This window comes from Actinobacillus porcinus (genome assembly GCF_901764995.1).
GTDB classification, from domain to species: domain Bacteria; phylum Pseudomonadota; class Gammaproteobacteria; order Enterobacterales; family Pasteurellaceae; genus Exercitatus; species Exercitatus porcinus.
The window spans coordinates 1-205082 of sequence record NZ_CABFKI010000003.1 but is presented as its reverse complement, the minus strand read 5'-3'; the positions used below and the strand labels follow the sequence as shown (position 1 = coordinate 205082).

At 40.2% G+C, this 205082-nt stretch carries 177 protein-coding genes, 8 tRNA genes, 2 pseudogenes and 1 riboswitch; of the genes and pseudogenes, 92 read left to right on the top strand and 95 right to left on the bottom strand.

Annotation, left to right across the window (positions count from 1 at the left end):
• Positions 1-69 precede the first annotated feature (69 nt).
• The 5 genes from E7T07_RS03735 to E7T07_RS03715 form a co-directional block, all read right to left on the bottom strand.
• Positions 70-146: transfer RNA gene (locus E7T07_RS03735), tRNA-Pro, on the bottom strand.
• 5 nt (positions 147-151) lie between these two features.
• Positions 152-227 (bottom strand) — tRNA-His (locus E7T07_RS03730).
• Between the two features lie 27 nt (positions 228-254).
• Positions 255-331, bottom strand: a tRNA-Arg gene (locus E7T07_RS03725).
• 152 nt (positions 332-483) lie between these two features.
• Complete coding sequence (locus E7T07_RS03720) at positions 484-2427, bottom strand: ABC transporter ATP-binding protein (protein ID WP_135709572.1); 1944 nt, start codon at positions 2425-2427, stop codon at positions 484-486.
• Between the two features lie 99 nt (positions 2428-2526).
• A complete protein-coding gene (locus E7T07_RS03715; protein WP_135709571.1) occupies positions 2527-5226 on the bottom strand; it encodes a copper-translocating P-type ATPase in 2700 nt (899 codons plus the stop codon).
• 147 nt (positions 5227-5373) lie between these two features.
• On the opposite strand from E7T07_RS03715, the gene E7T07_RS03710 reads away from it, so the two are divergent.
• On the top strand, positions 5374-6738 hold the full coding sequence (locus E7T07_RS03710; protein ID WP_135709570.1) for a sodium-dependent transporter: 1365 nt from the start codon (positions 5374-5376) through the stop codon (positions 6736-6738).
• A 55-nt stretch (positions 6739-6793) separates the two neighbouring features.
• On the opposite strand, the gene hldE is transcribed toward E7T07_RS03710, so the two are convergent.
• Positions 6794-8221, bottom strand: coding sequence for a bifunctional D-glycero-beta-D-manno-heptose-7-phosphate kinase/D-glycero-beta-D-manno-heptose 1-phosphate adenylyltransferase HldE (gene hldE, locus E7T07_RS03705; RefSeq protein WP_135709569.1), 1428 nt, complete (start codon positions 8219-8221; stop codon positions 6794-6796).
• A gap of 115 nt (positions 8222-8336) precedes the next feature.
• Here hldE and E7T07_RS03700 point away from each other — a divergent pair, with 115 nt between their 5' ends.
• On the top strand, positions 8337-9272 hold the full coding sequence (locus tag E7T07_RS03700) for a Kdo(2)-lipid IV(A) acyltransferase (protein ID WP_135709568.1): 936 nt from the start codon (positions 8337-8339) through the stop codon (positions 9270-9272).
• A gap of 64 nt (positions 9273-9336) precedes the next feature.
• Here E7T07_RS03700 and smrB read toward each other — a convergent pair whose 3' ends face one another.
• Complete coding sequence (gene smrB / locus E7T07_RS03695) at positions 9337-9843, bottom strand: endonuclease SmrB (RefSeq protein ID WP_135709567.1); 507 nt, start codon at positions 9841-9843, stop codon at positions 9337-9339.
• 65 nt (positions 9844-9908) lie between these two features.
• On the opposite strand from smrB, the gene prmB reads away from it, so the two are divergent.
• Positions 9909-10853 (top strand): 50S ribosomal protein L3 N(5)-glutamine methyltransferase, encoded by a 945-nt coding sequence (gene prmB, locus E7T07_RS03690; RefSeq protein ID WP_135709566.1) that lies wholly within the window; start codon positions 9909-9911, stop codon positions 10851-10853.
• Between the two features lie 177 nt (positions 10854-11030).
• On the opposite strand, the gene E7T07_RS03685 is transcribed toward prmB, so the two are convergent.
• Genes E7T07_RS03685 through E7T07_RS03670 form a run of 4 tightly spaced genes read right to left on the bottom strand, consistent with a single transcriptional unit; the run spans position 11031 to position 14781 of the window.
• Positions 11031-11681, bottom strand: a complete 651-nt coding sequence (locus E7T07_RS03685; RefSeq protein WP_135709565.1) for an ABC transporter ATP-binding protein — start codon at positions 11679-11681, stop codon at positions 11031-11033.
• Positions 11678-12475, bottom strand: coding sequence for an ABC transporter permease (locus E7T07_RS03680; protein WP_135709564.1), 798 nt, complete (start codon positions 12473-12475; stop codon positions 11678-11680). Before E7T07_RS03680 ends, E7T07_RS03685 begins: the two co-directional genes overlap by 4 nt.
• The gene (locus E7T07_RS03675) at positions 12475-13599 is read right to left on the bottom strand and encodes a BexC/CtrB/KpsE family polysaccharide export inner-membrane protein (RefSeq protein WP_135709563.1); all 1125 of its coding nucleotides are present in this window, start codon (positions 13597-13599) and stop codon (positions 12475-12477) included. Before E7T07_RS03675 ends, E7T07_RS03680 begins: the two co-directional genes overlap by 1 nt.
• 9 nt (positions 13600-13608) lie before the next feature.
• Positions 13609-14781 carry a polysaccharide biosynthesis/export family protein gene (locus E7T07_RS03670; RefSeq protein WP_135709562.1) on the bottom strand — a complete coding sequence of 391 codons (1173 nt, stop codon included), beginning with the start codon at positions 14779-14781 and terminating at the stop codon, positions 13609-13611.
• A gap of 342 nt (positions 14782-15123) precedes the next feature.
• Here E7T07_RS03670 and E7T07_RS03665 point away from each other — a divergent pair, with 342 nt between their 5' ends.
• The 11 genes from E7T07_RS03665 (at position 15124) to E7T07_RS03615 (ending at position 31278) form a co-directional block, all read left to right on the top strand.
• A complete protein-coding gene (locus tag E7T07_RS03665) occupies positions 15124-15420 on the top strand; it encodes a HigA family addiction module antitoxin (protein WP_135709561.1) in 297 nt (98 codons plus the stop codon).
• A gap of 737 nt (positions 15421-16157) precedes the next feature.
• A complete protein-coding gene (locus E7T07_RS03660) occupies positions 16158-17264 on the top strand; it encodes a stealth family protein (RefSeq protein ID WP_135709560.1) in 1107 nt (368 codons plus the stop codon).
• Positions 17265-17274: 10 nt separating this feature from the next.
• Complete coding sequence (locus E7T07_RS03655; RefSeq protein ID WP_135709559.1) at positions 17275-20967, top strand: CDP-glycerol glycerophosphotransferase family protein; 3693 nt, start codon at positions 17275-17277, stop codon at positions 20965-20967.
• Positions 20968-20983: 16 nt separating this feature from the next.
• Positions 20984-23596: a capsular polysaccharide synthesis protein gene (locus E7T07_RS03650; RefSeq protein WP_167874927.1), complete on the top strand. Its 2613-nt coding sequence runs from the start codon at positions 20984-20986 to the stop codon at positions 23594-23596.
• A gap of 90 nt (positions 23597-23686) precedes the next feature.
• Positions 23687-24412 carry a CatB-related O-acetyltransferase gene (locus E7T07_RS03645; RefSeq protein WP_167874926.1) on the top strand — a complete coding sequence of 242 codons (726 nt, stop codon included), beginning with the start codon at positions 23687-23689 and terminating at the stop codon, positions 24410-24412.
• Positions 24413-24682: 270 nt separating this feature from the next.
• Complete coding sequence (locus tag E7T07_RS03640) at positions 24683-25006, top strand: transposase (protein ID WP_135709556.1); 324 nt, start codon at positions 24683-24685, stop codon at positions 25004-25006.
• A gap of 11 nt (positions 25007-25017) precedes the next feature.
• A complete protein-coding gene (locus tag E7T07_RS03635; RefSeq protein WP_246046114.1) occupies positions 25018-25830 on the top strand; it encodes an IS3 family transposase in 813 nt (270 codons plus the stop codon).
• A 223-nt stretch (positions 25831-26053) separates the two neighbouring features.
• Complete coding sequence (locus E7T07_RS03630; protein WP_135709554.1) at positions 26054-27370, top strand: AAA family ATPase; 1317 nt, start codon at positions 26054-26056, stop codon at positions 27368-27370.
• 5 nt (positions 27371-27375) lie between these two features.
• A complete protein-coding gene (locus E7T07_RS03625; protein ID WP_135709553.1) occupies positions 27376-28014 on the top strand; it encodes an RloB family protein in 639 nt (212 codons plus the stop codon).
• Between the two features lie 6 nt (positions 28015-28020).
• On the top strand, positions 28021-30054 hold the full coding sequence (locus E7T07_RS03620; protein WP_135709552.1) for a capsule polysaccharide biogenesis protein: 2034 nt from the start codon (positions 28021-28023) through the stop codon (positions 30052-30054).
• 9 nt (positions 30055-30063) lie between these two features.
• Entirely contained in the window at positions 30064-31278 is a 1215-nt protein-coding gene (locus tag E7T07_RS03615; protein ID WP_135709551.1) for a capsule polysaccharide biogenesis protein, read from the top strand.
• Between the two features lie 208 nt (positions 31279-31486).
• Here the strand turns inward: E7T07_RS03615 and rlmM are convergent, their stop codons facing one another.
• A complete protein-coding gene (rlmM, locus tag E7T07_RS03610) occupies positions 31487-32578 on the bottom strand; it encodes a 23S rRNA (cytidine(2498)-2'-O)-methyltransferase RlmM (RefSeq protein WP_135709550.1) in 1092 nt (363 codons plus the stop codon).
• A complete protein-coding gene (locus tag E7T07_RS03605) occupies positions 32575-33462 on the bottom strand; it encodes a transcriptional regulator GcvA (protein ID WP_135709549.1) in 888 nt (295 codons plus the stop codon). Before E7T07_RS03605 ends, rlmM begins: the two co-directional genes overlap by 4 nt.
• 433 nt (positions 33463-33895) lie before the next feature.
• On the opposite strand from E7T07_RS03605, the gene E7T07_RS03600 reads away from it, so the two are divergent.
• From E7T07_RS03600 to E7T07_RS03590, 3 genes are all read left to right on the top strand, one after another.
• Positions 33896-34927, top strand: coding sequence for a branched-chain amino acid aminotransferase (locus E7T07_RS03600; RefSeq protein WP_135709548.1), 1032 nt, complete (start codon positions 33896-33898; stop codon positions 34925-34927).
• A 123-nt stretch (positions 34928-35050) separates the two neighbouring features.
• Positions 35051-35605: a CDP-diacylglycerol--glycerol-3-phosphate 3-phosphatidyltransferase gene (gene pgsA, locus E7T07_RS03595; RefSeq protein ID WP_135709547.1), complete on the top strand. Its 555-nt coding sequence runs from the start codon at positions 35051-35053 to the stop codon at positions 35603-35605.
• 140 nt (positions 35606-35745) lie between these two features.
• Entirely contained in the window at positions 35746-36684 is a 939-nt protein-coding gene (locus tag E7T07_RS03590) for a bile acid:sodium symporter family protein (RefSeq protein WP_135709546.1), read from the top strand.
• Positions 36685-36738: 54 nt separating this feature from the next.
• On the opposite strand, the gene wecA is transcribed toward E7T07_RS03590, so the two are convergent.
• Positions 36739-37815 carry a UDP-N-acetylglucosamine--undecaprenyl-phosphate N-acetylglucosaminephosphotransferase gene (wecA, locus tag E7T07_RS03585; RefSeq protein WP_425455030.1) on the bottom strand — a complete coding sequence of 359 codons (1077 nt, stop codon included), beginning with the start codon at positions 37813-37815 and terminating at the stop codon, positions 36739-36741.
• A gap of 129 nt (positions 37816-37944) precedes the next feature.
• On the opposite strand from wecA, the gene hemL reads away from it, so the two are divergent.
• The 3 genes from hemL to yfaE all read left to right on the top strand — a co-directional run bounded on the left by hemL (position 37945) and on the right by yfaE (position 40817).
• Complete coding sequence (hemL, locus tag E7T07_RS03580) at positions 37945-39225, top strand: glutamate-1-semialdehyde 2,1-aminomutase (protein WP_135709545.1); 1281 nt, start codon at positions 37945-37947, stop codon at positions 39223-39225.
• A 134-nt stretch (positions 39226-39359) separates the two neighbouring features.
• Positions 39360-40490: a class Ia ribonucleoside-diphosphate reductase subunit beta gene (gene nrdB / locus E7T07_RS03575; RefSeq protein WP_135709544.1), complete on the top strand. Its 1131-nt coding sequence runs from the start codon at positions 39360-39362 to the stop codon at positions 40488-40490.
• 69 nt (positions 40491-40559) lie between these two features.
• Complete coding sequence (gene yfaE / locus E7T07_RS03570; RefSeq protein ID WP_135709543.1) at positions 40560-40817, top strand: class I ribonucleotide reductase maintenance protein YfaE; 258 nt, start codon at positions 40560-40562, stop codon at positions 40815-40817.
• Between the two features lies 1 nt (position 40818).
• Here the strand turns inward: yfaE and E7T07_RS03565 are convergent, their stop codons facing one another.
• From E7T07_RS03565 to rplM, 10 genes are all read right to left on the bottom strand, one after another.
• Positions 40819-42276, bottom strand: coding sequence for a DASS family sodium-coupled anion symporter (locus E7T07_RS03565; RefSeq protein ID WP_135709542.1), 1458 nt, complete (start codon positions 42274-42276; stop codon positions 40819-40821).
• A 187-nt stretch (positions 42277-42463) separates the two neighbouring features.
• Entirely contained in the window at positions 42464-43276 is an 813-nt protein-coding gene (gene dapB / locus E7T07_RS03560) for a 4-hydroxy-tetrahydrodipicolinate reductase (protein ID WP_135709541.1), read from the bottom strand.
• Between the two features lie 20 nt (positions 43277-43296).
• Positions 43297-43923 carry a homoserine/threonine efflux transporter gene (locus E7T07_RS03555; protein ID WP_135709540.1) on the bottom strand — a complete coding sequence of 209 codons (627 nt, stop codon included), beginning with the start codon at positions 43921-43923 and terminating at the stop codon, positions 43297-43299.
• Positions 43920-44405: a phosphatidylglycerophosphatase A family protein gene (locus E7T07_RS03550; protein ID WP_135709539.1), complete on the bottom strand. Its 486-nt coding sequence runs from the start codon at positions 44403-44405 to the stop codon at positions 43920-43922. Before E7T07_RS03550 ends, E7T07_RS03555 begins: the two co-directional genes overlap by 4 nt.
• 63 nt (positions 44406-44468) lie before the next feature.
• The gene (gene nusB / locus E7T07_RS03545) at positions 44469-44891 is read right to left on the bottom strand and encodes a transcription antitermination factor NusB (RefSeq protein WP_135709538.1); all 423 of its coding nucleotides are present in this window, start codon (positions 44889-44891) and stop codon (positions 44469-44471) included.
• Between the two features lie 5 nt (positions 44892-44896).
• Positions 44897-45370, bottom strand: coding sequence for a 6,7-dimethyl-8-ribityllumazine synthase (ribH, locus tag E7T07_RS03540; RefSeq protein WP_135709537.1), 474 nt, complete (start codon positions 45368-45370; stop codon positions 44897-44899).
• A gap of 184 nt (positions 45371-45554) precedes the next feature.
• The gene (locus tag E7T07_RS03535) at positions 45555-46013 is read right to left on the bottom strand and encodes a ClpXP protease specificity-enhancing factor (RefSeq protein ID WP_135709536.1); all 459 of its coding nucleotides are present in this window, start codon (positions 46011-46013) and stop codon (positions 45555-45557) included.
• The gene (gene sspA, locus E7T07_RS03530; protein WP_135709535.1) at positions 46013-46651 is read right to left on the bottom strand and encodes a stringent starvation protein SspA; all 639 of its coding nucleotides are present in this window, start codon (positions 46649-46651) and stop codon (positions 46013-46015) included. Before sspA ends, E7T07_RS03535 begins: the two co-directional genes overlap by 1 nt.
• Before the next feature lie 215 nt (positions 46652-46866).
• Positions 46867-47262, bottom strand: a complete 396-nt coding sequence (gene rpsI, locus E7T07_RS03525) for a 30S ribosomal protein S9 (protein ID WP_135709534.1) — start codon at positions 47260-47262, stop codon at positions 46867-46869.
• A 15-nt stretch (positions 47263-47277) separates the two neighbouring features.
• A complete protein-coding gene (gene rplM / locus E7T07_RS03520; protein ID WP_115637689.1) occupies positions 47278-47706 on the bottom strand; it encodes a 50S ribosomal protein L13 in 429 nt (142 codons plus the stop codon).
• Positions 47707-48206: 500 nt separating this feature from the next.
• Here rplM and E7T07_RS03515 point away from each other — a divergent pair, with 500 nt between their 5' ends.
• The 8 genes from E7T07_RS03515 to parC all read left to right on the top strand — a co-directional run bounded on the left by E7T07_RS03515 (position 48207) and on the right by parC (position 61216).
• Positions 48207-49571 carry a diaminobutyrate--2-oxoglutarate transaminase gene (locus E7T07_RS03515; protein WP_135709533.1) on the top strand — a complete coding sequence of 455 codons (1365 nt, stop codon included), beginning with the start codon at positions 48207-48209 and terminating at the stop codon, positions 49569-49571.
• 142 nt (positions 49572-49713) lie between these two features.
• Positions 49714-51249, top strand: coding sequence for an L-2,4-diaminobutyrate decarboxylase (ddc, locus tag E7T07_RS03510; RefSeq protein ID WP_135709532.1), 1536 nt, complete (start codon positions 49714-49716; stop codon positions 51247-51249).
• Positions 51250-51427: 178 nt separating this feature from the next.
• A complete protein-coding gene (locus tag E7T07_RS03505) occupies positions 51428-51838 on the top strand; it encodes a Z-ring associated ZapG family protein (protein ID WP_135709531.1) in 411 nt (136 codons plus the stop codon).
• A gap of 171 nt (positions 51839-52009) precedes the next feature.
• Positions 52010-53410, top strand: coding sequence for a Do family serine endopeptidase (locus tag E7T07_RS03500; protein WP_135709581.1), 1401 nt, complete (start codon positions 52010-52012; stop codon positions 53408-53410).
• A 417-nt stretch (positions 53411-53827) separates the two neighbouring features.
• The gene (gene ettA, locus E7T07_RS03495; protein WP_135709530.1) at positions 53828-55498 is read left to right on the top strand and encodes an energy-dependent translational throttle protein EttA; all 1671 of its coding nucleotides are present in this window, start codon (positions 53828-53830) and stop codon (positions 55496-55498) included.
• 98 nt (positions 55499-55596) lie between these two features.
• The gene (parE, locus tag E7T07_RS03490; protein ID WP_135709529.1) at positions 55597-57531 is read left to right on the top strand and encodes a DNA topoisomerase IV subunit B; all 1935 of its coding nucleotides are present in this window, start codon (positions 55597-55599) and stop codon (positions 57529-57531) included.
• A gap of 10 nt (positions 57532-57541) precedes the next feature.
• On the top strand, positions 57542-58639 hold the full coding sequence (nirK, locus tag E7T07_RS03485; RefSeq protein ID WP_135709528.1) for a copper-containing nitrite reductase: 1098 nt from the start codon (positions 57542-57544) through the stop codon (positions 58637-58639).
• Positions 58640-58975: 336 nt separating this feature from the next.
• Positions 58976-61216 (top strand): DNA topoisomerase IV subunit A, encoded by a 2241-nt coding sequence (parC, locus tag E7T07_RS03475; protein WP_135709526.1) that lies wholly within the window; start codon positions 58976-58978, stop codon positions 61214-61216.
• 117 nt (positions 61217-61333) lie between these two features.
• Here parC and tilS read toward each other — a convergent pair whose 3' ends face one another.
• The 4 genes from tilS to E7T07_RS03455 all read right to left on the bottom strand — a co-directional run bounded on the left by tilS (position 61334) and on the right by E7T07_RS03455 (position 65263).
• Complete coding sequence (tilS, locus tag E7T07_RS03470) at positions 61334-62623, bottom strand: tRNA lysidine(34) synthetase TilS (RefSeq protein ID WP_135709525.1); 1290 nt, start codon at positions 62621-62623, stop codon at positions 61334-61336.
• A gap of 11 nt (positions 62624-62634) precedes the next feature.
• Positions 62635-63495 carry a pyridoxal kinase PdxY gene (gene pdxY / locus E7T07_RS03465; protein ID WP_135709524.1) on the bottom strand — a complete coding sequence of 287 codons (861 nt, stop codon included), beginning with the start codon at positions 63493-63495 and terminating at the stop codon, positions 62635-62637.
• An 83-nt stretch (positions 63496-63578) separates the two neighbouring features.
• A complete protein-coding gene (gene accA, locus E7T07_RS03460; RefSeq protein WP_135709523.1) occupies positions 63579-64532 on the bottom strand; it encodes an acetyl-CoA carboxylase carboxyl transferase subunit alpha in 954 nt (317 codons plus the stop codon).
• Between the two features lie 113 nt (positions 64533-64645).
• A complete protein-coding gene (locus tag E7T07_RS03455) occupies positions 64646-65263 on the bottom strand; it encodes a DUF1919 domain-containing protein (protein ID WP_135709522.1) in 618 nt (205 codons plus the stop codon).
• A gap of 106 nt (positions 65264-65369) precedes the next feature.
• Positions 65370-65466: riboswitch (TPP riboswitch) on the top strand.
• A gap of 53 nt (positions 65467-65519) precedes the next feature.
• Between E7T07_RS03455 and thiB the strand changes: the two genes are divergently transcribed.
• Genes thiB through thiQ form a run of 3 tightly spaced genes read left to right on the top strand, consistent with a single transcriptional unit; the run spans position 65520 to position 68751 of the window.
• Entirely contained in the window at positions 65520-66515 is a 996-nt protein-coding gene (gene thiB / locus E7T07_RS03450) for a thiamine ABC transporter substrate binding subunit (protein ID WP_135709521.1), read from the top strand.
• Positions 66516-68126: a thiamine/thiamine pyrophosphate ABC transporter permease ThiP gene (gene thiP / locus E7T07_RS03445; RefSeq protein WP_210403507.1), complete on the top strand. Its 1611-nt coding sequence runs from the start codon at positions 66516-66518 to the stop codon at positions 68124-68126.
• Positions 68119-68751 carry a thiamine ABC transporter ATP-binding protein gene (thiQ, locus tag E7T07_RS03440; protein WP_135709520.1) on the top strand — a complete coding sequence of 211 codons (633 nt, stop codon included), beginning with the start codon at positions 68119-68121 and terminating at the stop codon, positions 68749-68751. The genes thiP and thiQ overlap by 8 nt, the downstream gene beginning before the upstream one ends.
• Positions 68752-68831: 80 nt before the next feature.
• Here the strand turns inward: thiQ and E7T07_RS03435 are convergent, their stop codons facing one another.
• Positions 68832-69434: a peroxiredoxin C gene (locus E7T07_RS03435; RefSeq protein ID WP_135709519.1), complete on the bottom strand. Its 603-nt coding sequence runs from the start codon at positions 69432-69434 to the stop codon at positions 68832-68834.
• A gap of 155 nt (positions 69435-69589) precedes the next feature.
• Here E7T07_RS03435 and metC point away from each other — a divergent pair, with 155 nt between their 5' ends.
• On the top strand, positions 69590-70780 hold the full coding sequence (metC, locus tag E7T07_RS03430; RefSeq protein WP_135709518.1) for a cystathionine beta-lyase: 1191 nt from the start codon (positions 69590-69592) through the stop codon (positions 70778-70780).
• A gap of 64 nt (positions 70781-70844) precedes the next feature.
• Here the strand turns inward: metC and E7T07_RS03425 are convergent, their stop codons facing one another.
• The 3 genes from E7T07_RS03425 to E7T07_RS03415 form a co-directional block, all read right to left on the bottom strand.
• A complete protein-coding gene (locus E7T07_RS03425; RefSeq protein WP_135709517.1) occupies positions 70845-71156 on the bottom strand; it encodes a helix-turn-helix domain-containing protein in 312 nt (103 codons plus the stop codon).
• A 16-nt stretch (positions 71157-71172) separates the two neighbouring features.
• On the bottom strand, positions 71173-71547 hold the full coding sequence (locus E7T07_RS03420) for a type II toxin-antitoxin system RelE/ParE family toxin (protein ID WP_135709516.1): 375 nt from the start codon (positions 71545-71547) through the stop codon (positions 71173-71175).
• 165 nt (positions 71548-71712) lie between these two features.
• A complete protein-coding gene (locus tag E7T07_RS03415; RefSeq protein WP_135709515.1) occupies positions 71713-72276 on the bottom strand; it encodes an integron protein cassette protein in 564 nt (187 codons plus the stop codon).
• Between the two features lie 267 nt (positions 72277-72543).
• Here E7T07_RS03415 and metH point away from each other — a divergent pair, with 267 nt between their 5' ends.
• Positions 72544-76233: a methionine synthase gene (gene metH / locus E7T07_RS03410; RefSeq protein ID WP_135709514.1), complete on the top strand. Its 3690-nt coding sequence runs from the start codon at positions 72544-72546 to the stop codon at positions 76231-76233.
• A gap of 74 nt (positions 76234-76307) precedes the next feature.
• Here metH and E7T07_RS03405 read toward each other — a convergent pair whose 3' ends face one another.
• Positions 76308-77432, bottom strand: coding sequence for an HNH endonuclease (locus tag E7T07_RS03405; protein ID WP_135709513.1), 1125 nt, complete (start codon positions 77430-77432; stop codon positions 76308-76310).
• A 529-nt stretch (positions 77433-77961) separates the two neighbouring features.
• Here E7T07_RS03405 and E7T07_RS03400 point away from each other — a divergent pair.
• From E7T07_RS03400 to E7T07_RS03385, 4 genes and pseudogenes are all read left to right on the top strand, one after another.
• Positions 77962-79065: a Fic family protein gene (locus E7T07_RS03400; RefSeq protein ID WP_135709512.1), complete on the top strand. Its 1104-nt coding sequence runs from the start codon at positions 77962-77964 to the stop codon at positions 79063-79065.
• 55 nt (positions 79066-79120) lie between these two features.
• Positions 79121-79390, top strand: a pseudogene (locus E7T07_RS03395) (DUF72 domain-containing protein); the annotation flags it as partial.
• 46 nt (positions 79391-79436) lie between these two features.
• A complete protein-coding gene (locus E7T07_RS03390) occupies positions 79437-79898 on the top strand; it encodes a hypothetical protein (RefSeq protein ID WP_135709579.1) in 462 nt (153 codons plus the stop codon).
• Positions 79899-80077: 179 nt separating this feature from the next.
• Positions 80078-80545, top strand: coding sequence for a hypothetical protein (locus E7T07_RS03385; RefSeq protein WP_135709511.1), 468 nt, complete (start codon positions 80078-80080; stop codon positions 80543-80545).
• A gap of 79 nt (positions 80546-80624) precedes the next feature.
• Here E7T07_RS03385 and yciH read toward each other — a convergent pair whose 3' ends face one another.
• From yciH to E7T07_RS03345, 8 genes are all read right to left on the bottom strand, one after another.
• Positions 80625-80939 (bottom strand): stress response translation initiation inhibitor YciH, encoded by a 315-nt coding sequence (gene yciH, locus E7T07_RS03380; protein ID WP_425455029.1) that lies wholly within the window; start codon positions 80937-80939, stop codon positions 80625-80627.
• 71 nt (positions 80940-81010) lie between these two features.
• The gene (gene pyrF, locus E7T07_RS03375; RefSeq protein ID WP_135709509.1) at positions 81011-81709 is read right to left on the bottom strand and encodes an orotidine-5'-phosphate decarboxylase; all 699 of its coding nucleotides are present in this window, start codon (positions 81707-81709) and stop codon (positions 81011-81013) included.
• A gap of 12 nt (positions 81710-81721) precedes the next feature.
• On the bottom strand, positions 81722-82915 hold the full coding sequence (gene lapB / locus E7T07_RS03370; RefSeq protein WP_135709508.1) for a lipopolysaccharide assembly protein LapB: 1194 nt from the start codon (positions 82913-82915) through the stop codon (positions 81722-81724).
• Between the two features lie 2 nt (positions 82916-82917).
• Positions 82918-83211 carry a LapA family protein gene (locus tag E7T07_RS03365; protein WP_135709507.1) on the bottom strand — a complete coding sequence of 98 codons (294 nt, stop codon included), beginning with the start codon at positions 83209-83211 and terminating at the stop codon, positions 82918-82920.
• 106 nt (positions 83212-83317) lie between these two features.
• Positions 83318-83602 (bottom strand): integration host factor subunit beta, encoded by a 285-nt coding sequence (locus E7T07_RS03360; RefSeq protein ID WP_135709506.1) that lies wholly within the window; start codon positions 83600-83602, stop codon positions 83318-83320.
• Between the two features lie 184 nt (positions 83603-83786).
• On the bottom strand, positions 83787-85439 hold the full coding sequence (gene rpsA / locus E7T07_RS03355; protein ID WP_135709505.1) for a 30S ribosomal protein S1: 1653 nt from the start codon (positions 85437-85439) through the stop codon (positions 83787-83789).
• A gap of 107 nt (positions 85440-85546) precedes the next feature.
• Positions 85547-86209: a (d)CMP kinase gene (gene cmk, locus E7T07_RS03350; protein ID WP_135709504.1), complete on the bottom strand. Its 663-nt coding sequence runs from the start codon at positions 86207-86209 to the stop codon at positions 85547-85549.
• Positions 86210-86217: 8 nt separating this feature from the next.
• Positions 86218-87057 carry a VirK/YbjX family protein gene (locus tag E7T07_RS03345; protein ID WP_135709578.1) on the bottom strand — a complete coding sequence of 280 codons (840 nt, stop codon included), beginning with the start codon at positions 87055-87057 and terminating at the stop codon, positions 86218-86220.
• A gap of 152 nt (positions 87058-87209) precedes the next feature.
• Between E7T07_RS03345 and E7T07_RS03340 the strand changes: the two genes are divergently transcribed.
• The 9 genes from E7T07_RS03340 to zevB all read left to right on the top strand — a co-directional run bounded on the left by E7T07_RS03340 (position 87210) and on the right by zevB (position 96923).
• Entirely contained in the window at positions 87210-89240 is a 2031-nt protein-coding gene (locus E7T07_RS03340; RefSeq protein ID WP_135709503.1) for a transglycosylase SLT domain-containing protein, read from the top strand.
• Positions 89241-89273: 33 nt separating this feature from the next.
• On the top strand, positions 89274-89579 hold the full coding sequence (gene trpR / locus E7T07_RS03335) for a trp operon repressor (protein WP_135709502.1): 306 nt from the start codon (positions 89274-89276) through the stop codon (positions 89577-89579).
• The gene (mtgA, locus tag E7T07_RS03330) at positions 89560-90324 is read left to right on the top strand and encodes a monofunctional biosynthetic peptidoglycan transglycosylase (protein WP_135709501.1); all 765 of its coding nucleotides are present in this window, start codon (positions 89560-89562) and stop codon (positions 90322-90324) included. The genes trpR and mtgA overlap by 20 nt, the downstream gene beginning before the upstream one ends.
• Before the next feature lie 86 nt (positions 90325-90410).
• A complete protein-coding gene (locus E7T07_RS03325; RefSeq protein WP_135709500.1) occupies positions 90411-92351 on the top strand; it encodes an LTA synthase family protein in 1941 nt (646 codons plus the stop codon).
• Positions 92352-92431: 80 nt separating this feature from the next.
• The gene (locus tag E7T07_RS03320) at positions 92432-94393 is read left to right on the top strand and encodes a DNA topoisomerase III (protein ID WP_135709499.1); all 1962 of its coding nucleotides are present in this window, start codon (positions 92432-92434) and stop codon (positions 94391-94393) included.
• 85 nt (positions 94394-94478) lie between these two features.
• Positions 94479-94817 carry a preprotein translocase subunit SecG gene (gene secG / locus E7T07_RS03315; RefSeq protein WP_135709498.1) on the top strand — a complete coding sequence of 113 codons (339 nt, stop codon included), beginning with the start codon at positions 94479-94481 and terminating at the stop codon, positions 94815-94817.
• A 25-nt stretch (positions 94818-94842) separates the two neighbouring features.
• Positions 94843-94928, top strand: a tRNA-Leu gene (locus tag E7T07_RS03310).
• Between the two features lie 346 nt (positions 94929-95274).
• Positions 95275-95898, top strand: a complete 624-nt coding sequence (gene zevA, locus E7T07_RS03305; RefSeq protein ID WP_135709497.1) for a zinc transporter binding subunit ZevA — start codon at positions 95275-95277, stop codon at positions 95896-95898.
• Complete coding sequence (gene zevB, locus E7T07_RS03300) at positions 95889-96923, top strand: zinc transporter permease subunit ZevB (protein ID WP_135709496.1); 1035 nt, start codon at positions 95889-95891, stop codon at positions 96921-96923. The genes zevA and zevB overlap by 10 nt, the downstream gene beginning before the upstream one ends.
• 52 nt (positions 96924-96975) lie before the next feature.
• On the opposite strand, the gene E7T07_RS03295 is transcribed toward zevB, so the two are convergent.
• Positions 96976-97938: a calcium/sodium antiporter gene (locus tag E7T07_RS03295; RefSeq protein WP_135709495.1), complete on the bottom strand. Its 963-nt coding sequence runs from the start codon at positions 97936-97938 to the stop codon at positions 96976-96978.
• A gap of 165 nt (positions 97939-98103) precedes the next feature.
• Positions 98104-98179, bottom strand: a tRNA-Asn gene (locus E7T07_RS03290).
• 416 nt (positions 98180-98595) lie between these two features.
• On the opposite strand from E7T07_RS03290, the gene uvrB reads away from it, so the two are divergent.
• Positions 98596-100629: an excinuclease ABC subunit UvrB gene (gene uvrB, locus E7T07_RS03285; protein WP_135709494.1), complete on the top strand. Its 2034-nt coding sequence runs from the start codon at positions 98596-98598 to the stop codon at positions 100627-100629.
• Between the two features lie 68 nt (positions 100630-100697).
• Here uvrB and E7T07_RS03280 read toward each other — a convergent pair whose 3' ends face one another.
• From E7T07_RS03280 to E7T07_RS03260, 6 genes are all read right to left on the bottom strand, one after another.
• Complete coding sequence (locus tag E7T07_RS03280; RefSeq protein WP_135709493.1) at positions 100698-103562, bottom strand: valine--tRNA ligase; 2865 nt, start codon at positions 103560-103562, stop codon at positions 100698-100700.
• A gap of 53 nt (positions 103563-103615) precedes the next feature.
• Positions 103616-104086, bottom strand: a complete 471-nt coding sequence (locus E7T07_RS03275) for a hypothetical protein (protein WP_135709492.1) — start codon at positions 104084-104086, stop codon at positions 103616-103618.
• A 215-nt stretch (positions 104087-104301) separates the two neighbouring features.
• The gene (locus E7T07_RS03270) at positions 104302-104901 is read right to left on the bottom strand and encodes an ATPase (protein WP_167874924.1); all 600 of its coding nucleotides are present in this window, start codon (positions 104899-104901) and stop codon (positions 104302-104304) included.
• Complete coding sequence (locus E7T07_RS10950) at positions 104888-105061, bottom strand: hypothetical protein (protein ID WP_005825095.1); 174 nt, start codon at positions 105059-105061, stop codon at positions 104888-104890. The genes E7T07_RS03270 and E7T07_RS10950 overlap by 14 nt, the downstream gene beginning before the upstream one ends.
• A complete protein-coding gene (locus E7T07_RS03265; RefSeq protein WP_135709490.1) occupies positions 105048-105806 on the bottom strand; it encodes a Fic family protein in 759 nt (252 codons plus the stop codon). Before E7T07_RS03265 ends, E7T07_RS10950 begins: the two co-directional genes overlap by 14 nt.
• Before the next feature lie 68 nt (positions 105807-105874).
• Positions 105875-106318 carry a DNA polymerase III subunit chi gene (locus tag E7T07_RS03260; RefSeq protein WP_135709489.1) on the bottom strand — a complete coding sequence of 148 codons (444 nt, stop codon included), beginning with the start codon at positions 106316-106318 and terminating at the stop codon, positions 105875-105877.
• A gap of 127 nt (positions 106319-106445) precedes the next feature.
• Between E7T07_RS03260 and queA the strand changes: the two genes are divergently transcribed.
• From queA to secF, 7 genes are all read left to right on the top strand, one after another.
• Entirely contained in the window at positions 106446-107525 is a 1080-nt protein-coding gene (queA, locus tag E7T07_RS03255) for a tRNA preQ1(34) S-adenosylmethionine ribosyltransferase-isomerase QueA (protein WP_135709488.1), read from the top strand.
• A gap of 139 nt (positions 107526-107664) precedes the next feature.
• Positions 107665-108825 (top strand): tRNA guanosine(34) transglycosylase Tgt, encoded by a 1161-nt coding sequence (tgt, locus tag E7T07_RS03250; protein ID WP_135709487.1) that lies wholly within the window; start codon positions 107665-107667, stop codon positions 108823-108825.
• Between the two features lie 54 nt (positions 108826-108879).
• Positions 108880-109404, top strand: coding sequence for a hemerythrin domain-containing protein (locus tag E7T07_RS03245; protein ID WP_135709486.1), 525 nt, complete (start codon positions 108880-108882; stop codon positions 109402-109404).
• The gene (locus E7T07_RS03240; protein ID WP_135709485.1) at positions 109404-109634 is read left to right on the top strand and encodes a sulfurtransferase TusA family protein; all 231 of its coding nucleotides are present in this window, start codon (positions 109404-109406) and stop codon (positions 109632-109634) included. The genes E7T07_RS03245 and E7T07_RS03240 overlap by 1 nt, the downstream gene beginning before the upstream one ends.
• A 64-nt stretch (positions 109635-109698) precedes the next feature.
• Positions 109699-109998: a preprotein translocase subunit YajC gene (gene yajC / locus E7T07_RS03235; protein ID WP_115638336.1), complete on the top strand. Its 300-nt coding sequence runs from the start codon at positions 109699-109701 to the stop codon at positions 109996-109998.
• A gap of 19 nt (positions 109999-110017) precedes the next feature.
• The gene (secD, locus tag E7T07_RS03230) at positions 110018-111868 is read left to right on the top strand and encodes a protein translocase subunit SecD (RefSeq protein WP_135709484.1); all 1851 of its coding nucleotides are present in this window, start codon (positions 110018-110020) and stop codon (positions 111866-111868) included.
• Between the two features lie 81 nt (positions 111869-111949).
• Positions 111950-112843 carry a protein translocase subunit SecF gene (gene secF, locus E7T07_RS03225; RefSeq protein WP_135709577.1) on the top strand — a complete coding sequence of 298 codons (894 nt, stop codon included), beginning with the start codon at positions 111950-111952 and terminating at the stop codon, positions 112841-112843.
• A gap of 89 nt (positions 112844-112932) precedes the next feature.
• On the opposite strand, the gene E7T07_RS03220 is transcribed toward secF, so the two are convergent.
• The 7 genes and pseudogenes from E7T07_RS03220 to E7T07_RS03190 all read right to left on the bottom strand — a co-directional run bounded on the left by E7T07_RS03220 (position 112933) and on the right by E7T07_RS03190 (position 119228).
• A complete protein-coding gene (locus tag E7T07_RS03220; protein ID WP_135709483.1) occupies positions 112933-115185 on the bottom strand; it encodes a DUF2357 domain-containing protein in 2253 nt (750 codons plus the stop codon).
• Positions 115178-115387 carry a DUF3791 domain-containing protein gene (locus E7T07_RS03215; protein ID WP_135709482.1) on the bottom strand — a complete coding sequence of 70 codons (210 nt, stop codon included), beginning with the start codon at positions 115385-115387 and terminating at the stop codon, positions 115178-115180. Before E7T07_RS03215 ends, E7T07_RS03220 begins: the two co-directional genes overlap by 8 nt.
• Positions 115384-115857 (bottom strand): DUF3990 domain-containing protein, encoded by a 474-nt coding sequence (locus E7T07_RS03210; protein ID WP_135709481.1) that lies wholly within the window; start codon positions 115855-115857, stop codon positions 115384-115386. The genes E7T07_RS03215 and E7T07_RS03210 overlap by 4 nt, the downstream gene beginning before the upstream one ends.
• On the bottom strand, positions 115854-116096 hold the full coding sequence (locus tag E7T07_RS03205; RefSeq protein ID WP_180338710.1) for a DUF3791 domain-containing protein: 243 nt from the start codon (positions 116094-116096) through the stop codon (positions 115854-115856). Before E7T07_RS03205 ends, E7T07_RS03210 begins: the two co-directional genes overlap by 4 nt.
• A gap of 6 nt (positions 116097-116102) precedes the next feature.
• Positions 116103-117896, bottom strand: a complete 1794-nt coding sequence (locus tag E7T07_RS03200) for an MrcB family domain-containing protein (protein ID WP_135709480.1) — start codon at positions 117894-117896, stop codon at positions 116103-116105.
• A gap of 221 nt (positions 117897-118117) precedes the next feature.
• A pseudogene (locus tag E7T07_RS03195) lies at positions 118118-118294 on the bottom strand (OsmC family protein); the annotation flags it as partial.
• A gap of 136 nt (positions 118295-118430) precedes the next feature.
• The gene (locus tag E7T07_RS03190; RefSeq protein ID WP_135709479.1) at positions 118431-119228 is read right to left on the bottom strand and encodes an HI_1241 family integral membrane domain; all 798 of its coding nucleotides are present in this window, start codon (positions 119226-119228) and stop codon (positions 118431-118433) included.
• Positions 119229-119356: 128 nt separating this feature from the next.
• Between E7T07_RS03190 and hflK the strand changes: the two genes are divergently transcribed.
• Together hflK and hflC are read left to right on the top strand one after the other, a co-directional pair.
• Positions 119357-120562 carry an FtsH protease activity modulator HflK gene (hflK, locus tag E7T07_RS03185; protein ID WP_135709478.1) on the top strand — a complete coding sequence of 402 codons (1206 nt, stop codon included), beginning with the start codon at positions 119357-119359 and terminating at the stop codon, positions 120560-120562.
• Positions 120562-121449 (top strand): protease modulator HflC, encoded by an 888-nt coding sequence (gene hflC / locus E7T07_RS03180; RefSeq protein ID WP_135709477.1) that lies wholly within the window; start codon positions 120562-120564, stop codon positions 121447-121449. The genes hflK and hflC overlap by 1 nt, the downstream gene beginning before the upstream one ends.
• A 641-nt stretch (positions 121450-122090) precedes the next feature.
• On the opposite strand, the gene E7T07_RS03175 is transcribed toward hflC, so the two are convergent.
• A complete protein-coding gene (locus E7T07_RS03175) occupies positions 122091-122429 on the bottom strand; it encodes a hypothetical protein (RefSeq protein ID WP_135709476.1) in 339 nt (112 codons plus the stop codon).
• A 209-nt stretch (positions 122430-122638) separates the two neighbouring features.
• Here E7T07_RS03175 and E7T07_RS03170 point away from each other — a divergent pair, with 209 nt between their 5' ends.
• The gene (locus E7T07_RS03170; protein WP_135709475.1) at positions 122639-122956 is read left to right on the top strand and encodes a hypothetical protein; all 318 of its coding nucleotides are present in this window, start codon (positions 122639-122641) and stop codon (positions 122954-122956) included.
• Positions 122957-123455: 499 nt separating this feature from the next.
• Here E7T07_RS03170 and E7T07_RS03165 read toward each other — a convergent pair whose 3' ends face one another.
• The 3 genes from E7T07_RS03165 to E7T07_RS03155 all read right to left on the bottom strand — a co-directional run bounded on the left by E7T07_RS03165 (position 123456) and on the right by E7T07_RS03155 (position 129945).
• Positions 123456-124589, bottom strand: a complete 1134-nt coding sequence (locus E7T07_RS03165) for an IS1595 family transposase (RefSeq protein ID WP_135709474.1) — start codon at positions 124587-124589, stop codon at positions 123456-123458.
• Between the two features lie 397 nt (positions 124590-124986).
• Positions 124987-125871 (bottom strand): OmpA family protein, encoded by an 885-nt coding sequence (locus E7T07_RS03160; RefSeq protein WP_135709473.1) that lies wholly within the window; start codon positions 125869-125871, stop codon positions 124987-124989.
• A 63-nt stretch (positions 125872-125934) separates the two neighbouring features.
• Positions 125935-129945 carry a YadA-like family protein gene (locus E7T07_RS03155; protein ID WP_167874923.1) on the bottom strand — a complete coding sequence of 1337 codons (4011 nt, stop codon included), beginning with the start codon at positions 129943-129945 and terminating at the stop codon, positions 125935-125937.
• A 263-nt stretch (positions 129946-130208) separates the two neighbouring features.
• On the opposite strand from E7T07_RS03155, the gene E7T07_RS03150 reads away from it, so the two are divergent.
• The gene (locus tag E7T07_RS03150; protein ID WP_135709471.1) at positions 130209-131126 is read left to right on the top strand and encodes a glycosyltransferase family 2 protein; all 918 of its coding nucleotides are present in this window, start codon (positions 130209-130211) and stop codon (positions 131124-131126) included.
• Between the two features lie 194 nt (positions 131127-131320).
• Here E7T07_RS03150 and E7T07_RS03145 read toward each other — a convergent pair whose 3' ends face one another.
• Positions 131321-131674 (bottom strand): helix-turn-helix domain-containing protein, encoded by a 354-nt coding sequence (locus E7T07_RS03145; protein ID WP_135709470.1) that lies wholly within the window; start codon positions 131672-131674, stop codon positions 131321-131323.
• Between the two features lie 110 nt (positions 131675-131784).
• Between E7T07_RS03145 and E7T07_RS03140 the strand changes: the two genes are divergently transcribed.
• The gene (locus E7T07_RS03140) at positions 131785-132819 is read left to right on the top strand and encodes an IS1595 family transposase (protein ID WP_135709469.1); all 1035 of its coding nucleotides are present in this window, start codon (positions 131785-131787) and stop codon (positions 132817-132819) included.
• A gap of 1 nt (position 132820) precedes the next feature.
• Positions 132821-133267: a hypothetical protein gene (locus E7T07_RS03135; RefSeq protein ID WP_005714765.1), complete on the top strand. Its 447-nt coding sequence runs from the start codon at positions 132821-132823 to the stop codon at positions 133265-133267.
• 13 nt (positions 133268-133280) lie between these two features.
• On the opposite strand, the gene E7T07_RS03130 is transcribed toward E7T07_RS03135, so the two are convergent.
• Entirely contained in the window at positions 133281-133658 is a 378-nt protein-coding gene (locus E7T07_RS03130; protein WP_135709468.1) for a hypothetical protein, read from the bottom strand.
• Between the two features lie 75 nt (positions 133659-133733).
• Positions 133734-133880: a hypothetical protein gene (locus tag E7T07_RS10945; RefSeq protein WP_167874922.1), complete on the bottom strand. Its 147-nt coding sequence runs from the start codon at positions 133878-133880 to the stop codon at positions 133734-133736.
• Here E7T07_RS10945 and E7T07_RS03125 point away from each other — a divergent pair.
• Entirely contained in the window at positions 133817-134707 is an 891-nt protein-coding gene (locus tag E7T07_RS03125) for an IS256 family transposase, variant Zn-binding type (protein WP_425455031.1), read from the top strand. The two genes, E7T07_RS10945 and E7T07_RS03125, sit on opposite strands and share 64 nt — an antisense overlap.
• 252 nt (positions 134708-134959) lie before the next feature.
• Here E7T07_RS03125 and E7T07_RS03120 read toward each other — a convergent pair.
• The 3 genes from E7T07_RS03120 to E7T07_RS03110 form a co-directional block, all read right to left on the bottom strand.
• A tRNA-Cys gene (locus E7T07_RS03120) sits at positions 134960-135033 on the bottom strand.
• A 71-nt stretch (positions 135034-135104) separates the two neighbouring features.
• Positions 135105-135191: transfer RNA gene (locus E7T07_RS03115), tRNA-Leu, on the bottom strand.
• Between the two features lie 22 nt (positions 135192-135213).
• A tRNA-Gly gene (locus E7T07_RS03110) sits at positions 135214-135289 on the bottom strand.
• Between the two features lie 245 nt (positions 135290-135534).
• On the opposite strand from E7T07_RS03110, the gene E7T07_RS03105 reads away from it, so the two are divergent.
• Together E7T07_RS03105 and trxA are read left to right on the top strand one after the other, a co-directional pair.
• Positions 135535-136644, top strand: a complete 1110-nt coding sequence (locus E7T07_RS03105) for a methionine biosynthesis PLP-dependent protein (protein ID WP_135709466.1) — start codon at positions 135535-135537, stop codon at positions 136642-136644.
• Between the two features lie 147 nt (positions 136645-136791).
• Positions 136792-137115 (top strand): thioredoxin, encoded by a 324-nt coding sequence (gene trxA / locus E7T07_RS03100; protein WP_135709465.1) that lies wholly within the window; start codon positions 136792-136794, stop codon positions 137113-137115.
• A 216-nt stretch (positions 137116-137331) separates the two neighbouring features.
• Here the strand turns inward: trxA and rarD are convergent, their stop codons facing one another.
• Together rarD and uvrD are read right to left on the bottom strand one after the other, a co-directional pair.
• Positions 137332-138204, bottom strand: coding sequence for an EamA family transporter RarD (gene rarD / locus E7T07_RS03095; RefSeq protein ID WP_135709464.1), 873 nt, complete (start codon positions 138202-138204; stop codon positions 137332-137334).
• A complete protein-coding gene (gene uvrD / locus E7T07_RS03090; protein WP_135709463.1) occupies positions 138201-140381 on the bottom strand; it encodes a DNA helicase II in 2181 nt (726 codons plus the stop codon). The genes rarD and uvrD overlap by 4 nt, the downstream gene beginning before the upstream one ends.
• A 184-nt stretch (positions 140382-140565) precedes the next feature.
• On the opposite strand from uvrD, the gene E7T07_RS03085 reads away from it, so the two are divergent.
• On the top strand, positions 140566-141612 hold the full coding sequence (locus tag E7T07_RS03085) for an ABC transporter substrate-binding protein (RefSeq protein WP_135709462.1): 1047 nt from the start codon (positions 140566-140568) through the stop codon (positions 141610-141612).
• Between the two features lie 78 nt (positions 141613-141690).
• On the opposite strand, the gene fdhD is transcribed toward E7T07_RS03085, so the two are convergent.
• Positions 141691-142479 (bottom strand): formate dehydrogenase accessory sulfurtransferase FdhD, encoded by a 789-nt coding sequence (gene fdhD, locus E7T07_RS03080; RefSeq protein ID WP_246046110.1) that lies wholly within the window; start codon positions 142477-142479, stop codon positions 141691-141693.
• Positions 142480-142906: 427 nt separating this feature from the next.
• Between fdhD and fdnG the strand changes: the two genes are divergently transcribed.
• The 4 genes from fdnG to E7T07_RS03060 all read left to right on the top strand — a co-directional run bounded on the left by fdnG (position 142907) and on the right by E7T07_RS03060 (position 148719).
• Positions 142907-145972 (top strand): formate dehydrogenase-N subunit alpha, encoded by a 3066-nt coding sequence (gene fdnG / locus E7T07_RS03075; RefSeq protein WP_139712585.1) that lies wholly within the window; start codon positions 142907-142909, stop codon positions 145970-145972.
• Complete coding sequence (gene fdxH, locus E7T07_RS03070) at positions 145972-146913, top strand: formate dehydrogenase subunit beta (protein WP_135709458.1); 942 nt, start codon at positions 145972-145974, stop codon at positions 146911-146913. The genes fdnG and fdxH overlap by 1 nt, the downstream gene beginning before the upstream one ends.
• Positions 146914-146915: 2 nt before the next feature.
• Complete coding sequence (locus E7T07_RS03065; RefSeq protein WP_135709457.1) at positions 146916-147605, top strand: formate dehydrogenase subunit gamma; 690 nt, start codon at positions 146916-146918, stop codon at positions 147603-147605.
• A 298-nt stretch (positions 147606-147903) separates the two neighbouring features.
• Positions 147904-148719, top strand: a complete 816-nt coding sequence (locus E7T07_RS03060) for a DNA ligase (RefSeq protein WP_135709456.1) — start codon at positions 147904-147906, stop codon at positions 148717-148719.
• A gap of 1 nt (position 148720) precedes the next feature.
• Here the strand turns inward: E7T07_RS03060 and gloB are convergent, their stop codons facing one another.
• Positions 148721-149422 (bottom strand): hydroxyacylglutathione hydrolase, encoded by a 702-nt coding sequence (gene gloB / locus E7T07_RS03055; protein WP_135709455.1) that lies wholly within the window; start codon positions 149420-149422, stop codon positions 148721-148723.
• 21 nt (positions 149423-149443) lie between these two features.
• Between gloB and E7T07_RS03050 the strand changes: the two genes are divergently transcribed.
• The 12 genes from E7T07_RS03050 to E7T07_RS02970 all read left to right on the top strand — a co-directional run bounded on the left by E7T07_RS03050 (position 149444) and on the right by E7T07_RS02970 (position 170670).
• Positions 149444-150136 carry a methyltransferase domain-containing protein gene (locus E7T07_RS03050; RefSeq protein WP_135709454.1) on the top strand — a complete coding sequence of 231 codons (693 nt, stop codon included), beginning with the start codon at positions 149444-149446 and terminating at the stop codon, positions 150134-150136.
• Positions 150137-150202: 66 nt separating this feature from the next.
• A complete protein-coding gene (gene ycaO / locus E7T07_RS03045; protein ID WP_135709453.1) occupies positions 150203-151963 on the top strand; it encodes a 30S ribosomal protein S12 methylthiotransferase accessory factor YcaO in 1761 nt (586 codons plus the stop codon).
• Positions 151964-152218: 255 nt separating this feature from the next.
• Positions 152219-152989 (top strand): Nif3-like dinuclear metal center hexameric protein, encoded by a 771-nt coding sequence (locus tag E7T07_RS03040; protein WP_135709452.1) that lies wholly within the window; start codon positions 152219-152221, stop codon positions 152987-152989.
• Positions 152990-152992: 3 nt separating this feature from the next.
• Positions 152993-153607, top strand: a complete 615-nt coding sequence (locus E7T07_RS03035; RefSeq protein WP_135709451.1) for a histidine phosphatase family protein — start codon at positions 152993-152995, stop codon at positions 153605-153607.
• 74 nt (positions 153608-153681) lie between these two features.
• Positions 153682-154470 (top strand): enoyl-ACP reductase FabI, encoded by a 789-nt coding sequence (locus tag E7T07_RS03030; protein ID WP_135709450.1) that lies wholly within the window; start codon positions 153682-153684, stop codon positions 154468-154470.
• Between the two features lie 222 nt (positions 154471-154692).
• Positions 154693-155355 carry a Fic family protein gene (locus E7T07_RS03025; RefSeq protein WP_135709449.1) on the top strand — a complete coding sequence of 221 codons (663 nt, stop codon included), beginning with the start codon at positions 154693-154695 and terminating at the stop codon, positions 155353-155355.
• Between the two features lie 108 nt (positions 155356-155463).
• Positions 155464-157443 (top strand): exoribonuclease II, encoded by a 1980-nt coding sequence (gene rnb / locus E7T07_RS03020; RefSeq protein WP_135709448.1) that lies wholly within the window; start codon positions 155464-155466, stop codon positions 157441-157443.
• A gap of 656 nt (positions 157444-158099) precedes the next feature.
• On the top strand, positions 158100-167336 hold the full coding sequence (locus E7T07_RS10940; RefSeq protein ID WP_180338709.1) for an ESPR-type extended signal peptide-containing protein: 9237 nt from the start codon (positions 158100-158102) through the stop codon (positions 167334-167336).
• A gap of 163 nt (positions 167337-167499) precedes the next feature.
• Positions 167500-167748 (top strand): antitoxin, encoded by a 249-nt coding sequence (locus E7T07_RS02985; RefSeq protein ID WP_210403506.1) that lies wholly within the window; start codon positions 167500-167502, stop codon positions 167746-167748.
• A complete protein-coding gene (locus E7T07_RS02980; RefSeq protein ID WP_135709447.1) occupies positions 167745-168137 on the top strand; it encodes a type II toxin-antitoxin system VapC family toxin in 393 nt (130 codons plus the stop codon). The genes E7T07_RS02985 and E7T07_RS02980 overlap by 4 nt, the downstream gene beginning before the upstream one ends.
• A 96-nt stretch (positions 168138-168233) precedes the next feature.
• Positions 168234-169451: a glycosyltransferase gene (locus E7T07_RS11070; RefSeq protein WP_135709446.1), complete on the top strand. Its 1218-nt coding sequence runs from the start codon at positions 168234-168236 to the stop codon at positions 169449-169451.
• 19 nt (positions 169452-169470) lie between these two features.
• Positions 169471-170670 (top strand): glycosyltransferase, encoded by a 1200-nt coding sequence (locus E7T07_RS02970; protein ID WP_135709445.1) that lies wholly within the window; start codon positions 169471-169473, stop codon positions 170668-170670.
• A 440-nt stretch (positions 170671-171110) separates the two neighbouring features.
• Here the strand turns inward: E7T07_RS02970 and E7T07_RS02965 are convergent, their stop codons facing one another.
• On the bottom strand, positions 171111-171833 hold the full coding sequence (locus tag E7T07_RS02965) for a YwiC-like family protein (protein WP_135709444.1): 723 nt from the start codon (positions 171831-171833) through the stop codon (positions 171111-171113).
• Positions 171834-171907: 74 nt separating this feature from the next.
• On the opposite strand from E7T07_RS02965, the gene E7T07_RS02960 reads away from it, so the two are divergent.
• Positions 171908-172264, top strand: a complete 357-nt coding sequence (locus E7T07_RS02960) for a RidA family protein (RefSeq protein ID WP_135709443.1) — start codon at positions 171908-171910, stop codon at positions 172262-172264.
• A gap of 174 nt (positions 172265-172438) precedes the next feature.
• Here the strand turns inward: E7T07_RS02960 and dnaX are convergent, their stop codons facing one another.
• From dnaX to seqA, 9 genes are all read right to left on the bottom strand, one after another.
• Positions 172439-174490, bottom strand: a complete 2052-nt coding sequence (gene dnaX, locus E7T07_RS02955) for a DNA polymerase III subunit gamma/tau (RefSeq protein ID WP_135709442.1) — start codon at positions 174488-174490, stop codon at positions 172439-172441.
• Positions 174491-174515: 25 nt separating this feature from the next.
• The gene (apt, locus tag E7T07_RS02950) at positions 174516-175058 is read right to left on the bottom strand and encodes an adenine phosphoribosyltransferase (RefSeq protein WP_135709441.1); all 543 of its coding nucleotides are present in this window, start codon (positions 175056-175058) and stop codon (positions 174516-174518) included.
• A 73-nt stretch (positions 175059-175131) separates the two neighbouring features.
• Positions 175132-176085 carry a lauroyl-Kdo(2)-lipid IV(A) myristoyltransferase gene (gene lpxM / locus E7T07_RS02945; protein WP_135709440.1) on the bottom strand — a complete coding sequence of 318 codons (954 nt, stop codon included), beginning with the start codon at positions 176083-176085 and terminating at the stop codon, positions 175132-175134.
• Positions 176085-176843 carry a TSUP family transporter gene (locus tag E7T07_RS02940; RefSeq protein WP_407706965.1) on the bottom strand — a complete coding sequence of 253 codons (759 nt, stop codon included), beginning with the start codon at positions 176841-176843 and terminating at the stop codon, positions 176085-176087. The genes lpxM and E7T07_RS02940 overlap by 1 nt, the downstream gene beginning before the upstream one ends.
• Before the next feature lie 20 nt (positions 176844-176863).
• On the bottom strand, positions 176864-177703 hold the full coding sequence (gene mepA, locus E7T07_RS02935; protein WP_135709573.1) for a penicillin-insensitive murein endopeptidase: 840 nt from the start codon (positions 177701-177703) through the stop codon (positions 176864-176866).
• Positions 177704-177730: 27 nt separating this feature from the next.
• Entirely contained in the window at positions 177731-178813 is a 1083-nt protein-coding gene (gene aroC, locus E7T07_RS02930; RefSeq protein WP_135709438.1) for a chorismate synthase, read from the bottom strand.
• 9 nt (positions 178814-178822) lie between these two features.
• Entirely contained in the window at positions 178823-182143 is a 3321-nt protein-coding gene (mscK, locus tag E7T07_RS02925; protein ID WP_135709437.1) for a mechanosensitive channel MscK, read from the bottom strand.
• 1 nt (position 182144) lies between these two features.
• A complete protein-coding gene (menE, locus tag E7T07_RS02920) occupies positions 182145-183566 on the bottom strand; it encodes an o-succinylbenzoate--CoA ligase (protein WP_135709436.1) in 1422 nt (473 codons plus the stop codon).
• A gap of 1 nt (position 183567) precedes the next feature.
• Positions 183568-184209: a replication initiation negative regulator SeqA gene (gene seqA, locus E7T07_RS02915; protein WP_135709435.1), complete on the bottom strand. Its 642-nt coding sequence runs from the start codon at positions 184207-184209 to the stop codon at positions 183568-183570.
• Between the two features lie 90 nt (positions 184210-184299).
• Here seqA and E7T07_RS02910 point away from each other — a divergent pair, with 90 nt between their 5' ends.
• The 10 genes from E7T07_RS02910 (at position 184300) to srlR (ending at position 191001) form a co-directional block, all read left to right on the top strand.
• A complete protein-coding gene (locus E7T07_RS02910) occupies positions 184300-185085 on the top strand; it encodes an alpha/beta fold hydrolase (RefSeq protein ID WP_135709434.1) in 786 nt (261 codons plus the stop codon).
• Between the two features lie 117 nt (positions 185086-185202).
• A complete protein-coding gene (ybfE, locus tag E7T07_RS02905; protein WP_135709433.1) occupies positions 185203-185484 on the top strand; it encodes a LexA regulated protein in 282 nt (93 codons plus the stop codon).
• A 9-nt stretch (positions 185485-185493) separates the two neighbouring features.
• Positions 185494-186018 (top strand): flavodoxin FldA, encoded by a 525-nt coding sequence (gene fldA, locus E7T07_RS02900; RefSeq protein WP_135709432.1) that lies wholly within the window; start codon positions 185494-185496, stop codon positions 186016-186018.
• 10 nt (positions 186019-186028) lie between these two features.
• Positions 186029-186457, top strand: a complete 429-nt coding sequence (fur, locus tag E7T07_RS02895) for a ferric iron uptake transcriptional regulator (RefSeq protein ID WP_135709431.1) — start codon at positions 186029-186031, stop codon at positions 186455-186457.
• A gap of 352 nt (positions 186458-186809) precedes the next feature.
• A complete protein-coding gene (gene srlA / locus E7T07_RS02890) occupies positions 186810-187364 on the top strand; it encodes a PTS glucitol/sorbitol transporter subunit IIC (protein WP_135709430.1) in 555 nt (184 codons plus the stop codon).
• Positions 187365-187433: 69 nt separating this feature from the next.
• Complete coding sequence (gene srlE / locus E7T07_RS02885) at positions 187434-188423, top strand: PTS glucitol/sorbitol transporter subunit IIB (protein WP_135709429.1); 990 nt, start codon at positions 187434-187436, stop codon at positions 188421-188423.
• A gap of 55 nt (positions 188424-188478) precedes the next feature.
• Positions 188479-188847 (top strand): PTS glucitol/sorbitol transporter subunit IIA, encoded by a 369-nt coding sequence (srlB, locus tag E7T07_RS02880; RefSeq protein ID WP_135709428.1) that lies wholly within the window; start codon positions 188479-188481, stop codon positions 188845-188847.
• Positions 188848-188877: 30 nt separating this feature from the next.
• A complete protein-coding gene (srlD, locus tag E7T07_RS02875; protein ID WP_135709427.1) occupies positions 188878-189666 on the top strand; it encodes a sorbitol-6-phosphate dehydrogenase in 789 nt (262 codons plus the stop codon).
• A 197-nt stretch (positions 189667-189863) separates the two neighbouring features.
• Positions 189864-190226: a transcriptional regulator GutM gene (gene gutM, locus E7T07_RS02870; RefSeq protein WP_135709426.1), complete on the top strand. Its 363-nt coding sequence runs from the start codon at positions 189864-189866 to the stop codon at positions 190224-190226.
• A gap of 7 nt (positions 190227-190233) precedes the next feature.
• On the top strand, positions 190234-191001 hold the full coding sequence (gene srlR, locus E7T07_RS02865) for a glucitol operon DNA-binding transcriptional repressor SrlR (RefSeq protein WP_135709425.1): 768 nt from the start codon (positions 190234-190236) through the stop codon (positions 190999-191001).
• A 63-nt stretch (positions 191002-191064) separates the two neighbouring features.
• Here the strand turns inward: srlR and E7T07_RS02860 are convergent, their stop codons facing one another.
• The 14 genes from E7T07_RS02860 to trmJ all read right to left on the bottom strand — a co-directional run bounded on the left by E7T07_RS02860 (position 191065) and on the right by trmJ (position 202032).
• A complete protein-coding gene (locus E7T07_RS02860) occupies positions 191065-192252 on the bottom strand; it encodes a sugar transporter (RefSeq protein WP_135709424.1) in 1188 nt (395 codons plus the stop codon).
• Complete coding sequence (locus E7T07_RS02855; protein WP_135709423.1) at positions 192252-193565, bottom strand: hypothetical protein; 1314 nt, start codon at positions 193563-193565, stop codon at positions 192252-192254. The genes E7T07_RS02860 and E7T07_RS02855 overlap by 1 nt, the downstream gene beginning before the upstream one ends.
• 1 nt (position 193566) lies before the next feature.
• Positions 193567-194151, bottom strand: a complete 585-nt coding sequence (gene dcd / locus E7T07_RS02850; protein WP_135709422.1) for a dCTP deaminase — start codon at positions 194149-194151, stop codon at positions 193567-193569.
• Between the two features lie 9 nt (positions 194152-194160).
• Positions 194161-194799 carry a uridine kinase gene (gene udk / locus E7T07_RS02845; RefSeq protein WP_135709421.1) on the bottom strand — a complete coding sequence of 213 codons (639 nt, stop codon included), beginning with the start codon at positions 194797-194799 and terminating at the stop codon, positions 194161-194163.
• 116 nt (positions 194800-194915) lie between these two features.
• Entirely contained in the window at positions 194916-195110 is a 195-nt protein-coding gene (gene iscX / locus E7T07_RS02840; protein ID WP_135709420.1) for a Fe-S cluster assembly protein IscX, read from the bottom strand.
• Positions 195110-195451 (bottom strand): ISC system 2Fe-2S type ferredoxin, encoded by a 342-nt coding sequence (gene fdx, locus E7T07_RS02835; RefSeq protein WP_135709419.1) that lies wholly within the window; start codon positions 195449-195451, stop codon positions 195110-195112. Before fdx ends, iscX begins: the two co-directional genes overlap by 1 nt.
• A 20-nt stretch (positions 195452-195471) precedes the next feature.
• Positions 195472-197316 (bottom strand): Fe-S protein assembly chaperone HscA, encoded by a 1845-nt coding sequence (gene hscA, locus E7T07_RS02830; RefSeq protein ID WP_135709418.1) that lies wholly within the window; start codon positions 197314-197316, stop codon positions 195472-195474.
• 11 nt (positions 197317-197327) lie between these two features.
• Entirely contained in the window at positions 197328-198113 is a 786-nt protein-coding gene (locus tag E7T07_RS02825; protein WP_281279604.1) for a glycosyltransferase family 8 protein, read from the bottom strand.
• Positions 198114-198193: 80 nt separating this feature from the next.
• The gene (gene hscB, locus E7T07_RS02820) at positions 198194-198715 is read right to left on the bottom strand and encodes a Fe-S protein assembly co-chaperone HscB (RefSeq protein ID WP_135709416.1); all 522 of its coding nucleotides are present in this window, start codon (positions 198713-198715) and stop codon (positions 198194-198196) included.
• 6 nt (positions 198716-198721) lie between these two features.
• A complete protein-coding gene (iscA, locus tag E7T07_RS02815) occupies positions 198722-199033 on the bottom strand; it encodes an iron-sulfur cluster assembly protein IscA (RefSeq protein ID WP_407061364.1) in 312 nt (103 codons plus the stop codon).
• 62 nt (positions 199034-199095) lie between these two features.
• Positions 199096-199479 carry a Fe-S cluster assembly scaffold IscU gene (iscU, locus tag E7T07_RS02810; RefSeq protein ID WP_135709414.1) on the bottom strand — a complete coding sequence of 128 codons (384 nt, stop codon included), beginning with the start codon at positions 199477-199479 and terminating at the stop codon, positions 199096-199098.
• A 65-nt stretch (positions 199480-199544) separates the two neighbouring features.
• Positions 199545-200759: an IscS subfamily cysteine desulfurase gene (locus tag E7T07_RS02805; RefSeq protein ID WP_135709413.1), complete on the bottom strand. Its 1215-nt coding sequence runs from the start codon at positions 200757-200759 to the stop codon at positions 199545-199547.
• 9 nt (positions 200760-200768) lie between these two features.
• The gene (gene iscR / locus E7T07_RS02800) at positions 200769-201230 is read right to left on the bottom strand and encodes a Fe-S cluster assembly transcriptional regulator IscR (RefSeq protein WP_135709412.1); all 462 of its coding nucleotides are present in this window, start codon (positions 201228-201230) and stop codon (positions 200769-200771) included.
• Between the two features lie 73 nt (positions 201231-201303).
• Entirely contained in the window at positions 201304-202032 is a 729-nt protein-coding gene (gene trmJ, locus E7T07_RS02795) for a tRNA (cytosine(32)/uridine(32)-2'-O)-methyltransferase TrmJ (RefSeq protein WP_135709411.1), read from the bottom strand.
• A gap of 174 nt (positions 202033-202206) precedes the next feature.
• Between trmJ and suhB the strand changes: the two genes are divergently transcribed.
• Positions 202207-202998: an inositol-1-monophosphatase gene (gene suhB, locus E7T07_RS02790; protein WP_135709410.1), complete on the top strand. Its 792-nt coding sequence runs from the start codon at positions 202207-202209 to the stop codon at positions 202996-202998.
• A gap of 46 nt (positions 202999-203044) precedes the next feature.
• Here the strand turns inward: suhB and E7T07_RS02785 are convergent, their stop codons facing one another.
• Complete coding sequence (locus E7T07_RS02785; RefSeq protein ID WP_135709409.1) at positions 203045-204907, bottom strand: ATP-binding protein; 1863 nt, start codon at positions 204905-204907, stop codon at positions 203045-203047.
• Between the last annotated feature and the right edge of the window lie 175 nt (positions 204908-205082).

Genomic DNA, 205082 nt, shown 5'->3' with positions numbered 1-205082 from the left:
TTCAAAACGAATTCTTACAAGTGCCCACACAGATTGTCTGATAAATTGTTAAAGAGCAAAAAAATAAAGTGGTCGGCGAGATAGGATTTGAACCTACGACCCACTGGTCCCAAACCAGTTGCGCTACCAAGCTGCGCTACTCGCCGATAGATGGGGTGGCTAATGGGACTCGAACCCACGACAACTGGAATCACAATCCAGGGCTCTACCAACTGAGCTATAGCCACCGTTGTAAGTTGTTATTGCATTGACTCTGGCGCGCTCGACAAGATTCGAACTTGCGACCTTTGGCTCCGGAGGCCAACGCTCTATCCAACTGAGCTACGAACGCGTTACATTTCATTAGTGCGTCGCAACGGGGGCGTATATTAATGATTTCCAACATCCTTGTCTAGCACTTTTTTACATTTTTTTTTACAAAATAGATCGCTCGCCTTAAATTTGTTCAATTTGGTGAAAAATTCATATTTTTCTGACTATTTTTTAGTTTCCAGATTGATTTTTCTTGGCTTCTAATTCTTCCCAGCGCAAAAATGCCGATTCCAATTCTTGTTCTTTTTCTGCCAATTCTTGTAATTTAGCCGAAGTATATTCATGAGATTGTTCAAAAAATGCCGGATTACTTACTTCATCTTGAAGTGCGGTCAAATTTTCTTCCAATTTTTCTAATAACTGCGGCAACTGCTCTAATTCTCGCTCTTCTTTATAAGAAAGCTTTACCACACGTTGACGATTAGATTGACGCGTAGGTTGAGAAACGACTTTCTCTTTACTCTCATTTTCAACTATTCTTTTCTGTTTGACATCATCAACCGCTTTTGTTGCCAACACATTGGCTTGCTGTTGTTTCGCATCAAAGAAACCGCCCACATATTTATTCAGTACGCCATTTCCTTCAAACATATAACATTCAGTTGCAACATTATCAATAAATTGACGATCGTGACTCACGATCAATAACGTCCCCTGGTAATCGGCTAAAATTTCCTCTAACAACTCCAAGGTTTCCACATCCAAATCATTAGTCGGTTCATCTAAAATTAACAAATTATTCGGCTTTAACAACAATTTCGCCAACAACAACCGATTACGCTCACCACCCGAAAGTGCTTTAACAGGGGTCATCGCGCGTTTAGGCGGAAATAAAAAGTCTTGCAAATAGCCCAATACATGGCGTTTTACCCCATTGACTTCAATATCTTGTTTTCCGTCCGCCACATTATCCATCACTGTTTTTTCAGGATCGAGATCGACACGATATTGATCAAAATAAGCAATATCTAATTTGGTTCCGCAACGAATAGAGCCTCCCGTTGGTTTTAACTGCTCAAGCAACAACTTAATAAATGTGGTTTTCCCACAGCCATTCGGTCCAACCAAAGCAATTTTGTCCCCGCGCAAAATTGTTGTACTAAAGTTCGACAACAATTTTTTGCCTTCAATTTCATAGCTGGCATTTTCTACTTCAAACACAATCTTACCCGAACGGCTTGAAGTATCTAATTGCAATTTAGCCGTTCCCAACACTTCTCTACGCTGACGGCGTTCTTCGCGCAAGGCTTTTAATGCACGAACCCGCCCTTCATTACGTGTTCGTCTTGCTTTAATCCCTTGACGGATCCACACTTCCTCTTGGGCTAATTTTTTATCAAACAATTCATTTTGTAAGGCTTCAACCCGTAAGTTTTCCTCTTTTGTGGTCAAATAGGTGTCATAATCTCCCGAGTAAGACACCAACTGCCCACGATCTAAATCCACAATTCGCGTTGCCATCTTGCGGATGAAAGAACGGTCGTGCGAAATAAAGACAATACTTCCGTCAAAGCCCAACAAAAATTCTTCCAACCACTCAATAGCTTCTACATCCAAATGGTTTGTCGGTTCATCCAATAACAACACATCCGGATCGCAAACCAACGCTCGTGCTAATGCGGCTTTACGCAACCAGCCGCCTGAAAGATCTGAAAGCAAGGTGTTCGGGTTTAAGGCTAATTTACCTAACACTTCCTTAATTTTATTTTCAAACTGCCAGCCATTTTCATGCTCCAGCTTGGCTTGCACTTGCGATAATTGGTTCAACAAATTTTCGCTGTAATCCGTTTCAAGTGCGGTGGAAATATGATGATATTCTTTGAGCAAATCGGATAAATGCCCAATGCCTTCCGCCACATAATCAAATACATTGCCTTCCGCATGACGTGGCGGATCCTGTTCCAAACGAGAAACCACCAAATCGCGCTCAAACTGTAATTTCCCGTCATCCATAATCACATCCCCGGCCAAAATTTTCAGCAAGGTAGATTTTCCCGCGCCATTGCGCCCGACCAAACAAACGCGTTCGTTCGCTTCAATATGTAAATCAGCGTGATCTAATAAAGGGGCATCACTAAAAGAAAGATATCCGTTGGTTAAACTAATTAGTGCCATAATTCTCAAATTCTGTTAGAAAAATTGTGTGCGATCTTATAACAAAAGTGCGGTCGAAAAAACGAGAATTTTTCTGACCGCACTTTATTTTTTCAGCACTTATTGCTTTGGTATAAATTTCAACAATCGATTTGCATTACTTGCTACGGTAATGGAAGAAAACGCCATCGCCGCACCACCGATCATTGGATTAAGCAACCAACCGAACAAGGGATAAAATAAGCCCGCTGCCAGTGGAATACCTAAGCTATTATAAACAAAGGCAAAAAAGAGATTTTGTTTCATATTGCGCAATGTGCCTTTTGATAAACTCAGTGCGTCCGCCACCGCCTGCATACTATGACGCATTAAGGTTAACTCCGCCGTTTCAATGGCAATATCGCTCCCTGATCCCATCGCAATACTCACATCAGCTTGCGCTAAAGCAGGGGCATCATTAATACCATCCCCCACCATCACAACTTTGCGCCCTTGAGCTTGAAGCTGTTGAATCGCCTGCGCTTTACCCGCCGGCAATACGCCTGCAATGACTTGGTGAATACCCAATTCCGCGGCGATGGCTTGTGCGGTTTTTTCTTGATCTCCCGTTAACATCACCAACTGATAGCCTTGAGATGCCAAACGTTGCAACGCTTGTGCGCTGTCTTCTCGCAAAGGATCCCGAATGGCAAAAATAGCTGCCAGCTGATTTTCCACACTTAAAAACACCACTGTCGCCCCTTTCTCGCTTTCTTGTTGAAACAATGGCTCCGCGGCATCGAGAGAAACGGCAAATTGCGTCATTAAAGTGCGGTTACCTAAAGCAATATTTTTTCCTTGAATAACGCCGGTTATGCCTAATCCTTTCAAAGTACGAAACTCGCTAACCTTTTCAGCAACGCCGTCATTTAACGCCAAAATCGCCTTTGCCAAAGGGTGATTAGCCCCCTGTTCTAAACCAGCCGCCAAATGTACCGCACTTTCTTGCGTCATGTCGCCAAAGGTATAAAGTGCGGTGACTTTAGGCTCACCTTTCGTCAACGTGCCCGTTTTATCAAAAACAAGGGTATCTGCACCGGCTGCTTTTTGTAAGGCGTCCGCATCACGCACCAAAATACCCAACTCCGCGGCACGCCCAACGCCCGCAATAATCGACATGGGTGTCGCCAGCCCTAAGGCACAAGGACAAGCAATGATCAACACTGTTGTTAACACCATAAATGCGTAAGAAATATTTTGCGTTACGCCATACCAAATCAATGCCGCAAGCAACGCGATTACCACCACAATCGGCACAAAAATAGCGGCGATTTTATCCGCCAATTGTCCTAATTGCGGCTTGCTGCTTTGCGCTTGACGAACCAACTTAATAATATTCGCCAACAGCGTTTGATTACCGATTTGCTCCGCTTGAAATAACGCCGCACCATCTGTCACCACTGTCCCTGCACTGACTTTATCCCCCGGATTTTTTTGCACAGGCAAAGATTCGCCTGTCAACATGCTTTCATCAATCCAAAGCGCCCCTTCCGTCACAATGCCATCAACCGAAACGCGATCGCCTGTTTGCAGACGTAACGTCATCCCTTGTTGCACTTGACTTAAAGGAATCTCATGCGTCCCCTGCTCATCCACCACTTTCGCGGTTTTCGGCGTTAAATCCAACAAACGCTCTAAGGCTTTAGACGAACGCTGTTTTGCCTTCGCTTCTAACATTTTCCCTACGTTGATCAAGCCAATAATCATCGCGCTACTCTCAAAATAAAGATGTCGCCCGCTTTCGGGGAAAATCTCAGGGGCTAATGTCACCGCCATGGAAAACAACCAAGCGGCTCCCGTTCCTAGTGCCACTAAGGTATCCATAGTCGCTGTTTTGTTTAACAAATTTTTAAAGGCGCGTTGATAAAAATGTCCCCCGGTAAAGATCATCACCGCAAGAGTTACCAAACCGACTGCCAGCCAATTTAAGCGATTATCTGCGGTGACCTGCGTCTGACCGCCTGCCAAGCCCCAAAACAACAAACCAAACCCAACCACTAACGCCACAATAGATTGCCATTGACGGCGTTGAATTTCCTGCTTGGCTTGTGCTTGTTGTTTTTCTCGGCTTGTTTTTTCATCTTCAATGATTTCAGCCCCGTAACCGGCTTGAATAACTTGTTGTACCAAGCGTTGAGCGTCAACATCCCCTGTCACAAAAGCCGTTTGCTCCGCTAAATTCACGCTAACACTTTCCACGCCTTCAACACCCTGTAACGCACGCTCAACTTTCAATACACAAGCGGCACAGGTCAACCCATCCAACAGTAACGAAATACTCTTATCACTCTTGGCTGAAGCGGGTTTTATCTCTTGTTCTAACACTACCGACCCAGACGAAGGCAACGCCGCTAATGGTGTCGGTAGTTCAGACTTTGGGCTTTCATTCACCAAATGCGCCTCAAAGCCTGCGGCAATAATGGCAGCGATCGCCGCTTGTGGATCCGCTGAACCATAAATTTTGGCGGAAGTTTTGCTGACTTCAAAAACATCTATATTTTCCACCGCACTTAAGGCTTTTTCTGTGGATTTAATACAATGCCCGCAATTTAATCCCGATAACGCCAGCTCAAAATCAGGCTGAGCCAATTCTGCGCCGTAGCCTGCGGCAACAATAGCATCAATTAAATGTTGCGCACTCACGTCCCCCATCACTTTCGCAAAATGCAAGGTCACTTGCACCTGTTCAACACCATCAAGTTGCTCTAACACAGCTGTCACGGATTTCACGCAATGCCCACAAGATAAGTCTTTTAAAGCTAAAATAGTCACTGTCATCATCTTTCTCCTGTTGATTTATAACGGTTGCTATCATAAACCTTCCCCCAAGGACAAGGTCAAGCAATGCGTGAATTTGGCTTTTTACTAAAGTAAGAGTAAAATACGGCTCTTTTTTACATTTACAATAAAACATAACGGACTATAACCATGACACAAAAACAAGAACGCCAAACTTGGTCCAGCAAATTGACTTATATTATGACGGTAGCCGGGGCAACTGTCGGCTTTGGCGCAACTTGGCGCTTTCCTTATCTCGTAGGCGAAAACGGCGGTGGCGCGTACGTATTGCTATTCTGTCTCGCCATGTTTGTCATCGGAATTCCCATGATCTTAGTGGAAAATGTGATCGGTCGCCGTTTACGCGTCAACTCTATCGATGCGTTTGGCGATAAATTACAAGATAAAGGCATTTCAAAATGGTGGAAAATTCTCGGTTATATGGGATTAGCCGGCTCTTTTATTATCATGGGTTATTACATGGTATTAGGTGGTTGGGTAATGAACTACATTGTAAGCCTAATTAGTGGCAGCCTAGATATTTCAACGCCAATTACAAAAGACACCGCAAAAACATTCTACGATCTCAGCATTGGCAATAGCCCAGTACAAATCGCCATTTACACCTTTATTTTTGTAGCCGCAAACTACATTATCCTTGCTAAAGGTATTATTGGCGGTATTGAACGCTCGGTAAAATATTTGATGCCACTCTTATTTATCTTCTTAATTGGCATGGTAATTCGCAATATCACCTTACCGGGGGCAATAGAAGGCATTACTTATTATCTCAAACCTGATTTCAGCAAAATTTCAGCGGAACTTTTCATCAAAGTATTAGGACAAGTTTTCTTCGCCTTAAGCCTTGGTTTTGGCGTATTAATCACCTTATCAAGCTATCTCAGCAAAGAAGAAAATCTGATCCAAACCGCTGTGATTACAGGGTTCACCAACACCATTATTGCTGTACTGGCCGGCTTTATGATTTTTCCGTCATTATTCAGCTTCGGTATCGCACCAAACTCAGGCCCGACTTTAGTATTCCAAAGTTTGCCTATCGTATTTTCCCATTTACCTTTCGGTACATTCTTTGCCGTTGTGTTCTTTGGATTACTCCTTATCGCCGCACTCACAACATCTATCACTATTTATGAAGTGATTATCACCGCGCTACAAGAAAAATTACGTATGCGCCGCGGTAAAGCGATTCTGCTCACCCTTGGTAGCATTTTTGTGTTAGGTAATATTCCGGCGGTATTGAGTGATAATGTATTGAAAGATATTCGCCCATTTGGCATGAGTATTTTCGATTTCTTCGACTATCTCAGCGGCAATATTCTCTTTTTATTAACCGCACTTGGCTGTGCTATTTTTGTGGGATTTGTGTTAAAAGACAAAGCCAAACAAGAACTGTCAGATACGCCAAATTCTACGTTCACCACAATTTGGTTTAACTACGTCAAATACGTTGTGCCACTCATCATTATTGTGATTTTTGTGAGCAATCTCATGTAAGCAAAAGCCCGAGTTTTTATGCTCGGGCTTTTAATTCGATAAAATGCTTCAAAAATTAACCTAATTCTTGAATTTTCTTAATCACATTACTGGTTGAACAGCCATTTTCAAAGTTAAGCACCTGAACATCACCGCCATTTGCCCACACTTCTTTTGAGCCCGCAATCTCTTCCGGTTTATAATCGCCGCCTTTAACGAGTAAGTCAGGTAAAACTTCGCCAATCAAACGTTGTGGCGTATCTTCGTCAAATGCCACTAACCAGTCCACGGAAGCTAACCCTGCCAATACTGCCATACGGTTATTCAGATCATTAATCGGTCTGGTTTCCCCTTTTAAACGTTTTACCGAAGCATCGGTATTGACCGCAACAATCAAACGATCCCCTAACTTACGCGCATTCTCGAGATAAGAAACATGACCTGGGTGTAAAATATCAAAACAACCGTTGGTCATGACAATTTTTTCACCACGATCTTTCGCTAATTGCACCGCACTTTTGAGTTCCGCTTCCGTCATAATGCCAAAACCTGTGGTCGTTCTACCATGAATCGCATGTTCCAACTCAACGGTAGAAACAGTCGATGTACCCAATTTGCCCACCACAATGCCTGCCGCCACATTCGCCAAATAACAAGATTCTTCCAATGAGCGACCATCCGCCAATGCAGTTGCCAATACAGAAATCACCGTATCTCCCGCCCCGGTGACATCATAAACCTCTTTCGCTTCTGTTGGTAAATGAAAGGCCGGTTGATTTGGACGCAATAATGTCATCCCTTTTTCTGAACGCGTCACTAAAAGCGCGGTCAATTCAAAGTCAGCAATCATTTTCAGGCCTTTTGTGACAATATCTTCTTCACATTCACACTTACCGGCTACCGCTTCAAATTCGGACATATTCGGGGTCAACAAGGTTGCACCTCGATAACGTTCAAAATCTGTGCCTTTCGGGTCAATTAAAACAGGCACATTGGCTTGACGCGCAATTTGGATCATTTGCTGAACATCATTCAGCGTTCCTTTACCATAATCCGATAAGATCAAAGCGCCCACATTTTTCACCGCGCTTTTTAATTTTTCTAACAAACTTTCACTATGAACATTATTAAAATTTTCTTCAAAATCAAGGCGCAATAATTGTTGATGACGAGACAAAATGCGTAATTTGGTAATCGTTGGATGGGTATCTAATTTTACAAAATCACAATGAATTTTCTCATTCTCAAGCAATTTGGTTAACGCGGAACCTGCTTCATCATTTCCCGTTAAACCTAACAATTGTACGGGCACATTCAACGAAGCGATATTCATTGCCACATTCGCCGCACCACCTGCACGTTCTTCATTTTCTTGTACACGAACCACCGGCACAGGCGCTTCAGGGGAAATTCGATTAGTCGCCCCAAACCAATAGCGATCAAGCATAACATCACCAAGCACAAGCACTTTGGCGGTAGGAAATTGAGCAGAATACTGAGCCATAAAAAATATCCTCATAAAAAAATTTGACGTGATTTTACCATAGGACAACAGGCTTTTCTTAAGTTTTCTCAAAATTTGCGTTAAACTAACCGCACTTTCAAATGGATGTATCGCAATGTCTAAAAATCATTTACCACAATTTAAAAAATCCTATCTTCACCCTAAACATTGGGGATTTTGGCTCGCCGTTGGCATATTTTGGCTGATTTTATGTTTACCTTACCCTATTTTATGCCATATCGGCACCGGACTTGGAGCGTTGTTTAGTCGATTAAAGGTCGGCAAAAGACGCGCTAAAATCGCACGCCGTAATTTAGAATTGGCTTTTCCTGAAATGCCCGAAAGCCAACGAGAGCAGATTTTGCAGGAAAACCTCAAATCCGTTGGCATGGCGATTATTGAAACAGGTATGGCATGGTTTTGGTCCGATCGCCGTATCAAAAAATGGTCAAAAATCGAAGGATTAGAACACCTGAAAAATCATGGGGATCAGGGCATTTTATTTGTAGGCGTGCATTTTCTTACCCTTGAACTTGGTGCACGAATTGTCGGTATTCATCACCAAGGTATTGGCGTTTACCGCCCCAATGACAACCCTGTTTTTAACTGGCTACAAGTTTGGGGGCGTTTGCGTTCAAACAAAGAGATGTTAGATCGCAAAGATTTACGCGGGATGATCAAAGCATTGAAAAACAAAGAAACCATTTGGTATGCGCCGGATCATGATTACGGTCGAAAAAATGCGGTGTTTGTGCCATTTTTTGCAGTCAAAGACGCAGCGACAACGACAGGCTCTTATTTTTTACTGCGTTCTGCACCGGGAACTAAAGTTGTGCCTTTTGCCCCTTTACGCAATCAAGATGGTACAGGCTACACCGTTAGTATCTCGCCGGCAGTGGATTTTAGTGATTTAAGCAATGAAACTGACATCGCTAAACGAATGAACAAAGTAGTAGAAAAAGAAATTATGAAAGGGGTCGAACAATATATGTGGCTACACCGTCGCTTTAAAACACGCCCTGATGAAAATGCGCCAAGTTTATATGATTAAAATCTAAGTAAGGGTGGATGATGATGTAATAAAGCCAAGCTAATCACGGCTTTATTATATCCCCCTAAACATCTACTAAAATCAAAATTGCCGCATCACCACCCCATTCTTTTGGTGCTTGATGTAAAGCACGCACTCTCGGATGTTGAACTAACCAGCGTGGAATTTGCTTTTTGAGCGTAAAGGTTCCGTAGCCTGTCATAATGCTGGCACAGTACACATGTTCATCCACACAAGCCTGCAACAAACTTGCTAATTCTTGTTTGGCTTGTTCGCGCGTTAAACCGTGCAAATCTAAAAACAAGTCCGGAGAAAAATCTCCACGGCGAAGCTGTTTTAATAAATAGCTATCTTCATTTTCGCGCAAATATTTCACCGCACTTTCTTCATCTAATAAAGGTTCATATTCATCGGAAAAATAAAATAAAGTATCTTGCTTTTCACGAATTTCACGTTGTTCGGATTTTTTCTTCGTATTAACTGAACGCGGCGCGACAAAAGTATTTTGCTCAATTTTCTTTGTGCCTTGGATATTTTCTCGAAATAAAGCGATATCTTCTTCGTTTAACATTCTGCATTCCTTTTCATTTTTGCGTATAATACCACAGATTCTTTCGTCTTTTTAAGGACATACCTATGACAACACATAATCAAGAACTCGTTGAACTGATTGCATCCGATGATGTACCTAACAACCTACAAACCATTAAAGATTTTCTGCGCTGGACCTTTAGTAATTTTAACCGTTCCGATATTTATTATGGACATGGTCAAGATAACGCTTGGGATGAAAGCCTACATTTAGTATTAACCGGCTTAGAATTGCCGATGGATTTACCGGATAATTTATTCGATACCCGTTTAACCTTATCGGAAAAACAATTATTGGTAGGGCTTGTTACAGAACGCTTGGCAAAACGCGTGCCGGTGGCGTATTTAGTGAACAGCGCATGGTTCTGCGGATTGGAATTTTATGTGGATGAACGCGTGATTGTGCCACGTTCGCCGATTAGCGCACTGATTGAAGATCGCTTTCACGGCATTTTACACCACAACCCAAAACGCATTTTAGATCTCTGTACGGGTAGCGGTTGTATTGCCATTGCCTGCGCGGAAAAATTCCCAACGGCGGAAGTGGATGCGGTGGATTTATCCTTTGATGCGTTAAATGTAGCGGAAATCAATATTGAGCGATACGACATGCAAGATCGCGTATTTCCATTACAATCCGATCTGTTCACGAACCTGATCGGCGATAAATATGATCTGATTGTGACCAATCCGCCTTATGTGGATTTAGAAGATCTCGGTGATATGCCTGAAGAATTTCATTTTGAACCGGAACTTGCACTGGGTTCAGGTTATGACGGTTTGGATATTACCAAACAGATTCTTGCCAATGCAGCAGATTATCTCAATGATGACGGAGTGCTGGTTTGCGAAGTGGGCAACAGTATGGTGCATTTAATGGAACAATACCCTGAAGTACCGTTTAATTGGGTAGAACTGAAAAATGGTGGCTTGGGCGTATTTACCTTAACCAAAGCCCAATTGGAAGAATATCGCGATTTATTCCGTTAATCACTCTCCACAAAACAGTCGTTGAGCCTGTCGAAACGTAAATCTTGTGCGGTCGCCGAAATGTCTTATAGTTCGGCAAGTTCACCAATCGTGCATCAACAGGCTCACCAACTGCCATTTCAGCTTTTTGCAAGTGTTACACAGTAGCATTTCTCAGAGATGAGCTTTGTCAACAATCTAACAGCTCTTATTATAAAACTGATACGCCTGATCCATATTCTCAAATTTGTGCATAATACCATTGTCTAACACCATGGCATTATCGCAGTACTCTTTAATCGCCGCCGGGCTATGGGAAACTAGAATAATCGAGCGATCTTTGCGCTTTTCAAACAACTCGTATTTACATTTTGCCGTAAAGCGATTATCACCTACCGCGATCACTTCATCAATCAAATAGCAATCAAATTCTACGGAGAGAGAAATAGCAAAGGCAAGCCGGGCTTTCATCCCTGATGAATATTTCTTTACCGGTTCATATAAATAATCACCAAGCTCGGAAAATTCTTCGGTAAAATGTTGCATATACTCAAGATCCGTCCCATAAATCCGACTGATAAAACGTAAATTATCCATTCCGGTTAAACTGCCTTGAAATGCGCCGCTAAATGCCAACGGCCAAGAAATGCTCATTTGGCGATCAATCTCACCGCTTGTTGGCGGTTCAACGCCGCTCATTAAACGGATCAGGGTCGATTTTCCCGAACCGTTGCGCCCTAAAATCCCTATTTTCTCGCCTTTTTTAAGCTCAAAATTAATATCTTGTAACACCGTTTTCCAACCGTTACGGGTATGATAACGTTTGCTGACATTTTTTACGCTAATCATTGAGGTTCAATCCCTTTACTAAAATTCTTCACCATTATTAAACCCACTAATAACATGGCTAAATCACAAACAATCAAAAAACCAACATTTTCGTAAGTAGTAATAGAATCACCAAAATAGCCATGTCTAAACATTTCTGTACCACTAATCATCGGTACCCATTGCAATACCTCTCGAACTTGTTGAGGAAAAGTATGCAACAAAAAGAAAGCACCGGATAAAGGCATAAACACAAAACTCAATGTTCCCCAAATTTTACCAAACGCTTCATATTTTTGGGCAATGGCACAAATAATTAACCCTAAGCCAACTGCAAAGATTGCCATTAATAACCACGCCATCACCATATACAATGCATCTTGTGGTACGCTAATCCAATCTATTGCAATAAACACTATCATAATGAAAATTTGTGCTGTCGTCGCCCCAGCAATTTCTAATAGCATACGGGCAAAAATGGTATCTAAGGGCCTAACATTACGATGATAAAGCAAACTTAAATTGGCTGAAACAGCACCAATGGCACGCCCTGAAGCATTGCGCCACATCATCATTAACGGGTAACCGGTAATGGCAAAAGCAACAATATTTAGCGTAGAAACCTGATTGGCTCGAACAAATTTCCAAAGCAACGTGATCAATAGCGTCATCATTAACGGCTCAACAAAAAGCCATAAAAAACCAATATTATTACGTCCATATCGCGTAATAATTTCACGCATCAATAGAGCATAAATTACCCTACCTTGAATAACACGCGAACGTTTAAATGTTGTTTTATTGCCATATCGCATTAGTTTTTATGCTCTCTTATACTTGCAATTAACAAACTTAATACACCGTATAACATTAAGCCGATAATCAATGTAGATAAAATATTGTATAACCGATGCGGTTCTGCCGCCCAATCGGGTTGGCTAGGCTGATTCACCACTTCCAAATAAAGTTGTTGGCGATCGGATTCACTACGGGTATTTTGCAAGGATGTCATTGCAGCGGCTAATTGTTGGGTTGCCAATTCATTAGCTAAAACTAATCGCTGATAATCCGCACTTTGTGTGGCAACAGAATTACCACGTCCCGATAAAAGTTTGGATTGTTCATTGATTTCTTTTTTCAGGCTTTTTTGACGCGTCAATAAAGCTTCGACTTGCGGATTATCGGGCGTCATCGATTGTAATTGTGCCAACTGCGTTTCTACGCGAACCAACTCTGCTTTCAATGTTGAGATCAAGGTTAATTGCACACCAGATTGCGCGGGCAAATCAAAAATATTGTTTTTAATTCGATATTCCGTTAACGCGGCTCCCGCTTCCTTCACATTATGTTCTGCATCCGCTACCGCCTGCTCCGCATATTCCATCGTGTCTTTCCGAGCACGCTCATTTAAGCGGTTAATTAATTGCTCACCTAAGTTTAACAACTTCTGATTAATAACCTGCCCTTCCGAAGAATCAAAGGCACGTACACGTAACGTTGTAATCCCCGAAACAGAATCTAAATCTACGCTAATCCGATCTTTAAAATAACGATAAAATTCTTCTTCCGAACCACTTAAACCAAAGGTATTAAAACGGCTTAAAAAATCCCCTTTAGTGGAATAGAAATCCTTCACAGGAATTTCTTCTTCAAGTTGAGAAAGTGCGGTGCGAGATTGAATATATTCACGAACCGTATAAGCATCGTCTTGCGAACGCGAAAAACCTGTTCCCTGTAGTAGTGCGCCAAACCCCGTTAAAGACGCCTGATTTTTCGGCGAACGCACCACAAAACTTGACTCCGAAATATACACATCTGACGCGAACAGTCCAAAATAAATGGTTGAGAACAGCGTTGGCAAAAACACGGTCAACCACAACAAAGGACTTCGCATTTTAGATGTTTTTTTCTTTTTATTGTTGATAGCTACATTATTCATTAAACATCCTTAATAGGCACGAATCGTATTCGTTGTACTGGTCACTGGCGAAGTAATCGAGAAAATCATTCTCAAGAATTTTTGAAACTCTGCCAATGGAGCATTCGATACATACACAACGTCTTTATCTTGCATTGGGAAACGTTGCAATAAAAACAGAGACTTAGGATCAAGCAAATCTACGCGATAAACTGTCGGCACATCCATACCAACACCATAGCCTTTAGCCTGCCATTGGCGTTGTTGATTTTGATCAAGCTGTTCATAAGGCACATAACGGAACACAAAAATACCGCGCGGGTCTGAGCGTGTATCAATCAAACCGCCCATCTTACCAATGGCTTCAGCCAGCGTAATCCCCTTGCTAGAAAACCGCACTTGTTGATTATTCCCTACTGCACCTAACCCGGTAAAACTATAGGGTGTATTCAATAACGACACCACATCACCCGCGCGCAAGAAAATATTTTGTCGCGGATCCGCAATTAATGTCGCATATGCCAAGGTTTTCACTTGATTACCACGAGTCAATTGCACCGTGATATCATCAATGTTTTCCTGCGTTCCCCCCACTGCAGCAACCGCATCTAATACACGCTCATTGCTTGCTGTTAACGGCATCCGCATTGCACTTCCCTGACGCACAACGGTAACATCGGCAGAATTATTATTCGCAAGCTTAACCAGCACCTGCGGCTGATTGGCTTTACGTTTCAACGCGCCCACAATCTGTCCTTGAATTTGTTCAGGCGATTTACCTACCACCGAAATATTCCCCACAAAAGGCACACTCACCGTACCGTTTTGGTTAACCATCTGTGGTGGCAATTGGGTTAAATGTCCACTCCCCTGTCCATCTGCACTAAAAGTCCCGCCAAACAACACCGCAGGCGGAGCTTCCCAAATAGAAATTTCTAACACATCACCCGCATTCACTGTTCCGCTATAACCCGAACCGTTATTTAATACATCAAATCCTGAAAATAATTGCTGACCTTGAGTTTGATAAAGACGCTGAACCAAACTATTGTCTAACTCAATCACATTAACGTCAGGAAGGGCTTTATTATCATTCACCGACACGACTTTACTGTAACTCGGACCAGAGGTAGGCAGACTATCACACCCTGCCACCATAAGACTCAACGCCAATAAAGATAACGTTGAATAGGGATTTTTCATATTTTTTTCCTTTTTACGATATTATATAGTAGTTGCACAAAGCTGGAATGGCGATTGGTGAGCTTGTCAAACCACGGTTGGTGAGCTTGTCGAACCACGGTTGGTGAGCTTGTCGAACCATAAGACATTTCAGCGTTTACTGCACAAGATAACAATTAATCCAATGACAAGTCAAATCATCACCCTTAAATCAAATCCAAATTAAGGCTTGTTGATGTTTTTCGCTGGATAATAAAAGCTGTCTTTAACATACATTGTCATTGGTAACTTCCTTCCCGGTTGTGCTTAATAACGTTATGCGTTACGATTATTGAAATTATTGATTATCACTAAGGAGTTTTTATGTCTCGCACTGTCCCTTTAGTTCACCCGGGGGAAATCTTGCTTGAAGATTGGCTTATTCCCCTAAATATTAGTCAATATGCATTGGCAAAAGCTATTCAGGTTCCGCCTCGCCGTATTAACGAGATTGTGAAAGGTAAACGTGCCATTACGCCCGATACAGCACTGCGTTTAGCGAAGTTTTTCAATACTTCACCACAATCTTGGTTAAATCTACAAAACCACTACGACACAGAATTAGTTAAAGCCAATATTGAAAATGAATTGGCGTTTATTCCTGCATTTCAATTTGCTTAATTCTTAATTACTATGGTAGTACTCCACTAGAACGGAGTACTCTTTGCTATTTTTTATCATCCCCGTGATGTTGCGGCAATATCTATATCTCTATTCATCACTGTCGAGAGCGCACAACAACTGACTTTGATATGGATAAAGACGGCAATATAACCAAGAGAGACATTAAAAGCCTTGATGCGCTTTGCCAGTGAAAAGATGGGCGGTATGGGGTGAAAATCAATACAATACTCACTATACATCGCCTACCCGTTGCACGGAACTTCTCTAATACCACCAGCGATAGCCGAATAGTCGTTGCTCCCCACCAAAACCAAAGCACTCACGATTCAGCAACACATTGACAAAACCATATCGCCAAAAAACGATAAAACCACGCCCTAATGGTTTACATTTTATAACAAAATATGCTATTTTTCCAAGCAAGCAAGCAAGCAAGCAAGCAAGCAAGCAAGCAAGCAAGCAAGCAATGAGATTCTAACCATAATTAATTGATATTAAAAGATATTTTTAACCAAGCCACAAGAAATAAAGAAGATAACTATTGTTGAACATAACCAAGAAAACAACGAAAAGTCGAAAACACTTTTCCAACATTTTAGAAGTAGCTCAATATACACTTAATCCTCATTTGGGTTAAATTTACTACTTAATTGAAAAGTACGGGATTAGCACTAATACAGTTAGAGAAATTCTTTTGGTATAACATATGCCTAAACGAATTCATGGACTTATCTATGGCGAATAATTATAAAAAAATAAAGAAATTACTTACACAACCAGGCATATTTTTCCGAGATTTCTTGAATAAGAAATATCCTATTCGAAATATAGAACAACCATTTTCTGAATCATTAGAATCCATTCTTATTAAAAGTAATCGTTTACTTTATGATTTGGTTGCCATAAACGTAGCAACAACATTTCCTATTGATGTGGTCTTTACATGGGTAAATGATAGTGATGCGCTTTGGCAAAAAAAATACCAAACATTTGTACCTTTATATATGAAAGACGCTGCACTATATGCTACAGATCCTGCCCGCTTTTCTAATCACAATGAATTATATTATTCTGTAAACGCAGTTATTAAATTTATGCCTTGGGTCAATCATATCTATATAGTAACCGATAACCAAAAACCTGCTTGGTTAAACGAATGTAACAAAGTAACTATTGTGGATCATAAAGATATTATTGATTCAGAATATCTACCAACCTTTAATTCTCACGTAATTGAGGCTTTTTTACATAAAATTCCTAATTTGAGTGAAAACTTTATCTATTTTAACGATGATGTTTTTGTTGCCAGACCATTACAGCCTGAACATTTCTTTCAGAATAATGGTGTAGCATCGCTTTTTGTCGCAGCAAAAAGTCTAAGAAAAATGAGAGAAAATGGTATAATCACACCAACGCTATCTGCATCAGAAAGAAGTATTACTCTCTTAAACCGATATTATCAAACAAACTTAGATACTCCATTAGTTCATACGTATATTCCTCTTAAAAAGAGCATGTATCAGTTAGCTTGGCAAAGATATGAAAATGAAATAAGAGCATTCTTAGGAAATAAATTTCGGATGAGTAATGATTTAAATTTTGCTAATTTTCTTATTCCATGGTTAATGTATTTTGAAGGGAAATCCGTTCCAAGAGTAGAGATTTGTTATTATTTTAATATTAGATCTAATGATGCTTTAGTTAAATATCGTAAACTAATTCATAAAAAGAAAATAGGACAAGAACCACATTCTTTTTGTGCAAATGATTTTAATAGTAATAACAGTACTGAGAACTATAAGCAAAAACTAATAGCTATGTTAGAAAACTATTATCAATAAGAGAAAAAATATGAATAATATTAAACGTAAAATTAAAAAGCTAGTGAGAGACCCTAAATTATTCTTTAAAGATATGTATCAAAAAAGAGTAATTCACTTAAAACAAAAAAGAATTATTAAGCATAAAACAAACAATCAATATACTATCGTTTCTGCTGTTTATAATGTTGCGAGTTATTTAGATGAGTACTTTATTAGTATAACTAAACAAACTTTAAGTTTTAAAAATCATATCCATATTATCTTAGTGGATGATGGTTCAACGGATAATTCAGCTGAAATTATTAAAAAATGGCAAAAAAAATACCCTAAAAATATTCACTATATTTATAAGGAAAATGGAGGGCAAGCATCTGCACGAAATTTAGGGCTAGAATATGTGAATACAGAATGGGTTGTTTTTACTGATCCAGATGATTTTTTGCACCCTGATTATTTTAAATCTGTAGATGAGTGTTTAAATAAAACTCCTTCAGCTAGTATTTTAGCTACAAATATAAAGTTATTTATTGAAAATCAAAATCTTGTTAAAGATTCTCATCCGTTGCGTTTCCGTTTTAATGAAACACATATAGAAAAAGTTAAAAACTTAGATAAGTTTATTAATTTATCCTCGGCTTCAACTTTTTTTAAAGTAGCACATATACAAAAAAAACATTTAAAATTTAATGATAAAGTGAAGCCTAACTTTGAAGATGGAAAATTTATTGCTGATTACTTGATTGATTTACAAAATACAGAGGCTATATTTGATAAAGGAGCAATTTATTTCTATCGTAAACGCGATGATTCAAGTTCAACATTAGATACATCATGGAAAAAAGAAGAAAAATATTCAAATATCTTTGAATTTGGATTCATACCTATGCTTAAAAAATATAAGGCTCAACTTGGTGTAATTCCTAATTACATTCAGAAAACAGCATTGTATGATATGAGTTGGTATGTTCAATATTTATTAAATCGACCTGAACGTATTAATTTTTTAAATAAAGAACAAAAAGAAAAATTTTATAGTTTTATGAAAGAGGTCTTCTTATACATTGATGAGAAAAATATTACGGAAAGTAATTTTGCTAATACATGGATGTTTCATAAAGTAGGTATGTTAGGTGCATTTAAAAATGCAGAACCACCATTTCAAATAGTATATATCGAAAATATAGATAGAGAAAGAAAACAATTTTTAGCTAGTTATTTTAGTTATTTTGACTACCCTTACTCCATTCAAATAAATAATCAAGAAATTATTCCTGAATATGAGAAAACAGTAGTAAATACATTAAATAATGCATTATTTAATTATGAGAAACGCTTATGGATTCCATATGGTGAACTAGATTGTTATGAAAAATTGCATTTTTTTCTCAATAAAAAAGCTATGCGTATTTCTATCAAAGGTAAAACATTTACTCATGGCATTACTATAGAAGAATTAACAAGTTTATTTTCCCCTTCTGAGAAATATCACTCTGATGGAAGTTGGCTATTGATGGATAGAGAAACTAAAGCAGATGATAATGCAGAGCATCTCTATCGTTATATGATGAAAAATCATCCTGAGCAGAAGTGCTATTTTGCTCTAAATAAAACAGCACCTGATTGGAAACGACTTGAAAGAGATGGATTTAATTTAGTTGAATTTGGTAGTAAAGAGTTTGAAACGTGTTTACGTCGAGTTAGTAAAATTATATCTAGCCATTTAGAAAAACATATCAATAATTATTTTAATGATTTTTATGAAGATAGTAAAAAATTTGTATTTTTACAACATGGTGTAACAGTCCATGATTTGTCAACATGGATAAACTCTAAAAGGAATTTGCATTGTTTTATTACAGTAACAAATCAAGAGCATGAGTCTATTGTGGCTAATTTTAATAATTATAAGCTTACAGAAAAAGAAGTTATTCTTGCAGGATTTCCACGTTACGATAATTTATCATTAGAAAATAAGAAGGATCGAAAATCCATTCTAATTATGCCAACCTGGAGGAAAAATATTGTCGGTGAAAATATAGGGATTGGTAGTAATACACGTACGCTGAATAAAGCATTTATGCAAACTGATTATGCGCAGCATTGGTATAAATTATTGCATTCTGATAAATTAAAAGAATTAGCAGATAAATATCAATATGAAATTTTCTTTGCTCCGCACCCAAATATTGAGCCTTATTTAGAAATGTTTAATGTACCAGGCTATATTAATGTTTGGAGTATGGTGAAAGAAACAACAAGTGTTCAAAAACTTTTTGGTTTTTCTTCTATCTTGATTACTGATTATTCTTCTGTTGCTTTTGATATGGCATATTTAAACAAAGCAATTATTTACTATCAATTTGATAAAAATAGTTTTTTTTCTGGAGAACATACTACTCAACATGGGTATTTTAAATATGAAAATGATGGTTTTGGTCCAGTTACAGAAACACAGGAGCAAGTTCTATCAGAGTTAGAAAAAATAATGATACATGGAAGAGCTGAGTCTGAATACTTGAAGCGTATTCAAAAAACTTTCCAATTTCAAGACAATAGAAACTGTCAGCGCGTTTACCAAGCAATAGTCAACTTAGACTCTCCAGAAAAAAATGACAATATTTCTGTTGTTAAAAATATGCTTGCTCAAGCAGAAAATTATAAAGAATGGAATCTTGTTGGAAAGCGAATATTTAATTTATTACAGAGTAAAAAACTAAATGATAAAGAATATGATGAGTATGAGCAAAGATATTTAAGTGCTTTATTCAATGATAAGGATTTTGTAAACTTACTAAATTATCTAACTCTAAATAAAGTCAAAAATATGTCTTATTGGCAGGCTAAAGTAGATTTAAAAATTGGTAATATAAAACAGGCTGCTAAATATTTTGCAGACAATAAGATAGGGTCACAAGAAGATAGATTAATAGCTACTTTAGCTGCTGCATTAAGTGGAGATATTGAGTCTGTCGAAATATTGAGTCGAAACTTGTCACCTGAATTACCAATAGAGTATAGTCCATTATTATTACTTGCTGAAAAAATTAGCCAACAAGAATATTTTGTTGCTATAAGCCTTATTGAAAATTTGTTGGAACAATTGTCAAGTGAAGACAAATATATCTTTAAGCTAGAATTATTGGCAAGTTACATATGTATGCAATTAAATAATTTAAAACGAGCTCATGACTATTTAGTTCGTTATGAAAATCATAGTAAAAATGATCCCTCTTGTCGTATTGCGATAGCACGTTTAGCGAAATTACGTCATAATGATGAAAAATTATTTACTCAAATGAATCGTGCTTTTGAAGATAATTTACTGCTGATACCAGAAGATTTAGTCCCAAACTACTTGAGGGTACTTGAACAACAAAAAAATATTATAGCGGAAGAAACTCTATTGACCCAATTTAGAGAAAAATATCCACAGAGCCAAGAAATTGCGTTATATAAAGCAGAAAAATTGTATCGCTCAAATGAATGGCAAGCATTAACAAACTTGCTAATTGACTATATTTATAATTCTGAACGAGCAATGTATTTATATGCACTGGCTTTATGTCGCCTTGGGCAATCAGAAGATGCTCAAAATATGTTAAATATAATACCTAAGCAAGATACGTTTAAATATTGGAAGCTTGTCGCAGAAACTGCAGAGTTAAAAAAAGATAAAGCACTCTTGAAATATAGCATAGAGAAACAGTTAGAAACCCTATAATAACTAGGAGATGAATATGTCACAGCCTGTAACACAATTAGTAGATATCACAGAAAATAATATTTTTGCTTTTTGGGAGTCTCCAAACCCTATTCCAGCATACCTAGATTTATGCAGAGAAACTTGGATTAAAAATATTCCAAATTGCAAAATACATATACTAAATCATGCTAATTTACATGAATATATTGGTGATACTTATGATTTAGAAAAATTAAAAACTATCTCTTTTGCTATGCAGTCTGATATTATCTCAGCGGCTGTACTAGAAAAATTTGGTGGTTTGTTTTTAGACTTAGATTGTATTGTGATTGATGATATTTTTGATATTTTCAGTACTATTTCAGAGACTAAACTGATTTCATTTGGACGAGCTGACGCTAAAGCTATCCACCTTGCAGTACTTTTTTCTCGTAAGCCTAATAATCCTCTTATAAGTGAATGGCGAAAAGGAGCTCAGGAGCGTCTTCAAAACAAACCAGAAAATTATCCTTGGCATTATTTTGGAAATGGGATCATCGATCCATTACTTAAGAAACCAGAGCATAAAGATGATTTTTATATTATTGACCGTACACAAAGTGGCAATATTTTAGAGTCAGCTGTATTTGGTAGTAATCTTAATAGAGCTATCGAGGATTATAAAAATTTATATTTTAATGAGGCGTTTAGCTTCTCACCCGCCTTATTAGATAAAGTAAATTGTGGAGTGATTTCGTTACACAATTCTTGGTCACCGCCAGAGTATAAAAATATGCCAAATAAGATGGATTTTTTAAGTAAAAATGTACTTATTTCAGGGATGCTTAATTATATTTTGAATAACTCTACACATAAAACGATAAGAAATATATTTCCTATTATTGAATCCTTTATTGTTAAGAATTTAAAAGAGAGAGACATTGTTCATTCCCTAAAATATTTTAGAAATATGTTAGTTTTAGATTTTTTTTCTAAAGGAAATCATTTTGCCTTTGATATATCAATAAAAGATGATTCAATTCATTTGGATTTTATTTTGAGAAATATATCACCTGAAAAAGTAAAAGAATTAGAATATTTTTCAGCTAAGAATTTTAATGTAAACAAAACAAGAATTATTTCAGATATAGATCAGAAAAAAATTCTGGATGAAATCATTAAAATCCATACCATAATGGAAAATCTTAATGTAGAAAGTTCAAGTGTTTTATCTAATTTACCAAAATCGATTCTTAAAAATTCGGTGGTTGATTTACAAATTTTCAGATTAATTGAAAATATCCTTTATATTGAAGGTGTAGGCATTATCACAGGTCAAAGTGCTAGGGAATATAGCGATATTGATTATAAACTTATTATTAAAGGGGCTTCTGGTGAGTATGTCAAAAACTTAGGAAAAGGTTCTCGACCAGAACTTACAAAGCATTATGCTGCAGGAACAAATTTCAATTATGATAAGTGTTGGTTTGCTACACTTGGATATAAAGGAATTGATATTTCTGAACTGCCTGTAGGAACTTATGAGCTATTCTTAAAAATTAGTGTAAATGGTTTTGAGCAAGTATTTGCTCTATCTTCACAAAAACTGATGCGATTTAATAATACTTTCTTTAGCTTTGAAGCAAATTCAGAAGGTAATAACTTTTTCATAAAACAAGAATTAAACGGAGCTATTAAAAAAATAATAAGTACCTATACATCTAAATTGGGGGTAATAACTCAACGTGAAGAATGCTTAGACATACATTATAAAAATGGAAATCATCCTATTATATTACTTACAGCCAATGTAATGACTAATCAAATCATTCTATCCTGTGACGATAAGGCTGTTTTAGCCAATTTATATCATCATATAGGGGCAACAAATGGGGAACTTCCAACCAAAGAAGATACTGATTTAGCAAAAACTTTAAATTTGCTATCTATAGAAATTGAGAAATTTATTGGAAGAAACACTAAGTTCAGTAATAGCAGATTAAATGTAAATGGATATTATCAAGATGAGTATAACAATATCATCGAAGCACCACTCGAACTGAAAAATGTACAAGTACAATTTTTTGGTAAAAATAACTATGTGAAATTACATGAACGATCTAACTTAAAAAATACTGTCATTGAATTTAAAGGTGATAATGCTTCATTTTCTATTGGTCAACAGACAGATATGTCTGGTACCTTCCGTTTAGGATTCGGTTGTCATATTACTATTGGTAATAATACAACGAGTACTAATGCCGTATGGGTAACTTGCGCAGAACAAACCAGTATCATAATAGGCGATGATTGTATGTTTGCAACAAATAATCAAGTTAGAACCGACGATTCTCATGCTATTTATGATGTGAATACAGGTACACGAGTAAATCCATCTAAAGATATTGTGATTGGAAATCATGTTTGGGTTGCTTATGGTGCAACGATTTTAGGTGGGAGCCATATTGGTAATGGCTCAGTTATCGGAGCTTATTCTTTAGTGAAAAAAGAGGTTCCAAATAATTGTGTAGCTGCGGGTATTCCAGCAAAAATCATTAAAAAAGATATTTTCTGGGAACGTCCTTTACTATTAAATATGGTGGATGAAACTATCTTTCCAAGTGAATACTTAGAGCTGAAAGAGTATATTCAGAATACAGAAGAATAGTTTTTATCTTCTTTGCAAGAATGTATTTTACGATTTTTTCTTGCCAAAATGTATTGAATGATTAATTGTATTACAAACTTAAGGAAAACAATGAAATCAAATGATGTTATTAAAATCCCTTTTAATGCTATCAAAGATAAACTTTTAGAAAACAAGATTACAATTCACCATGCGGTGAATAACCCAAATATTGTTTTATCTGTCAATAAAGATATTAGTTTAGAAAGCAATGTTACCTTCTGGGGATTTTGTAATACATTATGGTCTATGGGATGTCATAGTTATAGTGGCAGTAATTTAGGCTATGGTGTTAAAGTAGGGCGATTTTGTAGTATTGCTGTCAATGTTTCCATTATGGGGGCTCACCACTTCCCCGATTGGATTTCTACATCACCTGTTTTTTATAACTCCGGTTATCATAATTTAATAGGAGAAGATCTTAGTAATATAGCTCGCCAAGATAGAAACATTGAAATAGGTAATGATGTTTGGATTGGTTCTGGTGTGGTTTTAAAAAGCCACCTTAAAATTGGTAATGGTGCAATTATTGCAGCTAACTCGGTAGTTACGAAAGATGTTCCGCCGTTTGCCATTGTTGGAGGAAACCCAGCTAGAATTATTAGATTCCGTTTTAGTGACGATTTAATTCAAAAAATTCAGCAAATAGAATGGTGGAATTATCATCTAGAAGATTTTAACGGATTAAATGCAAATAATCCTGAGCAATTTATAGATGAACTTAATGAAAAAGTTTTGAAAAATGATCTAAAACATATAGCTATAAAGTCTCTAACTCTATCCGAGTTACAAGTATAATAAACGAATATTTGTGAATAGCAAAAAGGTGTAATAGACAAAAGGCTTAGTTAATAATGATCTGCACTTCAGAAGTTAGGCTACACACCCAACTAATTAAGGTGCAGATTTTTTATTACTAGATACAACCAATCTTTCAAACAATATGTCATCAAATTTTATCCTCATAATTAAAAGGGCATAGTAGACAAAATAGTTGCTGTGTAGTGGTACACTAATCCCGCAGTCCTCAATAGGTGGTAAAATTAAACCCAAAATGAGGATATAAAAATGCGAAGACCTAGAAGAACCTTTAGTGCAGAATTTAAAGCTGAAGCAGTAAAATTGATTACCGATCGTAAATATTCTATTGCACAAGCTTGCAAAGAACTCGACATTGGTGAAACCGCGTTGCGTCGCTGGGTAAGTCAAGTTCAAGCGGAATGTCAGGGCTATGTGTTGCCGGGTTCAAAGCCAATCAACCCTGAACAACAACGCATTCGAGAGTTAGAAAACCGTATCAAAGAGCTGGAAGAGGATAAAGAAATTCTAAAAAAGGCTACAGCGATTTTAATGTCTCTCGAGAACAGCGATACCAAGCGGTCACGACGTTAAAATCGCACGGCATTAAGCGTTTATGCGCGTTATTTGGTGTGTCAGAAAGTGCCTATTACGCACGTTTGATGCAGCCAAAAACCGTGAAAAAACACACTGCACTTGCGATTGAAATCAAGCTCATTTTTGAGGCAAGTCGTCAATCTGCAGGCAAGCGAACGGTTCAATCAGGTTTGAGACAAAAAGGGATTCGAGCCGGTTTGCCGCTGATTCGTAATTTAATGATTCAACAGGGATTATTTAGCAAACAACCACAAAAATGGTATAACCGAAATAAAGAAACCGGGCAAATTTTTGCTAATCACTTGAAGCGAGAATTTACCCCAACGCCACAAACGACGGTGCTTTGTGGCGACACGACGTACATTAAAGTCAATGGGGTTTGGTGCTATTTAGCGGTGGTGATTAACCTGTTAACTCGTCAAGTTGTCGGTTGGAAACTGCGTCGATACCACGATGCGCAATTGGTTGTGGATGCGTTAAATCATGTCATGTTACATATCAAACGCACGAAAACGATGCTGTTCCACTCAGACCAAGGCAGTATTTATGGGAGTAAGCAATTTACCCGGTGTGTGCAAAAACACAAGCTAACGCAAAGTATGAGCCGACGGGGCAACTGCTGGGACAATGCACCGATGGAGCGTTGGTTCAGAAGTTTTAAGTATGAGTGGATGGCCTACGGTGGCTATGCTGATTTTGAAAGTGCGGTCAAAGATGTGAGAGATTATGTGGTGTATTACAACCACACTCGCCCACATAGCTATAATCAAGGCTTGCCCCCGATGTTAGCTGAAAAAACTTATCGGGGACTGTTGAATTAGTTGATCACTACACAGTGTTTAAAACAGAAAGAACCACCTAAATTAGCACTTTTGCAAAACCCTTTTTGCGTCCCCAATGAGATTGCCGTTAAACAAGATGACATTGTTTTCTGTTTATCCGAATACAGCCTAAATTATGTGTGAATTAACCCCTTAATAAGGTATAATAAAAACAACTTTACGGTAAGTTTTACCAACTTTCGATATGAAAATAGGTTTTATTATGTTAATTCAGTTCTCAGTGGAAAATTATCGCTCAATAAAAGATGAGCAAACATTATCATTAGTTCGAAGTTCAACGGATGAAAAACCTGATAATTATTTTGATAGCAAAGCAAAGTCAACACCTTTACTTTTAAAATCAGCGGTTATTTATGGTGCTAATGCTTCAGGAAAATCTAATATTATTAAGTCATTAGATTCAATGATTAATATTGTGGCTAATTCATTTAATAAAAGTCCTAATGAATCTATCCAAACTGAATATTTTATTTTTGACCATAATACTCAAATACTTCCGACAGTTTACGATATTTCTTTTGTTGTAGATCTAATGAATGAACAAGGCAATTTACAACCCACTCGGGTAGATTATGGGTTTGTTGTAGATCATTCTATCGTTTATGAAGAATGGTTAAGTGTCTATCCTAAAGGTAGAGAACAAAATTGGTTCTATCGTCAATATAATACAGATTCATCTAATTATGATTGGAAAATGTCAGAATATTTTAAAGGTGCAAAAACAAGTTGGCAAAACCAAACTCGCCCTGATCAATTATTTCTTTCAACTTCTGTTCATCTAAATAGTGAACAATTAAAACCAATTTATTATACATTAACCAGCCGAATGCCAATCGTAAGAACAGATCGAATTAGCAATCAAATTTCAAAAGATTTTTGTAAAGAATCTGAAAGAAATAAATCTATTTTAATTCAACTGTTACGCGCTTCAGGAATTGATTTAAATGATATTGTTTTTGAAAAACCACAAATTAATATTAATGATTTATCAGATAAACTCCCTGAACATATTAGAACAGAAATTTTAAATGATTTAAAAGAACAACTTATCTCTCAAAATGAGACTTTTTTTGTCTATAATGATGATTTAGGTTATTCACAAAAAATAAATTTAAGAGAGGAGTCTGATGGAACCCAAAAACTATTTGAATTTGCAGGTCTTGTTCTAGCTGTATTACATAATGGTGATACATTAATTATTGATGAATTAAATAAAAGTCTTCATCCTGATTTAGTTCGATTTATTGTTCAACTATTTAATTCATCAGTTAATGAAAAAAATGCTCAACTTATTTTTACAACACATGAAACATCTGTTTTAAGAAAAAATCTATTACGACGTGATCAAGTTTGGTTCTGCGAAAAAAGAAAGGATCGCTCAACAAATTTATATCCTTTAACCGACTTCAAACCTCATGTAAATCGTGAAGATATAGAAGAATATTATTTACATGGGAAATATGGTGCAAAACCGGTATTTCAGGATTTTCAACTACCAAAAGAATTTTGGAGTGTGTAATTTCTATGGCGAAACGAAAAAATCGTGAGTTAACTCGAAAATCACCTAAAAGAGAAGCTTATAAGACAGTATTAATTGTTTGTGAAGGACAAAAAACAGAGAAATTATATTTTGAGAATTTAATTCTTAAAGAAAAACTTTCGTCAGTAAATATTAAAGTCTATTCCGGAAATAATTCTGATCCGAAATCCGTTGTTGAAACTGCTATACAAAAAAGAGAAGAACAACGTCAATATTTAGACTTTGATGAAGTTTTTTGCGTCATTGATCGTGATAATCATTCTACATTTAATGAAGCTCAAAAGCTGGCAAAAGTAAATAATATTCAGTTAATTGTTTCTTATCCAAGCTTTGAATATTGGTATTTATGTCATTTTATAGCTTCTCGAGCACCAATTATCGGGACTGGTTCCAAAAGTGCGGGAGATATGTGTGTAGATTTATTAAATATACATTGGAAAAAAACATTTAATGAAATTTATAAAAAAGCTAGACCAGGGATTTATACAATCTTATTACCCTATCTTAATACAGCTAAAAAGAATGCTATGAATGCCTTAATAGATAGTGAAATCAATAATGAACCAAATCCTTCAACACGAGTTCATTTATTAGTTGAAAATCTAATTAATATCAGAAATTAATCATTTATGATAACTCGCATATTTTCCAAAGGTATTCTAAAAATCCCATTCTTGACATCTTTTTTGTCGGATATGAAATTAATATTAACCCACTCAAAAAATATTCAACAAGTTGTGGGTTGGGGTTATCGTCCCTCAACAAAAAAAGCGAGGGATTTTGCAGCGCGTCATCAGTTGCCTTTTATTGCCTTAGAAGACGGTTTTTTGCGTTCAGTAGGGTTAGGAGTCAAAGGATATCCGCCCTTTTCTATGGTGGTTGACGATTTAGGGATTTACTACGATACCACTAAGCCATCACGGTTGGAAAAGTTGATTTTGCAATCATCGCCTGATTTGATAACGGAAAAAGTGCGGTTGGCACATCGTTTAATTGTGGATTTTCAATTGAGCAAATATAACCATGCGCCTGATTGTCGGATGTCAATGGATGAAAATGCTGTCTTGGTGGTGGATCAAACTGTGGGGGATATGGCGATTCAATATGGGCAGGCGGATGCACATTGTTTTCAGCAAATGCTAGAAGCGGCTATTCAAGAAAATCCGCAATCCACTATTTTCGTGAAAACGCATCCTGACGTATTGTCAGGCAAAAAGCAAGGTTATTTAACCGCACTTTCACAGCAATTAGCGGCTAATATCGTGCTGTTAGCCGAAGATATTAATCCGCTTTCCTTGCTTCGCAACGTGAAGAAAGTGTATTGTGTGACTTCACAAATGGGATTTGAAGCACTTATGCTCAATAAGCCTGTGGTGACGTTTGGCGTCCCTTGGTTTTGTGGTTGGGGGCTGACAGATGATCGTCACCCTATTGCAAAGTCACTTGCTACATTCTCAAGACGTAAAACTTGCGATTTATTGACTTTATTTCAAGCTGCCTATTTTCAATATAGTCGGTATATTAATCCTAATTCTGGAGAAATAGGCAATATTTTTGATGTTATTCATTATTTGCACAAACAAAAAAAGTTAAATCTACAATTCGCAGGTAATTTATATTGTGTCGGTATGTCTTTTTGGAAGCGTTCCGTTTTAAAACCTTTTTTTAAATTACCAAGCTGCCGGTTGCATTTTGTTTCTCATATTAATAGACTTAAACATGTTAATTGGAAAGAAAATAATCGCTTATTAATTTGGGGCAATGGCAAGCCTTTATTATTAGATTTTGCTAAAAAGAATCATATTTCGACATTACAGGTTGAAGATGGATTTATTCGTTCTGTAGGATTAGGCTCTAATCTTGTAGCGCCCCTTTCTATTGTTGTTGATGATTTAGGTATTTATTTTAATTCGCAAAAAATCTCACGATTAGAATATATCCTGCAAACAAAAGCCTTTACTGAAGAAGAATTACAACAAGCAAAAATATTACAAAATTTATTAGTTTCACAAAATATAGGGAAATATAATGTTGGTGCAAATGAATTAAACTTAACGGTTTCTCATCGAAAAAAAATCTTAGTAGTGGGACAAGTTGAAGATGATGCTTCAATTAAAACAGGTTCACCGGAAATTCAGTCTAATTTGGCATTATTAAAAAAAGTGCGGTTAGAAAATCCAACAGATTATATTATTTATAAACCTCATCCGGATGTGGTCAGTGGCAATAGAATTGGGCATATAGAACCATCACAAACAGCTCAATTCGCTGATTTAGTTGTAACAGAAAGCAATATTTTGTCCTGTATTATGGCAGTTGATGAAGTTCATACTATGACATCTTTAGCCGGTTTTGAAGCACTTTTGCGCAATAAAATTGTACATTGTTATGGGTTACCATTTTATGCTAACTGGGGGTTAACAATTGATCATATTGCTTTGCCAAGACGTACAAGAAAACTCTCGTTATTAGAATTAATTGCAGCAACATTAAATGACTACCCTATTTATTTTAATCCGGTAACTAAGCAATTAAGTGACGCTAAAACAATTATTCACTATTTAACAACAAAACAATTAGAAAGTAAAAAGAGCATTCGCCAATCTTGGGCTAAAAAACAATTCAATAAATTAAAACACTTATTCAAAGTTTATTTTCTATAGAAGGGGATTATGTTAAAACATTATTTAGATGAACTCGTAGCTTCATCAAAAAACATTGTATTATTACAGGGTCCAATTGGGCATTTTTTCAAGGACTTAAGCCGTTGGTTAGAACAACAAAATAAATCGGTCTATAAAATTAACTTTAATGGCGGTGATGAATATTTTTATTTTAAAAACCATAAAAACACCATTAATTATCAGCAGTCTATTCAAGATTGGGAATGTTTTTTAGTACATTTTATTAAACAAAATCATATTGATAGTATTCTTTGTTTTGGAGATCATCGCCCTTATCATAAAATCGCTAAACGTATTTGTGAAAAATATGGTGTTCAATTTTGGGTTTTTGAAGAGGGTTATTTTAGACCGCACTATGTTACATTAGAAAAACAGGGGGTTAATGCATTCTCTCCTATTCCCAAAAATGCTAAATTTTTTTTAGAAAATCATTACCAAGCTCTACCGGAACCCATTGCGCCCAAACCTTTAGCTAAAGGTTTTCTGCCTATGGCAGAAAACGCGATAAAATATTATTCTGCCGCTTTTTGTAAACAGAAAAAATATCCTCACTATCAACATCATAAAGAATTGTCTTTGATTTATTATATTCGTTTATGGATAACATCCGGGATTAAACGCCTCTATTATTATTCTCGAGATTATCAATTTAGTCAAAAAGTGACTAATAATGAATTAGGCGATTTTTTTATTGTACCATTACAGGTTTATGATGATAGTCAAGTTAGAGTACATTGTGATTTTAAAAATGTAGAACATTTTTTATCTGAAGTTCTCATTTCTTTTGCTAAACATGCACCTGAAAAATTAAATTTAATCATAAAACATCACCCTATGGATAGAGGTTTTATTGATTACACTAATACAATTAATGAAATTTGTGATCAATATCCACAGATAAAAAATCGTGTATTTTATGTTCACGATGTGCCTATGCCCGTATTTTTAAGAAAAGCAAAAGGAATGGTTACGTTAAATAGCACTAGTGGCCTTTCCGCATTGCTACATCATGTTCCAACGATAACATTAGGTAGAGCGAATTATGATATCGCCGGTTTAACGTATCAGGGAACGTTAGCTAATTTTTGGCAAAACCCAACACCACCCAATACAGAATTATTTGAAGCTTATCGAAAGTTTCATCTATATAAAACACAAATTAATGGTAGTTTTTACACGAATGTTTGTTTGAATAGCTATTAAAACTTGTTGATGTTTTGTGATTATAAAATATACTATTTTATACCTAACACGCGAAATGCGTATTAGATTACGTATAGTTAAGTGGTTCATCATTATTCTGCTATGCCTGTTGCTTAAAGGAAGTACATCGAAAGGAAGAGATAAAATGGCAAAAAATAAACCCACCTCGGTAGTAATCTAACCCCGAAAAGTATCTCGGGGTTTATTGTTAATCTTTAATTTGTACATGCACCGTAATTTCTTCACGGTCATGATATAAATGTTTCGCTTGGAGATGAAATTTCAAACCGTGACGTTCTAATTGCTCTGCAAGATTTTGTAAACAGCTCTGTACTTCCACATAGCGTTTTTTCATCGGTAGTTTTAGGTTAAAGATGGTTTCACGACACCAACCGTTAATCAGCCATTTCGCCATTAATGCCGCAATACGGCTTGGTTGTTCAACCATATCGCAGACCAACCAATCCACGCGCTTACGTTTTGGTGGCTGAAATTTAAAGCCATCTTCGGGACAATGTTCAATACGTCCTGTGTCATGTAGGCTGGCTGCCATTTTTCCATGGTCAACGGCATACACAAATAAACCACGGCGTACTAATTGATACGTCCAACCACCAGGGCAAGCCCCTAGATCTACTCCTGTCATATTTTCTGTAAAACGCTTGCTTTCTTCTTCCTTTGGAATAAAGGTCAAAATCGCATCATCTAATTTTAAAGTTGAACGGCTTGGCGCGTCTGCAGGGAATTTTAACCGTGGAATCCCCATATAATGTGCTGAGTGGTTGTTATTGTAAGAATAACCGACATAACAGGCGTTAGATTGCACAAAGAAACAATGCAACGTGATACCACTTTTTTTCGTCTCTTTAAACCCTAGCCAACCTTGTTTCTTCATTGCTTGGCGCAAAGGGACAGTAAATTTTCGACAAAAGGTTGAGCGTTCTTTGGCTTCATTTGTATCTGCCGTTTCAACCCAAATTTCCGTGCTTTGCTTCAGATTTAAGTGCGGTTGAATTGCTTGAAGTTTTGCAATAATAGGGCTAATACGATCTTCAGGTGATAATTCATTAAGTAGCTCGGAAACCACTATCATTTGACGCGCAAAGATAAGTTGATTAAACGGAATTTCGCGCGCAAGACGATCCGCTTCCCCTGCTTGATAACATTCAAAAATCACATAACCTGAATTTTCTTGAACGCGCGCAAACCCGAATACACCACGTTCTGCGGCTTTATCCGTGATTTCGGCGGCGACTTCTTTTTCAAAACCAATTCGACAATATAAGGCTAATTTGTTCATTTATTCGTATCCTGCTCCATCGTCTTTAAAATCCATTCGCGAAACGCGCGAATCGTGGGCTTATTATCATTTTTGATGTCACTCACCACAAAAAATGATTTGGGATCATTAAGTTCAGTTGGTAAAACCACTTGTAAATGTCCATAGTCAATTTCTTGTTGGGCTAAAATACGGTTGGCAATCACAATACCCTGCCCATGAATTGCGGCTTGCAAGCCCATAAACGTATGGCTAAATACAACCCCTTGTTGTGTATCTAACGAGGTAATATTGAGATAATCAGCGATCATTTTCCAATTATCACGAGTGTGAATATGGATTAAGTGGTGCTTTTGTAAATCTTCTTTGCTATTAACGGGAATACTCTCTAGCAATTTAGGTGAAGCAAGCATGACGAGTTGCTGAGATGACAAGACATCAATATGCACATCTTTCCAATCGCCGCGGCCATAATATACCGCTATATCTGTATCTGCATTTAACAGATTATCATCATGATCCGCGGCTTTAATGCGAACATCAATTTCAGGATATTGCGCATTAAAGGATCCCAAATGAGGCACTAACCAATGATTTGCAAAGGTTTGTGGCACACAGACCGTTAAGTGCGGTCGATTTTGACGCATTTTTTGGGTGGCTTCCGCAATTTGATAAAGTAACGGAGAAATTTCCGCATAATAACGCTCACCTTGCGGGGTTAATTCAAGAGCACGATTTTTGCGCACAAACAATTCGACATCTAAAAAATCTTCTAATAATTTAACTTGGTGACTCACTGCTGCTTGTGTCACATAAAGCTCTTCCGCCGCTTTAGTAAAACTTAAATTTCTTGCCGCGCGTTCGAAAGCTTTCAATGAATTCAAGGGTGGCAAACGTTTAAACATTTTTCTTTCCATTCAAATTTTTTTATTATATAATGAATTGATTTCTTTCAGATTAGTTTTTCTAATCTATCACATAAGTATTTCTAGCTTGTCTATTGCAAACAGCACTTCTATAATATTCGCATACTTAATGATTGGTAATTCCTTAATTGATTAAGAATTTATTCTTAGTTAAGTATTATGTTGTGTTTGCATATTGTTTGGGAAACCAAACAGCGTTATTTATTTTCCTGAATAAATAACGATTTAACTTCCTGTATATTTTTGACCTGATTTTGGGTTCTAAACACCGTACTTTCTGTACGGTGTTTTTTTATGTCCGCATTCTATCATAATACCAAGCAAAAAACGTAAATAATTGTTTTCAAGCCCATCAGAATGGCGTATATTTGATAAAGTTTTTTAAACTCAAATTACGTTGTAAGGAATAAAAATGAAAGATCTTGATTGGAACAACCTTGGCTTTAGTTATATTAAAACCGATTTCCGCTTTATTGCTCATTGGAAAGACGGTAAATGGGATGAAGGCAAACTCACTACAGATAGCACATTACATATTCACGAAGGTTCGACCGCACTTCACTATGGTCAACAATGCTTTGAAGGCTTAAAAGCTTACCGCTGTAAAGATGGTTCAATTAACTTATTCCGTCCACACGAAAATGCAAAACGTATGCAAAAAACCGCAGAACGTTTATTAATGGCACCTGTTCCTACAGAATTATTTATCCGCGCTTGTACTGAAGTCGTTAAAGCAAACCAAGAATGGTTAGGACCATATGGTTCTGGCGCGACCTTATACTTACGCCCATTCTTAATTGGTGTGGGTGAAAATATTGGTGTGAAAGCTGCGCCTGAATATATTTTCTCTGTATTCTGTTGCCCGGTTGGAGCATATTTTAAAGGTGGTTTAGCACCATCTAACTTTATTACCACGGATTACGACCGCGCGGCGCCGATGGGTACAGGTGGCGTAAAAGTGGGCGGTAACTATGCGGCAAGCTTATTGCCACATGAATTGGCAGCAGAGCAAGACACAGCTACACGTAAATTTGCTGATGCAATTTATTTAGATCCAAAAACACACACTAAAATAGAAGAAGTAGGTGCAGCAAACTTTTTTGCCATTACCAAAGACAATAAATTTGTGACGCCAATTTCTGAATCTATTTTACCAAGCATTACAAAATATTCGCTTTTACATATCGCGAAAGAACGCTTTGGTATGGAAACCATTGAAGGCGATGTGTATATTGATCAACTAGATCAATTTGTTGAAGCCGGTGCTTGTGGTACGGCTGCGGTGATTACACCGGTAGGCGGTATTCAACACAAAGATCAGTTCCATGTGTTCTATTCAGAAACAGAAGTAGGCCCTATTACACGTAAACTTTACGAAGAACTTACGGGTATCCAATTTGGTGACAAACCTGCGCCTGAAGGTTGGATCGTTAAAGTAGAATAATTATTTTGATAAGCACGTTTCGGCGTGCTTTTTTTATTGTTTTGTAAAGTTAGTTAAAGAACATTCTCAACGAACAAAATATCGTTTAAAATGTCGCAACCTGACTTAATATGGCATTTCATTATGAAGCTGAATTTTCCAACATTTCTTACCCTATTCCGTGTGATACTGATTCCTTTTTTTATCATTGCATTTTATTTGCCTGTCACTTGGTCGCCTTTTGCGGCAACGGCAATATTTTTTGTCGCCTCAGTGACGGACTGGTTTGATGGTTATCTTGCCAGAAAATGGAAACAAACAACCAGATTTGGGGCATTCTTAGACCCTGTTGCAGATAAAGTCATTGTGGCAGCGGCGTTGGTCTTGATTGTGGAATATTATCATGCTTTCTGGGTGACGATACCTGCTATCGTCATGATTGCGCGAGAAATTATTATTTCCGCACTACGCGAATGGATGGCAGAAATTGGCAGCCGCACAACCGTTGCCGTCTCTTGGATTGGCAAGGTCAAAACGACTGCGCAAATGCTCGCACTAGGTGGATTACTTTGGCGACAAGCCCCTTGGATGGAAATTACAGGTTTTATTTTGCTTTACATCGCGGCAATATTGACGGTTTGGTCAATGGTGCAATACTTAAAAGCCGCAAAAGGATCGCTCTTAGACGATCTCAATTAACTTAGCTGGTTTTATAGGACGGAGCGATATATCCGTCCTTTATTTTTGGAAAAATCGTCTTATTTTCACCGCACTTTTTATTAGCTAAGAAGTATGCTATTTTAACTCTCCTTTTCTCACTTTAAATATAGGACTACTCTATGCAAACCTTATTAAAAATCACCCAGTTTGCCAGCAAAACCTTTGCGCTTTGGGTGCTGTTATTTGCTTATCTTGCGTTTCAGTTTCCAGACACCTACAAACAATTTGCCCCTTATATCCCTTATTTACTGGGCATTGTGATGTTTGGTATGGGAATTACGCTGACCTTTAACGATTTTGGTGAAGTCTTCAAGCACCCTAAATCCGTGATTATTGGTGTTGTCGGACAATTTGTGATTATGCCGGCCATCGCCTTTGCTTTAGCGAAATGTTTTAACTTACCGGCAGATCTCGCGATTGGGGTAATTTTAGTGGGCTCATGCCCCGGTGGCACATCATCAAATGTGATGACCTATTTGGCTAAAGGAAACACCGCACTTTCTGTGGCTTGTACAACGATTTCTACACTACTTGCGCCGCTATTAACGCCGGTTATTTTTTACCTTTTAGCAAGCCAATGGTTAGAAATTGACGCTGCCGGAATGTTTATTTCCGTATTAAAAATGGTACTCTTCCCAATTTTCTTAGGATTAGTCGTTCGTGCCTTATTCAAAAAACAAATATCTGAAATCAGTCAAACAATGCCATTGTTATCGGTTATTTCCATTGTGTTAATCTTGGCAGCAGTGGTTGCCGTAAGTAAAGATAAAATTGTGGAATCAGGCTTATTAATCTTTGGTGTTGTGGTATTGCATAACTGCTTAGGTTATTTGGTAGGATTCTTTGCGGCAAAATTATTAGGGCTAAATATTGCTGACAGCAAAGCAGTTTCTATTGAAGTCGGAATGCAAAACTCAGGCTTAGGTGCAGCACTGGCTGCGGCACACTTCAACCCGATTGCCGCGGTGCCAAGTGCAGTATTTAGTTTCTGGCACAATGTATCAGGCCCAATTTTAGCGAATATTTTCTCCAATATTAAAAATGACGATAACGCCTAATTGAACATGGGATACAAAAAACGCTTAGCCAACAGGTTAAGCGTTTTTTATTGATTATTGAATGGCTTTCTTACGTGATGCTCGGCGTTTCATTCGGCGGATAAACCGCGTTACGCGCCATGCTCTTGTGATGGAATAAAGATATAAGAAAAATAACAGAATAAATGCACCAAACATGATCCATTCGTTCACATAAAACACTTCGCCCAAAATACCAAAAGTGGCGCATAGTGCGGCAAATGCGGTAATAGCAAGAAAAGCCTGACGTGAGGTTAACCCTGCGCGAACCATTAAATGATGAACGTGTAAACGGTCGGGTTTAAATGGGCTTTTGCCTTTGCGTACGCGGCGGTAAATTACGGCGATCATATCAATTAGAGGGATAGCAATAATCCATAACGCTGTGACGGGATTCATTGGATGACCATGCCCTTGAGTGCTTAATAGCAAAATCCAAATCATAGTGAAACCGATTAGTGTGCTACCGCTATCACCCATAAAAATTTTGAATTGTTTACCGAAAGGGATACACAAGTTAAACATCGAATAAGGAATTAACGCCACGATTAACGCAAAACACCAAACGGCTAAATCCCATTGATTGTCCATAATTAACAAAATACCCATTGCAGCAAAACCTACACTCGATAACCCGCCAAGTAATCCGTCTATACCGTCAATCATATTGAAAGCGTTAATGACAGCAATGGTCGCCAATACGGTAATCACAAACCCTACACCACCAAGCGTCACTTGGAATGGTCCGATAATTTGTCCTAAATTATCAAGGGATAATTTACCAAAATAAATCATCGCAACAGACAAACCAGCTTGAATCACTGCGCGCAAAGCCGCACTCAGGTCAAAACGGTCATCCAATAAACCAATAATCAGCAATACGGTTAACGAAAATAAATATAGCCAAGGCAAACGCATCTGATCCCATTGGAAAATATAGAAGCACAGGTTGCCCATAAATAATGAAACACCGCCCAGCAAGGGGATAGCACCTTGGTGACGTTTACGATAATTCGGTTTATCCACTAAGCCTATTTTTTCCGCCACGGGGCGCATCGCCACAATGGTCAAGAAAGAAACAATGAAGGTAAAAATAAAACTAAGCCACAACATTTTAATGCCTTATTTTAGAAGTGATTTGTTTGATAAAACGTGCAAAAGCATACCATAAAGTAGCATTTTAAGATATGGATTTTTAGAGTACAATAGACGGACTTTTAGCAAAAAATTTGGAAAAAAATCATGTCAAATTCGACCGCACTTTTTAATCGTGCTCAACAAGTTATTCCTGGTGGTGTAAATTCACCTGTTCGTGCTTTCAAAGGCGTAGGCGGCACCCCTGTATTTATTCAAAAAGCGGCCGGTGCTTATATTTCGGATACCGATGGAAAACAATATATTGATTATGTCGGCTCTTGGGGGCCTATGGTATTGGGGCATAATCACCCTGCCATTATTGAGGCCGTATTACAAGCTGTACCCAATGGTTTAAGTTTTGGTGCCCCAACAGAAGGCGAAATTACCTTAGCGGAATTAGTTTGCCAATTAGTGCCATCCATTGAAATGGTACGTATGGTGAGTTCCGGCACAGAAGCAACCATGTCTGCCATTCGTTTAGCGCGTGGTTATACCAAACGTGATAAAATCATTAAATTTGAAGGCTGCTATCACGGCCATTCAGATAGCTTACTCGTCAAAGCCGGCTCCGGCGCATTAACACTGGGGCAACCAAGCGGACCGGGGGTGCCGGCAGATTTTGCTAAACATACCTTAACCTGTACTTATAACGATTTAAACTCCGTTAAACAAGCCTTTGAACAATATCCAACGGAAATCGCTTGTTTAATTGTTGAGCCTGTTGCCGGCAATATGAACTGTATTCCACCACAAGAAGGCTTTTTACAAGGGTTGCGTGAGCTTTGTACCCAATATGGTGCGGTCTTTATTATTGACGAAGTCATGACCGGTTTCCGCGTTGCCCTTGGTGGTGCGCAATCTTATTATGGTGTTACACCGGATTTAACCTGCTTAGGTAAAATTATTGGCGGCGGTATGCCTGTGGGGGCATTTGGCGGTAAACGTGAAATTATGGAATACATTGCACCAACAGGGCCTGTTTATCAAGCCGGCACACTATCAGGTAATCCAATCGCCATGGCAGCAGGATTGGCTTGTTTAACAGAATTATCAAAACAAGGTAATGAAGAAATCTTAGCGACTAAAACTCAAAAACTCGCAGAAGGCTTAAAAACTTTAGCAGATAAACATAATGTACCGCTTTGTGTGCAATATGTGGGCGGTATGTTTGGTTTATTCTTTACAGAACAAAGTGCGGTCAAAAATTTCCAAGAAGTGATGAAATGTGATGCGGCAAAATTCAACCGATTCTTCCATTTAATGTTAGAACAAGGCGTTTATCTTGCACCATCCGCCTTTGAAGCAGGATTTATGTCTCTTGCACATTCTGACGAAGATATCGACCGCACTTTAGCGGCGGCGGATATTGCTTTTGGACAGTTATAAACAAAAAATCCCACGCATTGGGACAGGGATAAACCCTGTCCCTACAAAAATCTGAATTTAAATTAAACCTTTGTCAAAAATAGAAATAATTAGGTAAAATACTTTTACTCTATTTCATTAATCACGAGATTTTTATGGCATATACAACTTTCTCCCAAACCAAAAACGATCAACTCAAAGAACCGATGTTCTTTGGTCAAAATGTTAACGTTGCCCGTTACGATCAACAAAAATATGAAACCTTTGAAAAGCTAATCGAAAAGCAACTTTCTTTTTTCTGGCGACCGGAAGAAGTGGATGTTTCACAAGACCGCATTGACTACGCTGCCTTGCCTGAACACGAAAAACATATTTTTATCAGTAACTTAAAATACCAAACTCTGTTAGATTCTATTCAAGGCCGTAGCCCGAACGTAGCGTTATTACCTTTGGTTTCTATTCCTGAATTAGAAACTTGGATCGAAACTTGGACGTTTAGTGAAACGATCCACAGCCGTTCATACACCCATATTATCCGTAATATCGTTAACGATCCCTCTATTGTTTTTGATGATATTGTTACCAATGAAGAAATCATCAAACGCGCAAAAGATATTTCGCGTTACTACGATGAATTAATTCGCGACAGCCAACTTTATGGCTTATATGGCGAAGGCACTTATACCGTGGATGGCAAAGAATGTGTGGTTTCATTACGTAATTTGAAAAAGCAACTTTATCTTTGCTTAATGAGCGTTAATGCACTGGAAGCTATTCGTTTCTATGTTTCCTTTGCTTGTTCTTTTGCTTTTGCTGAACGTCAATTAATGGAAGGTAATGCGAAAATCATTAAATTTATCGCCCGTGATGAAGCCTTACATTTAACAGGTACACAGCATATTTTGAATATTATGGCAGCAGGTCAAGACGATCCTGAAATGGCAGAAATTGCAGAAGAATGTAAACAAGAAGCCTACGATTTATTTGTTGCTGCTGCGGAACAAGAAAAAGCTTGGGCAGATTATTTATTTAAAGATGGTTCCATGATCGGTTTGAATAAAGATATTTTGGTGCAATATGTAGAATATATCACCAATATCCGTATGCAAGCGGTAGGCTTACCATTGCCATTCCAAGCACGCTCCAACCCAATTCCTTGGATTAATGCGTGGTTGGTATCGGACAATGTACAGGTTGCACCACAAGAAGTTGAAGTAAGTTCTTATCTTGTGGGTCAAATTGACTCAAAAGTCGATACGAGTGATTTCGGCGACTTTGACTTGTAATAACCATTAAGCGAAGTGCGGTTAAAAATCTTGATATTTTTTGACCGCACTTTTTATTTTCGGGAAAAAATGAAAATCTATCAAATCACCTTAACACAGTCAGCACAAAATATTGCCCATTCCAACCGCACTTCATTGCTGGAAAGTTTGGAAAACCACGGCATACATCACGAATACCAATGCCGTAGCGGCTATTGCGGTTCTTGTCGTGTCAAAATAAAAAAAGGCAAGGTTTCTTATAAAGAATTACCCCTTGCCTTTATTAACCCTAACGAAATTTTGCTTTGTTGTTGTCAGGTTGAGAGTGATTTAGAGTTGGAGCTTTAAATTACCACCAACCTAATAATTTCATCCAAACACCACCCACACCAAACCAAATGACAAGTGAAGCAATGGATGCAATGAAGCTCACTCCCCACCATTGTCCTGTACTGTTATAACCTGAACCATACAATGCCGGACCGGGACCACCTGCATATTGCGTTAAACTCATTGATAAGGTTGATGTATAACCTAAACCAATTGCCGCGATCATCGGTGGTGTTCCCACGGCAATCGCCGCTGCTAAGAAAGCTAAATACATGGCGGAAATATGCGCCATTGCAGAAGCGAAGAAATAGCGTGTATAGAAATAGACGAGAACTAAAATTGAAAAGGCTACCGGCCAACTAAATGCGCCAACGGATCCAGCAATATGGTTTGATACCCACGTAATTGCACCGTATTTATTGAGTGCGTTTGCCATCATGACTAACACCGCAAACCAGAACATCGTATCCCAAGCGGTTGTTTCTTCAATAATATTCTTCCACGTCATAATGTTAGTGAATAACAAAATCACTAATCCAATAAAGGCAGAAACCGTAGCAGGAATATGGAAAAATAAATCCCCCACTGTCCAAAGGAATAATAATAAAACAAAATCTAACGCAAGAATAATTTCTGCTTTACTCATTGGCCCCATATTTTTTAACTCATCACGTGCCATTTCAGCCATTTTAGGCGTATCTTTTAGCTCTGGTGGATAAATTAAATACACAAAATAAGGCAATACAATCAAGCTGATCACCCCAGGAACAATGGCACCTAAGAACCATGTCATCCAGGTGATCTCTACGCCTTGCCCTTTGGCTAACTCAGCAATTAACGGGTTCCCCGCCATCGCTGTTAAGAACATAGTACATACAATGGTATCAATTTGTGATACGGCAATAGCTAAAAACGCGCCTGCACGGCGTGCTGTTGGACCTGGTTTTGAATCATAGGCATCTGCAATTGATTGCATAATCGGGTACATAATACCGCCCCCACGTGCTGATGCAGATGGAATACCCGGGCCAATCACCACATCGGCTAATGCCATACCATAAGCCACGCCCATCATTTTCTTACCAAAGCGTGCCACAAAATAAAGGGCGATACGTTTACCTAATCCCGTTTTAATTACGGCACGAGACAAAAACATCGCAATACCGATAAGCCAAATCGTACCGTTTGCGAAGCCTGAAAGCATTCCGACCTCGCCTTGTTTGGCTGAGATAGGCGTCAATCCGGTTAAACCGCTCACCACTAAAGCCACCAAGGTTGCCGCCCCCATTGGCATTGCTTTCGCAATAATCGCCACAATGGTTGCCACGAATAACGCTAACATTCCCCAAGCTTTTGTGGTAAGCCCTTCAGGCGTTGGACATAGCCAAATCGCCAATCCTACTAAAATAGCAAGAAACAAACCTTGCCATTTAAAGCCGAGTTTTACTTCGACTGTTGGTTTTGTTTGAGTTGTCATCTTTTTTCTCCGACAAAATAAAAAAAGGGAATATCAAAATGATACTCCCTGCCAAAATAAGATAAGTTTGCTAGGACAGCTATCATTATTTCCACTTGAACTCTATCATACCCTATAAGGGGTAATAAATATAAATTCAAAGTAAAACGTTTGCTATCAAATCTTATCTAAAAAAAACTGCACTTTGTTAAAGATTATTCAAATCCAATACGTCCGTCATATCAAATAACCCTTGTTCTTTTGTGGCAAGCCATTTTGCTGCGCGCACGGCACCATTGGCGAAAGTCATTCGGCTGGAGGCTTTATGCGCAATTTCTACACGTTCACCTATATCCGCAAACCACACCGTATGTTCACCAACAACATCGCTGGCACGAATGGTTGAAAAACCGATTTCATCGCGTTTACGCTCACCGGTAATTCCTTCGCGGCAGAAAACACCGTGAGTTTTTAAATCTCGACCTAAGGTTTTAGCGATATGCTCGCCCATTGACAGTGCTGTACCTGATGGCGCGTCTACTTTGTGACGATGGTGCGCTTCAATGATTTCAATATCGCAATAATCCCCCATAACTTTTGCGGCTTTTTCTAACAATTTAAAGACTAAATTAACGCCGACACTGTAGTTTGATGCAAAAACAATACCTATTTTTTCAGACGCGGCTTTAATCGCTGCTTTACCGGCATCATCAAAGCCTGTCGTTCCTAAAATGAGTTTTTTATGATTTTCCACACAAAATTTAATATGCTCAAGAGAACCTTCAGGGCGTGTGAAGTCAATAATCACATCAAATTTCTCTTTTTCTGCATTTAAATCTTCTGCAACTTTCACGCCAATCGCACCAATGCCGGCTAATTCACCGGCATCAGCACCGACTAAAGAAGATCCTTTACGTTCAAATGCCGCACCTAATTCTACACCTTCAGTATGATATACCGCTTGAATTAATTGGCGTCCCATACGACCACCGGCACCGACAACAGCAATTTTTAATGTCATATTTTTTTCCTTTTCAATGATCAGTTAAATTCTGTAAAACCACTATAAACTAAAAAAGCACCAAAACCTAAGAAAATAATCCCTGCCACATTATCAATATAACGGCTATATTGGCTATAAAAACGTTTGGCGAATGGGCGAGAGAAACAAAGTGAAAGCAAATAAAAATAAACAAACGTTTCTACAATAATAATAAATAAGGCTAATCCCATTTGCCATAATTCAGTAATATTTATTAATATCAAAGACATAACACTAGAAAAATAGACTATCGCTTTTGCATTAGACAGATTAACGAATAATCCTTTTAAGATTTCTTTTTTAATACTTGTCTTTTGATTTAATTCCTTTTCACCGGCAGCTTCAAAAACAGCATTTGTTCGACTTTTTGCCATTTGTAAGCCGATATACATCAAATAGCTTCCACCGAGCATCATGATAATGCCGTGTAATGCAGGTGTCGTAGCAAATAAAATCGCCAACCCTAACATTGCCGCCAACGCCCAAATCGCCACGCCCAAAGTAATACCGATAATACCGCAAACAGTATTTCGCTGGGAATTACTGGCCGCCATTCGTGTCACATAAAAGAAATCAGGCCCTGGTGTCATTAAACCAAATAGATGAACAATGATGAGATTAATCATAATAATACGTCTAATCCAACAATAACAATCGCTCCATAGATAGCGGCTAAAACATCATCAATCATAATGCCAAATCCATTTTCTAATTTTTCATCAAAAATTTTAATGGGATAAGGTTTGAGGATATCGAAAAAACGGAAAACCACAAAGGCAATGAAGCTCCAATACCAATTAATTTCGGGGACAAATAATAAACAAATCCATACTCCAACAAATTCGTCCCAAACAATTGAACCATGATCATGAACGCCCATATCATCGGCCGTTTTTTGGCATAAATAACAGCCTAAAGCAAAAGAAAGTGCGGTCAAAATAGCGAAAGAAATATTGCCCATTATCGGCAATAACAGCATACCAATGATTAAACCCGCCAAGCTTCCCCAAGTGCCGGGTGCAGGACGAATCAGCCCTGAGCCTAATCCAACGGCTAAAAAATGGACCGGATTTTTTAAACGGATACGTGATAACGGATTTTCTGTCATGGAATGTTAAAACATCAATATTGAAATAGAAAAAGTGGACATTCCTGCCCACTTTATAAGATATTACTTGCGACCCAACGCAGGCGCGACTTTATCTAATACGCCATTAATATATTTATGGCTATCTTCCGCCCCAAAGGTCTTCGCCAATTCAATCGCTTCGTTGATAACCACTTTATAAGGTACATCTAACTCAAATTTGAGTTCATAAACGGCTAAACGCAAAATCGCTTTTTCAATTGGCGTTAGTTCTTCTGACGCGCGGTCTAAAAATTCCGCCATGGTAGCATCAACACTATCTAAATTTGCCACAGCACCACGGAATAATTTACGAAAATAAGGAACATCAACACCTTTTAAATCTTGTTCTGTCACAAAGGATAACTCAACTTCAGCCGCATCATTTTGTGATACATACCAAGAATATAATGCTTGAATTGCACATTCACGCGCGCGGCGGCGTGGGCTTACTTTTTTCTCTGCCATATTCATTACGCCGCGTTGATTTGATCTAAAAGGTTTACCATCTCAAGAGCAACTAATGCGGCTTCTGCGCCTTTATTACCTGCTTTCGTTCCGGCTCGCTCAATAGCTTGCTCAATATTTTCAGTAGTTAATACACCAAACGCTACGGGAATATCCGAATTAAGTGCTACATGACCTAAACCACTACTCGCTTCACCTGCGACATATTCAAAATGCGCTGTACCACCACGAATAACCGTACCTAATGCCACAATCGCATCAAATTTTTTCGTATCCGCCAAACGGCGAACCGCTAAAGGTAATTCATACGCACCCGGTACTTTCACTAAAGTAATATTTTCTTCTTTAACTTGTCCTACGCGTTTTAATGCGTCAACAGCCCCATCAACTAGGCTATCATTAATAAAATGGTTAAAACGAGCGACTACCACGGCGATTTTTGCATTTGGTGCGCTTAATTGACCTTCTAAAACGTTCATATTATTTCCTTTTAAACATGGGGATAAATTGAGCCGAATTCTAGCACAAAAAAAACATTCTATCAGCTGTTATCTTTGGCTTTCCTTGTGACTTAGTTGCTCAATTCTCTACAAAGTAAACAAAAACACCACGAAATTTTCGTGGCGTTTCCATAGGTTCTGTTTATTTTTTTAATAAACATATCTACTTAATAATACGCAAGTGGGATGTTGTTTTTGACGATGCCGTTGTTTTTTTCGGTTCCGCCTTTGGTTTTTCCTGTGTTTTTTCCACCGCACTTTTAACCGGACCTGTTTGTGATTTATCTAGCTCATCATAAATCGCCTCAGGTTCAAACATCACACCATCGCCATTTTCACGTGCATAAATGGCAAGAATCGCGCCCATAGGAATGTACAATGCGCGAGGAATACCTTGAAAGCGCGCGCTAAACTCAACGGTCTCATTACCAAGCGCTAAATTCCCTACCGCACCAGGCGATAAATTCAAGACAATTTGCCCATCTTTAACATATTCTTGCGGGACATCCACACCATAATAAGTCGCATCTACAACTAAATAAGGGGTAAAGTTATTATCCAATAGCCAATCATAATAGGCTCGCAATAAATACGGACGTTTAGGGGTAGATTTATATTCCATTATTTATCATCCATTAAATTTTTTGGTGCTGCACTACCAATAGATTGCATAAATGAATCACGTCCAAAAACACGATCCATATAGCCATTAATGGCTTTGCTGCCTGCACCAGTAAAAGTTACGCCAAGTTCTTTTAAACGCCACAATAATGGTGCGATATAACAATCCACCAGACCAAATTCTTCACTCATAAAGTAAGGATATTGATTAAAAATTGGAGCAACCGCAAGTAATTCTTCTTTCAATTGCTTCAAGGCTTCTGCACGTTCGACTTCCGAGCCATTTTCTGCTTTCGCTAAAGTTGGATACCAGTCTTGCTCGATGCGTAACATTAACAAACGGCTTTTACCGCGCGCCACAGGATAAACCGGCATTAAAGGGGGGTGTGGAAAGCGTTCATCAAGATATTCCATAATGATACGTGAAGTAAATAGCACTAAGTCGCGATCCACCAAAGTCGGAAGCGTACCATAAGGGTTTAATTCCATTAATTCTTCAGGCACAGCATTGGGATCGACATTTTCCGTTTCGTAAGCAACGCCTTTTTCCGCTAAAACAATTTTCACTTGATGGCAATAAATATCTGATTTATTAGAAAAAAGGGTCATTATTGAACGTTTATTTGCCGCACTGGTCATCTATTCCTCCGCTGATGTAAAATGCAATTAACAGCTTTACAACCCTGCTGTTTAATATCTAAAATTTCGAGTTAAAAAACGTGCTTATTTTACCACAAATCACATAGGTACTTTCAACCCCTTAGGATGGATTATTCAATTTCTTAAACAAAAAATATAAAAAAAATTGCAGCCCAATGGACTGCAATTTCTTGAATATAAACGAAAATATAAAATTAACGTTTTGAGTATTGTGGGCGACGACGTGCTTTGTGTAAACCCACTTTTTTACGTTCAACGCGGCGAGCATCGCGAGTTACGAAGCCTGCTGCACGTAATGCTGGACGTAATGACTCATCATATTCGATTAACGCACGTGTAATACCGTGACGGATAGCACCGGCTTGACCAGAAATACCACCACCTTTCACTGTGATATAAAGGTCTAATTTATCTGTTAACTCAACTAATTCTAATGGTTGACGCACGATCATACGTGAAGTTTCACGGCCGAAGTAAACGTCTAAAGAACGTTGGTTGATTGTGATGTTACCACTGCCCGGTTTGATAAATACACGAGCTGAAGAGCTTTTGCGGCGACCTGTGCCGTAGTTTTGATTTGCTGCTGTCATTTTTCTGCTCCGTGATTAGATATCTAAAACTTGTGGTTGTTGCGCAGCATGTTCGTGTTGTGAACCTGCATACACTTTTAATTTACGGAACATTGCACGGCCTAATGGACCTTTTGGCAACATACCTTTAACCGCAATTTCAATCACTGCTTCCGGACGACGAGCAATCATTTCTTTGAAAGTCGCTTGTTTGATACCACCTACATAGCCAGTGTGCCAGTAGTAAACTTTATCAGTTTCTTTACGACCTGTTACAGCTACTTTATCCGCGTTGATAACGATGATGTAATCACCTGTATCTACGTGCGGAGTGTATTCTGCTTTATGTTTACCACGTAAACGGCGAGCTAATTCAGTCGCCAAACGACCTAAGGTTTTACCTGTCGCATCTACTACATACCAGTCACGTTTAACTGTTTCTGGTTTTGCTACAAAAGTTTTCATTAATAAAATTACCAATATTTGATATTAATACCCAGTACTCATTTGAGTACAACCATTGATCTAAATCAGCACCCCTTCGAGTGTGATCTCGATAAAACAATAGGCGGTGGGAAAACCGCACTATTCACAGGGTCGCGTGATTATACATAAGTGTCTTACAAAATGCGAGCTTTTTATGAAAAATTTATGAGCGTCTGTTTTTCTTTAAATGAAAATACCATTAAACTTATAAAAGGATCAATCTTGTGTAGAAAAATCTTCCCTTTTTATAAAAAACGGCTATGATATGCCGACTTCAAAAGCGCGGTCATTTTAACCGCACTTTGATGTGTCTATCTCAACCAGCGCCTGCTGGGGAAAGATAAAAAAGCTGAAACGCTTTTTTTAATAAGTAGCGAGTCAAATGCCCCATGGCATCTTATCTCTCAGGATAAGAAAGCTTAGGCTTCCCGCAAGGCACCCGACTTATTTTTTTCACCTCATTTAGAAGGTTTTTTAAAATGACAATTAACACTCCTGTAAAAGCAATTCTCGCCTCAAATAAACATTTCTTAGATCGTCAAGATGCAATGGAATCTAACGTGCGTAGTTATCCGCGCAAACTTCCTTTTGCTTATGCAAAAGCGCAAGGTTGTTGGGTAACAGACGTAGAAGGAAATGAATATCTCGACTTTTTGGCGGGTGCAGGAACATTAGCATTAGGTCATAACCACCCAGTGTTAATGCAATCAATCCAAGACGTTTTAGATAGTGGCTTACCGTTACATACTCTAGATTTAACCACGCCATTAAAAGACGCTTTTACCGAAGAACTTTTATCATTCTTCCCTAAAGATCAATACATTCTTCAATTTACCGGCCCTTCAGGTGCAGATGCTAACGAAGCGGCAATCAAATTAGCTAAAACCTATACCGGACGTGGCAATGTGATCGCTTTCTCCGGCGGTTTCCACGGAATGACCCACGGTGCGTTATCTTTAACAGGTAACTTAGGTGCGAAAAATCCGGTACAAGGCTTAATGCCGGGAGTACAATTTATGCCATATCCGCACGAATACCGTTGCCCGTTTGGCATTGGTGGCGAAGTGGGTGCGAAAGCTGTTGAACGCTATTTTGAAAACTTCATTGAAGATGTCGAAAGCGGCGTAGTAAAACCGGCTGCGGTTATCTTAGAAGCAATCCAAGGTGAAGGTGGTGTTGTTCCGGCACCGATTTCATTCTTACAAAAAGTGCGTGAAGTGACCCAAAAACACGGTATTTTAATGATTGTTGATGAAGTTCAAGCAGGCTTCTGCCGTAGCGGTAAGATGTTTGCCTTTGAACATGCGGGTATTCAACCGGATATCGTGGTTATGTCAAAAGCAGTAGGCGGTTCATTACCGTTAGCGGTATTAGCTATTCGCAAAGAATTCGATGCGTGGCAACCGGCAGGACACACAGGGACATTCCGTGGTAACCAATTAGCGATGGCAACAGGTTACGCTTCACTCAAAATTATGCGTGAAGAAAATCTTGCGAAAAATGCGGAAGAACGTGGCGCATACTTAACCACTGCATTACGTGAATTAAGCAAAGAATTCCCTTGTATCGGTAACGTACGTGGTAAAGGCTTAATGATGGGTATCGACATTGTGGACGAACGCAAACCGGCAGATGCAACAGGTGCTTATCCACAAGATGGCGAATTAGCAGTTGCAATCCAAAAAGCCTGCTTTAACAACAAGTTATTGTTAGAACGTGGCGGACGTGGCGGCAACGTGGTTCGTGTACTTTGTGCAGTAAATATCAACCAAGCAGAATGCGAAGAGTTCATTAAACGCTTCAAGCAATCTGTCGCAGACGCATTAAAAGCGGTGCGTGGTTAATCATCAAAGTGCGGTTGATTTTATAGAAATTTATTATATTTCAATATATTAATCACGTAGGGGCGAAATATTTTTCGCCCTGATATTCCGTGATTGTTTTGGGCGAAAAATATTTCGCCCCTACAAATAAATTGGAAAAACAATGTCAGATATTTCAAAACACAAACAATCCCTGTTCTGTAACGATCCACAATCTATTGCAGACTACGAAAACGCAATGCAAAACGCCGTGCAAGCGGTCAGTTCTTGGCTGAAAAATGAAAAAATGTACACCGGTGGTTCAATCAAACAAATGCGTGCCTTGGTTGATGGTTTTAAACCGACTAAAGAGGGCATAGGTGTACAAAAATCCTTAGATCATTTAGTTGAGATCTTCTTAAATCCAAGTCTTAAAGTTCATCACCCCCACTCTTTAGCACACTTACATTGTCCGACAATGGTCGCGAGCCAAATTGCGGAAGTGTTAATCAATGCCACTAACCAATCAATGGACTCGTGGGATCAAAGCCCAGCCGGTTCGATTATGGAAGAGCATTTGATTGACTGGTTGCGTCAAAAAGCCGGCTACGGCGAAGGCACATCCGGGGTCTTTACTTCGGGCGGTACACAATCAAACCTAATGGGCGTGCTACTTGCACGTGATGCTTGCATTGCGAAACATTGGAAAAATGCAGACGGTTCAGAATGGTCGGTACAACGTGATGGTATCCCACCTGATGCAATGCAAAAAGTAAAAGTAATTTGCTCTGAAAATGCGCACTTCTCTGTGCAAAAAAATATGGCAATGATGGGAATGGGCTTCCAATCGGTAATTACCGTGCCTTGCAATGAAAATGCCCAAATGGATCCACACGCATTAGAAGCAACTTTAGCCAAACTTTATTTAGAAGGCAAAGTGGTGGCTTGTGTAGTTGCGACTGCAGGGACAACCGATGCCGGCGCAATCGATCCGTTAAAAACCATTCGTGCTATTACCAATAAATTCGGCGTTTGGTTACACGTCGATGCGGCTTGGGGCGGTGCATTACTACTTTCAAAAGATTTCCGTCATCTTTTAGACGGCATTGAATTAACCGACTCCATTACGTTGGATTTCCATAAACATTTCTTCCAAACGATTTCTTGCGGCGCATTCTTATTAAAAGATCCGCAAAATTACCGTTTCATTGATTACAAAGCGGATTACTTAAATTCAGAATACGATGAAGCGCACGGTGTACCAAATTTAGTGGCGAAATCGCTTCAAACGACACGCCGTTTTGATGCGTTGAAATTATGGTTTACGGTAGAAGCCTTAGGCGAAGAGCTATACGCTTCAATGATCGACCACGGTGTTTACCTTACCAAACAAGTGGAACAATACATTCACGAAACTGAAGGCTTGGAAATGCTGGTTCCGGCACAATTTGCTTCGGTATTGTTCCGTGTTGCACCAGCCGGCTACCCTGCTGAATTTATCGATGCCTTAAACCAAAATGTGGCAGATGAACTCTTTGCCCGTGGCGAAGCAAACATTGGTGTGACCAAAGTCGGGGATAAACAATCGCTGAAAATGACTACGCTAAGCCCAATCGCAACGCTCGAAAACGTCAAAGCGTTATTGGCGCAAGTGTTAAGCGAAGCAGAACGCATTAAAAATGCTATTGCAAACGGGACTTATGTGCCACCAATTGATTAAGAAAATCTCCTAAAATTTGACCGCGCTTTGAAATAAAGTGCGGTCATTTTTTTATGATATTTTACCCAAAAAATGTGATCCCCAACACATTTTACAGAAATCCCACAAGACATTGGTTGTATTTAACGGTATGATATTTCTGTATTTTCATTAAAACTCAAGATGTAAGGAGTAATTTATGCAAAACTTAACCCCTGAAATGTGGAAAATGATCGCGTTTGGCTTTGTCGCCGGAGTGATTTTAACCTATTTGGTATTGCGCTTAACTAAAGGCTCAATTAGAAAGCAAGCCAAAACAGAAAACGAATTACAACAAACCAAAGCAGAATTGACGCAACAAACTGAGCGTTTAGAGAAACATTTTGCCGAAACCGCAGACTTATTTAAATTGCTCGCGCAAGATTACCAAAAACTTTATCGTCATTTAGCTAAATCTTCGGATGAGTTATTGCCTGAATCACAAAAAGCGCTCTTTTTGCAAAATTTTATCAATTCCGATAAATCAACAGCGACCACAGACGAAAACCAAAACCAACAACCTCGTGATTATAAAGAAGGATCATCGGGTTTATTTAAAGCAGAACGCTAATTTTTGGGGAACATCAGTTCCCCACTCTTTTTCAAAAAATTAACTCACTTCAATGATAACCGCACTTTTATAAATTTATCAGATCTTGATTTTTATGAACAATCCCCCATTTTCTTTGTCAAATGAGCTATCTTTCGTTTGTTTTATTTAGGAAAAGGAAAATCAATGAAAATGAAAAAATCTAGATTCACACTAAGTGCAATTGCTTTAGGTTTAAGCGTGCTTGCTGCACCAATGACAACAATGGCAGAACTTCCGGCAATGATTACTCAAGCGAATACCTTTGGGACACCTAGCCTTGCCCCAATGCTTGAACGCGTCTTGCCTGCAGTTGTTTCCATTTCAGTTGAAGGTAAAGAAGCAACATCTCGCCGCAACACTTTTGATGATCAAATTCCAGAAGAATTTCGCCGTTTCTTTGGTGATGATTTCTTTGGTGGTCGCCAATCTGCACCACGTCAATTTAAGGGAATGGGATCCGGAGTAATCATTAATGCCGAAAAAGGCTATGTGATCACCAACAATCACGTTATTGATGGTGCCGATAAAATTACGGTTCAATTAAATGATGGACGCGAATTCAAAGGAAAAATTATCGGTCAAGATGAACAGTCTGATGTCGCGTTAGTTCAAATCGAAAATCCTAAAAACCTAACTGCAATCAAAATTGCCGATAGCGATAAATTACGCGTAGGCGATTTTACCGTAGCAATCGGTAATCCGTTTGGTTTAGGTCAAACAGTAACTTCAGGGATTGTCTCTGCGCTTGGTCGATCAACAGGTTCCGACAGTGGTAAATATGAAAACTATATCCAAACAGACGCCGCGGTAAACCGTGGTAACTCCGGCGGTCCATTGATTAACTTAAATGGCGAACTGATTGGTATTAATACCGCCATTATTTCACCAAGTGGCGGTAATGCGGGTATTGCCTTTGCTATCCCATCTAATATGGCAAATAATTTAATTCAACAGATTATTGAGTTTGGTGAAGTTCGCCGTGGTTTATTAGGGATTAAAGGGGGCGAATTAAATGCTGATTTAGCGAAAGCATTCAACGTTGATGCGCAACAAGGGGCTTTCGTCAGCGAAGTAATGCCGAATTCCGCAGCTGATAAAGCTAAACTTAAAGCCGGCGATGTCATCATTGCATTAAATGGTCAAAAAATCTCAGGTTTCGCTGAATTACGCGCCAAAATTGCCACCTCAGGTGCCGGAAAAACCTTAGAGTTAACTGTGTTACGTGATGGTAAAACTCAAAATATGAAAGTGACTTTACAATCAGACGATGGTAAAACCACACTTTCTTCTAGTACCACAGTCGATCAATTGCTACCGGCACTAGAAGGGGCTGAATTAACCAATGATGACAACGGTGTCAAAGTCAACAAAGTTGAGAAAAATTCTCCAGCCGCGCAACGTGGCTTGAAAGCTGGAGATATTATTATTGGCATCAATCGCCATAAAGTGGAAAATCTGAAAGATTTACGTAAAATCTTGGAAGATAAACCATCTGCAATTGCGATTAACATTTTACGTGGCGATACAAATTTTTATCTGTTAGTACAATAATCACTGTCTCAAAACGAAACAAAGCGTTGCTATTCAACTCTGACTAGCAACGCTTTTTATTGCTCAACCAAAGGAAAAATAAACCTATAATCACTTTTTTCTAAATTTTTTTGATGTAAATCAACTAAAGATGAATTCACTCTTTGCTTGCTGAAACTTTTCCGCTATTATTCACCACGTCAGGTAATTACTTGATATTCATAAAGTTCCTAAATAAAATAATCATAAAATAAATAGCTAAACTACTTTCCTACCACTCTTCGGAGTGGTTTTTTTTGCTTGTTTTTCAATGGGTTACAAATTTCTGATGAAATATAAATTCATTTAGTGGCAAATAAGTGGCAATTTATGAAAGTAGATTATCCGCCAAGAATTAGGTAAAATGCGACCGCACTTTTCTTGTAAAAAGGATTCAATATGTCATCACAATTTGTTTTTACGATGCATCGCGTGGGCAAAGTTGTTCCGCCGAAACGTCATATTTTAAAAGATATTTCTTTAAGCTTCTTTCCTGGGGCGAAAATCGGGGTACTAGGCTTAAATGGTGCGGGTAAATCCACCCTTTTACGCATTATGGCTGGTGTTGATAAAGAGTTTGAAGGGGAGGCTCGTCCGCAACCGGGGATCAAAATCGGTTATCTTCCGCAAGAACCAAAATTAGAGCCACAGCAAACCGTGCGTGAAGCCATTGAAGAAGCGGTTTCAGAAGTGAAAAACGCACTCACTCGTTTAGATGAAGTTTATGCGGCTTATGCCGATGAAAATGCGGACTTCGACAAACTGGCGGCTGAACAAGCTCAATTAGAAGCGATTATTCAAGCACACGATGGTCACAATTTGGATAACCAGTTAGAACGTGCGGCAGATGCGTTACGTTTACCGGATTGGGACGCTAAAATCGAACATCTTTCAGGGGGCGAACGCCGCCGTGTGGCACTTTGCCGTTTATTGCTCGAAAAACCGGATATGTTGTTATTAGACGAACCAACCAACCACTTAGATGCGGAGTCGGTGGCGTGGTTAGAGCGTTTCTTACACGACTATGAAGGTACTGTGGTGGCAATTACCCACGACCGTTACTTCTTAGATAACGTGGCAGGTTGGATCTTAGAGCTTGACCGTGGTGAAGGTATTCCTTGGGAAGGTAACTACTCTTCTTGGTTAGAGCAAAAAGAGAAACGTTTAGAGCAAGAGCAAGCGGCGGAAAATGCTCGCCAAAAATCCATTGCCAAAGAGTTAGAATGGGTACGCCAAAATCCGAAAGGTCGTCAAGCGAAAAGCAAGGCGCGTATGGCACGCTTTGAAGAGCTTAACTCAGGCGAATATCAAAAACGTAACGAAACCAATGAACTCTTTATTCCACCAGGCCCACGCTTAGGGGATAAAGTGATTGAAGTGAGTAACCTAACTAAATCTTACGGCGACCGCACGTTAATTGACGATTTATCTTTCAGCATTCCGAAAGGGGCGATTGTTGGAATTATCGGGGCGAACGGTGCAGGTAAATCAACCTTATTCCGTATGCTTTCAGGTCAAGAACAACCGGATAGCGGTTCAATCGTGATGGGTGAAACGGTGGTACTTGCCTCTGTGGATCAGTTCCGTGATGCAATGGACGACAAGAAAACCGTGTGGGAAGAAGTCTCAAACGGACAAGATATTCTAACTATCGGCAACTTTGAAATCCCAAGCCGCGCCTATGTTGGACGCTTTAACTTCAAAGGCGTAGATCAACAAAAACGTGTTGGCGAATTGTCAGGCGGTGAGCGTGGTCGTTTACACCTTGCGAAACTGTTACAAGCGGGCGGAAACGTCTTATTATTAGACGAACCAACCAACGATCTTGATGTGGAAACCTTGCGTGCATTAGAAAATGCGATTTTAGAATTCCCGGGCTGTGCAATGGTTATCTCGCACGACCGCTGGTTCTTAGACCGTATCGCCACCCACATTTTAGACTACGGTGATGAAGGTAAAGTCACTTTCTACGAAGGTAACTTCTCAGACTACGAAGAGTGGAAAAAGAAAACCTTAGGCGAAGCGGCAACACAGCCACATCGTATTAAATATAAGCGTATTGCGAAGTAATGATGTTCCAACAAAAGTGCGGTCGATTTCAACCGCACTTTTTGTTATAATCCCCCCAATTTTTTATCTCTCAAAATTGACTTAATTCTCATCAACTTATGACTACTCAAAAAGAATACGATTCGATAAATATTACCGTGTTAAAAGGGCTTGAGCCTGTTCAGGTTCGCCCCGGGATGTACACCGATACGCAGCGTCCGAACCATTTAGGACAAGAAGTGATTGATAACAGTGTGGATGAAGCGTTAGCGGGGTTTGCCACCAAAATTGAAGTGATTTTACATAAAGATCAATCGCTAGAAGTGATCGATAATGGGCGTGGCATGCCTGTGGATATGCACCCGACTGAAAAAATGTCCGGCGTGGAAGTGATTATGACGAAACTTCATGCCGGCGGTAAATTTTCGAATAAAAACTATGAGTTTGCCGGTGGTTTGCATGGCGTGGGGATTTCTGTGGTCAATGCCCTTTCCGAACGTGTGGATGTCACCGTAAAGCGTAACGGTCAGGTTTATCATATTGCCTTTGAAAACGGTCTTAAAGTGGAAGAATTAGAAGTGGTGGGGACTTGCGGTCGCCGTACCACAGGAACTGCGGTCAAATTTAAACCAAATCCAAAATATTTTGATAGCGATAAATTCTCTGTATCTCGCCTACGCCATTTGCTACGTGCAAAAGCAGTGCTTTGTTCAGGGCTGGAAATCAAATTTATCGATCACGTCAATGGCACAGAAGAAAGCTGGTTGTATCAAGACGGACTTTCGGATTATTTAATCGAAGCGGTCAGTGAATTCACTACGCTGCCCGAAACCCCATTTATCGGCAGCTTTAAAGGCTCAACGGAAGCGGTGGATTGGGCATTATTATGGTTGCCTGAAGGCGGTGATTTAATTGGGGAAAGCTATGTAAACTTAATCCCAACCATTCAAGGCGGAACCCATGTCAACGGCTTACGCAAAGGCTTAATTGACGCCATGATTGAATTCTGCGAATTCCAAAATTTATTACCTAAAGGGGTAAAATTAACGGCAGATGACTTGTGGGACCGTTGCGCCTACGTGTTATCACTCAAAATGCACGATGCTCAATTTGCAGGACAAACCAAAGAACGTTTGTCATCCCGTGAAAGTGCGGTTTTCGTCAGCGGCGTAGTGAAAGACGCTTTCAGTTTGTGGCTCAATAATAATATTGAACCTGCCAAGTTATTAGCCGAAATGGCGATCAGTTCTGCACAACGCCGTTTGCGTGCGTCTAAAAAAGTGGTGCGTAAAAAACTGACTTCAGGCCCTGCATTACCCGGAAAATTAGCCGACTGTTCACAGCAAGATCTTGAGCGGACAGAATTATTTCTGGTAGAAGGTGACTCGGCGGGCGGTTCAGCCAAACAAGCGCGCGACCGCGAATATCAAGCAATCTTGCCATTGCGCGGTAAAATTCTAAACACTTGGGAAGTTTCATCAGAGCAAGTACTGGCTTCTGAAGAAGTACACAACATTGCCGTAGCCCTAGGTATCGATCCGGACAGCAACGATCTAAGCCAGTTACGTTACGGAAAAGTCTGTATCCTTGCGGATGCGGATAGCGATGGATTGCATATCGCTACCCTACTTTGCGCCTTATTTTTACGCCATTTCCCGCAATTGGTCAAAGACGGACATGTTTATGTGGCAATGCCACCGCTCTATCGTATCGATTTAGGCAAAGAAGTCTATTACGCTTTAGATGAACACGAAAAAGAAGCCATTTTAGAACGCTTAAGCAGTAAACGTGGAAAACCGAATGTACAACGCTTTAAAGGTTTGGGTGAAATGAACCCAAGCCAATTACGAGAAACCACCATGGATCCAAGCACGCGCCGTTTGGTTCAATTAACCTATGAAGAGCCTATGGCTGATGAAAGTGCGGTAGAAAATTCAGATATTTTGATCAATGAAACCATTGAATTAATGGATATGTTGCTCAACAAAAAACGCGCAGAAGATCGTAAAAATTGGTTGCAAACAAAAGGTGATCAGGCAGATTTGGATTTGTAATATGAATAAAATGAAAAAAACAACACTTGCACTCTTATTAAGCATAACAACGCTATTCTCATACAGTGCTTTTGCCAATAGCGAAACAAACAAAACAATCGATAATTCAACCGCACTTTCAACGAAATTGCCGGTTATTGAAGCAGAATTGACTTTTGCGCCGAATGTTCCCAAACCCATTACACGCCAAGAACCTGCACGTGTTGTGGTGAAACTGGAAGCGATTGAAAAAGTCATGGATATCATTGATGGCACACAATTTAAATATTGGACATTCAATGGTGCAACGCCTGCGCCTTTTATTCGTGTACGTGAAGGCGATACCGTAGAAGTGCATTTGTCTAACCCTGCCAATTCTAAAATGGAACATAGCATTGATTTCCATTCTGCTGCGGCACCGGAAGGGGGTGCCATTGCAAGTAATACCAAACCAGGGCGTACTAGTGTATTTGCCTTTCAAGCCTTACAACCGGGATTATACCTTTACCACTGCGCCGCTTTCCCTGGTGCGGCAACTCATATCGGAAAAGGAATGTTTGGTTTGATGTTAGTAGAACCGAAAACAGGGTTGCCAAAAGCCGATAAAGAATTTTATATCGTACAAAATGAATTCTACACACAAGGGAGTTTTGGCGAAAAAGGCTTGCAAGTTTTTAGTATGGAAAAAGCAGGTTACGAACTTCCTGATTACGTGGTTTTCAATGGGCATTACGGTGCGCTAATGGGCGAAGATGCCTTAAAAGCTAAAGTTGGGGATAAAATTCGCTTTTTTATTGGTAATGCCGGTCCGAACAAAATTTCATCTTTTCACTTAATTGGCAAACCATTTGATACGGTTTATGTGGAAGGTGGAAGTTTGCAAAATCATAATGTACAAACAACCTTAATCCCTGCGGGTGGTGCCGTTATTACAGAAGCTACGATACAAGTTCCCGGGCAATACACTTTCCTTGACCACAGTATTTTCCGCGCTGAAAAAGGGGCAAAAGGAATGTTGATGGTAGAAGGGAAAGAAAACCCTGAAATTTACAGCGGCAAAATTAAAGACGAACCTTATGATAAACAAAACCCAGATGCGAATGTCGATGTGCATTTTCATTTGAAATAGTGGGTTTTCGCCCACAGGGCGACCTACTTTTACTTCGCTATGCTTGCACTATGTGCCGTTGCCTTTGGCAACGTTCAAAACACTCAGGCGCTCAGACAGGGCCCCTATTTGCCGCCTGAAAATTACTAAATTTGTAGAAAAATAAGTTTGTTTGAGCGAAGCGAGTTTACTTATTTTTCGTGAAGCAAATTTAGTGATTTTCAGGAAACAAGGCAAATCGGGGTTGCCTTTCTTTTTGCTTACTTTTTCTTTGGCAACGCAAAGAAAAAGTAAGTCGCACATCGTGCGAAAACCGATTTAAAGAAAAATACAATTTAAATAAAAAAATTAAAACATATGAACAACATCAACTACGAAGGCATCGAACAAATGCCATTACGCACTTTTACCGAAAGTGCTTATCTCAACTACTCCATGTACGTCATCATGGATCGGGCACTACCCTTTATTGGTGACGGTTTAAAGCCGGTTCAACGCCGTATTGTGTATGCCATGTCAGAATTAGGGCTCAATGCACAGGCGAAATATAAAAAATCCGCGCGTACAGTGGGGGATGTGTTAGGTAAATTCCACCCGCACGGCGACAGTGCTTGTTATGAAGCCATGGTATTAATGGCGCAGCCTTTCTCTTATCGCTATCCCTTAGTGGATGGGCAAGGAAACTGGGGCGCAGCAGATGATCCTAAATCTTTCGCAGCCATGCGTTATACGGAATCTCGTTTATCAAAAATTGCCGAAGTGCTGTTAAGTGAATTGGGACAAGGCACGGTGGATTATCAACCTAACTTTGACGGCACGTTAGAAGAACCGCAATATTTGCCTGCGCGTTTGCCGCATATTCTGCTAAACGGCACAACAGGGATTGCGGTCGGTATGGCAACAGATATTCCGCCCCATAATATCAATGAAGTAGCGGATGCGGCTGTGGCATTATTGGAAAATCCCCAAGCCGGCTTAGATGAGCTGTTGACCTATGTGCAAGGCCCTGACTACCCAACTGAAGCAGAAATCATTACGCCAAAATCGGAAATTCGTAAAATCTACGAGCAAGGTCGTGGCTCGATCAAAATGCGCGCTACTTGGAAAAAAGAAGATGGCGAAATCATCATCAGCGCGGTGCCGCATCAGGCTTCGCCAACCAAAATCCAACAGCAAATTGTTGAGCAAATGAATGCCAAAAAATTGCCGATGGTGGAAGATGTGCGTGATGAAGCGGATCAAGATAACCCGGTACGTATTGTGCTAGTTCCACGCTCAAATCGCGTAGATATTGATGCGCTGATGAATCATTTATTTGCTACGACCGATTTGGAAAAAAGCTACCGTATTAATATGAATATGATCGGTTTAGATCATAAACCTGCGGTAAAAGGCTTGGTACAAATTCTGACAGAATGGTTACAATTCCGCCGAATTACGGTCACTCGCCGTTTGCGTTATCGTTTAGAAAAAGTCTTGTCGCGTTTACATATTTTAGAAGGCTTGATGATCGCATTCTTAAATATTGACGAAGTCATTGAGATTATTCGTAACGAAGATGAACCGAAAAGCGTCTTAATGTCTCGCTTTAATTTAACCGATGAACAAGCGGAAGCCATTTTAAATTTACGCTTGCGCCATTTGGCAAAATTAGAAGAGCATGAATTACAAGCGGAAAAAGCCAAATTAGAAGAAGAACGTCAACATTTGGAAGAGATTTTAGGCTCTGAACGCCGCTTAAATACGCTGATCAAAAAAGAAATTCAGCAAGATGCTAAAACCTACGCCAGCCCACGCCGTTCGCCGATGGTGGAACGCGCAGAAGCTAAAGCAATTTCGGAAACGGAAATGATGCCGGCGGAACCGGTTACCGTAATTTTATCGGAAATGGGGTGGGTACGCTGTGCGAAAGGGCATGATATTGATGCACCAAATTTAAGCTATAAGGCGGGGGATAAATATCTCGCTCATGCTCACGGTAAGAGCAATCAACCCGCAGTCTTTATGGACAGCACAGGTCGTAGCTACGCCTTAGATCCATTAAGTTTACCGTCCGCACGCTCGCAAGGGGAACCCTTAACAGGAAAATTAACCTTACCGGCCGGCGCGTCCATTGAACAAGTTTTAATCGAAAATGAAAACCAAGCCTTATTAATGGCCTCCGATGCCGGCTATGGTTTTATCTGTAAATTTGAAGATTTAGTGGCGCGTAACAAGGCAGGTAAAGCCGTATTAAGCTTGCCTGAAAATGCGAAAGTTTTACCACCATTGATCATTTCCGATGAAAACGCCCTGCTAGTGGCATTAACTAAAGCAGGCAGAATGTTAATTTTCCCTGTGAAAGATTTACCGTCTTTATCTAAAGGGAAAGGCAATAAAATTATCAGTATTTCAGCCAATGACGCCAAAGCGCGGTTAGATTTTGTGGTGAAATTGTTATTAATTAACGAAAACGCAAGCTTAGTCTTCCATTCAGGCAAACGCAAAATTACGCTCAAGCCTGAAGATCTACAAAAATTCCGCGCCGAACGCGGACGCAAAGGCTCAAGCCTACCACGCGGCTTACATAGTGGTGTGGATATTGAAGTGGTTGAATAATCACGATCGGTAGGGTGAGCATCCTTGCCCACCGATAATGTAAATATGGAAAAAACCGCTGAAATACCTTATGGTTCGACAAGCTCACCAACCGGTATTTCCGCTTTTTGCAATTTGCTACGCCCCAAAATTCTCAAAAAATCCCACCGCACTTTTTAACTTATCGCCATAAAAAATCAATGGAATTCGGGTGCGTTGCCAAACGGGGACGCCTAATTTTTGCCACACTTTTTTAATATCACGATTAAGATCTTGTGCGTGCAACTTTACTGTGCCGGAATAACCAAAACGCACGGTGATTTTTTCAGCGGTCAATGGCAAGGTGGACTTAAATTCATGAGTTCCCACGCGCCAAAGTGCGGTTAAATTTTCTGCCGTTTTGAAAAGCTGCAAATCGCCTAAATAATCGGGCAATAACAAAATCTGCCCGATGCGTAATTCGGCACAAAAGTCAGAGACATCAGAGAGCGTTGGCACAAGGTAAAGTTTATTTTGATAACGTCTGATGGTTTTGTCTAACAACACATACTGTGGATTGGCATCCACTTTAGCCAAAATAACATCCTTTAATAAAACAGCCAAAGGTTGCTCGCCTAACAAGGGTTCACCCAGTTTTTCCAGCCACATTCTTAATAATGCATTTTGTTTATTCGCGCTATATTGGGCAAAATGTGAAATCTCAAAAGTGCGGTCATTTTCGTTGTAGCGTTGAGCAAACTCATCCGCAAGCAATTCATTTAACAGCTGCTGTTGGTTATAACAAAGCTGTGCAGTAGTTTGCACCGCGTGGTCGAAAAACGCCCAACGTTCGCGCAATGGCGGCAACACTTGATTGCGCAAAAAATTACGCTCATAACGATTATCCGCATTACTTTCATCTTCAATCCAAGCTAATTTTTCCCCTCGCACAAAACTTTCCAAACGCGTTTTTGAGCAATGTAACAATGGGCGAAAAATAGGCATCGAAAAAAGTTCAGTTTCCATTTGCATGGCACTTAAGCCTTTCACTCCACTCCCCCGCTTCAAAGCAAGAAAAAAGGTTTCCGTTTGATCTTGCAAATGATGCGCTGTAACGACAACTTCATTTGGCAAACGCGCTTCAGAAATCGCCTGATAACGGGCTTCGCGCGCCCCTTGTTCGATCCCTCTTTTTTTGTTTATGCTCACTTTTTTCGTGATCAACGGAATATTAAGCTGACGGCAAATTTGTTGGCAATGTGCCAGCCATTGATCTGCGTTGGGGCTTAAGCCGTGATGAATATGAATGGCGCGCAACTGTAAGTGCGGTTGGGTTTCGCGCGATTTTGCAAAAAGAGAAAGCAAGGCGGTGGAATCTAATCCACCGCTAAAAGCAATAAGATAATGCTGATGATTTAATTTGGATTGAAATTCGTTGAATAAGCTCATTGGGACTCAATCTACGCCACTTTCTCCGCGCTAAATTGCGCTTTCGGGTTCATAATGGCGTGGCGTGCTTCGATGAGTTGTAACTCGTATGACCCCAAGTTGTAGGTAATTTCCATCACTTCGTTGACCGCATTGCCCATTTGTTCAAAGGCTTCCAACTCTGATTTGCCGTTCAATAAATTGGCTAAGAAAAGCCCTGCGGTTAAATCGCCAACGCCCACAGGATCTTTGGCAAATTGGTACAACGGACGGCTTAATAACCACACGCCGTTTTCTGTCCCCAGCAACATATCAAAAGCCCCTTGATATTTGCTCGCTGAACCAAGGTGTTTTACCACCACCATTTTCGGGCCTTTGGTCAATAAATGTTGAACCGCTTGAACCGCTTGTTCAAAGTGGGTTACGTCCAAGCCGGAAAGTTGTTGTAATTCAAAGAGATTCGGCGTAATGATGTCCGCGTGCGGTAAAGCCACTTCAATTAATTTTTCGCGTACGCCTGCCGCCACAACACAGCCTTTTTCTTCATTCCCCATCACAGGATCGCAAAGATAAACGGCGTTAGGATTTCGCGCTTTAACTTGATGAAATGCTTTAATAATTTCATCCACTTGATCAGGTGAACCAATGTAGCCCGACACCACCGCATCACAATGTTTTAATGCGCCAATGGCGTCAATCCCGTTCACAATTTCAGGAATTTGTTGGTGCGGAATCACCATTCCTGTCCACTTGCCGTATTGGGTATGGTTTGAGAATTGCACGGTATTTAATGCCCATACATCAATCCCATTCAATTGCATAGGAAAGGTCGCAGACTTATTTCCTGCATAGCCAAATACTACATGTGATTGAATTGAAAGAACGTTTTTCATTGGTTACCTCCTGTTATTAATATAAAAATGAGAATAACAAAAGTGCGGTTAAAAATAACCGCACTTTTATCCGTTGTGAGAGATTAACAATAACCGTAAGACATTAAACGCTGATAACGGCGTTCAAGCAAAGCGGACTGATCTAAGCCATCTAATTCCGCTAAATCTGCACTCAAACGGGCTTTTAAGTTTTTCGCCATTTCCGCATAATTACGGTGTGCGCCGCCTAATGGTTCTGGCACAATATTATCAATTAAATTCAATTCTTTTAAACGCTCTGCGGTTAAGCCCATGACTTCCGCTGCCGTTGACGCCTTTTCAGCACTTTTCCAAAGAATAGACGCACAGCCTTCAGGAGAAATCACCGAATAAGTGGAATATTGCAACATATTCACTTTATCGCCCACACCGATTGCCAACGCACCGCCTGAGCCACCTTCGCCAATGACAGTACAAATCACAGGCACACTTAATTTCGCCATTTCACGCAAGTTACGTGCGATGGCTTCCGCTTGTCCACGTTCTTCTGCGCCGACCCCCGGATACGCCCCCGGGGTATCAATAAAGGTGATAATCGGCAATTTAAAACGCTCAGCCATTTCCATTAAACGCAATGCTTTACGATAGCCTTCAGGTGCCGGCATCCCGAAATTACGCATCACTTTTTCTTTGGTCGTACGACCTTTTTGGTGACCAATCACCATCACAGGGCGACCATCTAAACGCGCCAAGCCACCCACAATGGCTTTATCATCCGCAAAAGCGCGGTCGCCCGCAAGCTCGTCAAACTCTGTAAAAATATGTTCAATATAATCCAAGGTGTAAGGACGATTTGGATGACGCGCCATACGTGAAATCTGCCACGCATCTAAATTGGCAAAGGTTTTTTTCGTCAACTCTGCACTTTTCTTTTGTAAGCGTTTGATTTCATCATCTAAATCAATTTTACCGTCTGTTTCAGACACAGAACGCAATGATTCGATTTTTGCTTCAAGTTCAGCAATCGGTAATTCAAAATCTAAATATTCTTGACTCATCTTTAATCCTAAAAATTGAGAGTAAAACGAACCGCACTTTCACAATCTACGTTGCTAGGCGCGTAAATTTTCGCTGTATTCTATGCTTTTTCACAGAAAATTGCAGTAATTTTTCAGCATTTTTGATTAAACCAACTCACATAATCAAACTGGTCGTAGTACTTTTTGCCCAAACAACCGGAATATTCATATAAATCCCCAACTTGGTAATCTTGTTCAAAGCCCTTAATGTAACATGCTGATTTAATATCGGGATAGGGTTTATGTACAAACACTACTTTATGCGCATAAGGCAAGGCATCAAAAGCGCGCAAATCTGCTTCCGTAAACCCATCACGCGCCGTCATCATCACAAAAACATTATCCCAATTAATCCGCGCCGAACGCTGCTGCCATTTTTCTCGCGCATCTTGTTCTGAATGATAATGGACAAAATACAGCCAAATATCATCCAACTTAGCCACAGGATAGCCTTTATCCGATTCCACAAAAAATAATTCTTGCGCTTGATAATGCCGGGGTTGTTGCAAATATTTAATGAAATCCGCAGGATCCAAATAAAGATTGACGAACGGCGAACGGAACGCCTCGCCTAAGTCATGCAAAATTAACGCGCCATTGCAATTACTTGAAATCACTGACATTTGGTGATTTTTCAATTTTGCACGCAAACGCTTATTGATCCATTGTCGACAATATTTATTTGATAATTTTTTGATTAAGCTAAACATCATTTATCCCTTAAAATTTGGCGTATTTTACGTGATTTACATCATATTGCCAAAATCAATCTTACTTCTAACTATTGATTATTTTTTTGAAAGTTTTAAACTAAAAAAGTTCTCAACGGGGTGCTTTAACTTTAAGGCTGAGAAAATACCCGTAGAACCTGAACCGAGTAATATCAGCGTAGGGATTTGAGAAACGGAAAATTTATACAAATTTGACCGCACTTGAATTCCTTTAACTTGTTTAAAGGATTTTTTTATGTCTAAAACACGCTTAATTTTAACCGCACTTTCTGCGTTATCTACCAGTGCATTTGCCGCACAATCTGTCAATGTTTACACCGAAGAATTCTTTGGTGCAGACTGGGGACCGGGCTTAGAAATCAAAAACGTATTTGAAAAAGCCAACCCGCAATGTCAAATTCACTATACGGTTTTTGAACAAACCAGCACCTTGCTCAACCGCTTACGTCTTGAAAAAAATAAAACGCAAGCCGATTTGGTATTAGGTTTGCACGAGCAACAACTGGAAGCTGCCGAAAAAACAGGCTTATTTGAGAAAATTAATTTTGATTTCAATCAATTAGACTTGCCCGAAAGTTGGAAAAATCCCTATTTTATTCCCTATGAATTTGGGCAATTTGCCTTTATTTATGACAAAACCAAACTGACTAATCCCCCAAAATCTTTGCAGGAATTAGTAGAGCGTCAAGATTTGCGTGTGATTTATCAGGATCCACGCACAAGCAGTATGGGGCGCGGTTTGGTGGCTTGGATGAACCTGGTTTTTGGTGAAAACCAAATTCAGCAAGCCTGGGAAAAACTGGCAAAACATACGGTGACCGTGGGCAAAGGTTGGACAGAAACCTATGGTGCCTTTTTAAAAGGCGAAGCGGATTTAGTCTTGAGCCATAACACATCGCCGCTTTATCACTTATTGAAAGAACAAAAAGATCACTATGCCGCGACCCAATTTACGGAAGGGGCAATCTATCAATACACCACCGCGGCCAAAATAGCGCATCGAAACAACGCTTGCGCGGATCGTTTTCTGCAATTCATTTTCACCCCGGAAGCACAAAAAATTATCACACCGAAAAACGTGATGCTATCCGCCATTTCCGCGGAAATTGAACCGCACTTTGACGCCTTAAAGCAAAGCCAAAAAGCCAGCAAAACTCTCGATAGCAGCCGCGTGACCGAAAGCGCATTGAAAAGTTGGATCGCCACTTGGCAACAGGTTTTGTCGAAATAAATGATGGCTTTTTCTACCGCACTATCTCGCTTAACCGCTCTCCGCCCACGTCATTATTTGGGCGGAATTGCAGTATTAAGCCTCATTTTTGCCCTTTATGGCGCGTCACTAAATGCGGTTTTGACTTCAGGCGAAAGCATTTTATGGCAAGAATGGTGGCAAGATCCCTATTTTCATCAGGTGCTTTTATTCAGCCTTGGACAGGCGTTTCTCAGCGCAAGCCTTTCCATTGTCATTGGTTTGCTCTTTGCCCGCGCCTTTTTCTACCAATCCTTCAGAGGTAAAGCCTTTTTACTACGCCTGTTTTCAGTCACCTTTGTATTACCTTCTTTGGTCGCCGTTTTTGGCATTTTAGGCATCTACGGTGCATCCGGTTGGCTAGCCAAACTGTGCGCTTACTGGCAATGGGATTGGCGACCGAATATCTACGGTTTAACCGGCATTCTCATCGCCCATTTATTTTTTAACATTCCCCTTGCCGCACGAATGTTCCTGCAAAGTTTTTATGCCATTCCCAACCAACAACGCCAACTCGCCGCACAATTGAATATCCGCGGTTGGCAATTTATTCGTTGGTTAGAACTCCCCTACTTGCGTCAGCAATTGCTGCCGAGCTTTGTGCTCATTTTTATGCTGTGCTTCACCAGCTTTGCCATTGTTCTTGTTTTAGGCGGTGGCCCGAAATTTACCACCATCGAAGTCGCCATTTACCAAGCGATCATTTTTGATTTTGACCTTTCCAAAGCGGCATTTTTCGCCTTGCTACAATGCGTTTTTTGCTTAACCTTATTTGCTTTAAGTGCAATTTTCAGCAAATTGCCCGAAACCCATTTAGATTTCCACGCATTATGGCTGCCGAAACAATCAAGTGCGGTCAAATATTGGCAGTTTTTTTGTTTAATGGTGGTCAGTATTTTTATTTTATTGCCTTTATGCAACGTTATCGTCAATGCAATCAGTGCAGACAGCTTCTTGACCGCGTGGCAAAATCCACAACTGTGGCAGGCAATGGGCTATTCCTTTACCATCGCGCCCCTTTCTGCCTTGGTTTCAGTCATTTTTGCCACCGCACTTTTGCAATTTTCCCGTCAACTCCATTGGCTCTATTTCCCGTACCTTGCTCATGGTTTGGTGAATAGCAGTATGATCGTCTTAAGTATTCCCATGCTGGTGCTTGCTATTGGGCTTTATGTCTTATTGCAAGATATCCATTTTAATCGTTGGCATTTATTTGGCGTTTTAGTGTTCTGCAATGCCTTATCTGCCTTGCCTTTTGTGGTGCGCATCCTTGCGGTTCCGATGAACCAAAATATGCAATATTACGAAAAACTCTGTCAATCTCTTGGTATGCAAGGTTGGTCACGCTTTCGATTGATTGAATGGCACAATTTAGCCAAACCGATGCAATATGCCTTTGCCTTAGCCTGCGCCTTATCTCTCGGGGACTTTACCGCTATTGCTTTATTTGGCAACCAAGACTTTAGCTCTTTGCCTTATTTGCTTTACCAGCAACTGGGTAGCTATCGCGGTGATGAAGCCGCGGTCACCGCATTCATCCTAATGCTGGTGTGTTTGGGTTTATTTTTTATGGTAGAAAAACAACGTGATTAAACTGAACCAACTTCAATTTCAATATAAAGACATGCAAATGCACTTTGATTTGCAGGTTAAAGCACAAGAAAAAATTGCCATTATCGGCGCAAGCGGCGCGGGGAAAAGCACCTTGCTCAATTTAATCGCGGGCTTTGAACAAGGTCACGCAGGGGAAATTTGGCTTAATGGTGAAAATCACACCCAAACCGAACCGCACTTGCGCCCTGTTTCGATGTTATTTCAAGACAACAATCTATTTCCCCATTTGACAGTGGAACAAAATTTGGGGTTAGGTATCCACCCAAGTTTAAAGCTCAATCATGACGAAAAACAACGGGTACAACAAGTAGCAAGTGCGGTGGGTTTACAGGCATTTTTAAACCGAAAACCCACCGCACTTTCAGGCGGACAAAAACAACGCGTGGCAATTGCCCGTTGTTTACTGCGCGATAAACCGATTTTATTGCTTGACGAACCCTTCTCGGCGCTCGATCCCCACTTACGCCAAGAAATGTTAAATTTAATTGATGGATTATGCACAGAAAAAAAATTAACATTATTACTCGTAACCCATCAACCTAGTGAATTAGCGGAAAGATTTGATCGGATTATTTGTGTTGAAAATGGGAAAATTAAAAGCTAATTTCGTCATATCAGCGTACAACAGGCAACAAAAAAGCCACACTACAAAATAGTGTGGCTCTTTTCACAATAAATTAAGAATTATAATTTATCCGCATTTTGTTTTAAGTATTTCGCAACGCCTTCCGGGTTGTCTTTCATACCTTCTTTACCTTTTTCCCATTGTGCCGGGCAAACTTCACCGTGTTCTTCATGGAATTGTAACGCATCAACCATACGTAACATTTCATCGATGTTACGACCTAATGGTAAATCGTTAACCACTTGGTGACGCACGATACCGTTTTTGTCGATTAAGAATGACGCACGTAATGCCACGCCTGCTTCCGGGTGTTCAATACCGTATGCTTGTGCGATTTCGTGTTTAACGTCTGCCGCTAATGCATATTGAACTTTACCGATACCGCCGTTTTCAGTTGCAGTATTACGCCACGCGTTGTGTGTGAATTGAGAGTCGATTGACACACCAACCACTTCTACACCACGTTTTTTGAATTCCTCATAACGGTGGTCGAATGCGATTAATTCAGATGGGCAAACGAAAGTAAAATCTAATGGGTAGAAGAAAATTACTGCTGCTTTCCCTGCGATGTGTTGTTTAAAGTTGAAGTTATCAACGATTTCGCCATTACCTAAAACTGCTGCCGATGTAAAATCCGGTGCCGGACGAGTGACTAATACCATAATTGTTCTCCTAATAAAAAGGTGGTTGAAAAAAACTTTTGCACAGAAGTGAATTCAAGTGCAAAATTAACGCTGAAAATTCTATGTAAATCCACCGCACTTTGGTAGTTGATTTTATCTATTATTTTAATCTATTTTTCCTAACAGGACGTAATATGCAAAAAAAACACTCTCTTGCCACCACTTTAGTTCACGCAGGACGCCATAAACGCGTTACCCAAGGTTCCGTAAATCCTGTGCTTCAACGCGCGTCTTCCTTGGTGTTCGAAAACCTTGCTCATAAAAAAGAAGCCACCATTAACCGCGCCAAACAAGCCTTATTTTACGGTCGCCGCGGCACACTGACCCATTTTGCCTTACAAGATTTAATGACCGAAATGGAAAACGGTGCCGGTTGTTATCTATACCCTTGTGGCGCAGCCGCCGTCACCAACGCTATTTTAGCCTTTGTCCAATCAGGCGATCATGTATTGATGACCGGGGCGGCTTATGAACCCACACAAGATTTTTGTAATACAATCTTAAGTAAAATGGGGATTACCACAACTTATTACGATCCATTAATTGGCGCACAAATAAAAGATCTCATTCAACCCAATACCAAAGTATTATTCTTAGAAAGCCCAAGCTCATTAACCATGGAAGTACAAGATGTCCCGGCTATGGTCAAAGCTGCGCGTGAAGTAAACCCTGAAATCGTCATTATGATCGACAACACTTGGGCGGGCGGTATTTTATTTAAAGCCTTAGATTACGGCGTGGATATTTCTATTCAAGCCGGCACAAAATACTTGGTAGGGCATTCCGATGCGATGATTGGCACTGCGGTTTCTAACGCCCGTTGTTGGGATCAACTACGCGAAAATTCTTATTTAATGGGACAAATGGTAGATGCCGACACCGCTTACACCACCGCGCGCGGTATTCGTTCTCTTGCTGTACGTTTCAAACAACACACCGAAAGCAGCATCAAAGTCGCCAAATGGCTTGCACAGCGTCCCGAAGTTAAAGCTGTTTACCATCCTGCGCTACCAAGTTGTCCGGGTCATGAATTTTTTACCCGTGATTTCAGCGGTTCCGCAGGGTTATTCTCATTTGAGTTAAAAGAGAAACTTAGCCACGACAAACTTTCTGCCTTTATGGATCATTTTGAACTTTTCACCATGGCATATTCTTGGGGCGGTTATGAAAGTTTGATTTTGTACACTCAACCCGAAGAACTTAAACGAATTCGCCCGAATATTGACCGCACTTTAACAGGAACCTTAATCCGTGTGCATATTGGTTTTGAAGATACCGATGAATTAATCGCGGATCTTGAAGCCGGGTTTGAGCGGTTGAAGTAAAGAAATAAAAAAAACACCGCATGATCGCTGTGCGGTGTTAAATTTCTCTTTCAAACAATAAAAATTAAGCTATCGCCTGTATTCCCTTGGTTTGCGCAAGCGTTAATAATTTTAATGCCGCTCCACTTGGTTTTTTCACCCCACGCTCCCAATCAGAAACAAGATTTTTACTCACATTCAAATAGTTAGCGAATACTGTTTGTGAGAAATGGGCTTTTTGACGAATTTGGCGAATTTCATCACCACTTAGCGGTTGAATAGGTGTTAAACAGCTGCGATCAAATTTTGACATTGTTTGTTTATCTAAAAAACCTGCTTCGTATAAATCTGCCGCATGAGCATGTAACATTTCGGTAAGTTCACTATGATATTTCATTCTTTAACTCCTTAAATTATTTGGGTAGCGTAATTTCAATGAGAATCCCTTGTTTAACTAGTGCATTGATTTGCTCTTCTCTGTAGGTTTCATAAACCTTAGCAAGTAGTTTTAGTGCATTTTCTTCTTGTTCAGAAATATTTTCCCTGTCACTTTTTTCAATAGCCGCTACAAAATAGCTATTGTTGTTAATTCGATAAAGAATAAGAGAACGATAGCCTGAAGATTTTCCCTGCCCCTGTTTAGCAATACGCTGTTTAATGACATTCCCCCCTAAATTCGCGTCAATTAAACCTTGATTCGCCCGTTCTACCGCATCAATAAGATCCTCGTCCATAATTTGTTTTTTCTTCGCAAATTTGGCAAAAGTTTTCGTTTTAAATATTCGCATTCACCACCTATCATCTTTAGTGTGATATTAGCACAAATTTTAACGGTTAAAAATAAAAAAGTGCGGTCAAATTACCGCACTCAGATTGCTGACAAAGTTCATCTTTGAGAAATAACCTAGCACGAGCCGTGCTATTTACAAAGAACTAACCGCCAATAAGAAAGCTTATTTATTTGTTTCTAAAAGTTGTTTCACACCAGTATCATTAATAAACTTATCATATCCTGCACCAATCATTCTGTATATTTGATTTGTAATCATCATTTGCGGATTTGATTCAAATTTTGATACTGTCACCCTTTTAGGAGAATAATCTCTGTCCCATAGAACTGAATTATTTTTCATTAATTTATAATTAATCGTATAAATAAAATCTACACTATAACCTAAATCATCCATCTTAAATTGTTTCACATTACCTAAAAGCTTTAAATTTCCTGTGCCGATATTAATGCCAGTAAGTTGCAATTCTTTTGCTGTAATTTGCTTCACAATTTCAGCTACGCTTCTATCAAGATAGATTGTTCCTACAGCAGTATTTTCCAGCTGACTTTCTTTTAGACGGCCTTGTTGTGCTGGTTCATATGTAAAATCACCAAGAAGAATAGAAGAATCGACCTTTGTATAATTCTGAGATTGGTAACTCTGAAGTTGATTGCTGATGTTTAAAGTACCTGAACAACCAACTAAACCAACAGCGGTAATAGCAATTAATAATAATTTTTTCATTTGTAGATCCTTATAAAAGAGTGAGTTAAAAAAGCTATTTAATTGTACAAAAAAAAAACAAAATGCAATCAAGATTTAATCGATTGCGTTTTATCTATTTGACTAAAAAACAACCTAGATTGAGAGAAAAAAAACAACATTTGACACGCTTCCCCCTTGTTTCTATCATACTTCGTATTTTTATCTCTATTATTGGGACTATTTTGTCCCCATCCCGAATAAATCAGGACAGGCATAAAGCCTGTCCCTACGAGAATAGGAAACCCTATGCAACACAACCGAATTGAACAATTAAAAACCGCCCTTGCACAACGTATCTTGATTTTAGACGGTGCGATGGGGACGATGATCCAGCAATTTAAACTGACCGAAGCGGATTTCCGTGGAGAGCGTTTTAAAAATTCTAGCGTGGATCTGCGTGGTAACAACGATCTGCTTACCCTAACCCAACCTTTAGTGATTTCCTCTATTCACGAAAAATACCTTGAAGCTGGGGCGGATATTATTGAAACCAATACGTTCAGTTCCACCACCATTGCACAGGCGGATTACGACTTACAAGCGGTGGCTTATGAGCTAAATTTTGCAGGGGCAAAACTGGCTCGCTTTGCGGCGGATAAGTACAGCACACCTGAAAAACCACGTTTTGTGGCAGGTATTCTCGGTCCAACTAACCGCACCGCCTCGATTTCGCCAAATGTGAACGATCCGGGGTTTCGTAACATTACCTTTATGGAATTAGTCGATGCCTATGCGGAGGCTACTCGTGGCCTAATTGAAGGCGGTTCGGACATCATTATGATCGAAACCATCTTCGATACCTTGAACGCCAAAGCCGCTGCCTTTGCCATTGACCAAGTATTTGAAGAACTGGGCGTGGAACTGCCGATTATGATTTCGGGGACGATTACCGATGCCTCTGGGCGTACCCTTTCGGGGCAAACCACCGAAGCTTTTTACAACTCGCTCCGCCACGCGAAACCGCTCAGTTTTGGTTTGAACTGTGCCTTAGGGCCGAAAGAGTTGCGCCCTTATGTGGAAGTAATGTCGAAAATCTGTGAAACCTATGTGTCTGTTCACCCGAATGCAGGCTTGCCGAATGCCTTTGGCGGCTACGATTTGGGGGCGGAAGAGATGGCGGCTCACATCAAAGAGTGGGCGGAAAGCGGTTTCTTAAATATCGTGGGCGGTTGTTGCGGTACTACGCCTGAACATATCAAAGCCTTTGCGGACGTTGTGGCTGGAATTAAACCGCGTGCCTTGCCTGAAATCAAAACCGCAATGCGTTTGTCTGGGCTTGAGCCGTTAAACATTGATGATGAAAGCCTGTTTGTGAACGTGGGCGAACGCAATAACGTAACAGGTTCGGCGAAGTTTAAGCGTTTGATTAAAGAAGAGAAATTTAGCGAAGCCATTGAAATTGCTATCGATCAGGTGGAAAACGGTGCGCAAGTGATTGACGTGAATATGGACGAAGCCTTGCTCGACTCGCAAAAATGTATGACCCGTTTCCTTAACATTATGGCGACCGAACCTGATGCGGCAAAAGTGCCAGTGATGATTGACTCGTCCAAGTGGGAAGTGATTGAGGCTGGCTTGCAATCGGTGCAAGGCAAAGGGATCGTGAACTCCATTTCCCTCAAAGAAGGCGAAGAAAAATTTATCCACCAAGCAAAACTGGTTCGCCGTTATGGTGCAGCGGTGGTCGTGATGGCATTTGACGAAGTGGGGCAAGCGGACACCGAAGAACGCAAGGTAGAAATCTGTACTCGTGCTTACGATATTTTGGTTAATCAAGTGGGCTTTCCGCCTGAAGATATTATTTTCGACCCGAACATTTTTGCCATCGGTACGGGGATTGAAGAACACAATAACTACGGCGTGGACTTTATCAATGCCACAGGTCGCATTAAGCGTAGCCTGCCGCACGCCAAAATTTCGGGCGGTGTGTCGAATGTGTCCTTCTCCTTCCGTGGTAATAATGTGATGCGTGAGGCTATTCACGCCGTGTTCCTTTACCACGCTATCAAGCAGGGAATGGATATGGGGATCGTGAACGCTGGGCAACTGGCGATTTATGACGATCTCGATCCGGAATTGCGTGATGTGATTGAAGATGCGGTGCTAAATCGCCGTCCTGATGCGACTGATCGCCTGTTAGATATTGCAGAAAAATACCGAAATGTGACCGCTAGTAACAATGAAGATAGCGGCGTTGCCGAATGGCGTACTTGGGCGGTGGAAGAGCGTCTGAAACACGCCCTCGTGAAAGGGATCACCAACTATATTATTGAAGATACCGAAGAAGCACGCCAAAAATTCCCGACACCGCTCGAAGTGATCGAAGGACCGCTAATGGACGGTATGGACGTGGTGGGCGATTTGTTCGGTGACGGCAAAATGTTCCTACCGCAAGTGGTGAAATCCGCTCGCGTGATGAAGCAGTCGGTTGCCTACTTAGAACCGTTTATCAACGCCACCAAGCAAAAAGGATCGTCCAGCGGTAAAGTGGTCATCGCTACCGTAAAAGGCGACGTGCACGACATCGGTAAAAATATTGTGAGCGTGGTGTTGCAATGTAATAATTTTGAAGTGATCGACTTAGGCGTAATGGTGCCTGCGGATAAAATCATTCAAACGGCGATTGACGAAAAGGCGGACATCATCGGCTTAAGCGGTTTGATCACGCCGTCTCTTGACGAAATGGAATACTTCTTAGGCGAAATGAACCGCTTGAATTTGAATATTCCTGTCATTATCGGCGGTGCAACCACCTCCAAAGAGCATACAGCGATTAAACTTTATCCGAAATATAAGCACGAAGTGATTTACACCACCAATGCCTCTCGTGCGGTAACAGTTTGTGCGGCATTGATGAATCCTGACACTAAAGCGGAACTGTGGGAACGAATGAAGAAAGAGTACGAGCAAATTCAAGAGGCTTTTGCCAACAAAAAAGCGCCACGCAAGCAGTTGCCGATTGAAGAGGCACGCAAAAACGCTTTCGATGCGTTCAGTGGCGAATGGGCGAATTACCAAGTGCCAACGCCAAAACAAACTGGCATTGTGGAGTATAAAAACGTACCGATTGCGACCTTACGGAAATTTATCGACTGGTCGCCGTTCTTCCGTTTATGGGGCTTAATGGGCGGTTATCCTGATGCCTTTGACTACCCTGAAGGCGGCGAAGAAGCCCGCCGAGTGTGGAACGATGCGCAAAAAGTGTTGGACGAATTAGAACAAAATCACAAGCTCAACCCAAGCGGCATTATGGGTATTTTCCCAGCCAACAGTGTGGGCGATGATATTGAAATCTATCAAAATGCTGACCGCACTTTAGTGGCAGGCAAAGTCTATAACCTCCGCCAACAAAGCGAACGTGGCAGAAACAGCAAAAGCCCGTACAACCTCTGCTTGAGCGACTTTATCGCAAGCAAAGCCAGCGGCAAACAGGACTGGTTCGGAATGTTCGCCGTTTGTGCAGGGATTGAAGAACACGATTTAGTGGAAGGCTACAAAGCCGCAGGGGACGACTACAACGCCATCTTGCTGCAAGCGGTCGGCGACCGTTTAGCCGAAGCAATGGCGGAATACTTGCACTTTGAACTGCGCACCAAAGTCTGGGGCTACACGGACGAAACCTTAGACAACGACCGCCTAATCCGTGAAGAATACATCGGCATCCGCCCTGCTCCAGGCTACCCAAGTTGCCCTGAACACACGGAAAAACAGATCATCTGGGATTTACTGGAAGTGGAACAACGCATCGGAATGAAACTTACCGAAAGCTACGCAATGTGGCCTGCGGCAAGTGTCTGCGGCTGGTATTTCACCCACCCTGCGAGTAATTATTTTACGTTAGGGCGTATTGATGAAGATCAGGCAGTCGATTATGCGAAACGCAAGGGGTGGAATGAGAGAGAGATGGTGAAGTGGTTGGGTGTGGCGATGAAGTAGATTTTCTCACAACTAATAATTAAATAGGTTGCTATACAAATTTAAACCTATAGCAACCGTGTAATTGATATTTACTAAAATACATCTTCTATATCAATAGAATCATTTACTTCTTCGGGGTCATTACTGTAATAATATTTATCTTTATGTAATTGAAAGAAACTTCCAGCAACTAAGCAAGAAAGAGATATATTAACTATATCATCTTCATCTAGATTTATATCAATTACTCTTCCAAAAATGGTAAGTAATTTATTACCCATCATTGAATCATATTTTGAAGAAGAACTTGCACAATAATATGGGTCATAAACAAATTTTATTTTGATACCTTTCTTTTTATAGTATGCTTCTTTTTTTTCACTATCAATATTCTTAAAATAGAATCGTCCTTGAAACGCTATATTCTGCCCTGATTTAATTATACCTTTTAATATATTAATTTCTCTATCCAGAAATGGGGTTATATCAAGGAATTTCATACCATTTATTATATTGTAAACTATAGAGTTCAGATATTGGACAGCTAAAGAACCATCTCCAAAATCAGTAAAGTGAGATGGTTTTGCTAGCTCCTGCATTTTTCTCATATCCAAAAAGTTATCGTAATCAATCATTTCCTTTTTAGATAATTGTTTAAAAACATTTGATTCCGTATTAATATATTCAGGATTGCTAGTTACAAAGTCACGAATTCTTGTAATATTAAACCAATCCCATCTTGCACAACTTGCTTGAGAAAGAGTCAAAAGATAGGTTGTATCTTCTATTAAGCACTGTTCTTCCCACGATTTTTTTAATTCAAGCAATTCAGAAGGAGTTATATTTTTTGCAATTTCACTTTTTGAGTGAACTTTTGAATGACAATTCAAACATAAGACAACTAAATTCTCCTCAGAATGGTCCTTAGAAACAGACCATGGTTTAATATGATGAATTATAATTGGGTTATTCATATTTCTACATATAACACAGCAATATTTGGATTTTATAAGAACCTGAATTGATGTTTTTGACGGAATGGGCGATCTAGCTGTTTTAGCTATACTCTCTATTTGTGTATCAGACAACCCCAACCCCTTTAACTCAGATATATTTTTACTTTGAAGTTCAGATAAGGTGAAATTTGATGATAATGAATCTGCCAAATCGCTTGGAATCCCCCTTGATAATAGAGCGACATTAGTTTTTTTACTCATATATAATTCCTTATTATAAAATATAAAAAATTATCTCTTCTTTTCACATCCATTTCAATATCCTATGACTCTCGTCTTTAATGAATGTCAAAGCACTTGTCATAGATGAGATCTACTATATAGTTCTATTTATACAATCAAAACTCCCTATTCTCTCCGCAAGAACTCGCACTAGCCAGTGTGTTAATTCCCTAGAGCTTACGTCCTAGGTTAAGCATAATATCGTACCGCTGGCACGAAAACCTAACTTGCTCCAGCGGAGCAACATTATGCGTACCCCACGACATGAGCCGTGGGCAATTCAGCTATTCGGAATTTCCGAATAACTTTAATCATCAAGTTACCGTGAAAACCTCGATAACTGATACAAATTAACTTAATTGTAATTTTTAAAGCGATTTTAACCGCTTGTAGACTATTCCTGTATTTTCTATTTTGCAATCTCCATCGAAAAATCCCTTATTTCCATTCGACAAAACCACGATAAGCGGTTACATTTACCCAAAATATTGCACAACGGAAAAACAGAATGACTAAAGATCCTTTTGAAGAATATATCCGCCATATTGAAGCGGATAAAAAGGAAAAGAGCTATGCTTGGCAAACGGCAATCGGGCTGCAAGAAGTTGATGGATTAAAACCATCTCAATATTTGATCAGCACTGCGATTAAAAATATTGAGGGTGAGATTTCCATTGATACGGCAGAACAATGGATTAGCCAATATTATGAAGAAAATCCGCCATTAACCAGCGAAAATCGTATAGAAGAAGCGGACAAAGTTTCGGTGCGTATTGCGAAATTGCTGTCGGAGCCTGCTTTTTCGTTTAATGCCAATCAATATTTAGCCATTCATAAATATCTGTTTAAAGATATTTATTCTCACGCAGGGCAAATTCGTACTTATAACATTACTAAAAAAGAGTGGGTGTTAGAGGGCGAAACGGTAGTCTATGGTATGGCATCTGAATTGAAAAATACCTTGGAATACGATTTATCGCAGGAGAAAAATTTTAGTTATCGAGGGCTTTCTCTTGAAGAAATTATGACACATCTAGCCACATTTATTGCACGTTTATGGCAAATTCATGTCTTTGAGGAGGGTAATACTCGCACTACCGCCGTGTTTTTTATTAAGTATTTAAAAACATTAGGCTTTAATGTTACAAATGATATTTTTGCCGAAAATGCGTGGTATTTCCGCAATGCGTTAGTACGAGCAAATTATAATAATCTCGCCAAAGGGGTTTATGAAACCAATGAATACTTGCTTTTATTTCTGCGTAATTTGTTATTAGGCGAAAACAATCTACTAAGTAATCGTCAGTTGCATATTAATAGCGGTCAATCCCTTGAAAAACAGGATATTGAAAAACAAAAACAGGACATTGAACACAAAAAACAAGACATTGAGCAAAATCCTGACGAAAAAACAAAACATTCAGAAAAAACACAGAAACATATCACCGCACTTTCTCAGATTTTAGCTAATCGTATTTTTTCACGAATAGATGTAGTTAATACACTTCATCTCTCCGCATCTGCGTCATCGGAATTAATTAAGAAAATGTTAGAAATTAAAGTCATTGAAAAAGTCGCAGGGCAAGGTAAAGGGAAATATCGATTTCGATAAATAACTAAAACAAGATATTAAATATGCACACACCCCACATCTACATCGGCACGGGCGATTGCACGGTCGCAATCCCTATTGGTGGAAAGCCCAATCGGCACAAGAACGCCACGATTATCGTTATAACGAAACCGAATTACAACAACTGGCGACATTGTTAAATCAGCGAAAAGCGGAATTTGATCAGCTTTATCTTTATTTTCAAAACACCACCAATAGCCATTCGTTCTACAATATCGAAAGTTTGAAAGGCTATTTGGCGAACTATGGATTTAAAGTAAAAGAGACGCCTAAGTTTTTGAGTGGACAGCAAAGTTTGTTTTAAGCTACTATAATCGCTAAGTTTTTCTACTTTTCTCGGAATTTTTATGATGAACAAATTAAAACTGGTTCTATTAACTTCAACCCTTGCTGCTCTATTTGCTTGTACACCAAAGCAAACTACTCCTGTTAAAACAGGCTATTTGAAAAATGAGATAAGCCAAGCCGAATTACAAAATGCGGCAAACTATAAGCGTTACTATTACTCTTGTACAAATTTTGAAACAGGTTCTGAGTCTTATTTATCGACTTACTTCCCGCTTTCAAAAGAAAGCCGTAAAAAAGATAACTTTGGTATCTATTTCCAATTAGATGGCGGAAAGGTCTTCCCATTTGATCATATTGAAAACAAAGCCCTCAATGCCCAAGCAACACGTTTTGAGGTCTTTTATCGTTCGTATAATCCTATTCAGGGGAGCTATATTGATTTAATCGCCCGTGAAAATAGCTCAACCTATTACAAATATCAGAATGGAACTCGAACACCTTGGTTAGAATGCCGAGAAGGTTAATCGTAAAAAGTAATCCCATAGAAAAACCTATGGGATTGTTATTGTAAACAAGCGGTTATTTTTGCTAAACATTTTGCAAAACCTAAAATAATCCTTTATCAAATGAGCCTTGCACACTCAAAAATTTCAGCTATCATAGCGCAGCAAAATTTTAGCTATACTTTTTTTGGAATATGATAATGAATAAATTTAAACTGATTTTAATGACATTGACCCTTACTCTACTTTTTGCTTGTACGCATAAAGCCAAAACTACGAAAACGACAAAAAAAGGGTATTTAAAAGAAAATATTAGCCTAGCGGAATTATCCAATCCTGCTCTGTATAAACGTTACTATTATCGCTGTCGAAATTTTGAAACCGGTGCTTATTCCTTGTTGTCAGCTTACTTTCCATTATCTCGAGAAAGTCGAATGAAAGAGAATTTTGGTATTTATTTTCAGCTGGATGGTGGCAAAGCGGAACCCTTTGATCATATTGAAAACCGCACTCTTAATGCTCGAGGTAGTCGATTTGAAGTGATTTATCGTTCATATAACCCAATTCAGGGCAGTTATATTGATTTGATTGCACGTCAAAACAGTTCGATTTATTACAAAAATCACCTAGGAAAACGCACACGTTGGCTGGAATGTCGTGAAGGATAATAGCACGAACCTAGGATTTGTTTATAACTATCAACAGATCCTAGGTTGTTGAAAGAGGGTTTTATTAGGACAAAATGCCTTAACCACCGGCTAATTTAACTTTAAAGTCTTTCTGCTCTAACAACTGCTTTAACAAGTCGCGCTTATCACCTTGAATTTCGATATTGCCTTCTTTCACCGAACCGCCACAACCACAGCGTTTTTTTAATTCTGCTGCGAGTTTTTTGAGTTCATCATCAGACAAATCCAATCCCGAGATTAAACTCACGCCGGCGCCTTTGCGACCGCTTGTTTGTTTTTGAATACGTACAATGCCATCGCCTTTGGGACGCTGTACTTTTTCTTCTGTCGGCTTAATTCTGCCTAATTCTGTAGAGTAAACAAGGTTATTCATAATCAAAAGTGCGGTAAAAATTTATGCTATTTTAAAAGATAGGGGTAAATTTATCATTTACCCCGGTGAGATTAAACATTCATTAAAGAGGCATTAATAGAACGTAAAACTTCGGCAGGATCTTGGGCTTGTGTGATTGGGCGACCAATAACCAAATAATCTGAACCTGAACGCACCGCAGCAGCAGGAGTCATTACTCGGCGCTGATCGCCAAAATCTGAACCAATCGGACGGATGCCCGGTGTCACCAATTTGAAATCAGCACCTAAGTTTTTACGCAAAATTTCCACTTCTTGAGGCGAACACACTACGCCATCTAAACCCGCACGTTGTGCTAAATGTGATAAACGAATTACTTGCTCAAGCGGTGATGCGTTGATACCAATTTGAAGCAAATCTAAATCTTCCATGCTGGTTAATACCGTCACCGCAATTAAAAGCGGCGCATCTTTCCCATAAGGTTCAAGAATTTTTTTCGCCTCTTCCATCATGGCTAAACCGCCTGAAGCGTGCAAATCCACCATCCACACACCTAAATCTGCCGCAGAACGCACTGCACGTGCCACCGTATTTGGAATATCGTGATATTTTAAATCTAAGAATACATCAAACTGACGTTCATGAAGTTGTTTTACGAAGTTAATACCTAAGCTCGTAAACATTTCTTTACCCACTTTTAAACGGCAAAGGCTCGGATCAATTTGATCCACCAAACTTAATGCTTCGGCTTCTGTTTCATAATCTAAAGCAACAATAATTTTGCTGTCCATACTTTTTCCTTTTTATACTTGATTTTCAATTCCGCGAATCGGCTTCACTTTTTCCCATTGACGACAGGAAGGGCAACACCACATTAATTTATGGCTTTGATAACCGCAGTTTGTACAACGATAATCAAAACCTTGACGGATGCGTTCGCCCACCATTTTATGAAGTAGCACTAAACTCTCTTTGGCGCGCCCTTCTTCTGCATCATCCACTTGGTACTGAATAAATCGATGGAACAAGAACATGTTCGGATTTTGCCCAATTTTTTGATAAATTTTACTTTGGGCGTTAGCACGGCTATCTTGTTGTTCAATCAAATCGGCCAACGCTAAATCAACGCTCGCATTAGCGGTTGCTTGGCTTGCTCGAATTAAAAATAACTCGAATTGTTCAAGTTGATTGAGTGCTGTATAACATTCCTTTAATAAAGGCAACGCTTCCCCCACAAAATCGGGGTTCTGTTCCAAAATATGTTCTAAAACGTTAACCGCACTTTGGTAGTCTTGCTGTTCGATCAGCTTCTCACCAAGCATCATTGAAGCACGCACACAACTTGGGGACACTGAAAGAGCCTGACGCAGAATCTCTAAGGCATTTTCTTTACTCTCTGACGGCAAAGTGCGGACAAATTCACAATAAAATTGCGCTAATTCCATATTATCTGAATTAGGCTTAATTTTTGCCAATTTTTCTGCAACATTAATCGCTTTTTTCCATTCTTTGGTTTTTTGATAAATAACTGCAAGTTGTTGCAATGCGCCTTCCGCAAATTCCGGCTCATCCACCAATAAAATATAAATACTCTCTGCTCGGTCAAAAAAACCCACGGACATAAAATCTTTAGCTAGCTGTTGTTTTGCCAACAATTTTTGCTCAAAAGAATAATTTGGGCTACGGTCAAGAGCTTGATGAATACGTAAAGCACGATCGACTTCACCGCGAGAGCGGAATAAATTACCTAATGTTAACTCAGCTTCAAACTGAGAATGTTGCTCGATTTCATTTTCTGTTTCTTGCTTTTGAAGCATATCTAAAAAGAGATCAACCGCTTTTTCAGTTTGATTAGATAATAGAAAATTTACCCCCGTAACATAATCACGAGAGAGTTTATTGCTGATATCTTCCTGATCTTTTTTTGCACTACGATGCCCCATATACCAGCCATAAGCGGCAGCAATGGGCAACAACAGGAAGAGTAATTCAATCATTATTATGCAGCCTTATTAAGACTTGTGGTCATCTCATTAATTTGCTGATTTAGACGTTTTACTTGGCGCGTTAATGCCATATTTTTAAGTTTTAATTTGAGATAAAAAATCCCCGTCACTAACCAGCCTAAAATAAAACCAAATCCAAATAAAATGGCCACTAAAGTAGAAAGTTTAAAATCACTTTGTGCAAACATATAGTTGAAGGTAATAACTTGATCATTATTTGCACCCACCGTAATTGCAACTAAAATAATAGCAAGCACAATAATAAAACCGAAAATATATTTGAACATAGTATGCGACTCCCAAATTGACATTGCCCCATTATGCCAAAATTTAAAACAAAAAACGACACTTTAACGTGCCGTTCTTTGAGTAATTTTAAACTATTTGTAAAAATTAAGCATGATTATCAACGCGCTCTTTGAGCTCTTTGCCCGCTTTAAAATGCGGTACACATTTCGCCTCTAATTTAACGCTCTCACCTGTTTTCGGATTGCGTCCAATACGTGGTTGACGAAAATGCAACGAGAAACTGCCAAAACCACGAATCTCAATTCGCTCCGCATTTTCCATGCTCAAAGACATATGTTCTAAGATTTCTTTTACCGAATTTTCGATATTTTTGATACCAATCGTTGGATTACGTTGACTGATTGCGTCAATTAATTCTGATTTTGTCATAACATTATCCTTTCAGTTGAGAGGGCTGCTTATCTTCAATAGAAGTCCCTAATAAAACAACGTCATTTTTGACCGCGCTTTACCAGTTATTCACACACAAAAATCACGTTGTTTCACTTAATAAATTTATGTAATAAACAACTGGCGAGCAAAAACTCGCCAGTTTGATTAGTTAGGGAATAAATTATTCACCTTTAGCTTGAGCGAATGCTGCTGCCATTGCGTTAGGAACAGCCACTTCTTCTTGTTTGCTGTTTACTGACGCTAATGCTGCTGCTTCATCAGCTTGATCTTTTGCTTTCACTGATAAGTGAACGATACGTGCTTTACGATCTGAACCGGTGTATTTCGCTTCAACAACATCACCTGCTGCAACTTCAGAAACTAAATCTGCTGCACGGATGTAACCTTCAACGCCACCGGCTAATTCAACTTTAGCACCTTTCGCATCAGCTTCAACAACAGTTGCAGACACTACTGCACCTTTTTTGTTGATTGCCACGAAGTTGTTGAACGGATCGTCTTCTAATTGTTTGATACCTAAAGAGATACGTTCTTTCGCTGAATCTACTTGTAAAACAACTGCTTCTACTTCGTCACCTTTTTTGTAGTTACGAACAGCTTCTTCACCTTGAACATTCCAAGAAATGTCAGATAAGTGAACTAAACCATCGATACCACCTTCAAGACCGATGAAGATACCGAAATCAGTGATTGATTTGATTTTACCTGAAACTTTGTCACCTTTGTTGTGAGTTTCTGCAAATTGTAACCATGGGTTTGGTTTGCATTGTTTCAAGCCTAAAGAAATACGACGACGTTCTTCATCGATTTCTAATACCATCACTTCAACAGTGTCACCTAAGTTAACCACTTTTGAAGGGTGGATGTTTTTGTTTGTCCAATCCATTTCAGAGACGTGAACTAAACCTTCAACGCCATCTAAAATTTCAACGAAACAGCCGTAGTCTGTTAAGTTTGTTACTTTACCTGTTAATTTGCTGTTTACAGGGTGGTTTTGAGCGATTGCAGCCCAAGGATCTTGACCTAATTGTTTTAAGCCTAATGAAACGCGAGTTTTATCTTTGTCGAATTTCAATACTTTAACTGTGATTTCATCACCAACGTTAACCACTTCGCTTGGGTGTTTAACACGTTTCCAAGCCATATCAGTGATGTGTAATAAACCGTCAACACCGCCTAAATCAACGAATGCACCGTAATCTGTTAAGTTTTTAACAATACCTTTCACTTCTGAACCTTCAGCCAAGTTCGCTAATACTTCATCGCGATCTGCTGAGCTTTCTGATTCAATAACTGCACGGCGTGAAACAACTACGTTGTTACGTTTTTGGTCTAATTTGATAACTTTGAATTCTAATTCTTTACCTAAAAGGTGATCTGCATCACGTACCGGACGCGTATCAACTAATGAACCCGGTAAGAATGCGCGAACACCGTTTAACTCAACTGTGAAGCCGCCTTTCACTTTACCGTTTACTAAACCAACAACGCTTGCTTGTGCTTCGAATGCTTTTTCTAATTCGATCCAAGATTCGTGACGTACTGCTTTTTCACGTGAAAGTTTAGTTTCACCGAAACCGTCTTCAACAGCGTCTAAAGCAACGTTTACAACATCGCCAACTTTAACGTCAACTTCACCTTGTGCATTTGCGAATTCTTCCGCCGGGATACGCGCTTCAGATTTTAAACCTGCATCTACGTACACAAAGCCTTTTTCGATAGCAACAACAGTACCGTTGATGATTGAACCTAAACGTTGAGTTTCAAGGTTTTTTAATGATTCTTCAAATAATTGAGCAAAAGATTCTGACATATTTAATCTTCTTTTAAAGGTTAATAACATCCACTCAAAATCCATTATTAAGTGGGGTTGATAATAACGTTCATTCATCCCTGAATAAACAGGTTAAATTTTACCGATTAACGTTTACTTTCAATGAATTGCAACGCTTGCGCAATTACTTCTTCAATGCTAAGTTCCGTACTGTCAAGCAACAATGCATCGTCCGCAGGTTTAAGCGGCGCGACCGCACGATTTCTATCACGAAAGTCCCGTTCTTGAATCTCGGCTAAAATCTGCGCAAAGTTACCATTAATTCCTTTATTTTGCAACTGTTTAAAACGTCTTTTTGCACGTTCTTCTGCACTTGCGTCTAAAAATAACTTCACATCCGCATTCGGAAACACCACTGTCCCCATATCACGCCCGTCTGCAATCAAGCCTTTTTCAGTTTTAGCAAAATCCTGTTGAACCTGTAACAACGCAGCGCGAACCTGTGGAAAGACGGCCGTTTTAGATGCCGCATCAGCCACTTCTTGTGTACGAATCTGCCCACTGACATTTTCGCCATTCAGAAAAATTTCAACTTCACCATTTTGGGGCACAAATTGAATATCTAATTGACGTGCCACTTCCGCCAAGGCCAATTCATCGTCTAATTTCACCGCACTTTTTAACGCGGCTAAGGCATTAACACGATAAATCGCGCCACTATCTAATAAGGCAAAACCTAATTTTTCCGCTAAGGCATAGCAAAGCGTCCCTTTGCCGGCACCGCTCGGACCATCTACTGTGATAATCATTTCAAATCCTACTTTTCAAAAAATACTTTTATTGCCTGCGCCATGCTATCAAGCATGTCATAACGCTTACGATACATAGAGCGTTTTTTACTTTGAATCTCATCCAAAGACTTGCGTTCAATGATTAAAGGCAATGTCCAATACCCTTGCGTATTTAATACGCCCTCATTTTCCTGCCAAAATTCGTCATAATTAAACAACAATTTTGAATGATCATTCCAACGATATTTCGCCTGATTTTTATGGGCAATCCCCAGCAATTCACAACCTAATGTTTCGGCTACATTTTTAAAGGCATTGACCAACATATACATCGGACGCATACCGTGCAGTTGTTTTGTTGCTACCTTAACTAATTCTTGCGCATCCGCAGAATTCGGGCCTTGAATTGAAGCGATTAACAATTGATTATTCGGCAACAACGTAAAAGAAGCATCATAAACGGAACGGCCTTCCGTGTTTTTAATATTTAACGAAAAAAAGCCTTCAAAAGGATCGATGCCATTAATATTCAAATAAACCGCCCAATCTTCTGTTAATTGCGCTAATTTCAAGGATGTATTTTCCACTAAATTTTGACAAATTGTTGTGCCAAATTTAGCTTCCGCTTGCTCAAAATTAGATTTAATTGCATTAATACGCGCTTGCGCAGAAAAACGGCGATCGCAGAATTTTTGTAACAACGCATTAACGCGATAAAAATAGCGCGTAAATACAGGCTGCCATAATGGTTTTTCATTCAAAAATTGTTCAAATTCACGAATTTGTTGGCGATGCAAAAAAGTATAAAAATAATAACGCCCAAAAGAACGCACTTTTTTCGCAAAACGGCGTTCATAGGCGTACATTTGGTTAAATGTTGGAAATGAAAATGAACTCACAAAAATCCTATTGTCTAATCAGATTGAACTCTTTAAAATTTGCGGAATTATACTCGTTTATCTTTTGCAAATGCAAACTGTCTGTCACAAGGACCATTCTTTAACCGATTAGGAAAAATATGAAACGCACAACGCTCTCTTTAATGATACTTGCTACCTTGACCTCATTCTCTGCCGTAGCCAATTTAGAACAACAACGCCAAAATTATCAGAAAATCAATGAATTACTGGCAATGTCACAAAGCTCAGCAACCCAAAATCTTGCGCAAAATTTGCTTGACCAAATTCAAGATTATCCGCTAGCTGCTTACGCTGAAGCCAAGTTGCTTCAAGCCAATAAAACCAATTTAACCTTAGCGGACATTGAAGCTTATCAGCAAAAAAATCCGCATTTGCCTTTTGCGACCGCATTAAAAAAAGAATGGTTAAAACAACAACAAGAAAAACAAGATTGGAAAACCATCTTGGATAACGCCGCTAAACTGCCATTGGATCAAGGATCACAATGTATTTTGGTGCAAGCAAAATCATATAATGCAGCAATAAAAGCCGCTGAAACCAATCATGACACACAAAAAACCGCCCAAAATCCCACCGCACTTTTACCTAAATTATCCCAAGATGATTTAACGACAATTTGGTTAACGGGACAAAGTTTGCCAAGCCAATGCGATCCATTGTTAACGCAATGGCATGAACAAGGTGGCTTAACCCCGGAATTAGCCAAACAACGTGCGGTAATGGCTTATGAGCAAGGTAATAGCGGTTTACTTTCTCATTTGGAAAAAATGTTAAAAGATGAAAAAAATCAGCGTTGGGCAAGAGATTTAAATGCATTGTTAAAATCCCCTGCGGAATTAATGAATGAAGATAATTTGTTCTATGTTGACATTATTCCAAACAAGCCTTTGGAAAAACGGGTGGTTTTGGCAACTTTTCCTGCCTATGTCAAAACATTGAATGAAGATAAGATCAAAGAGCCTGCGAAATATTTTGACAAATTTGAAACTTGGGCAACCAGTTTTGAATTAACGGCAAATCAATGCATTGAATGGAAAAAGCTTTATCTTGCTCAATTTTTTGATAGCGAAAACCCTGATTTCCAACGTTGGCGCGATGAACAACTTGTTGCATTAAAAGACGACAAATTAACGGAACGCCGTATTCGTATGGCAATTCGTGAAAAAGCGGATTACGCGAAATGGCTTGGATTGTTGTCTGATGCCACAAAAGCCAAAGACGAATGGCAATATTGGCTGGCTCAAAAAGCAGAAAACAAAACAAAATCTAAGGAAATTTTAACCGCACTTGCCAAACAGCGCGGCTTTTTCTCGATGTTGGCGGCAAAAGAATTAGGTATTCCATATCAACCTGAAATGCAAAAAAACCTTGAGCCAGCGTCAAAACCTAGCGCAACGCCTACGATTGAAACCACATTCCAAGCGGAACTCGCAAGAATTGCAGAATTACGTTATTTTGATGACACGAGCAATATGAATAGCGAATGGCGCAAATTATTGGATAACGCCACTTTTGAACAAAAATTACAATTATCAGGCTACGCTGCACAGCAAGGTTGGTACGATTTAGGCGTGGAAGCCACTATCCAAGCCAAAGCCTGGGATTATCTCAGCTTGCGCTTACCGAATGCTTATTCTGATTGGTTTGAGCTCAATTTAAAAGGCAAAAAAATTAGCCGCACTTTTGCTATGGCCATTGCGCGTCAAGAAAGCGCTTGGAAAACCCATGTTACTTCAGCCGCTAACGCTCGCGGTTTAATGCAATTATTGCCAAGCACCGCCAAATTAACCGCGGAAAAAACAGGGTTGCCTTACAGTAATGAAAGCCAACTTTTTGACCCTTTTAATAATATTATGTTAGGCACTGCGCATTTACAGGAATTATTTGATAAATATGGCGACAACCGTATTTTAATTGCCACGGCTTACAATGCAGGCGCACAACGTGTGGATAAATGGTTGGAAAAATCTGCAGGAAAATTAACCTTAGCGGAATTTGTGACTGCGATTCCTTTCTATGAAACCCGCGGTTATGTGCAAAATGTGCTGGCTTATGACAGCTTCTATCAAATTTTACAGCAACAACCACAACAATTGTTTTCAAAAGAAGAAGCAGATCGTTTATACTAGGCGTACTAGTTTAATAGTATAAAAGGAGAAGTCATGTATATTAGCCGCAATATGAACTATTGGAATGCCTTTATGGAAACCCTGCGCGCCGCATTTGCAGAAGGCAAAGAACAAGAACTTCTCACCTTGTTACTCACCGCAGACGAACGCGATGCGGTGGGTTTACGCCTTCAAATTGTGTCGCAGCTGTTGGATAAAAATCTGCCGCAACGGGAAATTCAGCAAAATCTGAATACCAGCGCGGCAACCATTACGCGCGGTTCCAATATGCTTAAACTGATGGAACCCGATTTTCTCGCTTGGGTAAAAGAACAAGTTGATGCTAAAACACAAAAATAACCTATTTAGTCTCAAGATTCTCCGCACTTTTTTCCGTTTAGGCAGAAGCCTGATACAACGCAAAACCAAAGGAAAGTGCGGACGTTTTTTTGCCCGTTTTTTCATCGCATTTCTAGCGTTCACCTTATTTTTCCGCTTCGTTCCACTGCCCTTTTCCGCTTATATGGTTCAACAAAAAGTGAGCCGGTTGTTGCAATTGAATTTGAGTGATGAAATGCATTATGACTGGGTTAGTTTGGATCAAATCTCACCCAATATGCAGCTGGCGGTCATTGCCGCAGAAGATCAACGATTTCCGACCCACTGGGGTTTTGACTGGAATGCCATAGAAAAAGCCTTGGAACATAATGAAAAATCCAAACGAATTCGTGGTGGCTCAACCATTTCCCAACAAACCGCGAAAAATCTTTATTTGTGGCACGGACAAAGTTGGCTTAGAAAGGGCTTAGAAGTCCCTGTAACCATAACATTAGAATTGCTTTGGTCAAAAAAACGCATTTTGGAAGTGTATTTAAATATCGCTGAATTTGGCAAGGGGATTTTTGGCGTAGAAGCCGCAAGCCGTTTTTACTTCAAAAAAGCCGCTAAAAATCTAACACAATCTGAAGCGGCATTATTGGCTGCAGTATTGCCCAACCCGATTATCTATAAAGTGAATGCACCAAGTGCATTAGTTAAACGAAAACAGGCGTGGATTATGCGTCAAATGAATGGATTAGGGAAAGGCTATTTGAATTTATTATAACGATTAATACCGAACAAAACGCTAATTTATCCCTAATTTTACCCTGATAATATAAAAATAGAATTCACTCAAAAAGGAAGAAAAACATGCTAAAACAACGACTTGGGAATATTTACCCTATTTTTATCTTTTTCATCACCAACCTTATTCTGCTTTCTTTCAGCCGCTTGCTACTAGGATTATGGCAACAAGAACGCGTTGAAGCGGTGAATGGCTGGTTACCCATGTTATTACAAGGCGTTCGCATTGATATTTCTTCGCTTTGTTGGTTATTTGCGCCCTTGGTCATTATCGCCGTTTTCTTTGGCGGAAATAATGGGGTTGGAAAAATAGCAAACTTTATTGTGCGCCTTGGCTTAACGGCATTTAGCACCTTTATTCTCTTTATGGAATTCGCGACACCTGCGTTTATTGAAACCTATGATACGCGTCCAAATCGCCTTTTTGTTGAATATCTGATTTATCCGAAAGAAGTATTTAATATGCTTGCCAACGGACATTTAGTTGCGCTAGTTTCTACCCTCATTTTAACCGCACTTTGTGCTTTGGCATTTTGGAAATTAGCCAAAAAAGTCAGCCAAAACCTGCATTATTTCGGCTGGAAATGGCGTCCTGTAGCTTTCTTACTCATTGGCAGTCTCATGTTTTTAGGGGCGCGCTCAAGCCTGCAACATCGTGGGATCAACCCATCAATGGTGGCATTTTCATCGGATCCCTTGGTTAATGCCCTAACGCTCAACTCAGGCTATTCGGTTTTATTTGCCATTCAACAGATGAAAGATGAAGATAAATCGTCAGAAATGTACGGCAAAATGGCGTTAGAAGATGTGGTTAACACGTTGAAAGAAGTGCGTGGACGTCCTGAAACGGATTATATTTCCACCACCTTACCCACGCTGACCCAAAACCAAGCCACTTATCAAGGTAAACCGAGAAATATCGTAATTATTTTGGAAGAAAGTTTAGGTGCGCAATTTATTGGTACTCTTGGTGGCAAACCACTTTCACCAAACTTTGATCAACTCGCGCAACAAGGTTGGTTATTTGACAATCTCTATGCCACAGGCACACGCTCTGTTCGCGGAATTGAAGCCGTCACCGCCGGATTTACGCCAACACCTGCACGCGCTGTAGTCAAACTGACGGGCGCACAAACAGGCTTTTTTACCATTGCTGAATTATTAGGCAAACAAGGTTATCACACTTCTTTTATTTACGGCGGCGAAAAACATTTTGACAATATGGCAAGCTTTTTCTACGGCAACGGCTTTCAACAAATTATTGATCAAACGGATTATGTTAACCCAAAATTTACCAGCACTTGGGGCGTAAGTGATGAAGATCTTTTTGACAAAGCTCACGAAAAATTCACCGCACTTGCCAAAGAAGACAAGCCATTTTTCAGTTTGGTATTTACCTCAAGCAATCACGATCCTTTTGATTTTCCTAAAGGAAAAATCGAACTTTACGAACAACCGCAAGAAACACGCAATAACGCAGCCAAATATGCGGACTACGCCCTAGGGCATTTCTTTAAGCTTGCGCAACAATCTGCTTATTGGCAAAACACGATTTTCTTAGTGATTGCGGATCACGATTCCCGCGCAGGCGGTGCCGCTTATGTTCCTGTCAACAATTTCCATATTCCAGCCTTAATTTTAGGTGAGAATATTCAACCACAACGCGACAACCGTTTGGTTAGCCAAATTGATATGCCAACCACCTTACTTTCCTTGGCGGGAATTAGTGGCGATTATCCAATGCTTGGCTATGATTTAACGAAAGAAAGTCCAAACCGTGCCTTAATGCAATACGATAAAGTTTTTGGTTATATGCGTGAAATCAATGGGCAAAAAACCTTAGCCATTTTGCAACCGGAAAAACCGGCGGAAGGTTTTCAATATGACAGCGAAAGCAAAACCTTAATCCCGGCGAATATTCCTGAAGAAATGAAAAAACAGGCGTTAGCTTACGTGCTTTGGGGAAGCATTGCCTATAAAGAAAAACTCTATCGTTCAGAAAAATAGCGTGGTTTATCTTTTCGATCGGGTTGAGTGTTGTGACTAAAGTGCGGTAAAATTTGCGCCCATTTTTTACGGAGTCATTCATGCGCTTATTTATCGCCGAAAAACCAAGCCTTGCACGCGCTATTGCTGATGTATTACCCAAGCCGCATACTCGTGGTGATGGTTTTATTCGTTGTGGCGAAAATGACTATGTCACTTGGTGCGTGGGGCATTTATTGGAACAGGCTGAACCCGATGCTTATAACCCTATTTTTAAGCAATGGCGCTTAGAACATTTGCCGATTATTCCTGACAAATGGCAATTAATTCCGCGTAAAGATGTTGCTAAGCAATTGAAAACCGTAGAAAAACTCATTCATCAAGCAGACGAACTCATTAACGCAGGCGACCCTGATCGCGAAGGGCAACTACTGGTGGACGAAGTATTTAGTTACGCCAATTTGAGCGCAGAAAAACGCGATAAAATTCAACGCTGTCTTATCAGCGACTTAAACCCAAGTGCGGTGGAAAAAGCGGTAAAAAAATTACAACCTAACCGCGATTTCATTCCGCTCGCCACATCCGCTCTCGCTCGCGCCCGCGCAGACTGGTTGTATGGTATCAATATGACCCGCGCTTATACTATTCGTGGACGCCAAGCAGGTTACAATGGTGTACTTTCCGTGGGACGCGTACAAACCCCTGTACTGGGTTTAATCGTCCGCCGCGATCTTGAAATTGAACATTTTCAACCGAAGGATTTTTTTGAAGTTTTGGCGCACGTTAAAACAACAGAAAAATCCACCGCGCTTTCATCGGATGTGCCTTCTTTTACCGCCTTATGGCAACCTAGCAAAGCTTGTGAAGATTATCAAGATGAAGATGGGCGCGTCCTATCTCGTGCGTTGGCTGAAAATGTGGTTAAGCGAATTGCCGATCAGCCTGCGGAAGTTACCGCTTATGAAGACAAACGTGAAAAAGAAACGGCACCACTTCCCTATTCTCTTTCAGCCTTGCAAATTGACGCGGCAAAACGTTTTGGTATGTCCGCACAAGATGTGTTAGACACCTGTCAAAGTTTGTATGAAAAACACAAATTAATCACCTATCCACGTTCTGATTGCCGCTATTTGCCCAATGAGCATTTTGCTGATCGAGCCAAAGTATTAGCCGCCATTCAAGTTCATTCTCATGACTATCAAACCTTACCAAGCGCGGTTAATTTGGAACAAAAAAATCGCTGTTGGAATGATAAAAAAGTGGAAGCGCACCATGCTATTATTCCGACAGCCCAAAATCGCCCAACCAGCCTAACGGTGTGGGAACAGAATATTTATAACCTTATTGCGCGCCAGTACTTAATGCAATTTTGCCCCGATGCTGAATATCGAAAAAGTAAAATTACCTTAACCATTGCCGGCGGGTTTTTTATTGCCCAAGCACGAAATTTACAAATTGCCGGTTGGAAATCCCTGTTAGGCAAAGAAGATAACGATGAACAACTGGATCCGCCATTACCGGTAGTAAAAAAAGGGGATGTTTTATATTGTGAAAAAGGCGAAATTGTCAGCAAAAAAACGCAACCGCCCAAACCCTTTACCGATGCAACTTTGCTTTCAGCAATGACAGGGATTGCGCGTTTTGTGCAAGATAAAGAACTCAAAAAAATCCTACGTGAGACCGATGGATTAGGCACAGAAGCCACCCGTGCGGGTATTATTGAATTGCTTTTTAAGCGGGGTTTTTTAACCAAAAAAGGACGTAATATTCACAGCACTGAAGCGGGCAGAATTCTTATTCAAGCATTGCCCGATTTGGCTACGCAACCTGATATGACTGCACATTGGGAATCGCAATTGAATGGCATAAGCAAAAAAGCCGTGAGTTATCAACAATTTATGTATCAATTAACGCAAATGTTACCTGATTTGGTGCAATTCGTTAATTTTTCTGCCTTGCGACAACTAAGCCAAATCGCCAATAATCCAAAACCTAAATTTAAAAATAACAAAAAATCCGCAAATAGCGAAAAAAACACCAAAAGCGCGGTTGATTCTGAATAAGTTTTCAGCAATTAAATAAAAATAACTTGCGAACACACTAAATATTCGGTAACATTTGCGCGTTTTTATTTACAGAGAAAAAAGAATGTATAGTGTTTTAATGTTTGTTTATCTTATCGTTGCGATCGTTATGATCGGCTTTATCTTAATTCAACAAGGTAAAGGCGCAGATGCAGGCGCATCATTTGGCGGTGGCGCATCAGGGACTGTATTCGGCTCAGCCGGTTCAGCAAACTTTTTATCACGTACAACAGCCGTTTTAGCAACGGTATTCTTCGCAATTAGTATTGTATTAGGAAATCTAAATGCCAACCGTGGTCATGTTGAGCAAGGACAATTTGATGATTTATCTCAAGCCGCTCAACAATTAGAACAACAAAAACCAGTGGTAGAAAATCCAAATAAAGATATTCCGCAAAACTAATTACAATCTAAAAAATCAAATTAACGCTCTGGTGGTGGAATTGGTAGACACGCTATCTTGAGGGGGTAGTGACCGTAGGTCGTGCGAGTTCAAGTCTCGCCCAGAGCACCAATCAACAAAAAGCCTAGTTTAATGACTAGGTTTTTATTTTTTAAAATGTGTTATATTTCAATAGATTACATTTCTTATACAGCCGTGCCCAGTATGTTTTTATATTTAGTTATTGGGCTTTAATTTGTACTATTTTATTCTAGTTTATACTCTTACTACACCCAAATTACACCACAAATCACACCTGAATATAGTTATTACACCATTCTCAATAACTATTGCCATAGTTACACTTTAAGATATAAATCAAACTCATTAATTTCCTAACCACACTTTATTTTTCATATCGATAAATATGACTGCACATTATGCTAAAATACTGTAAAATTTTCTTTAAGAATTTACGATGAAAAAATTACTTTTTATACTTTTAAGCTTTTGGATTGTACAAGCTATAGCGCATCCCCATGCATTCATTGATCTCAAAACAAAATTACTTGTAGAAAATGAGCAATTAGTCGGCTTTTCTACTCAATGGACGTTAGATGAAGCCAGTTCGGCAGAATTATTATATGAACTCAAGTTTTTAACTGAAGAAAATAAACATAAGTTAACGGAAGAGATGTTTAAAAATATCATTGCAGAGCATTATTTCAGCTATCTTTATGACAAACCGGATAATAAAATCAAATTTAAAAATGTACCTGTAAATTACGGATTAAAAGCAAGTGGAACGCATCTACAATATTATTTTGACGTTTTGCTTGCAAAACCTGTGGAGTTAAAAAAGAACGAACTGACTTTAGCGACTTACGATAAAACCTATTTTGTCGCTATGCTCTATCCTCTTAAAGATAAAAGTGCGGTGGATTTTAGCCAATTACCTGAACATTGCCGGGGAGAATTAGTTGAACCTCGAGTAGATGCCCAACTTCAACAATATGCATTTTCACTAGAACAAAATCAACGAGATGAAGATGATACTTTGGGGCAGCAATTTGCCCAACAGCTCCAAATTGTATGCAGATAATCATAATGAAAAAATATATTCCTACTAGCCTAATCGCGCTACTTATCATAGGGTTTTATCTATACTTTCCTGCGCTATTTAAACAGGTTGTATTGTGGCAACGCGATTTTAATCAAATCATTTCAGCTCAATTACATCAAATTAAGCAAACACCAACAGAATCAGGTATCACATTGATTACCGTTAGCTTTCTATATGGTGTATTTCATGCGATAGGACCAGGACACGGTAAATTTGTCATTGCAAGCTATCTCTCAACTCACGAATCTAAACTGAAAAGCAGCATGAAATTAACCTTCTTTTCCTCACTTATGCAAGGTATTGTTGCAGTTATAGCCGTATCGATTCTTGTTGTTGCTTTACAGTTATCATCAAATTATTTCAAGACCAGTCAACTATGGTTAGAACGGGTAGCTTTGTTTTTGATGCTATTACTCGGTGTGCAATGGATGTATCAAGCAATAAAAATGATGAGACAATCCAACTCCATTAGCATAATGAATAAATCCAAACCATATATTCATGCTATTTCAATAAAATCTAAGGCTGTTTTCGACATCCCCTTCAATCCCAATAGGAATAATGCAAAGGATAAATCACAAGAGAATTCTTATCGTTGCCATTGTGGACATCAGCATTTACCCAACGCGCATCAACTGCAAGCTCAATCATGGAAATCCCAATTACTCATCATTTTGACTATTGGCATGCGTCCTTGTTCTGGCGCAATTTTCGTTCTTTTCCTTGCTTATATGCTTGATTTGTACTTTTGGGGTGTCATTGCCACCATGGGGATGGCGTTGGGTACAGGCTTAATGTTGTCTGGATTTGCGGTTATTGTGCAATATGCACGACAAACCGCAATACAGATGAGTACTTGGTATGGTTCAGTACAAGGGCTCACTAAGCATGGTGCTATGCTTTTCAAATTTATGGTGGGGATTTTAATATTTGCTTTTGCAGCCCTTTTATTTTACACCACCTTTCAACCAACGACTGGGGGAGCAATACTCTTTAATGCTTGATATGAGATAACAAAAAAGTGAGCATTACGCTCACTTTCTCTTTCTACCCTATTCAAATCGCCGTTTGAAATAAATAAAGGTTATAGCCAATATACATCAATAAGAAAACCAAACCTTTAATACGATTAATTTGCCCTTGCTTGCCTAAACCAAATATTAACAATAATAACGTTAATACCGACATAACAAGCATATCTCGGGTAAAAATTTCCTGCCCTGCGTGCATTGGTGAAATAGCTCCGGCAATGCCCACCACCGCAAGTGTATTAAATAAATTTGAGCCAATAATATTGCCTACGGCTAAATCCACTTCATTTTTACGGGCTGCCATAATAGAGGAAGCTAATTCAGGCAAAGATGTTCCCACCGCGACAATGGTTAAACCAATAATTAAATCGCTGACACCAAAATAATGAGCAACTTCTACCGCGCCCCAAACAAGCAATTGCGAGCTCCCCATTAATAACGCCAAACCAATCGCTACCCACATTAACGCTTTTGCTAAAGGCATATAAGCTTGCGTTTGTAATTCATCTTTCACATCCGCTGCTAAGCTGTCATCTTTATGCTGTAAGCCATGCCAAATTGTCCATGCCATATAGATAAAAAAGACGCTCAATAAAACCCAGGCATCAATACGCGATATATCGCCGTCTATAAGCAAATACGCAGAAAGTGCGGTGACTAAAATTAAAATAGGCAATTCTTGTTTTAACACTTGCGAATTAACCGCTAAAGGAACGATTAATGCCGTTAAACCTAGAATGAGCGCGATATTGGTAATGTTAGATCCATACGCATTGCCCAGTGCAATACCTGGATTGCCATTAATAGCTGAAAGCGCAGAGACAATCATTTCAGGCGCAGAAGTGCCAAAGCCAATGATCACAATGCCGATCAAAAGCTGTGGCATACCAAAATGGCGAGCTGTTGCCGCCGCACCATCCACAAAACGATCTGCCGACCAAATTAAAAGGAATAAACCACCAATAATGGCTAGACTCGGTAATAACATAAAAAGACCTTATGAAAATAGAAGTGGATCGCAGTATAACGAATTATCAAGAAAAGCAAAATAAAAGATAAAAATAAAGCCCGATCAAAATCTATCGGGCTAAAACTTTTGGCATAAACAAACTTTTATCAAAGGAGACAAATAAAAGTTTACCAAAAGATAAAATGGCTCCTCCTGCGGGACTCGAACCTGCGACATATGGATTAACAGTCCACCGTTCTACCGACTGAACTAAGGAGGAATTGTTCGGAAATTGCTATCACGCAATAGCTAAATAGGACGCGAATATTAAAGTCATCAGCTATATTTGTCAAGGCTTTATTAATAAAAAATAGAAAATTCTTACCGCACTTTTCTATCCACAAAATCTGTGGATAACTCTGTGAATTAATGCCGTGAAGATAGGCTAATCCCTTATAAAATCTATATCTACACACTCTCTAGGGTTAATTGGTTGCAAAATAACATTTCTTTACATTTCAATTAGTTATATTTTTTCAAATAAATTTAAAGAAATTTTTTTAATTTTTGTGATCTATTTAACTTGACAACGCTAACCCTGTGTAAAACCTATATTTTTCTATCGCGTTTTTTTCAAGTTTGCGCCCTTATTCTATGATAAAATAACGCCACTTAATGCATGATCAGTATCGAAAAATGTCTCATAAAATTAATACTAAACCCTTTATTCTTCATTCCGATTTTAAACCTTCCGGCGATCAGCCCGAAGCGATTCGCAAATTAACGGAAAATCTCAATGATGGCTTAGCACACCAAACCTTACTCGGTGTAACAGGTTCTGGGAAAACGTTCACCATTGCCAACGTGATTGCGCAATTAAATCGCCCCGCCATGTTACTGGCACCCAACAAAACCCTTGCTGCGCAGCTCTACGCGGAAATGAAAGCCTTTTTCCCTGAAAATGCCGTGGAATATTTTGTGTCTTATTATGATTATTATCAACCTGAAGCCTATGTGCCAAGCAGTGATACTTTCATTGAAAAAGACGCATCCATCAATGATCAGATTGAGCAAATGCGCTTATCTGCAACCAAATCTTTCCTAGAAAGACGCGATACCATTGTGGTCGCTTCGGTTTCGGCAATTTACGGTTTGGGCGATCCTGACAGCTATTTACAAATGATGTTACACCTGCAAACCGGTGCTATTGTCAATCAGCGTGAGATTTTATCCAAACTGGCTGAGTTGCAATATACCCGTAATGACCAAGCTTTTCAGCGCGGGACATTCCGTGTGCGTGGCGAAGTAATTGATATTTTCCCGGCAGAAAGTGATGATCAAGCCGTACGAATTGAACTTTTTGATGATGAAATTGAGCGATTGAGCCTTTTTGATCCACTAACAGGCACCAATTTTGGCGCAGTGCCGCGCTTCACAGTGTATCCTAAAACCCATTATGTCACCCCTCGTGAACGAATTTTAGATAGTATTGAAAAAATCAAAGCGGAATTGGCACAACGCCGTGAATACTTCCTAAAAGAAAACAAATTGCTGGAAGAACAGCGCATTACCCAACGCACGCAATTTGATATTGAAATGATGAATGAGCTGGGTTATTGCTCAGGCATTGAAAACTACTCGCGCTATTTATCCGGTCGTAACGAAGGCGAACCGCCCCCCACTCTATTTGACTATATTCCATCAGACGGTTTGCTCATTATTGATGAAAGCCATGTAACCGTTCCACAAATTGGCGGCATGTATCGCGGCGACCGTTCACGCAAAGAGACCTTAGTGGAATATGGTTTCCGTTTGCCATCAGCCTTAGATAACCGCCCGCTTCGATTTGAAGAATTTGAGCGTTTAGCACCGCAAACCATTTATGTATCCGCTACACCCGGTCCTTACGAATTGGAAAAATCAGGGGCAGAAATTATTGATCAAGTTGTCCGCCCAACAGGCTTACTTGATCCTGAAATTGAAATCCGCCCTGTGAGTATTCAAGTGGATGACTTACTTTCCGAAGCACGCCAAAGAGCGGACAAAAATGAGCGTGTTTTGGTGACAACATTAACAAAACGGATGGCGGAAGATCTCACGGATTATTTGGAAGAACACGGCGTACGCGTTCGTTATTTACATTCCGATATTGATACCGTTGAACGGGTTGAAATTATTCGTGATTTACGTTTAGGTGAATTTGATGTATTAGTGGGGATCAACTTATTGCGAGAAGGTTTAGATATTCCTGAAGTGTCCTTGGTCGCCATTTTAGATGCAGACAAAGAAGGTTTCTTGCGTTCAGAACGATCCTTAATTCAAACCATTGGACGCGCAGCACGAAATCTTCACGGTAAAGCCATTTTATACGCAGATCGCATCACTAACTCGATGGAAAAAGCCATTGATGAGACCAATCGCCGCCGTGAAAAACAAATGAAATACAACCAAGACAACGGCATTATTCCACAAGCACTCAATAAAAAAGTGGGCGAATTGTTGGATATTGGTCAAGGCGCGACAAATAACCGTAGCAAAGCCAAAGCCCGAAAAGTTGCCGAACCACAGGCTAAATATCAGATTCCACGCAATCCAAAAGATCTGCAAAAAGAAATTAAAAAATTGGAACAGCAAATGTACAAATTTGCACAAGATTTGGAATTTGAAAAAGCCGCCGCGGTACGCGACCAGCTACATCAGTTACGACAGGAATTTATGTTAGAAAGTTGATAAAAGATTTAAAGACAATCTCTAGACATAAAAAGTGCGGTCAATTTGACCGCCCTTTGCGCTATCTATTACAGATTTTCAATCGCCTTATACTGCGCTTGCAATTTCTCAAGTCCGTCTTGGTACTCTTGCATTTTTTCACGCTCTTTAGCGATAACTTGTTCAGGTGCTTTTGCGACAAAGGCTTCGTTGCTGAGTTTGCCTTCGATACGTTTCACTTCGCCTTGAAGTTTCTCGATCTCTTTAGTCAAACGGGCAAGCTCGGCATCTTTGTTGATAAAGCCAGCCATTGGCACTAATACTTCCGCATTACCAACTAATTTCGCCACCGAAAGCGGGGCTTCTTCGCCTTGGGCAAGCACTTGTACGCTGTCTAACTTCGCCATTGCTTTTAATAAGCGGTCGTTTTCCGCTAACATTTTGCAATGTTCGTCAGACAGGTTACGCACTAAGAAATCCAAGCCTTTGCTTGGGGCGATGTTACATTCTGCTCGAATATTACGCACTGCCACAATCAACTCTTTTAACCAGTTGATTTGCATTTCCGCCGCTTCGTCAATTTGGCTTTCTTCCACTTTCGGGAAAGGTTGTAACATAATGGTGTCGCCTTCTATCCCTGCAAAGCCTTTCACTTTCTGCCAAATTTCTTCCGTGATAAACGGAATAATCGGGTGAGCTAAACGCAATAGTTTTTCCAATACACGCACGAGCGTTTGACTTGCACCACGTTTTTGAGCGTCTGTGCCGTTGGCAAACACTGGTTTGGTTAATTCCAAGTACCAGTCACAGAATTGGTTCCAAGTGAACTCGTAAATGGTATTTGCCGCTAAGTCGAAACGGTATTGGCTTAAGGCATCACGGAACTCACCCACGGTACGGTTGAAGTTGGATTCGATCCAACGATCCGCCAAGCTGTATTCCACTTCACCTATTGATAAATCTAATTTATCGTTAGTAAGTACGAAACGACTCGCATTCCATAATTTGTTACAGAAATTACGGTAGCCTTCCAAACGTTTCATATCCCAGTTGATATCACGTCCGTTGCTCGCTAGTGCCGCCAAGGTGAAACGCAATGCGTCCGTGCCGTGTGGGGCGATACCGTTCTCGAACTCTTTACGGGTCGCTTTGGCAATTTTTTCTGCCAACTGCGGTTGCATCATATTGCCCGTGCGTTTTTCAAGTAAGTCTTCAAGGCTGATACCGTCAATCATATCAATCGGGTCTAACACGTTCCCTTTTGATTTCGACATTTTTTGCCCTTGTTCATCACGGATCAAGCCTGTTACATACACGGTTTTGAACGGCACTTGCGGTTTGCCGTTTTCATCTTTGATGAAGTGCATCGTAAACATAATCATACGAGCCACCCAGAAGAAGATGATGTCAAAGCCTGTGATTAACACATCGGTCGGGTGGTACATTTTGAGTTCTTTGGTTTGCTCCGGCCAGCCCAAGGTTGAGAATGTCCATAAGCCTGACGAGAACCAAGTATCCAACACGTCTTCATCTTGTTTTAAAGCTAAATCTGCCGGTAAGTTGTATTTTGTACGTACTTCCGCTTCATCACGTGCCACATAAACGTTGCCTTCCGCATCGTACCACGCAGGGATACGGTGTCCCCACCATAATTGGCGAGAAATACACCAGTCTTGAATATCACGCATCCAAGAGAAGTACAGGTTTTCATACTGTTTCGGCACGAATTGAATTTCGCCGTCTTCCACTGCTTTGGTTGCGACTTCCGCAAGCGGTTTCACGCTCACATACCATTGGTCGGTCAGCATCGGCTCAATCGGCACGCCACCACGGTCGCCGTAAGGCACTTTTAAGTCGTGTGGTTTGATTTCGTCTAACAAGCCAAGAGCTTCAAAGTCCGCCACGATTTTCTTACGAGCGGCAAAACGCTCTAAACCTTGATAATCCGCTGGAATAAGTGCGGTGTAATTTGTTAAAGGTTTACCGTCTGAGCCGATAATTTCCGCTTCGGCACGAATATCCGCATTCAAAGTCATCACGTTTACCATTGGCAACTGATGGCGTTTACCCACTTCGTAGTCGTTGAAGTCGTGAGCAGGGGTAATTTTTACCACGCCCGTACCGAACTCACGATCCACATAATCGTCCGCAATAATCGGGATTTCACGGTTCGCAAGCGGTAGGATCACGGTTTTACCGATCAAAGACTGGTAACGCTCATCTTCAGGGTGAACCGCCACTGCCGTATCGCCTAACATCGTTTCAGGACGAGTGGTCGCCACCACCAAATAATCTTTACCGTCCGCCGTTTTCGCACCGTTGGCTAACGGATAACGGAAATGCCACAGCGAGCCTTTGCTCTCTTTGTTTTCCACTTCAAGATCGGAAATCGCTGTGTGTAATTTCGGATCCCAGTTTACCAAGCGTTTACCACGATAAATCAAGCCTTCTTCGTGTAAACGCACGAACACTTCTTTTACCGCATTGGACAAGCCTTCGTCCATCGTAAAACGCTCACGATCCCAGTCGATTGAGTTACCTAAACGACGCATTTGCTGGCTGATTGTACCGCCTGAATAAGCTTTCCACTCCCAGATTTTATTGATAAAGGCTTCACGCCCGTAATCATGACGGGTTTTGCCTTCTTCTGCCGCAATTTTGCGTTCCACCACCATTTGGGTCGCAATCCCCGCGTGGTCAGTCCCCGCTTGCCATAGGGTGTTATTGCCTTCCATACGGTTAAAACGGATTAAAGTATCCATTAAGGTTTGCTGGAAAGCGTGTCCCATATGCAAACTCCCCGTCACATTTGGCGGTGGAATTGCGATACAGTAACTTGGAACATTCGGGTTTTCATTCGGCTTAAAATAGCCTTGTTCTTCCCAGTGTTTATAAAGTGCTTGTTCGACTGCCGACGAGTCGAAACGATCTGCCATTTCGAATTTTTGGGTCATTTATTTTTTCTCTAATAAGTGCTGTTTTAAAATTCTTATAAGTCTAAATATGTTTACTTTTTAGGCTTAGATAATTCAAATATTACAAAAGTTGGCATTGCCACATATATAAAATTAAAGAGTAATTTAATTTCTATATTTAATTGTTCAAGTGATACTGCTGTAATATATATCGCAATTTGATAAGCACCTAATATAAGTAGAAGCACTCTATCATCTATTTTCATTTTTCTAAATTTAGAAAATAGATATGCCCACATGCTTAAACTAAGCATTACAAATATATATTGAATGAAAACATTATGTATTTCAGTATAAAATAATAAATATTGCTGTACACTCTCTACCACAAAATATGTAAAAAGTATCAATCTATATTTATTGAATTTATTAATAATATCTTTTAATTTATTAAATTTATTAATAATTTCTTTTGATTTTTTACATAAGTGTTCTTCTATATCACCACTAAACGGAATATAGATTATTCCCATTGCAAATATAATGGCCAAAAAATTTAACATTGTAGTTTTTCTCCGATAATACTTGCCTTAAATGTAAGGCTTCTTTTCAGCTCCATAAAAGATAGAAATTATCTTTTTCATTGTACAAGCAGCCAGTTATTAAGCAATCCACGCACAGCAAGCCGTACGTGGTTACGATCAGCCTTCGGCTGAATGAGCCACTCTGTGGCTCTTTTTCTAATCCCCAGCCCCAGTGGGGCTGAATTATGCGTAACCTAGTACGGCTTTGCCGTGCTAGGAATTTCCAGTGTTGTTTTGACTTCTTCACACCACTTCGGCAATTCATCAACCCATTGTGTTAATTCATTTTCACTAAGATGAAAAATTAAATTTGGGGCTTCACCTGAATTATCGTAGATAAATACTTCATCACAAAGCGGTAATATTTTCGTTAAATTTTGCAAACTGATGTCATAACGGTTACGGATAGTTGTTTCATCAATAAAATGCCCACCCGCTCTCACTCGGGCTTTTACACGTCTCACATTGATATCGGGATCATTCACACCGATATAATTTAATCGAACGGTAAAGCCTTTTTCTTTGACTTGCTTTATTCGATTTAAAATTGATTTACCCGAAAGCGTTGATTCCATTGAAAAAGAAATTTGATTTTTAATTGCAAATTTAAATAATTCAATCGCTTTTCTACCAGCTTCAACATCAGCTAAACGTGGATTTTCAGGATTAAGTTCCATCGCAATATGGTCAGAATCAATCACGATTTGTACTGTATCTTTATTAAAACCACGCAAAGTCGTTTTACCAGCACCGTTTGTACCGCAGTAGAAAATCGCTAAATTATTTTGTTGCATATTTAATAACTTTTTCTGTGTTATCAGGATAATGCTCAACAATATTGCCATTTGGTCGCATAAATGTCAGCACTTCACGCTTTTTCTTATCGTCCATCCACGCCTTAAATTGAATTTGCAGTTGGCGTTGTTGTTCTCTAATTTGTTCAATTTTGGTCATTGTATTTCTCCAAAATTTTCAAATACCGCTCTAACTCTTGAATTTCATAATCCGCAATTAATTCCGTTAAAGCCACCGCACTTTGCTGATTTTTATGAAAATCATCAAAACATTGATAATATTTTGCTCGGTTTGTAAATTTAATATCAATCGGCAAATAACCTTGTTTGAGCAATTCAAAGTTAATCAGCAATCGCCCGGTTCGTCCGTTACCATCAATAAAAGGATGAATACTCTCAAACGCCAAATGTAACCAGCTAATAGCTTCAATCGGGTGAAGTGCGGTTAGTTTCTGTTGATATTTTTCAATTAACCTTTGCATTTCTTCCGCAATTAAATAAGGTGCGGTCGGCTCATTTTCAGCCCCTAAGATACGCACAGGAATTTTGCGATAAACACCACGATTTTCCGCATTGCTCATTAATACCAAAGAATGAATATCTTTAATCGTGCGTTCGGTTAATGGCTCATTATTTACCACTAATTCATAAATATAATTAAACGCGTCTTTAAAACCGATAATATCCAAATGTTCACGAATCGGCTTTTCTGCAATGGTAATGCCTTCTTTTAAAATCAGCACTGTTTCTCGCAATGTGATTGTATTTCCTTCAATCGCATTAGAGTTATAACTACTCTCAATAATAAACTCTTCCCGCAAGCGTTGCACTTCAGCCGCGGAAAGTGGACGATATTGAGTCAGCCGATTTTTTAAGTGTTCAATTTGGTCTAGTTTATTATTCATTGTTTAATATCATACTGTTAAGAACAAGGTTAAAGGTTCTGAGAATTGCCATATCTAACATATCCACCCTAAACCTGCTCCGTACTCAATTGCCAGCCCAACTGACGATACTGTTTATAACGTTCCCGCGCTTGGGCTTTTTCTGTTTCGTTCTTGGGTACAAAATCAATGATATGATTAAAGCTTTGAGCAAAGTCGGGGACGTTATGTTGCAATGAAATCAACACATCACGGCGTTGCGCATTGCGTTTACCGACCCAGCTGATTTCAATGGGCGTGGCAAAATTAGTCACTTCGCCAGATAAATTATGGGGAACAAATTCATCCACATCGCGTTGCCATAATGCTTCGTCTAACCGCAAGGCTTGCTCTTCCGTTTCACAAGCCACCAAAATACGTTTTCCTGATCGCCACAATTGTGCAGATAAATCACAGGCTAATTGTTCAGCGGCGGAAAGTTCGCCTTGCGATGACAGATTTTCAATAACATAGAATTGGGCTTGTTTTGACATTTTGCGTTTCATTAAGCTTCAAATTAATCGCGAAATTCTAACGAAAAATTGGCGAAAAATAAAGGTTTTACTTGTACTCAAGGCAAAATCAAAATAGACTACGGCAAAAATTTTTGACATTAAAATTATGAAAGTATCCGATTTCCATTTTGATTTACCTGACGAATTAATTGCGCGTTATCCTAAACCCGAGCGCACTGCCAGCCGCTTATTACAACTCAACGGCGAAAACGGTGAAATTTTTCACCGCACTTTTAGCGATGTACTTGATTTAATTCAAGAAGGCGATTTATTAGTGTTTAACAATACGCGTGTGATTCCGGCGCGAATGTTTGGGCATAAAGCTTCGGGCGGAAAAATCGAAGTATTGGTTGAGCGCGTTTTGAGTGAAACCACTTTTTTAGCCCATGTTCGTTCAAGTAAAGCCCCTAAAGCCGGTGCTGAGTTGATTTTAGGTGAAGATAAATTAGGTGAAGGCAATGGCGTGCGCGTCAATATGCTGGGTCGCCAAGATGCCTTATTTGAACTTGAAATCGCGGATAAATCCACCGCACTTTTGGATGTATTACAACAAATCGGTCATATGCCGTTGCCACCTTATATTGATCGCCCTGATGAAGACGCGGATCAAGAGCGTTATCAAACGGTATATAACAAAGTCCCAGGGGCGGTTGCCGCGCCTACAGCAGGATTGCACTTTGATGATGAATTATTGGCAAAACTCAACGCAAAAGGCGTCAATTTCGCCTTTGTTACCTTGCACGTTGGCGCAGGAACTTTCCAGCCGGTGCGCGTAGAAAATATCGAAGATCACCATATGCATGCAGAATATGTGGAAGTGTCGCAAGAGGTTTGTGATGCCATTTTAGCCACAAAAGCGGCGGGCAAACGCGTGATTGCGGTAGGAACCACATCGGTGCGTTCCATTGAAAGTGCGGCGTTGGCGGCGGAAGAAAAAGGCTCAGCGCAACTTATCGAACCTTTTTTCTCAGACACCGCAATTTTTATTTACCCGGGTAAAAAATTCCGTGTTATTGATTGCTTAATTACCAATTTCCACTTGCCTGAAAGCACCTTGATTATGCTGGTTTCAGCCTTTGCAGGCTATGCACATACCATGAATGCCTATAAAAGTGCGGTGGAAAATCGCTATCGTTTTTTCAGTTATGGCGATTCCATGTTTATCACCAAAAATACACAGCTTTAGATCAATCTCTAGGTATAGGCAGTAGCCAACTTTCCCCAAAAGGCTCACTAACATAGTGAGCTTTTTATTTAACCGATATTCTATGCTAGAATGCGGTCTCAAAATATCTCATCGAACTGTTTATTCGAAAAGGAAACTTATGAAATTTAATCTCAAAACAACCAGCGGAACAGCACGCCGCGGTGAAATGGTATTCCAACGCCCAAATAAAGAGGGCGAAATCACGGAATTTAAAGTTCAAACCCCCGCCTTTATGCCTGTGGGTACTTATGGTACGGTCAAAGGCATGACCCCCGAAGAAGTGCGGGCTACCGGTGCTGAAATCTTACTGGGGAATACTTTCCATTTATGGTTACGCCCCGGGCAAGAAGTGATGAAAATGCATGGCGATTTGCATGATTTTATGCAATGGCATCGCCCTATTTTAACGGATAGTGGCGGCTTCCAAGTGTTTAGCCTAGGTAAATTGCGCAAAATTAAAGAAGAAGGCGTTACCTTCCAAAACCCCATTAATGGTGAAAAAATCTTTTTGTCGCCAGAAAAATCCATGGAAATTCAATATGATTTAGGCTCAGACATCGTGATGATTTTTGACGAATGTACGCCTTATCCGGCGACTTTCGATTATGCGAAAAAATCTATGGAAATGTCTTTACGTTGGGCAAAACGTAGCCGTGATCGTTTTGATGAATTAGAAAATCCACGTGCATTATTTGGTATTGTGCAAGGGGGAACTTACGAAGAATTACGTAAAATTTCCGCCGAAGGTTTGGTGAATATCGGTTTTGACGGTTATGCGGTAGGCGGTTTAGCCGTTGGGGAGCCAAAAGAAGAAATGCACCGTATTTTGGAATTTACCACCCCATTATTGCCTACGGACAAACCGCGCTATTTAATGGGCGTGGGTAAACCTGAAGACTTAGTAGAAGGCGTGCGCCGTGGTATTGATATGTTCGATTGCGTGATGCCAACCCGTAATGCCCGTAACGGTCATTTATTTGTCAGCGATGGCGTGGTGAAAATCCGTAATGCAAAATATCGTTCAGATACCACCGCACTTGATCCGGAATGTGATTGCTACACCTGTAAAAATTACACCAAAGCCTATTTATATCATTTAGATAAGTGCGGTGAAATTTTAGGTGCACGCTTAAATACCATTCATAATTTACGCTATTATCAACGCCTAATGGAACAAATTCGTACCGCCATTGAAGAAGATCGTTTCGATGATTTTGTGGTGGAATTTTATGCCAAAATTGGTAAAGAAGTGCCGCCATTACAAAAAGCGGTGAAATAATCCATGAACATTAGGGTGAAAACGCTTTCGCCCTAACAACCCAACATAAATCCTATGATAAACATTCATCCCACAAACCAATCTCACGTGCCCTCTTGGGAAAATCCCATTGAAATGCTCTATGCTTGCCACGGACGCGTTAAAAACTTTTGTCGTCAATTAAATATTTTGCCTTCTTATCTTGAGAAAAATGGGCTAAATCAAGCGGTCAAAAATGACGTTCAACAAATTCTGAATTATTTTAATCTTGCTGCGCCTTTACATCATGATGACGAAGAAAAAGACTTTTTCCCTGCGTTAGTAAAAGTTGCACCACAAGCTAAAAGCGATATTGATGAACTAGAACGTCAACATCTCCATTTACACGCAAATTGGACCGCACTTTCTGCTCAGTTAGTTGAACTTATTCAAGGTCAGCGCGATAGTGTAGAAAATGCTCTTATTGAGCAATTTATTGCCGCTTATGATCAACATATCGCTCTTGAAGAGCCATTGTTTGAAATGGGAAAGCAATATTTATTGCCGGAACAACTCGCAGCAATGGGCAAAATTATGGCGGAACGCCGCAAGATAAGCTAATGCAACAGTTAGATCTTCGTCATTATCACTGCCCTATTCCCTTGCTTATGACAAAAGAGGCCCTTGAAAAATTACAACCGGGGCATCATTTAGAAATACGTTTTGGCGGCACAAGTGCGGTGAAAGATTTTGAAATTTTGTGCCATGAAATGCATTGTCGCATTATTTCTTGTGAAAAATACACCGCACTTAATGGCTGGATAGAATACAAAATGAACATTAGCAATTAAGCTGATTTTATGCTATTTTAGCACCCTAATTTTTATTCACTTTAACTCACAAAAAGGAAAAAACATGGAAGCTCAACAAGGCAGCCCAATGTCAATGTTAATTATTTTTGCGATCTTCGGTTTAATCTTCTATTTTATGATTTACCGTCCACAAGCAAAACGTAACAAAGAACACAAAGCGTTAATGGAATCATTAGCAAAAGGTACGGAAGTGTTAACTGCTGGCGGCTTAATCGGCAAAATCAGCAAAATCACTGAAGGTAGCAGCGAAGTGGTTATCCAATTAAACGCTAACAGCGAAGTAACTATTAACCGTAACTATATCGCTGCTGTATTGCCAAAAGGCTCTGTAAAAACTCTTTAATCCAAAAGGCATTTAACTTATGTTAAACCGTTTCCCTTTATGGAAGAATCTAATGGTGATCCTTGTGGTCGCCATTGGTGCTTTATATGCACTTCCAAATATTTACGGCGAAGATCCTGCCGTACAAATCTCAGGCACACGTGGTCAAGAAGCGAACACGCAAACCTTAAGCGATGTTCAAGGCTTATTGACAGCAAATCAAATTGAACCAAAATCTATCGTATTAGAAAACGGCTCTATTTTAGCGCGTTTCAATAATACATCGGATCAGCTTCTCGCCAAGGATAAAATTGCAGAACGCCTTGGTAATCAATATTCAACGGCACTAAATCTCGCCCCGGCAACGCCTGCATGGTTAAGTTCCATTGGCGGTACCCCAATGAAATGGGGGCTTGACTTACGCGGTGGTGTTCGTTTCTTGATGGAAGTGGACATGAACACGGCATTAAGCAAAGGTCAAGAGCAATTACAAGATAACGTCAAAGCAAGCTTGCGTAAGGAAAAAATCCGCTATGCATCGATTAAAGGCGGCAATGATTTCTCTACTCTCGTTACATTAGAAAACCCAGAGCAGCGTTATCAAGCGCAACAATTATTACGCCGTCAGAATCCAAATATGGAAATTACTGAAACCGCAGATAATGCTTTCTCTATGCGCTTATCTGACGCGGGTTTACTTGAAGCGCGTAATAATGCTATTGAGCAAAACTTAATTATTTTACGTAAACGTGTGGAAGAATTAGGTGTCGCTGAAGCCGTTATCCAACGCCAAGGGGCTGAACGTATCGTTGTTGAGCTACCGGGTATCCAAGATACCGCACGCGCGAAAGAAATTCTTGGCGCGACTGCAACCCTTGAATTCCGCTTGGTAAACGTGAATACCACTTATGAAGCAATGCGCCGCAATATGGTGCCGACGGATACGGAAGTTAAATACGATAAAGCAGGGAATCCTGTTGCTTTATTCCGCAAAGCTATTTTAGGTGGAGAACACATTGTTAATGCATCCGCAGGTATTGAGCAGAATACCGGTTCGCCTCAAGTTAGCGTAGTATTGGATTCACAAGGTGGTGATCTCATGTCTCAAGCGACAAAAATCAACATCCAAAAACCAATGGCAGTGCTTTACGTTGAATACAAAGACAATGGTAAAAAAGACGAAAATGGCAAAGTCGTGTTAGAAAAACATGAAGAAGTCATTAGTGTCGCCACAATCCGCGGTCGTTTTGGCAGTAATTTCCAAATCACCGGCGTAGGCAGCACGGCAGAAGCGCAAAATCTTTCAATGTTACTTCGTTCAGGTGCTTTAATTGCTCCGATTCAAATTGTTGAAGAGCGTACCGTAGGTCCATCACTTGGTGCACAAAACGTTGAACAAGGCTTAAAAGCCGGGCTTTGGGGCTTAGCGATTGTGATTTTATTCTGCGTGGTATATTACAAACTATTCGGTATCGTAGCAAGTTTAGCTCTCGCTGCGAATATGATCTTAGTTGTTGGGTTAATGTCGTTATTACCGGGCGTCACACTCACCATGCCGGGGATCGCAGGGATTATCTTATCTGTGGGGATGTCTGTAGATGCCAACGTACTAATCTTTGAACGTATCAAAGAAGAAATTCGTAACGGTCGTCCAATTCAGCAAGCCATTAATGAAGGTTATGCCGGTGCATGGACATCAATTTTTGATGCCAACTTAACCACCATTTTAACCTCTATCGTGCTTTATGCGGTAGGTACCGGCCCGGTTAAAGGCTTTGCTGTTACCCTTGCATTAGGGGTTGCCATTTCAATGTTTACGGCAATCACAGGTACACGTATGCTCGTGAACTGGATTTACGGCGGCAGACGTGTTGAAAAATTATCTATTTAGGGCGGAGAAAATACAGTGAATTCACTTAAACAAAAACATGAATATCAAGGCGTTGGCTTACCTTTTAGCCTTGTTCACTTTATGAAATTCCGCAAATTCGGTTATTTATTTTCGATTTTGCTCACAGCGACATGCTTTTTCTTTATCTTCACCAAAGGCTTTAACTGGGGGTTAGATTTTACAGGTGGTGTGGTCATTGATACCCACTTCTCTCAATCAGCTAACCTCGACAAAGTGCGTTCAACCTTAGGCGAAAATGGTATTGAAAATGCATTAGTGCAAACCACAGGCTCAACGAGTGATGTGATGATTCGTTTACCGGTTGCCGCAGCCGATGCGCAAGTGGGAAATAAAATCAAAGACATGATGACCGCACTTGATCCCAATATTCAAATTCGTTCCGTAGAATTTGTAGGGCCTAATGTCGGGGACGAATTAGCCGAAAGTGCAATTTACGGCACATTAGCAACGCTTGCTCTATTACTTGCCTACGTTGGTTTACGCTTTGAATGGCGTTTAGGAACAGGCGGTATTATGGCACTCGCCCATGACGTTATTGTCACACTCGGTATCTTCTCATTTTTACAAATTGAGATGGATTTAACTTTCGTGGCAGCAATTTTGTCTGTGGTCGGTTACTCATTAAATGATAGTATCGTGGTATTTGACCGTGTACGTGAAAACTTCCGCAAAGTACGCCGTTTAAGTAGCGAAGAAATTATTGATATCTCGTTAACACAAACCTTATCGAGAACAATGATGACATCAGTAACGACCTTATTCGTGGTTATCGCATTGCTTGTCTTCGGTGGTTCAACGATCTATAGTTTCTCTCTTGCACTATTAATTGGTATTGCATTTGGTACTTATTCATCTATCTTCGTGGCAATTGCTATCGCTTACGATTTAGGCTTAAAACGCGAACATATGCAAATCAAAATTGCAGAAGATAAAGATTTTGAGGAAGGATTTTAATTATTCCTTATCATAACAAAAGCGACTGGTCAAACAGTCGCTTTTTTGTGGTTTAAGAAATAAAACAACTAACCATATTTTCTCTTAATTCAACACACCACCTCAACCTCATCAAAATTCAGCCTATCATCCAGCTTATCCAATGTGGTTAATTTAATGGAATGACGGAAACCTTTACCTTGAGCATCTAATTGAGGAACACCTGAAATAGGTTGTTCCAGCCGTAAAGGCTTATTTAACTCGAAAAGATAGTATTCTTCATCACTTGGATTTTGGCTCCCCGCTTGCTCGAATGTAATTTGTGAGCGTTTGAGTTTTTCTATGCGTTTAACGGGATAAATTCGCTCAATGTTACCTTCAAATGCCAAAGCTAAAAATTGAATTTCGCTAGCAAGATAATCAGCAATTTTCAGCCTAAATGTGGAAACAGGGGTATGATACCATTTAAGTTTACCTTGTTTGAAATCGCTAATATATTGCTCAGAACGATTTTCGCCCAATGCCATCATCAACACTAAATTAGAATATACACGTTGTTGCGTACCGTGATCCGCAATACGTGCCTCATGTTGCAATAATAGTTGAGATTGCAGCGATTCCGTACCGAGTAATTTTTCTTGTAAAAATGTTTTCAGCCAATGATCGCCATCTGGTGTAGGCAATAAGGCAAAGGCCCCAATTCCTACTTGTTCAATGGCTTGTTGATAAGGATTTTTCTCTTTTTGCTGGTTAAAAAATCCTGGATACAACGCAAAAGCACCAAAGACAGGACGAGACTTCGGGTTAAGTTCGTTTTCATTTAATAAAATCAAGGCATCACGATAACGGTGCATTTGGTTTATCGCATCATCTGGCACATAATCCACATGCTCAATATCATCGTTTTCCCCTTGTTCTTGCTCCGTTTTGATTCGATATTTCGCATCAAATAACCAAATATAATGTTGCTGATTAGGGAATGTCATTTCCAAAAAAATATCAGGCTTTTGTGGGGTAACAAAAGAGCGAAGGGTTCGATTTTGTTTAGTAAATTTAGGCTCGTGTGCTAAGCGGATTCGAATATCATCTTTCTCAAAGTGAAATGCACCACGAATACCATCTCGCATAGATAAACTAAAATCCCCGCTTTCAACTAAATTCGCCTTATTTTTAAATTTTTCCTTAAAGCCTAAGGCAAGTAAACAGCGCCTTAAAGCTAAAAAACACCAAACCTCATAAATTTCAGCAACGGATTTTTGTGAAATCTCAGTCTGATTTTCAAACAAGTTTAAATAATGTTTCAACTCTTGCCAAATTTGGAATACTCGACTGTACCCTGAGCGTTGTTGTAAAACCAAACTTTCTTTCATCAATCCTTGAAACTCGCCCACTTGTTGCATGAAAGGCTGATGTTGCATCTGTTTTAATGGTTTCTGCCAGCTATGTAAACGCTCAAAAAAAGCGGCAGACAAGCGGTCATTTTTCGCATTTTCTTGACGTAAAGTGCGGTCAAATTTACTTAAAATTTGTGATGAACGTGTCACCGCCATTTTGACAAAACGGTTCTCTGGCGTATCTGCCGATAAACGTTTTTCCGTTATTGCATAGCGTTTATGGTACAAGCCATTTTTGAGGTCGTTACGAATTTTCATCGCAGAGCGTTCAGGCACCTTGCCTTTCATTCTTTCCGCTTTTTGATATTTTTCAACCGCTTGCAAACGATGATGTGGGCTATTAGCAATCACATTTAGAACATGAGCAAATTCTTCTTGTAAACGTTGAAATTGTGCTAACCAAAAAAGGGGAAAGTGCTCACGGCTTTGATTATCGCTCACATTTTGATTGGTTTTTTCCGCAAGATTAAACCGCCAAAGTGGATATTCCGTATCAATATCTTGATACATTGCAGGCAAATCCTGATGTAAATCCATTTTGCTCGGTAAGACTTCAAAAGCAAAGTTAAAGCGATGTGTAACTCCATTAAATTCGTAACTTAAAGGTAATGTAAACCAACCAATATCATTGGCCGTTTCAATACTTCCTGTAAAAAGTTGTTTGTTGGCATTAAAGCGAAAGGTATTATTGACAGCGTTTAGCTTATGATTAAGCTGAACATTTTTAACATCTTGATGAAATTCCCATTCAATATCATAACGGCTATTTTCAAAGAAAATAGGATGCTCAAGCGGTTGTTTTTCTCCATTAATTTGCACATAGCAGGCAGGAATTTCTTCGCCACGCTTTTGTAAAGTTTGCGCGTAGCGGAGTTGGCGAGAAGAAATATGATGGGAATAAATAGAGAGTTTAAAGACGATATTATCCGCGCGATCAATGGCTGAATAAGTATAAATTGCGTTATCCATTTTGTTGTTCTCGGATAATTTCTTCCACTAAATAACCATCACTCAAGCAATGCATATCCGCTACGCCTTCACTCATTAGCTCATAGGTTTTTGAAAACATAAAACGGTCTAACGATTCAGCCAATGAAATATGCAACTGCTCTGCCAATAGTGCAATAATGCGTGCATATTTACGTTGTAACAAGACAGGACTTGCCATCATAGCTTTTCGCTCCCTTTGAAAATGAGGTGTTGATCTAAAATTTCTTGTTTGAGAAAACAAATTTGTTGATTATTCTCTTCATAGATCAACCGACCAAGCGCCTCTTGTTTCGAGATTAAATTTTCCAGTAACAATTCAATAGTATTAAAAACACGATCATTGGCTACTCCACCAAGCACAATATCAAAATGCTCAACGGCTTGCCCTGTTCGATTTGCCAAAATAAAGTCTAGCCATTGCTCGCTATAAACATCGAATTCTTTAATATGAAACTGTGAAAGTAAGGTTTCATCAAATTCATAACAGTTTAATACCGCACTTTTTCCCAATCGTTTAAAGCGCATTGCCCAGTTAACAGCTTGTTGCTTTATTGGCGTTGTGTAAAATCCTCGTCCAAAATCTAATTTCTCTCGAGAAAAAGCAATATCTGGGTGGGGAATTTCTAATGTTGAGCCATGATATAAAATCATATTAAATTCCTTTCACGCATTAAGCCAATAATATCCGACACTAAATAATCTTTGCCAAGTGTGTGTAACATTTCATAATTTGCAATAATGTAATCTTGCAACAGGCCACTTTCGGCCAATTTTTGATATACCAATTTTGCAGGGATGTTGAGTTCTTTGGCGACAAAATCAATACAAAATAGGGCGAATTCGAGCTCACATTGATGATGAATTTCAAATTCAGCATTTACATTTTTCATATTTACCTACCAAAAACTGACCATTCCACGGTTTGTTAATTGCGCTTTCATATTAGCTAATTTAGGTTTTGTGCGACATTTTATTTTCAATGGTTTGCCTTGAACATCCGTCTGCCAAAAATCAACACGTACAGCATCGTTATCGTGCCAAATCGCACTTAAGTGTTTTGCAAGTACCATTTCTATATCATCAAGGACAGAGCGACCATCTTGCGTTACCGAATAAAGTTTATTTTCATCGCCTTCAATACGTGGCAACACTTTTAACATCACAAAATCATCCCAAACTGCTTGAAGTTCTTCATCCGTTTGAGGCTGAAAAGATTTGACGCTTAATAACAACTCATTCAGCGCGCGATATCCCAATTTGAATGGGGTATTTTCAAACTGCTTATTAAGTGCGGTTAGAAATTCGATAGATTTGCTCGCAAACGCTAATTCATCAAAATCATTTTGTGTGATTTGAGAGTAAATCGGGTAACTTAATTGTTTTTGTTGTGTTTTCGGTTCAAAAAACGCATCAAAATCATTTGGATAAAACTCACTAAAATCAAAACTTAAAGCGCGATCTAAGACCTTGCGAGAAAAGGCGTGAGTAGTTTCATCCATATTTACCGTTCCCGCCACAATTAAGTTAAAAGGAATACCAATACCGTTGGTTTGGAAGAAATCCCAAAGTTCATCATCAACATCTAATTGCTCTTGAAAATTCGCAATATCTTCCCAAGCGGTCGGGCTTAATAAAGCCTCTGTTTGATAGCTAAATTCATCTTCGTTATGCCATACCCATTTACGGCTCTCAATCACGGCAAGGTAATCCGCAAAATATTGCTCTACCGGTGCGAGATTCATTTCATCTAAACAAAGCCAATAAGGTGGTACTTGTTCTAAAAGTGCTTTTGAGCCTGCTACTTCATTATTGCGGAGTAAACCTGCGTTTTCGACCGCTTTCCAGGCTTTCACAATAAACTTCAGTACATCGGTCATCACATATTGCGCCTGACCACTTAAACGAGAAACATACCCCAATAGATCCGATGGCTCATGCCAATCTGGACGAACCGCTACTAATTGATAACGTTCCTTACGTTCGTCTTCCGGTACTTGCTCTCGAACAAAACGTGATTTCCCTGTTCCTGATATACCGGCGAGAAGAAGGAATGGTTTGGGGAGAGAAAGGGTATTTGGCTGAATAGAATGTCTCATTGGTTTTTCATCTGTTTGTACTACTTTTGATTGTTTAGCAACTTTTTCATACAGCGCGAGCATTGCTAATAAATCTCGAGTGAGTTCATCATCTGAAGGAATATGGTTGCTATCGTAAAATCTTGCAGCTAAGTTAGTTTTTTCGTAATTCTTACTACGAGCGGTTGAGGCTAATAAATTAATGGTATGGGTGTCCCAATTTTTTAACTCAGGAATTTTAAGTGAGAGCGCGGACTTAAAAGCGTCAAGCGCAGTAATTTGTTCGCTAGATAGTTTGTCGGCGCCTTGTTGTAAAGAGAGATAAACACCCGAACCATCGGATTTAAAGAGATACGTTGGATAAATATCAGATTGAACAGATTTTGTAATACTTGGTTGAGTCACTTCAATCCAAAGTACATCCGCCCAACCACCATTACCGGGATGCCCTTTTACTGAATACGACGTTATCTGATGATTTTTCAGAATACTTGCAATTTCTTTTGGGAGTTCATTACGAAGGAAACTAGCCAATTCATGATCTTTGAATGGTTGTAGTTTAGCTAAGCTAAGTTCAGCTAATACTTTATTTAGATAATTGGCTAAATGACGCATTATAGTACTCTCTTTCGACAAAGGTGATAATCGTTGGCTGTCTTTATAGAAAATCGCAAAAGATTGTGTAAAAACAACCGCTTGTTGTTAGGAATTCAGCGCGATTTTAAACGATTAAAAATCCAAAACTTGAAAGATTCTAACAAAAAGCATCACTATTTTGAATGAAAATCTAGTCCACTATACTCCGGATAAAAAACTGCATGAACACAATGCCTAACTTAATCAAATGCTTGCATCACATTTACATGTAAACGCACATCAACATTACCACGTGTTGCGTTGGAGCATGGGCAAGCTTCGTGGGCTTTTTCAATCAGTTTTTTGGCGTCTTCTACGCTTAAACCTGCCACGGTAATGGTAATGTCTAAATCAAGGCGGAATGTTCCATCTGCTTTAAGATGTCCGTTGAAGCGGTCAAAACGTGACTCTTGTGCGGCGCTGAAATATCTTGTGGTTCGACAGGCTCACCAACCGCCATTTCAGCTTTGTGCAAGGGCTACATTATATAGGTTCTACAACTCTGCTATAGCCTTAAAGCGGTTGTACCAAAAAACCTAACCAAATCGGCAAACTTGTAGCCATAAAGAAAAGTAAAATCAAGTTGAAATAATCTAATTTTATTTTACGCAGAATATGAAAGCCGATAATTGCCATCATCATAATATGTAAAAGGAAATAGACTAAAATCGGTAATTCTGCCGGCATATCGGGAACAACAGGTATTGTTTCAGGGAAAAATGCCAATATGCTCAACACATAAAACGCATTAAGGGCAAGCAAGATCGCCATTGCAAAGGGTAATAAAGCAATAAACCCTTGTAAGCGATTGCGAGAAATCAACAACAACATATTCGCTAACATGACGCCGAGTAATAATTGGGAAATAGGATTGTAGCAAAGCCAGCGTAGAGCCATTTCTTGCTGTTGGCTTACCATGTAAAGATAAAGGACAGAACCCAATAAAGATAATCCGGTTGCTAAGGATAAATAATGACGCCAAGCCATTAAAGCGACTACAACAAGCCCCAGCAAAGAAAGCAACACTGATGATAGAGAACCTTGCAACAGCGCAATAATCAACCAAACGATCCAAAATAAACCGAGATAATGATTGGCTTTAATCAAACGGCTTCGTTGACCATTACAAATTTCGCCTTTGGTAAACACGATTAATAATAAAATTTCCGCAGCAAAAATCGCCAAACTATATTGTGATAAAAGTGCACTGCCGTTAAGTGTGGCACCAAAATAATCCAACCCCAATAATATGATTAAGGGCAAAAATGCCTGAAGTGCGGTTAATTTTGGATTCGTTTCGTCATGGGACATAATCTTTCCTATCTTTCTATTTGAAAACGCAAATTATATCACTATATTACATAGACTTGTGGTCTATTTTTGTTTAGACTGTTCACAAAAATTTTACATCCTTTTTATATGTGATAACGGAGAAAAAAATGGCTCAGGATCAAGATCCTTGGGCGGCACCTGGTAAAAACAGCCAGCCGTCTAATAATAAACCTGCCGATGAACCCAAAAACCAAGGTTCTCATCAACAAGGCGAGCAAGCCCCACCTGATTTAGAAGAAGCTTTTTCTAATTTATTGAAAAAGTTAGGTGGCAATAAATCTGGCTCAAATAACAATAACAACGGAAAGAATCAGGCGCCTGTCCAATTTGGTAAATTCTTACCACTTGCCGCCTTGCTTGGTGCGGTGATTTGGGCTGTCAGTGGTTTTTATACGGTCAAAGAAGCGGAACGTGGCGTGGTGACTCGCTTTGGACAACTACACGCTATTGTTCAACCTGGTTTAAACTGGAAACCGACATTTATTGATAAAGTCATTCCTGTCAACGTAGAACAAGTGCGTGATCTGAAAACGCAAGGGGCGATGTTGACGCAAGATGAAAATATGGTGCGTGTAGAATTAACGGTTCAATACCGCGTTTCTGATCCGGCTAAATATCTTTTTAGCGTCATTAATGCCGATGACAGCCTTGCGCAGGCAACAGATAGCGCATTGCGTTATGTAATTGGTCATATGACAATGGATAATATTTTAACCAAAGAACGGGCTGTCGTCCGTGATAATACATGGAAAGCCTTAAATGAAATTATTAAGTCCTACGATATGGGCTTAAATATTATTGATGTCAACTTCCAATCTGCGCGTCCGCCTGAAGAAGTTAAAGATGCCTTTGATGATGCGATTAAAGCGCAAGAAGATGAACAACGTTATATTCGTGAAGCGGAAGCCTATGCCCGCGAGCGCGAGCCTATTGCGCGAGGTAATGCACAACGTATTATCGAAGAAGCCACGGCTTATAAGGATCAAATTGTGTTAGAAGCACAAGGGGAAGTAGAACGTTTCCAACGCTTATTGCCTGAATTTAAAGCCAACCCAACGGTACTAAAAGAACGTTTATATATTGAAACCATGGAAAGTGTCATGGCAAAAACACCTAAAGTGATGATGGACAATGGAAGCAGTATGACGGTATTGCCGCTTGATCAGCTTTTGCGCAATAAAGCGCAACAACCCGCTACTCAAACAGCACCGGCAACACAACCACAAAGTGCGGTAAATTCTCAGCCTGTTTTAACGCAGCCAATGAAACCTGCACAGCCTTCAGCCGTAGAACGTCAAGGGAGATTTAACTAATGCGTAAATTCTTAACGCCCATTATCATTATTCTTGCGTTAATCATTTATTCCAGTATTGTTGTCGTGCAAGAAGGAACACGAGGAATTATGATGCGCTTCGGAAAAGTACAGCGCGATAGCGATAACACCGTAAAAGTCTATCATCCTGGCTTACATTTCAAGCTACCAATCGTAGATAGCTTGACATTGCTGGATGCAAGAATTCAAACCCTTGACGGCAAAGCAGATCGTTTTGTTACCGTTGAGAAAAAAGACTTGCTCGTAGATTCTTACGTAAAATGGAAAATCAGTGATTTCGGTCGCTTTTATACCTCAACAGGTGGCGGTGATAAAAATCTTGCGGAAAATTTATTACAACGCAAAGTCGGCGACCGTTTGCGTTCAGAAATTGGTACGCGTACTATCAAAGACATTGTCTCCGGCACCCGTGGCGAATTAATGGAAGGGGCGAAAAAATCCCTAAATTCCGGTGAAGACAGCACGGCTGAATTAGGTATTGAAGTGGTTGATGTTCGTATCAAACAGATCAATTTACCGGATGAAGTGTCCTCCTCGATTTATCAACGCATGCGCGCAGAACGTGATGCGGTTGCACGTGAACATCGTTCACAAGGTAAAGAAAAAGCGGCATTTATTCAAGCGGATGTAGATCGTAAAGTTACCTTGATTACCGCGAATGCCAACAAAACTGCGCAACAATTACGCGGTGAAGGCGATGCAGCAGCGGCTAAACTCTACAGTGAGGCATTTGGGCAAGAACCTGAATTTTATAGTTTTGTGCGTAGCTTAAAAGCCTACCAAACAAGCTTCGCAGGTTCAGACAACATGATGTTGCTCAAACCGGATAGCGACTTCTTCCGCTTTATGCAAGCACCGAAGAAATAAGTTTAAGTCGGGTTAAAATAGGAAATCTGCACCCCAAAGTTGGGCTAAATAACCAACGAATTAAGGTGTAGATTTTTTATGGTTAAATACAACTAATCTTTTAAATTTATCTTCGGCACGATAAAGCCTACGTTATAACTCTCCTTTTCATTTCGCAGTGCTATAATTCCATCGGCCGAATTTAAGAACACCGATACTACGCAAATATTACCGGAAAGAATCCCATTTTCACCGAAAATAGAGAACTGTTTAGTGGGGATGTGGTTCAGAGCATATCACGCTCTTATTGAAGACACCGAGGAGGGGGAGATTTATATTATTGCTGTACTATATCGTGGTATATATACCTAACGCCATAAAAGGCATAAAGACGACGAAATTAAAAAAAGAGTATGTAAAACGATATATAGATGAGTGAGAAGGCTGCAAAGAAATCTGCGTTACTTCTGACATTAAGATTGAGAAAATAGGTTATGTAAAAATATATATTGATATAGATAAAGTTAAAATTGTTAAACATACAGATGGGAAACGTAGAGCATGGTCTAATGCGTATAAGAAACATACTTTTGTTACTAAAAAGGAATTTGACGAGTATATGCGGCGCATCAATTGATAATATGTATTGTTGGGGGGGGGGGTTAACCCCCATCAATATTAAATATTTTAATAATTTTTCTTTTTAATATATTGCTAAGTACATCATTTAAACATGGACATCTTTGATCCCCCATTTTTAATAATGTTTGCGTACCTATAAGTTCCTCTATTTGAGTTTGAGTTAATGGTTCTTTTATAGTTATAAAATTACCGCAATTCATGTTTTGATAATCGTATTTAATGTTAACCTCATTGAATATATCTAACAATATTTTGTATACATTAGTATACGGATACTCAATAATTAATTGGTGCTCTTTTTCGTTATTATCAAACATTATTAACATTAATGTCCGGTTTTTTTCTTTTAATGTATGCATGTATACCTACCTTTAATTTTTATTTTAGTTAATTAATTACGTTAATTAATAAGTAGAGAACCATTCTTTACTCATTTAGATAATATAAATTTAAGAATTTGATGCGTTTATTAAATAACCAATAAAGCATTTTATGTTTAGGTCTTAATTAACCTAAATAATAGTAACATTGTACAATATTATTAATAAAATTATAAAGAGAGAAACATATGTCACATTATTTAAATGTAACTAAAACTGATAATCAACGCAATAATAAAACGGTTATTGCAAGTATGGAAAGTATGTTAAATAAATTAGATGAACTAGACGCATTACTTGCATTAGAATCACAAATTATTGATAATCCATCATTAGAAGCAGATAACCCACTATTACTTGCTAATGCACGTGCTATTTCACGTCAATTCGGTTATTCTTTAGAAGCTGAGGATGAATCTGTATTTACTCGTGTAAAAAATCGTATTAAGGAACTTAAAAAAACATTTCAGATTGGATGTATCGTACCTTTAATAAACGACCATTAAAAGATTCGGTATTACGTAAATTATTAGAACGTTTACAAAACTAGAAGGTGAGAAACTTTCTACTTATAATGCAAAACTTGCAGAGAAGAAATTAGATGTACTCGATAAAGGGTTGTAGCTCCCTTTTTCATTTCGCAGTGCTATAATGGGGATGCCCAAAAGCCTTGACTTATAAGGGTTCAAGGCTTTTAGGTGTAATAGACAAATTTGTTGCTAAAAAGTGGCTTAAAGCCTTATAGTACACGGTATTATGTGGCAGTTGCACAAAGACCAAAATGCAATCGTAACCGCAGTAAAATTTTCGATGCTCTTAACTTCAAAACAGGGTTAAGGGCATTTCTTTTGGCAAATTTTAGCTGATTTTCCCACTTGTTTGCCAATATTATTGGCTTGCGATGTAAATTTTCCCACCAATGAGCGTAGCCAATCCGCTCAACCTTGTCAAAGGTAAGCTGATTTCTCTGTACTTACATTTCAATTCGTTTTTTAGTTAAGCAAATTAGGCAGCCAGTAACTCTTGCTCGTACTTCATTCTTTCATTGAGATTTTTGAAGTAGGACTGGGAAATTTCTTCTGGGCTAAATGCGGTCATACCGATAAGCTCTTGCGTGCGATGATTCCCTTGCCAGTAACCTACCCATTCCCTTAATGGCAATACCCATAAACAACGTTTTAGAATATCACTAAATAGGTCGCCATTAGATTTTTGGCGGTTATCTGACATAAATGCGGCTTGGTTGGCATAATGTAGGGCGTATTTATTGTCGCATTTGTGATGTACACCACGATGTAAATCACGAAAACGAGCATTAAAGGATTCGGCGAGATTGTTATTGATGCCTTTTGCACTGTAACATAAATCGTGATTAACACTCCAACGAGTGTAGTGAAAATCCAAACCTTTATAGGCTGGATTTTCATCACACATAATATTACTGCCTTGTTTTACGAATTGATGGTTTAAAGCCAAGATTGTTTTGGCATTTTCAGTATAGTCCATTGCCACAATAGTTCTATTTGAACCCCATAATGTTTCATCATTAGAAGCACGTTGATTTAAGCTGATGATACAACGTTTAGTCGGTCTGAATTTTGGAAGTTTTCGTCCTTTTTTATCGGCTTTTTGTTTCTGTTTATGGGTGTGTTTAGCGAAGTTAGTTGGACGTAATTTGAAATTAATCCACGCACCATCTTCGTGAATTTCCCCTTGTAATGGCGTTAAATCACGAGTTTTGAATAGGGCTTCACGCAGTTTATGGCAAAGGACGAATGCCGTCTTATAACTGATATTAAGATGACGGCTCATTGTTATTGCCGAAATCCCTTTGACTTCATTCGCAAAGAGAAGAATGGCTGCCAAAATATCAACAAACGGTAGTTTATGAAAAGCAAATGCGGTATTAGTCGTAATATAGAAATTCCGTTGGCAATGTTTGCAGCACCAACGTTTGCGAGATTGAAGAAAATAAGCGTGATGGCGTATGCCGCAATGCGGACAACAAACATCGTGAAGATTATCAGAATTGCCCCAACGGTTTGCTTTTAAAAGTTGGAAGGCTTCATCTTCACTTAGACGGAAGATATGTTTAAGGGATAATGTTTTAGATTTGCTTGAAAGTAAGTAATGAGCCATAAGTATTCCTTGTGTGTACAAGGTACTCAAAGCTAAACGCCAGACATAAAAAATCGCCCACCTGAATTTTCAGGTCGGCTCAAAGCGTTTTGCCTTGAATACCGTACTGCCACAAGAAATACGTGGACTTTAATAAACGAGTTGCAAACCGAAAATAGAGCCTTAATAAAAGGGTTCTACGCCTATATGGTTCGCTATGCTTCTTTGAAAGAAACTAGGCTATATAAATAAATGGTTCATTGGCAAATTGTTATTGTTCATCAATGATGAACGGTAGTTAATATAGAACTACGTTGTTTTTCTGTCAAATAAAAAAGCAACCCATTGCTGGATTGCTTATAAATATGAATAAAATCTTCAAAATATCAACTCATATTAAGAAGTCGGTATGCAGTGATTACTGCAAATTCTGTGCTGGAATTTCGGGGTAAGGATTACCCGTAATATGTGGACTGTACGGATATTTATCGTCATACAATGGTGCAGGTCCAATTTGTCCAGCGATTTTCTCACTTGAGCCAGCGTTCATTTCTACCCCCTGAGCTTTCACCACAACACGGCGGTTAGGACGTAAGCAATCTTTGGCGGTTTGGTCATTGCCATCGCAATGTTTTACTTGGTTTGCCTTACCGTAGCCTACGGCATTGAGTTCAGTGGTTACGCCTAAACGTTGTAATTCCGCTTTCACGGTATTGGCACGGCGTTGAGATAAATCTAAATTATATTCAACAGTTCCCATACGGTCGGTATAGCCTTCAACAACAATCGACTTAACAGGCAGAGATTTGAGCTTATCAGCTAAAGCGTTTACGGTACGGACACCTTCTGCGGTTAAGCTATCCTTATCAAAATCGAATAAGAAATCCGAATTGATATTGAAAGCGTGGTCGCTATTGCAGCCATTTGGATACCATAAGAACGTTTGGGCATTCATGTTTTTATCAAATAAGATTTTGTACTGACAAATTTTGTGAACGCCGTTTTCACGATAGTTAAAAGCATAGTCCCACTCACGCACGCCATACAAACCTTCCGAGAAGTGCGGACGACCGATTAGGTTATATAACTGGCCTTTGTTCATACCACGCTCAATTTGGCGAACGTTAGCCCAGTTTACCCAAGAGCCGACTTGTGTGCCATCGTGATTAAACTTCGTTTGCTCCAATGTTGGAAAGATTGGATTATCGGTTGTTCCCTTATCCGATACGTTTGAAAGATTGCCACAAGCGGTTAATAATGTCGCTAATGTTGCAAGTGCGGTTAATTTTAGTGCTGTTTTCATTTTGTTAAACCTTTTCATTTCTAGGAAATAGGAATGCCCTTAGGCATTCCACTTTTCAATCTATTACCATTGATACATATAGCCAGCACCAAAGGTGGCTTTGCTTTGCGTATCTAAACCTGCTGATAATTTAATAATGTGTTTTGCATTATCAGATGCTCGAGAGTAGCCAACTGCAATCGCATTTTGACCACTACGATGTCCAACACCTACGCCGACACCTGATTTACCTGCTAACATTACTTGCGGAATGTTTGCCATTGCTGCTGTTGAAGCAATACCTGCATCATTACGCTTTTTGTTTTTCTTCACATTATCTGCAAGGTTATCAATACGTTGATTGAGAATATTTCCTTGTTGGTTTAACTGACGAACATTAACAGCATCCGTTGGTGTAACACCATCTTGAACGTTGGTAATGCGTGTATTGTTTGCATTAACGCCTTGTTGATTAATGGTTGGTCCATTATGAATAGCAACGCTATTTACCTTCACATCATCAGCCAATTTCACTTGTACATCACCATTAGCGACGGTTGAAGTGCTGATATTTTTACCATCGCCTTTTACGCCAACGGATTTCGTTAAATCAGAGCGAGTGTAAGTTTTACCATCATCAGTCGTGGTTGTTACACCTGTGACATTCACTACGGCTTCATCTTGAGCATTTGTGGTAATTGTCACGCCAGCACCACCATTAATCGGTTGAGCTGTCGCCGCAATCGCTCCGTTTTCGTCCACTTTTAAGCCTTTACCTAACTTAGCGGATACGGCATAGTTTTTTGTGCCGTTAGCATTGTTGGTTTCAGTAATGGTAATGCCTTTATCCGCTGAAACGGTGGCTTGCGTATTTGTATCAGTTGCTGAAATGGTATAGCCACCTTTAGCATCACCTGAAACTTGAACGTTCTCACCTGCGGTTAATTTCATATCATTGACAAGATTTCCCTTATCATCGTAAGTTAAACCTTCGCCCACTTTGACATTTACGGTGTAATTTTTTGAACCATCCGCATTGTCTGATAAAGTGACTTCCGCACCTTGACCGCCTGTTACCGTAGTACGCATATTATCTACGTTTACTGTAAAACCATTATCTACATCACCTGTCACACGAACGTTATCGCCAGCGTGAACAACGGTAGCTTTACCACCATTGATGATTTGCGTTTTGGCATTAATTGTGTAGCCACCATTAGCATCGCCAGTAATTTCAACGTTCTCGCCAGCGTGAAGTGTTGTGCCATTAGCACGAATAGCACCATTTTCATCAAATGATAAACCGTCACCAATTTTTGCTGAAGCAGTATAATTTTTCGTGCCGTTTGCATTATCATTTTCAGCAATCGTAATACCTTGTCCTGCCGTTACCGTTGCTTGCGTATTGATATTTGCAGCAGCAATATCATCAAGGTTGATACTTTGAATTGCATTTAATGCTTCGGTGACAGCATAAAGTTGTGAACCGTTGATCGCATCAGTTGAAGTTTTTGAAATACGACCAGCCGCCACATTGGTAATTTGGCGTTCTTCGCCTGCTTTACCCACGCTGACAGTTGATGCTGGGTTAGTACCTGCAAAGTTGTATGTATTACCTTGAATTTCAATTGATGAAGTCGGGTTAGCCGCTGCAACGGTTGAATTTGCACCTAAAACCACCGCACCATCAAAACCTGTTCCTACGGTAATGTTGTTACCCATTACCATCACATTATTTGATGCCACGCTGTTATTGTTACCAGCAACAAAAACATCATCGCCTGTAATCGTATTTGGATCGCCAATAGTCGTTGAGCGATTACCTGACACAGTATGACCAACACCGATAGCAATAGATTTATCGCCTGTTACGGTATTTTCAGCACCGATTGCAATAGACTGTTTACCTGTTACGTTAGTATTACGACCGATAGCAATGCCATCGTTAGATGTAACCGTTGAATTTGTACCCATTGCAATAGAATCATCGCCTGATGCAAAAGCATTCACACCGATAGCAATTGAACGCTCCCCTAAATTTTCGAGGTTAGTTTCAGCGAGTTTACGATTGATTTCATCAAGCTCTAATTGTTTGGCAACTTGATCTTGTTCAAGCTGTGTTTTTTCTGCTTGTTTATCTGCTAATTCTTTTTCCTTTTCTGTTTTTAAATCAGCAGCAGCTTCTTCATCAGGTGTTAAAGCTAAATCTTTTATCTTTTGAGTAAGATCATCGATTTCTTCTTGTTTTGCATCAATAGCTTTTTGTGCTTCATTAATATCATTTTGCAAATCTTGAGCTGCTGTAATAATACCTTTAATAACTTCATTGCGAGCATCATAAAGTTTTAGCTTTTGAGCATCTTCTGTAAGCTCTTTTGCTGTTTCTTCTGCATATTGATTAAATAAATCAATTGTAGATTGTTTTAATTCCACCTTGATATTTTCATAATAATTTTCACCATTACCTTTATTTTGACGAATATCATTATAAAGTGTTACTAATTTAATCTGAGCATTAGTATCAGAAGGATTTGTAACAGCAGAATCATAGGCGGCGACATACTCTTTTATTTTGGATGCAAAACTTTCTACAGTTGATAATTGCTTGAGATAGCTATTTTTGTCAAACAGCCAAGCTGATTCATCAGCAGTGAAATCAATATTGTTATAAAAATTATCATAGAATAATGAAACCCATTCACGAAGATAATTTACATCAGTATTAGAAATAAATGCTTTGGTATTTTGGTCGGATACAATTCCGTTATTAACTGAACCAAGCTCATTTTGGAATGTATTTTCAATAAAATAGCTAAGATCTCGCTGAGCAATAAATTCCATACTAGATTTTTTAGCAACTGGTGGCAAATGTAGGAGAGAAACAGCATCAGTTAAATCGCTCGCTCTTTTGGCATAACCTTTACCATAACCTAGATAATCATAGTTAATGGCATTGTAAGATTTAGCAATATTTTGAATGGCATTATTTGTTTCAGAGCTAATGATATTTTTTAAATTGTAGAAAGAATAAAAAGCATCTTTATCCTTGCCATCTATCATATCTACATATGTTTGTTTTCTTAAATTATTGAATACATCAATACTGATTTCAGAAGAAGATACATCACTGACATTTTCTAAATAGTTTGCTAAAGATGAGCCACCTAAACCTCTCTTATTGCTAGTTGTATCATATAAGAAAATGTTTCCTGTATATGTAGGGCCAGAAATATCAAAGTTAAAAGTGTAATAATCTTTACTTTGCTCGTGTCTAGTACCAATAGCATCTTCGTTAGCATCAAATAATCCTTGACGATTAACATAACCGCTAATTATTTCTTCATATTTTTTGATTTCCCATTTATCAGTATAATCGGGGTAATCTGCTTCAATCATTCCTTTTAAGTCAGTAGCTAACTTATTTACACCACTTGTACCATTTGATGAATCAGATAATTTATTCCAATCTAATTTACCTAATTGCGAAGTAAAATCAGTCCAAACTGTTTTATCTCTAGTACTTGCTGAAGAAGTAGATTGAGCATTTTCTTTAGCTTGTTCAAGAGCTTCAATAAGTGATGTTAATTCACTCTGCTTATTAGTAAGTTGGTTGTTAAAGTTATCCAATTGATTGTTTTTATTGTTACTACGGTCAATAATTTCATTTAAATCTCTAATTTTATCATTAAGATTCTTTTGAGTTTGACTATTCACTTCAATATTTGTACCAATCGTACCAATCTCACTTTCTTTTAAGGTTTTATCAGAAAGTAACTCGCTGTACTGATTAAGTTTAGCCGAAAACTCATCACGAGAAAGATTATTACCAGTTGCAATAGAATCATTCCCTTGAGCCATACCTTTAGTTGCAGTAACTATATTGTTATAGCCATCAGTTACGCCTTTTTCTCCAGTAACAAGATTACCTTCCCCAATAGTTGAAGATGTTGCCAATGCTGGATTTACAACCCCAATAGATAAAAGAGAAAGAATAGCCATAGCTAAAGTTTTACCTTTACCACAAGATTTTGCTAATTCCGAAGTAACAATCGATTGACCTAGGGAGTTTTGTTTAATTTTAAAGATTTTGTTCATCTTTCTTTTCCTATAAAAAAACATATAAACATCAAACGAGAAAACTCGCTGACACGGAAAATTCTTAATGAACAATAAGAAGAGAAAAATATATTTATGTTGAAACGGAAGTCGAAATGAACTATAATGCTCAACATAAATTCTTATGTGAATGCATAAGAAGAGAAAAGTTTATAAAGCCACCGCTTTAGTTTAAGCGGTGGTTTTTTATTTGTTGCCGTGCTATTATAAGGCTAATTATTAGCAATGTAAATGTAAAATATATGACAATCAACATTAGCTTTATCCTACCAATCTATAATGTTGCCCCTTACCTTTCTGATGCAATAGAAAGCATACTTCGTCAAAATATATCTAAAGAAATTATTTTAGTTGATGATGGCTCAACTGATGAGAGCCTTAATATTGCATTAACTTATGCGAGACAATACTCTTTTATTTATGTTATTCATTCACAAAATAAGGGCGTAAGTTCCGCTCGAAACATTGGTTTAAGAATAGCGAAAGGGGAATATGTATTATTTTTAGATCCTGATGATTTCTTATATCCAAATCTGAATCTAGAGAAATTGTATTCGCTTGCAAAAGAGCATAATGTTGATGTAATAAAGGGCACCCATTTATTAAACGTCAATGAACAATTTATTGCTTGTTCTCCTGTTTCATCTTCAGTAAACAGTCAAAATGCATACCTAAGTACGCTAAATGCTTTGTTTTATGCTGCTATTCCAAACAATTGGTTTATCCCTATTGGTACTTTTCTGATTAAAAGAAAACTTCTGTTATTAAATCATATAGTATTCAATCAATCCTTACCTTTTGGAGAAGATACACTATTTAATGTTGAGCTATTATTATGTAATGGAATAATTCTTGAAGTAGCTGACTACTTTATGGTTTACCGCCGTCGATCTAATAGTGCAATGACGAAACCTATAGAAAGGAGTAGGCTAGAATCTCAATATAAACTTATTCAACTACTGACAAAAAAACTAGAAACTACAAATAAATTAAATCTTCAAAAACTAATTCAAGTTGTAATCAATATGAATTGTAAACATTTATCTCAAACGATAGAGAATTTAAAAAAAATAGATGGAGAGTATAATGATCTCCTAACTGATAGTATAAGACATAACGCAATGCAATCCCCCATCAGTTTCACGCAAAATATTGGCTAGGCTTTGTATAGCACATTGAGATGTCTCTTGTTTTTCCGATGATATTTGTCAAATTTACTTCTGAATAAAGAATCTTTCGTTCGCTTATCATTTAGATAAAATGAATGCAGATGAGCGGAGAGGGTTATTGGTTTTCTTGGATAGTCTGTCTTAGATTAAAGCGAGAAATTAAATCTCTCGCTTTTCATCAAAATTTAATTATCGGCTGAATTTGCTAATTCATCAAATATAGCTTGGCTGGTATTTGTTAAAATACGTTTTCCTGATTCACTAACTAAACGATATTGATTTAATAGCGTAGTCTCTTCACTACTTAAACTCACATCTTTACCATCATTCATATAAATCTCGCCTTTATTTAACAGTAACCAATTCAAGTTGATATTAAATTTCTCAGCTATTTTTGAAAGAAATTCTGAACTTGGTTCACGTTCACCACTTAGGTAGTTATGTAGTGTTCTTAATGGAGTATCAACGGATTCAGCAAACGCTTTTATAGACAGACCTTGAGCTTCAATAACCATTCTCAATCGTTCTTTAATGCTCATTTTGGCACTCCTTATTGACAAAAAATGCATCTTGTGGCATTATTAAATTATAAATAGTGCCAAATGTTGCACTATGATACAAAATCTTAATTAATAATTAAAGAAAAACTATGGCATCTCACTTCCTACTAACCAGCAAAGCTCGCACGCTTTCATCTATTAAGATAGCTCGCCTATCCGATGATGAAGCATTTAGCTTATTGTGCGAGTTACGCTGGGGAAGTAAAGAAGTGGTGGTTTGCCCTAAATGTGGTGTACAACATCAAGCCTATTTCATCTCTACTCGCAAGCAGTGGCGGTGCAAACATTGTAAACACACGTTTAGCATCACGTCAGGAACTATTTTTGCTAATCACAAGTTGCCGATTCAAACCTATTTATTTGCCATTGCTTTGTTTGTGAATGCGGTAAAAGGGATTTCAGCCTGTCAGCTCTCTCGTGATTTGAATGTACAGTACAAAACCGCTTTTGCCTTATCACATAAAATCCGAGAAAGTCTGATTGTACAGCGTGAGCTTTTTCCCTTGTCAGGCGAAATCCATATAGATGGAACTTATGTACATTCCGCACCACGCCCAAAGAATAAGAAAAGTGAACGTGTGGATAGACGGTTAAAAGCCAATGCCAATCCAAACAAGCGTGCGGTATTGGTTATGCGTGAGCGTTATTCAGAACAAGAAAGGGCTTCTAATCCCCAATTAGTCGGTGCAAAGAGAACCATCACGTTTCCTATTTTGTCAGAAAATACAGAAACCGTGAAGAAATTGGCTGCTGCATATATTGAACCCAATAGCCGTATTCATACCGATGAAAACAGTGCTTATGATGAATTAATCGTGGATTACGACTTACAACGTGTGAACCATCAAAAAGAATATCGCAGTGATGAAGGGATTACCAATAACCTTGCAGAAAGTTACTTTGCACGTTTCAAACGAATGTATTACGGACAAGTCCACAAGATGAGTAACATCTATCTTGATAACTATGCCAATGAAGTCGCTTATCGTGAAGATACTCGTAAACTGGATAATTTAACGATTTTCAACGATATTACCAGCAAATGCCTTTCTACACCATCAGAAAATGCTTGGAAAGGGTACTGGCAAGGTAATCATAGACAAGTAGAAAGGTTAATAATGTAATATGGCAGATCCAATTTACTATACGCAAATTAAACAAAAAATCGCTCAGTTTGAGCGAGAAAAAGAGCAGGTATTAGCTCATCTCGACCTTGTTGAACGCCGCATTAAGTGGTTAGAACGAGCTTTAGAAGCAATGGAAGTTGATAGCAAAGAAATTCAACAATTCGATACCGAGCATTTTCAATATCGAGTTTATCGCAAACAATTTAACGGCAAAATAACGCAATTGATTCAAAAAGTAATGAAAGCCGAACCTGAACGATATTGGCGTGCGTTAGAATTAGCAGAAGCGGTTTTAATTGCAGATAAACAACCGAATACCCCTATATCAAAATACCATACCAATAATATTGGTAATGCAATGACTCGATTAGTAAATAAAGGGGTCGTAGAAAGAATCGTAGTGAAAGAACATAAGATTATTCAATGGAAATGGATACAAAAATAGCGGCAAAATGTCGCTATTTTAGCAATTTCAACCGCCAATGAAACCCTGCACGCTCAACCAATCCCTTTTTCGCTAAACGCAGCAACATTCTTTTTACCACCTTATAATAGCTATCACCTACATCAACAAACTGTGGTTGCCCCACTAACTGTAATGCCCGTTCTGCAATATCCCCACACATCAACCACGTCCCCTGATTTTCCCTTAATACTTGTGCGATTAAACGAGTGGTAATGACAGACTGGCTTTTAGGTGTTTTCGGCACAAATGGAGCTGCCAACTCGCTAATCTCTTGCGTAAAAAGTTGCATTTGCACTGTTAATAAATCTTGTTTTTCTTTCAGTTGAAGTAACCGCTCAACTAATTCATGCTTAAGTAACTTTTGTGCCATAATAAAAATCCCTATTGAGTGAAAATTTCAATAGGGATTTTAATGTTTTCAATCGGTTAAATCTTTGTGCAAGTGCTACATAATACCGATAGTACAAGGCTTTAAGCCCACTTTTTGAAATATGAACAAAAAACTGCCCATTTTGCCAAAGTGCAAGAATAAAGAAACATGGTACATCAAATAATATTCAACGATATTTTTGCCATAAATGCCATAAAACATTTTCCTTCAAAAATAAATTAGATCCAATTAAAATTTGGACTGATTACACATCCGGAAAACAAGCCTATCAACAACTAGCTGTTAAATATCATTGTTCGGTTAGAACTATTCAAAGATATATTGATAAAGCCCCTAAAACAGCCTTAAAACCGCCTTCAAATCGATACCTGAACATCATTATGGATACAACGTTTTTCGGTCGTTATTTTGGCGTATTAGTGTTGATGGATTCAAATTCAAATAATGTGATTTCCCATTATTTTGTGCGAACCGAAAAAGATATTTACTATAAACTTGCTCTGAACAGATTAAGAGAAAAAGGCTATATAATTCAATCAATTACCTGTGATGGTAGACGAGGTTTGATGAAAGATTTATTTAATACGCCGGTACAAATGTGTCAATTTCATATGGTGGCAATTGTGATGAGGAAATTAAGAAAAAAACATCAATCGCAAGCAGGAAAAGAATTAAAAATAATAGTAAAAACATTAACAAAGAGTTCAAAAAATGAATTTTATCTACGATTACATTATTGGTTTATTAAACACCAAGATTTTTTAAAAGAACGAAGTGATAAAGCCAATGAAAACGGTTATTTTCCTTATAAACATCGCAATGTAAGAAGTGCTTATGCCGGTTTAAAGCGTTATATGGATTATATTTTTACCTATGAGAAATATCCTGAATTAAATATAGAAAGGACAACAAATCGTTTAGAAGGACTATTTAGTGAACTTAAACGAAAAATAAATAATCACAACGGGTTAAATAAAAGACGTAAGGTATTGTTTATACAGGATTTTCTAAATAGAAAAAGTTGCTAACATTTAAAGAAAATAAATATTAGCAACTGTTTTGTCTATTTGAGCTGTTTTTGGTGTAATAGCAACAAATTTGTCTATTACACCTTTAATAATCTTTGCCATCTCCAAACACCTCCAAAATACCTGCTAAAAATTTTAGATGTAGATAGATTTTATAAGAGTTAATTAGAGTTCAATTTTACACAAACGGCTTGAAAATACTAGGTTTTTTAGACTTATTTAGATTTACTTGGAGTTAATTATATGACTTAATGGAGGCGTGTCCCGGAGTCGAACCGAGCTACATGGATTTGCAATCCAGTGCATAACCGCTTTGCTAACACGCCATTGAATTGTTGCGCTTAGATACAAAAAAACACCTTTCGGTGCTAATTGTTATTTAATACTTGGTATTAAATGGTGCCCGAGGCCAGACTTGAACTGGCACGCCCCGAAAGGCGAGGGATTTTAAATCCCTTGCGTCTACCGATTCCGCCACTCGGGCACAACGCATTTTTATTTAAGATTGGAGCGGGAAACGAGGCTCGAACTCGCGACCCCGACCTTGGCAAGGTCGTGCTCTACCAACTGAGCTATTCCCGCTTCGTTTTCAGCTTGTTGCTGTCAACGGATGTGCATTCTACGGATTTTCGATTTTGTGTCAACAATAAATTTCAAAAAAATTTAAATTTCTGTTTGTTTGCTTATAAATAATGCAATTTAGATAAAAATAAATCAAAAATCAGCGAAATTATAAGCGATTAAAAATATCCTTTAATCCGACCGCACTTTATGCCAAAATGCGCAGTATTATTTTTCCATTCTCTATGCAAACTTAGGTAAAAACAATGACAAAAGAATATTTACTCGATACCTTGTTAGCGCAAGCAGGTAATCGCACCGATTCGCGCACAGGCGCAGTTTCAACCCCGATTTTTCTTTCTACCGCTTATGGGCATTACGGCATTGGCGAAAGTACAGGATTTGACTATACACGTACAAAAAATCCAACGCGTGTTGTGTTAGAAGAAACCATGGCAAAATTAGATGGTGGTGATGCTGCATTTGCTTTTGCTTCTGGAATGGCAGCGATTCAAGTGTTAATGACATTGTTTACGGCGCCTGATGAATGGCTTGTATCAAGCGATGTGTACGGTGGAACTTATCGTTTATTGGATTTTTTATACAAAAATAACAATAGTGTTAAACCGGTTTATGTGGATACCGGTTCAATCGAAGCGATTGAAGCAGCAATTACACCCAATACAAAAGCGATTTTTGTAGAAACGCCGTCCAATCCATTAATGCAAGAGTGCGATGTGGCCGCGATTTCAGAAGTGGCTAAAAAACACAATTTATTACTCATTGTGGATAATACATTCTTGACCCCTGTTTTGTTCAAACCAATGGAACAAGGCGCGGATATGACGATTTATAGCGCGACAAAATATATTGCAGGTCACAATGATGTATTGGCAGGTATTGTAGTTGCCAAAGGCAAGGAATTGTGTGAACGTTTGTTTTATATTCAAAATGGGGCGGGTGCTGTTTTATCTCCGTTCGATTCTTGGTTAACCATTCGTGGTTTAAAAACCCTTTCGTTACGAATGAAACGCCATCAAGACAATGCGCGTGAAATTGCAAAATTCTTAGCGGAACAACCACAAGTAAAAGATGTACTTTATGCGGATAAAGGCGGGATGTTGTCTTTCCGTTTGCAAGATGAAAAATGGGTGAACACGTTCTTGAAAGCGATGAAATTGATTACGTTTGCAGAAAGTTTAGGCGGTACAGAAAGTTTTATCACTTATCCATCAACGCAAACCCATATGGACATTCCGGAAGCAGAGCGTATTGCGCGCGGTGTGACAAATGATTTATTGCGTTTCTCCGTAGGCTTGGAAGATCCGGAAGATATTAAAGCAGACTTATTGCAAGCTTTTGCGCAATTAAAATAAGCGAAATAAGGTTTTGCAAATTGCATTAATAAATTGACCTAAAGTGCGGTTAAATTTAATATCGTTTTCAGCCAAGTGGCAATAGCCCTTGAAATTAACCCCATTTACTCTTATCTATAGAGAACATTTAACAAAAAGGAAATAAAAATGGCAGAAGTATTACATGCAACAGACGCGTCATTTGAAGCTGACGTATTACATTCAGATGTCCCGGTCTTATTAGATTTTTGGGCACCATGGTGTGGTCCTTGCCGTATGGTTGGTCCAATCTTAGAAGATTTAGCGGCTGAGTATGGCGACAAAGTAAAAATCGTTAAAATGAATATTGATGAAAACCAAGGCACACCGGCACAATTTGGTGTTCGCAGTATTCCAACATTATTACTTTTCAAAGAAGGCAAAGTGGTGGCAACACAAGTTGGTGCATTGCCAAAAGGTCAATTAGCGAGCTTTGTTAATCAAGCACTTTAATTTCTATACCTTGCCTTGTAAAAAAATCCCGATAAGTTCGGGATTTTTTGTTGTTCTGGAAAATGGTGTAATAGACAAATTTGTCTATTACATCAATCGCTATTTGAACTCAAAAAGGAAATAAAAATGTCTTTTTTCAAAGAATTATCAATGAAATCCATATTGACTGGAATGTTATTTTTAAGCTTTGTCAACGGTCTAAAGCGAGACGAATTTTCACCGCGCTTTTTTGTTGTTCAAAATCCCTTCCAATGTTAACAACCCAATAGAAATAAACAGACAGGCCATTAAAATATAAGAGGTTTCGTCCAAACGTTCGCCGATAATAAAGGATACGATGAGCATCATAAAAGGCTCTAAATAACCTAATAAACCCAATAAATAAATGGGTAGCAATTGGCTTGACATAATATAGAAAATAAACGCCGTTCCGCCCACTAAGCCCAATAAAAATAGCCCCCAATAGATATTAGGATTTTGTAGCTCCGCAAAATTAAAATCAATTTGGCCGGCAAAATACAGGGACGCAGGCACCATAGACAGCATCTCTAAGGCAAAGGCAGAAATGTGCAACATATTGAAATGTTTACGCAAAGAAAAGTAGATAGGATAACCTAAGCAAACAAATGCGGTTTCCCAAGAAAATGCGCCTGTTAATATAATTTTGCTCATTACCCCAATAAACGCAAACAATACCGCCAACGCTTTGATGGTAGTTAATCGTTCATTAAAGAAAATACGCCCAAAGAGAACCATTAATAAAGGCAGTAACAAATAACCAATAGACACTTCAATGGCTTTGCCGCTCACGGGGGCATACAAAAACAACCACATTTGCGAGCCCATATTCAGACCGCCCAAAACAATAATGGCGATTAAGTGCGGTTGTTTTTTGATGCGTTTTAAAAACTCGATAAATTCTTGCTGCTTGTGTAACAACACAATGGCAAATAACACAAAAGGCAAGGTCACCAAGGTGCGCACGCCAAAAAGCTGGCTGCCTTCAATCGGACGTAACACGGTAGAAAGATAATACACCACACCAAAACCCAAAGAAGCGGTGACCGAAAAAAAGATACCTTTTATCATAGTTTTTCCAATTTTGCTAAATGCGCAATTAACCACTTAATACCATTGCCTTGGAACGCGATTTGTAAGCGCGTATTATTTTCCGCGCCTTCTACATTAATCACTGTGCCTTGACCAAATTTTTCATGGCGCACTTTTTGCCCGGTTTTCCACCCCGCTTCATTGCTTTCCAAAACACGGTTCACATTCACCGCACTTTGATTGTAGGCACGCGTGACCGTTCCACGCAAACGTACCGCTTGAATACAATCTTCCGGCAATTCGTTAATAAAGCGTGACGGAATATGGCGTTCTTCTTTGCCATATAAACGGCGGCTTTCCGCATAACAAATCGTCAGTTTTTTCTTCGCGCGCGTAATACCCACATAAGCCAAACGGCGTTCTTCTTCTAATCGCCCCGGCTCTTCCAAGGACATAAAACTCGGGAAAATGCCTTCTTCCACCCCAACCATAAACACTCGTGGAAATTCCAATCCTTTTGCGGAATGTAACGTCATCATTTGTACACAAGATTGATGTGGACTCGCCTGTTCTTCGCCGGCTTCAAGCGAGGCGTGAGTTAAAAAGGCGGTTAAATCCGACATATCTTCTGCATCATCAGGCTTAATAAATTCGCGGGTTGCCGTTACCAATTCTTCCAAGTTTTCGATCCGCACTTCGCCCTTTTCGCCTTTTTCTTGCTCATACATTTGATACAAACCGGAATGTTTAATCACAAAATCCGTTTGGGCAAACAACGGCATTTCTTCCGTTTCTTGCGCAAGCGAATTGATCAGTTCAATAAAACGAAGTAACGCCGTTGCCGCACGCCCGGTCAGTTTATTATCTTGAATCGCGACTTGTGTGGCTTGCCATAACGTAATTTGGCGTTCGCGCGTCAATTGGCGCAATGTATCAAGCGTGCGCTCCCCAATGCCACGCGTTGGCGTATTAATCACACGTTCAAATGCGGCATCATCGTGGCGATTATTAATTAAACGTAAATAGGCCAAGGCATCTTTAATTTCCTGACGCTCGAAGAAGCGCATACCGCCATAAATACGATAAGGAATATTGGCGCGAATTAAGGCTTCTTCTAATACGCGGGACTGGCTGTTGCTACGATATAACACCGCGCAATCATCCAGCTTACCGCCGTCTTCCAACCAGATTTTGATTTGGGATGACACAAACAACGCCTCATCCAATTCGTTGAAGGCGGCATAAATGCCTACGGGTTCACCATCGCCGTCTGCCGTCCAAAGCTCTTTGCCTAAGCGGTTTTCATTATTAGAGATCAACTCATTGGCTGATTTTAAAATATTGCCCGTAGAACGATAGTTTTGTTCTAATCGAATGGTTTGTGCTTGCTCAAAATCATCCAAAAAGCGTTGAATATTCTCAATTTGTGCCCCACGCCAGCCATAAATAGATTGATCATCATCCCCTACGATCATCACTTTACCTGTTTCGCCAGCCAATAATTTAATCCATGCATATTGAATATTATTGGTATCTTGGAACTCATCCACCAAAATTTGCTGAAAACGGCGTTGATAGCTTTGCAAAATTAAGGGCTTTTTCAAAAATAATTCGTAAGCGCGCAACAAAATTTCTGCAAAATCCACTAACCCCGAACGGTCGCAAGTGTCTTGATAAATTTTATAAATACGGATCCACTCTTGTTCTTGGCGATCATTCATATCGTCAATCATATCAGGGCGTAAACCATCGTCTTTTTTATGATTGATATACCAACAGGCTTGCTTCGGCGGATACATTTTCTCATCATAATTATGCAGTTTGAGCAAGCGTTTCATTAATCGCAACTGATCTTCACTGTCCATAATTTGGAAATCTTGCGGCAAACCCGCATCCGCATAATGAGAGCGCAATAAACGGTGCGCAATGCTATGGAATGTGCCGACCCACATACCAAAAAGGGAATGATTAGAATGTTGAGCAAGCGTGGCTTGAATACGATGACGCATTTCAGCGGCGGCTTTATTGGTAAAGGTAACCGCCATAATAGCACCTTCGGAAATGCCTTCTACCGCAATTAACCACGCAATACGATGGGTTAGCACACGCGTTTTGCCCGAACCGGCGCCTGCCAATACCAAATAATTGCCCAACGGTGCTGCCACCGCTTCACGCTGTTTATCATTTAACCCATCTAATAATTCTGAAATATCCATAGCCTTCTTGAATCTGTTTTTATTTACAGCAAATTATAGCCCTTAAGCGCAAATTGTCAATGAAAAGGCGGTCTAATAAGTGGCTGTTTATCTTTACAAAGATTCAGTCAACCTTTATAGTTAGCGGGCTCAACTTGATGGTTATGGTTATTCTTTTTCTTTATATTTTCGGAAGGATGTTTTTATGTCTATTTATCGCCAAACACACAAAAATCTGATGAAACTGACCGCTCTTTGTGGCTTGCTTTCCCTTTATTCCCCAACATCAGCGTTAGCGGAAGGCAAACTCAATATTTATTGCAGTCTACAAAGCACCACGTGCGAAAAAGTTGCGCAAGTCTTTGGCGAAAAATATGATGTTAAAACACAGGTTGTACGTAACAGCACTGGGACAGTGTTAGGTAAAATCAAATCCGAAAAGGACAATCCACAGGCGGATGTTTGGTTTGGTGGTACCATTGAACCCCATTTACAAGCAGCGGATTTAGGACTGTTAGAAAAATATCGTTCGCCAAATCAAAAAGACATTATGCCGCAATTCAAAGACATTATGGACAAGCGCGGTGATTATGTGTCTGTCATTTACTTTGTGGAACTCGTGCTGGGCGTTAACACGAAAAAATTAGCGGAACTGAATATTGCCCCACCAAAATGTTTTGCGGATTTAACCGATGAACGTTTTAAGGATCAAATCCAATATACGGATCCGCGCGTTTCCGGCACAGGTTATGCCTTCTTAGCCACCATGGTGACCTTATATGGCGAAGACAAAGCGTTTGAGTATTTTGCGAAACTCAATAAAAATGTCTCGCAGCTAGCGAAAACCGGCATGTCCACCCATAAACTGGCAACAGGTGAAGTGGGGGTTAATGTGAGTTTTATGAATACGTATTTGCTGGAACAAGAAAAAGGCGCGCCTGTGGAAGGCGTTCGTCCTTGTGAAGGCATTAGCTCGACACTGGGGGCGACCAGTATTATTAAAGGCGCGCGTAATTTGGATAATGCCAAAATCTTTACGGATTGGGTGCTCACAAAAGAAGCGCAGGAATTACAATGGCGTGAAACAGGGGCTTATCAGTTGCCAACCAATATTCACGCAGAAGCTTATCCCAAAGCCAAATTGCCGAAAGACAGCCACTTCATTAAGTTGGATGTATTGAAATTTGGTTCCGACAAAGAAAGTAAGCATTTGATTGATCGTTGGGTTGAAACCACGTTAAATCCACAATAAACCGAAAGATTAAAAAGAAGAAATGGCGTTCAAGCAAAATTTGAACGCCATTTTTAGTAGATCAAAACAAAGCCAAAATCAACCGCACTTTATGCGTTCCGCACCACAATAAATAGTGGCGCGCCCTTCCCTTGCAAAGCCGATTAAGGTTAGATCGGTGTCCTGTGCCATTTTGAGCGCAAGTTCAGTGCCGGCGGAAATCGCTGCTAACATTTCTACGCCACAAGTCGCTACTTTTTGCACCATTTCATAGCTCGCTCGACTGGTAACCAACACAAAACCTTGTGGTGTCTGATGTTGCGCATACCAACCTAATAGTTTATCTAACGCCACGTGACGCCCTACATCTTCACGAATGGCCAATAACTTACCTTGAACATCAAAAAAGGCGGCAGCATGTGTTGCCCCGGTTTCCTTGCCTAAGGTTTGTGCCGAATAAACCGCACTTAAACAGTTATCCAATAAACGAATGTCGAATTGCAAAGTGCGGTTTAATTTAGGCAGTTTTTTTGTCACCTGTTCTAATTGCTCGGAACCACAAATACCGCAACCCGTACGACCGGTTAAGGTGCGGCGTAATTCTTTTAGGCGAACAAAACAACGTGTGGCAAGTTCAATTTGCACTTCAATCCCATGACAACTTTCTACAACATCAACGCCATAAATATCGTTAGGTTTATCAATAATGCCTTCCGTTAAAGAAAAACCGATGGCGAAGTCTTCCAAATCCGTTGGAGTGCACATCATCACGGTATGTGAAATACCGTTGTACACCAAGGCTACGGGAATTTCTACAGCAAGAGTTTCGGTTTTGGTTTGGAATGGAAGGTCTGCGGATTTTTTAAAAAAAACAGCAGAATGTGTTATAAATTGCGTCAAAGTGCGGTCCTTTTGGGGTAAGATTTTTAATGTCTATATTAGTGTCTGTAGGGGCAAAATATTTTTTGCCCCCAAACCACCGAAATATCAGGGCGAAAAATTTTTCGCCCCTACAATAAGATCATAATAATACGCGATTTTCTCAGTTCAGATAAAATATAAAAATCCCTTCCGCTTGTTAAGAATTTGTTACAAGTAAATGCTATTTCTGTGATCAAGATCAACTTTTTGCCGCGAAATAAACGGGATTGGTTATAGATTTCCCTAGTAAAAGTGAGTATGCTACGCTTAATTAATCTAGCCTTAGAAGATGTTGTTTATCTCTTTTCTTTTAAGCAACAAACGCTAGGTTAAGTTATTTTTATAAATATAAAAATCTTTTACTTCACTTTTCCAAATGGAATAAGGATTATCTATGCAGATCACAAGACGTAAGTTCTTTAAGGTCTGTGCAGGTGGGATGGCAGGTACTTCTGTTGCAGCGTTAGGTTTGATGCCTAGCGAAGCATTAGCAGCACCTCGCGAATATAAATTATTACGTGCTAAAGAAACACGTCAAACCTGCACATATTGTGCTGTTGGCTGCGGTATGCTGATGTATAGCTTAGGCGATGGTGCAATGAATTCTCGTGGTAAACTGACCCACGTTGAAGGCGACCCGGATCATCCAGTAAGTCGTGGCGCGTTATGTCCAAAAGGCGCTGGCGTATTAGACTTCGTCAATAGCCCGAACCGAATTCAATATCCTGAATATCGCGCACCGGGTTCCAATAAATGGGAACGCATTTCTTGGCATGATGCCATTCATAAAGTGGCAAAATGGCTCAAAGACGACCGCGATGCTAACTTTGAAACCACCAATGCTGAAGGTACGCCGGTTAATCGTTGGTTAACCACAGGTTTCTTAACCGCATCCGCAGCAAGCAATGAAACAGCTCTCATCACACACAAATTCGCACGTGCATTCGGTTTATTAGTTTTAGACAACCAAGCGAGTACCTGACACGGACCAACGGTAGCAAGTCTTGCTCCATCATTTGGTCGCGGTGCCATGACTAACCACTGGGTTGATATTAAAAATGCCGATGTTGTCGTTGTAATGGGCGGTAACGCTGCTGAAGCGCATCCTGTGGGCTTCCGCTGGGCAATCGAAGCGAAAAAACAGAAAGGTGCGAAACTCGCGGTCATCGATCCGCGCTTTAACCGTACAGCTTCTGTGGCGGATTTCTATTCTCCAATTCGTTCAGGCACAGACATTACCCTTTTATTAGGTGTGATTAAATATTTACTTGATCACGATAAAATTCAACACGAATACGTTAAACACTACACCAATGCGTCTTTCTTAATTAATGAAGGCTTTGGCTTTGAAGAGGGTTTATTTACGGGCTATAACGAAGAAACACGTAGCTACGATAAATCCACTTGGTCTTATCAATTAGATGAAAACGGTCAGCCAAAACGTGATTTAACGCTTCAAGATCCGCGTTGTGTCATCAACTTGTTGAAAAAACACGTGGAACGTTATACGCCTGAAATGGTGGAACGTATTTGTGGTACAAAACAAAAAGCATTCTTAGAGTTTGCTGAATTAGTGGCATCAACGGCTGCGCCAAATAAAACCTTAACCATTTTATATGCCTTAGGTTGGACCCAACACACCGTGGGGGCGCAAAATATTCGTTGTATGGCAATGATTCAGTTACTGTTAGGAAATATCGGTATGGCGGGTGGCGGTATCAACGCATTGCGTGGTCACTCGAACGTACAGGGTACAACAGATATGGGCTTGTTCCCATCCATGCTACCGGGCTATATTCCGTTGCCTACAGAAAACGATACATCATTAGAAGCGTTCTTAAATCGTATTACACCAAAAACCGCGGTGGACGGTCAGACAAACTACTGGCAAAACACACCGAAATTTATGGTGAGTATGTTGAAAGCGTTCTATGGTGAAAATGCGACTAAAGACAATGAATTTGGTTTCCATAATCTTCCGAAACAATACAAGAAGAAAATGGATCATATGCAATACATTGACTTAATGGATCAAGGCAAAATTAACGGTTATATCTGCCAAGGCTATAACCCAATTGCCTCATACCCAAATACCAATAAGATTATTTCGGCATTAAGCAAATTGAAATTCTTAGTGGTAATGGATCCGTTAAAAACCGATACCTCTGAATTCTGGCAAAATCACGGCGAATATAACAATGTGAACCCGGCTGATATTCAAACAGAAGTGTTGCGTTTACCGACTATCTGTTTCGCGGAAGAGGACGGTTCTATTGCGAACTCCGGACGTTGGTTACAATGGCACTGGAAAGCCGCTGAACCACCAAAAGAAGCGAAACCGGACGTGGATATTTTGTCTGAAATCCGTGAAGTGATGCTTGAAATGTATGAAAAAGAAGGGGGGCCTTCAATTGATACCATTAAAGCCATGACTTGGAACTACAAAAATCCGCTTGAACCAAAAGCAGATGAAATTGCAAAAGAAAATAACGGTTATGCCTTAGAAGATCTTTACGATACCAACGGCAACCTAATCGCGAAAAAAGGTGACTTGTTGTCTAGCTTTGCCCAATTGCGTGATGACGGTACCACTTCATCGGCAATTTGGATCTATACAGGTCAATGGACGCCAAAAGGCAACCAAATGGAAAACCGCGATAATTCTGACCCTTCAGGTTTAGGTAATACGCTAGGTTGGGCATTTGCATGGCCAATGAACCGCCGCGTGCTTTATAACCGTGCATCCGCGGATTTATCGGGCAAACCTTGGGATCCGAAACGTCAATTGATCAAATGGAATGGTAAAAACTGGAACTATATTGACATCGCAGACTTTGGTACTGCGCCGCCAAATAGTCATGTGACACCATTTATTATGAACAATGAAGGGGTTGGCCGTTTATTTGCCTTAGATAAAATGGCAGAAGGTCCATTCCCTGAACATTATGAGCCAATTGAAACCCCAATCGGTACGAACCCGCTTCATCCAAATGTGGTTTCAAACCCAGTGACGCGTATTTTGGCAAACGATAAAGACAGCTTTGCCAAAGATGCTGGTGAATTCCCTTATGTGGCAACCACTTACCGCTTAACGGAACATTTCCACTGGTGGACGAAAAATGCGGATCTCAATATGATTGCGCAACCTGAGCCATTTGTTGAAATCAGCGAAGAATTGGCGGCATTGAAAGGTATTAGCCATGGCGATGTGGTAAAAATCACGTCAAAACGTGGTTACATTAAAACCAAAGCCGTGGTAACTAAACGGATCAAAACCCTCGAAGTGAATGGTCAAAAAGTTCACACGGTGGGAATTCCGTTACATGGTGGCTTCATCGCAGATGGACGTAAAGCCTATTTAACGAACCGTTTAACCGGACGCGTGGGGGATGCGAATACTCAAACCCCTGAATATAAATCGTTCCTTGTGAACATTGAGAAAACCACGGAGGCACTATAATGTCAGAAGTTCAAGAACAAAACATTATCAAGATCTCCGCAACATCAAGTGTTACGCCACCACCACAAGCGCGTAAGCACGTAGTGGAAGTGGCAAAACTCATTGATGTTTCCGCTTGTATTGGTTGTAAAGCTTGCCAAGTAGGTTGTTCGGAATGGAATGATCTCCGTGCGCCGCAAGAAGAATGTGTGGGGGTTTATGATAACCCGCGCGATATGAATGCGAAGCAATGGACGGTGATGAAATTCAGCGAAGTGGAACAAAACGACCGCCTTGAATGGTTAATCCGTAAAGACGGTTGTATGCATTGTTCAGAACCCGGCTGTCTAAAAGCTTGCCCGGTTCCGGGGGCGATCATCCAGTACGCTAACGGTATTGTGGATTTCCAATCGGATAAATGTATCGGTTGCGGTTACTGTATCGCCGGTTGTCCGTTCAATGTGCCAAAAATGAACGATGAAGATAACCGTGTGTATAAATGCACGCTTTGTGTTGACCGCGTTAACGTGGGTCAAGAACCGGCTTGCGTCAAAACCTGTCCAACAGGGGCAATTCGTTTCGGTTCGAAAGAAGAAATGTTGCATTACGCAGAAACCCGTGTGGCCGATCTGAAATCTCGCGGTTACGAAAATGCAGGCATCTACGATCCGCAAGGGGTCGGCGGTACGCACGTCATGTACGTGTTGCATCATGCGGATAAACCTGAGCTATATTCCGGTTTACCAAAAGATCCAAGCATTGATGTGACGGTGACCTTATGGAAAGATGTGTTAAAACCAGTGGCAGCAGTCGCAATGGGCGGTTTAGCCTTGGCTGAAATTGCACACTATGTTGCGGTAGGCGCAAATGTTGAAGAAGATGTGGAAGACCATCATACTGCCTTTGAAGCCTTAGAAACTGCAGAGAAAAAAGCGGCTGAACGCCGTCAAAAAGGAGCGTAAGAATGAGTAAAAAAGAAAAACTCACGGAAATCACGCAAGATACCAAAATCATACGCCACAAATATCCGGCGCGCGTAAGCCATTGGTTCCTTGTGATAGCTTTCTTTATGACGATGTTCACAGGCGTGGCATTCTTCTTCCCTGACTTCTCATGGTTGCATGAGATTTTAGGGACGCCGCAACTGGCGCGTGCCATTCACCCTATCACGGGTATCATTATGTTTATCGCCTTTATTATCATGGCATTTATTTATGCGCATCATAATATTCCCGAAAAAAATGATATTCGTTGGGCAAAAGGCATTGTGGAAGTGCTAAAAGGCAACGAACACAGCGTAGCTTATAACGGCAAATACAACCTTGGTCAAAAAATGCTGTTCTGGACATTAATTTTGGCAATGGTTACCTTGCTAGTTACAGGCATCATTATGTGGCGTAAATACTTCAGCGGCTACTTTAGTGTCACGACTTTACGTATCGCCATCCTACTCCACTCTGCCAGTGCCTTTGCCTTATTTACAGGTATTTTGGTGCATATTTACATGGCGTTTTGGGTCAAAGGCTCAATCCGCGGAATGGTTGAAGGTTGGGTTACAGTACGTTGGGCGAAAAAACACCACCCGAAATGGTATCGTGAAGAAGTGTTGCCTGAATTAGAAAAAGAAATCGAAGCGAATAAGAACGCGAAGTGATTGAGAACAAAAAGTGCGGTGAGATCAAAATCTACCGCACTTTTTTTATCTAGTATTATGTAACAGTTGCACTAAGCGTTCGTTGAACCTGTCGAAACGTAAGTCTTGCACGGTGCTGAAATGCCTTAGCTCACCAACCGCTATTTCAGCGTTGTATTGTGACATGAAGCATCTCACTAGTAAAAATCCACCACTCTTTACATTAAATTTGTGATCTCCATTCCAGAAATCCAATCCTTTGCTTAATAAATCAAACCTTTGAACGTATGATCATATTGAATTAACAAAGGATAACACCATGAAAATAATTACATTTCTTTTTATTGCCTTTTTCAGCATCAAAAGCGCAGTGGGAACTGCCCCCGATTTGATGTTGTTGCAGACGTATGACAAGCAAAATATCAGCGGTTGGGTGATGTCGGAAAAATTAGACGGTGTGCGCGGTTATTGGGATGGTCAACAGCTTTATACCAGACAAAATCAATTGCTTACTCCGCCCCATTATTTCCTCAAAGATTTTCCGCCCTTTGCCATTGATGGAGAGCTGTTTTCGGAACGTGGGCAGTTTGAAAAGATTTCAGCCATTGTGCGTTCACAAAAAGACAAAGGCTGGGAAAATTTAGCATTGTACGTTTTTGATGTTCCCCATGCTCAGGGAAATTTGCACGAGCGTTTGGCTGTTTTGGCGCAATATTTAAAAGATCATCCAACGGTTCATATTAAAATTATTCCGCAAATCCCTGTGCAATCGCCCCAACATGTGCAGCATTTTTTAGCGGAAATCGAGCAATTAGGCGGTGAAGGCGTGGTGGTGCGTAATCCTAACGCGCCTTATGAATTTGGCAAACGTAGTTCGCAAATACTCAAATTAAAAACCGCACTGGATGAAGAATGTACGGTGATTGAACATCATCAAGGCAAGGGGCAATTTGAAAATGTGATGGGATCCTTGACCTGTGAAAATCATCGTGGGCGTTTTAAAATCGGTTCGGGTTTTACCTTGGCAGAACGCACTAATCCCCCGCCCATTGGTTCGGTGATTAGCTATAAATATCGCGGCTTAACTAATTCAGGCAAACCGCGTTTTGCTACTTATTGGCGCGAGAAGAAATAAATTAGAAATGATCTTTGGCGATACGTAAGGCTTTAAATTCTTCAACATTTTTTGCCTGTAAGAATGGATTGATTTGGCGCTCTAACCCTAAGGTAGTCGGTAAACTCGGGCGATGTTCAGCCCGTAATTGTTCCACTAAAACACGCTGTTTTTCCACCGCGCTTTTCTCTTTCATCACCGTTGCGGCAAAGGCAAGATTGCTCAAGGTATATTCATGAGCGGGACAAATCAGGGTTTCTTCGGGTAACGCATTAATACGCTGTAGCGACTGAAACATTTGCGCATAGTCGCCTGTAAAAACCCGTCCACAACCCGCGGAAAATAAGGCATCGCCACAAAACAAATGCCCATCAATCACATAGCTTAGATGCTGTTCCGTATGACCGCCCGTTGGGATAATGTGTATTTGATAATTCTCTACAATAATAACGCCGTTTTCCACAATCTGTGTCGCGCCTTTTTCCGCACATTCGCCCGAGCCATAAATCGGTACATCAGGAAAAAAACGTTTAAAATCCGCCACGCCGGCAGTATGATCATCGTGCTTATGAGTCAATAACAGCGCAGCAACGGACAGCTGATGTTGTTGCAAAAACGGCAATAAATTTTTTATTTCCGGAATATCGATCACAATTACAGAACAATTTTCTCGTCCATAAACCCAAATATAGTTATCATTAAGGGCAGGAATTGGTGTTAGCATAAAAAATCCTTGGAGTTCATTATGAAATGGCGCGCAAAATATCCCCACGCATTAAACTTGCCACTCAGTTGGCAACAGTTACCCAATGGCACTGCTTATTCTACGCTAATTGAGCAATATTTTAAAAACCGGTTTAGACGAATTCTCGGCAAACGCTTGCTCAAATTTGGGGGATTAAGCGCAGAAATTCATTGTGAAACCGCATGCCAACAAGTGTTGCTGACGCCCGAAACGCAAGAAAAACTCACCGCACTTTGTCAGCAAAATCAGATGATCCTCATTGAAGACAGCCTTCAAAAACTGCCTTTTGGTGACGGCACGGTAGATGCTTGTTTACTGGCGCAAACCCTGAATTTCACCCAAGATCCCCATCAGTTATTACGCGAAACCGCACGCATTTTGAGCGATGATGGTTATGTGTTTATTTCGCTTTTTAACCCTTTGAGTAAATTGCTGTTTAAGCGTCATTTGGGACATTTTGCCTATCGTCATTTTTGTCGCTGGCGTGTGATAGATTGGTTGGAATTATTGGGATTTGAAATTTTGGATTATCAATCTCTTCCCCTTAAGCACGAATTAAAGGGCTTCGCATCGCTTTCCGTCATTGTGGCGCAGAAACGTACTCTGCCGTTGTCTTTACAACCACAAAAAGTGCGGTTTAATCATCCCGAGATTTTAAATCCGGCTCAAGCCTTTAAAGAAACTACACAATAAAAAATAACCCTTGAGCCCTAGGCTTTTTTCACCTATTATGCCTGCGATTTTTAGGAGAGAAACCCCATGACAGAACAAACTTTTATCCTTGGCAAAGACGCTGCCTTAGAAGACAGTATTGCTAAATTTCAACAAAAATTAACCGCACTTGGTTTTAATATTGAAGAAGCTTCTTGGCTTAACCCTGTACCGAATGTTTGGTCGGTTCATATTCGTGATAAAGACTGCCCACAATGTTTTTCTAACGGCAAAGGCGCAAGCCAAAAAGCGGCATTAGCTTCTGCCTTAGGGGAATATTTTGAACGTCTTTCTACCAATTATTTCTTTGCGGATTATTATTTAGGTCAAGATATTGCCAACGGTGATTTTGTGCATTATCCAAGCGAAAAATGGTTTGAAATCGAAGATGAAGAAACCTTGCCTGAAGGGATTTTAGACGATTATTTGTTAGGTTATTTTGATCCTGAAGGCGAATTAACCCCTGAATTATTAGTAGATCTGCAATCGGGCAATTATGATCGCGGTATCGTGGCAATGCCTTATGTACGCCAGTCTGATCAACAAACCGTTTACATCCCACAAAGCATTATTGCGAATTTATATGTTTCAAACGGAATGTCGGCAGGCAACACCAAAAATGAAGCGCGCGTACAAGGTTTGTCTGAAGTGTTCGAGCGTTATGTGAAAAACAAAATTATTGCGGAAGCCATTAGTTTGCCGCGTATTCCTGATGACGTGATTGCGCAATATCCAACCATTCAAGCGTCTATCCAAAAATTGGAACAAGAAGGCTTTCCAATTTTGGCGTACGATGCGTCATTAGGCGGTCAATACCCTGTTATTTGTGTGATTTTATTAAATCCAAATAACGGCACCTGTTTTGCATCCTTTGGTGCACACCCAAATTTCCAAGTGGCATTTGAGCGTACAGTCACGGAATTATTGCAAGGTCGTAGCTTAAAAGATCTTGATGTGTTTGCACCGCCGTCTTTCAACAATGATGACGTAGCAGAACATGCGAATTTGGAAACCCACTTTATTGATTCAAGCGGTTTAATTTCTTGGGATCTCTTTAAAAATGACGCAGATTATCCTTTTGTTCACTGGGATTTCTCAGGCACCACCCAAGAAGAATACGCTAATTTAATGAAGATCTTCAATGAAAACGGCAAAGAAGTGTACATTATGGATTACAACCATTTAGATGTGTACGCCTGCCGTATTATTGTGCCATCGATGTCGGATATTTATCCAGCCGATGATTTAGTCTATGCCAATAACAATATGGGCATGGATTGGCGCGAAATCTTACTGGATTTACCGCACTTCCACCACGATGAAGAAACCTATCAAGAATTGCTTGATGAATTGGATGAGCAAGGGATTGATGACGCAACGCGCGTGCGTGAATTTATTGGTATCGTGCCACCACCAAAATCAGGCTGGACGACTTTACGTGTGGGTGAATTAAAATCAATGCTTTATCTTGCCTTAGGCGATTTAGAGCTTGCGTTGGATTGGGCGAACTGGACATACAATATGAACAGCTCTGTCTTTACCCCTGAACGTGCCAACTACTATCGTTGTTTGATCAGCTCAATGGAATTGTTCTTAGATGAAGATCGTGATGCGAAACAATATCGTATGGTCTTTGAGAAAATGTACGGTCAAAGTGCGGTGGATTTTGCCTGGAATGCATTACAAGGCGGTAATCCATTCTATGACCTATTGGCAGACGATGAACATTTGCAAAAATTTGAAGCGCACCAAAAATTATTGGCGGCGTATGCCAAATTGCAAAAAGCCAAACGTGAAAACTGGAAATAATCATTTATCTCGTAGGGTAAACACCTTCCCTTCAGATTGCTGACAAAATTCATCTTTGGGAAATCACCTAGCACGAGCCGTGCTAGGTTCGTTAAACCCAGCCCCGCCGGGGCTGAAGAAAAGAGCCGCAGAGCGGCTCAGATTATGTAACCCTATACGGCTCGTATAGGGTATGTCATCGCTCTGTAGGGTAGGTTAACACCTACCCTTTTGTCTTATTTATAAACGATAATCTGTTTTTTGGAATATATCAGCATGAACAATTTAAGACTTGAACATATTATTAACCAAAAACTCAACAGCAATGCCATTAACGATTACGCGCCGAATGGTTTACAAGTGGAAGGCAAAGCCAACATCCAAAAAATCATTACCGGCGTAACTGCCACACAAGCCTTAATTGACGCCGCAGTGGCAAAAAATGCCGATGCGATTTTGGTGCATCACGGTTATTTTTGGAAAAGCGAAAATCCTTGTCTTCGCGGCATGAAAGGCAAACGCATTAAAACCTTGTTGGTCAATGATATTAACTTATACGGTTACCATTTACCGTTGGATGTTCACCCTGAATTAGGCAATAACGCTGAACTCGCACGTTTGCTTGGCATTGAGCATTTACAGCCATTAGAAAGCACAGCAAACAGTATTCCTGTTTGGGGCGAATTAGCGGAACCCATGACCATTGAAGCATTGGCAACAAAAATCGCACAGGTGCTTCAACGCCAACCGACCGTTTGCAACGCCGAAGAACTCACACAAAATCCACCGCACTTAATCCGCAAAGTCGGGATTTGCACCGGCGGCGGACAAGGTTATATCGATCTCGCGGCGCAAATGGGATGTGATGCCTTTATCAGTGGTGAAATTTCCGAACAAACCACCCATTCCGCTCGAGAACAAGGCATCCACTACTTCGCCTGCGGTCACCACGCCACCGAACGTTATGGCATTAAAGCATTGGGGGAATGGCTGGCAAAAACTTATGAGTTAGATGTGGAATTTGTGGATATTGATAATCCTGCTTAAATTATGAAAACCATCTACCTTATTCGCCACGCAGAAAGTTTAGCCAATTCAGGCGGGCGTAGCTTGCCGGATCGTGAAATTCCATTAAGTGCAACAGGGCAAAAACAAGCGGAAAAGTTGATTACTCGATTGCCTGCAATCCCCTGTATTTTCACCTCGGAATTTCTTCGAACACAACAAACTGCGGCACCTTATTTATCCCATTGGGGATTTCAAGCAAATGCGTTGGCGGAACTCAATGAGTTTTCGTATTTGCCATTGGAATGGATTGACAACATGACGGCAGAACAACGCCGCCCGATGAGTACAGCTTATTGGGCGCGCGCGAATCCTTTGGAAAAGTGCGGTCAAAATACGGATAGTTTTGCGGAGTTTTCACAACGTATTGATGATTTCTTAATCAAAGCAGCAGATTTTCCGGCACAAAGCCTTTGTTTTACGCACGGTATTTGGATTGCTATGCTAACTTGGAAATTACTCGGTTTTCCAACTGATACTTCAGAAGCGATGCAAAAATTTCGTCAATTTCAACCGCACTTACCCATGGCGAATACAGCAATTTGGGAATTACAACAAAATCACCAAGGAAACCGGCAAATTCGCTCATCAGCTTTGTAATTAACGGACATTTCCGCTATACTACGCGAGATTTTTTAAGCACAATTTTTAAACAACCAAAATAGGATTTCAAAATGGGTATTTTAACGGGTAAAAAAATCTTAGTTACAGGTTTAGCCAGCAACCGTTCAATCGCATACGGCATTGCAAAAGCCATGAAAGAACAAGGCGCGGAATTAGCCTTTACGTATTTAAACGAAAAATTACAACCGCGCGTTGAAGAATTCGCCAAAGAATTTGGCTCAGACATCGTGTTACCATTAGATGTAGCTACAGACGAAAGCATCACAAACTGCTTCGCGGAATTAAGCAAAAAATGGGAAAAATTTGACGGTTTTGTTCACGCTATCGCCTTTGCACCGGGTGATCAATTAGACGGCGATTATGTCAACGCAGCAACACGCGAAGGCTATCGTATTGCTCACGACATCAGTGCTTACAGCTTCGTAGCAATGGCACAAGCTGCACGTCCTTTCTTAAACAAAGACGCTGCATTATTAACCCTTTCTTACTTGGGTGCTGAACGCGCAATTCCTAACTACAACGTGATGTGTTTAGCCAAAGCATCCCTTGAAGCAGCAACACGCGTTATGGCAGCGGATTTAGGTAAAGAAGGTATCCGTGTTAACGCGATCTCTGCAGGTCCAATCCGTACTTTAGCGGCATCAGGTATCAAAAACTTCAAGAAAATGCTTTCTGCATTCGAGAAAACTGCACCACTAGGTCGCACAGTCACCATTGAAGATGTGGGTAATTCCGCTGCATTCTTATGCTCTAACTTGGCTTCAGGCGTAACAGGTGAAATATTACATGTTGACGCAGGTTTCAGCATTACGGCAATGGGTGAATTAGGGGAAGAGTAATTTTCTCTCATTAACGGGACAGGTTTATACCTATCAGATTGCTGACAAACTTTTTTAGTTAATATTTTAATATGAAATGACCGTAGGGGCGAAACATCTTTCGCCCTGATTTATCATGATTATTTTGGGGCGAAAAATATTTCGCCCCTACAACATTATTTAGGTTTGTCATCAGTCTAACAGGTTCACACCTGTCCTTTTGCTATAAAAGGAATCATAACGATGACAAAAGAACAAAAACAAGCTCTATTTGCTTCAACTCGTATGCACTCTGAATTGGTTTATAACATGACCAAATTAGAAGGCAATCCTTATACTTATAGCGAAGTCAAAACCCTATTAGACGGAATTACTGTCGGTGGACGCAAACTGTCAGATCAAGAACAAGTTTTGCGCGTTTCTCGTGCTTGGGAAGCATTACGCTCTCAAATTTCACACAATACGTTCACCTTAACCAAAGCCAACTTTATTCATTTCAATAAAATCGTGGCTGAAAATGAAGCCTTAATGGTAGGAAGTTTCCGCCAAGGGCAAGTTTATATTGCCGGGGTTGAAAAATATGTCCCACCAAAAGCAGAAGAATTAGACCGCACTTTTGAGCAAATGATAGCGGAATTTCAACGCCTAGATTTAGATCTGCACGGCAAAGCCTTTTGGCTCTTTTTACAATGTGCCAGATACCAATTTTTTTATGATGGCAATAAACGCACGGCTCAACTTATGATGAACGGTTTCTTACTGTCACACGGACTGCCGGTCGTCAGTATTCCTGCGCGATTAAAACGGAGTTATGACAGCAAAATGACCCGATTTTACGACACCAATAAAATGGAACCCATGATGAAATTTCTACGCAAACTCGCCGAAAATAACCGATATGAATAAAGCTGAAATGTCGCTTGGTGAGCTTGTCGAACCACGGTTGGTGAGCTTGTCGAACCACAAGACATTTCAGTATAATTGCCCGACTATTTACCTTAAAGAACCACAACTATGTTCCAAAACAATCCCCTATTATCTCAACTCAAACAACAAATTCGTGACAGCAAGCAAACCGTGGAAGGTGTCGTAAAAGGCACTGACAAGGCTTACGGCTTTTTAGAGACCGAAAAAGAAAGCTTTTTTATTGCGCCGCCTGATATGAAAAAAGTGATGCACGGTGACAAAGTAAAAGCGGTTATCGAAGAAGTGGACGGCAAAAAACAAGCAGTACCTGAAGAGCTTATCGAACCCATGCTGACACGTTTTATCGCGAAAGTGCGGTTCAATAAAGACAAGAAATTACAGGTTTTAGTGGATCATCCCAATATCAATCAGCCTATTGGCGCCAACCAACTAAAATCCGTCAAAGAAGAATTGCAAGAAGGCGATTGGGTGGTAGCGAATTTAAAAACCCATCCATTGCGCGATGACCGTTTTTTATTTGCCAATATTCAAGCCTTTATCTGCCGCAAAGACGATGAATTTGCCCCTTGGTGGGTCACGCTCGCGCGCCACGAACAATCGCGTTATCCGGTGGCAGGTCAAGAGAGCTACCCAATGCTTGACACCCAAACTCGCGAAGATTTGACCGCACTTCATTTCGTCACCATCGATAGCGAAAGCACGCAAGATATGGACGATGCCCTTTATATAGAAAAAATCGAACAAAACGGCGCGCAAAGCGGCTGGCGTTTAGTGGTCGCCATTGCCGACCCTACGGCTTATATTGCCCTTGATTCCCAAATTGAACAAGACGCGCGCCAACGTTGTTTTACCAACTATTTACCGGGCTTTAATATCCCCATGTTACCGCGCGAACTGTCAGATGACTTATGTTCCTTAATGCCAAATGAAACGCGCCCAGCCTTAGTTTGTTATATTGAAACGGACTTAGCGGGGAACATAAGCAATACGCCTTATTTTGTGTCCGCAAACGTACAATCCAAAGCCAAATTGGCCTATAACAAAGTGTCTGATTATTTGGAACAAGTGGAAAATGCGTGGCAACCTGAAACCGCCGACATCCAACAACAAGTGGAATTTTTACACCAATTCGCATTGACGCGTATTCAATGGCGCAAAACCCACGGTTTATTATTCAAAGAAAAACCCGATTACAGCTTTGTGTTAGCAGAAAATGGTCATGTTCAAGAAATCAAAGCGGAACATCGCCGCATCGCCAACCAAATTGTGGAAGAATCCATGATTTTGGCGAACATCTGCTGCGCCCATTATTTAGATGAAAACGCCAAAACAGGGATTTTCAACACCCATAAAGGCTTTGATAGCAAATTCTTAACGAGCGCACACAATTTCTTAATGGCAAATTTTGCCAATGACGACAACCGCGCAGAATTGGAAACACGCTACTCAACGGAAAACTTGGCGACCCTTGAAGGCTATTGCCAAATGCGTCATGACATTGAGCCTTATGACGGAGATTATTATGAATTCCGTTTACGCCGTTTCTTAACCTTTGCAGAATTTAAATCTGAATTAGCACCGCACTTTGGCTTAGGATTGACGGGTTATGCCACATGGACATCGCCTATCCGCAAATACTCGGATATGGTCAACCACCGTTTAATTAAAGCCACCCTAACCGGCGGCGAATGTATCAAACCGAGCGATGACATTCTTGCACGTTTACAAGAAGCCCGCCGTCAAAACCGTTTGGTTGAACGCGATATTGCCGATTGGCTCTACTGCCGTTATTTAAATGAACAAGTAGAAAACAAACCTGAGTTTGAAGCGGAAGTGCAAGATGTCATGCGCGGTGGATTGCGCGTGCAATTACTTGCCAACGGTGCAAGCGTGTTTATCCCCGCATCCACCATTCACCCCAATAAAGAAGAAATGGATGTTAACACTGACGAAATCGCCCTTTATATCAACGGCGAACGCCGCTACAAAATTGGCGACATCGTCAAATTACAATTAACGGAAGTCAAAGAAGAAACCCGCAGTTTGATTGGGAATTTGGTTCTTTAACCGTAGGGACACGCTGCGCGCGTCCGGAAAAATTTCAATTAAATCAACAATATGTAAAATATTGGTAACGGACACACGCAGTGTGTCCCTACAGCCATTCCACTATACGCGTGGGATTAACACAATTTGTACGGGCGAAAAATTTTTCGCCCTTTATTTTTTCGTGATAATTTGGGGAGCGAAAGATGTTTCCCCCCTACAGCCATTCCCAAATGACGCCTAACCCCCCTGATAAACACCATTTTCACACCCCAAAAAAAACAACTTTAAAATCAATAGGTTAATTGATAGCCTGTGGGGGGGGGTAAAATAGTCAAAACCTATCAATATATCTAATCCCCCACTTTTGTCAAGACAATGTAAAGATGACAAAAAACGGATTTTTCTCAAAATCGCTAACGCCTTGAATTTACTGACTTTCTGCAATTTTACCTAATTATAGGTAGTTTATTTTTCAATCAAAAATCTTTACATTGTCTTTACACTTCTCAGGCTACCGCTTTCTCCCGTCCTTTGGGGTGGTTTGTCCACTTGGTTATTTTATGATAACTTTCGCCAATCCTTGTGATTAATGGATACCGTGAATAAGAGCTGTATACGCATCTATTATTCAATTATTTCTTAAACAAACATAACGTAGCGAAGAAGACTTTTCTATGAATAAAATATTTAAGGTTATATTCAACCAAACCACAAATCGTCTTGAGGTCGTTTCAGAACTGACCCGTTCGAAAGGGAAATCTTCCTCAAGCACAGACAAACGCGCAAGTTTAACGAAAGTTGCGCTTGCGGTGGGTGTGTCTTTGGCGGGGGGAGCTATAGGGCAGGATGTTCAGGCGGCAACGGTAACAGCATCGCAGCTAACGAGTCGCTATTGTATAGCATCAGCAAATAATCCTTCTGTTCCAACATCTTGTGCCGAACAGCATATTTATAACCATGGTACGAGTGGTGGCACTAAATTTGTCGGCTATGCACAGGGTTCTTCTGCGGCTTTGGGGGAAGGTGCGCAAGTGGGTGATTATTCGGTCGCGATTGGTAACAATGCGATTGCCGACAATAAATCGACTGCAGTGGGCGAAAAGGCAAAAGCAAGAGGCGAGCGTGCAACAGCGTTAGGTAATAACGCCAAAGCAGAAGGTGGGCATAGCACTGCAGTTGGTGACTATTCGCAAGCTAGTGGTGATTATGCTGTTGCAGTAGGTAAAGCTACCGCAAATGGCACAAACAGCGTTGCAATGGGGCTAAACTCTATCGCCAACGGCACATCGTCCGTTGCATTAGGTCGTAACACAACCGCAACAAAATCAGGCGCAACCTCTGTAGGTAATGAAGCCGATGCCACAGGCGATTATTCAACGGCTTTGGGGCACGAAAGTGCGGCGAGTGGTAATAGCGCATTGGCGTTAGGCTCAAAATCAAGCGCAACGGTTGATGGCTCGGTGGCATTAGGTTCTGGTGCAACAACCAGTACAGCAGTGAGCACACCAAAACACAACTTTATCGGAAAAGATGTTAATTTCGCAGGTAGTACCGCTTATTCAACGGTTAGTGTGGGGAATGCTACCCAAAAACGTACCATCACTAACCTTGCCGCCGGACGTTTAACCGCAGATTCCACCGACGCGATAAATGGTTCGCAACTTTACACCATCGCTTCCGCGTTAGAGTACGAAGTTTCTAACACCTATTTCCATACTTATACAGATGCCAATCAAGGAAGAGGCGGTAATGCGCAAACCAACTTAGGGCTTATCACCGATGCCGCAGGCGCAACGGGCTTGAAAAGTGTCACCGCAGGGGTCAATACCACCGCTTCCGGTACGAATTCAATTGCCATTGGTAATACCTCCAACGCAAGTGGAAACGGTGGTATTGCAATTGGTAATGTTTCCAATGCTACCAATTTAAATGCAACTGCTATCGGTAACCAAGCTAATGCAAAAAATGAAAATACTGTTGCTATTGGTTCAAATGCAACATCGTCAGAAAACCTTGCCTTAGCGATAGGTTCAGAAGCGAATGCAACCAGTGTCGCAGCAAGTGCTTACGGTTATCAAGCTAATGCCAAAGGGCATAGAGCCGTTGCTTTAGGGGCTAAAACTAACTCAAGCGGTAACGCCACAGCAGTTTTAGGTTATAACTCTACTGTAACGGGCAACTATTCTAGCTCTATTGGTATGAACAATAACGTAACCGCCAATAACACCTTTGTGATGGGCAATAATATAACCGCAACAGCCGACAATAATGTGATTTTAGGTAATAGCAGTAGTGAATCATCTAATACTACTATTAACGGAAAACCAACCGCAGTTGGCGATGCCACTGTGGGTAGAATTACCTACACCAGCGCAAATTTTGCCGGCTTAGCGGCGGCAGGTGTGGTTTCTGTGGGCGCACAAGGCGCAGAACGTAGAATTATTAACGTTGCAGCTGGTAATATTTCTGCCACTTCAACCGATGCGATTAACGGCTCACAACTTTACCACGTTGCTGAAAAATTAGATGCCTCTATTGGTAGCCTAACGTTCCAAGCCGAAAAAACCGGCAATGGACAAGAAACAGACACCAGTGGTCAAAAATGGGACACCAACACCAATAAAACCATTACCATTAAAAGTACTCAATCCTATGGTCAAGGCGTAAATCGCTATGTCGGCGATAACATTGAGGTTTACCGCCAAAGCACCACCGACGGCAATACAGAATTCCATATCCTAATGAAAGAGATCCCGAGCTTTAAGGGGGCGGATATGGGCGGTGGCAAAATCACCAACCTACAAAATGGCACAGCACCAAATGATGCGGTGAATTTTTCTCAACTGACTCCAGTAAAAACTGAAACGGAAAGTATTTATTTCCATACAAATACAGGAGGAGCAGATCAAGGAACAGGTAATTCTGATACCAATAAAGGCAAAATTACTGACAAAGCTGGCGCAACAGCTACTGGGGCTATTACAGCTGGTGTTAATACAAAAGCAACTAGCATTAACGCCATTGCAGTTGGTAAAAATACAAATGCAGCAGGATACGGTGCTGTCGCAATTGGTTCTAATGAAGTAGGAAATGATCAGGAAACTGGATTAACGAAGCAGGCTAGTCTTTACGCTAGAGTTGGTTATCACGATGCTAATAAAGTAGTGCAACTCCTTGATACTGCATCTACACAAGCAACTGAAGCTGATAAATTCGGGGCTACAGCAATAGGTTTAAAAACAAGAGCTAAAGGTAATGTTTCAACTGCAATTGGTGCTTACTCAAATGCTATTGGCGGAGGATCGTTTGCTGCAGGATTTGGGGCAGCTTCTGTAGGAAGTGATAGTATTTCAATTGGTACATTTTCTGCTGCAAAAGCAGATACTTCTATTGCTTTAGGTTATTATGCTAAAGCTGAAAATGCTAATTCCTTGGCACTTGGGCGTAATTCTACGGCTACTCAAGACGGCGGTATCGCACTTGGCTTTAAATCAGAAGCAACAGTTGCAGGTGGTCAAACTGGAGCAAAACAAACTTTCTCAACTTATACATCAACAGCTAAAGGTGCCTTTACTTCAACGACTACAGATAATGGTGCCGCTAATGGCAATGCAATAGGGTCTGTGTCTGTGGGTAAAGCAGACGGTTCACTTACTCGTCAAATCGTTGGTGTAGCTGCAGGTACAGCGGATACTGACGCAACCAACGTGGCTCAGCTGAAATCGCTCACAATGAAACTCGGTGGCGATGAAAATCCTGCTGGACAAGCAAAAGCAGGGGTTTGGGATGAGCAAATCAATGTAAAAGGTGAGACTGGTAAACAGATTGTAACGAGTGCTTCAGGCAATACTATCACGGTTAAACTTAGAACGGGTAATACCACGGTTGATGCTGATGGCAAAGTTACGCTTGCTACCAATGAGAAAAAAGATGACGTTGCAACAATCGGCAATATTAAAGATTCCATTAACCAAGCGGGTTGGAAAACAAGCACAAAACAAGGTGATGTGATTGTTAATGCTGGGGATCAAGTGAATTATGCCAGCGGTAATGGCACAACTGCCAATGTCACCAAAACCACTGGTGCAGATGGCAAAGACACAGTGAATGTGAGCTTTGATGTGAACACAACGACCTTTGGTGATAATAATACCGTAACAAACGGTGTAAACCCTAATGGTACAGTTGCAGCACCAGTCAATACTGATGGCTTTGTGAAAGCCGGTGATTTACACAACACGCTAAATAATATGGGCTGGAACGTCTTCCAATATAACTCAGACGCTAACAACCAAAAAGATTTAGTCAAAGCCGGCGACAACGTGGTCTTTGCCAACGGCACAGCGACTATTGCCAACGTAACCACCAGCCCGGACGGCGTCAATACAACGGTAAAATATGAGGTAAATACGACCGCTTTACAAACTGCGGTGCAAAATCCTGTGGTTTATATTGATAAAGACGGCAAACGTGTGATCAAAGGTCAAGATGGCAATTGGTATAAAGCAGAAGATCTTGAGGGTGCCACTTTTGACGACAAGAAAAAGAAATATGTGAAAAATGGTAAAGATGTTACCGCACTTTCTGCTGAAGAAACGGCGAAAATTACGGCATCAATGAATGACGTAACCAATAACAACACGCCAAACGCAACCACCTTAGGCAATGTTGCTAATGGTACTGTAAGCAATGATTCTAAAGACGCCATCAACGGCAGCCAGCTTTTCAACTACGTCAATGTAAACGGCACAGCAGCTACCAAAGATGGCAAAGTAAATTTTGTGAACGGCAATGGCACGGAAGTGAAACTTGATGCCGCAACAGGCAGCATTTCGTACAACGTACTCAATACCACATTAGGCACGAATTCAAACGGCTCAATCATTAAACCGGTAGACAATGTAAAAAATAACTTTGTTACAGCAGGCGATCTCTACACTACCTTGAGTAATATGGGCTGGCGTGTAATGGCTGGCAGCAATGGCGGCACATCTGAGGGCAAAAAAGATTATCTTGTTAAAGCAGGCGATCAAGTTAAATTGATTGCGGGTGAGAATATTAAGATTGTACAAAATGACGGCGAATTTACTTTCTCCACTACAGCACCAAAAAACGGCGAAAATGGTAAAGATGGTGTAACCATTACTAAGATTACCAAAGCGGATGGCGTAACCACTGTGACCTTCTCTGACGGTAACACAATGAAAATTAACGATGGTGTGAATGGTGCTACTGGTGCAACAGGTGCTACAGGTGCTACAGGTGCAACGGGCGCAACGGGTGCTACTGGCGCAACGGGTGCGACAGGTGCAACGGGTGCGACAGGTGCTACTGGCGCAACAGGTGCAACAGGTGCAACGGGTGCAACGGGTGCGACGGGTGCAACGGGTGCTACGGGCGCAACAGGTGCGACTGGTGCAACGGGCGCAACGGGTGCTACTGGTGATACAGGTGCAACGGGTGCCACAGGTGCTACTGGTGCAACGGGCGCAACAGGTGCGACGGGTGCTACAGGTGCTACTGGCGCAACAGGTGCTACCGGTGCAACGGGTGCTACAGGTGCAACGGGTGCCACAGGTGCGACTGGTGCCACAGGTGACACAGGTGCGACTGGTGCAACAGGTGCAACGGGTGCTACAGGTGACACAGGTGCAACAGGTGCTACTGGTGCTACTGGTGCAACAGGTGCTACTGGTGCAACAGGTGATACAGGTGCTACGGGAGCTACAGGCGCAACAGGCGCTACAGGTGCTACAGGTGACACAGGTGCGACAGGTGCAACTGGTGCTACTGGCGCCACAGGTGCTACAGGTGCAACTGGCGCGACTGGTGACACAGGTGCAACAGGTGCTACTGGCGCTACTGGTGCAACGGGTGCAACTGGTGACACAGGTGCTACTGGCGCGACTGGTGCAACAGGTGATACAGGTGCAACAGGTGCTACTGGCGCAACAGGTGCGACTGGTGACACAGGTGCTACTGGTGCTACTGGCGCAACGGGTGCGACTGGTGCAACAGGTGCAACGGGCGCAACAGGTGCAACTGGTGCAACTGGTGCAACAGGTGCGACTGGTGCTACGGGTGCAACGGGTGCTACTGGCGCAACAGGGGCTACTGGCGCAACAGGGGCTACTGGTGCAACGGGTGCTACCGGTGCTACGGGTGCGACTGGCGCAACGGGTGCTACAGGTTCAACGGGCGCAACAGGTGCGACTGGCGCAACAGGTGCTACTGGTGCAACGGGTGCTACTGGCGCAACAGGGGCTACTGGCGCAACAGGGGCTACTGGTGCAACGGGTGCTACCGGTGCTACGGGTGCGACTGGCGCAACGGGTGCTACAGGTTCAACGGGCGCAACAGGTGCTACTGGCGCTACAGGCGCGACTGGCGCAACAGGTGCTACGGGTGCTACAGGTGCGACTGGTGCTACTGGCGCAACAGGTGCTACGGGTGACACAGGCGCAACTGGTGCTACAGGCGCTACTGGTGCGACTGGTGCTACTGGCGCAACGGGTGCTACTGGTGCAACGGGTGCGACTGGTGCTACTGGTGCTACAGGTGACACAGGCGCAACTGGTGCTACAGGTGACACAGGTGCTACAGGTGCTACTGGCGCGACTGGTGACACAGGTGCAACTGGTGCAACAGGTGACACAGGTGCTACGGGTGCAACGGGTGCAACGGGTGCAACGGGTGCTACAGGTGCGACTGGCGCTACTGGTGATACAGGTGCGACTGGCGCTACTGGTGCAACGGGTGCAACTGGTGCGACTGGTGACACAGGTGATACAGGCGCTACTGGCGCGACTGGTGCAACAGGTGATACAGGTGCTACAGGTGCTACAGGTGCGACTGGCGCAACAGGTGCGACTGGCGCTACCGGTGCAACAGGTGCTACGGGTGACACAGGTGCTACTGGCGCAACGGGTGCAACGGGTGCAACTGGTGCTACTGGCGCCACAGGTGCAACTGGCGCTACAGGTGCAACTGGCGCCACAGGTGCAACAGGTGACACAGGTGCTACTGGCGCGACTGGTGCTACGGGCGCAACAGGTGCTACAGGCGCAACGGGTGCAACAGGTTCTACTGGTGCTACAGGGGCAACAGGTGCAACGGGTGCTACGGGCGCAACAGGTGCGACTGGTGCTACTGGTGCAACAGGGGCGACAGGTGCTACAGGTGCGACTGGTGCTACGGGTGCTACTGGTGCAACGGGCGCAACAGGGGCGACTGGCGCAACGGGTGCTACTGGTGCAACGGGGGCAACAGGTGCAACGGGGGCAACAGGTGCGACTGGTGCAACAGGGGCGACGGGTGCAACAGGTGCAACGGGCGCAACAGGTGCTACGGGCGCAACAGGGGCTACTGGCGCAACAGGGGCTACTGGTGCAACGGGTGCTACCGGTGCTACGGGTGCGACTGGCGCAACAGGGGCTACTGGCGCAACAGGGGCTACTGGTGCAACAGGTGCAACGGGGGCGACTGGGGCAACGGGTGCAACGGGGGCGACAGGTGCTACTGGTGCTACAGGTGCGACTGGCGCAACAGGGGCAACTGGTACAACGGGCGCAACTGGGGCTACAGGTGCAACGGGGGCGACAGGTGCGACTGGCGCAACAGGTGCTACGGGTGCTACAGGCGCAACAGGCGCAACAGGCGCAACGGGTGCGACTGGCGCAACAGGGGCGACTGGTGCTACTGGTGCTACTGGTGCAACGGGCGCAACGGGCGCAACGGGTGCAACAGGTGCTACGGGTGCGACTGGGGCTACTGGTGCTACGGGCGCAACGGGTGCTACTGGCGCAACAGGTTCGACTGGTGCAACAGGGGCTACAGGTGCTACGGGTGCGACTGGTGCTACAGGTGCGACTGGCGCAACAGGGGCAACAGGTACGACGGGTGCAACAGGTGCGACTGGTGCAACGGGCGCAACGGGTGCTACCGGTGCAACGGGAGCAACAGGTGCTACTGGCGCAACTGGCGCGACAGGGGCTACAGGTGCGACTGGTGCAACTGGCGCGACAGGGGCTACAGGTGCGACTGGTGCTACAGGGGCAACAGGTGCTACAGGGGCAACAGGTGCTACTGGCGCAACAGGGGCTACGGGTGCAACAGGGGCGACTGGTGCTACGGGTGCTACTGGCGCAACGGGTGCAACAGGTGCAACGGGCGCAACAGGTGCAACTGGGGCTACAGGTGCGACTGGTGCAACGGGTGCGACTGGCGCAACGGGTGCAACAGGTGCAACGGGCGCAACAGGTGCTACTGGGGCTACAGGTGCGACTGGTGCAACGGGTGCTACGGGCGCAACAGGTGCTACAGGTGCTACGGGAGCAACAGGTGCTACTGGCGCAACTGGCGCGACAGGGGCTACAGGTGCGACTGGTGCAACGGGTGCTACAGGTGCTACGGGCGCAACAGGGGCTACTGGTGCGACGGGTGCAACAGGTGCGACTGGTGCTACAGGGGCGACTGGTGCTACAGGGGCTACAGGTGCTACTGGCGCAACAGGTGCAACTGGCGCAACGGGCGCAACGGGTGCTACTGGTGCAACAGGTGCTACGGGTGCAACGGGTGCTACTGGCGCAACAGGTGCAACGGGTGCAACAGGTGCAACGGGCGCAACAGGTGCTACTGGTGCAACAGGTGCAACAGGTGCAACAGGTGCAACGGGCGCAACAGGTGCTACTGGTGCAACAGGTGCAACAGGTGCTACGGGCGCAACAGGTGCTACCGGCGCAACGGGTGCTACAGGTGCAACGGGGGCGACTGGTGCAACGGGTGCGACTGGTGCAACGGGTGCGACTGGGGCTACGGGCGCAACAGGGCCGACTAGGGCTACTGGTGCAACGGGCGCGACAGGCGCAACGGGTGCTACAGGACCTGATAGCGTAGAAAGTGTTATTGCGGGCAAAAACACGACAGTTAAGCTTGTTGATGACCTATCTACCAGTGGAAAAGATTACGAAGTATCTGTAGCTGATAACGTTACACTTGGTGGTGATAACATTAATGGTTCAATTACGGTGAAAAACGCCGATGGAACTTCAGTGTCTATCAATAACGGTGTGATTACGATTACAAACAAAGACGGCACAACAACAGCGATTACGGTCGAGAAAGGTCAAACAACTGTTTCAGATCGTGATGCCGGTAAGGATAGTATTGAGCGTATTACATACAAAAGCAAAGATCCTAATACGGGCGAAACCATCAAACGTGAAGTGGCGACAATGGACGATGGCTTGAAGTTCAAAGGAGATACTAAAGATAGTGAAACCGCCAATGTAACTTTAGGCAAAACCGTTAATGTTGTCGGTGGTAAAACTGATAGCAAACTTGAAAACAATATCGGTGTGAAATCATCAAAAGATAGCAATGGCAATGCTATTCTTGAAGTGAAATTATCGAAAGATATTGATCTCACGAAAGAGGGCAGCGTTACTATCGGCAATACTACTGTGAATAATAACGGTGTAGTCGTTAATCGTAATACGGGCAATAATGCCGATAACCCAAGTATCACGAATGAAGGCGTAAATGCGGGCAATATGAAGATCACTAATGTGGCTCCAGGTCGTATTGCTGCAGATAGTAAAGATGCGGTTAATGGTTCACAATTACACGCAGTGAAAAACGACATCAACAATGTGAATAACAAAGTTGATAAGTTAGATAAACGTGTGCGTGGAATTGGTGCAAGCTCTGCTGCGGCATCTTCATTACCACAAGCCTTTATGTCCGGTAAGTCAATGGTATCTGCCGCCGGTGGTACTTATGGTGGTGCTTCGGCTGTTGCTGTAGGTTACTCAAGAGCAAGTGATAACGGTAAGGTGATCTTGAAATTACAAGGTACAGCCAACAGCGAAGGACACTTCTCTGGCGGCGCAGGTATCGGATACCAATGGTAATTTAGATACTGAGTAATAAAAAGTGCGGTGAAATTCGCCGCACTTTTTGTATTTCTTACCGAATATGAGATAAAGGTAATCTAGGTCAATCTTATATTTACATAAAAATACGATTACGTTATTATTTGTATATCCTTATTGTATATATAAATAGGAGATTAAGATGTCTATTGCAACAGCAAAACTCTTTTGGAGCGGACATTCTCAAGCAATTCGCTTACCACGCTTATTCCGATTAGAAGGCTCAGAAGTACGCATTGAAAAACAAGGCAATCGTTTAATTATTGAACCTATCGAAAATGACTGGGATTTTTTAGATAAATTACAATCTGTTGATGATGATTTTGTTCAAGCAACAAAATCGGTGCGACAAACTGTAGCACAAGAACGTGATTGGAGTGAGATTGAATGAAATTTTTATTAGATACTAATGCAGTTATCGCTATTCTTAATAAAAAGAGTAATTTTATCGCCAAACTTAAACAGTATCGTCCGGCAGACTTTGGTATTCCGGCTATCGTGCTTTTTGAACTCTACTATGGTGCAGAAAAAAGCCAACGGACAGAGGAAAATTTGGCGAATATTGAGCGTTTACCCTTTGAGATTGTGCCATTTTCTGCTATCGATGCACGATTATGCGGAAAAATTCGTGCTGATCTTGAAAAAATAGGAAAGCCTATTGGAGCATATGATGTTCAAATTGCAGCTCAAGCAAAAAGCCGGAATTTAACGTTAATTACTCATAATGTAAAAGAATTTCAACGTGTTGATGATTTGGCTATTCAGGATTGGGAAGTATAAATCGCCGAATAAATGACTAATTGATGTGTTTTGCACGCACCAATTTCCCCGTAGGGGCTAATCACATTAGCCCCAATATAATAGAGAGAAAAGAAAATGACAAAGAAAATATTGTTTTTAAACCACGAAATGGTAATAGGTGGTGCTGAAGGTATTTTGATTAACTATCTGAATATTGCAGCAAGCAACCCTAACTATGAAGTGCATCTAGCCTTATTTCAGTCTATTGAAAAACAAAATATAGATAGAATAGATCCTCGAGTTGATATTGAATATTTAGTTACACCAGCAGAAGATCAATTCGCTCGTTATACCTATTGGAAAACACAAGATCAGAATATTTTAGAAAAAGATAAACATTATTATCGTTCTTGGCATGATTATATTGTTAATGAGAGACAAGAACGCTTATTGAATAAAATTAACAAAGAAAATTATGATGTAATTATTGATTTTCTAAATACCTTTGGTTATTTCCTAAAAAAAGAGTTTTTAGATAAAATTAAGAAGCCATCTATTTATTGGATCCACGCTTCAAGAGATTTTGATATATGGTTATCAAAAAAAGAGTATTATAAAAGTGTTTTATCGCATCATTCTTTATTTGTATCTATCTGTGAAGATATGAAAAGAAAAAGTGATATAATTTTAAAAAATGAATTAGATTTGCAAGAGAAAGAAACTATCAATATTTTTAATCCAGTAAATATTCCTGAAGTGATTGAAATGTCTAATCAAGAACCTTTAGAGGGAGATCAAAAGTTATTAGATGATGATTTTATTTTACAAGTAGCTAGATTGTATAATGCCAATAAAAACCATACAAAAATGATTGATATTTTTTACAAGTTAAAACAAAAAGGTATTAAAGAAAAATTATATATTATTGGAGATGGTCCAAGTAGAAAAGAATTAGAAGATAAAATTAAAGAATTAGGTTTGGAAAATGAATGTTTATTGCTAGGTAGTCGAATTAACCCTTTCCCATTTATGAAACGTGCTAAATTATTTCTTCATACTTCAAACTTTGAAGGACTACCTACCGTATTTATTGAAAGCATGATTTGTGGAACACCTGTGGTTGCCTTTAATTGCCCAACCGGTCCGAGAGAGATTTTAGCCGATGGCAAATATGGCGAATTAATTCCAATGGGTGATGAAGATTTATTTGTTGAAAAAACCTATGAATTATTAACCAATGAAGAAAAACGCCAACATTTTATTTCGTTATTACCGCAATCTTATCAGCGTTTTAGTATGGAAAAAATCAGTGAACAATTTTTCCAATTAATTGAAGATGTAACTAGAAAATAATTTATTTTAGGGTATAAAAATGACAAAGAATAAAACATTTTGTCTTGTTATGATCGTTCGTAATGAAGCAAAAGTTATTGAACGTTGTTTAAATCGAGTAAAAGATCATATTGATTATTGGGTTATTGTTGATACGGGTTCTGATGATAATACCCCTGAATTAATTCAACAAACCTTAGCAGGAATTCCCGGTGAATTACATCATAAACCTTGGGTAAACTTTGGTGTTAATAGAACGGAAAGTTTGCAATTAGCAAAAGGAAAAGCTGATTATTTATTATTATGTGATGCTGATGAGCAAATTATTTTTGCTGATGATTTTGACAAAAATAGTTGTAATGAAGATATTTATTTAGTGGAATATACTGGTAGCACGACATATTCAGTTCCTTATTTAATCAAAGGCGATATAAATTGGCGTTATGTAGGTGTAACTCACGAATATTTAGATACGGATAAACCGGTAAATCGAGTGAAAATTCAGGGTATTTCTATTTTAGATTTAAAAGATGGTGGATTTAAACAAGATAAATATGAACGAGATATTCGTTTATTAGAACAGGGTTTAATTGATGAGCCGAATAATGCACGCTATAAATTTTATTTAGCTAATTCTTATCGAGATATTGAAAATTATAAAAAAGCCGCCGAATGGTATTTAAAACGCATTGAAGCAGGCGGTTGGATTGAAGAAGTTACTTGCGCTTATGAAAATTTAGGCAAATGTTACGAAGAATTAGGCGACAAACAGACCGCACTTCATTATTGGCTGTTAGGTTATGATTACAATCCAAACCGTGCAGAGTGTTTATATAACGCTGTGCGTTTATTGCGCTGCGATGGCAAAACCCGTTTAGGTTATCAATTGGGCTTAATTGCGAAAAATATGCCCTACCCTAAAAATGATATTTTATTTGTAAAATCAGATATTTATCATTATTGGATTTATTACGAACTCTCTATTTGCACCTGCTATGTCGGCGATTTTAAATTAGGCTATGAATGTTGCGAAAAAGTGCTATTAACCGATCCACACAATGATATTATCGTGGGCACAACCATCAATAATCTTCAATTTTACAAACAAGAAGCGGTTAATTTCCGTGAAAATCTTGCAAAAGTGATTGGGATCATTGAGGATTATTTGGTGCGTTTTCCACAATCGCCGGAAGGTTATCGGGAAACGTTGGGGTATTTGAAACATATTTTAGATTGCTGATAACGTTCATTTTTAAGAAACCGAGCACAAGCCGTACTAGGTTGGTCGGTCTGGGGCGAAAGATATTTCGCCCGTACAGGTGATAAAAATTAAAAATCCCATTCCATCATCGCAACGGACATACGCAGTATGTCCCTACCGTCCTAAAAAACATATAATTTCTGACTATATCTTGATCTTGTAGCAACTGTGTTCACACACAAAAGTCGTAGGGCTTTAGCCCATCATTCACCTCATTCACAGCCCCAACGGGGCTGATTTATGCGTAACCCGGTATGGCTTTGCCATGCTGGGATTTGAATAATCTGTGGTAGGGTGGGCATTCTTGCCCACCGAAAAAAATATTGGTGTAAATGGTGGGCAGGAATGCCCACCCTACTTATCTGCCCAAAAACGCAAATACGGCGCGGGATTTGTGGGCTTTAATATGAATATTTTACCTACAACGTCCCCCACACCAACATAAACAGAAAGAGTGCAGAGACCACAAATTCAATGAATCCCACTTGTTTTACAGATAATTTAAAGTGCGGTAAAAATACAGCGCGTAGTAAAGGGGGCAGAAACACCCATGCTAATGCGTTATTTTGCCATGGCAGAAAAATCGCCACACAAGCGCAATGAAAAAGAATGGATGCTCGGTAATAACGGGGATTTTTGCGTTCGCGTAGCATTGATTTAACATAGAGTGTGACGCCAATGAAGAATAAGGTTGGGAGATATGCCACTTGCCACATGAGCCAATCCAAGCGGTTTGTGGAGAAATAATAGGCACCCATGCCAGCCAGCGCAAAAATCAAGATGCCCGCTAAGTCATTGAGCATGGCGCGTTCATTTTTGGTTCGGGTAAAGTGAATTGATATTGCCATAAAAGGTAACATGGCGAGGCCGAAAAAGATAACGTGCCGGTTGAACCATAAAACAGGGAGAGAAAAGACCGCACTTGCGCCGGCGTAAATGGCTGTCCAGCGACGATAGATTTGTTTGTCTTTCAGTTGGGGTTTGAATAGGTTGAGTAATGGATAGCTCATTAAATAGAGCGAAAACCAAGCAAAGAATAAAAAAAGATGCGCCCAGACCGGGTTGCCTAATAATACGCCATAGCAAAACGGGAGCAATGCCATTACAATAGCGCCATATTGATTGGAAATCAGTAATTTCATGGGAAAATGCTTTTGATATAAGGTGTTTTCATTGTATTTAATCGACAAAATTAGTCAATTATTAGGAGATAAAAATGGCAAATATTCAGCGTTTTCATGTGAGTGGGCGTTATTGTGAAGTGGCAATTCATCATCATATTGCGTATTTTGCCGGGCAAGTCCCTGAAAACACCCCGAATGGTACAGCCTTTGAGCAAACGCAAGATGTGTTAAATTTAATTGATAAACTCTTGGCAGAAATTGGGTCTCATAAAGCGAATATTTTGAGTGCGCAAATTTTTCTTGCGGATATGGCGGATTATGCGGAGATGAACCGTGCTTGGGATGCGTGGGTGGACAAGGAAAATGCCCCTTGTCGCGCTTGTGTCGAAGCGAAGTTGGCATTGCCTGAATGGAAGGTGGAAATTGTCATTACAGCGGCGATGGAATAGATGCGGTATTATCTAGGATCTGTTTATCCCCGCCCGTAAGCCCTGATATTCGAACAAGATTTGGGCGGGGATAAACCCCGCCCCTACATAAATCTTCCTAAAATTGACTTTTGTGCAACTGCCGCATAACACCGAACTACTCTGCCCTTTTCTCGTTTTGATGATGCCGTTACCTTACACAGGGCGGATGCTTTCCATATCTAACTTGGCATCAAACGCCTGCTGTAACAGTCGTAATGACTTATCTTCTTGTAAATCTAAACGCGCCTGATCGCTTAATTCTTGATAAATCTGACGGCGATGATCTAAAGGGGTAAATAGGTTTTCGTCATCATTAAGCTCAATATCAATGGTGATGTCTGTTTGATAAAACTCACTGAGTTTTTGCTGTAGAACTTCCAGTGATTTTTCGCGAATTAAATGCTGTTGATTTGAACGCAGCCCTAATTTGATATGCTGTGTATCTTTATTTAATAACACGGAATTTAGTACCACTTGTTTGACTAACTTCAAATTGTCTAAATCTAAGGCTTCAATGGTTTTTGCCCATTCATCGCGTTCCGTAGAAAGTTGAATGACTTTTTCAATTAACTCCGGCGTTTTTTCCTGCAAAATCGCTTGTTTAATATCCGATGGGCGAATACCGATTTCCGTATTAGCTAATTCCGGATTGCGCCATTCCCATTGATAACTTTCGTCATTCGCACTGCTCTCTTCATCATCCGCATTGTCTGAGTTTTCGGTTTCTGTCGCTGGGGTTTCCGTTGGTGATGTGGTTGTTAGGGTTGCCAAACGTTCAATTAAATCCGTTTTGCCTTTATTTTTGGGACGCGCTGCAATAATGGGTAATTCTTTTAAGCCGTTGTTTTCACTGAGATTAGTGTTTTTTTTTTCGCTGGATGTCGATTGCCCGAGACTTGCACGTAAACGCTCAATTTGATCCATGGCATTTAAGGCAGCTGTCGAAGTTGGCGATGTGGTTGTGGGTGTGGTTGTGGCTGGCATCTCAAAGCCCTGAGCAGGCTGAGCAGTCGGTTGTTGCTGCGCTTTATATTGCGAGCTAATCACCTGCGAATACACAGGCATTTGAACCACTTTTTCTGTTTTTTGCACCGCACTTTCTGACGCTTGGGTAGAAAGTGTTGATGAGATTAATTTGGGATGAAAGGCTAAGGCACGCAATAAGGTCATCTCTGCCCCAACGCGCGGATTCGGCGCAAATGCCAGTTCTTTACGCCCTGTCACCATAGTTTGATAGAAGAATTGCACATCTTCCGGCGCAATATGGCGGGCTAAAAATCCCAGTTGGCTGTCTTCATCAATACGATTAGGCAACAATTGGAGCATGGCGATTTGATGTAATTGTTCCCCCAATTCCACCAATAATTCATCCCAATTTGCCCCTTTTTCTGCTACGGCTTGCACAAGCTGCATCAATTTATCGCCATTCCCTTGTTGTAACGCATACAAGATCTCAATGGACTGATTTTCGTCCAACAAGCCTAACATGGTGTTCACAATATCAAGGGTGATATTCGCATTTGACATGGCAATTGCCTGATCCGTTAAGCTTAAACTATCGCGGATACTGCCTTGTGCGGCTTTGGCTAATTTATCAAGTGCGGTCAATTCAAAGGGAATTTTTTCTTGTTCAAGAATATGCGCCAAATGATGGCTAATAGATTTGGTATCTAACGCCTTCAAATGGAACTGCATGCAGCGAGATAAGATGGTAATCGGTAATTTTTGCGGATCCGTGGTTGCCAATAAAAACTTGACGTATTCAGGCGGCTCTTCCAAGGTTTTTAATAGCGCATTGAAAGAGTGACGAGACAGCATATGGACTTCGTCAATCAAATAAACCTTATAACGCCCTTGTACCGGCTTGTATTGCACGTTATCTAATAATTCGCGTGTGTCTTCGACTTTTGTACGCGAAGCGGCATCAATTTCGATCAGATCGATAAAATGCCCTTCTTCAATGGCTTTACAATGCTCACATTCGCCACAAGGCTCTGCGGTTACGCCATGTACACAATTTAGCCCTTTCGCAAATAAACGCGCAATGGAGGTTTTTCCCACGCCACGGGTGCCTGAAAATAAATAAGCGTGATGCAAACGTTTTTCCTTTAGACTATTCGCCAACGCGGTCAGGATATGCGCCTGTCCGACAACATCGCTAAAGGTTTTTGGTCGCCATTTTCTAGCTAAAACTTGATAACTCACGCTTAATTTTTCCTATTCAAAAGGATTAGTGGCCGTCAAAATCCACTAAGGTAAAAGGCTCTACACCTAATTGACGTAAACGCGCTTCACCGCCTAAATCAGGCAAACTGATAACAAATGCCGCATGTTTCACTTCGCCGCCCAAACGATTGACCAGTTTGATACAGGCTTCCACTGTACCGCCTGTTGCTAATAAATCATCAATGATTAATACATTGTCGCCGGCTGAAATCGCATCAGCGTGGATTTCCAATTTATCTTCACCGTATTCTAATTGATATTCTTGCGAAATTACTTCACGCGGTAATTTACCCGGTTTACGCACGAGAATAAAAGGCAAACCAAGCGCTACTGCTACTGGCGCACCAAAGATAAAACCACGGGATTCTGTGCCGATAATTTTCGTGATACCTTGATCTTTAAATTGCTCTGCGATCAAATTTACTGTGGCGCAAAAAGCTTCAGGCACTTCAGTAAGACTCGTAATATCACGGAATAAAATCCCTTCTTTTGGATAATTCGGGATAGATTTAATGGAATTTTTAATGAGTTCTAATTGTTTATTCATAATTACACATCAAAAGTGCGGTCAAATTTAGGAAATATTGACCAAAATTAATTAGAGCCGAATTCTAGCATAACTAACGATAAATATCTTCACCGTTTTTTCGGGTTTTTAAAATCTGTAAAATCCAAACATATTGCTTCGGATCGGGCGTCACAAAACTTTCTATTTCCGCGTTCATCGCGCGCGCGGATAATGCGGGTTCATTCGGTAAATTCATCGGTGGATGAATTTCCATTTCGTATTTTCCACGCTCAGCGTTATAGCGTGGAAACATCGGAATCACCACCGCTTTTGACAATTTTGCCAATTTATTTAACCCGGGTAAGGTGGCTTTGTAGGTGGCAAAAAAATCTACAAACTCACTGGCTTCTGCACCAAAATCTTCATCAGGCAAGTAATAGCCCATATCGCCACTGCGTACCATGGAAATAAAAGGTTTAATGCCATTTTGACGGGCATGCATTTTGCCGCCAAAGCGTTCACGCGCGGCTGTCCACAACCAGTCAATCAGCGGATTCCGTTGGGGATTAAACATGGATGTCATCGGCATACCATGGGTATGTAAAATAATGCCTGAAGCATCAATCGCCCAGCCGTGGGGCACCATTAAGATAATATTATGCCCGGCAGCTTTGGCTTGCTGAATATGTTCAATGCCCATAAATTCGCTGCGACTTTGTAAGCGTTTTTTAGAACGTACCGCAATTTCACCGAATCCCAACAATACTTGCGCGGCACATTGGTACATTTCCACAATTGTTTGTTCGCGTTTTTCTTCTGACCAATGGGGAAAACACGCACGTAAGTTAATTTCTGCGCGGCGGCGAGAGCGCGATTGGCGTTTCGCAATCAACCGTCCGATTGCGGCAGCCATTTTGTCCCTTAAACGAAATGGCACAAAAGCCAACACAATTAAAAGCCCAACCGCAAGCCAAATTCCCCAAAATTTAGGGTGCAAAAATGACCATAAAAAGCGCGGTTCATATCCTACTTGCCAGGTATAACGTTTACTTCTTTCTTCAGACATTACTGAAACCAACCTTGTTCATATGCCATTTTGGCTGTCATTAAAAATGACATAATAACCACCATTGGACGAATTAATGTTTTGCCTTTGCTTAGCACCATTTTAGCCCCAAAATGCGCGCCCAACACTTGTCCGCACAACATTGCCAATCCTAAACTCCACATAATTTGCCCCCCAATCAAAAAGCAAATCAAGGAAGCAATATTGGAAGTAAAATTCAACACTTTGGCATGCGCCGTGGCTTTTGTGAGATTAAAGCCCAACAAGGTAATAAACACCAAGCTTAAAATGGATCCTGTTCCCGGCCCGAAAAAACCATCGTAAAAACCAATAGCAAATGCGGCGGTGACTGCAAATACTACTAAGGTTAAGCGTTGACGGCGATCTTCTTCACCCAATTGTGGCGTAAATAAAAAATATAAACCAATAGCCAACACCAAAAACGGAATGGCTTTTTTGATCAATGAGCTATCCACCATTTGAATAAGCACCGTGCCAATCACCGCGCCCACAAAGGTACACAGCAAGACAAACCACATTTGGCGCAAATCCACGGCTTTTTGGCGAATAAAATACAAGCTCGCCGAAAACGAGCCACCACAAGCTTGCAACTTGTTGGTTCCCAGTGCCATGGCCGGCGGCATACCGGTCATTAACAAGGCAGGAATAGTAATTAAACCACCACCGCCTGCCAAGGCATCAATAAAGCCTGCCACAGCGGCTACGGCAAATAACATTAAAATTAATTCAATACTCATTTCCACCGCACTTTCCTTATTTAGTTACGCTTTTGTGATGAAATAATTTGCTGACACATAACAGGTTCCGGCGGTGGCGTTTTTTTCACCGTTGTACCCGGTGCTTTTGGTTCAAACCAAGAATATAACTCGTCACCACAACCGTCCCCCATGGGCACCGGCTCTTGTGATTCGCAATAAGGCGCGCCTTGAGGACAGGCTAAACGTACGTGAAAATGGCTATCATGCCCCCACCAAGGACGAATTTTGCGTAGCCAACTACGATCCGTCTGTTCTGTCTGGCAAAGTTTCACCTTAATTGCAGGATTAACAAAAATACGTGTCACCTGTGGGTCTTGCGCGGCTAACTTAATCAAATTAAAGTGGTTATTGTTCCAAATCTTGTCATCCACTCGTTGTGCGGCGCGATTTACCACCAGTAGCCCTTTGCCATCCGAATTTTCTGCGTCTTCTGCCGACATTTCGCCCATTCTGAGCCAAATATCCGCATCTAAGCCCATTTGATGACTGGCGTGACCTGAAGCAAAACGTCCACCGGCAGGCATAGAAATATCGCCGATTAACATGCTCGGCATACCGGCTTCTTTCACTTTTTTGCCTAAACGTTTTAAATAGTTGATGACATCAGGATGCCCGTAATAGCGATTTTTGTTCATACGAATAACCTGATACCCATCGCCTTTCGCAGGCATAGCTTCCGCACTCAAAATACAACCGTTACTATAAGAACCAATAGGCTCCGCTTCCCCATTCTGACTAGCTATCGGAGAACGAATTGCCTGCCAATCCGCAGGCGCAGCCATTGTAGTCAAAGACATAAAAACAGTTGAAAAAACAACCGCACTTAGACTTTTTTTCATATTCATCTTATTCGTTTCTCTTTATACTTATTTGCATTGTGCTTTAAAGCGTAATAAATGATCCAATAACACAATAGCAACCATGGCTTCCGCGATTGGCACGGCACGAATACCCACACAAGGATCATGACGACCTTTGGTAATTAATTCCACTGGTTCATTATTGACATTTACGGTTCTACCCGGAATCGTAATGCTTGAAGTCGGTTTTAAAGCAATCGTTGCAATAATAGGTTGTCCATTGCTGATCCCCCCTAGAATGCCACCTGCATGATTTGATAGAAAACCCTCTGGCGTCATTTCATCACGATGTTCCGTGCCTTTTTGTGTCACGACATCAAATCCATCGCCAATTTCTACCGCTTTTACCGCATTAATGCCCATTAAGGCATGAGCCAGATCCGCATCTAAGCGATCGAAAACAGGTTCACCTAAACCGACAGGCACATTCTCCGCCACTACGGTTAATTTTGCGCCAATAGAATTACCTTCCTTCTTCAACGCGCGAATTAAATCATCAAATTTTTCCACCGCACTTGGATCCGGGCAAAAGAAAGGATTGCTCGCCACTTGTGCCCAGTCAATTTTAGTGACATCCGCCACCGTTTGTGGGTCGATTTTCGCCTCCCCAATTTGGCTCAAATATCCACGGACTTCGATACCAAATTGCTCACGCAAATATTTTTTCGCAATCGCTCCAGCCGCCACACGCATTGCAGTTTCGCGTGCTGATGAACGACCGCCGCCGCGATAATCACGAATACCGTATTTTTGTTGGTAAGTATAATCCGCATGACCGGGGCGGAATTTGTCCATAATATCGCCGTAATCTTTTGAACGCTGATCCGCATTTTTGATGATTAAGCCAATACTCGTTCCCGTTGTTTTACCTTCAAACACCCCGGACAAAATCTGCACTTCGTCATCTTCTCGGCGCGGTGTCGTAAACTGTGACGTGCCGGGTTTACGGCGATCCAAATCGGGTTGAATATCCGCTTCCGTTAACGCCATATTAGGTGGTACACCATCAACAATACAACCTAATGCAATCCCATGTGACTCACCAAAAGTCGTTACACGAAAAAGTTGTCCAATACTATTTCCAGCCATGTTACTTCCTTACGCTAATTTTTCTGAACCCACTTTAAATTCTTCCTGGGTTGCAGTGTTTTTAATAAATACATCTAATTGATTGAACGCAATTTCAATATTATGTTCCGCAAATAACTCATTAATACGGCGGTTAAGCGCATCAATGGTACGTGTTCGATCTGAGATTTGTCCTACGTAAACACGCAATTCATGATCCAGTGTACTTGCCCCAAAGGTCAAGAAATAAGCGGCAGGTGCAGGATCTTTTAACACTTTCTCATTTTCCGCAGCGGCTTGTAACAGCAAGCGTCTGGTTAATTCTAAATCTGAACCATAAGCCACGCCAACGCTAATCACCAAACGCGTCATTGAGCTGGTTAATGCCCAGTTTACAATTCGCTCCGTCACAAACGCTTTATTCGGGACAATCACTTCTTTTTTATCAAAATCTAACAAGGTTGTCGCGCGAATTTGGATTTTTGAAATCGTCCCTGTAAATTCACCAATGGTCACTTGGTCACCAATACGTACCGGACGCTCAAAGAGAATAATAATCCCCGAGACAAAGTTTGCAAAGATTTCTTGCATACCAAAACCCAGCCCCACGGAAAGTGCGGCGAATAACCATTGCAATTTAGACCATGACATACCTAAAGAACCAAAGGCAAGCATACCGCCTAAGGCAATAATGCCGTAAGTCAATAAGGTGGTAATGGTATAAGGCGTGCCTTGCGAAAGTTTTACATTTGAAAACACCAGCACTTCCAGCACACCGCCAATGTTACGCACCAAAACCACCGTGACGGTTAAAATCACAATCGCAATCAGCAAGTTCAGCAAGGTAACCGCTTCCATGGTTGTGCCGGCTTCTGTTGTCACACTCTGTTGCCACAAGGTAATGCCATCTAAATAAAAGGCAACGGTTAACAAATCCTGCCAAACCCAATATAGCATAGCAAACAGGCCGATCCACAACACAAAATCCACCATACGAAGGACTTGGGCTTTGACATCATTGATCGTCAGACTTTCATTTTGTTGTTGTAATTCTTTAACAATTTCCACCGCCGTTTCTTCTGCGCCCGCTTCTTTTTCGGCGTCCGCTTTGGCTTGTAACTGTTCGCGTTTTTCACGTAAACGCTTAGCGGCTAAACGGCGTGCGGATACTTCAAATCCGCGGTAAACCAACGCGCGTAAAATAATCCATGTGGTAATGGCAAAATAAGTGGCAACGAAATGTTCGATTAAAACTAATGCAGTGTAGTAGTAACCACTCAGAATTAATACAATTAATGCAATGGGCACAAATAATAAAATAATGCGCAATACGCTCAGCATAAAACTGCTTTTCTTCGCGACACCTTGGTACTTTTCAATTGCCTTACGCATTTCCGGCGTGACCATAAAAATCATCAACAACAGCATCCCTACTGCCATTAGCTGACCAATCATATCGTAAGCCACACCCGTTTCAAGATTGGTAAAAATAGATGCATTGAGCATCAGTGCCAAAATCCAACCTGATTTTTTCAAAATACGGCGGAAATTCTCATTACTTTCTTTAGGCATTTTGAAATGGCGATAAGCAATGCCATTAGGACGCAATAACGCCATCATAAAGGCAAAATACCACCAGTAACCGGCCATTTTTAATCCCCAACGCCATACGGTTGTGGGTTCTTGAAAGCAGATATAGGTAATAACAATAAAGACCGTTAAGAAAATAAAGGTTGTCGGCAAACTTAGAATTAACGTCCAGAAAATCGCTGCCGGCGTGTGCCAATGGCTTTCTGTGTCTAAGGTTTTCATTTTATTGTTAATATCGGTAAGCCGTTTTTTGATATTTTCTTTTTGGCGTGAAATCAACCAAGTTAGAATGAGCAAACCGCTAACAAGAAACGCCGCTAAAGGCAGATTGTCGCGCCAATTAGAAACATCAAATTGTTTGCTAATCAAACGCAATTGCCAACCAAAACGCGCGGGAAAATCTTCCACCCATTTCAAGCTAATTTCATCATTACTTTTAACCCAGAAACTCTGTTGCTGTAATTTACTTTGTAAAGTATCACTAATTGTCTGCACTTGTTGTTGGTTAAGTTCGATATTAATCGCTAAATTAAGCTGATCATTCATCGTCTTAACATAATCAGTGAGCATTTTATTGCGCTCTTGCAGAATGGATGTCAGTTGTGATTTTTCTTTGCTCGTAAAGGTCACCTTGTCCGTTTTTTCCATTTCGGCGATATAACCATCCACGTCCGTGGTTTTATCTTTAAACTCGGTGACATCAAAAATTTTCACCCGCAAATCTGAAATTTGTTTGGATAAACCTTTTACCATTTCATCTTGCGGTAGCAATTGTTTTTGTTTATTGATAATACGCGAAAGCACCAACGTCCCTTGTAAAGCACTGATCTGCTCTTCAATGGTTCGCTGAGTTTGCTGTAAATTATCCAGCGCAGTTTTTATGCGTAAATTATCCTGAGAAAGGGCATTTAATTGGGTGGTTTGTTCCACTAAATTTTCAGAAATACGGGTATTGAATTCCAATTCACGTTGAATACTTGGGTTCGTGGTTTCGGCATTTTGTTGCACTTCCGTGGCTTGTCTTGCTTGGTTTTGGCTTTCTTCTAATTTTTTGTTGTTAATCGCCGTTTGCAACGCGGTAAGTTCTTGTTGCGCTTGGGCTTGCGCCAAATTTTTTTCATCCACTTGCGCTGAATACAATGTGGTCAATTGTTCATTCGATGACAACGCCAATTGATTATAAGCATTATTCGCCGCCAAATATTCCAATTCAACTTGTAGCTTCGTTTTTCGTGAAGGAATGGTCTCATTGGAAACTAACGCCGTATTGATTTCCTGCGTTCTGGTCGCATTGGCTGTCAACGCCGCTTGAACCCGTTCAGGCACACTTTTTTGATTGGATAATTGCCCATTAAGTGCGGTTAAATTCTCTTGTATTTTAGTCAGCCCATCCTGCGCATCCAACAGTTTGGTTTGCAAATCCGTTAAGGATAATTTAGCCAACTCAGCCTGCAACTGCTCTGGCGATTTTTCACGGTTTCTCAAACGATCCAAATTGTCTTGGCTCGCTTTCAGTTGTGCAGGAGCACTATCAATGGTTTTGCTTAGCGCGTCCGTTTCATTTTTTTGCTTAGCCAAGGCCTCCAACAACGCTAACGTGTCTTCATAATTTTTGGCTATCGCTTTATTGGCATCATTTTGTTCTGCTTTTTTCGCTTTATCCAACTCCGTTTGGATGGCTTTCGCTGACGGCAAATCCGCCGCCATAGCCATGGTTGATACAGTGAAAATCAAACTTAAAAATAAAAATATCGTTCGCATGCTATTGTCCTATATTCTGTTTTACTTGTTGCATTAACTCAGCGCGTGAAATTTTAATTTGCCCGCGCTCTTGTGGATGTAATGGAAAATAAGCCACAGGTTGCTTAAATTTCTCAATTTTATCAGACAACCAAATACGTAAATTTTCCACCGCACTTTCACTAAAATCTGCTAAAAATTCAACAAATGCCACGGGGCGTTGACCAAATTCCGGATCATCTTTAGGCACCACATAAACTTGGTTAACACTATAATGTTGAAGCAAAATGTTTTCTATTTCTTCAGGTTGAATATTTTCCCCGCCGGAAATAAACATATTATCCTTGCGCCCACAAATTACTAAATTCTCGCCGTCCCAGTTAGCCAGATCTTTTGTTTGGAACCAACCTTGCTCATTGACAAAAAGCGCTCGTTCGCCATCGATAAAATAACCTCGCCCCATGCCGGCACCGCGCAACCAAATTTCACCGTCAACAATCATAAATTCTCGTCCGCTCAACGGCTTGCCTACGCCTAATTTGCCATCACATTGTTTGGCAAATACCGTGGATGCCATTTCGGTCATGCCATAACCCACATAAACCTTAATTCCTAACGCTGTCAATTTTTGGGTTAATTCTGTAGAAATAGCCGCACCGCCCAATAAAATAGACTGAATACCTACCGCACTTAAGTTCGAATGATGAATAAACTCAAGCAATCGCCACGCCTGAGTGGGCACTAACGAAAGATGTGATGAGAGCAAGCAATCTTCATAAAACTGCTGACCGCCCAAATGCAATTCCGCCCCTTGTAATAACCAACGCCACACAATGCCTTGACCGGAAACATGGTATAAGGGCAACGATAACAACCATGAATGTTGTGCCGTAAAATCCATCAACTCACAAACACCTTGCGCATTGTCAAGGTGAGCGGAAATTTCGTGAATAACCGATTTCGGCAACCCTGTTGAACCTGAGGTTAAGGTAAAGGTTCTCGCATACTCAAGGGCAATATTGACAGGATTTAATTCGATATCATCTGATTTTGCGCCGCTTTCAAAGGTCATCATAGGAATACTGATGCGTTCCCCTGAGAAAAAAGGAACGAATTCAGGTTGTTCATGAGATAAATCAATCAATAATTCCACCTGATTTGCTTGGCAAAGTGCGGTGGATTTTTCCCGAGAAAATGCAGGATTTAAACCCAACACCCGCATACCTAAAGATAGAGCCGCCAAATAGAAGGCTAAATAATCAAGGCTATTTCGACCTTGCAGTGCAATAATTGATGTCAATCCCACTTGATTTTCACGCAATTGTTGCGCGTAAGTGATGATGAGCCTATTTAGTTCTGTCCAGGTAAAAACAGCGCCCTGCGAAAAATCTCGCAAGGCGATGTCATTAGGTTTGGTTTTTGCGTGTTGTTGCCAAATAAACATATTAATTTGTCACAAAATAGTTGCGAACATCGTCAATCAGGCTTTCAGGCAAATGCATTTCGCGCATCACGCCTTCAAGCATAATCATCTTACGTCCGCTGTTGTTGTTAGTAATCACCCAATACGGTGTATCCGGAATTTGTTTTGGTTTGGTGTGGTTTCCTGACGCGAGCAAGGTGGCTTCATCTCGCGCAAAATAAACTCGAGTTCGACCTTGCACTTGTTCGCTTTCAATGGCAACTGCAAAGCTCTCGGGATTGGTTCGATAAAGTGCGGTTAAAATACTTAAAAATCGCACTACCGCTTTGGTTTCTTCTTGAAACGAAGCGGATGCTAATAAATTTTGTACTTTTTCCGTTAATTTTTGAATAGCTTGTTCCGGCTGTTTTTTCACACTCGATTTTGTTATTTCAGCAGATACCGGCGCGGAAACAATCGTATTTTTTTCGGCGCGATCAGTTAGAGACGGTTCAATATTTTCTGACGCAGAGAGCGATAACTGTAAATCCAGTGAGTTAGAATTCAAGCTAGATGCAGACAAATTTAAAAGTCGGCGTAAAATATCAGAAGCACTTTCTCCGATTGATTGAGTTTTGCTTGCAATAAATTGATACAGTTCTTCATCCACTTCAATAATTTTCATTTTATTCCCCTTTTCTACTTGATCTGCCACAAGATTTTTCGCATTATACCCACATATTTTGAAAAACGCTATTAAAAAATACAGTATATTATGACTTTAAATTATCAGTTCCAACCGTCAGAACAAGGCTCATCAAAACCCACTTTAGTTTTTTTACACGGGCTTTTTGGCGATTTAAATAATCTCGGTGTCATTGCTCGTGCATTTAGTGAACAATACGCTATTTTACGCGTTGATCTTCGTAACCATGGGCAAAGCTTTCATTGTGATGAAATGAATTATTCCCTTATGGCGCAAGATCTTATTGAATTACTGACACATTTATCCATTCATCAGGCAATTCTTATCGGTCATTCCATGGGCGGAAAAACAGCAATGACCGCCGCCGCACTGCGCCCTGATTTAGTGGATAAGTTAGTGGTTATTGATATTGCACCGGTGGATTACAACATTGTGCGTTCTCACAATGAACACGCACAAGAATTTGCCGCGCTTTATGCAGTAAAACAGGCCAATTGCCAAACACGCCAAGAAGCTAAACCCATTTTAGAAAAATACATCAAAGAACCTGCCACTATCCAATTTTTACTCAAGGCATTTGATGCACAACAACAAGATAAAACACGTTTTAATTTAACCGCACTTGAGCAAAATTATTCTCATCTTATGGGCTGGAATTCGCTGTATTACGATAAACCGACCTTATTTATTAAAGGCGGGCAATCCGATTACATTTTAACGGATTACACAGCACAAATTCTTCGCCAATTCCCCAAAGCCACTTCTTTCACAATAGAAAGCGCGCAACACTGGGTTCATGCAGAAAAACCTGAGCTTGTTATTCGCGCGATAACAAGATTTCTTCAATCAAATTAATCATGGTTTAGTGTTTTAATCAAAAGGGAATTATGCTATAGTTCAGGCGAATTTTTTAAATCGGAAAATCATTCTCATCATAAGAATGATTAGCAAATGTATCAATGAATTTGAAATATGGCAAAACAAGACTTAGATTGCATTACATTAGATCTGTTTGCTGATGAACGCCGCGTAGGGCGACCAAAATCAAATCCGTTGAGTCGAGAACAACAAATTCGCATTAATAAGCGTAATCAACTTCGCCGTGATCGCGCCTGTGGATTAAAGCGGATTGAATTGAAGTTACATACGCATTTAGTTCGGCAATTAGAAGAACGCGCGATACGACAAGGGCTCAGCCGAGCTGAACTCATTGAAAATATCTTACAAACTCATTTAAATATTCAATCAAAATAGGACAAAAAAATGGCTATCGTTGGTTTATTTTATGGTAGCGATACAGGTAATACTGAAAACATCGCGAAAATGATCCAAAAACAATTAGGTAATGAATTAGTTGATATTCGTGACATCGCTAAAAGTACAAAAGAAGATATCGAAGGCTACGATTTCTTATTATTCGGCATCCCGACTTGGTATTATGGTGAAGCTCAAGCGGACTGGGACGATTTCTTCCCTACTTTAGAAAGCATTGATTTCACAGACAAATTAGTAGCTATTTTTGGTTGCGGTGACCAAGAAGACTATGCCGATTATTTCTGCGATGCCATGGGAACCGTTCGCGATATCGTTGAAGCACGCGGTGCTATTATTGTGGGTCAAACTTCAACGGAAGGCTATACCTTTGAAGCATCAAAAGCACTCAATGATGAGAATACATTCGTAGGTTTATGTATCGATGAAGATCGTCAACCTGAATTAACTTCAGCGCGTGTTGAAAACTGGGTTAAACAAATTTACGATGAAATGTGTTTAGCTGAACTTGCATAAGGAGCTGGCAATGTCAGAAGAAAACATCAAGTTACTGAAAAAAGCGGGGTTAAAGATTACTGAACCACGCCTAACCATTTTGGCATTGATGCAAGAAAATCACATGCAACATTTTTCAGCGGAAGATGTGTACAAATTGCTGCTCAGCAAAGGGGAAGAAATTGGTTTAGCCACTGTCTATCGTGTTCTAAATCAATTTGACGAAGCCAAAATCTTGATGCGTCATAATTTTGAAGGCAATAAATCTGTTTTTGAATTAGCCCCTACCGAACACCATGATCACATCATTTGTATCGATTGCGGTAAGGTTTTTGAGTTCAACGATAAAGTTATCGAAGATCGCCAAAAAGAAATCAGTAAAGAGCATGGTATTCAATTAGAGACCCATAGCTTGTACTTATATGGTAAATGTACTGATATCGAAAAATGCGATAAATAATCAGTATAGTGGTTGAAATAAAAGGACTAAATTTTGTGTTTTGCAAGGTTTAGTCCTTTTAGTTTGAAACCCAAAAAAGATTTCAATTCACCCCACTCAACAACTTAACTTGCTCATTTACCCGCAATGTCACTTCATCAATCCCATTCTCGCATTTTATTCCCACATCAAAACCACAAGAATAAATTAAAAGAAAAATATTTTATTTTGAAACATTTTTCTTATTTTGTGATCTATATCACAGTTATTGTTCTCATTTTAAATTACCATTACCGCCAATGATTAAGTATTACTCATTCATCAATGAATTAATCAGAGACAAATTCTTTCAAACTGAAATTTATGAGGTTGTATTATGGAATACATCACACATGGCGCGGAATGGTTTATTGGACTGTTCCAAAAAGGTGGGGAAACCTTTGTCGGTATGATAATGGGGATCTTGCCATTACTTATCTCACTTCTTGTTGTTATGAATGCCTTGATTAAATTTGTTGGTCAAGAGCGTATTGAACGCCTAGCACAACGTAGTGCGGGCAACCCAATCTCTCGTTATTTGATTTTACCTGTTATTGGTACATTCGTTTTTTGCAATCCGATGACATTAAGTCTTGGTCGTTTTTTACCTGAATATTACAAACCAAGTTATTACGCGGCTGCATCTTATAGTTGCCACAGTATGAATGGTTTATTCCCACACATTAACCCAGGTGAATTATTTGTTTACCTTGGCATTGCAAACGGGTTAACCACGTTAGGTTTACCACTAGGTCCACTTGCAGTGAGCTATCTATTAGTGGGTATGGTGACCAATTTCTTCCGTGGTTGGATTACTGACTTTACCACAGCATTTTTTGAAAAACGCATGGGTATTACCTTAGATCGAACTGTTAATTTAAGTAAATAATTCAGTGTGGCGTTGAGCCAAGATAAAGATATTTGAGCATTGGCTCAACTCAAGCAGGAGTAACAAATTATGACTAAATCCATTTATATTGAAAAAGGTAATGGTGGTTGGGGTGGTCCTTTAACATTACCAATTATTGAAGGCAAAAAAATTCTTTATATGACTGCAGGCACTCGTCCAAGTATTGTTGACAAACTGGTGGAATTGACTGGGTGGGAAGCGGTAGATGGTTTCAAAAATGGCGAACCTGAAGCAGAAGAAATCGGTATTGCGATCATTGATTGCGGAGGTGTATTACGTTGTGGTTTATATCCAAAACGCCGTATTCCAACGATTAATATTCATGCCACCGGGAAATCAGGTCCGCTTGCGGAATTTATTGTGGAAGATATTTATGTTTCTGCAGTAAAAGACAACAACATCAAATTGATTGATGCAGATATTCCCCTTTCAGAACCTGCGTCAGCACCTAAAGTGGAAAAAAGTGCGGTCAAAGATTACGACAGTTCGAAAAAAATTACTGAACAAAGTGATGGTTTACTTGCGCGTATTGGTATGGGAATGGGATCTATCGTTGCTGTATTTTTCCAAGCGGGACGAGACACCATTGATACCGTATTAAAAACCATTCTGCCATTTATGGCATTCGTTTCCGCATTAATCGGGATCATCATCGCATCAGGCTTAGGTGACTGGATTGCACATGGTTTAACGCCACTTGCTAGCAGCCCTATTGGGTTAGTGACACTGGCTCTTATCTGCTCATTCCCATTACTTTCTCCATTCTTAGGGCCAGGGGCGGTCATTGCTCAAGTCATTGGTGTGCTTGTCGGGGTTCAAATCGGTTTAGGTAATATTCCACCCTCTCTTGCGCTGCCTGCATTATTTGCCATTAATGCGCAAGCTGCCTGTGACTTCATTCCGGTAGGACTTTCTATGGCGGAAGCTAAACAGGATACCGTTCGTGTCGGTGTACCTTCAGTATTAGTGAGCCGTTTCTTAACGGGCGCGCCAACAGTGTTAGTAGCTTGGGCGGTATCTGCCTTTATTTATCAATAAATAGCAAGGTGTGCTTACTCGCCCACCAATTCTAGAGCTCATAAGGAAAACAAAAATGACAATTCTTTATCAAACTCAATTTACTAAAGTAGGCAATTTCGCACGCGATGCGTTAGCAGAAAATATGTTGATCACCTTTAAACAAGGTGCACCTGCTGATTTAGAAGATTACTGCTTTATTCATAGCCACGGTGAACTTATCTCGGATTTACAAGTAGGCGATATTGCCGAATTTGATGGTGTCACTTATCCCATTACAGCGATTGGCGATGTAGCAAGCTTTAATTTGAAAGAACTGGGCCATGTCACTTGGCGATTTGATGGCGCAACCACGGCTGAATACCCAGGAACGATTCACGTACTTGGCGAAATACCAGGTGCGGTTAAAGAAAATAGCGTTTTGAAAATTAAACGTGCTGAATGATAGATTTTTATAAATTGAAAGGAAAATATTATGAATGATGTAAAAAAAGTTGCCGTTGTTGTTGGCGGCGGTCAAACCCTTGGTGCATTTTTATCGGAAGGACTTGCAGAGGCAGGTTACCGCGTCGTGGTGGCAGATTTAAATGGTGAAAATGCGAATAATGTTGCCGATACCATTAATCGTAAATATGGGAACGACAATGCTTTGGGCGTTCAAGTGGATGCAACAAATGAAACTAGCGTAGAAGCTTTAGCCAAAGCCACAGATGATAAATTCGGGCGAGTTGATTTGCTGGTTTATAGTGCAGGGACAGCAAAAGCCTCCCCGATTTGGGATTTTGAATTAAAAGATTTTAATGTGTCAGTCAATGTCAATTTAGTGGGGTATTTCTTGTCAGCCAAACACTTCTCCCGCTTGATGATCCGTGATGGAATAAAAGGTCGGATTATTCAAATTAACTCAAAATCAGGTAAAGTGGGTAGCAAATATAACTCAGGTTATAGTGCGGCAAAATTTGGTGGTGTCGGTTTAACACAATCTTTAGCATTGGACTTAGCGGATAAAGGCATTACCGTTCATTCCTTAATGTTAGGGAATTTATTAAAATCACCGATGTTCCAATCATTAATTCCGCAATACGCAGCCAAATTGGGTATTCCTGAAAGCGAAGTGGAACAAGTTTATATCGACAAAGTGCCGCTCAAACGCGGTTGTGATTACCAAGACGTGTTAAATGTTTTAAAATTCTATGCCAGTGAAGACGCCTCCTATTGTACGGGGCAATCGATTAATATTACTGGCGGTCAAGTGATGTTTTAATTAATATCGTTGGGCGGATAATCTCTTCCGCCCGATTTATTCTGGAGAATAGTAATGGAACTCTACTTAGATACGGCTGATGTCAAAATCATTGAAAAATTTCACCGCACTTTAGAGTCTGTTTATCTTTCAATAATAAGTTGTTTCATTTTGTGCGAATTAGCACTAATTTTTTCTTTTAACTTGTGAGATAATCTATGTCAAATGCAACAAATGTTTTTATTCTTTTAGCTATCATCGCTTGGGTACTACAAATTATACTGGGGTGGTGGCAAGTTAATCGTTTTAATCAAGCGTTTATGTTGCTGAGTAAGCAAGGAAATGTGGGGATAGGTCGAACTAAAGGACGGTTTAAAGCCAAAGTTGTCATTGCACTTGCTTTTAATGAGAATCGCTATGTTGTCGATAATATTGTAATGAAAGGATGGACGGTATTTTCAAAGCCGCAATCTATACCCGAATTAAATGGTTTGCATTATGATGAAATCGATCCGCAAGTGATTTTTCCGATGAATAAAAATGCGCAAGAAGCCCTTGCCGAAGCCATTCAAGTAAAATAATTTTGCAATGAAACCAAGAGAACGCCAACAAGCTATTTTAGATTATCTACAAATTCATGGGCGAACGCCTGTGGAACAACTTGCGGAACATTTTCAAACTACGGGAACAACTATCCGTAAAGATCTCACTGCATTAGAAAAGGACAATAAGGTTCTACGCACCTATGGTAGCGTAGTACTTACTCAAACCAGTGACGATATTGATTTACCCATTACAAATAAAACAACCATTAATGCAGCGGCTAAAATGAAAATCGGTAAAGCTGCAGCAGGGGTGATTCAAAATGGGGATTCCATCATAATGGATCAAGGCAGTACAGTACTTCAAATCGTCCCTAATCTCACGCATTTTGAAAACCTAACCATAATGACTAATAGCCTGCATATTATTAATGCCTTAACATCACTCAATACGGATTTTGAGTTATTAATGTGTGGGGGGACGTATCGGGCTAAATCAGGATCTTTTCACGGTATTTTGGCTGAAAGTGCGGTGGAAAAATTTAGTTTTGACAAATTGTTTATTGGCACTGACGGTTTTGACTTAAATATCGGCTTGACAACATTTAATGAAGTTCATGGTGTAAGTAAAGCGATGTGTCATGCCGCACGTGAAATCATCGTTTTAACAGACTCGACCAAATTTAATCGCCGCAGCCCGAATATTGTGTGTCCATTAGAAAAAATCACTACCGTGATTACAGACAGCAATATCAAAGATGAAATTCATCAAGCATTAATTGCAAAAGGTATTAAAGTCATTATCGCAGAATAGCTGAATTACTGATCAAAAATAGGCATAGCAGAAGAAAACTCTACTATGCCTTTTTCATTAAGATCAATTCTTATTTTTCAAAGTATGACGATATTTTAAATGTACCGTGATGAAAATGAGCATGGCTATAATGCCGATTAAGGATCCCACAAAACCAATATAGTGTAAGCCGAAATGTTGCATAACTTGGTTGCCAATTAATGCGCCACCGCCAATACCGATATTGTAGATACCCGAAAAAATCGCGGTTGCCACATCGGTAGCATCTGGGGCAAGTTGTAATACACGCATTTGCAAGCCTAATGTCATGGCTGAAATACCAATTCCCCAAATAAATACCAAGCAGAACATGGCTACACTGTAATCACTTACAATGTAAAGCAAAAACAAGGCGCCGGCGATAATACCTGAAGCGACTGTGATAAATTTCGCCGGGAAAAAACGGTAAATTCGTCCAAACAAGAAGCTGGCGGCAAAACCGGCCAACCCGAAAATCAGTAAGACGGCTGTCGCGGTATTTTCGCCCATGTTGCTGATATTCTTAACAAATGGTTCGATATAGCTATAAGCCGTAAAATGAGCGGAAACGATGATCATCGTCACTAAATAGACGCCAATTAATAGCGGTCGTTTCGCTAAAAGTGGCAAACTAGATAGGGAACCCGCATTTTTACTTGGCAAGTGCGGAAGTAGTTTGGCAAGAATTAACATGATAATAAATGCTGCGCCACCAATCACCGCAAAAGTCGCGCGCCAGCCCAGCCATTGTCCGATAATTCGTCCTAAAGGTAGCCCTAGAACCATTGCCATCGCAGACCCCATGGCGATCATCCCTAATGCTTGGGTTTGTTTGCCTTTTGGCGCAACGCGCATGGCAAGAGACGCAGTAATCGCCCAAAAGACCGAATGCGCAAAAGCAATGCCCATGCGTGAAATCAATAATACCCAGTAATTCCATGCAAATACGGATAAAACATGGCTTGCCACAAAAAGTAAAAATAATTTCAAGAGTAGGCTGCGGCGTTCTAACGTGGATGTGGCTAGCATTAAGGGTAAAGATGCCAGCGAAACAATCCACGCATAAACGGTGATCATTAATCCCACTTGTTGAACTTCCATATTAAAGCCTGCGGCGATATCAGAAAGCAACGCGACCGGGACAAATTCTGTGGTGTTAAAAATAAACGCGGCAAATGCCATTGCCGCGACCCGAAAATAACCTAGGCGTTCAAGTTTTTTGTGTTTTTGCATTATTTCAATTTCTCTCTAATAAATTCTTTTAATTGATCACGAAAAGTGCGGTTAAATTTCACTTTATATTGTGGTGATTTACAATCACCAAAGAAATGCACGGGTAATCTTAACGCATCGTAACGTGCATCATTGACTGAGATTTCTGAATTGACATTACATTGCCCATGAACTAAATCAATATCGCCCACACTGCGTACCACAAAACGCGGATGAATTAATTCTGTCGCTTTAATTTGAAGTCTTGTTGGTTCCCAATAAAAATGCGTGACAAGATGCTCAAATCGAGTCATTGTTTTTTCCTGAGAAAGTTTATCTTCATCGTAATTTATCGGCGCGTATTGGCGAATTAATTCCAATAAATTCAAACCATTTACAGTCCCTTCGGTGATGTCAGCTAATATTTCACCTTGATAAGGTAAAAAATTCTTGGCCAACAACTGCACTTTCGTCTCTACTTTGCCGGTCACTAAAACAGGAATATTAAATGTCTCTAAGAAAGGCTGGACAGAAAGTTGCTTTCCTATTAATTGGAATGTGTTCGGCGAGAAAAATAAGTCGGCTTTTTCTCCATTTAACCCAATTAATTTTAAAGTTCCTTCTGTATCAGCCCAATCGATCCATCCGTCCACATGACTAAATTGCAACTGATTCAATGCCAAATCTGTTCGCACTTGATAACGCGACTCGAGCCAATTTAATGCCCCATTTTTTGCGTAAAAATTCAACTGTTGAGTGTTAAATAAACGTTTATTCTTCAGTTCCAATTCCGCTTGAAGATTGCGCCAATTTAACGCATTTTGAGCAGTCGTTAATTGCTCAATTTGTAGCTTAAATTGGTCATTTTCACCATTCAATGCCGAAAAAACTACGCTCATCTTAGGTAGCAATGTAACCCCAGATTCCCCCATTTTATATTGTTCAATCAATGTGGGAAGTTGAGTGAGTGACAACTGAGTTGGTTTAATAGTGCTATTGATGTTTTTTAGCAATAGAACTGCTTCACGCCATAATGCCCCATTTTCTATTTGAATCATCGACACTTCAGGCTCACCTTGCAGGACTTCCCACCAATTCAACTGAATACTCAGCCGATCTGCAGTGAGTTGATTATGCACGTTAATAGCATATTCCACGTTTTGTAATGACAAACGGGGGGAGGGAAAAAGTCCTAGAGAAAATTGTTCAACTCGCACAGACTTATTGTGCAAAAGCGCGGTTAATTTATCTTCTATTTTGCCTTTTTGTACCAATACAAAAGTAAAAAAGGCTAGAGCCACCACGAGTAACCCTATGCCTAATTTTTTCATCATATTATTGATCCTGATTAATCCGACTTGCTACCGCACTTTGCTGATTTTTATATTTCGCATCTTGGCGCGCGTTGTAAGGGCGTGCGGCGTGTCCGCTGAGAATTTCAAAACTCAAGGCACCGATAATCATATTTGGACGTAACGCTAACGGTAATTTACCTGAGTTATAAAACTCTAACACAATTTTGCCTTCCCAACCCGGGTCAATGCGATGGGCAGTAACGTGCACCATTAATCCTAGGCGCGCCAAAGAAGAACGCCCATCCAGCCAGCCGATAATATTCGCAGGCAACTTAACGCTTTCCATCGTAGTCGCGAGTGCCAGTTCCCCCGGGTGTAAAAAGAAAGGTTCATCATCACCAATAATAATTTCATCGCTCATGACGCGCTCTAATTGTGCGCTCACTTCTTCACGCGGCCCACTCACATCAATATAAGGCGCGGAATATTCACGGAACACGCGGAAAGAATTACCTAGACGTAAATCAATGGTTGCGCCATTAATTTTGCTATTATCCGGACGTGGGGAAATGGTAATAATGCCGTTATCTAAATATTGTTCAATATCCGTATCACATAATCTCATAGCACGCTCCTATTTGCCCAACAATTTTAAAATTTGCGCTTTTAACATTTCAATGGCAACACGATTTTTACCACCACGAGGAATCACCACATCCGCATATTGTTTGCTTGGTTCAATAAATTGCAAAAACATCGGACGCACTGTGGCGCGATATTGCTCAATCACGGATTCCATCGAACGACCGCGTTCCACCATATCTCGTTGTAAACGGCGAATAAAACAAATATCCAATGGCGTATCCACAAACACTGACATTGCCAATTCTTTACGCACGCGTTCATCCGTTAATAATAAAATCCCTTCCACAATCACAATCTTACGCGGCTCAAAATGAGTAATTTCGTTGGTTCGCGTATGTTCAGAATAGCTGTAAACAGGGATATCAACGGCTTTTCCTGCTTTTAATGATTTCAAATGCTCAATCAATAAATCGCGATCCATGGAGTTCGGATGGTCATAATTGGTTTTGGTACGGGTTTCAAAATCCAAATGGCTTTGATCTTTGTAATAGCTGTCTTCGGCAATAATTCCAATCTCTTCACAACCTAATTCTTCGCAAAGCTCGCGATGAACCGTGTGAGCAATAGAGCTCTTACCTGACGCAGACGCGCCTGTAATACCAATAATGATGCAGGATGAATTTGACATAGTGTATCTCGATTTACTTAAAATTAGGCGGAATTATAGTGGACTTTCGGGCGTTTTCATAGGGTTAAGAAGAAAAGTGCGGTGAAAAACATTAGGACACCGCACTTGAACATTATCTACTCATATTCCTCTAACCAACGCAACAAAATTGCTTCAAGGATTTTTTCGTTACTGGCTTCGGGGTTATCGTCAAACCCTTCAAGTTCGCAAATCCAGCGATGCATATCCGTAAAACGAACAGTTTTCGGATCTAAATCAGGATCGCGGTCATAAAGCATTTCCGCAATTTCTTGTGCATCCGTCCATTTCATTAGTGCGCCGCCTCATTTGCGTGATTAATATTATATTTTGGAATTTCCACCACCAAATCTTCATCGCCAATCACACATTGACAAGATAAACGACTGTCCATTTCTAAGCCCCAAGCCTTATCGAGCATATCTTCTTCTTGATCGCTGGTTTCATTTAAACTGTCAAAGCCTTCGCGGATAATCACATGGCACGTTGTACAAGCACAAGAACCATCGCAAGCGTGATGAATTTCCACCCCGGCATGATGGGCAACTTCGAGTAAATTATCCCCTGCCGCCGCATCTACAACCATACCTTCAGGGCAAAATTCTTCATTGGGTAAAAAAACAACTTTTGGCATAACACTTTCCTATTAAAAAATTACAAATTATCTACCGATTTTCCTGCCAAGGCTTGACGAATAGATTTATCCATTCGGCGTGCGGCAAACTCTTGTGTTGCTTGATCAAGAGCTTTAATGCCTTGTTTAATTGCCAACATATCTGAACCTTGTTGCAATTGATCCAAGGAAACTAACGCTGTTTTCACCGCACTTAACTCTTGAGCATTCAATAAATCTTGATCATGATCGAGTGCGGCAAGTACCGCTTCAATCACACGGCGAGCTTCAACGCGCTGCTCTGCCAATAAACGGGCATCAATATCTTGTTTGGCATTTTCCATGGATGATTTTAACATTTGTGTAATTTCATCATCCGTTAAACCATAAGATGGCTTCACTTGAATAGATGATTGCACGCCCGTTGATTTTTCCATTGCCGTAACGCTCAATAAACCATCTGCATCCACTTGATAAGTAACACGAATATGCGCCGCCCCTGCTGCCATCGCTGGAATTCCACGTAAGGTAAAACGTGCCAAAGAACGGCAGTCATCCACCATTTCACGTTCCCCTTGCACAATATGCACCGACATTGCCGTTTGGCCGTCTTTAAATGTCGTAAATTCTTGCGCACGTGCTACAGGAATGGTGGTATTGCGTGGAATAATTTTTTCCACTAAACCGCCCATGGTTTCAATGCCTAGAGATAGCGGAATCACATCAAGCAACAACATTTCGCTATCAGGCTTATTACCAACCAAAATATCCGCTTGAATGGCTGCGCCTAAGGCGACCACTTTATCAGGATCAATGCTGGTTAAGGGGGTTTTACCAAAAAATGCCCCCACTTGCTCGCGCACATAAGGCACTCGGGTCGAACCGCCCACCATCACCACTTCACGCACATCTTCGGCGGAAATCCCTGCATCTTTTAACGCACGGCGACAAGCTAACAATGAACGCTTAACCAAATTAGAAATCAACGCATTAAATTCATCGCGACTGATTTCGCCTTGCCAATCTTCATAAGAAATCACCGCACTTTGGCTGTCCGTTAAAGCGATTTTAATCTGCGTTGCTAACTCAATGAGTTGGCGTCTTTGCTGTTCCGTTTGCGCCTGAATACCTGATTTTTCAGCAATCCAATCTGCTAATAAATGGTCGAAATCGTCACCACCCAATGCCGTATCGCCGCCTGTTGCCAAGACCTCAAAGACGCCTTTTGACAAGCGCAAGATGGAAATATCAAAGGTTCCACCGCCTAAATCATAAACTGCAATAATCCCTTCTTGACCGCTATCTAAACCATAAGCAATGGCTGCCGCCGTGGGTTCATTGAGCAAACGTAATACATTTAAGCCCGCTAATTTAGCCGCATCTTTTGTACTTTGGCGTTGTGCATCGTCAAAATAAGCAGGAACGGTGATAACCGCACCTTGTAATTCGCCACCCAAGCGTTTCTCCGCAAGTGCGGTTAATTTTTTCAGAATTTCACTGGAAACTTCAATAGGGCTGACCGCCACGTTGTTTGCCACAATCAACGGCAACCCATTTTCTGTCTGTGCAAAATCATAGGGCAAATTCGGGTAACGTTGCTGCACATCCGCAAGGCTGCGCCCAATCAAACGCTTCACTGAAATAAGAGTATTTTTCGGATCCTGTGCTGCCAAACAACCTGCTTCATAGCCCACGGTGATCTCATTGCCATAGTGCACAATAGACGGGGTCAGCGGTCGTTCTTGTTCGTCTAATAAAATAGTCGGTTGTCCGCTACGCACAGCGGCAACAAGGCTATTTGTCGTTCCAAGATCAATACCGATTGCCAATTTATGTTGATGTGGTGCTGCGCTTTGTCCCGGCTCAGCGATTTGAAGTAATGCCATATTTATCTCTTTTAAATTTCTTGTTTATGCTTTTGAATAATTTGTTCAAAAGTCAAACGATAATAATACCAATAATATTCTCTAAATGGTAAATCATTAATTATCAACCAAGGCTTATATGCTGTATTAAAATGTAAAATAAGCGGTATATTCGCTGGACGATGAATAAAATGAGACAAGTCATTCTTGTTATAAAGATACTCTGCCCCCACTAAATAATTTATATTATTATTTAATTCCAGCCACTTACCTTTAAATAAAAGGTTAAGTACTTCTTGGTCGCCATCCCTAAGTTCTTCCGAATATTTATCTGTAATATTTAATGCCAGTTGAGGAATATTCTGTTCATGCCATAATTTTGTATTAATAAGTAAAACACCTGCATTGAACATTCCCTCATTTTGATAAAAATTATGTGCCAAATCATCTAAAGATCCAGCAACAAAATAATCCGTTAGATCAATATCAAATAAAAATTCAAGAGACCCATTCACAACCAAATCTGAATCTAAATAAAGCACATTTCTGTCATTAATTACTTCAGAGATAAAATATCTAAAATAGGTTGTTTCTGAATTGATATGTTCATAAGTTTTATATTTTTCTAATTGATAATTTACTTTTACATCAAAAAGAAAAGAATTAACCTGTACTAAAAAATGATTTACATAATCAAACCATTCAGGTGAAATATCTTTATTTAATAAATAAAAATCAATATTTCTATTATGAAAACAAACTGACTTAATAGTTGTTAAAACTTTATCCGTATAACGTTCATTTGCTGCTAAAAATATTGTTTGTTTGTTTGTTTGTTTGTTTGTTTGTTTGTTTGTTTGTTTGTTTGTTTGTTTGTTTGCATTGTGTATTGACTTACTTATAAAGAAAAGAATTTTTCTTCTAACTGAGAAATATTTTCTGTGAGCTTTCGAATAAAACGTAAATTATCGACCAATTGTGACGCATCTTGCCAATTTTGCGCGGAAAGTGCGGTAGAAATTTCTGTTAAAAATTCGCGTTCTGTCGTTTCAACTTCTGCAGAAAAATCCATTAACTGAGAGAGATCTTGTGCCTGTTCGATCTCTTCCAAACGCTCACGCCATTCCATTTGTTGCATTAAAAATGCCATATCATGGTGGCGAGTTTGTTCCAAATCTTTCTGTTCGCCTGTATGAATAGCAATAATCGCATCTGCTCGACTAATCGGATCTTTGAGAACCTGTAATGCATCATTAATTTCCGCAGATTTTTGCATTGCCAAACGTTGTTCTTGTGGTGAACAATGGGCAAAATTATCGGGATGAAGGGATTTTTGTAACGACAAATAACGACTTGAAAGCAAGTCGTTATTTAGTTGGAAATCCACAGGTAGATCAAAAAGTGTAAAAGGATTGTTCATATTCAATTACACACTAAAACTCTCACCGCAACCGCATTGATCTTTCACATTCGGGTTGGTGAATTTAAATCCTTCATTTAGCCCTTCTTTAACAAAATCAAGTTGCGTTCCGTTGAGATAGACTAAACTTTTGGTATCCACAATCACTTTAACGCCATCTTGTTCAAAAACATTGTCATCGGCATTTAATTCATCAACAAACTCAAGTACATAGGCTAAGCCGGAGCAACCTGATGTTTTGATCCCTAAACGTAAGCCAATACCTTTACCACGACTGTCTAAACATTTTTTTACGTGTGCCGCGGCACTTGAACTCATGCTAATGGAATAGGTGCCTGTATTTTCTGCTTCTTGTGAATGAAGTTGTTCCGCTGTCATAATTATTGGCCTTGTTTTGCTTTATAGTCTGCAATCGCTGCTTTGATCGCATCTTCCGCTAAGATTGAACAATGCACTTTCACCGGTGGCAATTCAAGTTCTTCAGCAATCTGGCTATTTTTAATTGCGCCTGCTTCATCTAAAGATTTTCCTTTCACCCATTCGGTAATTAATGAGCTTGACGCAATCGCCGAACCACAACCATAGGTTTTGAATTTTGCATCTTCGATAATGCCTGCTTCATTAACTTTAATTTGTAATTGCATGACATCACCACAAGCCGGTGCGCCTACCATTCCTGTGCCAACGTCTGCCGCTTTTTTGTCCATTGCCCCAACATTACGTGGGTTTTCATAATGATCTAGAAGTTTTTCGCTATATGCCATGTTTACTTTCCTTTAAATTTATGGGTGGGCAATTCCCACCCTTGCATTTATGTTTAAAGATAAAATTAATGCGCTGCCCATTCGATAGTATTCAGATCAATGCCTTCTTTATACATATCCCAAAGTGGCGATAAATCTCTTAATTTTTGCACCGCACTTTTCATTAAACTGATGGTGTAATCAATTTCTTCTTCGGTGGTATAACGTCCTAAACTAAAACGAATAGAACTGTGTGCTAATTCATCATTTAAGCCCAGCGCGCGCAATACATAAGATGGCTCAAGGCTTGCTGAAGTACAAGCAGAACCTGATGAAACAGCAATATCACGCAATGCCATCATCAAACTTTCACCTTCAACATAGTTAAAGCTGATATTTAAGTTATTATCTAAACGATGTTCCATTGAACCGTTCACATAGGTTTCTTCAATATCTTTTAAGCCATTATATAAACGATCGCGCAATGCTTTTAAGCGTGGCATTTCGGTTGCCATTTCTTCTTTACAAATACGATAGGCTTCGCCCATGCCGACAATTTGATGCACAGGCAATGTGCCCGAGCGCATACCGCGTTCGTGACCACCACCGTGAATAATCGCTTCCAAACGAATACGTGGCTTACGGCGTACATATAATGCCCCAATCCCTTTCGGCCCATAAAGTTTATGGCTTGACATGGATAATAAATCCACGGGCAATTCTGCTAGGTTAATTTCAACTTTGCCAACACTTTGAGTCGCATCCGTATGGAAAATCACTTTATTGGCACGACAAATTTCGCCAATGGTTTTAATGTCTTGAATCACACCGATTTCATTATTGGCGTGCATAATAGACACTAAAATCGTATCCGGACGAATGGCGGCTTTGAATTCTTCAATATCAATTAAACCGTCTGATTTCGGTGCAAGATAGGTCACTTCAAAGCCTTCACGCTCTAATTGACGACAAGTATCCAACACCGCTTTGTGTTCTGTTTTACACGTAATAATGTGCTTACCTTTCGTTTGGTAGAAATGGGCTGCCCCTTTGATCGCAAGGTTATCCGCTTCGGTTGCACCGGATGTAAATACGATCTCGCGGCTATCCGCACCAATTAAATCGGCAATTTGGTTACGCGCAATATCAACGGCTTCTTCCGCTTGCCAGCCAAATTTATGTGAACGCGAAGCAGGGTTACCAAAAGTGCCATCAATGGTTAAAAATTCCATCATTTTTTTCGCAACACGTTCATCAACCGGACAAGTTGCGGCATAATCTAAATAAATTGGTAGTTTCATCTTATTCTCTTAACTATTTACAACTAATAAATCATCAAAATCTTTGTGTCCGTGATGACCTTTGCGGACTTTATGTTTATTCACTAGCTCAGCCAACGTAATTTCATCCAAAAAGCTCTCAATACGATGACTTAAATCTTCCCATAAATGGTGAGTTAAACATTCTTGTCCATTTTGACAATTTCCATGTCCTAAACAGCGTGTCACCGCAATTTTTTCATTCACGGCATTGACAACCATTCCAATTGAGATTTTATCGGCTGATTGACCTAAACAATATCCACCGCCCGGACCACGCACGCTTTTGACCAATCCATGACGGCGTAATTTTGCAAATAGCTGTTCTAAATACGATAGCGAAATATTCTGACGTTCAGAAATTTCTGCCAAAGTAACGGGGCCGTCCGCGCCAAATAGTGCAATATCTAAAATTGCGGTCACTGCATAACGACCTTTTGACGTGAGTTTCATTATACTTTCCTTTTAAAAATCAAGTGTCTCTAGTTTACATAACCTATTAATTTAATCAACTATATTTCCGACTTTATTTTAGGGCTTTTTCTACCGTACTTAACATACCGCGTAAAATGTTGAGTTCATTTTTTTCTACTTGAGCGCGATGATAAAGCCGTCTTAATTTTTGCATAACACCTTGATTATGAATAAATTTTAACCTTGTATAAAGTTGTTCGGTATGCTGATAGAAATATTCTAATTCCTGCGCTGTTGCTAATGTATCGACATTTGTATCGACATTATCTATTGTTGAAACAGGCAAACTTTGTTGATGTAAAAAGGCCATTCTGAGTTCATAACAAACTAATTGCACCGCCATCGCTAAATTCAACGAAGAATAATCGGGATTAGCCGGAATTGTGAGATGATAATGACATTTTAATAATTCTTCATTCGTTAATCCCACACGTTCACGCCCAAAAACAAGGGCAATTTGACCGCACTTTGACGCCTGAATGACTTTTTCACCACATTCTCTTGGCTCAATTAAGGTATTTTGTAAATGACGCAAACGCGCGCTTGTGCCAATGACTAAAGAACAATCGGCGACTGCATCATTAAAGTGCGGTACAATTTTCGCATTTTTCAGCACATCATCCGCTCCTGCAGATAAGGCAATCGCTTGCTCATCAATGGCTTGCTTGGGATTCACTAAATATAAATGGCTTAATCCCATGGTTTTCATCGCTCTCGCTGCTGAACCAATATTGCCAGAGTGAGAGGTTTCTATCAGCACAATTCTGATGTTACTTAACATGTTATTCAGATATTGAGTAAAAATTGTGGGTATTCTACCACAATACCCATAAAAGTCAGTCGGATTCTTCATTTTTTCAGTAGAAATTTCGAGTAAAAATCACTATAATACGCCCGATTTATACATAGGCTTAGCCTATATCGTTCTTTTCACAATTTATCTAATGGACACATTATGAACCCAATGTTAAATATCGCTATTCGCGCAGCGCGTAAAGCCGGCAATATCATTGCCAAAAGTTATGAACACCTTGATGGTATTCAAACATCATCAAAAGGTAACAATGATTTTGTTACAAATGTAGATAAAGCGGCTGAAGCTGCAATTATTGAAACGATTCGTGCATCTTACCCTGATCATACTATCATCGCTGAAGAAAGCGGTGCGTTAGAAGGTAAAGATAAAGATACGCAATGGGTGATTGATCCATTAGATGGCACCACCAACTTTATCAAAGGTTTTCCACATTTTTCTGTTTCCATTGCCATTCGTGTAAAAGGCCGCACGGAAGTAGGTGTGGTTTACGATCCAATTAAAAATGAACTTTTCACTGCGGTTCGCGGACAAGGTGCAAAATTAAATGAACTGCGTTTACGTGTTGCTGAAAAACGTGATTTGCAAGGTTGTATCGTTGCAACAGGTTTTCCATTCAAACAACAAAAACTGATGCCTTCACAATTTGCTATGATGACATCTCTCGCAGAAAGTGCAGCTGACTTCCGCCGTACCGGATCAGCCGCCTTAGATTTATGTTATGTTGCCGCAGGTCGTGTTGATGCCTATTTCGAAATGGGATTAAAACCTTGGGATATTGCCGCTGGTGAGTTTATTGCACGTGAAGCCGGTGCATTGGCTTGCGATTTCAATGGGGGTCATAGTTTCTTAAAAGATGGTCACATTGTTGTTGCCACACCGCGTGTTGTTAAAGAAATGCTGACAAAAATCCAACCGCACTTTAACGAATAAAATCAAAATTGGTTAAGGATGAGAAATCATCCTTAACCACTATGTTCTATAATACTTTTGATTTCTCATCAAACTGTTCTAACCACATCGTTAATGCGGCAAGGCTCGGATCGTAAGCTTCATTAAGTTCATTGATCCAATGAGATACTTGGCTTTCCCACTCAGGTAAATCTTCTTGCTGAATAAGAGAAGCTAACGTTTGAATTTTTCTTAGCCCCAAACTGGCGGCTGCCCCTTTAAGTTTATGCGCATGAGAAATAAAATCCTCTTTTGATATTTGATGATCTAAGAAAGCTTGATATGTTTGACAAAGCTTGATCCCCTTCTCACAAAATTCATTTTGGAATAAGCGAATATTAGCAAGAAATGTTTCTACCGAAATAAAATCCAGTAACTCATGGACAAACTTGTAATCAATAAGCTCAGGGAAGTGACTTAATTTCTCATCTAAACGAGCGGAATTTGAAATAACATTAAGATCATCAGCAAAATACTTCGTTAAACAATGTGTTAATGCGACAACATCCAATGGTTTTGTTAACACATCATCCATTCCTTGTGCTAAATATGCCGTTTTATTCTGCATAACATTCGCCGTTAATGCAATTAAAGGCGGCAAATAATCATAAACGCCATTCTCATATTTCTCTCTAAAATATTGCGCAATCGCAAACCCTGTCATATCCGGCAATTGAATATCTAAAAATACTAAATCATAGTTTTTGCTCTCAAATTTCGCTATTGCATCTTTTCCATTCATGGCAACATCAACGTTAAAACCAAGCTTTTCTAATACTGATTTAGCGACAATAATATTCAATTCAATATCTTCAACCAGCAAAACAGATAAACCTGAAGTAATTGGCGCTAAGACCATTTTATTAACAGGATTTTGTACTTCTTCAGCATAAATAGTTAAAGTAAATGTTGAGCCCCCCCCTAATTGACTAACAACGGTTAAATCCCCCTTCATAAGATGTGCTATCGTTTTAGAGATCGCAAGCCCAATACCACTGCCGGCAGGTTTATGCTGATTCTTTTTCACCTGATAATACATGGTAAAAATATTCTCTATGTCAGATTCGGGGATACCTTGCCCTGAATCAATCACAGAAAATTGATATTGATTTTGTGCTATATGTTGGATGTCTAAAATGATCTCGCCCTGGCTGGTAAACTTTATAGCATTGCTAAGCAAATTCCATAGTACTTGGCTCAAACGTGTACCATCTAGCATTAAAAAACGCGGTAAATCCTGACCGCACTTTAAACTAAAATGAAGCTTTTTTTGCATTGCCATAAATTGTCCAATATTCGCAATATTGCCAATTAACGCATGAAAATCTGTTTCCTGTTGATAAAGTTCAATACGATTAGCATCAATTTTCTCTAGATCAATAATGTCATTAAATATATGCCCTAATGATACGGCACTAAAACTAATTGTCTCTAGGTAATTACGTTGTTCATCAGTCAGATTTGTATCAAGTAAAATTCGACTTAACCCCACAATACCATTAAGTGGCGTTCTTAATTCATGGCTAATGGTAGCTAACAATGTTGTTTTATCTTGATTCGCTTGTGCTAAACGTTGCTCAGCTAGGAGGCGTTCTTGCACTTCTTGTCGTAGTTTTGTTACTGATTTTGACAAGCTCAAACGGGAAAGCTCTAATTTTTCAACGAGCAAGGTGAAAAAATAAATCACAAAAGGTGCAGAAATTAAACCGAAAGAAATAGAATAAATCAAACTTTGCCAGTGAATCTCACCGACAAAAATAAAACTAAAAAAAATATGCGTACAGAGAGCTAAAGTTGCTAAAACCACAAAGCCCAATAAAGAAAATCGCCAACGTCCTAGTTTGATAACCCAATCTACGTATTTTTGCGCAAAATAACGAATATTCTTCATCTCATCTACCTATTAAATTCGTTTTAAGGATATTCGATGATTTTATCAGGTCTTTGGTTACATAGCTAATATCCAAATAGCAAAAGCCCGAGTATTTCTACTCGGGCTTCTCTCTATACCTACCTGGCGGTGACCTACTCTCACATGGGAAATTCCCACACTACCATCGGCGTTA

Coding starts and splice junctions, on each gene's coding strand:
- E7T07_RS03660 (WP_135709560.1), top strand. CDS start 16,158: ATGGCGAATAATTATAAAAAAATAAAGAAATTACTTACACAACCAGGC.
- yciH (WP_425455029.1), bottom strand. CDS start 80,939: ATGAATAACCTTGTTTACTCTACAGAATTAGGCAGAATTAAGCCGACA.
- E7T07_RS02785 (WP_135709409.1), bottom strand. CDS start 204,907: ATGAAGAATATTCGTTATTTTGCGCAAAAATACGTAGATTGGGTTATC.
- iscR (WP_135709412.1), bottom strand. CDS start 201,230: ATGAAACTCACGTCAAAAGGTCGTTATGCAGTGACCGCAATTTTAGAT.
- E7T07_RS02985 (WP_210403506.1), top strand. CDS start 167,500: ATGTCTATTGCAACAGCAAAACTCTTTTGGAGCGGACATTCTCAAGCA.
- E7T07_RS10945 (WP_167874922.1), bottom strand. CDS start 133,880: ATGTTTTATGGCATTTATGGCAAAAATATCGTTGAATATTATTTGATG.
- accA (WP_135709523.1), bottom strand. CDS start 64,532: ATGAGTCAAGAATATTTAGATTTTGAATTACCGATTGCTGAACTTGAA.
- hscB (WP_135709416.1), bottom strand. CDS start 198,715: ATGAACAATCCTTTTACACTTTTTGATCTACCTGTGGATTTCCAACTA.
- E7T07_RS03390 (WP_135709579.1), top strand. CDS start 79,437: ATGAACAAATTAAAACTGGTTCTATTAACTTCAACCCTTGCTGCTCTA.
- hemL (WP_135709545.1), top strand. CDS start 37,945: ATGTCAAATTCGACCGCACTTTTTAATCGTGCTCAACAAGTTATTCCT.
- cmk (WP_135709504.1), bottom strand. CDS start 86,209: ATGATTATCACAGTAGATGGTCCGAGCGGTGCCGGCAAAGGGACGCTT.
- E7T07_RS03625 (WP_135709553.1), top strand. CDS start 27,376: ATGGCGAAACGAAAAAATCGTGAGTTAACTCGAAAATCACCTAAAAGA.
- E7T07_RS03565 (WP_135709542.1), bottom strand. CDS start 42,276: ATGACAACTCAAACAAAACCAACAGTCGAAGTAAAACTCGGCTTTAAA.
- E7T07_RS03130 (WP_135709468.1), bottom strand. CDS start 133,658: ATGGCACAAAAGTTACTTAAGCATGAATTAGTTGAGCGGTTACTTCAA.
- metC (WP_135709518.1), top strand. CDS start 69,590: ATGCAAAAAAAACACTCTCTTGCCACCACTTTAGTTCACGCAGGACGC.
- E7T07_RS03265 (WP_135709490.1), bottom strand. CDS start 105,806: ATGAATAATAAACTAGACCAAATTGAACACTTAAAAAATCGGCTGACT.
- E7T07_RS03550 (WP_135709539.1), bottom strand. CDS start 44,405: ATGACAGAAAATCCGTTATCACGTATCCGTTTAAAAAATCCGGTCCAT.
- zevB (WP_135709496.1), top strand. CDS start 95,889: ATGCAGATAATCATAATGAAAAAATATATTCCTACTAGCCTAATCGCG.
- fdxH (WP_135709458.1), top strand. CDS start 145,972: ATGTCAGAAGTTCAAGAACAAAACATTATCAAGATCTCCGCAACATCA.
- nirK (WP_135709528.1), top strand. CDS start 57,542: ATGAAAAAAACAACACTTGCACTCTTATTAAGCATAACAACGCTATTC.
- tgt (WP_135709487.1), top strand. CDS start 107,665: ATGAAATTTAATCTCAAAACAACCAGCGGAACAGCACGCCGCGGTGAA.
- hflC (WP_135709477.1), top strand. CDS start 120,562: ATGCGTAAATTCTTAACGCCCATTATCATTATTCTTGCGTTAATCATT.
- trmJ (WP_135709411.1), bottom strand. CDS start 202,032: ATGTTAAGTAACATCAGAATTGTGCTGATAGAAACCTCTCACTCTGGC.
- srlD (WP_135709427.1), top strand. CDS start 188,878: ATGAATGATGTAAAAAAAGTTGCCGTTGTTGTTGGCGGCGGTCAAACC.
- secG (WP_135709498.1), top strand. CDS start 94,479: ATGTATAGTGTTTTAATGTTTGTTTATCTTATCGTTGCGATCGTTATG.
- E7T07_RS03605 (WP_135709549.1), bottom strand. CDS start 33,462: ATGTTTAAACGTTTGCCACCCTTGAATTCATTGAAAGCTTTCGAACGC.
- hscA (WP_135709418.1), bottom strand. CDS start 197,316: ATGGCATTACTTCAAATCGCTGAGCCGGGACAAAGCGCAGCACCACAT.
- E7T07_RS03150 (WP_135709471.1), top strand. CDS start 130,209: ATGACAATCAACATTAGCTTTATCCTACCAATCTATAATGTTGCCCCT.
- E7T07_RS03345 (WP_135709578.1), bottom strand. CDS start 87,057: ATGTACGCCTATGAACGCCGTTTTGCGAAAAAAGTGCGTTCTTTTGGG.
- mscK (WP_135709437.1), bottom strand. CDS start 182,143: ATGCGAACGATATTTTTATTTTTAAGTTTGATTTTCACTGTATCAACC.
- rlmM (WP_135709550.1), bottom strand. CDS start 32,578: ATGAACAAATTAGCCTTATATTGTCGAATTGGTTTTGAAAAAGAAGTC.
- dapB (WP_135709541.1), bottom strand. CDS start 43,276: ATGACATTAAAAATTGCTGTTGTCGGTGCCGGTGGTCGTATGGGACGC.
- pgsA (WP_135709547.1), top strand. CDS start 35,051: ATGAAGCTGAATTTTCCAACATTTCTTACCCTATTCCGTGTGATACTG.
- E7T07_RS03685 (WP_135709565.1), bottom strand. CDS start 11,681: ATGATTAGCGTAAAAAATGTCAGCAAACGTTATCATACCCGTAACGGT.
- E7T07_RS03680 (WP_135709564.1), bottom strand. CDS start 12,475: ATGCGATATGGCAATAAAACAACATTTAAACGTTCGCGTGTTATTCAA.
- E7T07_RS03190 (WP_135709479.1), bottom strand. CDS start 119,228: ATGTCCCATGACGAAACGAATCCAAAATTAACCGCACTTCAGGCATTT.
- E7T07_RS03295 (WP_135709495.1), bottom strand. CDS start 97,938: ATGTTATTACCGAGTCTAGCCATTATTGGTGGTTTATTCCTTTTAATT.
- sspA (WP_135709535.1), bottom strand. CDS start 46,651: ATGACCAGTGCGGCAAATAAACGTTCAATAATGACCCTTTTTTCTAAT.
- E7T07_RS03415 (WP_135709515.1), bottom strand. CDS start 72,276: ATGAAAAAATTATTATTAATTGCTATTACCGCTGTTGGTTTAGTTGGT.
- rarD (WP_135709464.1), bottom strand. CDS start 138,204: ATGATAAAAGGTATCTTTTTTTCGGTCACCGCTTCTTTGGGTTTTGGT.
- E7T07_RS11070 (WP_135709446.1), top strand. CDS start 168,234: ATGACAAAGAAAATATTGTTTTTAAACCACGAAATGGTAATAGGTGGT.
- smrB (WP_135709567.1), bottom strand. CDS start 9,843: ATGTTAAACGAAGAAGATATCGCTTTATTTCGAGAAAATATCCAAGGC.
- srlR (WP_135709425.1), top strand. CDS start 190,234: ATGAAACCAAGAGAACGCCAACAAGCTATTTTAGATTATCTACAAATT.
- E7T07_RS03655 (WP_135709559.1), top strand. CDS start 17,275: ATGAATAATATTAAACGTAAAATTAAAAAGCTAGTGAGAGACCCTAAA.
- secD (WP_135709484.1), top strand. CDS start 110,018: ATGTTAAACCGTTTCCCTTTATGGAAGAATCTAATGGTGATCCTTGTG.
- uvrB (WP_135709494.1), top strand. CDS start 98,596: ATGTCTCATAAAATTAATACTAAACCCTTTATTCTTCATTCCGATTTT.
- nusB (WP_135709538.1), bottom strand. CDS start 44,891: ATGGCAGAGAAAAAAGTAAGCCCACGCCGCCGCGCGCGTGAATGTGCA.
- E7T07_RS03145 (WP_135709470.1), bottom strand. CDS start 131,674: ATGAGCATTAAAGAACGATTGAGAATGGTTATTGAAGCTCAAGGTCTG.
- menE (WP_135709436.1), bottom strand. CDS start 183,566: ATGTTTATTTGGCAACAACACGCAAAAACCAAACCTAATGACATCGCC.
- yajC (WP_115638336.1), top strand. CDS start 109,699: ATGGAAGCTCAACAAGGCAGCCCAATGTCAATGTTAATTATTTTTGCG.
- yfaE (WP_135709543.1), top strand. CDS start 40,560: ATGAAAATCTATCAAATCACCTTAACACAGTCAGCACAAAATATTGCC.
- E7T07_RS03210 (WP_135709481.1), bottom strand. CDS start 115,857: ATGATTTTATATCATGGCTCAACATTAGAAATTCCCCACCCAGATATT.
- E7T07_RS03280 (WP_135709493.1), bottom strand. CDS start 103,562: ATGACCCAAAAATTCGAAATGGCAGATCGTTTCGACTCGTCGGCAGTC.
- uvrD (WP_135709463.1), bottom strand. CDS start 140,381: ATGGATATTTCAGAATTATTAGATGGGTTAAATGATAAACAGCGTGAA.
- metH (WP_135709514.1), top strand. CDS start 72,544: ATGCAACACAACCGAATTGAACAATTAAAAACCGCCCTTGCACAACGT.
- E7T07_RS02805 (WP_135709413.1), bottom strand. CDS start 200,759: ATGAAACTACCAATTTATTTAGATTATGCCGCAACTTGTCCGGTTGAT.
- mtgA (WP_135709501.1), top strand. CDS start 89,560: ATGCTAAAACACAAAAATAACCTATTTAGTCTCAAGATTCTCCGCACT.
- fldA (WP_135709432.1), top strand. CDS start 185,494: ATGGCTATCGTTGGTTTATTTTATGGTAGCGATACAGGTAATACTGAA.
- srlE (WP_135709429.1), top strand. CDS start 187,434: ATGACTAAATCCATTTATATTGAAAAAGGTAATGGTGGTTGGGGTGGT.
- E7T07_RS03165 (WP_135709474.1), bottom strand. CDS start 124,589: ATGGCTCATTACTTACTTTCAAGCAAATCTAAAACATTATCCCTTAAA.
- E7T07_RS03400 (WP_135709512.1), top strand. CDS start 77,962: ATGACTAAAGATCCTTTTGAAGAATATATCCGCCATATTGAAGCGGAT.
- lpxM (WP_135709440.1), bottom strand. CDS start 176,085: ATGTCTGAAGAAAGAAGTAAACGTTATACCTGGCAAGTAGGATATGAA.
- E7T07_RS03665 (WP_135709561.1), top strand. CDS start 15,124: ATGTCTCGCACTGTCCCTTTAGTTCACCCGGGGGAAATCTTGCTTGAA.
- E7T07_RS03365 (WP_135709507.1), bottom strand. CDS start 83,211: ATGTTCAAATATATTTTCGGTTTTATTATTGTGCTTGCTATTATTTTA.
- E7T07_RS03615 (WP_135709551.1), top strand. CDS start 30,064: ATGTTAAAACATTATTTAGATGAACTCGTAGCTTCATCAAAAAACATT.
- apt (WP_135709441.1), bottom strand. CDS start 175,058: ATGAATAAACAATTAGAACTCATTAAAAATTCCATTAAATCTATCCCG.
- E7T07_RS02910 (WP_135709434.1), top strand. CDS start 184,300: ATGACTTTAAATTATCAGTTCCAACCGTCAGAACAAGGCTCATCAAAA.
- rnb (WP_135709448.1), top strand. CDS start 155,464: ATGTTCCAAAACAATCCCCTATTATCTCAACTCAAACAACAAATTCGT.
- parE (WP_135709529.1), top strand. CDS start 55,597: ATGACTACTCAAAAAGAATACGATTCGATAAATATTACCGTGTTAAAA.
- E7T07_RS03505 (WP_135709531.1), top strand. CDS start 51,428: ATGCAAAACTTAACCCCTGAAATGTGGAAAATGATCGCGTTTGGCTTT.
- E7T07_RS03535 (WP_135709536.1), bottom strand. CDS start 46,013: ATGGAATATAAATCTACCCCTAAACGTCCGTATTTATTGCGAGCCTAT.
- iscU (WP_135709414.1), bottom strand. CDS start 199,479: ATGGCATATAGCGAAAAACTTCTAGATCATTATGAAAACCCACGTAAT.
- ybfE (WP_135709433.1), top strand. CDS start 185,203: ATGGCAAAACAAGACTTAGATTGCATTACATTAGATCTGTTTGCTGAT.
- aroC (WP_135709438.1), bottom strand. CDS start 178,813: ATGGCTGGAAATAGTATTGGACAACTTTTTCGTGTAACGACTTTTGGT.
- E7T07_RS03050 (WP_135709454.1), top strand. CDS start 149,444: ATGAAATGGCGCGCAAAATATCCCCACGCATTAAACTTGCCACTCAGT.
- E7T07_RS10950 (WP_005825095.1), bottom strand. CDS start 105,061: ATGACCAAAATTGAACAAATTAGAGAACAACAACGCCAACTGCAAATT.
- E7T07_RS03600 (WP_135709548.1), top strand. CDS start 33,896: ATGAAAGATCTTGATTGGAACAACCTTGGCTTTAGTTATATTAAAACC.
- E7T07_RS03420 (WP_135709516.1), bottom strand. CDS start 71,547: ATGCGAATATTTAAAACGAAAACTTTTGCCAAATTTGCGAAGAAAAAA.
- E7T07_RS03140 (WP_135709469.1), top strand. CDS start 131,785: ATGGCATCTCACTTCCTACTAACCAGCAAAGCTCGCACGCTTTCATCT.
- thiP (WP_210403507.1), top strand. CDS start 66,516: ATGATGGCTTTTTCTACCGCACTATCTCGCTTAACCGCTCTCCGCCCA.
- E7T07_RS03385 (WP_135709511.1), top strand. CDS start 80,078: ATGAATAAATTTAAACTGATTTTAATGACATTGACCCTTACTCTACTT.
- seqA (WP_135709435.1), bottom strand. CDS start 184,209: ATGAAAATTATTGAAGTGGATGAAGAACTGTATCAATTTATTGCAAGC.
- trxA (WP_135709465.1), top strand. CDS start 136,792: ATGGCAGAAGTATTACATGCAACAGACGCGTCATTTGAAGCTGACGTA.
- E7T07_RS03640 (WP_135709556.1), top strand. CDS start 24,683: ATGCGAAGACCTAGAAGAACCTTTAGTGCAGAATTTAAAGCTGAAGCA.
- iscX (WP_135709420.1), bottom strand. CDS start 195,110: ATGAAATGGACGGATGCACAAGAAATTGCGGAAATGCTTTATGACCGC.
- E7T07_RS03105 (WP_135709466.1), top strand. CDS start 135,535: ATGACAAAAGAATATTTACTCGATACCTTGTTAGCGCAAGCAGGTAAT.
- trpR (WP_135709502.1), top strand. CDS start 89,274: ATGTATATTAGCCGCAATATGAACTATTGGAATGCCTTTATGGAAACC.
- gutM (WP_135709426.1), top strand. CDS start 189,864: ATGTCAAATGCAACAAATGTTTTTATTCTTTTAGCTATCATCGCTTGG.
- hldE (WP_135709569.1), bottom strand. CDS start 8,221: ATGGCTCAGTATTCTGCTCAATTTCCTACCGCCAAAGTGCTTGTGCTT.
- E7T07_RS03035 (WP_135709451.1), top strand. CDS start 152,993: ATGAAAACCATCTACCTTATTCGCCACGCAGAAAGTTTAGCCAATTCA.
- fur (WP_135709431.1), top strand. CDS start 186,029: ATGTCAGAAGAAAACATCAAGTTACTGAAAAAAGCGGGGTTAAAGATT.
- srlB (WP_135709428.1), top strand. CDS start 188,479: ATGACAATTCTTTATCAAACTCAATTTACTAAAGTAGGCAATTTCGCA.
- E7T07_RS03360 (WP_135709506.1), bottom strand. CDS start 83,602: ATGACAAAATCAGAATTAATTGACGCAATCAGTCAACGTAATCCAACG.
- E7T07_RS03405 (WP_135709513.1), bottom strand. CDS start 77,432: ATGAGTAAAAAAACTAATGTCGCTCTATTATCAAGGGGGATTCCAAGC.
- rplM (WP_115637689.1), bottom strand. CDS start 47,706: ATGAAAACTTTTGTAGCAAAACCAGAAACAGTTAAACGTGACTGGTAT.
- E7T07_RS03700 (WP_135709568.1), top strand. CDS start 8,337: ATGTCTAAAAATCATTTACCACAATTTAAAAAATCCTATCTTCACCCT.
- E7T07_RS03590 (WP_135709546.1), top strand. CDS start 35,746: ATGCAAACCTTATTAAAAATCACCCAGTTTGCCAGCAAAACCTTTGCG.
- mepA (WP_135709573.1), bottom strand. CDS start 177,703: ATGAAAAAAAGTCTAAGTGCGGTTGTTTTTTCAACTGTTTTTATGTCT.
- E7T07_RS03555 (WP_135709540.1), bottom strand. CDS start 43,923: ATGATTAATCTCATCATTGTTCATCTATTTGGTTTAATGACACCAGGG.
- E7T07_RS03320 (WP_135709499.1), top strand. CDS start 92,432: ATGCGCTTATTTATCGCCGAAAAACCAAGCCTTGCACGCGCTATTGCT.
- E7T07_RS03175 (WP_135709476.1), bottom strand. CDS start 122,429: ATGCATACATTAAAAGAAAAAAACCGGACATTAATGTTAATAATGTTT.
- E7T07_RS03025 (WP_135709449.1), top strand. CDS start 154,693: ATGACAAAAGAACAAAAACAAGCTCTATTTGCTTCAACTCGTATGCAC.
- E7T07_RS03515 (WP_135709533.1), top strand. CDS start 48,207: ATGACAATTAACACTCCTGTAAAAGCAATTCTCGCCTCAAATAAACAT.
- E7T07_RS10940 (WP_180338709.1), top strand. CDS start 158,100: ATGAATAAAATATTTAAGGTTATATTCAACCAAACCACAAATCGTCTT.
- ettA (WP_135709530.1), top strand. CDS start 53,828: ATGTCATCACAATTTGTTTTTACGATGCATCGCGTGGGCAAAGTTGTT.
- zevA (WP_135709497.1), top strand. CDS start 95,275: ATGAAAAAATTACTTTTTATACTTTTAAGCTTTTGGATTGTACAAGCT.
- E7T07_RS03620 (WP_135709552.1), top strand. CDS start 28,021: ATGATAACTCGCATATTTTCCAAAGGTATTCTAAAAATCCCATTCTTG.
- E7T07_RS03155 (WP_167874923.1), bottom strand. CDS start 129,945: ATGAACAAAATCTTTAAAATTAAACAAAACTCCCTAGGTCAATCGATT.
- rpsA (WP_135709505.1), bottom strand. CDS start 85,439: ATGTCAGAATCTTTTGCTCAATTATTTGAAGAATCATTAAAAAACCTT.
- E7T07_RS03030 (WP_135709450.1), top strand. CDS start 153,682: ATGGGTATTTTAACGGGTAAAAAAATCTTAGTTACAGGTTTAGCCAGC.
- E7T07_RS03245 (WP_135709486.1), top strand. CDS start 108,880: ATGATAAACATTCATCCCACAAACCAATCTCACGTGCCCTCTTGGGAA.
- E7T07_RS03500 (WP_135709581.1), top strand. CDS start 52,010: ATGAAAAAATCTAGATTCACACTAAGTGCAATTGCTTTAGGTTTAAGC.
- E7T07_RS03455 (WP_135709522.1), bottom strand. CDS start 65,263: ATGTTTAGCTTAATCAAAAAATTATCAAATAAATATTGTCGACAATGG.
- thiB (WP_135709521.1), top strand. CDS start 65,520: ATGTCTAAAACACGCTTAATTTTAACCGCACTTTCTGCGTTATCTACC.
- E7T07_RS03240 (WP_135709485.1), top strand. CDS start 109,404: ATGCAACAGTTAGATCTTCGTCATTATCACTGCCCTATTCCCTTGCTT.
- E7T07_RS03060 (WP_135709456.1), top strand. CDS start 147,904: ATGAAAATAATTACATTTCTTTTTATTGCCTTTTTCAGCATCAAAAGC.
- E7T07_RS03270 (WP_167874924.1), bottom strand. CDS start 104,901: ATGCAACAAAATAATTTAGCGATTTTCTACTGCGGTACAAACGGTGCT.
- E7T07_RS03065 (WP_135709457.1), top strand. CDS start 146,916: ATGAGTAAAAAAGAAAAACTCACGGAAATCACGCAAGATACCAAAATC.
- E7T07_RS02965 (WP_135709444.1), bottom strand. CDS start 171,833: ATGAAATTACTGATTTCCAATCAATATGGCGCTATTGTAATGGCATTG.
- E7T07_RS03435 (WP_135709519.1), bottom strand. CDS start 69,434: ATGGTATTAGTCACTCGTCCGGCACCGGATTTTACATCGGCAGCAGTT.
- ddc (WP_135709532.1), top strand. CDS start 49,714: ATGTCAGATATTTCAAAACACAAACAATCCCTGTTCTGTAACGATCCA.
- E7T07_RS03720 (WP_135709572.1), bottom strand. CDS start 2,427: ATGGCACTAATTAGTTTAACCAACGGATATCTTTCTTTTAGTGATGCC.
- lapB (WP_135709508.1), bottom strand. CDS start 82,915: ATGATTGAATTACTCTTCCTGTTGTTGCCCATTGCTGCCGCTTATGGC.
- E7T07_RS02860 (WP_135709424.1), bottom strand. CDS start 192,252: ATGCAAAAACACAAAAAACTTGAACGCCTAGGTTATTTTCGGGTCGCG.
- E7T07_RS03630 (WP_135709554.1), top strand. CDS start 26,054: ATGTTAATTCAGTTCTCAGTGGAAAATTATCGCTCAATAAAAGATGAG.
- E7T07_RS02940 (WP_407706965.1), bottom strand. CDS start 176,843: ATGAGTATTGAATTAATTTTAATGTTATTTGCCGTAGCCGCTGTGGCA.
- E7T07_RS03645 (WP_167874926.1), top strand. CDS start 23,687: ATGAAATCAAATGATGTTATTAAAATCCCTTTTAATGCTATCAAAGAT.
- rpsI (WP_135709534.1), bottom strand. CDS start 47,262: ATGACAGCAGCAAATCAAAACTACGGCACAGGTCGCCGCAAAAGCTCT.
- wecA (WP_425455030.1), bottom strand. CDS start 37,815: ATGTTGTGGCTTAGTTTTATTTTTACCTTCATTGTTTCTTTCTTGACC.
- E7T07_RS03650 (WP_167874927.1), top strand. CDS start 20,984: ATGTCACAGCCTGTAACACAATTAGTAGATATCACAGAAAATAATATT.
- E7T07_RS03040 (WP_135709452.1), top strand. CDS start 152,219: ATGAACAATTTAAGACTTGAACATATTATTAACCAAAAACTCAACAGC.
- E7T07_RS03205 (WP_180338710.1), bottom strand. CDS start 116,096: ATGAAAAATGTAAATGCTGAATTTGAAATTCATCATCAATGTGAGCTC.
- hflK (WP_135709478.1), top strand. CDS start 119,357: ATGGCTCAGGATCAAGATCCTTGGGCGGCACCTGGTAAAAACAGCCAG.
- E7T07_RS03135 (WP_005714765.1), top strand. CDS start 132,821: ATGGCAGATCCAATTTACTATACGCAAATTAAACAAAAAATCGCTCAG.
- E7T07_RS03425 (WP_135709517.1), bottom strand. CDS start 71,156: ATGAAATATCATAGTGAACTTACCGAAATGTTACATGCTCATGCGGCA.
- suhB (WP_135709410.1), top strand. CDS start 202,207: ATGAACCCAATGTTAAATATCGCTATTCGCGCAGCGCGTAAAGCCGGC.
- parC (WP_135709526.1), top strand. CDS start 58,976: ATGAACAACATCAACTACGAAGGCATCGAACAAATGCCATTACGCACT.
- E7T07_RS03085 (WP_135709462.1), top strand. CDS start 140,566: ATGTCTATTTATCGCCAAACACACAAAAATCTGATGAAACTGACCGCT.
- fdx (WP_135709419.1), bottom strand. CDS start 195,451: ATGCCAAAAGTTGTTTTTTTACCCAATGAAGAATTTTGCCCTGAAGGT.
- E7T07_RS03215 (WP_135709482.1), bottom strand. CDS start 115,387: ATGATGGCAAGTCCTGTCTTGTTACAACGTAAATATGCACGCATTATT.
- E7T07_RS03715 (WP_135709571.1), bottom strand. CDS start 5,226: ATGATGACAGTGACTATTTTAGCTTTAAAAGACTTATCTTGTGGGCAT.
- prmB (WP_135709566.1), top strand. CDS start 9,909: ATGACAACACATAATCAAGAACTCGTTGAACTGATTGCATCCGATGAT.
- E7T07_RS02855 (WP_135709423.1), bottom strand. CDS start 193,565: ATGATGAAAAAATTAGGCATAGGGTTACTCGTGGTGGCTCTAGCCTTT.
- dcd (WP_135709422.1), bottom strand. CDS start 194,151: ATGAGATTATGTGATACGGATATTGAACAATATTTAGATAACGGCATT.
- queA (WP_135709488.1), top strand. CDS start 106,446: ATGAAAGTATCCGATTTCCATTTTGATTTACCTGACGAATTAATTGCG.
- udk (WP_135709421.1), bottom strand. CDS start 194,799: ATGTCAAATTCATCCTGCATCATTATTGGTATTACAGGCGCGTCTGCG.
- E7T07_RS03710 (WP_135709570.1), top strand. CDS start 5,374: ATGACACAAAAACAAGAACGCCAAACTTGGTCCAGCAAATTGACTTAT.
- tilS (WP_135709525.1), bottom strand. CDS start 62,623: ATGAGCTTATTCAACGAATTTCAATCCAAATTAAATCATCAGCATTAT.
- E7T07_RS03670 (WP_135709562.1), bottom strand. CDS start 14,781: ATGAAAAATCCCTATTCAACGTTATCTTTATTGGCGTTGAGTCTTATG.
- E7T07_RS02960 (WP_135709443.1), top strand. CDS start 171,908: ATGGCAAATATTCAGCGTTTTCATGTGAGTGGGCGTTATTGTGAAGTG.
- E7T07_RS02970 (WP_135709445.1), top strand. CDS start 169,471: ATGACAAAGAATAAAACATTTTGTCTTGTTATGATCGTTCGTAATGAA.
- ribH (WP_135709537.1), bottom strand. CDS start 45,370: ATGAACGTTTTAGAAGGTCAATTAAGCGCACCAAATGCAAAAATCGCC.
- E7T07_RS03340 (WP_135709503.1), top strand. CDS start 87,210: ATGAAACGCACAACGCTCTCTTTAATGATACTTGCTACCTTGACCTCA.
- E7T07_RS03325 (WP_135709500.1), top strand. CDS start 90,411: ATGCTAAAACAACGACTTGGGAATATTTACCCTATTTTTATCTTTTTC.
- E7T07_RS03200 (WP_135709480.1), bottom strand. CDS start 117,896: ATGCGTCATTTAGCCAATTATCTAAATAAAGTATTAGCTGAACTTAGC.
- ycaO (WP_135709453.1), top strand. CDS start 150,203: ATGACAGAACAAACTTTTATCCTTGGCAAAGACGCTGCCTTAGAAGAC.
- E7T07_RS03170 (WP_135709475.1), top strand. CDS start 122,639: ATGTCACATTATTTAAATGTAACTAAAACTGATAATCAACGCAATAAT.
- E7T07_RS03275 (WP_135709492.1), bottom strand. CDS start 104,086: ATGTTAAATTTTTTGGCCATTATATTTGCAATGGGAATAATCTATATT.
- secF (WP_135709577.1), top strand. CDS start 111,950: ATGAAATTCCGCAAATTCGGTTATTTATTTTCGATTTTGCTCACAGCG.
- E7T07_RS03675 (WP_135709563.1), bottom strand. CDS start 13,599: ATGAATAATGTAGCTATCAACAATAAAAAGAAAAAAACATCTAAAATG.
- nrdB (WP_135709544.1), top strand. CDS start 39,360: ATGGCATATACAACTTTCTCCCAAACCAAAAACGATCAACTCAAAGAA.
- E7T07_RS03160 (WP_135709473.1), bottom strand. CDS start 125,871: ATGAAAACAGCACTAAAATTAACCGCACTTGCAACATTAGCGACATTA.
- E7T07_RS03260 (WP_135709489.1), bottom strand. CDS start 106,318: ATGTCAAAACAAGCCCAATTCTATGTTATTGAAAATCTGTCATCGCAA.
- pyrF (WP_135709509.1), bottom strand. CDS start 81,709: ATGGACAGCAAAATTATTGTTGCTTTAGATTATGAAACAGAAGCCGAA.
- E7T07_RS03220 (WP_135709483.1), bottom strand. CDS start 115,185: ATGGATAACGCAATTTATACTTATTCAGCCATTGATCGCGCGGATAAT.
- pdxY (WP_135709524.1), bottom strand. CDS start 63,495: ATGAAAAACGTTCTTTCAATTCAATCACATGTAGTATTTGGCTATGCA.
- gloB (WP_135709455.1), bottom strand. CDS start 149,422: ATGCTAACACCAATTCCTGCCCTTAATGATAACTATATTTGGGTTTAT.
- E7T07_RS02980 (WP_135709447.1), top strand. CDS start 167,745: ATGAAATTTTTATTAGATACTAATGCAGTTATCGCTATTCTTAATAAA.
- iscA (WP_407061364.1), bottom strand. CDS start 199,033: ATGAGTTCAAGTGCCGCGGCACACGTAAAAAAATGTTTAGACAGTCGT.